Origin of the sequence: Vogesella urethralis, from assembly GCF_007644045.2 — a bacterium.
GTDB classification, from domain to species: Bacteria; Pseudomonadota; Gammaproteobacteria; order Burkholderiales; family Chromobacteriaceae; genus Vogesella; species Vogesella urethralis.
Window position 1 is genome coordinate 1 of the sequence record NZ_VMDW02000087.1, and the last position, 219,431, is coordinate 219,431.

At 65.1% G+C, this 219,431-nt stretch carries 206 protein-coding genes, 3 tRNA genes and 1 pseudogene; 92 read left to right on the plus strand and 118 right to left on the minus strand.

Annotated features, from left to right (window positions below; translation table 11 throughout):
• Window positions 1–255 precede the first annotated feature (255 nt).
• Genes FLQ03_RS08985 through FLQ03_RS08995 form a run of 3 tightly spaced genes read right to left on the minus strand, consistent with a single transcriptional unit; the run spans window position 256 to window position 1,826 of the window.
• A complete protein-coding gene (locus FLQ03_RS08985; RefSeq protein WP_144371098.1) occupies window positions 256–717 on the minus strand; it encodes a SixA phosphatase family protein in 462 nt (153 codons plus the stop codon).
• Between the two features lie 52 nt (window positions 718–769).
• On the minus strand, window positions 770–1,477 hold the full coding sequence (locus FLQ03_RS08990) for an LrgB family protein (protein ID WP_144371099.1): 708 nt from the start codon (window positions 1,475–1,477) through the stop codon (window positions 770–772).
• A complete protein-coding gene (locus tag FLQ03_RS08995; RefSeq protein WP_144371100.1) occupies window positions 1,470–1,826 on the minus strand; it encodes a CidA/LrgA family protein in 357 nt (118 codons plus the stop codon). Before FLQ03_RS08995 ends, FLQ03_RS08990 begins: the two co-directional genes overlap by 8 nt.
• A gap of 69 nt (window positions 1,827–1,895) precedes the next feature.
• Between FLQ03_RS08995 and FLQ03_RS09000 the strand changes: the two genes are divergently transcribed.
• The 3 genes from FLQ03_RS09000 (at window position 1,896) to FLQ03_RS09010 (ending at window position 3,687) form a co-directional block, all read left to right on the plus strand.
• Entirely contained in the window at window positions 1,896–2,420 is a 525-nt protein-coding gene (locus FLQ03_RS09000) for a chorismate--pyruvate lyase family protein (RefSeq protein ID WP_240802242.1), read from the plus strand.
• Complete coding sequence (ubiA, locus tag FLQ03_RS09005) at window positions 2,417–3,301, plus strand: 4-hydroxybenzoate octaprenyltransferase (RefSeq protein ID WP_144371102.1); 885 nt, start codon at window positions 2,417–2,419, stop codon at window positions 3,299–3,301. Before FLQ03_RS09000 ends, ubiA begins: the two co-directional genes overlap by 4 nt.
• A gap of 71 nt (window positions 3,302–3,372) precedes the next feature.
• Window positions 3,373–3,687 (plus strand): DUF2322 family protein, encoded by a 315-nt coding sequence (locus FLQ03_RS09010; RefSeq protein WP_144371103.1) that lies wholly within the window; start codon window positions 3,373–3,375, stop codon window positions 3,685–3,687.
• Between the two features lie 106 nt (window positions 3,688–3,793).
• Here the strand turns inward: FLQ03_RS09010 and FLQ03_RS09015 are convergent, their stop codons facing one another.
• The 8 genes from FLQ03_RS09015 to purM all read right to left on the minus strand — a co-directional run bounded on the left by FLQ03_RS09015 (window position 3,794) and on the right by purM (window position 11,322).
• On the minus strand, window positions 3,794–5,038 hold the full coding sequence (locus FLQ03_RS09015; RefSeq protein ID WP_144371104.1) for a uracil-xanthine permease family protein: 1,245 nt from the start codon (window positions 5,036–5,038) through the stop codon (window positions 3,794–3,796).
• A gap of 80 nt (window positions 5,039–5,118) precedes the next feature.
• Entirely contained in the window at window positions 5,119–5,772 is a 654-nt protein-coding gene (locus FLQ03_RS09020; RefSeq protein WP_240802243.1) for a hypothetical protein, read from the minus strand.
• Window positions 5,773–5,840: 68 nt separating this feature from the next.
• Window positions 5,841–6,473, minus strand: a complete 633-nt coding sequence (gene upp, locus FLQ03_RS09025) for a uracil phosphoribosyltransferase (protein ID WP_144371105.1) — start codon at window positions 6,471–6,473, stop codon at window positions 5,841–5,843.
• Window positions 6,474–6,743: 270 nt separating this feature from the next.
• Window positions 6,744–7,064, minus strand: coding sequence for a Grx4 family monothiol glutaredoxin (gene grxD / locus FLQ03_RS09030; RefSeq protein WP_206210926.1), 321 nt, complete (start codon window positions 7,062–7,064; stop codon window positions 6,744–6,746).
• Window positions 7,065–7,140: 76 nt separating this feature from the next.
• On the minus strand, window positions 7,141–8,394 hold the full coding sequence (locus tag FLQ03_RS09035; RefSeq protein ID WP_144371107.1) for an RsmB/NOP family class I SAM-dependent RNA methyltransferase: 1,254 nt from the start codon (window positions 8,392–8,394) through the stop codon (window positions 7,141–7,143).
• Window positions 8,378–9,550, minus strand: a complete 1,173-nt coding sequence (locus tag FLQ03_RS09040; RefSeq protein ID WP_144371108.1) for a DUF3108 domain-containing protein — start codon at window positions 9,548–9,550, stop codon at window positions 8,378–8,380. The genes FLQ03_RS09035 and FLQ03_RS09040 overlap by 17 nt, the downstream gene beginning before the upstream one ends.
• On the minus strand, window positions 9,547–10,185 hold the full coding sequence (gene purN, locus FLQ03_RS09045) for a phosphoribosylglycinamide formyltransferase (protein ID WP_144371109.1): 639 nt from the start codon (window positions 10,183–10,185) through the stop codon (window positions 9,547–9,549). The genes FLQ03_RS09040 and purN overlap by 4 nt, the downstream gene beginning before the upstream one ends.
• Before the next feature lie 99 nt (window positions 10,186–10,284).
• Complete coding sequence (gene purM / locus FLQ03_RS09050; RefSeq protein ID WP_144371110.1) at window positions 10,285–11,322, minus strand: phosphoribosylformylglycinamidine cyclo-ligase; 1,038 nt, start codon at window positions 11,320–11,322, stop codon at window positions 10,285–10,287.
• Window positions 11,323–11,407: 85 nt separating this feature from the next.
• Between purM and FLQ03_RS09055 the strand changes: the two genes are divergently transcribed.
• Genes FLQ03_RS09055 through FLQ03_RS09085 form a run of 7 tightly spaced genes read left to right on the plus strand, consistent with a single transcriptional unit; the run spans window position 11,408 to window position 16,671 of the window.
• Window positions 11,408–12,484, plus strand: coding sequence for an AI-2E family transporter (locus FLQ03_RS09055; RefSeq protein WP_144371111.1), 1,077 nt, complete (start codon window positions 11,408–11,410; stop codon window positions 12,482–12,484).
• A 19-nt stretch (window positions 12,485–12,503) separates the two neighbouring features.
• On the plus strand, window positions 12,504–13,181 hold the full coding sequence (gene hda / locus FLQ03_RS09060; RefSeq protein WP_144371112.1) for a DnaA regulatory inactivator Hda: 678 nt from the start codon (window positions 12,504–12,506) through the stop codon (window positions 13,179–13,181).
• Between the two features lies 1 nt (window position 13,182).
• Complete coding sequence (locus FLQ03_RS09065; RefSeq protein ID WP_144371113.1) at window positions 13,183–13,851, plus strand: histidinol-phosphatase; 669 nt, start codon at window positions 13,183–13,185, stop codon at window positions 13,849–13,851.
• Window positions 13,852–13,854: 3 nt separating this feature from the next.
• Window positions 13,855–14,373: a GNAT family N-acetyltransferase gene (locus FLQ03_RS09070; RefSeq protein WP_144371114.1), complete on the plus strand. Its 519-nt coding sequence runs from the start codon at window positions 13,855–13,857 to the stop codon at window positions 14,371–14,373.
• A gap of 11 nt (window positions 14,374–14,384) precedes the next feature.
• Window positions 14,385–15,263, plus strand: coding sequence for an ATP-binding protein (locus tag FLQ03_RS09075; protein WP_144371115.1), 879 nt, complete (start codon window positions 14,385–14,387; stop codon window positions 15,261–15,263).
• A gap of 38 nt (window positions 15,264–15,301) precedes the next feature.
• Window positions 15,302–16,243 carry a Nudix family hydrolase gene (locus FLQ03_RS09080; RefSeq protein ID WP_144371116.1) on the plus strand — a complete coding sequence of 314 codons (942 nt, stop codon included), beginning with the start codon at window positions 15,302–15,304 and terminating at the stop codon, window positions 16,241–16,243.
• Window positions 16,240–16,671, plus strand: coding sequence for a hypothetical protein (locus FLQ03_RS09085; protein WP_144371117.1), 432 nt, complete (start codon window positions 16,240–16,242; stop codon window positions 16,669–16,671). The genes FLQ03_RS09080 and FLQ03_RS09085 overlap by 4 nt, the downstream gene beginning before the upstream one ends.
• Window positions 16,672–17,143: 472 nt before the next feature.
• On the opposite strand, the gene FLQ03_RS09090 is transcribed toward FLQ03_RS09085, so the two are convergent.
• The gene (locus FLQ03_RS09090) at window positions 17,144–17,695 is read right to left on the minus strand and encodes a hydrolase (RefSeq protein WP_144371118.1); all 552 of its coding nucleotides are present in this window, start codon (window positions 17,693–17,695) and stop codon (window positions 17,144–17,146) included.
• Between the two features lie 203 nt (window positions 17,696–17,898).
• Between FLQ03_RS09090 and FLQ03_RS09095 the strand changes: the two genes are divergently transcribed.
• Both FLQ03_RS09095 and FLQ03_RS19105 read left to right on the plus strand, forming a co-directional pair.
• On the plus strand, window positions 17,899–20,730 hold the full coding sequence (locus tag FLQ03_RS09095) for an FAD-binding and (Fe-S)-binding domain-containing protein (RefSeq protein ID WP_144371119.1): 2,832 nt from the start codon (window positions 17,899–17,901) through the stop codon (window positions 20,728–20,730).
• Window positions 20,731–20,869: 139 nt separating this feature from the next.
• Window positions 20,870–21,925, plus strand: a complete 1,056-nt coding sequence (locus FLQ03_RS19105) for a GNAT family N-acetyltransferase (RefSeq protein WP_170252361.1) — start codon at window positions 20,870–20,872, stop codon at window positions 21,923–21,925.
• A gap of 99 nt (window positions 21,926–22,024) precedes the next feature.
• Here the strand turns inward: FLQ03_RS19105 and FLQ03_RS09105 are convergent, their stop codons facing one another.
• The 10 genes from FLQ03_RS09105 to FLQ03_RS09150 all read right to left on the minus strand — a co-directional run bounded on the left by FLQ03_RS09105 (window position 22,025) and on the right by FLQ03_RS09150 (window position 30,291).
• Entirely contained in the window at window positions 22,025–22,207 is a 183-nt protein-coding gene (locus FLQ03_RS09105) for a hypothetical protein (RefSeq protein WP_144371120.1), read from the minus strand.
• A 233-nt stretch (window positions 22,208–22,440) separates the two neighbouring features.
• Window positions 22,441–22,890: a 50S ribosomal protein L9 gene (rplI, locus tag FLQ03_RS09110; protein WP_144371121.1), complete on the minus strand. Its 450-nt coding sequence runs from the start codon at window positions 22,888–22,890 to the stop codon at window positions 22,441–22,443.
• A 23-nt stretch (window positions 22,891–22,913) separates the two neighbouring features.
• Entirely contained in the window at window positions 22,914–23,141 is a 228-nt protein-coding gene (rpsR, locus tag FLQ03_RS09115) for a 30S ribosomal protein S18 (RefSeq protein ID WP_017509979.1), read from the minus strand.
• 4 nt (window positions 23,142–23,145) lie between these two features.
• The gene (gene priB / locus FLQ03_RS09120) at window positions 23,146–23,445 is read right to left on the minus strand and encodes a primosomal replication protein N (RefSeq protein WP_144371122.1); all 300 of its coding nucleotides are present in this window, start codon (window positions 23,443–23,445) and stop codon (window positions 23,146–23,148) included.
• Between the two features lie 18 nt (window positions 23,446–23,463).
• Window positions 23,464–23,841, minus strand: a complete 378-nt coding sequence (rpsF, locus tag FLQ03_RS09125) for a 30S ribosomal protein S6 (protein ID WP_144371123.1) — start codon at window positions 23,839–23,841, stop codon at window positions 23,464–23,466.
• 148 nt (window positions 23,842–23,989) lie between these two features.
• Window positions 23,990–24,196, minus strand: coding sequence for a heavy-metal-associated domain-containing protein (locus FLQ03_RS09130; protein ID WP_144371124.1), 207 nt, complete (start codon window positions 24,194–24,196; stop codon window positions 23,990–23,992).
• A gap of 14 nt (window positions 24,197–24,210) precedes the next feature.
• Complete coding sequence (locus FLQ03_RS09135; RefSeq protein WP_144371125.1) at window positions 24,211–24,516, minus strand: metal-sensitive transcriptional regulator; 306 nt, start codon at window positions 24,514–24,516, stop codon at window positions 24,211–24,213.
• A 3-nt stretch (window positions 24,517–24,519) separates the two neighbouring features.
• Entirely contained in the window at window positions 24,520–26,025 is a 1,506-nt protein-coding gene (locus FLQ03_RS09140) for a multicopper oxidase family protein (RefSeq protein ID WP_144371126.1), read from the minus strand.
• Window positions 26,026–26,185: 160 nt separating this feature from the next.
• Window positions 26,186–26,932, minus strand: a complete 747-nt coding sequence (gene rlmB / locus FLQ03_RS09145) for a 23S rRNA (guanosine(2251)-2'-O)-methyltransferase RlmB (protein ID WP_144371127.1) — start codon at window positions 26,930–26,932, stop codon at window positions 26,186–26,188.
• An 86-nt stretch (window positions 26,933–27,018) separates the two neighbouring features.
• Entirely contained in the window at window positions 27,019–30,291 is a 3,273-nt protein-coding gene (locus FLQ03_RS09150) for an EAL domain-containing protein (RefSeq protein ID WP_144371128.1), read from the minus strand.
• A 159-nt stretch (window positions 30,292–30,450) separates the two neighbouring features.
• On the opposite strand from FLQ03_RS09150, the gene mfd reads away from it, so the two are divergent.
• The 3 genes from mfd (at window position 30,451) to FLQ03_RS09165 (ending at window position 37,613) form a co-directional block, all read left to right on the plus strand.
• Window positions 30,451–33,846: a transcription-repair coupling factor gene (gene mfd, locus FLQ03_RS09155; RefSeq protein ID WP_144371129.1), complete on the plus strand. Its 3,396-nt coding sequence runs from the start codon at window positions 30,451–30,453 to the stop codon at window positions 33,844–33,846.
• Window positions 33,847–34,123: 277 nt separating this feature from the next.
• Window positions 34,124–35,731: a methyl-accepting chemotaxis protein gene (locus tag FLQ03_RS09160; protein WP_144371130.1), complete on the plus strand. Its 1,608-nt coding sequence runs from the start codon at window positions 34,124–34,126 to the stop codon at window positions 35,729–35,731.
• A 271-nt stretch (window positions 35,732–36,002) separates the two neighbouring features.
• Window positions 36,003–37,613: a methyl-accepting chemotaxis protein gene (locus FLQ03_RS09165; protein ID WP_144371131.1), complete on the plus strand. Its 1,611-nt coding sequence runs from the start codon at window positions 36,003–36,005 to the stop codon at window positions 37,611–37,613.
• Between the two features lie 104 nt (window positions 37,614–37,717).
• On the opposite strand, the gene FLQ03_RS09170 is transcribed toward FLQ03_RS09165, so the two are convergent.
• The 3 genes from FLQ03_RS09170 to FLQ03_RS09180 all read right to left on the minus strand — a co-directional run bounded on the left by FLQ03_RS09170 (window position 37,718) and on the right by FLQ03_RS09180 (window position 39,861).
• Window positions 37,718–38,479, minus strand: coding sequence for a substrate-binding periplasmic protein (locus FLQ03_RS09170; RefSeq protein ID WP_144371132.1), 762 nt, complete (start codon window positions 38,477–38,479; stop codon window positions 37,718–37,720).
• A 77-nt stretch (window positions 38,480–38,556) separates the two neighbouring features.
• Window positions 38,557–39,252 (minus strand): aspartate/glutamate racemase family protein, encoded by a 696-nt coding sequence (locus FLQ03_RS09175; protein WP_144371133.1) that lies wholly within the window; start codon window positions 39,250–39,252, stop codon window positions 38,557–38,559.
• Window positions 39,253–39,861 carry a LysE family translocator gene (locus tag FLQ03_RS09180; protein WP_144371134.1) on the minus strand — a complete coding sequence of 203 codons (609 nt, stop codon included), beginning with the start codon at window positions 39,859–39,861 and terminating at the stop codon, window positions 39,253–39,255.
• Between the two features lie 153 nt (window positions 39,862–40,014).
• On the opposite strand from FLQ03_RS09180, the gene FLQ03_RS09185 reads away from it, so the two are divergent.
• Complete coding sequence (locus FLQ03_RS09185) at window positions 40,015–41,445, plus strand: aminotransferase-like domain-containing protein (protein WP_144371135.1); 1,431 nt, start codon at window positions 40,015–40,017, stop codon at window positions 41,443–41,445.
• 176 nt (window positions 41,446–41,621) lie between these two features.
• A complete protein-coding gene (locus tag FLQ03_RS09190; RefSeq protein ID WP_144371136.1) occupies window positions 41,622–41,999 on the plus strand; it encodes a DUF4345 domain-containing protein in 378 nt (125 codons plus the stop codon).
• An 84-nt stretch (window positions 42,000–42,083) separates the two neighbouring features.
• Here FLQ03_RS09190 and FLQ03_RS19565 read toward each other — a convergent pair whose 3' ends face one another.
• The 19 genes from FLQ03_RS19565 to cmk form a co-directional block, all read right to left on the minus strand.
• Complete coding sequence (locus FLQ03_RS19565) at window positions 42,084–43,415, minus strand: methyl-accepting chemotaxis protein (RefSeq protein WP_144371137.1); 1,332 nt, start codon at window positions 43,413–43,415, stop codon at window positions 42,084–42,086.
• A gap of 104 nt (window positions 43,416–43,519) precedes the next feature.
• Entirely contained in the window at window positions 43,520–44,473 is a 954-nt protein-coding gene (locus tag FLQ03_RS09200; protein ID WP_206210918.1) for a sensor domain-containing diguanylate cyclase, read from the minus strand.
• A gap of 261 nt (window positions 44,474–44,734) precedes the next feature.
• Window positions 44,735–46,222 carry a carboxypeptidase M32 gene (locus FLQ03_RS09205; protein WP_144371138.1) on the minus strand — a complete coding sequence of 496 codons (1,488 nt, stop codon included), beginning with the start codon at window positions 46,220–46,222 and terminating at the stop codon, window positions 44,735–44,737.
• 167 nt (window positions 46,223–46,389) lie between these two features.
• Complete coding sequence (locus FLQ03_RS09210; protein WP_144371139.1) at window positions 46,390–47,037, minus strand: hypothetical protein; 648 nt, start codon at window positions 47,035–47,037, stop codon at window positions 46,390–46,392.
• A gap of 11 nt (window positions 47,038–47,048) precedes the next feature.
• Entirely contained in the window at window positions 47,049–48,107 is a 1,059-nt protein-coding gene (locus tag FLQ03_RS09215; protein WP_144371140.1) for a malate/lactate/ureidoglycolate dehydrogenase, read from the minus strand.
• Between the two features lie 19 nt (window positions 48,108–48,126).
• Window positions 48,127–49,242 carry a bifunctional diaminohydroxyphosphoribosylaminopyrimidine deaminase/5-amino-6-(5-phosphoribosylamino)uracil reductase RibD gene (gene ribD, locus FLQ03_RS09220; RefSeq protein WP_144371141.1) on the minus strand — a complete coding sequence of 372 codons (1,116 nt, stop codon included), beginning with the start codon at window positions 49,240–49,242 and terminating at the stop codon, window positions 48,127–48,129.
• A complete protein-coding gene (locus FLQ03_RS09225; RefSeq protein WP_144371142.1) occupies window positions 49,239–49,787 on the minus strand; it encodes a GNAT family N-acetyltransferase in 549 nt (182 codons plus the stop codon). The genes ribD and FLQ03_RS09225 overlap by 4 nt, the downstream gene beginning before the upstream one ends.
• A 58-nt stretch (window positions 49,788–49,845) precedes the next feature.
• Complete coding sequence (locus tag FLQ03_RS09230; RefSeq protein ID WP_144371143.1) at window positions 49,846–50,382, minus strand: GNAT family N-acetyltransferase; 537 nt, start codon at window positions 50,380–50,382, stop codon at window positions 49,846–49,848.
• A gap of 68 nt (window positions 50,383–50,450) precedes the next feature.
• A complete protein-coding gene (nrdR, locus tag FLQ03_RS09235) occupies window positions 50,451–50,906 on the minus strand; it encodes a transcriptional regulator NrdR (RefSeq protein WP_144371144.1) in 456 nt (151 codons plus the stop codon).
• A gap of 38 nt (window positions 50,907–50,944) precedes the next feature.
• Entirely contained in the window at window positions 50,945–51,487 is a 543-nt protein-coding gene (locus tag FLQ03_RS09240) for an NUDIX hydrolase (protein WP_144371145.1), read from the minus strand.
• The gene (gene rfaD / locus FLQ03_RS09245; protein ID WP_144371146.1) at window positions 51,484–52,479 is read right to left on the minus strand and encodes an ADP-glyceromanno-heptose 6-epimerase; all 996 of its coding nucleotides are present in this window, start codon (window positions 52,477–52,479) and stop codon (window positions 51,484–51,486) included. The genes FLQ03_RS09240 and rfaD overlap by 4 nt, the downstream gene beginning before the upstream one ends.
• A 19-nt stretch (window positions 52,480–52,498) precedes the next feature.
• Window positions 52,499–53,077 (minus strand): DUF924 family protein, encoded by a 579-nt coding sequence (locus FLQ03_RS09250; RefSeq protein WP_144371147.1) that lies wholly within the window; start codon window positions 53,075–53,077, stop codon window positions 52,499–52,501.
• Between the two features lie 26 nt (window positions 53,078–53,103).
• Entirely contained in the window at window positions 53,104–54,066 is a 963-nt protein-coding gene (gene rfaE1, locus FLQ03_RS09255; RefSeq protein ID WP_144371148.1) for a D-glycero-beta-D-manno-heptose-7-phosphate kinase, read from the minus strand.
• An 11-nt stretch (window positions 54,067–54,077) separates the two neighbouring features.
• A complete protein-coding gene (pyrF, locus tag FLQ03_RS09260) occupies window positions 54,078–54,824 on the minus strand; it encodes an orotidine-5'-phosphate decarboxylase (protein WP_144371149.1) in 747 nt (248 codons plus the stop codon).
• Window positions 54,825–54,855: 31 nt separating this feature from the next.
• Window positions 54,856–56,019, minus strand: coding sequence for a lipopolysaccharide assembly protein LapB (gene lapB, locus FLQ03_RS09265; RefSeq protein WP_144371150.1), 1,164 nt, complete (start codon window positions 56,017–56,019; stop codon window positions 54,856–54,858).
• 29 nt (window positions 56,020–56,048) lie between these two features.
• Complete coding sequence (locus tag FLQ03_RS09270) at window positions 56,049–56,342, minus strand: lipopolysaccharide assembly protein LapA domain-containing protein (RefSeq protein ID WP_144371151.1); 294 nt, start codon at window positions 56,340–56,342, stop codon at window positions 56,049–56,051.
• 123 nt (window positions 56,343–56,465) lie between these two features.
• Window positions 56,466–56,759 (minus strand): integration host factor subunit beta, encoded by a 294-nt coding sequence (locus FLQ03_RS09275; protein ID WP_144371285.1) that lies wholly within the window; start codon window positions 56,757–56,759, stop codon window positions 56,466–56,468.
• Window positions 56,760–56,768: 9 nt separating this feature from the next.
• On the minus strand, window positions 56,769–58,451 hold the full coding sequence (rpsA, locus tag FLQ03_RS09280) for a 30S ribosomal protein S1 (protein WP_144371286.1): 1,683 nt from the start codon (window positions 58,449–58,451) through the stop codon (window positions 56,769–56,771).
• A 109-nt stretch (window positions 58,452–58,560) separates the two neighbouring features.
• Window positions 58,561–59,235, minus strand: a complete 675-nt coding sequence (gene cmk / locus FLQ03_RS09285) for a (d)CMP kinase (RefSeq protein ID WP_144371152.1) — start codon at window positions 59,233–59,235, stop codon at window positions 58,561–58,563.
• 145 nt (window positions 59,236–59,380) lie between these two features.
• Between cmk and aroA the strand changes: the two genes are divergently transcribed.
• On the plus strand, window positions 59,381–60,673 hold the full coding sequence (gene aroA / locus FLQ03_RS09290; RefSeq protein ID WP_144371153.1) for a 3-phosphoshikimate 1-carboxyvinyltransferase: 1,293 nt from the start codon (window positions 59,381–59,383) through the stop codon (window positions 60,671–60,673).
• Window positions 60,674–60,795: 122 nt separating this feature from the next.
• Entirely contained in the window at window positions 60,796–61,239 is a 444-nt protein-coding gene (locus FLQ03_RS09295; RefSeq protein ID WP_240802245.1) for a nucleoside triphosphate pyrophosphohydrolase family protein, read from the plus strand.
• A gap of 11 nt (window positions 61,240–61,250) precedes the next feature.
• Here the strand turns inward: FLQ03_RS09295 and FLQ03_RS09300 are convergent, their stop codons facing one another.
• Entirely contained in the window at window positions 61,251–61,709 is a 459-nt protein-coding gene (locus FLQ03_RS09300) for a YaiI/YqxD family protein (RefSeq protein WP_144371154.1), read from the minus strand.
• Window positions 61,706–62,599, minus strand: coding sequence for a prephenate dehydrogenase (locus FLQ03_RS09305; RefSeq protein WP_144371288.1), 894 nt, complete (start codon window positions 62,597–62,599; stop codon window positions 61,706–61,708). The genes FLQ03_RS09300 and FLQ03_RS09305 overlap by 4 nt, the downstream gene beginning before the upstream one ends.
• 69 nt (window positions 62,600–62,668) lie before the next feature.
• Between FLQ03_RS09305 and FLQ03_RS09310 the strand changes: the two genes are divergently transcribed.
• Together FLQ03_RS09310 and FLQ03_RS09315 are read left to right on the plus strand one after the other, a co-directional pair.
• On the plus strand, window positions 62,669–62,938 hold the full coding sequence (locus FLQ03_RS09310; RefSeq protein ID WP_144371155.1) for a DUF4936 family protein: 270 nt from the start codon (window positions 62,669–62,671) through the stop codon (window positions 62,936–62,938).
• 72 nt (window positions 62,939–63,010) lie between these two features.
• Window positions 63,011–64,630 (plus strand): methyl-accepting chemotaxis protein, encoded by a 1,620-nt coding sequence (locus FLQ03_RS09315; protein ID WP_144371156.1) that lies wholly within the window; start codon window positions 63,011–63,013, stop codon window positions 64,628–64,630.
• Window positions 64,631–64,660: 30 nt separating this feature from the next.
• Here the strand turns inward: FLQ03_RS09315 and pabC are convergent, their stop codons facing one another.
• From pabC to FLQ03_RS09370, 11 genes are all read right to left on the minus strand, one after another.
• Window positions 64,661–65,464 (minus strand): aminodeoxychorismate lyase, encoded by an 804-nt coding sequence (gene pabC, locus FLQ03_RS09320; protein WP_144371157.1) that lies wholly within the window; start codon window positions 65,462–65,464, stop codon window positions 64,661–64,663.
• Window positions 65,458–65,913, minus strand: coding sequence for a GNAT family N-acetyltransferase (locus tag FLQ03_RS09325; protein WP_144371158.1), 456 nt, complete (start codon window positions 65,911–65,913; stop codon window positions 65,458–65,460). The genes pabC and FLQ03_RS09325 overlap by 7 nt, the downstream gene beginning before the upstream one ends.
• A 23-nt stretch (window positions 65,914–65,936) precedes the next feature.
• Window positions 65,937–67,235: an aminodeoxychorismate synthase component I gene (locus FLQ03_RS09330; RefSeq protein WP_144371159.1), complete on the minus strand. Its 1,299-nt coding sequence runs from the start codon at window positions 67,233–67,235 to the stop codon at window positions 65,937–65,939.
• A gap of 102 nt (window positions 67,236–67,337) precedes the next feature.
• A complete protein-coding gene (fabF, locus tag FLQ03_RS09335) occupies window positions 67,338–68,579 on the minus strand; it encodes a beta-ketoacyl-ACP synthase II (RefSeq protein ID WP_144371160.1) in 1,242 nt (413 codons plus the stop codon).
• Between the two features lie 181 nt (window positions 68,580–68,760).
• Entirely contained in the window at window positions 68,761–69,000 is a 240-nt protein-coding gene (gene acpP / locus FLQ03_RS09340; RefSeq protein ID WP_017509934.1) for an acyl carrier protein, read from the minus strand.
• Between the two features lie 193 nt (window positions 69,001–69,193).
• On the minus strand, window positions 69,194–69,931 hold the full coding sequence (gene fabG / locus FLQ03_RS09345; protein ID WP_144371161.1) for a 3-oxoacyl-ACP reductase FabG: 738 nt from the start codon (window positions 69,929–69,931) through the stop codon (window positions 69,194–69,196).
• A 46-nt stretch (window positions 69,932–69,977) separates the two neighbouring features.
• Window positions 69,978–70,907 (minus strand): ACP S-malonyltransferase, encoded by a 930-nt coding sequence (fabD, locus tag FLQ03_RS09350; protein ID WP_144371162.1) that lies wholly within the window; start codon window positions 70,905–70,907, stop codon window positions 69,978–69,980.
• Window positions 70,908–71,075: 168 nt separating this feature from the next.
• Window positions 71,076–72,035, minus strand: coding sequence for a beta-ketoacyl-ACP synthase III (locus FLQ03_RS09355; RefSeq protein ID WP_144371163.1), 960 nt, complete (start codon window positions 72,033–72,035; stop codon window positions 71,076–71,078).
• Window positions 72,036–72,044: 9 nt separating this feature from the next.
• A complete protein-coding gene (gene plsX, locus FLQ03_RS09360) occupies window positions 72,045–73,079 on the minus strand; it encodes a phosphate acyltransferase PlsX (protein ID WP_144371164.1) in 1,035 nt (344 codons plus the stop codon).
• 61 nt (window positions 73,080–73,140) lie between these two features.
• Window positions 73,141–73,320: a 50S ribosomal protein L32 gene (gene rpmF, locus FLQ03_RS09365; protein ID WP_017509929.1), complete on the minus strand. Its 180-nt coding sequence runs from the start codon at window positions 73,318–73,320 to the stop codon at window positions 73,141–73,143.
• 30 nt (window positions 73,321–73,350) lie between these two features.
• Entirely contained in the window at window positions 73,351–73,851 is a 501-nt protein-coding gene (locus FLQ03_RS09370; protein WP_144371165.1) for a YceD family protein, read from the minus strand.
• Between the two features lie 121 nt (window positions 73,852–73,972).
• Here FLQ03_RS09370 and FLQ03_RS09375 point away from each other — a divergent pair, with 121 nt between their 5' ends.
• The 3 genes from FLQ03_RS09375 to FLQ03_RS09385 all read left to right on the plus strand — a co-directional run bounded on the left by FLQ03_RS09375 (window position 73,973) and on the right by FLQ03_RS09385 (window position 76,262).
• On the plus strand, window positions 73,973–74,551 hold the full coding sequence (locus FLQ03_RS09375; protein WP_144371166.1) for a Maf family protein: 579 nt from the start codon (window positions 73,973–73,975) through the stop codon (window positions 74,549–74,551).
• Window positions 74,551–75,252: an SAM-dependent methyltransferase gene (locus FLQ03_RS09380; protein ID WP_144371167.1), complete on the plus strand. Its 702-nt coding sequence runs from the start codon at window positions 74,551–74,553 to the stop codon at window positions 75,250–75,252. The genes FLQ03_RS09375 and FLQ03_RS09380 overlap by 1 nt, the downstream gene beginning before the upstream one ends.
• A gap of 107 nt (window positions 75,253–75,359) precedes the next feature.
• Window positions 75,360–76,262, plus strand: a complete 903-nt coding sequence (locus tag FLQ03_RS09385; RefSeq protein WP_144371168.1) for a GGDEF domain-containing protein — start codon at window positions 75,360–75,362, stop codon at window positions 76,260–76,262.
• 9 nt (window positions 76,263–76,271) lie between these two features.
• On the opposite strand, the gene FLQ03_RS09390 is transcribed toward FLQ03_RS09385, so the two are convergent.
• Complete coding sequence (locus tag FLQ03_RS09390) at window positions 76,272–77,132, minus strand: Rossmann-like and DUF2520 domain-containing protein (RefSeq protein WP_144371169.1); 861 nt, start codon at window positions 77,130–77,132, stop codon at window positions 76,272–76,274.
• A gap of 92 nt (window positions 77,133–77,224) precedes the next feature.
• On the opposite strand from FLQ03_RS09390, the gene FLQ03_RS09395 reads away from it, so the two are divergent.
• The gene (locus FLQ03_RS09395) at window positions 77,225–77,788 is read left to right on the plus strand and encodes a LemA family protein (RefSeq protein WP_240802246.1); all 564 of its coding nucleotides are present in this window, start codon (window positions 77,225–77,227) and stop codon (window positions 77,786–77,788) included.
• The gene (locus tag FLQ03_RS09400; RefSeq protein ID WP_144371171.1) at window positions 77,757–78,659 is read left to right on the plus strand and encodes a hypothetical protein; all 903 of its coding nucleotides are present in this window, start codon (window positions 77,757–77,759) and stop codon (window positions 78,657–78,659) included. Before FLQ03_RS09395 ends, FLQ03_RS09400 begins: the two co-directional genes overlap by 32 nt.
• On the opposite strand, the gene FLQ03_RS09405 is transcribed toward FLQ03_RS09400, so the two are convergent.
• Complete coding sequence (locus FLQ03_RS09405; RefSeq protein WP_144371172.1) at window positions 78,656–79,813, minus strand: pyridoxal phosphate-dependent aminotransferase; 1,158 nt, start codon at window positions 79,811–79,813, stop codon at window positions 78,656–78,658. The genes FLQ03_RS09400 and FLQ03_RS09405 overlap by 4 nt on opposite strands.
• A 155-nt stretch (window positions 79,814–79,968) precedes the next feature.
• On the opposite strand from FLQ03_RS09405, the gene FLQ03_RS09410 reads away from it, so the two are divergent.
• The 4 genes from FLQ03_RS09410 (at window position 79,969) to FLQ03_RS09420 (ending at window position 81,917) form a co-directional block, all read left to right on the plus strand.
• Window positions 79,969–80,058: transfer RNA gene (locus FLQ03_RS09410), tRNA-Ser, on the plus strand.
• Between the two features lie 233 nt (window positions 80,059–80,291).
• Window positions 80,292–80,768, plus strand: coding sequence for an FKBP-type peptidyl-prolyl cis-trans isomerase (locus FLQ03_RS09415; protein ID WP_144371173.1), 477 nt, complete (start codon window positions 80,292–80,294; stop codon window positions 80,766–80,768).
• Between the two features lie 208 nt (window positions 80,769–80,976).
• Complete coding sequence (locus FLQ03_RS19570; RefSeq protein WP_276607766.1) at window positions 80,977–81,102, plus strand: hypothetical protein; 126 nt, start codon at window positions 80,977–80,979, stop codon at window positions 81,100–81,102.
• 23 nt (window positions 81,103–81,125) lie between these two features.
• Window positions 81,126–81,917 carry an alpha/beta hydrolase gene (locus FLQ03_RS09420; protein WP_144371174.1) on the plus strand — a complete coding sequence of 264 codons (792 nt, stop codon included), beginning with the start codon at window positions 81,126–81,128 and terminating at the stop codon, window positions 81,915–81,917.
• Between the two features lie 88 nt (window positions 81,918–82,005).
• Here the strand turns inward: FLQ03_RS09420 and FLQ03_RS09425 are convergent, their stop codons facing one another.
• The 3 genes and pseudogenes from FLQ03_RS09425 to FLQ03_RS09435 all read right to left on the minus strand — a co-directional run bounded on the left by FLQ03_RS09425 (window position 82,006) and on the right by FLQ03_RS09435 (window position 84,943).
• Window positions 82,006–83,289 carry a TRAP transporter large permease gene (locus tag FLQ03_RS09425; RefSeq protein ID WP_144371175.1) on the minus strand — a complete coding sequence of 428 codons (1,284 nt, stop codon included), beginning with the start codon at window positions 83,287–83,289 and terminating at the stop codon, window positions 82,006–82,008.
• Window positions 83,289–83,897, minus strand: coding sequence for a TRAP transporter small permease (locus FLQ03_RS09430; protein ID WP_240802247.1), 609 nt, complete (start codon window positions 83,895–83,897; stop codon window positions 83,289–83,291). Before FLQ03_RS09430 ends, FLQ03_RS09425 begins: the two co-directional genes overlap by 1 nt.
• 57 nt (window positions 83,898–83,954) lie before the next feature.
• Window positions 83,955–84,943 (minus strand): annotated as a pseudogene (locus tag FLQ03_RS09435) (DctP family TRAP transporter solute-binding subunit).
• A 279-nt stretch (window positions 84,944–85,222) separates the two neighbouring features.
• Here FLQ03_RS09435 and FLQ03_RS09440 point away from each other — a divergent pair.
• From FLQ03_RS09440 to FLQ03_RS09450, 3 genes are all read left to right on the plus strand, one after another.
• Window positions 85,223–86,119, plus strand: coding sequence for a LysR family transcriptional regulator (locus tag FLQ03_RS09440; protein WP_144371176.1), 897 nt, complete (start codon window positions 85,223–85,225; stop codon window positions 86,117–86,119).
• A 100-nt stretch (window positions 86,120–86,219) separates the two neighbouring features.
• The gene (locus FLQ03_RS09445) at window positions 86,220–87,308 is read left to right on the plus strand and encodes a 4-oxalomesaconate tautomerase (protein WP_144371177.1); all 1,089 of its coding nucleotides are present in this window, start codon (window positions 86,220–86,222) and stop codon (window positions 87,306–87,308) included.
• Between the two features lie 296 nt (window positions 87,309–87,604).
• On the plus strand, window positions 87,605–88,795 hold the full coding sequence (locus FLQ03_RS09450) for an alpha/beta hydrolase (RefSeq protein ID WP_206210919.1): 1,191 nt from the start codon (window positions 87,605–87,607) through the stop codon (window positions 88,793–88,795).
• Here FLQ03_RS09450 and FLQ03_RS09455 read toward each other — a convergent pair.
• Window positions 88,759–89,652 carry a LysR family transcriptional regulator gene (locus FLQ03_RS09455; protein WP_144371178.1) on the minus strand — a complete coding sequence of 298 codons (894 nt, stop codon included), beginning with the start codon at window positions 89,650–89,652 and terminating at the stop codon, window positions 88,759–88,761. The genes FLQ03_RS09450 and FLQ03_RS09455 overlap by 37 nt on opposite strands.
• 94 nt (window positions 89,653–89,746) lie before the next feature.
• On the opposite strand from FLQ03_RS09455, the gene FLQ03_RS09460 reads away from it, so the two are divergent.
• The 7 genes from FLQ03_RS09460 (at window position 89,747) to FLQ03_RS09490 (ending at window position 96,883) form a co-directional block, all read left to right on the plus strand.
• Window positions 89,747–90,778 (plus strand): agmatine deiminase family protein, encoded by a 1,032-nt coding sequence (locus tag FLQ03_RS09460; protein ID WP_144371179.1) that lies wholly within the window; start codon window positions 89,747–89,749, stop codon window positions 90,776–90,778.
• A 34-nt stretch (window positions 90,779–90,812) separates the two neighbouring features.
• The gene (gene aguB / locus FLQ03_RS09465; protein ID WP_144371180.1) at window positions 90,813–91,736 is read left to right on the plus strand and encodes an N-carbamoylputrescine amidase; all 924 of its coding nucleotides are present in this window, start codon (window positions 90,813–90,815) and stop codon (window positions 91,734–91,736) included.
• On the plus strand, window positions 91,733–92,827 hold the full coding sequence (locus FLQ03_RS09470; RefSeq protein WP_144371181.1) for a polyamine ABC transporter substrate-binding protein: 1,095 nt from the start codon (window positions 91,733–91,735) through the stop codon (window positions 92,825–92,827). The genes aguB and FLQ03_RS09470 overlap by 4 nt, the downstream gene beginning before the upstream one ends.
• A 54-nt stretch (window positions 92,828–92,881) precedes the next feature.
• Window positions 92,882–94,057 (plus strand): agmatine deiminase family protein, encoded by a 1,176-nt coding sequence (locus FLQ03_RS09475; RefSeq protein ID WP_170252363.1) that lies wholly within the window; start codon window positions 92,882–92,884, stop codon window positions 94,055–94,057.
• Window positions 94,058–94,107: 50 nt separating this feature from the next.
• Window positions 94,108–95,211, plus strand: a complete 1,104-nt coding sequence (locus FLQ03_RS09480; RefSeq protein WP_144371182.1) for an agmatine deiminase family protein — start codon at window positions 94,108–94,110, stop codon at window positions 95,209–95,211.
• Between the two features lie 122 nt (window positions 95,212–95,333).
• A complete protein-coding gene (locus FLQ03_RS09485; protein WP_144371183.1) occupies window positions 95,334–96,416 on the plus strand; it encodes an agmatine deiminase family protein in 1,083 nt (360 codons plus the stop codon).
• Between the two features lie 131 nt (window positions 96,417–96,547).
• Complete coding sequence (locus FLQ03_RS09490) at window positions 96,548–96,883, plus strand: hypothetical protein (RefSeq protein WP_144371184.1); 336 nt, start codon at window positions 96,548–96,550, stop codon at window positions 96,881–96,883.
• Between the two features lie 39 nt (window positions 96,884–96,922).
• Here FLQ03_RS09490 and FLQ03_RS09495 read toward each other — a convergent pair whose 3' ends face one another.
• The 7 genes from FLQ03_RS09495 to kdpA form a co-directional block, all read right to left on the minus strand.
• Window positions 96,923–98,347 carry an AMP-binding protein gene (locus FLQ03_RS09495; protein WP_144371185.1) on the minus strand — a complete coding sequence of 475 codons (1,425 nt, stop codon included), beginning with the start codon at window positions 98,345–98,347 and terminating at the stop codon, window positions 96,923–96,925.
• Window positions 98,295–98,927 carry a winged helix-turn-helix transcriptional regulator gene (locus FLQ03_RS09500; RefSeq protein ID WP_144371186.1) on the minus strand — a complete coding sequence of 211 codons (633 nt, stop codon included), beginning with the start codon at window positions 98,925–98,927 and terminating at the stop codon, window positions 98,295–98,297. The genes FLQ03_RS09495 and FLQ03_RS09500 overlap by 53 nt, the downstream gene beginning before the upstream one ends.
• A 142-nt stretch (window positions 98,928–99,069) precedes the next feature.
• The gene (gene kdpE, locus FLQ03_RS09505; protein ID WP_144371187.1) at window positions 99,070–99,762 is read right to left on the minus strand and encodes a two-component system response regulator KdpE; all 693 of its coding nucleotides are present in this window, start codon (window positions 99,760–99,762) and stop codon (window positions 99,070–99,072) included.
• Window positions 99,759–102,404: a DUF4118 domain-containing protein gene (locus FLQ03_RS09510; RefSeq protein ID WP_144371188.1), complete on the minus strand. Its 2,646-nt coding sequence runs from the start codon at window positions 102,402–102,404 to the stop codon at window positions 99,759–99,761. The genes kdpE and FLQ03_RS09510 overlap by 4 nt, the downstream gene beginning before the upstream one ends.
• A 93-nt stretch (window positions 102,405–102,497) precedes the next feature.
• Window positions 102,498–103,115 (minus strand): potassium-transporting ATPase subunit KdpC, encoded by a 618-nt coding sequence (kdpC, locus tag FLQ03_RS09515; protein ID WP_206210920.1) that lies wholly within the window; start codon window positions 103,113–103,115, stop codon window positions 102,498–102,500.
• A gap of 24 nt (window positions 103,116–103,139) precedes the next feature.
• Entirely contained in the window at window positions 103,140–105,278 is a 2,139-nt protein-coding gene (gene kdpB / locus FLQ03_RS09520) for a potassium-transporting ATPase subunit KdpB (protein WP_144371189.1), read from the minus strand.
• Between the two features lie 13 nt (window positions 105,279–105,291).
• Entirely contained in the window at window positions 105,292–106,980 is a 1,689-nt protein-coding gene (gene kdpA / locus FLQ03_RS09525) for a potassium-transporting ATPase subunit KdpA (protein ID WP_144371190.1), read from the minus strand.
• A gap of 386 nt (window positions 106,981–107,366) precedes the next feature.
• Between kdpA and FLQ03_RS09530 the strand changes: the two genes are divergently transcribed.
• The 8 genes from FLQ03_RS09530 (at window position 107,367) to FLQ03_RS09565 (ending at window position 117,225) form a co-directional block, all read left to right on the plus strand.
• Window positions 107,367–108,476 carry an ABC transporter substrate-binding protein gene (locus FLQ03_RS09530; RefSeq protein WP_144371191.1) on the plus strand — a complete coding sequence of 370 codons (1,110 nt, stop codon included), beginning with the start codon at window positions 107,367–107,369 and terminating at the stop codon, window positions 108,474–108,476.
• Complete coding sequence (locus FLQ03_RS09535; RefSeq protein WP_144371192.1) at window positions 108,473–109,513, plus strand: FecCD family ABC transporter permease; 1,041 nt, start codon at window positions 108,473–108,475, stop codon at window positions 109,511–109,513. Before FLQ03_RS09530 ends, FLQ03_RS09535 begins: the two co-directional genes overlap by 4 nt.
• A complete protein-coding gene (locus FLQ03_RS09540; protein WP_170252364.1) occupies window positions 109,513–110,274 on the plus strand; it encodes an ABC transporter ATP-binding protein in 762 nt (253 codons plus the stop codon). The genes FLQ03_RS09535 and FLQ03_RS09540 overlap by 1 nt, the downstream gene beginning before the upstream one ends.
• 172 nt (window positions 110,275–110,446) lie before the next feature.
• The gene (locus FLQ03_RS09545) at window positions 110,447–111,970 is read left to right on the plus strand and encodes an ABC transporter substrate-binding protein (RefSeq protein WP_144371194.1); all 1,524 of its coding nucleotides are present in this window, start codon (window positions 110,447–110,449) and stop codon (window positions 111,968–111,970) included.
• The gene (locus FLQ03_RS09550; protein WP_144371195.1) at window positions 111,971–112,933 is read left to right on the plus strand and encodes an ABC transporter permease; all 963 of its coding nucleotides are present in this window, start codon (window positions 111,971–111,973) and stop codon (window positions 112,931–112,933) included.
• Window positions 112,934–113,731: an ABC transporter permease gene (locus tag FLQ03_RS09555; RefSeq protein ID WP_144371196.1), complete on the plus strand. Its 798-nt coding sequence runs from the start codon at window positions 112,934–112,936 to the stop codon at window positions 113,729–113,731.
• Entirely contained in the window at window positions 113,728–115,101 is a 1,374-nt protein-coding gene (locus FLQ03_RS09560; protein WP_144371197.1) for an ABC transporter ATP-binding protein, read from the plus strand. Before FLQ03_RS09555 ends, FLQ03_RS09560 begins: the two co-directional genes overlap by 4 nt.
• Before the next feature lie 237 nt (window positions 115,102–115,338).
• Window positions 115,339–117,225 carry a methyl-accepting chemotaxis protein gene (locus tag FLQ03_RS09565; RefSeq protein WP_206210921.1) on the plus strand — a complete coding sequence of 629 codons (1,887 nt, stop codon included), beginning with the start codon at window positions 115,339–115,341 and terminating at the stop codon, window positions 117,223–117,225.
• Between the two features lie 86 nt (window positions 117,226–117,311).
• On the opposite strand, the gene gcvA is transcribed toward FLQ03_RS09565, so the two are convergent.
• Window positions 117,312–118,193: a transcriptional regulator GcvA gene (gene gcvA / locus FLQ03_RS09570; protein ID WP_144371198.1), complete on the minus strand. Its 882-nt coding sequence runs from the start codon at window positions 118,191–118,193 to the stop codon at window positions 117,312–117,314.
• 77 nt (window positions 118,194–118,270) lie between these two features.
• On the opposite strand from gcvA, the gene FLQ03_RS09575 reads away from it, so the two are divergent.
• The 7 genes from FLQ03_RS09575 to FLQ03_RS09605 all read left to right on the plus strand — a co-directional run bounded on the left by FLQ03_RS09575 (window position 118,271) and on the right by FLQ03_RS09605 (window position 122,961).
• Window positions 118,271–118,822: a chromate transporter gene (locus tag FLQ03_RS09575; RefSeq protein ID WP_144371199.1), complete on the plus strand. Its 552-nt coding sequence runs from the start codon at window positions 118,271–118,273 to the stop codon at window positions 118,820–118,822.
• A gap of 1 nt (window position 118,823) precedes the next feature.
• Window positions 118,824–119,339 carry a chromate transporter gene (locus tag FLQ03_RS09580; protein WP_144371200.1) on the plus strand — a complete coding sequence of 172 codons (516 nt, stop codon included), beginning with the start codon at window positions 118,824–118,826 and terminating at the stop codon, window positions 119,337–119,339.
• Window positions 119,340–119,437: 98 nt separating this feature from the next.
• Window positions 119,438–120,217, plus strand: coding sequence for a DNA/RNA non-specific endonuclease (locus FLQ03_RS09585; protein ID WP_144371201.1), 780 nt, complete (start codon window positions 119,438–119,440; stop codon window positions 120,215–120,217).
• Between the two features lie 119 nt (window positions 120,218–120,336).
• Window positions 120,337–120,798 (plus strand): DUF3429 domain-containing protein, encoded by a 462-nt coding sequence (locus tag FLQ03_RS09590; RefSeq protein ID WP_144371202.1) that lies wholly within the window; start codon window positions 120,337–120,339, stop codon window positions 120,796–120,798.
• 3 nt (window positions 120,799–120,801) lie between these two features.
• Window positions 120,802–121,164, plus strand: a complete 363-nt coding sequence (locus tag FLQ03_RS09595) for a hypothetical protein (protein ID WP_144371203.1) — start codon at window positions 120,802–120,804, stop codon at window positions 121,162–121,164.
• Window positions 121,157–122,473 (plus strand): ABC1 kinase family protein, encoded by a 1,317-nt coding sequence (locus tag FLQ03_RS09600; RefSeq protein WP_144371204.1) that lies wholly within the window; start codon window positions 121,157–121,159, stop codon window positions 122,471–122,473. Before FLQ03_RS09595 ends, FLQ03_RS09600 begins: the two co-directional genes overlap by 8 nt.
• A 71-nt stretch (window positions 122,474–122,544) precedes the next feature.
• A complete protein-coding gene (locus FLQ03_RS09605; protein WP_144371205.1) occupies window positions 122,545–122,961 on the plus strand; it encodes a hypothetical protein in 417 nt (138 codons plus the stop codon).
• 28 nt (window positions 122,962–122,989) lie between these two features.
• Here FLQ03_RS09605 and FLQ03_RS09610 read toward each other — a convergent pair whose 3' ends face one another.
• The 5 genes from FLQ03_RS09610 to FLQ03_RS09630 form a co-directional block, all read right to left on the minus strand.
• Entirely contained in the window at window positions 122,990–124,708 is a 1,719-nt protein-coding gene (locus tag FLQ03_RS09610; protein WP_144371206.1) for an ABC transporter ATP-binding protein/permease, read from the minus strand.
• The gene (locus FLQ03_RS09615) at window positions 124,705–127,515 is read right to left on the minus strand and encodes a M16 family metallopeptidase (protein ID WP_144371207.1); all 2,811 of its coding nucleotides are present in this window, start codon (window positions 127,513–127,515) and stop codon (window positions 124,705–124,707) included. The genes FLQ03_RS09610 and FLQ03_RS09615 overlap by 4 nt, the downstream gene beginning before the upstream one ends.
• Before the next feature lie 49 nt (window positions 127,516–127,564).
• On the minus strand, window positions 127,565–130,396 hold the full coding sequence (locus FLQ03_RS09620; protein ID WP_144371208.1) for a TonB-dependent receptor: 2,832 nt from the start codon (window positions 130,394–130,396) through the stop codon (window positions 127,565–127,567).
• Between the two features lie 97 nt (window positions 130,397–130,493).
• On the minus strand, window positions 130,494–131,438 hold the full coding sequence (locus FLQ03_RS09625; protein ID WP_144371209.1) for a FecR domain-containing protein: 945 nt from the start codon (window positions 131,436–131,438) through the stop codon (window positions 130,494–130,496).
• A 2-nt stretch (window positions 131,439–131,440) separates the two neighbouring features.
• On the minus strand, window positions 131,441–131,977 hold the full coding sequence (locus FLQ03_RS09630) for a sigma-70 family RNA polymerase sigma factor (protein ID WP_144371210.1): 537 nt from the start codon (window positions 131,975–131,977) through the stop codon (window positions 131,441–131,443).
• Window positions 131,978–132,257: 280 nt separating this feature from the next.
• Here FLQ03_RS09630 and FLQ03_RS09635 point away from each other — a divergent pair, with 280 nt between their 5' ends.
• From FLQ03_RS09635 to FLQ03_RS09650, 4 genes are all read left to right on the plus strand, one after another.
• Entirely contained in the window at window positions 132,258–132,866 is a 609-nt protein-coding gene (locus tag FLQ03_RS09635; RefSeq protein ID WP_144371211.1) for a TetR/AcrR family transcriptional regulator, read from the plus strand.
• 89 nt (window positions 132,867–132,955) lie between these two features.
• Window positions 132,956–133,696, plus strand: coding sequence for an NADPH-dependent oxidoreductase (locus tag FLQ03_RS09640; RefSeq protein ID WP_144371212.1), 741 nt, complete (start codon window positions 132,956–132,958; stop codon window positions 133,694–133,696).
• 21 nt (window positions 133,697–133,717) lie between these two features.
• Window positions 133,718–134,818: an alkene reductase gene (gene nemA / locus FLQ03_RS09645; protein ID WP_144371213.1), complete on the plus strand. Its 1,101-nt coding sequence runs from the start codon at window positions 133,718–133,720 to the stop codon at window positions 134,816–134,818.
• Window positions 134,819–135,080: 262 nt separating this feature from the next.
• Window positions 135,081–135,761: a type 1 glutamine amidotransferase domain-containing protein gene (locus tag FLQ03_RS09650; protein ID WP_144371214.1), complete on the plus strand. Its 681-nt coding sequence runs from the start codon at window positions 135,081–135,083 to the stop codon at window positions 135,759–135,761.
• 79 nt (window positions 135,762–135,840) lie between these two features.
• Here the strand turns inward: FLQ03_RS09650 and FLQ03_RS09655 are convergent, their stop codons facing one another.
• Genes FLQ03_RS09655 through FLQ03_RS09665 form a run of 3 tightly spaced genes read right to left on the minus strand, consistent with a single transcriptional unit; the run spans window position 135,841 to window position 140,379 of the window.
• Window positions 135,841–136,605, minus strand: a complete 765-nt coding sequence (locus FLQ03_RS09655) for a 3',5'-cyclic-nucleotide phosphodiesterase (protein WP_144371215.1) — start codon at window positions 136,603–136,605, stop codon at window positions 135,841–135,843.
• A 33-nt stretch (window positions 136,606–136,638) separates the two neighbouring features.
• Window positions 136,639–138,837 (minus strand): CHASE2 domain-containing protein, encoded by a 2,199-nt coding sequence (locus FLQ03_RS09660; protein WP_144371216.1) that lies wholly within the window; start codon window positions 138,835–138,837, stop codon window positions 136,639–136,641.
• A 15-nt stretch (window positions 138,838–138,852) separates the two neighbouring features.
• Window positions 138,853–140,379, minus strand: coding sequence for an HD domain-containing phosphohydrolase (locus FLQ03_RS09665; RefSeq protein WP_206210922.1), 1,527 nt, complete (start codon window positions 140,377–140,379; stop codon window positions 138,853–138,855).
• Between the two features lie 399 nt (window positions 140,380–140,778).
• Between FLQ03_RS09665 and glpK the strand changes: the two genes are divergently transcribed.
• From glpK to glpD, 3 genes are all read left to right on the plus strand, one after another.
• Complete coding sequence (glpK, locus tag FLQ03_RS09670; protein ID WP_144371218.1) at window positions 140,779–142,281, plus strand: glycerol kinase GlpK; 1,503 nt, start codon at window positions 140,779–140,781, stop codon at window positions 142,279–142,281.
• Window positions 142,282–142,401: 120 nt separating this feature from the next.
• Window positions 142,402–143,106 carry an MIP/aquaporin family protein gene (locus FLQ03_RS09675; protein ID WP_017507211.1) on the plus strand — a complete coding sequence of 235 codons (705 nt, stop codon included), beginning with the start codon at window positions 142,402–142,404 and terminating at the stop codon, window positions 143,104–143,106.
• Window positions 143,107–143,419: 313 nt separating this feature from the next.
• Window positions 143,420–144,943 carry a glycerol-3-phosphate dehydrogenase gene (glpD, locus tag FLQ03_RS09680; protein ID WP_144371219.1) on the plus strand — a complete coding sequence of 508 codons (1,524 nt, stop codon included), beginning with the start codon at window positions 143,420–143,422 and terminating at the stop codon, window positions 144,941–144,943.
• Here the strand turns inward: glpD and FLQ03_RS09685 are convergent.
• The 3 genes from FLQ03_RS09685 to FLQ03_RS09695 are packed head-to-tail and all read right to left on the minus strand — an operon-like array spanning window position 144,940 to window position 146,947.
• Window positions 144,940–145,749, minus strand: a complete 810-nt coding sequence (locus FLQ03_RS09685) for an SDR family NAD(P)-dependent oxidoreductase (RefSeq protein WP_144371220.1) — start codon at window positions 145,747–145,749, stop codon at window positions 144,940–144,942. The two genes, glpD and FLQ03_RS09685, sit on opposite strands and share 4 nt — an antisense overlap.
• Before the next feature lie 59 nt (window positions 145,750–145,808).
• Window positions 145,809–146,183 carry a MerR family transcriptional regulator gene (locus FLQ03_RS09690; protein WP_144371221.1) on the minus strand — a complete coding sequence of 125 codons (375 nt, stop codon included), beginning with the start codon at window positions 146,181–146,183 and terminating at the stop codon, window positions 145,809–145,811.
• Window positions 146,183–146,947, minus strand: coding sequence for a DeoR/GlpR family DNA-binding transcription regulator (locus FLQ03_RS09695; RefSeq protein ID WP_144371222.1), 765 nt, complete (start codon window positions 146,945–146,947; stop codon window positions 146,183–146,185). Before FLQ03_RS09695 ends, FLQ03_RS09690 begins: the two co-directional genes overlap by 1 nt.
• A gap of 167 nt (window positions 146,948–147,114) precedes the next feature.
• On the opposite strand from FLQ03_RS09695, the gene FLQ03_RS09700 reads away from it, so the two are divergent.
• The 11 genes from FLQ03_RS09700 to FLQ03_RS09750 all read left to right on the plus strand — a co-directional run bounded on the left by FLQ03_RS09700 (window position 147,115) and on the right by FLQ03_RS09750 (window position 156,436).
• Window positions 147,115–148,029 carry a diacylglycerol/lipid kinase family protein gene (locus tag FLQ03_RS09700; protein WP_144371223.1) on the plus strand — a complete coding sequence of 305 codons (915 nt, stop codon included), beginning with the start codon at window positions 147,115–147,117 and terminating at the stop codon, window positions 148,027–148,029.
• 123 nt (window positions 148,030–148,152) lie between these two features.
• On the plus strand, window positions 148,153–148,848 hold the full coding sequence (gene queC, locus FLQ03_RS09705; protein WP_144371224.1) for a 7-cyano-7-deazaguanine synthase QueC: 696 nt from the start codon (window positions 148,153–148,155) through the stop codon (window positions 148,846–148,848).
• A complete protein-coding gene (locus FLQ03_RS19735; RefSeq protein ID WP_144371225.1) occupies window positions 148,845–149,855 on the plus strand; it encodes a 6-carboxytetrahydropterin synthase in 1,011 nt (336 codons plus the stop codon). Before queC ends, FLQ03_RS19735 begins: the two co-directional genes overlap by 4 nt.
• A gap of 9 nt (window positions 149,856–149,864) precedes the next feature.
• Complete coding sequence (queE, locus tag FLQ03_RS09715) at window positions 149,865–150,506, plus strand: 7-carboxy-7-deazaguanine synthase (RefSeq protein WP_144371226.1); 642 nt, start codon at window positions 149,865–149,867, stop codon at window positions 150,504–150,506.
• A gap of 222 nt (window positions 150,507–150,728) precedes the next feature.
• Window positions 150,729–150,986, plus strand: a complete 258-nt coding sequence (locus tag FLQ03_RS09720; RefSeq protein WP_144371227.1) for a BufA1 family periplasmic bufferin-type metallophore — start codon at window positions 150,729–150,731, stop codon at window positions 150,984–150,986.
• 66 nt (window positions 150,987–151,052) lie between these two features.
• Window positions 151,053–151,901, plus strand: coding sequence for an MNIO family bufferin maturase (bufB, locus tag FLQ03_RS09725; protein WP_144371228.1), 849 nt, complete (start codon window positions 151,053–151,055; stop codon window positions 151,899–151,901).
• Entirely contained in the window at window positions 151,898–152,647 is a 750-nt protein-coding gene (locus tag FLQ03_RS09730; RefSeq protein ID WP_144371229.1) for an HvfC/BufC N-terminal domain-containing protein, read from the plus strand. Before bufB ends, FLQ03_RS09730 begins: the two co-directional genes overlap by 4 nt.
• On the plus strand, window positions 152,644–153,096 hold the full coding sequence (locus FLQ03_RS09735) for a DoxX family protein (RefSeq protein WP_144371230.1): 453 nt from the start codon (window positions 152,644–152,646) through the stop codon (window positions 153,094–153,096). Before FLQ03_RS09730 ends, FLQ03_RS09735 begins: the two co-directional genes overlap by 4 nt.
• A gap of 117 nt (window positions 153,097–153,213) precedes the next feature.
• Window positions 153,214–154,059 carry a phosphoserine phosphatase SerB gene (serB, locus tag FLQ03_RS09740; RefSeq protein WP_144371231.1) on the plus strand — a complete coding sequence of 282 codons (846 nt, stop codon included), beginning with the start codon at window positions 153,214–153,216 and terminating at the stop codon, window positions 154,057–154,059.
• A gap of 2 nt (window positions 154,060–154,061) precedes the next feature.
• On the plus strand, window positions 154,062–154,565 hold the full coding sequence (locus tag FLQ03_RS09745) for a hypothetical protein (protein ID WP_144371232.1): 504 nt from the start codon (window positions 154,062–154,064) through the stop codon (window positions 154,563–154,565).
• Complete coding sequence (locus tag FLQ03_RS09750; protein ID WP_144371233.1) at window positions 154,562–156,436, plus strand: sensor domain-containing diguanylate cyclase; 1,875 nt, start codon at window positions 154,562–154,564, stop codon at window positions 156,434–156,436. Before FLQ03_RS09745 ends, FLQ03_RS09750 begins: the two co-directional genes overlap by 4 nt.
• 84 nt (window positions 156,437–156,520) lie before the next feature.
• On the opposite strand, the gene mpl is transcribed toward FLQ03_RS09750, so the two are convergent.
• Entirely contained in the window at window positions 156,521–157,900 is a 1,380-nt protein-coding gene (gene mpl / locus FLQ03_RS09755; RefSeq protein ID WP_206210936.1) for a UDP-N-acetylmuramate:L-alanyl-gamma-D-glutamyl-meso-diaminopimelate ligase, read from the minus strand.
• A gap of 111 nt (window positions 157,901–158,011) precedes the next feature.
• On the opposite strand from mpl, the gene FLQ03_RS09760 reads away from it, so the two are divergent.
• On the plus strand, window positions 158,012–158,689 hold the full coding sequence (locus tag FLQ03_RS09760; RefSeq protein ID WP_144371235.1) for a hypothetical protein: 678 nt from the start codon (window positions 158,012–158,014) through the stop codon (window positions 158,687–158,689).
• 71 nt (window positions 158,690–158,760) lie between these two features.
• Here the strand turns inward: FLQ03_RS09760 and FLQ03_RS09765 are convergent, their stop codons facing one another.
• From FLQ03_RS09765 to glyQ, 8 genes are all read right to left on the minus strand, one after another.
• Complete coding sequence (locus tag FLQ03_RS09765) at window positions 158,761–160,155, minus strand: sodium:proton antiporter (protein WP_144371236.1); 1,395 nt, start codon at window positions 160,153–160,155, stop codon at window positions 158,761–158,763.
• 212 nt (window positions 160,156–160,367) lie between these two features.
• Window positions 160,368–160,757: a lactoylglutathione lyase gene (gene gloA / locus FLQ03_RS09770; RefSeq protein WP_144371237.1), complete on the minus strand. Its 390-nt coding sequence runs from the start codon at window positions 160,755–160,757 to the stop codon at window positions 160,368–160,370.
• 96 nt (window positions 160,758–160,853) lie between these two features.
• Window positions 160,854–161,567 carry a M48 family metallopeptidase gene (locus FLQ03_RS09775; protein WP_144371238.1) on the minus strand — a complete coding sequence of 238 codons (714 nt, stop codon included), beginning with the start codon at window positions 161,565–161,567 and terminating at the stop codon, window positions 160,854–160,856.
• Entirely contained in the window at window positions 161,527–162,297 is a 771-nt protein-coding gene (locus FLQ03_RS09780) for a lysophospholipid acyltransferase family protein (protein ID WP_144371239.1), read from the minus strand. The genes FLQ03_RS09775 and FLQ03_RS09780 overlap by 41 nt, the downstream gene beginning before the upstream one ends.
• Window positions 162,298–162,302: 5 nt before the next feature.
• On the minus strand, window positions 162,303–162,845 hold the full coding sequence (gene gmhB / locus FLQ03_RS09785; RefSeq protein ID WP_144371240.1) for a D-glycero-beta-D-manno-heptose 1,7-bisphosphate 7-phosphatase: 543 nt from the start codon (window positions 162,843–162,845) through the stop codon (window positions 162,303–162,305).
• A 115-nt stretch (window positions 162,846–162,960) separates the two neighbouring features.
• Window positions 162,961–165,027 (minus strand): glycine--tRNA ligase subunit beta, encoded by a 2,067-nt coding sequence (gene glyS / locus FLQ03_RS09790; protein ID WP_144371294.1) that lies wholly within the window; start codon window positions 165,025–165,027, stop codon window positions 162,961–162,963.
• Window positions 165,028–165,029: 2 nt separating this feature from the next.
• Window positions 165,030–165,497 carry a surface-adhesin E family protein gene (locus FLQ03_RS09795; RefSeq protein ID WP_144371241.1) on the minus strand — a complete coding sequence of 156 codons (468 nt, stop codon included), beginning with the start codon at window positions 165,495–165,497 and terminating at the stop codon, window positions 165,030–165,032.
• A gap of 3 nt (window positions 165,498–165,500) precedes the next feature.
• Complete coding sequence (gene glyQ / locus FLQ03_RS09800; protein ID WP_144371242.1) at window positions 165,501–166,391, minus strand: glycine--tRNA ligase subunit alpha; 891 nt, start codon at window positions 166,389–166,391, stop codon at window positions 165,501–165,503.
• 328 nt (window positions 166,392–166,719) lie between these two features.
• On the opposite strand from glyQ, the gene FLQ03_RS09805 reads away from it, so the two are divergent.
• Complete coding sequence (locus FLQ03_RS09805; protein WP_144371243.1) at window positions 166,720–173,667, plus strand: response regulator; 6,948 nt, start codon at window positions 166,720–166,722, stop codon at window positions 173,665–173,667.
• Window positions 173,664–174,608: a diguanylate cyclase domain-containing protein gene (locus FLQ03_RS09810; protein WP_144371244.1), complete on the plus strand. Its 945-nt coding sequence runs from the start codon at window positions 173,664–173,666 to the stop codon at window positions 174,606–174,608. The genes FLQ03_RS09805 and FLQ03_RS09810 overlap by 4 nt, the downstream gene beginning before the upstream one ends.
• 73 nt (window positions 174,609–174,681) lie before the next feature.
• Here the strand turns inward: FLQ03_RS09810 and FLQ03_RS09815 are convergent, their stop codons facing one another.
• From FLQ03_RS09815 to FLQ03_RS09830, 4 genes are all read right to left on the minus strand, one after another.
• Window positions 174,682–175,308, minus strand: coding sequence for a 2OG-Fe(II) oxygenase (locus FLQ03_RS09815; RefSeq protein WP_144371245.1), 627 nt, complete (start codon window positions 175,306–175,308; stop codon window positions 174,682–174,684).
• Window positions 175,309–175,377: 69 nt separating this feature from the next.
• On the minus strand, window positions 175,378–175,803 hold the full coding sequence (locus FLQ03_RS09820) for a DUF6691 family protein (protein ID WP_144371246.1): 426 nt from the start codon (window positions 175,801–175,803) through the stop codon (window positions 175,378–175,380).
• On the minus strand, window positions 175,803–176,261 hold the full coding sequence (locus FLQ03_RS09825) for a YeeE/YedE family protein (protein WP_144371247.1): 459 nt from the start codon (window positions 176,259–176,261) through the stop codon (window positions 175,803–175,805). The genes FLQ03_RS09820 and FLQ03_RS09825 overlap by 1 nt, the downstream gene beginning before the upstream one ends.
• A gap of 67 nt (window positions 176,262–176,328) precedes the next feature.
• Window positions 176,329–177,252: an alpha/beta fold hydrolase gene (locus tag FLQ03_RS09830; RefSeq protein WP_144371248.1), complete on the minus strand. Its 924-nt coding sequence runs from the start codon at window positions 177,250–177,252 to the stop codon at window positions 176,329–176,331.
• 151 nt (window positions 177,253–177,403) lie between these two features.
• Here FLQ03_RS09830 and FLQ03_RS09835 point away from each other — a divergent pair, with 151 nt between their 5' ends.
• Entirely contained in the window at window positions 177,404–178,639 is a 1,236-nt protein-coding gene (locus tag FLQ03_RS09835; protein WP_144371249.1) for a DEAD/DEAH box helicase, read from the plus strand.
• Here FLQ03_RS09835 and FLQ03_RS09840 read toward each other — a convergent pair.
• The 3 genes from FLQ03_RS09840 to rlmF all read right to left on the minus strand — a co-directional run bounded on the left by FLQ03_RS09840 (window position 178,636) and on the right by rlmF (window position 183,233).
• Window positions 178,636–181,311 (minus strand): putative bifunctional diguanylate cyclase/phosphodiesterase, encoded by a 2,676-nt coding sequence (locus tag FLQ03_RS09840; RefSeq protein WP_144371250.1) that lies wholly within the window; start codon window positions 181,309–181,311, stop codon window positions 178,636–178,638. The genes FLQ03_RS09835 and FLQ03_RS09840 overlap by 4 nt on opposite strands.
• Window positions 181,312–181,325: 14 nt before the next feature.
• On the minus strand, window positions 181,326–182,108 hold the full coding sequence (locus tag FLQ03_RS09845; protein ID WP_144371251.1) for a substrate-binding periplasmic protein: 783 nt from the start codon (window positions 182,106–182,108) through the stop codon (window positions 181,326–181,328).
• 171 nt (window positions 182,109–182,279) lie between these two features.
• Window positions 182,280–183,233 carry a 23S rRNA (adenine(1618)-N(6))-methyltransferase RlmF gene (gene rlmF / locus FLQ03_RS09850; protein ID WP_144371252.1) on the minus strand — a complete coding sequence of 318 codons (954 nt, stop codon included), beginning with the start codon at window positions 183,231–183,233 and terminating at the stop codon, window positions 182,280–182,282.
• 141 nt (window positions 183,234–183,374) lie between these two features.
• Between rlmF and FLQ03_RS09855 the strand changes: the two genes are divergently transcribed.
• Entirely contained in the window at window positions 183,375–184,544 is a 1,170-nt protein-coding gene (locus FLQ03_RS09855; protein ID WP_144371253.1) for a hypothetical protein, read from the plus strand.
• Here the strand turns inward: FLQ03_RS09855 and FLQ03_RS09860 are convergent.
• Window positions 184,454–186,277, minus strand: a complete 1,824-nt coding sequence (locus tag FLQ03_RS09860) for a sensor histidine kinase (protein WP_240802250.1) — start codon at window positions 186,275–186,277, stop codon at window positions 184,454–184,456. The two genes, FLQ03_RS09855 and FLQ03_RS09860, sit on opposite strands and share 91 nt — an antisense overlap.
• Before the next feature lie 75 nt (window positions 186,278–186,352).
• Here FLQ03_RS09860 and FLQ03_RS09865 point away from each other — a divergent pair, with 75 nt between their 5' ends.
• Window positions 186,353–186,952: a response regulator gene (locus tag FLQ03_RS09865; RefSeq protein ID WP_170252366.1), complete on the plus strand. Its 600-nt coding sequence runs from the start codon at window positions 186,353–186,355 to the stop codon at window positions 186,950–186,952.
• Window positions 186,953–186,964: 12 nt separating this feature from the next.
• Here the strand turns inward: FLQ03_RS09865 and FLQ03_RS19585 are convergent, their stop codons facing one another.
• Window positions 186,965–187,531: a TetR/AcrR family transcriptional regulator gene (locus tag FLQ03_RS19585; protein ID WP_144371256.1), complete on the minus strand. Its 567-nt coding sequence runs from the start codon at window positions 187,529–187,531 to the stop codon at window positions 186,965–186,967.
• A gap of 102 nt (window positions 187,532–187,633) precedes the next feature.
• Here FLQ03_RS19585 and FLQ03_RS09875 point away from each other — a divergent pair, with 102 nt between their 5' ends.
• Window positions 187,634–188,134, plus strand: coding sequence for an HPP family protein (locus tag FLQ03_RS09875; RefSeq protein ID WP_144371257.1), 501 nt, complete (start codon window positions 187,634–187,636; stop codon window positions 188,132–188,134).
• Between the two features lie 65 nt (window positions 188,135–188,199).
• On the opposite strand, the gene FLQ03_RS09880 is transcribed toward FLQ03_RS09875, so the two are convergent.
• The 7 genes from FLQ03_RS09880 to FLQ03_RS09910 form a co-directional block, all read right to left on the minus strand.
• A complete protein-coding gene (locus FLQ03_RS09880; RefSeq protein WP_144371258.1) occupies window positions 188,200–188,505 on the minus strand; it encodes a hypothetical protein in 306 nt (101 codons plus the stop codon).
• A 93-nt stretch (window positions 188,506–188,598) separates the two neighbouring features.
• Window positions 188,599–189,540 (minus strand): GlxA family transcriptional regulator, encoded by a 942-nt coding sequence (locus FLQ03_RS09885; protein WP_144371259.1) that lies wholly within the window; start codon window positions 189,538–189,540, stop codon window positions 188,599–188,601.
• A gap of 28 nt (window positions 189,541–189,568) precedes the next feature.
• Window positions 189,569–189,766, minus strand: a complete 198-nt coding sequence (locus tag FLQ03_RS09890) for a DUF1737 domain-containing protein (RefSeq protein WP_017507177.1) — start codon at window positions 189,764–189,766, stop codon at window positions 189,569–189,571.
• A 16-nt stretch (window positions 189,767–189,782) separates the two neighbouring features.
• The gene (locus FLQ03_RS09895; RefSeq protein WP_144371260.1) at window positions 189,783–190,244 is read right to left on the minus strand and encodes a GNAT family N-acetyltransferase; all 462 of its coding nucleotides are present in this window, start codon (window positions 190,242–190,244) and stop codon (window positions 189,783–189,785) included.
• Between the two features lie 10 nt (window positions 190,245–190,254).
• A complete protein-coding gene (locus FLQ03_RS09900) occupies window positions 190,255–191,148 on the minus strand; it encodes an EamA family transporter (protein ID WP_144371261.1) in 894 nt (297 codons plus the stop codon).
• Window positions 191,149–191,263: 115 nt separating this feature from the next.
• A complete protein-coding gene (locus FLQ03_RS09905) occupies window positions 191,264–191,572 on the minus strand; it encodes a DUF1272 domain-containing protein (protein WP_144371262.1) in 309 nt (102 codons plus the stop codon).
• A gap of 13 nt (window positions 191,573–191,585) precedes the next feature.
• The gene (locus FLQ03_RS09910; protein ID WP_170252367.1) at window positions 191,586–192,161 is read right to left on the minus strand and encodes an isochorismatase family protein; all 576 of its coding nucleotides are present in this window, start codon (window positions 192,159–192,161) and stop codon (window positions 191,586–191,588) included.
• A gap of 309 nt (window positions 192,162–192,470) precedes the next feature.
• On the opposite strand from FLQ03_RS09910, the gene FLQ03_RS09915 reads away from it, so the two are divergent.
• The 4 genes from FLQ03_RS09915 to FLQ03_RS09930 all read left to right on the plus strand — a co-directional run bounded on the left by FLQ03_RS09915 (window position 192,471) and on the right by FLQ03_RS09930 (window position 195,705).
• Window positions 192,471–192,815, plus strand: a complete 345-nt coding sequence (locus FLQ03_RS09915) for a hypothetical protein (protein WP_144371263.1) — start codon at window positions 192,471–192,473, stop codon at window positions 192,813–192,815.
• A 98-nt stretch (window positions 192,816–192,913) separates the two neighbouring features.
• Window positions 192,914–193,621 (plus strand): response regulator, encoded by a 708-nt coding sequence (locus tag FLQ03_RS09920; protein WP_206210924.1) that lies wholly within the window; start codon window positions 192,914–192,916, stop codon window positions 193,619–193,621.
• 1 nt (window position 193,622) lies between these two features.
• On the plus strand, window positions 193,623–194,786 hold the full coding sequence (locus tag FLQ03_RS09925; RefSeq protein ID WP_144371265.1) for an ATP-binding protein: 1,164 nt from the start codon (window positions 193,623–193,625) through the stop codon (window positions 194,784–194,786).
• Between the two features lie 151 nt (window positions 194,787–194,937).
• Complete coding sequence (locus FLQ03_RS09930; RefSeq protein ID WP_170252368.1) at window positions 194,938–195,705, plus strand: EF-hand domain-containing protein; 768 nt, start codon at window positions 194,938–194,940, stop codon at window positions 195,703–195,705.
• Window positions 195,706–195,815: 110 nt separating this feature from the next.
• Here FLQ03_RS09930 and FLQ03_RS09935 read toward each other — a convergent pair whose 3' ends face one another.
• Both FLQ03_RS09935 and FLQ03_RS09940 read right to left on the minus strand, forming a co-directional pair.
• On the minus strand, window positions 195,816–196,508 hold the full coding sequence (locus tag FLQ03_RS09935) for a response regulator transcription factor (RefSeq protein ID WP_144371267.1): 693 nt from the start codon (window positions 196,506–196,508) through the stop codon (window positions 195,816–195,818).
• A complete protein-coding gene (locus tag FLQ03_RS09940) occupies window positions 196,484–198,313 on the minus strand; it encodes a sensor histidine kinase (protein WP_170252369.1) in 1,830 nt (609 codons plus the stop codon). The genes FLQ03_RS09935 and FLQ03_RS09940 overlap by 25 nt, the downstream gene beginning before the upstream one ends.
• A 111-nt stretch (window positions 198,314–198,424) precedes the next feature.
• Here FLQ03_RS09940 and FLQ03_RS09945 point away from each other — a divergent pair, with 111 nt between their 5' ends.
• Window positions 198,425–198,856: a DUF411 domain-containing protein gene (locus FLQ03_RS09945; protein WP_144371269.1), complete on the plus strand. Its 432-nt coding sequence runs from the start codon at window positions 198,425–198,427 to the stop codon at window positions 198,854–198,856.
• Window positions 198,857–198,952: 96 nt separating this feature from the next.
• On the opposite strand, the gene FLQ03_RS09950 is transcribed toward FLQ03_RS09945, so the two are convergent.
• From FLQ03_RS09950 to ppsA, 5 genes are all read right to left on the minus strand, one after another.
• Window positions 198,953–199,690, minus strand: a complete 738-nt coding sequence (locus FLQ03_RS09950) for a substrate-binding periplasmic protein (RefSeq protein WP_170252370.1) — start codon at window positions 199,688–199,690, stop codon at window positions 198,953–198,955.
• Between the two features lie 126 nt (window positions 199,691–199,816).
• Window positions 199,817–201,439 (minus strand): methyl-accepting chemotaxis protein, encoded by a 1,623-nt coding sequence (locus FLQ03_RS09955; protein WP_144371271.1) that lies wholly within the window; start codon window positions 201,437–201,439, stop codon window positions 199,817–199,819.
• A 204-nt stretch (window positions 201,440–201,643) separates the two neighbouring features.
• Window positions 201,644–203,176, minus strand: a complete 1,533-nt coding sequence (locus FLQ03_RS09960) for a fumarate hydratase (protein WP_144371272.1) — start codon at window positions 203,174–203,176, stop codon at window positions 201,644–201,646.
• A gap of 183 nt (window positions 203,177–203,359) precedes the next feature.
• Entirely contained in the window at window positions 203,360–204,364 is a 1,005-nt protein-coding gene (locus FLQ03_RS09965) for a class 1 fructose-bisphosphatase (RefSeq protein WP_144371273.1), read from the minus strand.
• 170 nt (window positions 204,365–204,534) lie between these two features.
• Complete coding sequence (gene ppsA / locus FLQ03_RS09970) at window positions 204,535–206,922, minus strand: phosphoenolpyruvate synthase (protein ID WP_144371274.1); 2,388 nt, start codon at window positions 206,920–206,922, stop codon at window positions 204,535–204,537.
• Window positions 206,923–207,211: 289 nt separating this feature from the next.
• Between ppsA and ppsR the strand changes: the two genes are divergently transcribed.
• Both ppsR and FLQ03_RS09980 read left to right on the plus strand, forming a co-directional pair.
• On the plus strand, window positions 207,212–208,033 hold the full coding sequence (gene ppsR, locus FLQ03_RS09975; RefSeq protein WP_144371275.1) for a posphoenolpyruvate synthetase regulatory kinase/phosphorylase PpsR: 822 nt from the start codon (window positions 207,212–207,214) through the stop codon (window positions 208,031–208,033).
• Between the two features lie 121 nt (window positions 208,034–208,154).
• Entirely contained in the window at window positions 208,155–208,367 is a 213-nt protein-coding gene (locus FLQ03_RS09980) for a sigma factor-like helix-turn-helix DNA-binding protein (RefSeq protein ID WP_144371276.1), read from the plus strand.
• A 68-nt stretch (window positions 208,368–208,435) separates the two neighbouring features.
• Here FLQ03_RS09980 and FLQ03_RS09985 read toward each other — a convergent pair whose 3' ends face one another.
• On the minus strand, window positions 208,436–208,840 hold the full coding sequence (locus FLQ03_RS09985; protein ID WP_144371277.1) for an NUDIX hydrolase: 405 nt from the start codon (window positions 208,838–208,840) through the stop codon (window positions 208,436–208,438).
• A 159-nt stretch (window positions 208,841–208,999) separates the two neighbouring features.
• Between FLQ03_RS09985 and FLQ03_RS09990 the strand changes: the two genes are divergently transcribed.
• Together FLQ03_RS09990 and FLQ03_RS09995 are read left to right on the plus strand one after the other, a co-directional pair.
• Window positions 209,000–209,076: transfer RNA gene (locus FLQ03_RS09990), tRNA-Arg, on the plus strand.
• 6 nt (window positions 209,077–209,082) lie between these two features.
• Window positions 209,083–209,158: transfer RNA gene (locus tag FLQ03_RS09995), tRNA-Glu, on the plus strand.
• 55 nt (window positions 209,159–209,213) lie between these two features.
• Here the strand turns inward: FLQ03_RS09995 and FLQ03_RS10000 are convergent.
• The gene (locus tag FLQ03_RS10000) at window positions 209,214–213,566 is read right to left on the minus strand and encodes a PAS domain-containing protein (protein WP_144371278.1); all 4,353 of its coding nucleotides are present in this window, start codon (window positions 213,564–213,566) and stop codon (window positions 209,214–209,216) included.
• An 89-nt stretch (window positions 213,567–213,655) separates the two neighbouring features.
• A complete protein-coding gene (locus tag FLQ03_RS10005; protein WP_144371279.1) occupies window positions 213,656–214,774 on the minus strand; it encodes a response regulator in 1,119 nt (372 codons plus the stop codon).
• A 283-nt stretch (window positions 214,775–215,057) separates the two neighbouring features.
• On the opposite strand from FLQ03_RS10005, the gene cysD reads away from it, so the two are divergent.
• From cysD to FLQ03_RS10020, 3 genes are all read left to right on the plus strand, one after another.
• Window positions 215,058–215,984, plus strand: a complete 927-nt coding sequence (cysD, locus tag FLQ03_RS10010; protein WP_144371280.1) for a sulfate adenylyltransferase subunit CysD — start codon at window positions 215,058–215,060, stop codon at window positions 215,982–215,984.
• A gap of 74 nt (window positions 215,985–216,058) precedes the next feature.
• Entirely contained in the window at window positions 216,059–217,492 is a 1,434-nt protein-coding gene (cysN, locus tag FLQ03_RS10015) for a sulfate adenylyltransferase subunit CysN (RefSeq protein ID WP_144371281.1), read from the plus strand.
• 171 nt (window positions 217,493–217,663) lie between these two features.
• Window positions 217,664–218,797, plus strand: coding sequence for a tyrosine-type recombinase/integrase (locus FLQ03_RS10020; RefSeq protein ID WP_240802248.1), 1,134 nt, complete (start codon window positions 217,664–217,666; stop codon window positions 218,795–218,797).
• Here the strand turns inward: FLQ03_RS10020 and FLQ03_RS10025 are convergent.
• Window positions 218,794–219,431: IS3 family transposase (locus FLQ03_RS10025; RefSeq protein WP_144371282.1), on the minus strand; the 638-nt coding region annotated here is incomplete at its 5' end. The genes FLQ03_RS10020 and FLQ03_RS10025 overlap by 4 nt on opposite strands.

A 219,431-nucleotide genomic window follows, 5' to 3' on the forward strand; every position in this document is an offset into this window, starting at 1 on the left:
GTGCAAGTATTTGGCAGAGCCAGACACTTACACCTATCGGTTATTTGGTTTGTTTAAAGAGCGGTGCTGACTTCGCTTTGTTTGCGTCGTCAGCTGAGGAGGCGAACTATACCCACCACGCCCTGGGCCGTCAACACCCTGCCTGCAAAAAAGTGCAAGTAATTGCATAAGTGGCTGATTTGCAAAGGTAGCGAAAAGCAAAAAGGTTGGCCGCATGCGGCCAACCTTTCTATTTGAACAAGCATAAAGCCGGGTTCAGAGCGATTCCAGCATGGCCGGGGTCATCATGGCTTTGAGGCGGATCTGCTCGATACCGTGCCGTTCGCGGTGATTCAACCACCAGATGGCGCCCTTCTTCACGCTCCACAGCAGCGGCTGCTCGCTGAGCAGTGTTGCCGCCAGGCGGCCGATATACGGCTGGTGGCCAACCAGCACGATGGTTTTACCGCAGGCAGGCCAGCCAACGGCTTGTAGTACTTGCTCGACGGACGCGTCCGGATTCAGCGCCGGCAGGATTTCGTAGCTCTTGGCCAGGAAGGACGCGGTTTGCTGCGAGCGTACAGCCTCGGAGGCCAGCAGGCGGTAATCGCTGGGCAGTTGTTTGTGCAACCAGTTAGCCATCTGGCGGGCTTGTTGTTGGCCACGGCGGGTCAGCGCGCGGGCCAGGTCGTCGTTGCCGTCTTCGGCTTCGGCGTGTCGCCACAGAATCAGGTCCATGGTGTACTCCTCGAAATGTTGTTATTAGGTGATGCAGTCTACACGGGCGTGATTACAGCAACAGGTGCACCAGTATCGGGGCGAGTACCGCGGTAAACAAGCCGGTCAGCCCCATTGCCAGACCGGCAAACGCGCCGGCGGTTTCCGATAGCTGGAATACGCGTGCCGTGCCGATGCCGTGTGCGGCCACGCCGGTGGCCACGCCCAATACCACGTCGTCGCGGATACGCAGCAGGCTGGCCAGCGGTTTGGCACAGACGGCACCGATGATGCCGGTGACGATGACAAACGTGGCAGCCAAGGCCGGAATGCCGCCCAGCACTTCGGCGACGCCCATCGCGATCGGCGTGGTGACCGAGCGCGGCGCCAGCGACATCAGCATCTCGCGCGGCATGTCGAACAGCAGGCCACTGACCACCGCCGTCACCACCCCGGCCACGCTGCCGGCCACAATCGCCAGCAAGACCGGCAGCCCGCTTTTGCGCAAACGTCCCAGGTTGTTGTACAGCGGGATGGCCAGCGCCACGGTGATCGGCCCCAGCAAGAACTGGATAAACGCCGCCCCCTTCATGTATTGCTGGAAATCCATACCCAACAGCAGTAGCACGCCGACGACGATGGTTGCCCCCAGCAGCACGGTATTGGCCAGCGGATGGCCGTGGTAGCGGCGGCTGGCTATCAGCGCCAGGCGGTACGCAGCCAGCGTCAGCAGCAGGCCGGTCAGCGGCGAGCTACGCAACCAGTGCAATAACTCAGTCATGCCCCCTCCCCTGCTGCCAGCGCAGCGCCAGCTTCAGCACCAGTGCGGTAATGACGAAGGTACCAAGCGTGGACAGCAGCAACACCAGCGTTAACGCCAGCGGCCGTGCCGACAGCATGGGCCAGAACGCGATGATGCCAACACCGGCCGGAATGAACAGCAAGGACATATGCGTCATCAGCCGCGGTACGTTATGGCGCAGCGTGTCCGGCAAGCCGCGGCGGGCGCACAGGGTAAGAAACAGCAACAGCATGCCCAAGACAGCACCGGGCACCGGCCAGCCAAAGGCTCGGGCCACCAGCTCGCCAGCAAACTGGTAGCCCAGCAGCCAGAGGAAAGTTTCGATCATGACAATATATAAGCCAGGTTGGCCGCAAGGGCAGGACAGCGCAAAGCGCGTTTTGGCATAATGCGGGCCATGAATGATAAAGCCTATTGGTCGGCCAGCTTGCCGCCGGGTTCGCCGGCATGGCAGGCCTGTGTCGGCACCCGTGGTTCGCTGACCGAACACCTGATGGCCACCGGCCGCCAATTCAGCGTCGATGTGCTGGCACAAGGCCCGGCCGACGTGCACGATGACGAGCTGGACCTGCTGCAGGTTAACGCAAAGCAGACGGTTTATGCCAGACACGTTCGATTGCTGCTGGACGGCGTACCTGTCGTCGCCGCGCGCAGCGTCACCCGCGAAGACTGCCAGGTGTGGCAGCCGATTCTGGCGCGTGGCAGCCGCTCGCTGGGGCTGACGCTGTTTGGCGGCTTGCCCGGCCTCGCCCGCGAGGCACTGCAATTTGCCACGCTGGACGCGACACACCCGCTGGCGCAGTTGGCCGCCGTGCCTGACGCTGCCGCGTTACAGGCCCGCCGCTGTCGTTTTACCCTGGCAGGCTCGCCGCTTCTGGTGTGCGAGGTGTTCCTGCCGGCTCTGGAGCCGATGCTGAAATGAATACTGCTGTCTGGCGCGAACGCGCCACCGTTTATGGCCAGCTGATGCGGGTAGACCGCCCGATCGGCACCCTGCTGCTGTTGTGGCCAACCTTGTGGGGGCTGTGGCTGGCCTCGCACGGGCGGCCGGACTGGCTGGTGCTGGGTGTATTTGTGGCCGGCACCTTCCTGATGCGCTCTGCTGGTTGCGTGATCAACGATTATGCCGACCGCCATTTTGACGCCCACGTGGCGCGCACGGCGCAGCGGCCGTTTGCCCGCGGCGCCGTTACCGAAAAAGAGGCACTGCTGCTGGCCGCCGCGCTGGCACTGCTCAGCCTGCTACTGGTATTGCCGATGAACGGGCTGACGCTGCTGATGAGCGTCCCGGCCGTCTTCCTGGCGGCCACGTACCCGTTTACCAAGCGCTTCTTCCCGTTGCCGCAGGCCTACCTGGGGCTGGCGTTTTCGTTTGGCATTCCGATGGCGTGGGCAGCGCAAACCGGCGAGGTCGCTCCGACCGCCTGGTGGTTGCTGGCGGCCAACCTGTTCTGGACCGTGGCCTACGACACCGCTTACGCGATGGCCGACAAGCCGGACGACCTGAAAATCGGCATCAAGACCTCGGCCATTACCTTTGGCGACCATGACGTCAGCGCCATCATGCTGTGCCACGCCGTATTCATGGCGCTCATGCTGGGCCTGGGCGTGCAGCAGCAGCTGCACTGGCCGTACTTTGCCAGCCTGCTGCTCAGTGCCAGCCTGATCGCCAAGCAGTACACCGAGATCCGCACCCGCGACCGCGCGCTGTGCTTCAAGGCCTTTATCGATAACAATCGCGTCGGCATGGCCATCTTCGCCGGCGTATTGCTGGATTACCTGCTGTTTCCGCTGAGCCGATAAAATTTATCGATACCCACTGGAAATAGCGCCAGCGCGTACCCAACTCCGGGCAATAACCCCGGAGTTTTTTCATGCCCGCTTTTGCCGATATCCTGCCTACCCTACCCGCCATCGATGGCATCGCCGCCCTCAGCCTGCACAATGCCGCCGGCGAACAAGTCGCCCTGCTGGAAAACAAACCCGGCTCGGCCGGCTCGGTGCGCCTGTACCACGCACTGTGGCTGCAGCACGGCTGTATCAACCATGCCGCCGCCCAGCAAGGCCTGGCGCTGTACGCCGAACACACCGCCGATGCGCTGGCTTTCCCCGGCAAGCACCCCAATATCGACCGCCTGCTGGCCCTGCAGGAAGGCGACAGCCTGAGCGTCACCGTCATCCCGGCCTGATCGCGCCGCCTAACGGCGCCTGCCCGTCAGCAATGAAAAACCCCCGGTCTGCGCCGGGGGTTTTCTCTGGCGGGTTGGCTGTTGCGGCCAACCCTGACCGTAACGCTTACACGTCCTGACCTTCCACAATGCCGTCGTGGCTGGCCGACTTGCCAGGCAGGATCAGGTTCAGCACCAGGGCCAGCACCGAGCACAGCCCCACGCCCACCAGGCCGAAGGAGCCGAATTTCAGCTCCAGGCCACCGATACCGGCGGTGAGTACCACCGAGATGATCACCAGGTTGCGCGGCTCCATCAGGTCGACCTTGGCTTCGATCAGCGTTTTCAAGCCGATGGAGGCGATGGTACCGAACAGCAGCACCATGATGCCGCCCATCACCGGCATCGGGATGGACTGCAACAGCGCGTTGAACTTGCCGAAGAACGCCATGGCAATGGCGAATACCGCCGCCCAGGTCATTACCACCGGGTTGAAGTTGCGGGTAATCATCACCGCGCCGGTCACTTCGGCGTAGGTGGTGACCGGCGGGCCGCCGATCAGGCCGGCCACGCACACGCCCAGGCCGTCACCGGCCAGCGTACGGTGCAGGCCCGGCGTCTTGGTGTAGTCCTTGCCGGTAACCCCGCCGATGGCCATCACGCCACCAATGTGTTCGATGGCAGGGGCAATCGCTACCGGCAACATGAACAGCGCGGCGGCCCAGTTCACTTCCGGCGTATGGAACACCGGGGCGGCAAACCACGGTGCGTTGGCCACCTTGGCAAAGTCCACCACGCCCATGAAGGCAGCGGCGACGTAGCCGACGGTGACGCCGGCCAGAATCGGCACCAGCTTGAACATGCCGCGGGCAAAAATGGACACCGCGATGGTGGTGGCCAGCGAGATGGCAGCCAGCAGCAGCGAGGTTTCGTAGGGCATGACCTGTTGGCCACCGGCACGGCCCATGGCCATATTGGAGGCGGCGCCGGCCACGGACAGACCGATGATCATGATCACCGGGCCGATCACCACCGGCGGCAACAGCTTGTTCACCAGCGCCATGCCGCGCCATTTGACGATGGCGGCAAACACGAAGTACATGAAGCCGGCAAAGAACAGGCCGAACATGGTGGCCGCCTGGCCCCAGGTCTGGATCGAGTAAATGATGGGGCCGATGAAGGCGAACGAGGAGCCCAGGAAGATGGGCACCTGACGGCCGGTACACAGCTGGAACAGCAGCGTGCCGAAACCGGCGCCCAGCAGCGCCATCGCGGGGTTCAGGCCGGTCAGGAGCGGCACCAGCACCAGCGCGCCAAAGGCGACGAACAGGATCTGGGCGCCCGAGAGGGCTACTTTCAGTTGTTGAAACATGGGTTTTCCCTTTTTTGTTGTTGAATCCCTTGTGCGCAGCGCCACCTGCCGGCAGCGCGCGCTTGTAGCTGCACGGCTGCCTACACCGTGCAGTACATCACCGCCTGCGCGATGATGTTGTTCTCTGCGGCCACCAGTGTGCTGTGCTGGCGAAACTGCCGCACCATGTCCTGCACGCGGCGGTAGGTGTCGTAACACGGCTGCGCCCGGTAAGCGATATCCACCCCCAGCCGCGCGGCCAGCTTCTTGATGGTGGTCGGCTTCACGCACACATGCTGTTGCGGGTCGCTGTACGCCAGAAAAGCGCTGACCAGCGGCCACTTGGCGGCATTGGCGTTGTTGTCGTGGCGGCAAAGCAGCAGCGCATCGACAAAATCGTCAAAGCGGCCGGCATCGCACTGCGCCAGTACCGCTTGCAGGCGCTGCACGAACGGCTCGTGCACGTCGCTGAACGCCAGGTAATTGCGGAAAGCAATCTTCTCGAAAGTGCTGATGGTGGTGCAACGGCCGGCAAACTGGCGGCAGGCTTCGCTGACCTCGGCGTAACGACGCTGCTGCAACGCGGCCAACAAGGCCGGCTGCGACAGCGGGCCGTCGAACAGCGCCATCGCCTGCAGCGTGCTGCGGTGTTTCTTGCCCAGTGCTTGCCACGCCGGGTCCTGCAAACCACCGGGGAAGCGCAGCAGAAAGTCCTGCTCGATCTGCGCTACCTGCGCCAGACTGATGCTGCTCATCGTGCTGCCCTCCCAGGTTGGCCGCGCCTGCAAAAAAGCCGCTCTTGCAAGCGGCTGTCTGCCAGGTATCAGGCGTGTTTGGTACCGAAGATCTTGTCGCCGGCGTCACCGAGGCCGGGGATGATGTAACCGTGCTCGTTGAGGTGGCTGTCCAGCGACGCTGCCACGATCTGCACGTCCGGGTGCGCCTCGTTCACGGCCTTGACGCCTTCCGGCGCCGCCACCATCACCACCGCCTTGATCTGCTTGCAGCCATTGCGCTTCAGCAGGTCGATGGTGGCGATCAGCGAGCCGCCAGTGGCCAGCATCGGGTCGATGATCATGGCGATGCGCTCGTCCAGGTTGCCGACAAACTTCTCGAAGTAGGACACCGGTTCCAGCGTTTCTTCATTGCGGGCCAGGCCCACCACGCTGATCTTGGCCGACGGCACCAGGTCGAGCACGCCGTCCAGCATGCCGATACCGGCGCGCAGGATGGGCACCACGGTCACTTTTTTGCCCTTGATCTGCTGCACGTCGATGGGGCCGCACCAGCCATCGATGGTGACGGTTTCCAGCTCGAAGTCGCGGGTGGCTTCGTAAGCCAGCAGACGCGCCAGCTCCTGGGTGAGCAGACGGAATTTCATGGTGCTGATGTCGCCTTCGCGCAGCAGGCCGAGTTTGTGCTGCACCAGCGGGTGATTGACAACGGTGATGTTCATGACGGTCCAAACCTTGGCAAAAAGCGGCCGCGCCGGGGCAGGCCCGCGCAAACCGCTTTCTCGATACGGAAAACCGGCAGCCGCAGGCCGCCGGTTCGCTCAAATTGGTATGGGGCAATATTGTACCCGTAAACAGCCGTTTGTATCCACGCTCGCAGTGCAGGGTTTCCCCTTTTCGGGCAGTGTCGCGCGGCACGGCAGGCCGGCGGGCAAAACAAAACCCGCCGTGAAGGCGGGTTGGGTATGACAGGCAGCAAGGTTGGCCGCAGCTTAAGCGGCAAACTCTTTCAGCAGTTCTTGCAGTTCGCCGGCTTGGTACATTTCGTACATGATGTCCGAACCACCAACGAACTCACCCTTCACGTACAGCTGCGGAATGGTCGGCCAGTTGGCGAAGTCCTTGATGCCCTGACGCACTTCCGGGTCGGCCAGCACGTCGACGGTAACGAACTTCTCGACGCCACAGGCCTTGATGATCTGCACGGCGCGGGAGGAGAAGCCGCACTGCGGGAAGGTGGCGGAGCCTTTCATGTACAGCACGACCGGGTTTTCGGTCACGGTCTGGCGGATGGTGTCCTGAATCGACATGATCTTCCTTTTTGCAATAAGGGCCGGGCGAGTACCCGACAAATTCAATCAGCTATTCTAGAGCCGGCAGCGCCGTGACTCAAGCCTTGCGCTGCAATACGGCGGCAAAAAAACCGTCGCTATTGTGCAGGTGCGGGCGCAGGCTCAGGTAGTCGCCGGTATCCAGACCGATCTTCATCTCCGCCAGCAGCGCATTGGCCGGCAGCAGTTCGAAGTCGGGGTGGCTTTCCAGGAAAGCGGCCACGATGTCCTGGTTTTCCGACGGCAGCAGGCTGCAGGTGGCGTACACCAGACGGCCACCTGCACGCACCAGGCGCGAAGCGGACGCCAGGATGGCGGTTTGCTTGGCGTTCAGTTCGGCCACGCTTTCCGGGCTCTGGCGGTATTTGAGGTCCGGGTTGCGGCGCAGGGTGCCCAGGCCGGAACACGGCGCATCCACCAGCACGCGGTCGGCCTTGCCGGCCAGGCGCTTCACCTTGGTGTCGTTCTCGTGCGCGATCAGCGTGCTGTTGACATTGGACAGGCCGGAACGTGCCAGGCGCGGCTTCAGGTTGGCCAGGCGTTTCTCGGAAATATCAAACGCGTACAGGCGGCCGGTGGACGCCATTTGCGCGCCCAGCAGCAGCGTTTTGCCGCCGGCACCGGCGCAGAAATCCACCACCATCTCGCCACGACGGGCACCGGTGAGCAGGCCCAGCAGCTGGCTGCCTTCGTCCTGCACTTCGATGGCACCGCCGACAAACAGCGGGTGACGGGTGAGTGCCGGCTTGCCTTTCAGGCGGATGCCGATCGGCGAGTACGGGGTGGGCTCGCAGGCGATGCCGGAATCCTGCAGCTGCACCAGTGCGTCGTCGCGGCGCATTTTCAGCGTGTTGACGCGCAGGTCCAGCGGCGCAGCGGAGGCAAGGCCCTTGCCCAGCGCCACAATGTCGCCCTCTTCCTGCTCGGCCAGCAGGCCGATCACCCAGGCCGGCAGGCCGGCGCGGGCCGACAGCTCGGCCGGCAGCTCGGCGCCTTTGACGCCAGCCAGCCACTCACGCTCGCTTTCTTTCAGGATGCCGTCCAGCTCGCGCAGGTTGGCGCCGCCGATGCGGACCAGCGTAACCAGCGCCAGGCGGCGCGAGTTCACCTGCTTGCCGCACAGCGGGCGCAGGCTTTCCAGGTGGCGCAGGCAGGCAAACGCGGTTTCGGCGATCAGGTGACGGTCGGTGCCGCCCAGCTTGCTGTGCTGGCGGAAGTGCGCGGTGAGCACGGCGTCGGCCGGGCGGTCAAAGCGCAACATGGCGAACAGCACCTGTTCCAGATGGTTGAACTGGCTAACGTTTACTTTCATTGTTTTGTCTCGGTTGTCGCGGCGGCTGTTTCCAGACAGTGTCGCCGTCAAATTCAATCAGGGTGGCGCGCAGCTCGATGCGCTTGTCCTTGTCGGCACGCAGGATGCGCACCGGGATGTTGCCGAAGTCCGGCGCCAGCCAGAATTCGGTGAGTTCGTCGTCCTGGCGTACCCGCACTACCACGGCGCGGATGACGCCCTTGCCGGTATCGAAATCGGTTTCGCCCTCTGGCCGCAAGGCCATGCGGTACACCTTTTTGCCGGTGGTGATCTGCACCGGCGCGTCGCCCATCTTCTTGCCGCGCAGCGCCAGTTGCACCCCCATGCTCAGCCAGTCTTGCGCACCGGCTTGCAGCGGCTCGCTCTTGGCTTCCTTATCACCATAGGCCAGCGTGCCGCCGGCCCAGTCGAATTGTGCGTACTCGCGCGCCTGGCCGTCACGGGTGGCCTTGAAGCGCTCGGGGCGTAAGCCTTGCGCTGTGATATTGCCGACCGTTTCGTAACGCAATTTCGGGCCGACAATCGGCGTCACGTCGGTAACAAGGCTGTAACTGCCCCCGTCGCGCTGCCAGCGCATCTCGCCATTGCCCAGCAGCACGCCAGACAGGTACAAGCCGTACTGCATGCGGGCCTGGGCCGGAAAGCGGGTAATGCGCTCGTCGGGCTTAACCAGGTCCGGGTTTTCCACCGCATCCGGCTTGGCGTCGGCCACCTCGGCCACCGGTGCGCTAGCCGCCGGCTTGGCAGCCGGAGTTTCGGCCACGGCCGTACTGGCTTGCACTTTTTCTGGCGGCAGCTTGGCCGCCACAGCGGGCTGGCTGGCTTCCACCTTCGCCACGGCGAGCGGTGCGCTGGCCGTGATTTTTCGGGGTTTGCGCGGCGTGTGCTTGGGTTTGTCTGCCACCGGCTGCGACGCCTCGCCTACCGGTACGCCCAGCGTACCGGCGATGCGTGGCGCACTGTGCGCCGGCGGCTTGGGGGTGTCCATTTGCATGTCCTGCAGCGTGGCGCTGAGCTGGCGCAAGGCCGGGTCGTCGGGCATGTCGATGCCGTCAAACGACACCAGCCCGCTGCCCAGCGCCAACAGGTGCGCCAGCAGGGACAGGACGAAGGCAACCAGCAGCAGGCGGGTTGCCGGTTTGCGCCAGCGCTTCAACGCGGCGCCGGCACCATCAGGCTGGCGCCGGCTTCGCTAGCGGCCACGCCGCTGACGCGGCTGCCGCTCACCTGCAGTTCGCCGGCCACAAACTGGCGCACAGCTTGCGGGTACAGCTGGTGCTCCAGCTGCAGCACGCGGGCAGCCAGCGCCGCTTCGGTATCGTCGTCCAGCACCGGTACCACGCCTTGCGCCACAATCGGGCCGTGGTCGAGTTCGGCCGTGACGAAGTGCACGGTACAACCAGCCACCTTGCAGCCCATGTCGATGGCGCGCTGGTGGGTGTGCAGGCCGGGGAAAGACGGCAGCAGCGACGGGTGGATGTTCAGCATGCGGCCTTCGTAGCGTGCGGTGAAGGCCGGGGTCAGAATGCGCATGAAGCCGGCCAGCACCACCAAGTCGGGGGCGAAGGCGTCGATCTCGGCGGCCAACTGCGCGTCAAAGGCGTCGCGGCTGGCAAACTGTTTGTGGTCCAGCCCGACGGTGGCAATGCCGCGCTCGGCGGCCCAGGCCAGGCCCGCCGCATCCGGACGGTTGGCGATCACCGCCGCAATGCGGGCGCCGGGAATACCGGCGTCGACGATGGCCTGCATATTGGAGCCACGGCCGGAAATCAGGATGACGATGTTTTTCATGGCAGCAGTAAAACGGTTAGGCAGAGGCAGAAAGAAAGGTTGGCCGCAAACGCAAACGCCGCCAGCACTGCCGGCGGCGCTTGGCATCAGGCAGACTGCTTAAGCAACCTGGGTCTGGTGCTCGTCGCCGTTGCGGGCGCGGATGACGCCAATACGGGACACGGTTTCACCCTGTTCGGTCAGGAAGGCTGCCGCAGCGTCGGCATCGGCCGCGTCAACGATCACCACCATGCCGATACCACAGTTGAAGGTGCGGTACATTTCCTGCGCGTCCACATTGCCTTCGGCCTGCAGCCACTGGAACAGCTTGGGCAGCTGCCAGCTGCCGGCGTCGATCTGGGCCACGGTGTTTTCCGGCAGTACACGCGGGGTGTTTTCGGTAATGCCACCGCCGGTGATGTGCGCCATGCCCTTCACGTTCAGCTTCTCCATCAGCGCCAGCAGCGGCTTCACGTAGATGCGGGTGGGGGCGATGATGGCGTCGCGCAGGGTCTTGTCGCCGTCAAACGGGGCGTCCAGATCAGGCTGGGCGCGCTCGATGATCTTGCGCACCAGGCTGTAACCGTTGGAGTGCACGCCGTTGGACTTCAGGCCCAGCACAACGTCGCCCGGCTTGATGTCACGGCCGGTGATGACCTTGCGCTTTTCAACCACACCGACGGCAAAGCCGGCCAGGTCGTATTCGCCTACCGGGTACATGCCCGGCATTTCGGCCGTTTCACCGCCGATCAGTGCACAACCGGCTTGCTCGCAACCTTCGGCAATGCCTTTGATGACGTCGGTGGCTTGCGGCACATCCAGCTTGCCGCAGGCGAAGTAGTCCAGGAAGAACAGCGGTTCGGCACCCTGTACCAGAATGTCGTTGACACTCATGGCCACCAGGTCGATGCCGACGGTATCATGCTTGTTCCAGTCGAAGGCGAGCTTCAACTTGGTACCGACGCCGTCAGTACCGGATACCAGGACAGGTTCCTGGTATTTCTTGGAGATTTCCACCAGTGCGCCGAAACCGCCGAGGCCACCGAGGACTTCCGGGCGCATGGTGCGCTTGGCAAACGGCTTGATGTTTTCGACGAGCGCGTCGCCCGCGTCGATGTCGACGCCGGCATCACGGTAACTGAGGGACGTGGTGTTCAAGGTAGACTCGCTTTCTGCTAACGTGATCGTTTTGCTGCTGTCTGGGCTTCTGGCCCAAAGCGGCTGTATTTTAACTGAAAAGCCGATGGAACGCTCCCGCTCTGTTTATCTTCCGTGGTTGATTCTCGCTATCGCCCTGGCCGCCGCGGTTTGGCTGGTCGGCAGGCTGGCGGGCGTACTGGCGCCGTTTGTTACCGCCGCGGTGCTGGCTTACATCCTCGACCCGCTGGTGGACCGCCTGCAAGAACGCGGCCTGTCGCGCACGGTATCGCTGCTGCTGGTGATGGCCAGCGGCTTTCTGGCGGTGCTGGGGCTGATCCTGATCGTGGTACCGATGCTGGTAGCACAAGGGCAGGCGCTGATTGCCAAACTGCCGGTGCTGGTGGACTTCGTGCAGCACAGCGCGTTGCCAAGGATCAACGCCTGGCTGGGCACCAGCCTCAGCATCGATAGCGACAGCTGGCGCCAGGTGCTGAGCCAGAACGCCGGCAACGTGCGCCAGACGCTGGCGCGGGTAGCGCCACAGCTAACCCACGGCGGCGCCCTGCTGCTCTCGATGCTGGCCAATCTCAGCTTGCTGCCCATCCTGCTGTATTACTTCCTGCACGGCTGGGACGATATGGTGGCGCGCATCGCCACGCTGATTCCGCGCCGCTGGGCCGGCGAAGTGGGCCGTCTGGCCCGCGAGGTGGACAGCATGCTGGGCCAGTTCCTGCGCGGCCAACTGTCGGTGATGCTGATCATGGCTGCCATTTACGGCGGCGGCCTGCTGCTGGTGGGGCTGGATTCCGGCCTCGCCATCGGCATCATTGCCGGCCTGCTGGTATTTATTCCTTACCTGGGCGCCTTCCTCGGCCTGCTGCTGGCCACGTTGGCCGCGCTGCTGCAGTTCGACAGCTACAGCGGCATCCTGCTGGTATGGGGCGTGTTTGCGGTAGGCCAGATGCTGGAAAGCTTCCTGATTACGCCCTATCTGGTGGGCGAGCGCATCGGCCTGTCGCCGGTAACGGTGATCTTTGCGCTGATGGCGTTTGGCGAGCTGATGGGCTTTGTCGGCGTGCTGCTGGCGCTGCCACTGGCCGCCATCAGCGTCATCCTGATGCGCCATCTGGTGCGGCATTATTTCAATAGTGGCTTTTATCAGCGTAAAATCGACCCCTGACCTATTTTGACCGCATCCGATGTTGGATCAGCTTGTTCTAGACCTCACGCCCACCCCGCTGCCCGCTTTCGATAATTTTCTGGCACAGCGCAACCGCGAAATCATCTCCGCCCTCACTGCCGAGGCCGGGGAGCGCTTCGTGTACCTGTGGGGCGAGCCCGGCTGCGGCAAGACCCACCTGCTGCAAGCGTGGATCGCCCACGCCGAGCGCATGGGCCGCGCCTCCATCTACCTGGACGCCCAGCACGAACAGCTGCCCGACTTCGCGCGCGAAGCCAGCTTCATCGCCGTCGACCACGTCGACGACCTGGCGCCGGACGACCAGATCATGCTGTTCTCCATCTACAACTCGCTGAAGGAAAGCGGTGAAGGCCGCCTGCTGATGGCCGGCCGCCAGCCGCCGATGCAGGCCCCGGTGCGCGACGACCTGCGCACCCGCCTGGGCTGGGGCCTGGTGTTCGAGGTGAAGGCGCTGTCGGACGACGACAAGCTGGCCGCCCTGCGCCATCACGCCGCCAGCCGCCAGCTGGCCATTGGCGACGACGTCTTCCGCTACCTGCTCACCCACTGGCGGCGCGACCTGTCCAGCCTGATTACCATGCTGGATACGCTGGACCGCTACTCGCTGGCCATGCGCCGGCCCATCACCGTGCCGCTGGTGAAAAACGTATTGCAAACCGCCAACCCCGGAACCTGACATGAATCTTGCCCTGTTTGACCTCGACAACACCCTGATTGCCGGTGATTCCGACACCGAGTGGCCCAAGTTCCTGATCAAACGCGGCATCCTGGACCCGGACCACCACGCCCGCCAGAACGACTACTTCTACGAGCAGTACAAGGCCGGCACGCTGGATATCTACGAATTCCTCGACTTCCAGCTGGCACCGCTGGCGCGTTTCAGCCGCAGCGAACTGGACGCCCTGCACGCGCAATACATGCAGGAACACATCTTGCCCATCATTCCGCAAAAGGCACGCGAGCTGGTGGCCGCGCACCAGGCGGCCGGCGACGTGGTGATGATCATCACCGCCACCAACCGCTTCATTACCGGCCCCATCGCCCGCGAGCTGGGCGTCGAACACCTGATTGCGGTAGAGCTGGAACAAGACGCCGACGGCAACTACACCGGCAAACCCACCGGCGTGCCCAGCTTCCAGGCCGGCAAGATCACCCGCCTGAACGACTGGTTGGCCGCACGCGGCGAAACGCTGCAAAGCTACGCCAAGACGTACTTCTACAGCGACTCGCGCAACGACCTGCCCTTGCTGTCCATCGTCAGCCACCCGGTTGCGGTGGACGCCGACGACACGCTGCTGGCGCACGCCCAGGCACACGGCTGGCCCGCCATCACGCTGCGCGACTGAGCCATGCTGCACATCACCACCGCCACCACGGCCGACCTTCCCGCGCTGTGCCGGCTGGTCAACCTGGCCTACCGCCCCGGTGCAAACCAGGCCGGCTGGACGCACGAGTCGGCGCTGATTGTTGGCGCACGCACCGACGAAGCCCAACTGGCCGCCGTACTGGCCGCGCCCGGGCAAGTGCTGCTGGGCTGGCAGGCGGGGCAGCTGGTGGCCTGCGTGCACATCGAGCCGGCCGACGCTTACGGCTATATCGGCATGCTGGCGGTCGACCCGGCCTGCCAGGCCGGCGGCATCGGCAAGGCCATGCTGGCGCACGCCGAAGCAGTGCTGGCTACACACTACAAACTGCCGCGTGCGCGCATGAGCGTGCTGGCTGGCCGCCCCGAGCTGCGCGCCTACTACCTGCGCCGGGGCTACCTGCCCACCGGTGAGCGCCAGCCCTACCCGCTGCACGCGGGCGTCGGCCAACCGCTGGATGGCACGCTGGACCTGGAAATACTGGAAAAACCGCTCGCCGTCTGATCGGAGCTGCAATGGACAAACTGGAAGCCTTTCTCGCCCGCGCCGAAACCCTGATGGCGCGCCTGGAGCCACTATTGCCGCCGGCCATTCCCGAGCCGGACTGGACCGCACCGGCCTTTCGCTGGTGCCGTGCCGGCCTCAGCGGCTGGCTGGAAGCCATCCACGCGCCGCATACCGTGCGCCTGGCCGACCTGAACGACATCGAGCGCCAGAAGGCGCTGATCGTGCGCAACACCGAGCAGTTCCTGGCCGGCCGCCCGGCCAATAACGTGCTGCTGACCGGCGCACGCGGCACCGGCAAGTCGTCGCTGATCAAGGCGCTGCTGGCCGAGTACGCCGCACGCGGCCTGCGCGTGATCGAAGTGGACAAAAGCCACCTGCCCGACCTGGGCCAGATCGTGGCGCTGGTGGCCGCACGGCCGGAGCATTTCATCCTGTTCTGCGACGACCTGTCGTTTGAAGAAGGCGAAGACAGCTACAAGGCGCTGAAGTCGGCGCTGGACGGCGGCCTGGCGCAGCGTGCGGCCAACCTGCTGGTGTACGCCACCTCCAACCGCCGTCACCTGATGCCGGAACGCATTAGCGAAAACCGCGAAGGCTGGGTCAAGGACGGCGAAATCCACCCTGGCGAGACCACCGAAGAGAAAGTATCGCTCTCCGACCGCTTCGGCCTGTGGCTGTCGTTCTACCCGTTCGACCAGAACGCCTACCTGGCCGCCGTGCGCGGCTGGCTGGCCCACTTTACCCTGCCCTGCGACGCCGAAGCCGAACGCGCCGCGCTGCAATGGAGCCAGCTGCGCGGCAGCCGCTCCGGCCGCGTGGCCTGGCAATTTGCCTGCGACTGGGCCGGCCGCGAGCCCGCCGAGCGCGTGGCCGAAGTCGGCCGCTAATCCTGATACCGGCCGCGCTGCGGCCTACCGAGTCCACCATGCCTGAACACAAGCACACCATTCCCGTGGTCGCTGGCGCGCTGATGCGCGCTGACGGCCAGTTCATGCTGGGCAGCCGTCCAGCCGGCAAGCCCTACCCCGGCTACTGGGAATTCCCCGGCGGCAAAGTAGAAGCCGGCGAAGCCCCGCTGGCCGCGCTGGTGCGCGAATTCCACGAAGAAATGGGCATCACCGTTACCCACGCTACACCGTGGCTGCGCCGCGTGCACCACTACGAACACGCGTCGGTCGAGCTGCTGTTCTATCGCATCTGGGCGTGGCAGGGCGAGCCGCAGCCGCACGAAGGCCAGGCCTTTGCCTGGCAGCAGCCCGGCCACTTGTCGGTCAAACCGATGCTGCCGGCCAACGACCCCATCCTGCGCTCGCTGCAACTGCCGGACGTGCTGGACATCACCTGCGTCAGCGAAACCGGCCGCGACGTGCTGCTCGACAAACTGGCGCAGCGCCAGGACGCATCGTGGGTGATCGTGCGCGAGCCGCAAAAAAGCCGCGAGCAACTGGCGTCACTGGTGGGCGAGATCAGCGAGATCATTCACCCGCGTGGCGGCAAGCTGATCGTTAACGCCGACCCGGCGTGGCTGAAAGGCTGGCCGGTAGACGGCGTACAGCTCAACAGCCAGCGCCTGGCCGCCTGCGAAGCGCGCCCGCACTTTGCCTGGGTCGGTGCATCGTGCCACAGCCGCGCCGAGCTGGAACGCGCCGCCGCGCTGGGGCTGGATTACGCGCTACTGGGCCACGTGCAGGCCACCGCCAGCCACCCGGGCCAGGCAGCGCTGGGCTGGGACGGGCTAGCCGCCTGCCTGGCGCCGGCGGCACCGCTGCCGGTATTCGCGCTGGGCGGGCTGCGTGCGGCCAACCTTGACGAGGCCAGACAAGCTGGCGCCCACGGCGTAGCACAGATGCGGGGAGCGTGGCAATGAAGAAGCTTAGCCGCCAGCAATGGCTGTTCGTCGCCATCGCACTGATCAGCTTTGCGCTGCTAAAAGCCGGGTTGATCTACTGGTACCTGCAGCAGAAAGACAAACCAGCACAGCTCGTTAACGTCAGCTGCAGCAATCTGCAGCAAGGCTGCGCGCTACCGGACGGCAGCACACTGCGCTTTGACCGTGTGCCACGGCATAGCGAAGCGTTTCTGATTACGCTGGAGCAAGCCGGCAGCAGCGCGCCCAGCGCCGAGTTTTCGATGGAAAAAATGGACATGGGCTTCAACCGCTACCGCTTTGTCGCCGCAGGCCAGCAGTGGCAGGCCAAGGTGACGCTGCCGGTCTGCATCAGCGGCAGCGGCGACTGGCTGATGGACCTGCAACAAGGCGAGCACCGCTACCGCGTCCGTTTCAAGAGCCTGTAAGCCGCCCCGTGCCGAACCAGAGTGCCAGTCCGCCCGCGCTGACTGGCATTTTCTTTGCCAGCCACCCAGCAGCACACCGCCGGCCAGCGGCGCCGCCGCGCCAGCACGGTTTTTCATGCCTTTTCATCGATAACAACAAATCTGGCACAGGGTTTGCTTTATATACCGTGCTCTTTGGAGCGACAGGTGTTGTTTCCCGGTTTTTGGGCCGGTTTCTGCGGAAGCCGGCGTGGAGAGGGAAATAATTTTGCACGGTTTTGGTGCAAAAGCTTCCCGAATTGGTGCCATGCGCCAATTCGGGGCTTCATTTTCGGATTGATGCGCCACGCCAAGGCGGCGGGGCGCCAGGGTTTGATAGAGGGAGAACCAGAACGGCTCAGCCGTCATCTCAACAGGCCGGAGGTTGGCCGCAGCAATGCGGCCAACCTTTTGCTTTTCTGGCCGCCCCGCTTTGCAGCAGCCAGGCACCATTTCAGGGCTGCTCGCCCACCAGATAGCGTTTGCTCATGCGGCGGAACAAATCATTGCCCGATACCCGCAAGCACTCAAACAGCACCATCTCCCGCGTCACCAGCACCGCACCGGCGTCGCGCATGCGCTGCAGGCCGTAGTCCCGATTGGCCTCGCCACGGCTGGAGACGGCATCCGCCACCACAAACACCTGCTTGCCTTCGGCCAGCAGTTCCATCACCGTCTGCAACACGCAAACGTGGGTTTCCATGCCGCACACCACCACCTGGCGCCGCATCATCAGGCTGTCGGGCAGGCACTGGCCGGCCACGCAGGAAAAGTGCAGTTTTTCCACAATCGCCGCCTGCGGTGCAGCCTCCAGCAAGCTGGGTACCGTGCCGCCCAGGCCCTGCGGGTATTGCTCGGAAAACACCACCGGCAAGCCGACGTCGCCTGCCATGCGCACCAACCATTCACTACGCGCCAGCATGCCGTCGGCGTCCAGCACCGCTGGTAGCAGTTTTTCCTGAATATCCACCACCAGCAGCGTGGCATCGTCCTTGTTGATCAGCATCACTCTTCCTCCAGGCAAGAACTGCAGCTTAACGGCAGCCCCAAAGCAAGGGCAAACCCCTGATGGGCCAACAGAAAAAGTGTGGCAACATCTGCCATCAATACAACATCAGACCCTAGTGGCAGCAAAGACCGGCATGGCGACAGGCGCATAGACGCGGCACGCCAGCGCGACGACGCTGCCCCTGCCCGCTGGAGAGTGACATGCTGCAAGGTGCCTACCGCGAATTCCATCAACGTATCCTGGAAACCCTGCCGGCACGGCGCGTGTTTACCGACCCGCTGTCCACGCTGGCCTATGGCACCGACGCCTCCTGTTACCGGCTGACGCCGAAGATCGTCATCAAGACCGAAAGCGAAGCCGAGGTGCGCACCATCCTCGCCGAGGCGGCCAGCCTGCAACTACCGGTCACCTTCCGCGCCGCCGGCACGTCGCTGTCGGGCCAGGCGGTGAGTGATTCCATCCTGGTAGTGGCCAGCCACGGCTGGAAGAAGCTGCAGGTGCTGGACGATGGCCTGGCCATCCGCCTGCAGCCGGGCGTGATCGGCGCCGAGGCCAACGCCGCGCTGCTGCCGTTCGGGCGCAAGATCGGCCCCGACCCGGCCACCATCAACTCGGCCATGATCGGCGGCATCGTCAACAACAACTCCAGCGGCATGTGCTGCGGCACCGCCGAAAACACCTACCAGACGCTGAAATCGCTGCGCATGGTGCTGGCCGACGGCACGGTGCTGGACACCGGCGACGCAGCCAGCGTGGCCGCCTTCCGCGCCAGCCACGCCAGCCTGCTGGCCCAACTGGACGCGCTGCGCCAGCGCATTCTGGCCGATGACACCTTGGCCGCGCGTATCCGCCGCAAGTACAAGATGAAGAACACCACCGGCTACAGCCTGAACGCGCTGCTGGATTTTGCCGACCCGGTGGACATGCTGGCGCACCTGATCGTGGGCAGCGAAGGCACACTGGCCTTTGTGTCCGAGGTGACTTACCACACCGTGGTGGAGCACCCGCACAAGGCCTCGGCACTGGTGTTCTACCCCGACATCAAGGCCGCCTGCGACGCCATCCAGATCCTGGCGCAGCACAAGGACGTGGTGTCATCCGCCGAGCTGCTGGACCGCGCCAGCCTGAAGTCGGTAGAAAACAAGGCCGGCGTGCCGGACTTCATCAAGACGCTGGGGCCGGACGCCGCCGCCATCCTGATCGAAACCCGCGCCGCCAGCCCGGACGCCATGGCGGCCAACGTGGCGGCCATCAGCGGCTACATTGCGCACATCAGCACCGAAACCGGCATCCGCTTTACCAGCGACGTGGCCGAATACACGCAGTACTGGAACATCCGCAAAGGCATGTTCCCCAGCGTGGGGGCGATGCGCGCCGCCGAAACCACGGTCATCATCGAAGACGTGGCCTTTCCCATCGAGCACCTGGCCGAAGGCACGCTGAAGCTGCAGGCGCTGTTCCGCCAGTTCCATTACCACGAGGCCATCATTTTCGGCCACGCGCTGGAAGGCAACCTGCACTTCGTGTTTACCCCTAACTTCAGCGGCCCGGCCGAGATCGCCCGCTACGAAGCGTTTATCGAAGCCGTGTGCCAGCTGGTAGCGGTGGAATACGAAGGCGCGCTGAAGGCCGAGCACGGTACCGGCCGCAATATGGCGCCGTTCGTGGAGATGGAATGGGGCCCGGCCGCCTACCGCCTGATGCAGGAAATCAAGGCGCTGTTCGACCCGCAAGGCATCCTGAACCCGGACGTGATCATCACCCACGATAAGCTGCTGCACGTGCGCGACCTGAAGCCGATTCCGGCGGTGGGCCCGCTGATCGACAAGTGCATCGAGTGCGGCTTCTGCGAGGTGATGTGCCCCAGCCGCGCCATTACCCTTACCCCGCGCCAACGCATTGTGGCCAACCGCGAAATGGCGCTGCTGGAAAAAACCGGCGCTAGCGAACGCCTGGCCGAGATCCGCGCTGCCTACCAGTACGCCGGCGACGAAACCTGTACCACCTGCGGCCTGTGCGAAACCGCCTGTCCGGTGGGCATCAACACCGGCAGCCTCACCAGCCTGATCCGCCAAGCCAGCCTCAGCGACGTAGGCTGGGCAGTGGCCGACACGCTGGCCGACAACTTTGCCAGCGCGACAACCGGCGCCAAGCTGGGGCTGAAGGCACTGGACGTGGTACACGCGGTGGCCGGCGACGGCGCTACCGGCGGCGTGATGCGCGTGCTGCGCAAGGTAGGTGGCCGCCACATCCCGCGCTGGAACCGCTACTTCCCGCGCGCAGCCGGCAAAATGAAAACGCTGGGCGTCAACGCGCACAGCCCGCGCCAGGTGGTGTACCTGCCCTCCTGCCTCACCCGCACCTTCGTGCCGTCGCGCCACATGCCGGACCAGCGCCCGCTGAACGAAGTAGTAGCGTCGGTACTGGCCAAGGCCGGCTACGGCATTGTGTACCCCGAAGGGTTGGCCAATCTGTGCTGTGGCACGCCGTTCAAGTCCAAGGGTGCGCAGGACGCAGCCGACAAGAAAGTGAGCGAGCTGGAAGCCGCACTGCTGGCCGCCAGCGACAACGGCCGTCTGCCGGTGATCATCGACAACGGCGTGTGCACCGCCGCGCTGCTGGACGGCATCCGCGACCCGCGCCTGCAGGTAATGGACGTCACCCGCTTTGTGCACGAGGTGGCCGCCGAACACCTGAGCTTTACCCCGCAAGACGAGCAGGTGGCGCTACACGTGGTGTGCAGCATGCGCAAAAAAGGCCAGGCTGGCCTGCTGAACGCGCTGGCGCGCCGTTGCGCCACGCAGGTGCTGGAACCGCAGGGCATTACCTGCTGCGGCTTTGCCGGCGACAAGGGCTTCAGCCACCCGGAGCTGAACGAAAGCGCGCTCAGCGGCCTGCGCCAGCAGGTACGCGACTGCGGCAGCGGCTTCTCCACCAGCGCCACCTGCGAGATCGGCCTGTCGGAACACGGTGGCATTCCTTACCAGCACCTGATGGTGCTAGTGGACCGCGCCACCCAGCCGCGCCGCTAAGCCCTGCTGCTTGCGGCCAACCCTGCTGCCCGTGCCGCCTTGCCCGCACGGGCAGTTGCCATTTGGCATGCGGCAATGGCAAGGTAGGGCTTCGGGCACGGCCAACCGCTGCCGCAGCCCATCAACTCCGGGAGCCCTCATGGCTTACACCATCCGTCGCCTGCAGCCCACCGATGCGGCTGCGCTGTTCCGCCTGCGCCAATCCCCCGGCGTGGTGCGCAATACGCTGCAACAGCCGTTCCAGTCGCTGGCCGCCACCCAGGCTTTTCTCGACAACTATCCGGAAACCAGCCACGCGCTGGTGGCCTGTACCGACGATGGCGAGCTGGTCGGCTGCGGCGGGCTGCATGCCGGCCATCACAGCCCGCGCCGCCGCCATAGTGCGCTGTTCTTTCTGTTTGTCCGCGACGACTGGCAAGGCAAGGGCGTGGGTAGCGCACTATTGCGGGCGGTGCTGGACTACGCCGACAACTGGCTGGACCTGAAGCGCATCGAGCTGGACGCCGTACACGACAACCACGGCGCCATCGCGCTGTACGAGCGCTTCGGCTTCCGCCACGAAGGCGTTAGCCGCGGCTTCAACCTGCGCGAAGGGGTGTATGAAGATGCCGTGCTGATGGCGCGGCTGCGCTTTCGCGAAGGGGAACTGGGCACAGCGCGCGCTGAGTTGCAGGACATGGCGGGCGAACGCGTACCTGCCGGCAGCGCTTTCAGCCTGCGCCACGCCGAGCCGGGCGACGCCGCCGGCATGGCCGCGGTGATGGCCTACGACAGCACCTACGGCAACACGCTGCAGCTGCCCTACCCCAGCGCCGCCATCTGGCAGCAGCGGCTGAAACAGTCCGGCCGCACCGTACTGGTGGCCTGCGACGCCGACGGTACCATCATCGGCCACTGCGGCGCCTGGGCACCCAGCGACAACCCGCGGGTGGCACACATCATCGGCGTGGGCATTACCGTCACGCCAGCGTGGCAAGGCCGTGGCGTCGGCAGCGCGCTGTTATCGGCCATGGTGCAGCAGGTACGCGACTACCAGCCCTACCGCCGCATGGAACTGACCGTGTTTGCCGGCAACGCGCCGGCGATCGCGCTGTACCGCAAGCTGGGCTTCCAGCAAGAAGCGGTACTGACCGGCTACGCCTACCAGGCCGGGCAATACCGCGACTGCCTGCAAATGAGTTTGTGGCTGAAATAAACAGGGTTGGCCGCACGCGGCCAACTTGCCCAAGGCAGGCGCACCGCCAGAAACGACAAAGCCCCGCAATGCGGGGCTGTTTTTTTGACCCTTCGGCGCTTAGCGCTTGCCGAAATGGTAAGGCGACAGTTTGTAGTATGGGTTCAGCGGGTGCCAGCCGGACAGGGCCTTGGGCTGGCTGGCCAGGCGGGCTCGCACTGCACCGGCCAGGAAGGCCAGCACGCCGCCTACCAGCGGCATCAGCAGGAAGTAGACCGCACACAGCACAATCAGGGTTTCCATGATGGTTCTCCAATAATGTATACACATTATCGGCCATGACAGCAGGAAAGTCGTTCAGAAACAGGACACTAGCTTTGTGCGGTGCGACATTGTTCCAGCCAGGCACCAACGCCCGTCATGCCAGTCGCGATACGCACCCGCACCAGCGCTGCGCCATGCCAGTGCCTTCGCCCCCGCACCGCCAAACAAAAAGCCGCCCTAAGGCGGCTTTTCGCGGATGTTGTCAGCGCGGATTAGGCAGCAGCAACAACAACGATCTTCACAGCAGCAACCACGTCGTGGTGCAGAGCGATTTCCAGATCGTATTCGCCGATGGCCTTCAGCGGGCCGTTCGGCAGACGAACTTCGAAACGCTTAACTGCAACGCCAGCAGCGGTGATGGCTTCGGCGATGTCAACGTTGGTTACGGAACCGAACAGACGGCCGTCAACGCCGGCTTTCTGAGCGATGGTGAAGGAAGCGTCTACCAGCTTCTCGGCGCGAGCCTTGGCATCAGCCAGGATTTCAGCCTGTTTGGCTTCCAGCTCGGCACGGCGAGCTTCGAACTCTTTCAGGTTGGCTTCGGTAGCGCGTTTGGCTTTGCCTTGCGGGATCAGGAAGTTACGGGCGTAGCCGTTCTTCACGTTTACCACATCACCCAGGACGCCCAGGTTGGCAACTTGTTCGAGCAGAATGATTTGCATCTTGTCGTATCCTTATCCCGGAATTAGTGCTGGTCGGTGTACGGCAGGAAGGCCAGGAAGCGCGCGCGCTTGATGGCTTCGGACAGCTGACGCTGGTAGCCTGCTTTGGTGCCGGTGATACGGGCCGGGATGATTTTGCCGTTTTCGGCAATGAAGTCCTTCAGCAGATCAACGGATTTGTAATCGATTTCCTTGATGCCTTCCGCGGTGAAGCGGCAGAACTTCTTGCGCTTGAAGAGTTGACGAGCCATTTGATTAACCTTTAACAAATTCAACAGATTCGATGTGTAGAACCAACCGCGGATTCCGCATGCTGCGCTGATTCAGGAAGCCGGTGCAGTGCACGCTGTTTCCTGCCATCTTCCCTGCCAGCCGTTTGGCCAGCTCCCCCAGTACAACGGCCTGGATTTCACAGGTAACGTCGCGCTCCAGGGTGGCAATGGTTTGCCGGGAGTGATGCCTGAGCCACATCTCCAGTACCGGCATGCCGGCGGGCGTGTGTCGCAGGGGCGCTTCAGTGGTGACCGTAGCGGTCAGTTCGAGCCGGTTCTGCAAGGGTGCAGCGTTGCCCAATTAGGCAGCGACTTCAGCCTCAGCAGCAGCTTGCTGGCCTTCCAGCAGGCTCTTGGCCTTCTCGTCCTTCATCATCGGGGATGCTTCGGTGATAGCACGAGTCATCTTGATGGTCAGGTGACGCAGTACAGCGTCGTTGAATTTGAAGGCGTGCTCGATTTCGGCCAGAGTTTCCGGAGTGCACTCTACGTTCATCAGAACGTAGTGAGCTTTGTGAACTTTCTGGATCGGGTAAGCCAGTTGACGGCGGCCCCAGTCTTCCAGACGGTGGATTTTACCGTCAGCGTTCAGGACCATGCCCTTGTAACGCTCAACCATCGCACCAACCTGTTCGCTCTGATCCGGATGGACGATGAACACGATTTCGTAATGCCGCATGTGAACTCCTTGTGGCTATAAAGCCCTTCGTCATGCGCGATAGCGAAGGGCAAGGGTTAAAAGCTGCAGATTGTACGGAGTTTGGCCAGCCATCGCAAGCCAAACGCGTGCATTTTCAGGCATTTGGCCGGCCATGCGGCCAACAGTGTCAGCCGATTACATCAAAACCGGCGTTTTCTACCGCCTGCTGCCAGGCGGCAGGCTGGGCGTCACCGTCAAAACGGATGGTTACCGCCTTGCTGGCCAGGTCTACCTGCACCTCGGCCACGCCGGCCACGGCTTGCAGTGCGCGGGTCACACCCGCGGCACAACCGCCGCAGGTCATGCCGTCTACCTTGATGATTTGCTGGTTCATGTCTGTTCTCCTGTTCAACGCATTTTCTTCAGCAGGGCCATCACTTCGGCGATGGCCTCGTCGCTATTCCCCTCGGTGACTGCTCGGCTTACGCAGCCCTTGAGGTGGTTTTCCAGCAGCTGCTGCGCCACGGCGTCCAGCGCCGAGCGGGCGGCGGCAATCTGGGTCAGCACGTCCACGCAGTAGCGGTCGCCTTCTATCATGCCGGCGATGCCGCGCACCTGGCCTTCCAGCCGCGCCAGGCGCTTGAGCAACGCGGTCTTGTCCGGCTGTACCACGCTTTTGGGCGTGTGGCAGCAATCGTGTTGCGGTTCGGTCATGGTTTACCCCGGCAAAAAGTCGATCTGCGCCATCATGCCCTGGTCTTCGTGCTCCAGGATGTGGCAATGGAACATGCGCAGCCCCGGCAGCGTCTGCACGAAGCGCAGGCGCACCATGCCGCCGGCCGGCACGTTGACGGTGTCGCGCCAGGCCAAGAATGGCTCGTCTTCCCAGATGCCGTCCACCGTGCGTGCCAGCACCTGGAACTGCGTACCGTGCAGGTGGAACGGGTGGTCCATGTGCGCGTCGGCGATCACTTCCCACTCTTCGATGCGGCCAACCTGGCCGGTACCGTCAATGCGGTTCATGTCGTAGCTTTTGCCGTTGATCAGGAACGGCGCTTTCGGGTCGGCCATGTTTTCCGACAGCACGATCTTGCGCCGGAAGCCCGGCGCGCCCAGCGGCGCAATCGGCCGCAGCGTGGCGGGCAGCGCCAGGGTTGGCCGCATGCCATAGGCGACGATACCGGCCAGGGTTTCGTCTTTTTCCTGCTCCGGGTGCATGCGCTTGCCGCGTTCGTACGGCTGGCTGATCAGGCCGGCTGGCTGGCCCGGCTTGAAGCGCCCGGTTACCACCAGCTCGCAGCGCTCGCCTGGCGACAGCAGCACGCTGTCTACCGGCTGCGGCGCGCCGATCAGGCCGCCGTCGGTGCCCACCAGCTGCACCTCGTGCGCCGGCAACGCCAGCTTGATGATGCGGCTGCTGGTGGCGTTCCAGATGCGCCAGCGCTGGCGCTCGCCTTCGGCCAGCGTGATCACCGGCTGCCAGGCGCCGTTGATCAGCACGAACTGGCCTTCGCGGCCATCGTGCAGGTCGGCCATGTCGTTGGCCGGGATCTGGCGCTGCGCGTCCAGCTTGAGGTCAGACAGCAGCAGGTGACGCTCCGGCAGGTGGCGCAGCGGGTCCTGCTTGCTACGGATGATCAGCGGGCCGGCCAGGCCGCGGAACGCCTGCTCGGCGGTATGGCCGTGCGGGTGCGGGTGGTACCAGTAAGTACCGGCGCAACCGGCGGGCAAGGTGTAACGGTAGCGGCGGCGCTGGCCGGGAGCGACCGGGTCTTGCGGGTTGCCGTCTTCCGCTGGCGGCACCGGCATGCCGTGCCAGTGGATGGTGGACGGCTGCGTCAACGCGTTCTCGAACCCGATGTCCACTTCGTCGCCTTCCCACAGCTCGATCAACGGGCCGGGCACGCTATCGTTATACGCCCAGAACGTGGTTTTGGCGCCGTCACCCCACAGCGCCACCTGTACCGGCGCTGCACGCAAGCTGCCGACAAAGCGGCCGGCGTCGCTGCTTTCGTTCACCAGCGGCTGCAAGGCCGGCAGGCGTTCGGCGCTAGGCAGTTTCAGGCTGGCATCGGCGGCGGCCGGCATGGCGCCGTCGCTGCCGTGGGCCATGTCGTGCCCCATAGCGGCGTGATCCATGCTGCTTTGTGCCAGCGCCGGTCGCAGCGCGGGCAAGGTGGCGGCCAACAGGCCGGCGGTTTTCAGGAAATGACGACGCTGCATGACAACTCCTTGTATCAGTTACTGATGACTATATACCCCACAAGGGTATACAGACAAGGTCGGAAACACCCGGTTCCAACGCCATGGCAATAAAAGTCGGCCGCATGTAAAAAGGCCTGCCCGCAACAGCGGACAGGCCCCAAACCGGCAAGCAGGCCGATCAGCCTTGCTTCAATACGCGCTGACGGCGGCTTTCGCTCAGCACCATGCCGGACGATACCGATACGTTCAGGCTCTCTACCGTACCGAACATCGGGATGGATACCAGCACGTCGCAATGCTCGCGCGTCAGGCGGCGCATGCCCTCGCCTTCGGCCCCCATCACCCAGGCCAGCGGGCCGCTGGCGTCGAAGTGGTACAGGTCGGTATCGGCTTCCATCGTGGTGCCGGCAATCCAGACGCCGGCGTCTTTCAGGTCGCGCAGGGTGCGCGCCAGGTTGGTCACCGTGATGTACGGCACCACTTCGGCAGCGCCGCAGGCCACTTTTGACACGGTGGCGTTCAGCGTGGCGGAACGGTCTTTCGGTGCGATGACGGCGTGCGCGCCCATAGCGTCGGCCACGCGCAGGCAGGCACCCAGGTTGTGCGGGTCGGTCACGCCGTCCAGGATCAGCAGCAGCGGCGGCTCGGCCAGGTTTTCCAGCACATCGTCGAGGGTAACGAAGTTCTGGTTGGCGTCGATCATCGCCACCACGCCCTGGTGGCGGGCGTTGCCGGTAAGGCTGTCCAGACGCGCCTTGTCCACGATATGGGCTTTCACGCTTTCGCTGGCGGCCTTGTCCAGCACTGCCTGGGCGCGGGCGTCCTGACGGCCGCCGGCCAGGAAGATTTCCAGCACGGATTTCGGGTTTTGCCACAGGCGGGCATTGACGGCATGAAAACCGTGAATGAGTTTCTTGTTGCTCATGAGGCATCACCTAATCGATAGAACCGCGCATTGTAGCGCTAAACGGCCGCCCTTGCCCGCCGCTGCCGGCCAGGCGGCCTGGCTGCTTACAGTTCATCGTCGCCCTCGGCCAGCAGCGGCACCGGCTGCTGGCGTGCGGCCAACCATTGCGCCAGCTGGTCGGCCGGCAACGGCTTGCTGAAGAAATACCCCTGCAGGATGGCGCAGCCGGCGTGGCGCAGGAAGGCGCCCTGTGCCGCCGTTTCCACCCCTTCGGCGATCACGGTGAAGTGCAGCTTGCGTGCCATGGCGATGATGGCTTCGGTAATGGCGGCGCTGTCTTCGTCGGCGGGCAGGCCCTCGATGAAGGAGCGGTCCACCTTCAGGTAATCCAGCGGGAAGCGTTTGAGCGTGGACAACGACGAGTAACCGGTGCCGAAGTCGTCGATGGACAGTTTCACCCCCAGCGCCTTCAGCTCGCCCAGTAGCAAAACGGCTTCCTGCGGGTTCTGCATCAGCATGGACTCGGTGATTTCCAGTTCCAGCCGTGCCGGCTGCAGCCCGGTAGCCGCCAGCACATCGTTGACCTCGGTCAGCAGCGTTTGCTGCTCGAACTGCCGTGCCGACAGGTTCACCGCCAGCCGCGGTACCACCAAGCCCGCGACGTCCCAAGCCACCATCTGATGGCAGGCTTCACGCAGCACCCAGGCACCGATCGGCTTGATGAGGCCGGTTTCCTCGGCCAGCGGAATAAAGCGCACCGGCGCGATCAGCCCCAGTTGCGGGTGACGCCAGCGGATCAGCGCCTCTACCCCCTCCAGCGTCACGCCGTCGCACGACACCTGTGGCTGGTAGTGCAGCTCGAACTCGCCGCGCTCCAGCGCCTGGCGCAGGCCGCTTTCCATCAGCAGGCGCTCGAAAGTCTGGATGTTCATCTCGGCGTCGAAGAACTGGTACGTGTTCTTGCCCGCCTCCTTGGCGCGGTACATCGCCGCATCGGCATTTTTCAGCAGGGTATTGGCGTCGATGCCGTCGTTGGGGTACACGCTGATGCCGATACTGCCGCTGACAAATACCTCGTGCTGCTCCACGCGCATCGGGCGCGCCAGCGCCGCCAGCACCTCCTCGGCCATGCGGCCCAGGGTTTCGTGGCTGTCAAAGTCGCGCACCAGCAGGGTGAACTCGTCGCCCCCCAGCCGCGCCACCAGGCCAAAACGCTGCGCCGACTGCGTCAGCCGCGCCGCGATTTCGTGCAGTACCTCGTCGCCAGCCTGGTGACCGAACGAGTCGTTGATCAGCTTGAAGCGGTCCAGGTCGATGAACATCAACGCCAGCTGCGGCACCTCGTGGCTGGATTCGATAATGGTGTTGTCGATGGCTTCGATCAGCGCGCTGCGGTTGGGCAGCCGCGTCAGCGGGTCGTGGCTGGCCAGGAACTGCAGCCGGTCTTCGGCCTGCTTGCGGCCGGTGATGTCGGAAAACACGCCCACATAATGCGTCAGCGCACCGTTGGGGCTGCGTACCGCGCTGATGGACAGCTCGGCCACGTAAGGGTCGCCGTTCTTGTGGCGGTCGAACATCTCGCCTTTCCAGTGGCCATCGCGCGCCAGCGCCTCGATCAGCGCGCGGTTGCGTTCGCGGTTGGCGGTGCGCAGCATGCGCGATACGCGACCGATGGCTTCGTCGGCGCCAAAACCGGTGATGCGGGTAAAGGCCTGGTTCACCATCACGATGCGCCCTTCGGCGTCGGTAACCAGAATGCCCTCGGTGGCGTTGTCGAACACCGTAGCCGCCAGGCGCAGCTCGGCGTTGGCCGCCACGCGGTCGGAGATATCCATCACCACGCCGATCAGCGCCTTGCGGCCCTGGTAGTCGAACAAGCGGCTGTGGATTTCCACGTCCACGATTTCACCGTCCTTGCGTAGCAGCCGCGTGGTGTAATGCATGTTCTGGATAGTGTCGGCAATGCGGCGACGAATCTGGGCCCGGATGCGTGCCGCCTCGCCCGGCGGCAGTACCGACACGATGCTGCGGCCAACCAGCTCGTCTGTGGTGTACTGCACCAGATCGGCCAGTTTGGGGTTGACGTACACCAGCTCTTCTTCCTGCGTGATGTAAATGCCTACCAGCGACTGCTCCACCACGGCGCGGTACTTTTCTACCGCCTCCTGGCGTTGGCGCTCTTCCGCGGCCCGTTCGGTAATGTCTACCGAAATGCTGCCCACGCCGGACGGCAAACCCTCGCTGTCAAACAGCGGGAACACGCTGGACAGCATGCGCAGGCTGGCGCCGTCCACGGTGATGTTTTCTTCAAACTGGCGCGATTCCAGGCTGCGCAGCACCTGCTGGTCGTGTTCGGTAATGGCACGGGCTTCTTCGGCAGCAAACACGTCGCGGGCGCTGCGGCCCTTGAAGTAGAGCGGCGAGTGGCCGAACAGGCGGGCAAAGTTGAGGTTGACCACCAGATAGCGGCCATCCAGGTCTTTCAGCGTCATCAGGCTGGTGCTCTGGTTCAGCAGCGACTCGAAACGCGCCTGCACATCCTGCAGTAAACGTTCGCGCCGGCGGTAGCCATCGCCGAACACCGCCACCAGGCTGGCCAGCAGGGTAAACAGCACCAGCGCCAGCGTGGCCGGCAACCCTTGTAGCGCCGGCCAGGGTTTGCCCAGCCACACGCCGGGCACGGACAGCAGCAGCAGCAACACTACGCCAACTCCCGCGACCCCGCTCATGCCGCCACGCAAGGCCGCGATGAACAGCAAGGGCAGTAACACGATCAGGCAGGATGTCTGGCAGGCCTGGCGGCCCAGCAGCCACAACACCGCCACCGCCAGCGCACTGGCCAGCATCAACCACAGGGTATCGCGACGCATCAGCGGGCTGGGGAACGCCACATAGGCCAGCGGCAGGATCGCTGCCAGTGTCAGCCAGGCCAGCAGGAAGGCTTGCAACAACTGCGGCCACTGCCCGGGTGGCAAGGCTGCGGCCAGTGGTGCCACCAGCATCAAGGCCGGTAGCGTGCTACGCCACTGCAAAGACAGCAGCGCACGAACGGAATCGAGACGGAAGTCGGCAGGCGGCAGGATTCGGGACAGGCCAAGCAGCATGGCCACAAACGACAGCGACCACAGCAGTGCTTCGGGATAGGGCATCAGCCACGCCGACACCAGCACCACAGGCAGCGACCACCACCACACCATGCCCAGCCGGCCGGCGGCAAAACGCCACGCCATCATGCCGTGCGCAACGAACGCTGCCAGCGGCATGCCATCCAGCCACTGCACTGGCCAGAATGCGATACCCGCCACAAAAAAACAGAGCGCGACCAGCGCGCCAAGCGTGTTTTTATCCACCTCTCCCCTACCTGTTGTCTGTGTCATGCCGACCCGGCCTTCCCGTGGGGAGGGCTGTGTTCTTTCTTAGTCATGGAGAACTCACGGGTGGGACGCCGGATATCGTTATCAGGATTTCGCTGTCTGACGCAGCTGTTGTTCCGGTGTGGCTCTATAATACCCGCCTCCCCGAGAATGTGTAGCGATATGACCATCACACCGCGAGCATGGCCGGCACCCGGCCAGAAGACCCCCCTGCCCCGCCCGGCAGGCAGTGCCGACAGCGCCATGATTGCCGCCCTGCCGGAGAGCGGCCAACCTGTGCTGATCCTGACCGCCAGCGCACAGGACGCGCAACGGCTAAAGGCCGAGCTGCCGTTCTTCCGTCCGGACTGGCGCATCGCGCTGCTGCCGGACTGGGAAACACTGCCCTACGACCATTTCTCGCCACACGGCGACCTGGTGTCGGAACGGCTGGCCACGCTGTGGCAAATCCGCAATGGCGAGTGCGACGTGGTGATCGCCCCCGTCACCACCGCGCTGACGCGGCTGTCTCCGGTAAGCTTTCTGCTGGGCCGTACCTTCTGGCTGAAACAGAAGCAACGGCTGGACGTGGACCGCCTGCGCGCGGACATGGTCACGGCCGGCTACCAGCACGTGTCGCAAGTGGTGGCACCAGGCGAATTCTCGCTGCGCGGCGGCCTGGTAGACCTGTTTCCGATGGGCAGCGCGCTGCCGTACCGCATCGACCTGTTCGATGACGAAATCGACAGCCTGAAAACCTTCGACCCCGACACCCAGCGCACGCTGTACCCGGTCCCGGAGATTCGCCTGCTGCCGGCACGCGAATACCCCACCGACGAAGACGGCGTCACCGCTTTCCGCCAGCACTATCGCGAAAAGATGGAAGGCGACCCGTCCAAGAGCCGCATCTACAAGGACGTATCCAATAATCTGTGGCCGGCCGGTATCGAGTACTACCTGCCGTTATTCTTCGACAGCACCGCCACGCTGTTCGACTACCTGGGCGACAACGCCCGCCTGATCGTGCACGGTGGCGTGATGGCGGCGGCGGAAGAATTCTGGCGCGACGCACACAGCCGCTACCAGATGGCCGGCGGCAACCCCGAACGGCCAGTACTGCCACCGGTAGAGCTGTTCCTGCGCCCGGACGAGCTGATGAGCGCGCTCAAGCCCTACTCGCGGCTGGAGCTGCACGGCGACGGCAACGCCGACTACCTGCCGCTGCCCGACCTGGCGGTAGACCGCCGCGCCGACAACCCGCTCACCAAACTGGACGACTTCACCCGCCGCTACGGCGGCCGGGTGCTGATTGCCGCCGAAAGCCTGGGCCGGCGCGAGACGCTGTTCCACTTCTTGCAGGAACACGGCATCAAGGCCAAGGCGGTAGACGACTGGCACAGCTTTGCCCACGGCAAGATGGCGCTGGGCCTGATCCACGCGCCGCTGTTCAACGGTTTCGAGCTGCACCCGCAGCAGATCGCCATCGTTACCGAAGCCGAGCTGTACCAGCACATCGCCCGCAGCCAAGGCAAACGGCGCAAGAGTGCGGCCAACAGCGACGCCATGCTGCGCGACCTGGCCGAGGTGAAAGTGGGCGACCCAGTGGTGCACGAAGCGCACGGCATTGGCCGCTACATGGGTTTGGTGTCGATCGACCTAGGCGAAGGCGAAACCGAAATGATGCAGCTGGAGTACGCCGAAGGCGCCACGCTGTACGTGCCGGTAGCGCAGCTGCAACTGATCAGCCGCTACGCCGGCCACGCCAGCGACAACGTACAGCTGCACCGGCTGGGCAGCCCGGCCTGGGACAAGGCCAAGAAAAAGGCCGCCGAAAAAGCCCGCGACACCGCCGCCGAGCTGCTGAACCTGTACGCGCAGCGCGCAGCGCGCGAAGGCCACAGCTTTACGCTGAACCACCACGATTACGACGCCTTTGCCGCCGGCTTCGGCTTCGAAGAAACCCCGGATCAGGCCAGCGCCATCGAGGCGGTCATCCACGACATGACCAGCGGCCGCCCGATGGACCGCCTGGTGTGCGGCGACGTCGGCTTTGGCAAAACCGAAGTCGCGCTGCGCGCCGCCTTTGTGGCGGTGATGGGCGGCAAACAAGTGGCGGTGCTGGTACCCACCACGCTACTGGCCGAGCAGCACTTCCAGAACTTCAGCGACCGCTTTGCCGACTGGCCGGTGCGCATTGCCGAGCTGTCGCGCTTCAAGAGCGCCAAGGAAGTGAAGCAGGCGATGGAAGGCTTGGCCGCCGGCAGCATCGACATCGTGATCGGCACCCACAAACTGGTGCAGCCGGATGTCAGCTTCAAGAACCTGGGGTTGGTGATCATCGACGAAGAACACCGCTTTGGCGTGCGCCAGAAAGAACAGCTGAAGCGGCTGCGCGCCAACGTGGACGTGCTGACGCTGACCGCCACGCCGATTCCGCGCACGCTGTCGATGGCGCTGGAAGGCCTGCGCGAGTTCTCCGCCATCACCACCGCGCCGTCGCGCCGGCTGGCGGTAAAAACCTTTGTCAGCCCGATCAGCAACGGTGTCATCCGCGAGGCGATGCTGCGCGAGTTCAAGCGCGGCGGCCAGGTGTTCTTCCTGCACAACGAGGTGGACACCATCGAGAACATGCGCGAAAAGCTGGCCGAGCTGGTGCCGGAGGCGCGCATCGGCGTGGCGCACGGCCAGTTGCGCGAGCGCGAGCTGGAACAGGTAATGCGCGACTTCCTGCAAGTGCGCTTCAACGTGCTGCTGTGCTCCACCATCATCGAAACCGGCATCGACATCCCCAACGCCAACACCATCCTGATCAACCGTGCCGACAAGTTCGGCCTGGCGCAGCTACACCAGCTGCGCGGCCGGGTTGGCCGCAGCCACCACCAGGCCTACGCCTACCTGCTGACCGGCGAAGGCATGACCCGCGACGCGCAGAAGCGGCTGGAGGCGATCCAGGCCTCCGAAGAACTGGGCGCCGGCTTCTACCTGGCCATGCACGACCTGGAAATCCGTGGCGCCGGCGAAGTGCTGGGCGAGGGGCAATCCGGCGAGATGCAGGAGGTCGGCTTCAGCCTGTTTACCGAAATGCTGAAGCAAGCGGTGCGCGACCTCAAAAAGGGCCGCGAACCGGACCTGGACGCGCCGCTGGGTGTTACCACCGAAATCAACCTGCACAGCCCGGCGCTGCTGCCGGACGAGTACTGCCCCGGTGTGCACGAGCGGCTGGTGATCTACAAGCGGCTGGCCACCTGCGATAGCGAAGACGAGATCGACACCATCCACGAAGAACTGATCGACCGCTTCGGCCTGCCGCCGCAAACCGTGAAGACGCTGATCGAAAGCCATCGGCTGAGGTTGGCCGCACGCGAGATGGGCATCCAGAAGCTGGACGCCAGCGAGGTGGCCATCCAGCTTACCTTCGTCCCCAACCCGCCGATCGACCCGATGAAGATCATCCAGCTGATCCAGAGCAAGCGGAACTACAAGCTGGCGGGCCAGGACAAACTGCGGGTGGAAAGCCCGATACCGGAAGTAGCCATGCGCATCGTGCGGGTGAAGGAATTACTGCGCGAACTGCAATAAGGCGGCCAACTACTTCGCCGACACGCCCCGGACACCCCGGGGCGTTTTGCTGTCTGGCACAGTTGCAATTGTGCAGCGCAACAGAACAGCATGTTCGCCAAATCAGCAATAACTGGTTCTCATTTGTACGACCAATTGTCATAGCATTGAAAGATCAATGCCATTTCTATAAATCGGCACAAAGAAAATAATACGCCCGCAGACGCCTAAAGGCGGGCAGCACTCGCACAACACAGCACCTGTAAGTACCTTTTCATCAATCGGTCCGAGGTGTTTCATGAAAATTGCCACCCGTCTGCAAATGCAGACCGCCGTTGCCGTCGCTGCTTTCAGCGTCATCCTGCTCATCGCCTTCGTCCAGCTCAACCGCATCCGGGATGCATCGGCCTACATCGCCGAAAAAACGGTGCCCAGCGTCGAACTGCTGGGCAACGCCAGCCTGAACTTCGTGCAGCAGCGGGCGGCGCTGTTCAGCATGATGGGGCAAACGCCAGACAAACAAGGCGCGGTCATGCTGTCGTTCCAGCGCTACCGCAAAGAGCTGTACGACAGCCTGCAACGCTACGAAACGCTGGTGCGCGATGATGAGGAGCGCAAGCTGCTGAACGACTTCCGCCAGGGTGCCGAGCGCAGCAACCAGCACTTCGACGAGATCATCCGCACCTTTCAGGGCGGCGACGCCGCCGCTGCCATGACCCGGCTGAACAATCTGCGCGACGAGTTCCTGCAAGTACGCGACCAGGCGCTGAAGCTGATCCAGCACAACCAGCAGGAAGGGCGCGACGCCCACCAGCAACTGAAGGACGCCGAACACAGCGCCCTGCTATGGCTGGCCGTCACCGCCGTACTGGCCTTGCTGACGCTGGGCCTGATTGCCTGGCGCACTTACCTGCAAGTGGTGGGCAGCATCAATACGGCGGCTGCCGACATTGCCGACATGACCGAGCACCTGGACCTGTCGCGCCGCTGCAGCATTCGCCGTGACGACGAAATCGGCGGCCTGTTGCAACACTTCAACCAGTTGACCACGCGCCTGCACGACAGCCTGCAACGGGTGGCCGACTCGTCGGCACAGGTCAGCAGCACGGCGGCCAGCCTGGCCGCCGCCGCCGGCCAGGTCTCTGCCGGGTCGTCGGCGCAAAGCCAGTCGGCGTCGTCGATGGCGGCCGCGCTGGAGCAGATTACCGTCAGCATCAACCACGTGGCCGACCGTACCCAGGAAGCCAACACGCTGGCGCAAGACACCGGCCACAAGGCGCGCCACGGCGAGCAGGTAATCGAAAACAGCAGCAGCACCATTCTCGGCATGGCCGACTCGGTGCGCGACGTGTCCAACCATATGGGCGCACTGAACCAGCAGACCAACGCCATCCATTCGGTGATCAACGTCATTCGCGACGTGGCCGACCAGACCAACCTGCTGGCGCTGAACGCCGCCATCGAAGCCGCCCGTGCCGGCGAGATGGGGCGTGGCTTTGCCGTGGTGGCCGACGAGGTGCGCAAGCTGGCCGAGCGCACCGCCAGCTCCACCACCGAAATCGCGCAGATGATCAACACCATGCAGGACAAGTCGGACGAAGCCGCCGCCGGGGTGAGCCGCGCCGTAGGCAGCATGGAAGACGGGGTGAAAGAGACCGAGCGCGCACGGCAAACCATGCAGCAGATCGCCGTGGCCGCCGACGACAGCAAACGCGTGGTGGGTGAAATCGCCAGCGCCATCCGCGAACAGGGCGCCGCGGCCAACAGCATTGCGCAGCAGGTGGAAACCGTGGCGCAGATGTCGGAAGAGAACGCCAGCGCCGCGCACAGCGTAACCGATCAGGCGCAACACCTGAACGCGCTGGCCGCCACGCTGGACCGCGAGGTACGCCTGTACAAGCTCTGACTCACGCCGGCCGCCAGCAACGCGGCCATGTTGCCCCCCTGCCCCATAATGCGGACGTCACCGGCACCCGGTGTCGTCCGCATTGGTTTTGTAAAAAAATTTGATGCAACGCAACGTATCGATACACCTAACTTATAAGCATATTCTATACATTTAAGATAAAACTTATTAGCACCATGCAGATCACAATAGCTAGCTGCTTGGTGCCAGACCTGCACAGCCCGCTCGACACCAGGGTTTTCCCGACTTTCACTCCGGTTCAGAGGTAAACATGAAAATCTCTACCCGCTTGCAACTGCAGACTATTGTTGCCGTTGTGGCATTTGCCGCCATCCTGCTGATCGCGTTCATCCAGCTGGGCCGCATTAATGATAAATCCGCTGTCATTGCAGAAGATGTGGTACCTAGCGTCGAACTGCTGGGCTCCGCCAGCTTCAACTTCGTGCAGCAGCGCGCTGCGCTGCTGAGCCTGATGTCGGCGGACAGCGCCGCCAGCCAGGACAGCATTCTCGCTGCTTACCAGCGCTACCACGATGAAGTGCAGCGCAATCTGCAAGCGTACGAGGCGGTAGTCAGTGACGATGCAGACAAAGCCTTGCTGGCGCAGCTGCGCGATGGCATCGCACGCAACAACCAGACCTACGAACAAGTGATCGCCACCTTCCGGGCACACGACGTTGCCAACGCCAGCAAACTGCTGAACGACAACCGTGACGCCTTCCTGCAAGTGCGCGACCAGGCACTGAAGCAGATTGCCTACAACCAGCAGCTAGGCAAGGTAGCGCACCAGGACCTGAAAGCCGCCGAATACAGCGCCGGGCTGTGGCTGGCGGTGACCGCCGTGCTGGCATTGCTGGTGCTGGTACTGATGGCGGTAGTCACCTACCGCCAGGTGGTCGGCAGCATTCACTCTGCCGCCGCCGACATTGCCGACATGACCGAGCATCTGGACCTGTCGCGCCGCTGCCGTATCCGCCACCAGGATGAAATCGGTGGTTTGCTGCAACACTTCAACCAGCTGGCAGCGCGCCTGCACGACAGCCTGCAACGGGTGGCCGCCTCGTCCGCCGAAGTCGCCCATACGGCGGCCAACCTCGCCACCGCAGCCAGCCAGGTATCCTCGGGTTCGGAAGCGCAAAGCCAGTCGGCATCGTCGATGGCGGCCGCGCTGGAGCAGATTACCGTCAGCATCAACCACGTGGCCGACCGTACCCAGGAAGCCAACACGCTGGCGCAAGACACCGGCCACAAGGCGCGCCACGGCGAGCAGGTAATCGAAAACAGCAGCAGCACCATCCTCGGCATGGCCGACTCGGTGCGCGACGTGTCCAACCATATGGGCGCACTGAACCAGCAGACCAATGCCATCCATTCGGTGATCAACGTCATTCGCGACGTGGCCGACCAGACCAACCTGCTGGCGCTGAACGCCGCCATCGAAGCCGCCCGTGCCGGCGAAATGGGGCGTGGCTTTGCCGTGGTGGCCGACGAGGTGCGCAAGCTGGCCGAGCGCACCGCCAGCTCCACCACCGAAATCGCGCAGATGATCAACACCATGCAGGGCAAGTCGGACGAAGCCGCCGCCGGGGTGAGCCGCGCCGTGGGCAGCATGGAAAACGGGGTGCAAGAAACCGAGCGCGCACGGCAAACCATGCAGCAGATCGCCGTGGCTGCCGACGACAGCAAACGCGTGGTGGGTGAAATTGCCAGCGCCATCCGCGAACAGGGCGCCGCGGCCAACAGTATTGCGCAGCAGGTGGAAACCGTGGCGCAGATGTCGGAAGAGAACGCCAGCGCCGCGCACAGCGTGACCGATCAGGCGCAACACCTGAACGCGCTGGCCGCCACGCTGGACCGCGAGGTACGCCTGTACAAGCTGTAAACCAGGCAACGGTCAGCCAGGGTCTGTTAACACTAAGTTTGCTGCGGCGGCGTTTGTCAGGCGGTGGCAATGCGCGAACAAGCGCGCGCAACAGGGCGAATGCCCTAGTGCAGCGAGTTCAGTACCTGTGGCAGCGTATTGCCAAAGTAGTGCTGGTAGAAATCGTCCAGCTGGCCGTTCTTGCGCAGCTGCGCGGCTTCAGCGTCGATGCCGTCGCGCAGCATGGTCAGCCCCGGGCGCAGGCTGATCGGCTGGTTGACGCTGCCGACCAGCGGCTTGAGCAGCCGCACCTTGTCGCGCATGGCAGGCGGCAGGTTGCTGCCGGCCAGGCCGTCGTCAAACACCACGTCCACCCGCCCGCCCAGCAACATGCGCATGCCACGGGCAGTATCGATAACATCGATGCGCTGCCAATCCTGCTTGCGCTTCAGTGCCACCGGGTAGTCGTAGGCAGCCACCCAGCCCACACGCTGGCCGCTGAACGCCTCCAGGCCGGTGAAGGTCTCGTGCTGGCTATCGCTGCCAACCCAGGCACCCAGTACCCAGTACACCAGCGGCTGCCGGGTTTGCACCCAGCCGGCCGGGCTGTCGCCCGCACCGGCAAAAGCCAGCATGTCGACCTTGCCCTGTTGCGCCAGCCGCATGCAGGCGCCCGCCGCTTTGAAGATGTACTTCACGCGCAGCTTGTTGGCCGCCGCTACGCGGCTGATCACGTCGGCAGCCAGGCCCACGGCCGGCTGGTTGGCATCGCTATCGATGAAGGGGGCCCACGGTTCGGCACACACGCTCACCACCGGGTTGGCCGCCGCCACACCGGCTGTCAGAACGCCGAGCGCGCCCAGCGTCGCCACAACAAGCTTGTTCATATCGCACTCGCAAAACAGGCACCAAACGCCACACTACACCCATTATGCGTAAGTTCGATAGAAATTCCACGACAATATCAGGCCAGCAGCCACGCAAGTGCGGCTTCGCCGTGTAAGGCGGTGGTATCGAACAAGGGCATGTCGGTGTCGGCCGGGCCCACCAGCATCGCCAGCTCGGTACAACCCAGAATCACCGCCTGGGCACCGTCAGCACGCAGGGTGTCGATCATGCCTAGCAGGCGCTGGCGCGACGCCGCCTGCAGCTGCCCCAGGCATAGCTCGTCAAAAATGATGCGGTGCACCTCGGCACGGTCTGCGGCAGACGGCACGCATACCGTCAAACCGGCTGCCAGCAGGCGCGAGGTATAGAAGTCGTCTTCCATGGTGAAGCGGGTACCCAGCAGCCCGACACGGCTGACACCGGTACCTTGCAGCGCGGCGATGGTGGGGTCGGCAATATGCAGCAAAGGGATGCCCGCCATCTCGGCCACCGGGGCGGCCACCTTGTGCATGGTGTTGGTACACAGCAGCAAGGCGCCGGCACCGGCCGCCGCCAGGCCCTGCCCGGCCTGGCCCAGCACCTTGGCCGCAGCCGCCCAGTCACCGCGCTGCTGCATGTCGGCAATGGCGGCAAAATCGACACTGTGCAGCAGCAGCGGCGCCGAGTGCAGGCCGCCACGCGCCTGGCGCACGCCCCGGTTAAGGTAGGCATAGTAGTGGGCGGTGGATTCCCAGCTCATGCCGCCCAGCAAACCCAATAGTCTTGTCGTCATTTACAGTACTCCGCTCAGTGTCAGTTCATCCAGCAGCAGCCAGGCCGCCGTCGCGGCCATCGCGAGCGCCATGGTGCCATTGAACACGCGGCGGGCACCGTCTTGGCTGAGGTAGCGGCGCAGGCCGTCACCCAGTGCCGCCCACAAACAGATGCAGGGGAAGTTGATGGCCGCGCACAGCAGCGCCAGCCACAACGCCTGCGGCCAACTTGCGCCAGCCGGCAAGAACAGCAGGCTGGTGTTCACCACCATCACCCAGGCCTTGGGGTTCACCCACTGGAACGCTGCGGCGCCGATAAAGCTCATCGGCGTCACCGCGTCGCGCGCCTGGGGCGCCCCGGCCAGCCACACCTGCCACGATAGCCAGAACAGGTAGCCGCAGCCGGCCAGGCTCAGCAGCAGGCGCCAGTCGTTCAGCAGCGCCATCACCCAACCCAGCAGCAGCGCCACGATCAGCACCTGGATACCGTGGCCGATGCTGATACCGAACAGGTGCGGCAGGCTGCGGCGAAAACCGAAATTGACGCCGGATGCGGCCAACATCAGGTTGTTGGGGCCGGGGGTAACCGACATCAGCGAAACGTAGCTCACAAGCGGCAAGCTCAGCATGGCACAGCTCCTTGGGGTAGGTGAGCCACCATCGTAGACAAGGCCGCTTGCCGGTGACAGGCGCAAGAATTTATTATTGTCATGGTGACAGTTTCACTTGTGATACGACTGTCACCTTCGTTTTTACAGCCTACTGTCCCAGCCGAGCCCGCCATGGAAAACGCCACCCTGTATCAGCAACTGGCCGACGATCTGTCCAGCGCCATCAATCGCGGCACCCTGCCCCCCGGCTCGCGCCTGCCGTCAGTGCGCAAGACGGCGCACAGCCGCCAGCTGTCGCTCAATACCGTGGTGGCCGCTTACCGCGTGCTGGAAGACCGCGGCCTGGTGGAGGCGCGGCCGCAGTCCGGCTATTACGTCAAGGCACGGCTGGCCTCGCCGGCACGTGGTGCGCTGCGCGAAGCGGGGCCGGCGCAAGGGACGGATGGCGCGGTACTGGACCTGATCGGCGCCGCGCTGCAGGCGCAACAGACACCCGGTTATATCGACATGGCGCTGGCCTGCCCGCGTGGCGGCGATTTCTACCCGGCCGGCAAGCTGGCACGGCTGATGGGCCAGGTGCTGCGCAAAAGCCCCGGGCTGGTCAGCAATTACGCGCTGCCGCCAGGTTCGGAACGGCTGCGTACCCAGATTGCCCGCCGTGGCCTGGAGCTAGGCATGGCGCTGCAGGCCGACAACATCATCCTGACCCACGGTGCGATGGAGGCATTGCAACTGGCCTTGCGCGCCGTGTGCCGCCACGGCGACACCGTGGGCATCGAGTCGCCCACCTATTTCAACCTGTTGCCGCTGTTTGCCAGCCTGGGGCTGAAGGCGGTCGAGATTCCCACCGACCCGCAGCACGGTCTGTCGCTGGACGCCCTGGAACTGTTGCTGAGCGAAAAGCGGGTGCAGGCGGTGGTCGCCATGCCCAATGTGCACAACCCGCTGGGCTGCAGCATGTCCACCGACAACAAGAAAAGGTTAGCCGCACTGGTGAACCGCTACCAGGTGCCGCTGATCGAGGACGCGCTGTACGCCGAACTGCAATTCGGCGACGCGCTGCAGCCGGCGGTGAAAGCCTACGACCAGGACGGCTGGGTGATTGTCTGCGCCAGCTACACCAAAACGCTGGCGCCGGATTTCCGTGTCGGCTGGCTGGAAGGCGGCCGCTTTGGCGCCGACATCAAGAAGCTGAAGTTCGCCAGCTCGATCGCCGAACCGCTGGTGCTGTGCGAAACGCTGGGCGCGTTTCTGGAATCGGGCGGCTACGACCACCACCTGCGCTCGCTGAAGCGCCGCTACACGCTGCACATCGACAAGGTGCGGGCGCTGATTGCCGCCCACTTTCCGCCCGGCACCCGCGCCACCCACCCCAGCGGCGGCTTTCTGGTGTGGGTAGAGCTGCCAGACGGCTACGACACGGTAAAACTGTTCGACCTCGCCATCCACGAGCGCATCAGCATCTCGCCCGGCCCGCTGTACTCGCCCAGCGGCCGTTACCGCAACGCGCTGCGCCTCTCCTGCTGCCAGCCGCTGGACGAGCGCTTTATCAACGCGCTGCGTACCGTGGGCGAGTTGGCCGCACGCTGCCGCGCAGGGTGAAGGTGGTGGCTGTGGACAGCCCGCCACACGGCAAACCAGCCCACGAGCTATCACGATAAATACCTGCATTGACCCTGTTCTGATGCGCTGCCGATACTGGCTGGCAGCGCGGCGCATGGCTGCGCTGCGGCAAGCAGCCACACCGCCGCACACAATAAACAGAAAGGGGTTAACGGATGAATCTGCGTCAGCTTTTCCTGATCGGTACCGCCATCGGCCTGGTGCCGATCGCGCTCTCTTACGGCCTGATGCCGCAACAAAGCCTGGGTCAGCTGTTTGGCTTGCAGGTAGACAGCGTCAATGGCTTCCACATCTTTCGCGCCATCATGGGCCTGTATCTCACGCTGGCGCTGTTCTGGGTAGCCGGCGCGCTGCGCCAGCCCCTGCGCCAAGCCGCCCTGCAAAGCCTGGTGGTGTTCATGTTCGGGCTGGCCATCGGCCGGGTGGGCAGCCTGCTGATCGATGGCATGCCCAATACCTTGTTGCAGGTATACCTGCTGCTGGAGCTGGTATGCGGGGTGTTGGGGCTACTGCTGCTGAAACGGCCGGACTAAGCCTCCGCATCGTCACAAACACAAAGCCTGCTCCTTTCAGAGCAGGCTTTGTCTGTTGATGGGCAGGGTGAACCGCAGCAAGCCTCAAGCCGCCGTCTTGGCCGCATGCTGGCTCATCAGCGACGTCACATCCTGGGTGGCATTGCGCGTACGCTCGGCCAGCTTGCGCACCTCGTCGGCCACCACGGCAAAGCCCCTGCCCGCCTCGCCCGCCCGCGCCGCCTCGATGGCGGCGTTCAAGGCCAGCAGGTTGGTCTGGTCTGCCACCGACTGGATGGTGCCGACAATGGCGCCGATGCGCTGCAGGCTTTCCTCCAGTTGCTGACGCTGCAAGCTTTCTTCGCTGAGTGCGGCCGAGCGCTTTTCTGCATCGATATCGATCAGCGCCCCTACCACGCGCTGCGGCGTGCCGTCCGCATCGCGCTGGGTTTCGCCACGGGCGCGGAACCAGCGGTAGCTACCGTCCTTGTGCTGCAGGCGGTATTCCACGTCGTAACCGGTCTGGCCGCTACGGTCGCCCAGGTGGGCGGCAAACGCCGCCAGCGTGCGCTCCTTGTCTTCCGGGTGCAGGCGGCTGGCCCAGCTGTTCAGCACATTGGGAAAGTCGCTTTCGTCGCGGAAACCCAGCAACTGGCGAAACTGTGGCGACCACCAGAACGCGTTGTTGGGGTTGACCGGGTCACGGGTGGTGACCTCCATGTCCCACAAGCCTTCCGACAGCATGCGGCAGCCCAGCTCGAAGCGCGCCATGCTGCGCGCCAGCATCGCCTGCTGCTGTTTCTGCGCGTGGATGTCTACCAGCGAGCCGGCCACCCGCAGCGGTACACCCTGCCCGTCGCGCAGCGTGGCACCACGCGCGCAGAACCAGCGGTAGCTGCCATCGCGGTGCTGCAAGCGGTATTCGATATCGTAAGGCGTGCGACCGCTGCGGTCATTCAGGTGGGCACCAAACGCGGCCAGCGTGCGGTCTTTGTCGTCGGAGTGCAGGCGGCTGGACCAGCTGCCCAGCACGTTGGGAAAGTCACGCTCGTCCTGGAAGCCCAGCAAGGCGCGGAATTGCGGCGACCACCAGAACACGTTGTCCGGGTTGAGCACGTCGCCGTTTTCGATGGTCATGTCCCACAGGCCTTCCGAGGCGGCGCGGCTTACCAGGTCGAAACGCCCTTGCAGGCTGCTCAGTTCCTGCTGCAAGCGACGCGCCAGTGCCTGCTCTGCGGCCAACTGTTCGGCCAGTGCCCGGTTGCGGCTGGCTTCCTGCTCGGCGTGGCCTTGCAGCTGTGTCCAGAGCTGGTGCAGCTTGTTACCCAGGCCTTGCCAGCGGCTGTTGCCGTCCAGCTGCCAATTGGGCATCTGCCCGCCCAGTGCCGCCTCGGCAGCGGTTTCCAGCTGTGCGATCGGTTTGCTGCTGAATAACATGGCACGCTCCTGACGGATTGACATGTCCTCAGCATAGTGCACTGCAACATCTATTCAATACGTAAAACTACTATATTTAATAAACTTTACAATGACTTACGTTATTAATTGTGTTCATCCTGCCCCGCCGCTACCACGCAATCGCGGCCGGCAGACTTGGCGCGGTACAGCGCCTGGTCTGCCTGGCGGATCAGGCTATCCAGCGTCAGTTCCGGCGTCATGGTGGCACAGCCCATGCTGACGCTAAGCGCCGGCGCTCCTTCCCACGGCAGGACAATACGGGCTACTTGCTGGCGGATGCGCTGCCCCAGTGCCACCGCGCCGCTGAGCGTGGTGGCCGGCAGCAGCAGCATGAACTCTTCGCCGCCCCAACGCGCCACGCAATCGCCCTGGCGGGCACAGGCTTGTAGTGTGGCTGCCAGCAGGCACAGCGCCTCGTCGCCGCAATCGTGGCCGAAACGGTCGTTCAGCGCCTTGAAGTGGTCGATATCGATCAGCAGTACCGAAAACGGCTGATCGCGCTGCAGGAAGGCATTACGCGCCAGCTCCAGCTGCATCTGGGCTTCGCGGCGGTTGGCCAGTTGCGTCAGCGGGTCGGTAATGGACAGGCGGCGGTTTTCTTCCACCATGCAGTGCAAGTCGTGCACGTCGCGGAAGGTGACGATGTGCCACGAGGGCAGGATGTCGGCCTTGATTTGCGCGGCCACGATGAACCAGCGCCGCTGGCCGTTCTTGCAACGCACCAGCGCGCTCATTTCGGCCACGTTCTCGCCGCGCGCCAGGCTCAGCTCCACCGCACGCTGCCACTCGCGCACGATCTGCTGGCGATAGATCGGGTCCGGGTAGGCCAGCTGAAACCAGCTGAGCATGTCCGGCATTTCCTCGGCGGTATAGCCGATCTGCTGCAGGAAAGCCTTGTTGATGAAAAGATGGCTGCGACGCCCCGCCGAAGTGGCATCCGATGTGGACACCAGCGCCGGAATCGGGATCACATCCAGGCTATGAAACAGCACCGTCTCGATGTCGTGAGGTGCCAATACGTGCTGACCCGTCGACATGCTTTCCTCCCGCCCCGCCAAGCGGGGCAGTTTGCGCCAATTTGTGATTGTCGGGCTGCCTCGGTGGCGACTACCGTAGCAGGCCCTCATTGGATTTATACGTCCATTTATGAAGTGATGAAATAGTGACCGTTAATCTTCTTACAATTCGATATATCGTTTGCGGAGCACGTTGAATGGCTTTGTAAGCTCGTCTTGTAAAAAGACCCGGCAAGCATGCGGCATTTTGCACACTGGCCGGGTCGGCTGCCAAACACAGGCTTAGCCCAGATAACGCGCCTGCAAGTGGGCGCGGAAGTGCGCCGGGTCAAGGTTGCTGCCGGTGGCGCGCTGTACCAGATCCGGCGTGGACCACAGGCTGGCCTGCTGCCAGATATTGGCCTGCAGCCAGTCGAATACCGGTGCCAGGTCGCCAGCGGCAATGCGGCTGTCCAGGTCGGGGTAGTGCTGGCGGATGACGGCAAAGTACTGCGCGGCGTACATGGCACCCAGCGTGTAGCTGGGGAAGTAGCCAAAGCTGCCGTCAGTCCAGTGGATGTCTTGCAGGCAGCCGTCACGGTAGTTGCCGCGGGTGTCGACGCCCAGGTAGGCCATCATCTTCTCGTCCCACAGCGCCGGGATGTCTTCGGCCTCGATGTCGCCTTCGATCAGCGCGCGCTCGATCTCGAAGCGCAGGATCACGTGTGCCGGGTAGGTCAGCTCGTCGGCGTCCACGCGGATATAGCCGGGGCGGACGCGGCTGTACAGCAGGGCCAGGTTGGCCGCATCGAAGGCAGGCTGCTCACCCAGGTGTTTTTTCACCAGCGGGGCAATCAGTTGCAGAAAGGCCGGGTTGCGGCCCAGCTGCATCTCGAACGACAGGCTCTGGCTTTCGTGAATGCCCATCGAGCGCGCCTGCCCCACCGGCAGGTGCACCAGCTGGCGCGGCAGGTTCTGCTCGTAACGGGCGTGGCCGGTTTCGTGCACGATGCCCATCAGGCTCTGCACGAAGTCGTCTTCACGGTAGCGGGTGGTAATGCGCACGTCTTCGGCCACACCACCACAGAACGGGTGCACCGACACGTCCAGGCGGCCGGCGTCGAAGTCGAAGCCCAGCAGGCCCATCACTTCCACGCCCAGCGCGCGCTGCGCCGCCACCGGGAACGGGCCTTGCGCCGCCAGCGTGCTTTCGCCGGCCTGTTTGGCCATCACGTCGCGGATCAGGCCCGGCAGCCAGCTTTTCACGTCGTCGAAAATACGCTGTACCTCGGCGCTGTTCATGCCCGGCTCGTACAGGTCCATCAGCGCGTCGTAGCGCGATACGCCGGTAGCGTCGGACAGGTATTGCGCCTCTTGGCGCGACAGTTTCACCACCTCGCGGAAGTTCTGCAGAAAGCCTTGCCAGTCGTTGGCTTTGCGCTGGCTGCGCCACGCGTGTTCGCAGCGGCTGCCGGCCAGGCTCTTGGCTTCTACCAGGCTGGCGGGCAGCAGGTTGGCTTGCTGCCAGGCACGGCGCATCTCGCGCAGGCTGGCTTGTTGCACGTCGTCCAGCGTCTCGCCGGCCGCCGCGTCGAACAGCGGCTTCAGCGCCGGGTCGGTCAGCGTGTGGTGCATCAGCACTTGCAGCTCGGCCATGGCAGCGGCGCGGGCGTCGTTGCCTTTGGCAGGCATCATCGCCGCCTGGTCCCAGCCGGCGATGGCGGCCAGATGCTGGTAACGGTACAGGCGGGTAAAGGCGGTTTCCAGTTGCGGGTAAGCAGTCAGGGGCATGGTTGGGCGTACCGGGCTAAACGCTGCCGGCCGGCGCCCGACGGGTGATGGCGGGCAAAAACGGGCGCAGCAGCGCGGGGGTCGGACAAGCCGGCAGCCAGGGCGCCGGCAGGAACACTACGTTGGCCGCGATGATGCCGTGCCGCAGCCGGCTCGGCAATTGGCCGTCAGGACGGGGTGGCGGCGCGTACCCCGGCACCGGGAAACGACAGCCAGTAATAAAAGAACTCGCGGGCGATAGCGACAAAGCTGTCGCGCGCCTGGCTGTCGGCCAGGTGCAACAGCATGGCGTCGATGGCGGTGCGGAAGCTGTCCGGGTGATGCGGATGGCCGTGCAGCAGGTACAGCAAGGGGCGGATCAGCGCGCCGCGTTCGGCCAGCAGCGCCTCGTCGCCGCCCTGCTCGTACAGCTGGCCGAGGTAGATGTCCAGCGACGGCGGGTAGTCGGCAAAGCCTTCGTCCTGCATGCGCTGTTGCAGTTGCTGCAGGTCGGCCAACACCGGTACGCGCACGTGATGGGTGGAAAAACCGTCGCGGGCGTGCAGTGCGGCCAACCTTTTGACGTCGTCCAGCCAGAAATAGTAGTACTCGCGTGCGGCCAGCATGGCACCGGCGCGGTCTACCGGCGCGCACAGCGACAGCAGCGCGTCCACCGCCGGGCGGTACATCGCCGCGCCACCGCGCTGGCTGCGCAGGATCTGGTTCAGCCTGGCCAGCACGCGGCGGCGAAAGTCGATCACCGCCGCCTCGGCCCCCTTGTTTTGCAGCAGGCTCAGGTACGCGTCCAGCGCGTCGTCCATCTTGTCTCGGGCCATGCTTGCTCCTGCTACAACGCTTCCGGGTTGGCCACACCGGCACGGCGGGCAGCGGCCACAATGGCCGCCCATTCATTATCGGACATCTCGATGCCCCTGCTACGGGCTTCTGCCTCGCGGCGCCGCTCCGGCTCGCCGGCCAGTTGCAACGGCGGCTGTCCGGCCGGCGGCGGCGAGCTGCGGATGTACGCCGCCATCGCATCGTACTCTTGTCGTAGCCAGTCGGTATCGGCCACCGCAGCCGGATCGATGATGACGGCGGTCAGGTTGTTGACGATGCCGCCTGCGCGCGGGTTGCCCGGCTGCAGCGTACCGCCACCAGACAGCAAACCGGCCAGCAGCTCGATAGCCGCCACCAGGCCGCCGCCCTTGTGCGCGGCGATCGGGCGCAGCGCACCGGTCGGTGCTTCGTGCATGGCGGCCGGGTCGGCCGTGGGCTGGCCGGCGGCGTCCAGCATCACCGGTTCGTCGAAGTGCTGGCCGGCCAGGTAGGCCACACGCGTCTTGCCGTACGCCACCATGCTGGTGGCGAAATCCAGCACAAACGCCGGTTCCGACGCGCCGGCCGGAAACGCCACGCACAGCGGGTTGGTGCCAAAGCGCGCCGCCGAGCCGCCAAACGGCGCCACCAGCGGCTGCGGGAAGTCGGTGACGTTGACGAAGAACAACCCCACCTTGCCGGCGGCGGCCACTTGCTCGCCGTAGCTGCCGATGCGGCCCATGTGGTGGCTGTTGCGCACCGTCAGCAGCACGATGCCGGTATCGGCGACACGGTCGATGGCGGCATCCACCGCCTCGCGCACCACGCGCTGGCCGTAGCCGCGCTCGCCGTCAAACTGCAGGATGGCACCGCTGTCATTCAGCAGCCAGGCCGGCTCGTTCGGTTGCAGCGTACCGGCCTGCACGCTGTCCACGTAAAACGGCAGCATACCCACGCCGTGGCTGGGGTGGCCCTTCAGGTTGGCCGCCACCAGGTGCTGCGCTACCACGTCGGCTTCGTCATCGGTAGAACCCAGTGCCAGCATGGTGGCGTGGGCAAGGCGGTACAGCGTGGCGTCGGTCAACAGCATGTTGGCAGGCTTTCCAGGGTTACAGGTAACGGGGTTGCAGGGTCAGGCGCAGGTCGGGGCCGACCATGCGGCTATCGGTGATCTGCAGCGGCAGCTTGTCGTCCAGCGACTGCAACGCCGGCCAGGCAAACAGGCCACGGGCGGCGTCGCCGGCCAGGTACGGCGCCAGGTACAGCACGATCTCGTCGACCAGCCCGGCTTGCACCAGCGCGCCGTTCAGGCCGGCGCCGGCTTCCACCATCAACTCGTTGACGCCATCGGCGGCCAGGCTGGCCAGCAGTGCCGCCAGGTCGACACGGCCTTGCTGGGTCGCCAGCACGCGCAGCTGCACGCCACGCGCCAGATAGGGTGCGTGCCGTGCCGGATCGGCGATGGTGGTGACCAGCAGCGTCGGGGCGGCGGTAGTGTCATAGATGCGGGCGCTGGGCGGCGTCGCCAGCGCGCTGTCCACCACCACACGCAGCGGCGGGCGCGGCACGGCCACGTCGCGCACGGTAAGCTGCGGGTCGTCGGCCAGCACGGTACCGCTGCCGGTGAGGATGGCACAGTTGGCCGCACGCAGCTGCTGCACGTCGCGACGGGCGTCGGGGCCGGTAATCCACTGGCTGACGCCATTCAGCAGCGCGGTCTTGCCGTCCAGCGTGGCGGCGGCTTTCAGCGTCAGCCACGGCCGCTGCCGCGTCACCCGCGACAGGAAACCGCGGTGCACGCGCTCGGCCTCGGCTTGCAGGCAGCCGGCCACTGCTGGAATGCCGGCGGCGTTGAGCAGGGCAATGCCACGCCCCGCTACCTCGTGGTACGGGTCCACCATGGCAGCCACCACGCGCGCCACGCCTTCCTTGATCAGCCGCTCGGCGCACGGCGGGGTGCGACCGTGATGGCTGCACGGCTCCAGCGTCACGTAGGCGGTGGCGCCGGCCGGCGTCAGGCCACGGGCGTAGCAGTCCTTGATGGCCTGGATTTCGGCGTGGTCGCTGCCCACTTTCAGTGTGGCACCGGCGCCGATCACCTGGCCATCGCGCACCAGCACGCAGCCGACGCCGGGGTTGGGCGCGGCGCGGCGGGTGGCGGCGGCGGCCAAGCGCAGCGCTTGCTGCATATAGGCGTGATCGTCGCCGTTCAGCAGCAGGCTCATGCGTCGGCCTCGGTGGCTTGCGGCTGCCAGTCGGCGGCCAACAGGCTGTAGATGCGGGCGTCCCAGAAGCGCTCACGAATACGCAGGTAGCCACGCAGCACGCCCTCCTGGCGGAAGCCGCTGCGTTCCGCCACTGCGCAGCTGCGCAGGTTGGCCGCCGCGCTGATGATGTCGATGCGGTTCAGGCCCAGCTCGACAAACGCGGTATGCAGCATCTGGCCCAGTGCTTGCGGCAGGTAGCCGCGGCCAACGTAGGCGTCAGCCAGCCAGTAACCGATGGACGCATGACGGTTCAAGCCGCTAATGGCGTGCAGGTCGCACACGCCGGCGGGCTGGCCGTCGGCCAGGATCAGCCAGGTCAGCGCCGTGCCGCTGGCACGGTCGGCCAGTGTGCGCTGGATGAAGGCCAGCGAATCGGCCGCGCTGCGGGTGTTATCCACCCACGGCAGCCATTGCGACAGCGTGTCGCGGCTGCCGTCTACCAGGGCAAACAGGGTCTCGGCATCGTCCACTTGCAGCGGGCGTAACTGGATACGGGCAGTCATGATGCGGCTCCATGCAGGAAAGTCATGACCACAGACTAAGGTTGGCCGCCCGCCAGCGTCAAGGCTGGGCCGGCTGGCGCGCTGCCCATTCGATAGCCAGCAGGCTGTAACAGGCGGCGTCGTGCGCTTGGCCCTGCAGCCACAAGTGTTGGCGCAATACGCCTTCAAAACGGAAGCCGGCGCGCTCGGCCACCGCCACGCTGCGCTGGTTGGCCAGCGCCGGGTCGATCACCAGCCGCTGCAGTTGCAGCGGGCCGAAGGCCTGAGCGCATAGCTGCGCCAGCGCCGCCTGCAGCACCCCTTGACCGACAAAGGCCTGCCCCAGCCAGTAACCGACACAGGCGCGACGGTTGGCCGCCGACACGCTGTGCAAGCCGCAGACGCCGGCCAGCTGGCCATCGATGCGAATCAGCCAGTCGTACTGGCTGCCCTGCTGCCGCGCCGCCAGGCTGGCCTCAATGAAGGCCAGGCTATCGTCGGCGCTGCGGGTGACGTCCACCCACGGCAACCACGGCGCCAGCGTGGCGCGGTTGGCGTCCACCAGCGCAAACAGCGCCGGCGCATCGGCCGGCGCGGGTAGATGCAACGTCGTCATGGCAGTACCCACAGGCAGGGTCGGCAAAAGAAAACGGCAGGCGCCAGGCCTGCCGTGACAGACAGGGCTTAGCCCTGGTTCTGGATTTGCTCGATGGCGTCGGTAAACTCGGAAATATCCTGGAAGCTCTTGTACACCGAGGCAAAGCGCACGTAGGCCACCTTGTCCAGCTTGGCCAGTTCGTTCATCACCATCTCGCCGATATAGCGGCTGGACACCTCGCGCTCGCCCAGCTGCAGCAGGCGCTGGCTGATGCGGTTGATGGCGTCGTCTACCAGCGGGGTAGACACCGGGCGCTTGTGCAGCGCGCGCAGGAAACTGGTACGCACCTTTTCCACGTCGAACTCGGTACGGTGGCCGCCGGTTTTCACCACTTGCGGCATGCGGACTTCGGCGGTTTCAAAGGTTGTAAAGCGCTTGTCACAGCTGGTGCAGCGGCGGCGGCGGCGGATGCTGTTGCCTTCCTCGCTGACACGGGAATCCACCACCTGGGTATCGGCGCAGCCGCAGAACGGGCATTTCATGGCTTTACGATCCTCAGTGTTTCAATAGCCGGATGTTATCAGCTATCGCTGCCTGGCAACAGCAATGCGCATTTTTTGGGCAGCACAGTGTCGTTATCCAGCGCAGCAGCCTCCGCGTCGCGCGCGTCGGCGGCCGCCAGCATGGCCCGCAAATGCTCGGGAAACACCGGCTGCGGCGGGCTGGCCAGCTGCGCGGCGTCAAACCAGCAGCCGGCGCCCATGCTGGCCCGCTCCTGCGCGCTCCAGCCGTCCTGGCGCAAGGCGATGCGGCCAACCCGTACGTGAAAGTAATGCTCGTCGGCCCAGACCTCGCCGCCGTCCGGCAGCCGCATGGCAAACTGGCGCCGTGCCAGCGGCGCGCCAGGATCGGCCAGCGGGTAGCCGGTTTCTTCCAGGCATTCGCGGCAGGCGGCCTCGGCCAGGCTTTCGCCGTCCTGCACCCCGCCGCCGGGGGTGAACCAGTAAGCAATACGGCCGCCCAGAGCGGGCGGCCGGTACGGAAACAGCAGCACCCGCCCGTCGGGGTCGCGCAGCAGCAAACGCGCTGCCACGCGAACCGGCAAGGCGGCGTGGCGGCTCATCGGCTCATCAGCCAGTCCACGTAGCGGTCGACGCCCTGCTCTACCGTCAGCATCGGCTCGCTGTAGCCGGCGGCGCGCAGCTTGCCGATATCGGCCTGGGTAAAGCTCTGGTACTTGCCTTTCAGCGCGTCCGGGAAGTCGATGTATTCCAGAATGCCCTGCTCTACCAGCTCGGCCAGGCTCAGCGCCGGCTTGCCTTCGTGGCGGCGGCAGGCATTGACGGTAGCGACCGCCACGTCGTTGAACGGCTGGGCGCGGCCGGAACCGAGGTTGAAGATGCCGCTTTTGTCCGGGTTATCCAGGAAGTACAGGTTGACCTTTACCACGTCTTCCACCGACACGAAGTCGCGGCTCTGGGTACCGTCGGCGTAGCCGTCGTAGCCACCGAACAGCTTCACCTTGCCGGTTTCGCGGTACTGGTTGAAGTTATGGAACGCCACCGAGGCCATGCGGCCCTTGTGCTGCTCTTGCGGGCCGTAGACGTTGAAGTAGCGGAAGCCGGCCACTTGCGCGGTCAGGCCTTCGGCCATGCGACGGCGCAGGATCTGGTCGAACAGGAACTTGGAGTAGCCGTATACGTTGAGCGGGCCTTCGTACTGGCGGTCTTCCTTGAAGGTGGTGCCCTTGCCGTAGGTGGCGGCGCTACTGGCGTACAGGAAAGGGATTTCCTCGGCCTGGCAGAATTCGAACAACTCCAGCGTGTACTGGTAGTTGTTCTCCATCATGTACTTGCCATCGTGGTTCATGGTGTCGGAGCAGGCACCCTGGTGCAGGATGGCGCTGATTTCGCCATCGAAATCGCCGCTGCCGATCAGGCTGATGAAGTCCTGTTTGTCCAGGTAGTCGCTGATTTCGCAGCCCACCAGGTTGACGAACTTGTCACCCTTGCTGAGGTTGTCCACTGCCAGGATGTCGGTTTCGCCACGCGCATTCAGCGCCTTGACGATGTTGGAGCCGATGAAGCCGGCGGCGCCGGTTACCACGATAGTCATAGTCTGTCCTTTTATGCGTTCAGAACGCGCTGCCGGGCTGGGTCAGAAACTGCAGCTCGTCGGCGGTAGAGGCTCGGCCCAGCGCCGCATTGCGGTGCGGGAAACGGCCGAAGCGGGCGACGATCTCGCGATGCCGCCGGGCAAAATCGATCACATTGTCGCGCCCCGGGCTGCCGTGCGGCAGGCTCTCGAAGCGGCGTACGGCTTCGTCCTGGTCGGCCAGCTGCTCGCTGTGCTCCAGCGGCAGGTAGACAAACCAGCGCGCCACCGGCGGCAGACGGATATCCAGCCGTGCCGCCAGCGCAGCGTGACAAGCCGCTAGCGCCTGCGCGTCGGTGGCAAAGGCTTGCGCCTCGCCGCGGTACAGGTTGCGTGGAAACTGGTCGGCCACGATCAGCCAGGCCAGCACCTGACGCGCGTCGCTGGCGTCGGGCTGCAGCGTACCGGCGGCCAACTCGGCCAGCAGCGGCGCAAAGCGCTCGCGGATGATGCCGTCGAACACCGGGTCTTTCTTGAACCAGGCGTCGCGCGGCGCCGACAGCAGCTCGTCGCTGCTGCCGCCGAACCAGAATTGCAGAACCTGCTCGTACCACGGCATGGCGCGCTCCTTTGGCTGGCTTGCGTTTACAGGGCGAACAACTCTTGCTGATGGCACACGGCGGTACCCAGCTTGGCCACCACAATGCCGGCGGCGGCGTTGGCCAGCCGCATCGCCAGCGGCAGTTCCAGGCCGGCGGCCAGCATCAGGCCTAGGGTGCCGATCACGGTATCGCCGGCGCCGGAAACATCGTAAACCTCTTGCGCGCGGGTCGGCTCGTGTACGGCACCGGCGTCGCGGTACAGCGTCATGCCTTCCTCGCTGCGCGTTACCAGCAGTGCGTCCAGCTGCAGCTGGGTACGCAGCGCCTGCGCCTTGGCGGCCAGTTGCTCGTCGCTCTGCCAGCTGCCGGCTACTTGCTTGAATTCGCTGCGGTTAGGCGTCAGCAGCGTGGCGCCGGCGTACTTGCTGTAATCGTCGCCTTTCGGGTCGATCAGCACCGGTTTGCCGGCGGCGCGCGCCAGTTCGATCATGCGGCTGACGTGGGTCAGGCCGCCCTTGCCGTAGTCGGACAAAATCACCACGTCGTGGTCGGCCACGATGGCGGCGTATTCGTCCAGCTTGTCGGACAGGATCTCGTGGCTGGGCGCGTCTTCGAAATCGAGGCGGATCAACTGCTGCTGGCGCGCCACCACGCGCAGCTTGATGGTGGTGGCAATGCCGGGGTCGCGCTTGAACGACGGGGTAATGCCGTCGCTTTCCATCAGCCGCGTCAGCGCGGTAGCGGCTTCGTCGTCGCCCACCACCGACAGGATGGTGGCTTTGCCGCCCAGGCTGGCGATATTGCGCGCCACGTTGGCCGCACCGCCGGCGCGTTCTTCCATGCGGGCGATCTTGGCCACCGGCACCGGCGCTTCCGGCGAGATGCGCGATACATCACCAAACCAGTAGCGGTCCAGCATCACGTCGCCCACCACCAGCACGCGGCTATTGGCCAGGCGGGCTTGCAGTTGTGCCGGGGTCTGGCCCAGCTGTTGCAACAGGCTCATGTGCGCTCCCCTCAGCCCAGCGTGGCCTGGTAGGCCTGGATGTCGGCGTTGATCTTGTTCAGCACCGCCAGCGGGTCGTCGGCGCGGGTAATCGGGCGGCCGATCACCAGGTAGTCGGAGCCGGCTTGCAGTGCAGACACCGGCGTCATCACGCGGCGCTGGTCGTCGGCGGCGCTGTCGGCCAGGCGGATGCCCGGCGTCACCAGTTTGAACTCGCGGCCCAGCTCGGCCTTCAGCACGCTGGCTTCCTGCGCCGAGCACACCACGCCGTCCAGGCCACTGTCTTTGGTGAGGCGCGCCAGGCGCAGCACGTGTTCTTGCGGCGGCACGGTAATGCCGATTTCCATCAGGTCGGCGCCGTCCATGCTGGTGAGCACGGTGACGGCGATCAGCAGCGGGCGCTGGCTGTACTGCGCCAGCGCCTCGGCCGAGGCTTCCATCATGCGGCGGCCGCCACTGGCGTGCACGTTCACCATCCAGACGCCGGCTTCGGCGGCCATCTTGCAGGCGTGCGCCACGGTATTGGGGATGTCGTGGAACTTGAGGTCCAGGAACACCTGGAAGCCGCGTGCGGCCAACTGCTCCAGCAGTTGCGGGCCGGCGGCGGTGAACAGCTCCTTGCCTACCTTCAGGCGGCACTGCGAGGGGTCGAGACGAGAAGCAAACGCCAGGGCGGCATCGGCGGTGGGGAAATCCAGCGCCACCAGTACCGGCGAGTTAACGTTGGCCGCAAAGCCGTGTGCCATCAACGGATTCATGTTTTCCTGTCTTTCTTGTCGCGTATTCGGTTCAGTGGTTTTCCGAGCGGTTGGGCGTAAAGCTTTCCCACTCGCTGCAGGCGGGGCAATGCCAGAAGAAGGCCCGCGAGCGGAAGTTGCAGCGCTTGCAACGGTGTACGGTCAGGCGCTGCGCGTGTTTCATGATCAGCGCACGCGCCACCTCGGCGTCGAGGCGGCCTTCGGTGCTGAGTTCGTCCATCTGCGATTCCACCAGGCGGTAAACGCCCAGCAGGCTGGGGCGGGCGTGTACCGCTTCGCGGGCGGCTTCCAGCGCGCGCGCCTCGCCTTCGTAGGTAGCCACTTTCTGGTACAAGAGGTCGGTCAGCTCCAGCTGCGAGAAAGTGCGCTGGTAGCCGCGCAGCAGGGCGATGCCTTCCTGCGGCTTGCCCAGCGCTTCGTAGGCGTCGAACAGGCGCTCGGCCACCATGGCCAGGTATTCGAAGTTCTGCTTTTCGATGGCTTGCCACGCGGCGATGGCCGCGTCGTGGTTGCCCTGCGCCGTTTCGATATCTCCCAGCAAGATGCTGGCGCGCACGCATTTACGGTTGGCCGCAAACGCCTGCTTTACCGCCTCGCGGGCCTTGTCGTAATCGGACTGGTACAGCGCGCCCTGGGCCAGCTCGCAGTAAAACTGCGCCACTTCGTGCTGGAAACTGTGCGCATCGCTGCGCAGCTCCAGCGCGGTGGCGATGGCTTTTTCCCAGTCGCGGTCTTGCTGGTAGATGGACAGCAGCTGTTCGCGCGCGGCACGGCCCATGGTCTGGCTATCGAGCAGCTTGACCAGGATTTCTTCGGCGCGATCCACCAGGCCAGCCTTCTGGAAATCCTGCGACAGCTCGTAGCGCACCAGCGCCTTCTGTTCGCGGCTAAGGTCCGGCAGCTCCATCACTTGCTGGTGCAGGCGGATGGCGCGGTCGTTCTCGCCACGCTTGCGGTACAGCTTGCCCAGGCTAAGCTGCACTTCCAGCGAGTGCGGGTGGGCGCGCGCCACTTCCGACAGCGAACGGGCGGCGACGTCGGTCTGCTCGTCCACCAGCGCGTCCAGCCCCTTGTAAAACGCGGCAGGCACTTCGCGTGCCTGCTTCAATACGGCACGCATGTCCACGCGTGCGGCCAGCCAGCCCAGGCCAAAGAAGGCCGGGAACAGCAACAGCCACCACAAATCGATATCCAAGATTCAACCTCGAGACAAATACGGGATGCTCAGTCGGCCAGCGCGTCGCTGGGGTCGACGACAACCTTGCTGGCACTCTGGCGCGAGCGCAGCTCTTTCTTGAGCTGGGACAGCTCGCGGCGCACGCGCAGCGAATAGGTGAAGGTGGCCACCAGGCCGATCAGGGCGCCGGCAGCAAAGAAGATCAGCAACAGCAGGATCAGCGGCGCCTGCCAGCTTTGGCCGAAGAACAGCTTGAATTCCACCACGGCGCTGTTCTGCACCGTGACAGCAATGAGCAAAACGAGCAGCAGGAGCTCGATCAAGCGGAACAGGTAACGCATCGGTACGCTTTCGCTGGGTCACAATGCTGCAAGTTTAAACGAAAGCGCAGCCCCTCCCAAGCGAAGGGGGGATAAAAAAAGCGCCGCAGGCAGGCTGCGGCGCTTTGAAGGCGGCGAAATGGCTTAATCGCTGGAATTGGTCAGGTCGACCCGTTCGCGAAGCTCTTTGCCGGCCTTGAAGTGAGGCACGTATTTCTCAGGAACGACAACGCTGGAGCCAGACTTGGGATTGCGGCCCATCCGCGGCGGGCGGTAGTTCAGATCGAAGCTACCGAAACCGCGGATTTCGATCCGCTGCCCTTTTGCCAAGCTGCTGGCCATTGCATCCAGAATGGTTTTAACAGCCAGCTCAGCATCTTTGGCGACCAACTGAGGATAACGCTCGGCAAGCCTCGCAATAAGCTCAGATTTGGTCATGTCCATCACTTATTCGTTGCCGCCGGACAGTTTAGCTTTCAGCAGCGCGCCCAGGCTGGTGGTACCAGCGGACACGTTGGCATCGCCAGCGCTGATAGCGGACATTGCGGCTTTCTCTTCCTGTACGTCCTTAGCCTTGATGGACAGGCTGATGGAGCGGGCTTTGCGATCAACAGCGATGATCACGGCTTCCACTTCTTCGCCATCCTTCAGTACCGAGCGAGCGTCTTCAACGCGGTCGCGGGACAGTTCGGAAGCACGCAGGTAGCCTTCAACGTCGGCGTCCAGGGCTACAACAGCGCCCTTGGCGTCAACAGACTTAACGGTACCTTTAACCAGGGCGCCTTTGTCGTTCATGGCAACGTAGTTGTTGAACGGATCACCTTCCAGTTGCTTGATGCCCAGGGAGATGCGTTCTTTTTCCACGTCGATGGACAGAACAACGGCTTCAACCTCGTCACCCTTCTTGAACTTGCGTACGGCTTCTTCGCCAGCTTCGTTCCAGGACAGGTCGGACAGGTGTACCAGGCCATCGATGCCGCCCGGCAGACCAACGAACACGCCGAAATCGGTGATCGACTTGATCGCGCCTTTCAGTTTGTCGCCTTTCTTGAAGTTGTCAGCGAACTCGTTCCACGGGTTAGCCTGGCACTGTTTCATGCCCAGGCTGATACGACGACGGTCTTCGTCGATTTCCAGGATCATCACTTCAACTTCGTCGCCAACCTGAACTACCTTGGACGGGTGTACGTTCTTGTTGGTCCAGTCCATTTCGGACACGTGTACCAGGCCTTCGATGCCTTGTTCGATTTCAACGAACGCGCCGTAGTCGGTCAGGTTGGTTACCTTGCCGAACAGACGGGTACCGGACGGGTAACGACGGGACAGGCCCACCCACGGATCTTCGCCCAGTTGCTTCAGACCCAGGGATACGCGGTTCTTCTCTTGGTCGAACTTCAGTACCTTGGCTTCCACTTCGTCGCCCACGGCCAGAACTTCGGACGGGTGCTTCACGCGGCGCCATGCCAGGTCGGTGATGTGCAGCAGGCCATCGATACCGCCCAGGTCAACGAACGCACCGTAGTCGGTGATGTTCTTGACGATACCTTTGATGATGGCACCTTCACGCAGGGTTTCCAGCAGCGCTTTGCGCTCTTCGCCCAGGGTTTCTTCCAGCACGGCACGGCGGGAAACAACCACGTTGTTGCGCTTGCGGTCCAGCTTGATAACCTTGAACTCGACTTCTTTGCCTTCGTACGGGGTGGTGTCTTTCACCGGACGTACGTCAACCAGGGAACCCGGCAGGAAAGCGCGGATGCCGTTAACCATAACGGTCAGGCCACCTTTGACTTTGCCGCTGATAACGCCGGACAGGATCTTGCCAGCTTCCAGAGCCTCTTCCAGGTCAACCCATGCAGCCAGACGCTTGGCTTTTTCACGGGAGAGCTTGGTTTCGCCAAAGCCGTTTTCCAGGGAGTCGATCGCAACAGTAACGAAATCGCCGATGGCAACTTCAACTTGGCCGTTGTCGTTCTTGAACTCTTCAACCGGGATCAGGGATTCAGACTTCAGGCCGGCGTTAACGGTCACGAAGTTGGAATCGATGCCAACGACTTCAGCGGTGATTACTTCACCAGCACGCATTTCTTGCAGAGCCAGGCTCTCTTCGAACAGGGCGGCGAAGCTATCCATAACGAGGGTAGTCATCAGATGTAACTCTCAGGCATGCCTTGCGTCACGCGGGGTTAGGTTTTTCATACGCCGTCAGCGCAAGGTATGACAGACGGCGGCTTACAAAAAATTAATGGCCGGTGCCACGGGTCTTGTCGAACCACGACAGTACCTGCGCCACCGCTTGTTCGATGGTCAGGTCCGAGGTGTCCAGCAAGTGGGCATCCGGCTCTTGTCTTAGCGGGGCAACCGCCCGTGCCGCGTCGCGCGCGTCACGATCGGAAATGTCCTGCTGAATCTGAACGAGATTAGCAGATTCCCCTTTTGCGATCAACTGCTTATAGCGGCGTTCTGCGCGCACGGCAGCAGAAGCCGTCAGGAACACCTTCAGTTCGGCGCGCGGAAACACCACCGACCCCATGTCGCGGCCATCGGCTACCAGGCCGGGCGGCACCAGGAAATCGCGCTGGCGGGCCAGCAGCGCGGCGCGTACCGCCGGCAGCGCGGCGACTTTGGACGCCCCCATGCCGATATCTTCGGCGCGGATGGCGGCGCTGACGTCCGCCTCGCCCAGCCAGGTCTTGCCGTCGTGGAACGACGCCGGCAACTGCGCAGCCAAGCGGGCCACGCCCTGTTCGTCTTCCCAGCTGACGCCTTCGCGCAGCGCGTACAGCGCCGTCAGGCGGTACAGCGCGCCGGAATCCAGATAATGCAGGCCAAGCTGCTGTGCCACCAGGGCAGCCACCGTGCCCTTGCCAGAGGCGGAAGGGCCGTCGATGGTAATGACGGGTTTGAGCGTAGGCATGGCAAACACCTTGAAGCAAAACGACAGATTGTAACGCAAGCAGTACAAAAAGAGGCGTTTGCGTGGCGGTGCACAATACGGGTACAGTCGTTGCCGAGATCATCCGACGGGGCGCAAGCCCCGCAGCAAAACAGACCAGAACACCATGGAACAACTACACCTGCAGCCCATCGGGCGCCTGGCTGGCAGCATCAAGCTGCCCGGCTCCAAGAGCATTTCCAACCGCACCCTGCTGCTGGCCGCGCTGGCCGACGGCAGCACCCTGGTGCGCGACCTGCTGGACTCCGACGACATCCGCCGCATGCTGGAAGCACTGGCCACCCTGGGTGTGCGCGTCGAGCAGCAAGGCAACAGCCGCGACTTCCTGGTGCACGGCACCGGCGGCGCGTTCAGCGTGAAAGACGCCGACCTGTTCCTGGGTAATGCCGGCACCGCCTTCCGCCCGCTCACCGCCGCGCTGGCGCTGATGCAGGGCCGCTACCACCTGCATGGCGTACCGCGCATGCACGAACGCCCGATCGGCGACCTGGTGGACGCGCTGCGCGTGGCCGGTGCCGATATCGACTACCTGGGCAACGACGGCTACCCGCCGCTGCAGATCAAGCCGGCCAGCCTGAACGCCGGCCAGGTCATTCCGGTAAAAGGCAATGTCTCCAGCCAGTTCCTGACTGCGCTGCTGATGGCACTGCCGCTCACCGGTGAAGACGTCACCATCGAGGTGGTGGGCGAGCTGATCTCCAAACCGTACATCGAGATCACGCTGAACCTGATGGCGCGCTTTGGCGTGCAGGTGCAACGCGACGGCTGGCAGCGCTTTACCATCGCGCGCGGCCAACGTTACACCAGCCCCGGCGACATTCACGTGGAAGGCGACGCCTCCAGCGCGTCCTACTTCCTGGCGGCTGGCGCGCTGGCCGGTGGCCCGGTGCGGGTGGAAGGGGTTGGCCGCAGCAGCATCCAGGGCGATGTGAAGTTTGCCGACGCGCTGGCGCTGATGGGGGCAGAGATCACCCTGGGCGATAACTGGATCGAAGCCCGCGCCCCGGCCGGCGGCCTGCAGGCCATCGACGTAGACCTCAACCACATTCCGGATGCGGCGATGACCATCGCCGTGGCCGCGCTGGCCGCCAACGGCACCACCACCATCCGCAACGTGGAAAGCTGGCGCGTGAAGGAAACCGACCGCCTGGCGGCGATGGCCACCGAGCTGCGCAAAGTAGGCGCCAGCGTGGTGGAAACGCAGGACAGCATCAGCGTGACGCCGCCGGCGCAGCTGACTGCCAACGCCGAAATCGACACCTACGACGACCACCGCATGGCGATGTGCTTCTCGCTGGTGGCGCTGCTGGGCACCCCGGTGGTGATCAACGACCCGAAATGCGTGGCCAAGACCTTCCCCGATTATTTCGAGGTACTGGGCAAGTTGGCCGCAGGCTGAGGCCGCCCCAACCGCCGCCCCAAAACCGCTGCTTCGCCGCAGCGGTTTTTTCATGCGCTACGCCTTGCCAGTAAGCCATCAAAAACACAAAATATGCCACCAATAAAACAACAAGGCACAAGATGATGAATAACCCGTTTGCCGTGCGCCGCGACTTCATGCAGCGCTTCGACATGGCCGCCCCCGATGCCCCCAGCTTCCAGCCGCAAGCATTGGCGATGTGGCAGACCATGCTGCAAGAGGAATGGCAGGAGTTCCAGACCGCGCTGGCCGACTACCAGGCCATGCCGCAGGCCGACGCCGCCACGCAGCAGCAGTTGCAAGCCGAGCTGACGGCGGAGGGGGTAGACGTGCTGAACGTGTTATGCGGGCTGCTGCTGTCGCAGGGCTTGCCGCTGCAGGCGATGTTCGACGCCATCCATGCGGCCAACCTGGCCAAGTGCGTGGACGGGCAAGTACTGCGCCGCGCCGACGGCAAGATCCTGAAACCGGCGGGCTGGCAGCCGGCAGACAAGGTGGGGGTGATCCGCGCTGCAACGCAACAGCAGCCCGACACCTCGGCGTAAGCGCTTGCTGCTTAACGACGGCTTGCGGCCAACCGTTGCAGCAGCTTGTCCAGCTGGGCGCCAAACGCCTGGCGGTCGCGCTGGCTGAAGGCGGCCGGGCCACCGGTCTGTACGCCGCTGTCGCGCAGCTCGGTCATGAAATTGCGCAGCGCCAGCGCCTCGCGGATGGTGGCGTCGCTGTACAGCTCGCCGCGCGGGTTCAGCGCCAACGCGCCTTTGGCCACCACCTGCGCCGCCAGCGGGATGTCGGCGGTCACCACGATATCGCCCGGCTGCGCCTGCTGTGCGATGTGGTTGTCGGCCACGTCGAAACCGGCCGGCACCTGCACGGCACGGATATGCGGCGACGGCGGCACACGCAGTAGCTGGTTGGCCACCAGCACCGTCGGTGTGGCGGTGCGGTCGGCGGCGCGGAACAGGATGTCCTTGATCACGGCCGGGCACGCGTCGGCGTCTACCCAGATGGTCATGCGTTGCCCCGGTTGAAGTGTTGTTGCCATTGCTGGCGGGCTTCGCGGGCGCGCTCGAAGCGGGTGGTCATCGCTTCCGCGTCGCCGGCCACCAGTTCCTGCCGCAGTGCGGCCAACGTAGCCTGGAACGCGTCCAGTTCCACCAGCAGCGCGTCGCGGTTGGCCAGCGCGATGTCACGCCACATCTCGGGGTGGCTGCCGGCAATGCGGGTAAAGTCGCGAAAGCCGGTGGCGGCAAAATCGAAGCAGCGCGCCGCGTCGGCCTTGGCGACGATGGTATCCACGTAGGCAAAGGCCAGCAGGTGCGGCAGGTGGCTGACGGTGGCAAACACCGCGTCGTGCTCGGCGGCGCTCATCTCGTAGACACGGGCACCACAAGCCTGCCACAACTCGCGCACCAGCACGGCAGCGGCGGGGCGGGTTTCCGGCAGCGGCGTCACCACGATGCGGCGGTTGTCGTACAGGCCGTACTGCGCGGCGGCGGCACCGGACAGGTCGGAGCCGGCAATCGGGTGCGCCGGCACGCAGCCGGCCAGGTGCGCCGGCAGGTGGGCGCGCATCAGCGCCACCACGTCGCTCTTGGTACTGCCGCCGTCGGTTACCACACAGTGCGGCGGCAGGTGCGGCGCGATGTCGGCAAACACGCGCCCCATCTGCCCCACCGGCGTGGCGACCAGCACCACGTCGGCGGCGCGCACCGCTTCTGCGGCGCTGTGGCTGGCTTCGTCGATCACCCCCAGCTCGATGGCACGCTGCAGGTTGGCCGCAGAGCGCCCTACCCCGATCACTTTCGCCACCCGGCCGGCGCGGCGCAAGGCCAGCGCAAACGAGCCGCCAATCAGGCCCACGCCTATCACTACCAGGGTCAATCTGCCCTCACCCGCCTGCATGCTGTTGCCCATTGCTGTGTGTCAGAGCCGTTATCATAACCGCATTCCCGCTTGACCAAGAGGTGCATCATGTCTGCTTCGCTGTACATCTATTACCGCATTGACGGCAATTTTCTGTCTTTTGAGCAATCCGCCAGAAAAATCATGGCGCAAATCGAAGCAGAAATGCAGATAAAGGGCAGATTATTGCAACGTCGCGACGATGCACACACCTGGATGGAGATCTACGAGCCGGTGGCCGACCCGGCAGCCCTGACAGCGGCACTGGCCCGCGCCGTAGCAGCCGAGGCCTGCTGGCACGGTGTGGCGCGGCACGCCGAATGTTTCACAGAAATTTAAAAAAAGCGGCTGTTCAATAACCACATTGCAAACAATAGCTTGGCCACCTAGCCTGATACAGGGAGGTGAGCCATGTACCAACAATTTACCATTCGACAAAAACTGCTTGCCGCATTCGGCGTCATTCTGTTGCTGATGGCCGTGATGGCCGCGTTGGTCATGCAAAAGCTCAATGTGATCGAACACGATCTGGAAGAGATCGTAGAAGACCTCAGCCCGGAAATGGTGCTGTCGGCCGAGCTGATGCAACTGAGCATGGACAACGCATTGCTAGCCCATCGCCGCCACCTGCAGGAAAGCGCGGCGCTACAGCAGCAGATGCAGCAGCACCGCCAGCAAAGCCTGGCCAGCTTGAACAAGCTGCAGCAGCTGGAACATCAGGAAGCCGGCAAACAGCAATTGCAGCAGCTGCAAACCCTGCTGCAAGCCACACATGACAGCCAGCAACAGTTCGACCGCCTGCTGGCCAGCCAGGATGCCTCTGCCGGCCAATGGCTGCAAAGCCGGCTGGACCCGCAAACCGAAGCTCTGGTCGTGGCGCTGAAGCAGTTCATCGCCCTGCAGCGCAACGAGATGACACGGGCGGAGCAAGAAGCCATCAGCAGCTACCACGACGCAGAGTGGACGCAACTGACACTGGGCGCCTTGGCGCTGGCGCTGGGCACGCTGATCGGCTGGCTGTTTGCCGGCAAATTATCCGGCCACCTCGGCAGCATCGTACGGGAAACCCAGCGCATCGCCGCCGGCGACCTGCGACCACGGGCCAAACCGCTGCCGGCGGCCAACCGTGACGAAACCCTGCAACTGGCGCACGCCACCGATCGCATGCGGCAACAACTGGCCGACACCCTGGGCAGCATCCGGCAGTCGTCGTTTGCCGTCAGCGACGCCTCGCACGAGCTGTCCGGCATGTCGGAACAAGTGGCCGTGAGCGTGCAACGCCAGGCCGAAGCCACCAGCGAAGCCAGCGCCACGCTGGAGGAGCTTACCGTCAGCATCAATCATGTTTCGGATAACGCCGGCGACGCCGCCCGCCAGTCGCAGCAGGCGGGTGAACAGGCCGAACAAGGCGCTGCCGCCGTACAGGCATCGCAACAGCTGGTGCGCCAGGTTGGCCGCAGCGTGCAGCAGATCGCCAGCGCACTGGGCGAACTGACGCGCGAGGTGCAGGAAATCGACCGCATCGTCACCGTCATCCGCGAGGTGGCCGACCAGACCAACCTGCTGGCCTTGAACGCCAGCATCGAAGCCGCCCGCGCCGGTGAAGCCGGCCGCGGCTTTGCCGTGGTGGCCGACGAAGTACGCAAGCTGGCCGAGCGCACCGCCACCGCCACCGGCGACATCACCGGCATGATCGGCCGCATCCGTCAGGGCGTAAACGACGTGGAACACCAGATGGGCAGCAGCGAGCAACAAATGGCGCAGGCCGACGAGGCCACCCACGATACCGGCCACACCATCGAAGCGGCACGGCAGTACAGCCGCGAAGCCGGCAGTTCGGTAGCCGCCATCAGCGAGGCGCTGGGCGAGCAGCGCGACGCCAGCCAGCTGCTGGCACGCAGCATGGAACAGGTGGCGCAAATGGCCGAGGAAAACAGCGCCACCGTGGAAGAGCTGGCCACCACCTCCAGCCAGCTCAGCGAGCTGGCCGACAGCATGCAGCAGATGGTGGCGCGCTTTCAGCTGGCCTAGGAGGGCAACAGGCTGATAGCCGGTCGCTCATCAGCCCGCTGGCAGCGCCTGCTGCAGGCGGGCGGTAAGCGGCCACGCCTGCCAGGTGTGGCCATCGAGCTGGCGCAGCGGCCAGATGCCGGCCAAGCTGTTGCAGACAAAGGCCTCGTCGGCCGCCAGCAGCTCGGCCGGCTGCAAACGCTGCTCGGTAACATCGATGCCCAGCTGGCGGGCAGTATCGATGATGCAGGCGCGCTGGGCACCGGACACGCCGCAGCGGTCCAGCTTTGGCGTGTACAGTTGGCCGTCGCGCACCCAGAACAGGTTGCTCATGGTGCCCTCCACCACCGTGCCGTCGCTGTCCAGCATCAGCCCTTCGGCGATGGCAGGGTCGTCCCACTCGCTGCGCGCCAGCACGTTTTCCAGCCGGTTCAGGTGCTTGATGCCGGCCAGGCGCGGCTGCAGGCCCAGCCGGGTATCGCACCAGCGCACCACAATGCCGTGCTGGGCCCGCTCCGGCGGGTAACCGGCCCAGGTGGCAGCGCTGACGATGCGGGTGGGCTGCACCTGCGCGGGTATGGCGTAGCCACGCTGGCCGCTGCCCCGCGTCAGCACCACCTTGGCCACCGCACGCGGCAAACCGGCGCAAACGGTGGCGATTTCGGCCAGCAACAGCGCCTGGTCCGGGCACGGCAGGCGCAGCGCAGCGCAGTCTGCGGTCAAGCGTTGCCACTGCCAGCGCCACAAGCGCGGCTGGCCCGCCACCACCTCCAGCGTACGGTACAGGCCGTCGCCGTAGGCGAGGCCGCGATCGGTGGCCGGCAGCAGCTCGGCCTTCACGCCGTTGATCAGCATGGCAAGTCCTTGGCGAGGCAAATGGATTCGCTGCGGCCAACATAGTGGCCATAAGGCGAGATCTCGCGGTAGCCGTGGCCCAGATAGAACTGCACCGCGCGCTGGTTGACGCGGCGGGTGGAAAGCCACACGGCGCGGTAGCCCAGCCGCTGCGCGTGCTGCTCCAGCGCCGCCAGCAACGCGGCGCCCAGGCCCAGGCTGCCGGGTGCGGCGTACATGCGCTTCAGCTCGGCCACGCCGGGCTGCAGCGGGCGCAAGGCACCGCAACCTTGCGCCACCCCGTCGCCATTGCAGGCCAGCAAGAACACCGCGCCGTCGCCACGGACGTCGTCGGCGTCAAACGAGGCTTGCCCGCTGTTGCCGGTGAGCGCGGCCAAGGTGTCAGACAGCGCGGCCTGCATGGCGACGGCCTGCGGGTGGGCGGGATCGACAGCGGTAAAGGTATGCATCGGCGCTCCTTGCCGTGGCGGGGTCAGGCTTGCTCGACGCCCAGCGCGCGCAGCAGGCCACGGGCCTTGTGGCGGGTTTCCTGCAGTTCGCGTTCCGGGTCGGAGTCGGCCACGATGCCGCCGCCGGCGCGGAAGCGCAGCTGCTGGCCTTGCTGCATGAAGGTACGGATCAGGATGTTCACGTCCAGCGTGCCGTCGCGGTTGAGGTAGCCCAGGCTGCCGGTGTAGGCACGGCGGGCGCTGTTTTCCAGCTCGCGGATGATCTGCATGGTGCGCACCTTGGGGCAGCCGGTAATGGTGCCGCCGGGGAACAGCGCACGGAATACTTCTACGGTATCCACGCCGTCACGGATGCGGCCGCGCACGTTGGATTCGATATGGTGCACGTAGGCGTAGCTGGCCACCGCCATCAGCTCGTTCACCTCCACGCTACCGGGCTGGCAGATGCGGCCCAGGTCGTTGCGTTCGAGGTCGATCAGCATCACGTGCTCGGCGCGTTCCTTGATGCTGCTGATCAGGCGCTGCTTCAGCGCGGCGTCTTCGGCGGCGTCGGGCGAGCGCGGGTGGGTGCCGGCAATCGGGCGGGTATCCACCCAGCCGTCGTGCACGCGCACCAAGCGCTCCGGCGACGAGCTGACGATGTAGGCATCGCCCAGGTCGGCCAGCGCCGAGAACGGCGCCGGGTTGGCACGGCGCAGCGCGGCAAACAGGTCTACCGGGCGTACGCTGTCGTGCAGCGTGGCACGCCAGCCGCGCGAGATGTTCACCTGGAACACGTCGCCTTCGTAGATGTAATCCTTCAGCCGCACCACGGCGTCGGTGTACCAGTGCGGCGGGTCTTCTTCCAGCGCCTGCAGCTGTACCGGGTTGGCCGCAAACGCAGGCACTGTTTGCAGCGCGGCTTTCAGCTCGGCCAGTTGGCCAGCGGTTTCCGCCATCAGCCAGCAGCGGCCGCTGGCGCGTTCCAGCTGGATGGCGGCCGGAATGCGGCACAGCGCGGCCAACGGAAAGCTGTCCGGGATAGCGGCCGGCACGCTGGGTTCAAACTCGGACAACAGGTCGTAGCCCAGGTAGACAAACCAGCCGCCACTGAACGGCAGGCCGTGCGGGTTGGCCACCGCCGCCTCGCGCGGCAGCGCACGTACCGCCTGCAGGAACGCCGCGCCCTCGCCTTCGCCGTAAACGTGGCGCTGGCCGGGCAGGGCCATCAGGATGTCCCAGCCGATATCGCCGGACGACTGCATCAGGTAAGGGAAACGGGCGCGATCGGCGGCGTGCAAGGCCAGCAGGTCGGGGGTGGAAGCGAGCAGTTCGTAATGCATGGGTGGTGGGCGCCGCCATGACGGCAGCCGCAAAAGAAAAAGACCGCGCGAGTTTATCGCAGCGGTCTCGGGTGTCAACGTCGCCTGAGCGAGGTGTCGCTTTTACACGCGCTTGAACACCAGGGTACCGTTGGTACCGCCAAAGCCGAACGAGTTGGAGATCGCCACGTCGATCTTCAGGTCGCGCGCGGTGTTGGCGCAGTAGTCCAGGTCGCAACCACCTTCGATGTCCTGCTCGTGCAGGTTGATGGTGGGCGGGGAAACCTGGTTGTGCACGGCCAGAATGGAGTAGATGGCTTCTACGCCGCCGGCGCCGCCCAGCAGGTGGCCGGTCATCGACTTGGTGGAGTTCACCACCAGTTTCTTGGCGTGGTCGCCGAAGGCAATCTTCAGCGCGTTGGTTTCGTTGGCGTCACCCAGCGGGGTGGAGGTGCCGTGCGCGTTCACGTACTGCACCTGGTCGGCGTTCAGGCCGGCGTCGCGCAGCGCGTTCAGCACGCCGCGGGCCGGGCCGTCGGCGTTAGGTGCGGTAATGTGGTGCGCGTCGGAGCTCATGCCGAAACCGGCCAGCTCGGCGTAAATCTTGGCACCGCGCTTCACGGCGTGTTCGTACTCTTCCAGCACGATCACACCGGCGCCCTCGCCCATCACGAAACCGTCGCGGCCCTTGTCCCACGGACGGGAGGCGGTAGCCGGGTCATCGTTGCGGGTGGACAGCGCCTTCATGGCAGCAAAGCCGCCAACTGCCAGGCTGCAGATGGTGCTTTCGGCACCGCCTGCCACCATCACGTCGGCGTCGCCGTACTGGATGATGCGGGCAGCGTCACCGATGCAGTGCGCGCCGGTGGTGCAAGCAGACACGATCGCATAGCTGGGGCCCTGGTAGCCCTTCAGGATGGATACGTGACCGGAAATCATGTTGATCAGCGAACCCGGAATGAAGAACGGGCCGATCTTGCGGATGCCGCCTTCGTGGCGGGCCACGCCGGTTTCCTCGATCAGCGGCAGACCGCCGATACCGGAACCGATATTCACGCCCACACGGGTCTTGTCCAGGTCAGCCACGTCGTCCAGACCGGCGTCGGCCACGGCTTGCAGCGCGGCGGCGATACCGAAGTGGATGAACTTGTCCATGCGACGCGCATCCTTGGGCGAAATGTACTGGCTGATGTCAAAATCCTTGACTTCACCAGCCACCTGGCAGGCGATGTCGCTCGCATCAAAGCTGGTAATGGTGCCGATGCCACTCTTGCCGGCCACCAGATTGGCCCAGGCAGTGCTGACATCGTTGCCAACCGGGGACACGTGTCCAAGGCCGGTCACTACTACTCTGCGTTTCGACACAGGGTATCTCCGTGAAAAAAGGGAGCGGGCTCCCGATAGTCCTGAATGCGCTCAAACCGGAGCGGTTTGCGGTGGATTCAAATGCATTGAATCAAACGCGCGTTTCAGGGCCACTACAGCAAAAAGACCCCTGCGGGCGAGCAAATGCCACCAGCAGAGGTCCAGGCAATCCCGGAAAGGATTACTTGTTCAGGTGAGCTGTTACGTAGTCAACAGCCTGCTTAACGGTGGTGATTTTCTCGGCCTCTTCGTCCGGGATCTCGCACTCGAATTCTTCTTCCAGTGCCATTACCAGCTCGACGGTGTCCAGAGAGTCAGCGCCCAGATCGTCCACGAAGGAGGAGTCGATTTTGACTTCGGCTTCGTTCACGCCCAGTTGTTCGGCAACGATCTTCTTAACGCGCGCTTCGATGTTTTCCATTTGTTTAAACCCTTTACCTTTCTGTGCTCGGGATAACAAAACCCCGCCATTCTACAAAAAAAAACCGGTGTAGCCTACCTGAGCCGGCGATTCTTGCCGAATTACCTTGCCGGCAGGCCCTTTGTTACGTTTTATGGCGCCGGAAATGTTGCATCCGGCACCAATGCGGCCAACCCGAAGGCCGGCCTTGTCATCACGGCATCAGCATACCGCCATTCACGTGCAGTGTCTGGCCGGTGATGTAGGAAGCCTTGTCGGACGCCAGGAACAGCACGGCGTCGGCGATGTCTTGCGCGTCGCCCAGACGGCCCAGGGCAATCTGGCCAACCAGCGCGTCACGCTGCTCTTGCGGCAGCGCGCGGGTCATGTCGGTATCGATGAAGCCCGGTGCCACGCAGTTCACGGTAATGCCGCGGCTGCCTACTTCGCGCGCCATGGACTTGGTAAAGCCCATGATGCCGGCCTTGGCCGCTGCGTAGTTGGTCTGGCCGGCGTTACCCATCGCGCCCACCACGGAAGCGATGTTGATGATGCGGCCGCTGCGGGCCTTCATCATGGCGCGCAGCACGGCTTTGGAGGCCTTGAACACCGACTTCAGGTTGGTGTCCATGATGGCGTCCCAGTCGTCGTCCTTCATGCGCATCAGCAGGCCGTCACGGGTGATGCCGGCGTTGTTCACCAGGATGGCCACGTCGCCGTGCTCCTTGGCGATGGCGTCGATCAGCGCGTCGATGGCACCGTCTTCACCCACGTTCAGCACCATGCCCACACCGCCCCACTGCGCCAGGCGTTCGCCAATGGCGGCAGCGCCGGATTCAGACGTGGCAGTACCGATCACCTTGGCGCCGGCGGCGGCCAGGGTATCGGCAATGGCAGCACCAATGCCACGGGACGCGCCAGTGACCAGCGCTACTTTACCTTGCAAGCTCATGTTTCTCTCCTGCAGTTGGCCGCATGCGGCCAACCAGCTTTGATCGTTACGCCAGTTCGGCGCGGGCCGCGTCCAGCTTGGCGGCGTCGGTCAGCGCGTGGCAGTTGACGTTGCCGTCAATGCGCTTGGCGAGGCCAGCCAGCACCTTGCCCGGGCCGCACTCGGCCATCAGCACGATACCGTCGGCAGCCAGTTTCTGGATGGTTTCGGTCCAGCGCACCGGGCAGTACAGCTGACGGGTCAGCGCGTCGCGGATCTGTGCCGCATCGCTGTAGCTGGCCACGTCGGCGTTATGCAGCACCGGGATCTGCGGGGCCTTGATCTCTACACTGGCCAGCGCTGCGGCCAGACGCTCGGCGGCCGGCTTCATCAGCGTGCAGTGCGAGGGCACCGACACCGGCAGCGGCAGCGCACGCTTGGCGCCACGCTCCTTGCACAGGGCCATCGCGCGTTCTACAGCAGCCTTGCTACCGGCAATCACCACCTGGCCCGGCGAGTTGAAGTTGACCGGCTCCACCACCTCGCCTTGCGCGGCGTCGGCACACGCGGCACGAATGTCGTCGTCGGACAGGTTCAGGATGGCAGCCATGGCGCCTTCGCCGGCCGGTACCGCTTCCTGCATCGCCTGCGCACGCAGGCGCACCAGGCGGATGGCGTCGGCAAAGTCCAGGCTACCGGCAGCCACCAGGGCGCTGTATTCGCCCAGGCTGTGGCCTGCCACGGCAGCCGGTACCGCGCCACCTTGCGCCAGCCAGGCGCGGTAGGTGGCCACACCGGCGGCCAGCATCAGCGGCTGGGTGTTGACGGTAGCGTTGATCGCGTCGGCGCTGTCGGCCTGCAGCATGGCCCACAGGTCTTCACCCAGGGCGGCCGAGGCTTCGTCGAATGTCTGTTTAACCACCGGCAGGTCGGCAAAGCCGTCCATCATGTTGAGGCTTTGCGAGCCCTGACCGGGAAAGAGAAAGGCAAACGCCATTTTGGGGTCTCCTTTTGAAACGGGGGGAATGATGACTGCTTGGCGCAATTAATGCAAAGAAAACACTCAAACGCTCGTATGATCACCGACGTTCGCCGTGCTTTGCCGACATTCATTGATGAAGCGCAACACGGCTGCCCGGCGATCACGCCAGGCAGCCGGCCTCGATCAGAAGCGCAGCAGCAGCGCGCCCCAGGCAAAACCGCCGCCAATACCTTCCATCAGCACGGTCTGGCCGCGCTGGATCTTGCCCTGGCGCACGGCATGATCGAACGCCAGCGGAATGGACGCCGCCGAGGTATTGCCCTGCTCCGGCAAGGTGACGATGACTTTGTCCATCGACAGTTGCAGGTGCTTGGCGGTGGCTTCGATGATGCGGATATTGGCCTGGTGCGGCACCAGCCAGTCCACGCTGTCTTGCGGCACGCCGGCCTCGGCCAGGGTTTTCTCCGCAATGTCGGAGAGCGCCTTCACCGCAAATTTGAACACCGCCGGGCCATCCATGTGCAGGTAAGGCGTACCTTCCACCTCGCCGTCGATGATTTGCGCTTCGGTCTTCAGGATGTCGCGGTAGCGGCCGTCTGCGGCCAACTTGGCGTGCAGGATGCCCGGCTCGTCGCTGGCGCCCACCACCACGGCGCCGGCGCCATCGCCAAACAGCACGCAGGTGCGGCGATCATCCCAGTCCAGCAGGCGGCTCATCACTTCGGCGCCCACCACCAGCACGTTTTTGGCCATGCCGCTCTTGATGTAACCGTTGGCGGTAGCCAGCGCGTACACGAAGCCGGCGCAAACGGCCTGCACGTCAAACGCGGGCACGCCCGGAATGCCCAGCTTTTCCTGCAGGATGCTGGCGGTACTGGGGAATACCATATCGGGCGTGGTGGTGGCCAGGATGATCAGGTCGATATCGCTGGCTTGCAAGCCGGCGCTTTCCAGCGCGCGCTGCGCGGCGAGGTAGGCCAGATCGCTGGTTTTCTGATTATCTGCTGCGATGTGGCGCGCACGAATGCCAGTGCGAGAGACAATCCACTCGTCACTGGTTTCGATGCGCTCGGCCAGCATCGCATTCGTCATGATGGTGTCCGGCAGATAGCTGCCGGTACCGAGAATGCGTGAATAGGTCATGAGCTAACTTTAAGCTTCAGACTCGGAACGCTTGAGATGTTGTAGTTGGGAAGCGACCCGGTCTGCGATGTGACCAATCACATTGGCGCGGACTTCCTCGCAAGCCTGCTCCAATGCAATACGGAATCCCAGCGCGTCGGTGCCGCCGTGGCTTTTCACCACAATCCCCCGCAGGCCCAGAAAACTGGCGCCGTTGTAGTTACGGGGATCAACACGGGCCTTGAACCGCTTGAGCACCGGCATGGCCGCCAGGGCGCACAGCTTGGTCCACCACGTGCTGGCAAACTCTTCGCGCAGGAAGGTAGCAATCATGTGCGCCAGCCCCTCGGATGCTTTCAGCGCAACGTTGCCGGTAAAACCGTCGCAGACTACCACATCCACTGTCGATTTGAAGATGTCGTTGCCTTCGACGTTACCGTGAAAATTGAGACCGGACTCGCGCAGCAGCTCGGCTGCGCGCTTGATGGAATCTGTACCCTTGATATCTTCCGAGCCGATGTTCAGCAGGCCCACCGTCGGGTTGGGCTTGTGCGTCAGACTGGAAGCCAGTTCGGAACCCATGATGCCGAATTGCACCAGCTGCTCTGGCGAGCATTCGACGTTAGCGCCCAAGTCCAGCACGCAGGTGCTGCCCTTGATGCCTGGCATCATCTTGGCGATGGCCGGACGGTCGATACCGGGGATGGTTTTAAGAACAAACTTGGCAGTGGCCATCAGCGCACCGGTGTTACCGGCGGAAACGGCAGCCTGGGCTTGACCTTCTTTGACGAGGTTAATCGCCACCCGCATTGACGAGTCTTTCTTGTTCTTCAACGCCAGCTGCGGCGATTCGTCCATGCCAACCACTTCGGTTGCATGATGAACGCGCACGCGCGAGCGCAAAGACGCGGGAAGGTCGCTCAGTTCGGCTTCGATGGCCGCACTGTCGCCTACCAGAATCAGAGCAATGTCGGGAATGTCTTGGAGGAAACGGATAGATGCCGGGACGGTGACCTTGAGGCCAACGTCACCGCCCATTGCATCGACCGCTACGGTGATAGTCATCAACGTGAAACGGTAGTCTACCTACCTGTAGTTATGAAGGTAAGGATGAAGCGGGAGCGAATTACTCGCCCTTGGCCTTCACAACCTGGCGGCCACGGTAGAAGCCGTTCGGGCTGATGTGGTGACGCAGGTGGGTTTCACCGGTGGTCGGCTCTTTAGCGAGCGACGGAGCGGTCAGAAAATCGTGTGCGCGGTGCATGCCACGTTTGGACGGGGACTTTTTGTTCTGTTGAACAGCCATGGTCGACTCCTAAGAAATACAAGTAAAAGTTCAGGACCCGGATTTCTTAAGCGTTGCCAGTACCGCAAAAGGGTTCGGCTTGTCAGCCTTGGCGCGCTCTAGATGCTCCGTACCGCAATCGTCGTGTTTCGCCGACAGCGGCAAGCCCATAATGATTTCGTCTTCGATCAGCGCGGTCACGTCGAATGTTTCTTCGGCCAAGATGGCGTCCAGTTCGTCGTCGGCGTCTACGGCGGCTTCGAGCTTCTCTTCGCTGACAAACAGCGTGATCACCCCTTCGCTCACCAGCGTCTGCGGCATGGCCGCCAGACAACGCTGACAATTCACCTCGACATCGGCTTCCACGCGGTAACGCAACGACGGACGCCGCAAGCGGTCAGTAAAACCACTTACGGTGTAACGGGCTGCGCCGGCCGTGGTAGCCAGCACCTCGTGCACGCGTACATCCATTGCCGCAATGGTGCGCTCGCCTTCCAGCGAAGCACCGTCGCGGGCAAACGCGAGCGGATCAATCAAAATCGGGTTAGACATAAACACCAGATGATATAATCGCCACCACTATTTTGTCAAAGCAATCAGGACTTAACCCGCAACCCACTGCCGGCAGCCGTTGCGAATGCGCCCGGCCGCCGCCCCATCTGGCGTACCCACCATGCAGATTGTGCTTGCTTCTACCTCGCCCTACCGCCGCGACATCGTGGCGCGCCTGGGCCTGCCCCTCATTACTGCCGCCCCCGTGTGCGACGAAACGCCGCTGCCGGACGAAACCGCGCTGCAAACCGCCGTGCGTCTGGCACGCACCAAGGCCATGTCGCTGGCTAGCCAATACCCGGACGCGCTGATCATCGGCGGCGACCAGGTGGCCCTGCTGGACGGCCGCCAGATCGGCAAGCCCGGCAGCTTTGAAAACGGCGTGAAGATGCTGCAATGGATGAGCGGCCGCACCGTAGTGTTCCACTCAGCGTTGGCGCTGTACAACAGCCGCAGCGGCCAGCTGCAAGAAGATGTCGGCATCACCAAGGTGACACTGCGCACCCTCACCGAGCAGCAGATCCGCAACTACCTCAGCCGCGAGCCGGATGCACTGCACTGCGCCGGCAGTGCCAAGAGCGAAACCCTGGGTGGTGCGCTGATGCAAAAAGTGGAGGCCGACGACCCCAACTCGCTGATCGGTGTACCGCTGTTCGCGCTGGTGACCATGTTGCAAAACGAAGGCGTGGAGATTCTGTAATGGCCGGCACCCTGTACCTGATCCCCACCCCGCTGGGCGATGGCGACACGCCGTGGCTGCCGGAAGGCGAACGCGCCCGCGTCACCCACCTCACCCACTTTGTGGTGGAAGCCGAAAAAACCGCGCGCAAACACCTGAAGCAGCTGGGCGTCACTACACCCATCCGTGAACTGGTGATGCACACACTAAACGAGCACACCAAGCCGGCCGACGTGGCCGCGCTGCTGGCACCGTTGGCCGCAGGGCAAGACCTGGGCCTGGTATCCGAAGCCGGCTGCCCGGCGGTCGCCGACCCCGGCGCCCAGCTGGTGGCGCTGGCCCACGAAAAAGGCTACCGCGTCGAGCCGCTGATCGGCCCGTCGTCCATCCTGCTGGCGATGATGGCCAGTGGCGCCAACGGCCAGTGCTTTGCCTTCCACGGTTACCTGCCGGTGGATGCCGCCGAGCGTGCCAAGGCCATCAAGGCACTGGAGCTGCGCTCGAAGCAAAACAACGAAACGCAGCTGTTCATCGAAACGCCGTACCGCAACAACGCGCTGCTGCAACAGCTGCGCGAAACACTGGCCGGCAGCACCCGCCTGTGCGTAGCGGCAGACCTGACCGCACCGACGCAAACCATCGTCAGCCGTCTGGTAAAAGACTGGCCGCGCGAAGCGCCGGACTTTCACAAGCGCCCGGCCATCTTCGTTATTCACGCCTGAGCACACACCACCGTGCAGCACGCCAGACGCTGCACGGTGGCACAAGCAGACCGCAGGCAAGCTATGATGAAACGATTGTATAACCGGTTTGCATCTGCCTGCCCGCCATGCCCGACACCCTGCACCGCCATCTTCTGCCCAAACTGCAGCAGCTGTACCAGCACAGCGAGCTGCTGGTGGCGTTGTTCGATAGCAGCGATACGCTGCGTTACGCCAACCCGGCCTTTCGCCGCACCTATCACCTGGCCAAGAACAGTTACCCCAGCTGGGTACAGCTGATGCGCGACAACTATGCCAACGGCACCGGCACCGTCATCCAGACCGACAATTTCGACAACTGGCTGAGCTCGGCGCTGAGCCGGCGCGGCAAGCAGGCTTACCGCATACTGGAAACCGACCTGCACGACGGGCGCTGGCTACTGATGACCGAAACGGTGGACGAGACCGGCTGGATGCTGTGCACTGCCGTGGATATCAGCCAGTTGGCCACCCGCGGACGCAGCCTGCGCGCGGCACGCGATCAGGCACTACGCGCAGCCAGCACCGATGCGCTCACAGGCCTGAGCAATCGCCGCCATATCCTGGCCCTGCTGGAGGCTCTGCTACCCAAAACCGGCCAGCACTGCATCGCCATCGTGGATATCGACCACTTCAAACACGTCAACGACCACTACGGCCACCCGTTCGGCGACCTGGTACTGGTGGACTTCGCCCGTCACCTGCAAGGCCAGCTGCGGCGCAGCGACGGGGTTGGCCGCCTGGGCGGCGAAGAGTTCATGCTGATCCTGCCGGATACAGCGCTGCCGCAAGCCAGCCTGGTGCTGGGCAACCTGCTGGCCAGCCTGCAACTGCCGCGTCACATTGGCGAGCAGGTAGCGTTCCGCTACCAGTTTTCCGGCGGCATCACCCGCTTGTTGCCAGATGACACCGTACAAAGTGCCTATCACCGCGCCGACCAGGCGCTCTACAGCGCCAAGCAAGGCGGCCGCAACCGCGTCGAGCTGGGCTGACGCCCGGCCTCATGCGGCCGGCTGGCGCAAAGCGCGAGCTACCGCAGCCTGCCGCTCGTCATCCAGCCGCCCCGCCGCCAGCACCAGCGTCGCTTCGCCCAGCGCGCAGTACAAGGCATCTTCCGCCGCCGTCATTACCGCACGGTGTCGTACCAGGGTACCCGCATCGCCGCGCACAATCGGCCCGGTCAGTGCCGCTGCCGGCCCCAACGCCAGACTGTTGGCCAACGTTTTCTGCATCAAGTCGCCAATTACCGCCTGTGCCTGCTCGGGCACCATGCCTGCCGTGGCAGACAGCTGCAGCGCCAGCTGGTGCACGGTCACCAGATAATTGGACGCCACCGCCAGCGCCGCGTGGTAGGCCGCCTTGCCGCCCGGCGCCAACAGGAAAGGTTGGCCGCCAATGGCGCGTGCCAACGCCTGCAACGGGGCAAACGCCCGCGTATCGCCCTCCAGCGCGCAGCGGGTACCGGCAAAAGCCTGTACCGACCGCGCCGGGTCGGCAAACGAGAACGCCGGGTGCAAGCTGGCACAGTACAGCCCCTGCGCGGCAAGCGGGGCCAGCAACGCCGCTTCGCCGGCACCACTGGCGTGAAACACCACCTGCCCCGGCTGCAAGCGGCCAACCTTGGCCAGAGCCGTTGCCACACTGGCGATGTCACCATCCGGCACCGCCAGCAAGGTCAGCGCCGCCGGCGCCACCTGATGCAAGGCGGTATGCGGCTTGCCGCCCCCGATAAAGGCGCACGCTGCCTCGGCAGCCGCCACACTGCGGCACAGCACGCTGCCAATGCCATAGCCGGCCTGCTGCGCCAGCCAGCCCAGCGTTTGCCCCAGGCGACCGGCGCCGATAATGTTCAATGTCTGCATGGTTGCCTTTCTTGACATCCCCCCGCCCCGCCGCCACGATGAGCCGGCGCGGCCCACGCCGCCGCCCGCTTGCGAAAGGGAAAGCAATGCCGATGTTTCTGTTCATGGCCGCGCTGGCCGTCCTGTTTTTCTACGGGGTAATGCTCTACAACAGCCTGGTGCGGCTGAAGCACGAGGTCACCCGCTGCTGGGCCAATATCGACGTTCTGCTGAAACAGCGCCACGACGAGCTGCCCAAGCTGGTAGACGTCTGTCGCCACTACAGCCAATTTGAACAAGACACCCTGACGCGGGTGATGGAAGCCCGCGCCATGCTGTCGGAAGCGGCGCGCAGCGCCAACGTTGGCCGCATCGGCGAACTGGAAGGCCAGCTGCGTAGCCTGACCGGCCAGATTTTTGCTGTAGCAGAAGCCTACCCCGAACTGCAAGCCGACGCCCAGTTCAGCCACCTGGCGCAGCGCATCACCCAGCTGGAAGACGGCATCGCCGACCGGCGCGAACTGTATAACGAAGCCGTGAACCTGAACAACGTGCGCATCGAGCAGTTTCCCGACGTGATCGTCGCCAGCCTGTTCAGCTTCCGCCCGGCCAAGCCGCTGCGTTTTGCCGACAGCGACAAGCGCGATGTGGATATCGGCGCCCTTTTCCAGCGCTAGCCGCCTGGCCACAGGCTGGGCCGGCCTGCTGCTGTATCTGCCCGCCTGGCCACTGTGGCTGGCGAGCGCCGATACCTGGCCGCCAGCCGTGCCGCTTGCCGTCGCTGCGCTGGCACTGTGGCAATGGTGGCGCCAGCACCGTCGCTACCGTTTCGTGGCCGACACCCCCACCGGCCGCTGCCATAGCCCGGTACAAGGTTACGGCGAGTACCACGGCCAGGCCCGCGCCTGCGGCGGCCAACCTTTGCTCACCCCCTACGGCCAGATGCGCTGCGTGTGGTACCACGCCAGCCGCCAACCACGCGACGACCGCCACGGCCATATCCGCAGCCGCCAGCACCTGGTCAGCGACAGTGCGTTCCTGCTGGCAGACGCGCGCGGCCAACTGGTGATCGAACCCGCCGGCGCGCTGGTGGAAACCCGGCACCACCGCCAGTGGCAGGACGCGCAATACCACTACCGCGAAAGCTGGCTGGCCGACGGCGACCCGCTGTACGCACTGGGCAGCCTGGTTACCCTGGCCGGCGCACCCGACCGCCAGGCCTGGCGTGACGACCTGCAACTGCTGTTGAACGACTGGAAAGCCGATCAGGCCGCGCTGCTGCAACGCTTCGACCGCGATGGCAACGGCGCGCTGGACGCCGACGAATGGGAAGCCGCACGCCAGGCCGCCGCACACAGCATCCACCGCCAGCACCGCGAGCTGGCCGCCACCCCACCCTGCCACCATCTGCAAAAACCGGCAGGTGGCCGCCCCTTCCTGCTGAGCTGGCGCACACCCGCTGCCCTGGCGCAGCGGCTGCGGCGGCTGGCCTGGAGCCACGCCGCCGTAGCCGTGCTGGCCGGCTACTGGCTGGCGCGGCTGGCTTAACGCCGCGGCAAGGTAGCGATGCGCGCCACCGCCTCTGCCAAGCGTTCTACCCCGGTGGTGTACGCCACCCGCACGTAACGACCGGCCTGATGGGCACCAAAATCCGCCCCCGGCGTAATCGCCACCTGCACCTCGTCCAGCACGCGCTGACAATAAGCAAAGCTATCGTCGGTCACCGCTGACACGTCGGCATACACATAAAATGCCCCGTCCGGCTGCGCCGGCACACGCCAGCCCAGCTGTGGCAGCGCCTGCAGCAGATAATCGCGGCGGCGGCCAAACTCGGCGCGGCGCGCCTCCAGCTCGGCCAGCACCGCTGGCTGGAATGCGGCCAACGCCGCGTACTGCGCTGCCGCCGGCGCACATAGAAACAGGTTCTGCGCCAGCCGCAACGCCGCTTCCACATACGCATCCGGCACCACCAGCCAGCCCAGGCGCCAGCCGGTCATCTGGAAATACTTGGAGAAACTGTTGATCACGAAGGCGTCGTCCGCCAGCGCCAGCGCGCTGAACGGCGCTTGCCCGTAGCAAAGGCCCTGGTAAATCTCGTCCACAATCAGCGCCCCGCCGCGGGTGCGGCACACGGTGGCCAACGCCGCCACCTCGTCCGCCGTCAGCATGGTGCCGGTAGGGTTGGCCGGCGTCGCCACCATCGCCGCCACGGTATTGGCCTGCCAGTGCGCGTCGGCATCGGCCGCCAGCAACTGGAAGCGGCTGGCCGCATCCACCGCCACCGCCTGCGGCTGGCCGCCCAGCAGGCTGACAAAATGGCGGTTGCACGGGTAGGTAGGGTCTGCCATCAACACGCCATCGCCCTCGTCCACCAGCAAGGACAGCGCAATCTGCAAGGCCCCGGACGCACCGGGGGTTACGATGATGCGCTGCGGCGCCACCGTCACGCCAAACTGGCTGGCGTAATACCCGGCAATCGCCTCGCGCAATTGCGGCAAGCCCTGCGCCGCTGTATAGAAGGTGTGCCCGGCGGCCAACGCGGCCCGGCCGGCATCCACAATCGCCTGCGGCGTGGCGAAATCCGGCTCGCCGATTTCAAGGTGGATCACGTCATGCCCGGCGGCCTGCAAGGCACGGGCTTTTTCCAGGATGGCCATCACCTGAAACGGGGCGATGGCATCCAGCCGTCTGGAGAGTTTCACTGCTGCTGTCCCTTTGCTTGTGCGGGCCTGTACGGCCTCTATCGAACTGGCAGTATGCCGCAGCCACCGCACAGTCGGCAGGCTTGATAAAAAAATGCATGCACAGCTGTTGACAGCCGCAATAAGCCTACCTATACTTCGCAGCCTACTGAGTCGGAGAGGTGGCAGAGTGGTCGAATGTACCTGACTCGAAATCAGGCGTACGTGCGAGCGTACCGAGGGTTCGAATCCCTCCCTCTCCGCCAGTACACACAGCTAAGCCCTTGAGAAATCAAGGGCTTTTTTGTTTTGTACTGCGGCCAACCCGGCGCTTCTCCTGCACGCCCGTCCCCCGCCCCCTTGGCAAACTCACGCACGGCGGGTTGCCACCAGCCGCAGCCCAGGCAGCCGACTCCGGCAAGCAGCGCACGGCTATCCCCGGTTGACACGCTCCGGCAGAGCTGCCACCCTTCCCGCCTCGTTTTTTAGGGGAACCACCATGAAAATCACCCAGAACTGCGCCGTTACCGTGCGCATGAAAGTCACCGACAGCCAAGGCAATGTATACGACGACGGCAAACAGCCGGTGTCCTACCTGCACGGCGATTACGACAACCTGTTCCCCAAGCTGGAAGCCGCCCTGGAAGGCCAGGAAGCCGGCTTTGACACCGTGGTGCAGCTGGCCAGCGCCGATGCTTTCGGCGAGCGCGACGAAGCACTGGTTACCACCATGCCGAAGGCCGACTTCCCGCCCGGTATCAAGGTAGGCGGCCAGATCCGCCGCATGGGCCCGGATGGCGAGCCGCGTTACTACTTCGTTACCAAGATCAAGGGCCCGACCGTGCTGCTGGACGGCAACCACCCGCTGTGCGGCAAGTCGCTGCGCTTTGCCATCAAGGTACTGGACGTGCGCGCTGCCACCGAAGAAGAAATCGCCCACCAGCACGTTCACGGCGAACACGGTCACCAGCACTAAGCTGCCCGTCTGCCAGCGTACCAAGCCCTCCCCTCGCGGAGGGCTTGGTTTTTACCACCGCGCCCCGTAACGTACCGTGGGCAGTCATCAGGCCATATGGCCCCTGGCTGTGATGTTCTACCCGACCGGTACTGCGATGCCATGCCCGTCAAGCGCCAGCAGCCACATAGAACGCAGCTGCAAGATCGGGTAACTCAGCAGCATGCCCATGCTGGCCTCCTTCACCATTGCCAGCACACGGTTGTCGGTGCAGTCTTGGCAGGGCGTTATCGAAACCTGCACCAGTAATACGCCGCTGCTGCGGCAGGCCTTTGCGGCCAACCCTTGCGCCTGACTGCTTGCTGAAGGAGATCTGCCGTGCCGACACCCCCTGCCCGCCTGTGGCTGCTTGGCTGCCTGCTGTGGCTGTCCAGCCTGACGGCACTGGCCGCCGGCGACGTGCTGCACATCGCCACCCGCCCCGGCGTGCAGCACAGCCTGCTGTGGTGGCCGGCCCCCGCCGCCCGCGCCACCGTATTGCTGTTTCCCGGCGGCAACGGCGGCTTTGGCCGGGTGGCCGATGGCGTGCCGGATGGCGACAACTTCCTGGTACGTGCCGCGCCGCTACTGGTGGCGCAAGGTCTGAACGTGGCCATCTTCGGCCGCCCCGACGACGGCAGCGGTCTGGGCTACGAAGCACGCATCGACGCGCCGCACCTGGCCGATATCAGCGCGGTGCTGGCCGAAGTACGCCGCCGTGCGGGCCAGACGCCGTGGCTGGTAGGCACCAGCCGCGGCACGCTGTCGGCCACCGCCGCTGCCATCGCGCTGCAAACGCAGGTGGCCGGGCTGATCCTGTCGTCCAGTGTGGTTGGCCGCACCAAACCGGGCGCCGTCCCCACGCAAGACCTGGCCGCCATCCGGCTGCCGGTATTGCTGATTCATCACCGCCGCGATGCTTGCCCGGTGTGCCACCCCGCCGACGTGCCGGCGCTGCTGGCCCAATTCAGCCAGGCCAGCGACAAGCAACTGCAGTGGCTGGACGGCGGCGGCCCGCCACACGGAAAGGCGTGCGGTGCCTGGCACTGGCACGGCTACAACGGCATCGAAGCCGAGGCAGTCGCCGCGATGGCAGGCTGGATTCGCGCCCACCCTGTGCCGGCACTCTGACCACCACCTGCGGCGGCGCCTATCCATGAAAAAACCCGCGCCAGGCGCGGGTAAAGGCAAGGGCACGGCCCGAGCGGAGGATGCGTTGCTACATCATACCCAGCGTTCTGGGTAGCCACAGCGAGATGGCCGGTACGTAGGTGACCAGCACCAGGAACACGAGCATGGTAAGCAGCCACGGCCATACCGCGATGGTGAGCTCGGTAATGCCCATCTTGGTAATGCCGGACGCCACGTACAGGTTCAGGCCCACCGGCGGGTGACACATGCCTACTTCCATGTTCACCACAATCAGGATGCCGAAGTGCACCGGGTCGATGCCCAACGCGATGGCCACCGGAAACAGGATGGGGGCAAAGATCAGCACGATGGACGACGGCTCCATCACGTTGCCGGCCAGCAGCAGAATGACGTTTACCACCAGCAGGAAGGCTATCGGGCCCAGGCCGGCGTCGATCAGCCAGCTGGCCATGGCCTGCGGCACGCCTTCGCTGGTCATCAGGAACGAGAACAACACCGCGTTGGTAATGATGTACAGCAGCATCGACGACATGCTGGCCGAGTCCAGCAGCACCTTCGGCACCTGCTTCAGCGTCATGTCTTTGTAGATGAACACCGCCACGATGAAGGCGTACACCGCCGACATGGCAGCCGCCTCGGTGGGGGTAAAGATACCGCTGTAAATACCGCCAATCACCAGCACGATAAGCGACAAACCCCAGAAGCTTTCGCGCAGCGCCTGCATGCGCAGGGCAAAGCTGGCCTTGGGCAGGCGCGGGTAACCGAACTTGCGGGCACGATACCAGGTGGTCAGGCCCAGCAAGGTAGCCAGCATCAGGCCCGGAATCACACCGGCCATGAACAGCTGCCCCACCGAGGTATTGGTGGCCACCGAGTACATCACCATGGCGATGGACGGTGGAATCAGGATGCCCAGCGCGCCCGAGGTGGTGATCACGCCTGCGCCGAAGCGCGGCGGAAAGCCCTGCTTCACCATGGCCGGCAGCAGGATGGAACCGATGGCCACCACGCAAGCCGGGCTGGAGCCGGAGACGGCAGCAAACAGCGCGCAAGCCAGTACGCCGGCCAGGCCCAGGCCGCCGTGCCAGTGGCCCACCATGCTGGTGGCAAAATTGATCATCCGCCGCGCCACCCCACCGTGGGTGAGGAAGTTACCCGCCAGAATGAAAAACGGGATGGCCATGATTTCGAACTTCTCGATACCGGTAAACAGCTTCAGCGCCACCGACTCGATAGGTACATCTGTCATGGTAAACAGGAAGGTCAGGACGGTGAGGCCCAGCGAAATGGAAATCGGCATGCCGGTGAGCATCAGCGTAATCAGCAAGCCAAAGATAATCAGGGTGCTCATCAGTGTGTTCCTCCGCGCTTCACGTCTTGCGGATGCAGGTTGTCGTCCATCGCGTACCAGTTACTGTTTTCGGCCACGTCATCCATGCCTTCCACGTGGGTATGGTCGTGCTTGGGCAAGGCACCGGTCTTGAGGAAGCCGACGGTCACTTGCAGGAAGCGGAAGCACATCAGGTAGGAGCCCAGCGGCACGGCCAGGTACACCAACCACATCGGGATTTCAAGGTCTACCGATGTCTGGTCGGTATGGGCGATCTCCCACACAAAACCGGCACCCAGCGTGCCGACAATGCCGGTAAACAGCGCACCGGACAGCAGGCCGATGACAATGAAGCGGCCCCGGTTACGGTCGGACAGCTTGTTGATCAGCACGTCCACTCCAACGTGGATGCCGGTACGCACGCCGTAGGCCGCGCCGAATTTGGCCATCCACACAAACAGGTAGATGGTGAGCTCTTGCGCCCAGCTCAGATGGATGCCGGACAGCAGAGGGTTGAGCCAGGCAGTGCCGCTACCGTAACGGTGCAGCACTGCCACAAAAGTGATGAGCGTGGCGGCGCCCATCAGAATGGCAATCAGCCATTCTTCCAGATGATCCAGGAATTTCACGACGACCTCGCAGGGAGCAGGAGACAGCGGGCAGCACGGCCACCCGCCGCAAAGGACTTACTTGGCGATGGCGCTACGCACCGCATTGATGGTGGCCATACCGATGCGCGGCGCAATATCGTTGAACGCCGGCTGCATGGCTTTCACCCATTCGGCTTTTTCTGCCGCGCTGGGCACGTACACCTGGGTCTTGCCGCTGGCCTTGATGCGCTCGTACGCCAGATTGGTGTCCTTTTCGGCCATCTGGTCGTTGTAGACGGTGGCATCACGCATCGCGCCTTCCAGCGTAGTGCGGATGTCCGGCGGCAGCTTGTCCCAGAACGGCTTGTTCACCACCACGGCGTAACCGCTGTAAGAGTGGCGGGTATCCACCACGTACTTCTGTACCTCGTACTGCTTCTGCGTGTACAGGTTGGACACATTGCCGTCGGCGCCATCCACCACGCCGGTCTGCATCGCCTGGTATACCTCGGACAAGGCCATGGTCTGCGGCAAGGCCCCTACCGACTGAATGATGGCCTGGTTCACCTTGGACGAATTGATGCGGATCTTCTGGCCTTTGATATCGGCACCTTCAGCGGCTTGTTGGCGCTGAAGACGCGGAAGCCGTTATCCCAGAACGCCAGCCCTTTGATGCCGCGGCTTTCCAGCTTCTGCATCAGGCTAGCCCCTACTGGGCCACGGGTCACCTTGTGTACCTGGTCTTCGTTCATGAACACGTAGGGCATGTCGAAAACCTCGAATTCCTTGAAACCCATCGGGCCGAATTTGCTGGTAGTGGGCGCCAGCATCTGCACCGACCCCATCTGCAGCGCCTCCAGCTCTTCCTTGTCTTTGTACAGCTGGCTGTTGGGGTAAATCTGGATCTTCACCTGGCCCTTGGTACGTTCTTCCACCAGTTTCTTGAAATACTCGGCGGCCTGCCCTTTGGGGGTATCGACAGCCACCACGTGGCTGAACTTGATCACGATGGGCTCTGCCGCCAGCACCGCTTGCGAACCCAGCAGCAAGGTCGCCATGACGAGGGGGGTAGTCAGTTTTTTCATGGTGGTGTCTCTCCGTTTTGTGTTTGCCTTGCAGCGTAAGCGGTTGCCAGCTGCTTGTGCTGCATTGTGGTGGCGTGTTTTTGTTTTGTTAAATGCATTGTTTTTTATGATTATTGATAAAAACTGATCAATACCACGTCAAAAAAAATGGCCACCGCGTTCGGTGGCCAACACAAGGGAGTACTTGCTGCTGTACTGCCGGAGCAGACAACAGCCAGTGTGCAAAGGCCGCACACGGTAGTAAAGTAAATTTATCTGCCAGATTATTGAGCCAAACGCATGAAAATCGACACCATAGGCGTACAGGCCTTCATCGCCATCGCCGAAAGCGGCAGCTTCCAGACCGCAGCCGAAAGCCTGTTCCTGTCGCAGGCCGGCATTACCCGCCGTCTGCAAAACCTGGAAGACTACCTGGGGGTAAAGCTGATCGAGCGCACCACGCGTTCGGTGGCGCTGACCCGGGTTGGTGAAGAGTTCCTGCCACACGCCAAGCGTTTGCTGGGCGAGCTGGCCGGCTCGCTGAGCGAAATTCGCGACACCGGCCGCCTCAAGCGCGGCAGTGTCACCATCGCCTGCGTACCCACCGTGGGCGTGCGCTTTCTGCCGCGCATCATCCAGGCCTACTCGGCGCAGTACCCCGACAACCACATCAAGATCCTGGACCACACCTCGGCCGGTGTTTCCAGCGCCGTGCTGCAGCGCGAAGCCGAGTTCGGCATCACCATTGCCGGCAGCCACCACGCCGAGCTGCTGGGTGTACCGCTGATCGAGGACGAATTCGTGCTGGTCTGCCGCGACGACCACCCGTTGGCCGCCTTGCCCGAACTGCAGTGGCGCCACCTGGAACCCTACCCGCTGATTTCCATCGGCCAGTTCAGCGGCAACCGCCCCTTGCTGGACCGTGCGCTGGAAGAAAACCAGGTGACGCTGCAGTCGCTATACGAAGTACAACGCGTGTCCACCGCGCTGGGGCTGGTGGCAGAGGGCGTCGGCGCCGCGGTATTGCCGGGGCTGGCCCTGCAACGCGACGCCTACCCGCACATCCGCGTGATGCGGCTGCAAAACCCGGTGGTATCGCGCGGGCTGGTGCTGATTACCCGCAAGACCGCCGAGCTGTCACCGGCTGCGCAGGCACTGTACGAGATGGTGAAAGCCTATGCGGACCAAGCGCAATAATTGAATAAAGCGCATCAATACCAGAAATAAATTCATTTCTCTTGCGGCGTGGCAGTGCCGAGAATGCCCGGTAAATGAACCGTCTACCGAGGTAACAGCCATGTTGATCCCCATCCCCTGCGTCGTGATGCGCGGCGGCACGTCCAAAGGCCCGTTCTTCCTGCAAAGCGACTTGCCGCAGGATGAAGCGCGCCGCAACCAGGTGCTGCTGGCGGTAATGGGTTCGCCCGACCGCCGCCAGATCGACGGCCTGGGCGGTGGCGATTCGCTGTCCAGCAAGGTGGTGATGGTGTCGGCGTCCAGCCGGCCAGGCATCGACGTGGAATACCTGTTTGCGCAGGTGTCGGTAGACAGCGCCACCGTGGACACCTCGCCCAACTGCGGCAACATGCTGGCCGGCGTAGCACCGTTTGCGCTGGAGCACGGCCTGGTGGCGGCCGACAAACCGCACACCGCGGTGCGCATCTACAACCAGAACACCGGCAAGGTGGTGGAGGCCATCGTGCAGACGCCGGGTGGCAAAGTGAACTACGAGGGCGAGGTGCACATTGATGGCGTGCCCGGTAGCGGCGCGCCCATCCTGCTGAACTTCATGGACGCCGCCGGCGCCAAGACCGGCAAGCTGATGCCCACCGGTCAGGCTATCGACGTCATCGACGGTGTGGAAGTGTCTTGCGTGGATTTTTCCACCCCCATCGTGTTCATTGCCGCCAGCGCGCTAGGCAAACGCGGCGACGAAAGCAAGGCCGAGCTGGACGCCGACAGCGCGCTGCTGGCCCGTATCGAAACGCTGCGCCGCGCTGCCGCACTGCGCATGGGGCTGGGCGATGTCAGCGATAAAGTACTGCCGAAGGTGGTACTGCTGTCGCCGCCGACGGCGGGCGGCCAGATCTGCTCGCGCTACTTCGTGCCATGGAACTGCCACGCTGCGCATGCGGTCACCGGCGCCCTCTGCGTGGCCGCCGCCTGCCACATCCCCGGCACGCTGGCACACCGCCTGGCCCGGCTGGACCCGGCTGCACCGCAGCACGTCACCATCGAACACCCTAGCGGCCAACTGCATACCCAAGTAACGCAAGCCGGCACCGACGCCGAAGGTTGGCCGCACATCAGCAAAGCCGGCGTGGTGCGCACCGCGCGCCCGCTGGTGGCCGGCGTCACCTACGTGCCGGGTAGCCTGTGGCAGTAAGCGCCCAAGCCTCAGGGCTGTACGCGGTCAGTCTCGGCTGCGATGGCGTCGCGTAGCGTTGAATCATAGACAGCAGGTGGTATTACCAGGCTGACCACAAAAGAAAACCCGCCATGGGGTAGCGGGTGTGGCGCAAGGCGGCCGAATGATGGAGACAACACGAGGAGAGATCCTCGCTTTCAGCCTAGAAGACGATTTGCTGCAACGCAACATGAAATTGACGCGCGACGGGCCCTGACAGAAACTTCTGGCCGCCGTTGCCACTCCATGCCGCTTTACCCGGCCCGAACATCACCATGAGAATCGCCCTGCCCCTGTTGCTGGCGCTGGCCGTCAGCGCCTGCAGCCAGACCCGCGCCCCAGACGCCCTGCCGCCGCTGGGCCAGGCCGACTTTGCCAGCTACCAGCAGCAAACCCGGCACTGGCTACAGCAGCATCGCCGGTTTGTGACCGCCACACCGCAGGACGAGCTGGCCTACAACAGCCCGCAGCAATGGCAAGCCAAAGGCCCGGCGCGCGGTGCAGTGCTACTGGTGCACGGGCTGGGCGATTCGCCTTACTCGTTCAATGATCTGGGGCCGGCACTGGCCGAGTCCGGTTACCTGGTACGCAGCGTGTTGTTGCCCGGCCACGGCAGCAAACCGGCCGACCTGATGGCAGCGCAATACGAAGACTGGCAAACGCTGGTAGCGCAACAGACCGCGCTGCTGCAGCGCGAGGGCCTGCCGGTGTATCTGGGCGGCTTCTCCACCGGCGCCAACCTGGTGATGCTGCAGGCGATGGCCGAACCACGCGTGGCCGGCGTGCTGCTATTTTCACCGGCGTTCAAGTCAGATAGCAGCATCGACTGGCTGGCACCGTGGGTGGCACCGCTGAAACCGTGGCTGCGGCAGCCGGACGAGGGCGTACAGCAAACGGCGGTACGCTACCTGAACGTGCCCACCAATGGCTTTGGCCTGTTTTACCGCAGCAGCAGCGCCGTACTGTCGGCGCTGGCGGCCAGACCCTACGACAAACCGGCGTTCATGGTGCTGGCAGAGCGTGACTCGGTAGTAGACGTCGGCGAGGCACGCCGCCTGTTCCAGCAGCGCTTTACCCATCCGGCCAGCCGCCTGGTGTGGTACGGCCGGCAAGCCGGCAACGGGCAGGACCCGCGCCAGTTATGGCAAAGCGACTACCTGCCGCAGCAACGCATCAGCCAGTTTTCGCACATGAGCGTACTGTTCTCGCCGGCTAACCCCTTGTATGGCCAAAAGGGTAGCCTGCGCATGTGCCGTAACGGCCAGGAGGACGCCGAGGTAGCCGCCTGCCAGCGCGGCGCCACCGTGTGGTACAGCGACTGGGGCTACCGCGAACCGGGCAAGGTGCACGCCCGCCTCACCTTCAACCCCTACTTCGACTGGCAGCTGGGCGTGGCGCGCAGCGTGCTGCAAGCGGGCCTGAGCGGGACTCAGCCCGTGGCGGCCGCTTCGTCCAGCAGCCACTGATACAGCTGCCTCACCAGCGGCGAGCGGGTGTCGCCGGCGGCACGGGCTATCCACCATGGCTGCCCGGCCTGCACCGGGTAACCGGCCACCGCCTGCAAACGGCCGCCGGCCAGCGCGTCGGCCACCTGCCAGCGCGATAGCCAGGCCACGCCCAGGCCGCGCTCGGCGGCGTCCTGCAGCAGGCGGGGGTCGTCCAGGATCAGGCTGCGGCGCCAGCCGGCCAGCAGCGCCGGCAGGGCCTCGTGGCCGCTGCCGGCCGTCAGTGCCCGCTCCAGGCACAGCAAGCTGGCGTGGGCGGCGTGCTCGGCCGGCGGCAAACCGGCCAGCCGCTGCGCCAGCGCCGGGCTGGCCACCAGCAGCTGCTCGTCCTGCAACCACGGCTGCTCCAGCAGGCCTGGCTGCTGCAGCGGCCGCGCCACAATATTGATATCCACATCCAGCTCGTCCACATAGCGCGCCGTCTCATCGGTAGACAGCAACGGACACACACCCGGCAGCGCCTGCTGCAGTGCGGCCAACCTGGGCAACAGCCAGCCCTGCTGCAGCGGCGCCGGGCACACCAGCACCACCAGGCCGGGGTCGAGGTAGGTGCCGATGCGCGCCAGCCCGCTCTTCAGCGCGTCCAACGACAGCTGCACGCTGCGCAACAGTACCTCGCCCGCCACCGTCAGCTCCACTCCGCGCCCGACGCGGCTGAACAGCGGCTGCCCCAGCTGCGCCTCCAGTTGCTGCACCTGATGGCTGATGGCCGACTGCGACAGGCACAGCTCGTCGGCAGCGCGGGAAAAGCTGCCCAGCCGGGCAGCGGCCTCAAAGCCGGCCAGCAGGCGCAGCGAGGGAATGCGTGGCGTATTCATATGAGAAAACCTGTTCAATACCGGCAAAAAACATCAATTTTTCTAAAGTCATGCTAGCGCCACAATACGCCCATCACAACAGGAGGCAAAGCAGATGGGACGTTTTGATGCACGCGTACAGGGCTACCGCATGCCCGCCGAATGGGAAACCCAGCACACCACCTGGCTGGGCTGGCCGATGCTGGCCGACCGCGAAGAACTATGGGGCGAGCACTATGCCCAGGTGGTAGCCGAGTTTGCGCTGACCGCGCGCACCATTGCCCGCTACCAGCGCTGCGTGGTGACCGCGCACCACAGCCTGGCGGCGCAGGCGCGCGAACTGTGCGGCCCGACGGTGACGGTGCTGCCGGTAGCGGCCGAAGACAACTGGGTACGCGACTGCGGCCCCATCTTCTTGCAAGGCAAGGGCGGGCAGTTGGCCGCCGCGGCGTTCCGCTTCAACGCCTGGGGCAACAAGTACCAGCCGTACGACGGCTGCCAGCAGCTGGCGCAGGACATCGCCCGCCACGCCGGCGCCACGCTGTTCAACAGCGACATGATTCTGGAAGGCGGCTCGTTCTACGTAGACGGCGAAGGCACGCTGCTCACCACCGAAAGCTGCCTGCTGCACCCCAACCGCAACCCGGGCATGCGCCGCGCCGACATCGAAGAAGAGCTGGGCCGCATGCTGGGCATCCGCAAGGTGATCTGGCTGCCGGGCAACCCGATGGAGGTGGAAACCAACGGCCATGTGGACGGCATCGCCTCCTTCGTGGCACCGGGCCGCGTGCTGTGCCAGGGCGCCACACCGGACCAGGGCGACTACTACTACATCCTGCGCGAAAACCGCCGCGCGCTGGAACTGGCCACCGACGCCCGCGGCCGCGCGTTCAGCTTTCTGGAACTGCCGTCGCCCGAGGTGACCCAGCGTTACGACAGTGAACGCTACTGCGACTGCTACGCCAACTACATCCTGGTCAACGGCGCGGTGATCAGCACCGCCTTCGGCGTGGCCGAAGACGACGCCGCCCGCGCGGTCTTCGCCCAGGCCTTCCCCGACCGTGAAGTCGTGCTGCTGCCGGTGACCGCCATTTCCATCGGCGGCGGCAGCCTGCACTGCTCCACCCAGCAACAGCCGGCCGTCTGAGCCTGGCGCTACACAACGCAGCAAGGAGAACACCATGAGCCGTACCCTTACCGTCGCCGCCGTCCAGATGGCCTCCGGCAGCTGGCAAGCAGAACACAATATGGACCGCGCCGAGCGGCTGATCCGCCAGGCCGCCGCCGCCGGCGCCCAGCTGGTGCTGTGCCCGGAACTGTTCATGCAGCCCTACTTCTGCATCGACCAGCACGTCGATCACCTGCAGCTGGCGCAGCCGTTCGAAGGCCACCCCGGCATTGCCCGCTTTGCCCGCCTTGCCGGCGAGCTGGGCGTGGTCATCCCCATCGGCTTTTTCGAGCGTGCCGGCAACGCCGCCTACAACAGCATTGCCGTGGCCGACAGCGACGGCCGCGTGCTGGGCGTGTACCGCAAGACGCATATTCCGGACGGGCCGGGCTACACCGAAAAGTTCTACTTCACCCCCGGTGACACCGGCTTCAAGGTGTGGGACACCCGCGTCGGCAAGATCGGCATCGGCATCTGCTGGGACCAGTGGTACCCGGAAACCGCGCGCAGCCTGGCGCTGATGGGCGCCGAAGTGCTGTGCTTCCCCACCATCATCGGCAGCGAGCCGTTCAGCGCCGATTATGATTCGTCCGGCCACTGGCAGCGCACCATGCAGGGCCACGCCGCGGCCAACATGCTGCCGCTGGTGGCGGCCAACCGTATCGGCAGCGAAACCGGCATCGGCAACGGCAACCCGCGCCAGCAGGGGCTGACCGCCACCTTCTACGGCAGCAGCTTCATCGCCGACCACACCGGCTGCAAGGTGCAGGAAGCCGGCCGCAGCGAGGAAACCATCCTGCTGCACCGCTTCGACCTGGACGCCATCCGCGCCGAGCGCCAAAGCTGGGGCTTCTTCCGCGACCGCCGCCCCGAGATGTACCGCACGCTGCTCACCAGCGACGGCGTCACCTCCTGCTATCAGGGAGCCCGCGCATGAGCCCGCGCCGCCACCTGCAGGCCACCGCCCTGGCGCTGGCCTGCGCCGGCAGCCACGCCGCCGAAGAGAAAATCCTGTACCTGTTCAACTGGGCCGACTACTTCGCCCCCGACACCCTCAGCCAGTTTGAAAAGGAAACCGGCATCAAGGTGCGGCTGGACGTGTACGACAGCGACGAAACGCTGCAAGCCAAGCTGCTCACCGGCGACAGCGGCTACGACGTGGTATGGCCCAGCAACGACTTCATGGCCAAGCAGATCCAGGCCGGCGTGTACCGCCCGCTGGACAAAAGCAAGCTGCCCAACCTGAAGTACCTGGACCCGCGGCTGATGAACATCATCGCCCAGTCCGACCCCGGCCACCGCTACGGAGTGCCTTACATGTGGGGCACCGTGGGCGTGGGTTACGACAAGGTCAAAGTGGAAAAACTGCTGGGCAAAGCCCCCGCCAACAGCATGGACCTGCTGTTCGACCCCGCCACCAGCAGCAAGTTGGCCGCAGGCGGCTGCCGCATCGGCGTGCAGGATTCGGCCAGCGCCATGCTGCCGCTGGCGCTGCGCTACATCGGCCGCGACCCGGTAAACCCGGTGAAAGCCGACTTTGACGCCGCGCTGGCCATGCTGAAAAAAGTACGCAAAAACATCAGCCTGTTTGTCGGCTCGCCCAACGCCAGCGAGCTGATCAGCGGCGAGCTGTGCGTGTTTACCGGCTACTCCGGCGCCATCAACCTGGCCACCGAGAAAGTACGCGAACAGGGCGGCAAGCGCAGCATCGTGTACGACATCCCCAGCATGGGCAGCCTGATGTGGTTCGACGGCATGCTGATCCCCAAAACCGCGCGCCACCCCGACAACGCCCACGCCTTCATCAACTACATCCTGCGCCCCGACGTGGTGGCCAAGATCAGCAACGCCACCCGCTACGCCAACGCCAACCTGGGTGCACTGAAACTGATGGACCGCACGCTGGTAGGCAACCCCGCCATTTACCTCAGCGACGAGCGCAAGAAAACGCTGTTCCTGCAAAAAGTGCAAAGCAGCGACACCACGCGGCTGGAAGGCCGCACCTGGATGAGCTTCAAAAAAGGCTGATCCTTACTACCCCTCCCGGCCACAAACCGGGGGGCGTTCCCCATGAGACATACCATGCATAACAGAAGACAGTTCCTACAGCTGGGCAGCATCGCCCTCGCCACATTGGGCAGCAGCTTGCTGGCCGGCTGCGGGGGCGGCGGTGGCAGCGGTGGCGGCGGTGGCGGTGGCACACCGACATCAACGGGCAACACCATCAATACCGGTACCAGCGGCAACACCAGCAACGGCATCAGCTGGACCATGCGCGACGAAGCCGACCCGCACGCCGCCACCTGGATGGCCTTTACCGGCAGCAGTGCCATCTGGGCGACCGACCTGCCCGATGTCCAGCAGGCACTGGCGCGCATTGCCAACGCCATCGTGCCCTACGAGCCGGTAAAAATGCTGGTACGCCCCGCCGACAAAGCGCGCGCCGCGCAGCTGTGCGATGCCCGCGTTACCTTGCTCGAAGCCGAATTCGACGACCTGTGGGTGCGCGATACCGGCAGTGTGTTCGTGATCGGCAGCAATGGCGAGAAGGGTGCCGTCGATTTCAACTTCAACGGCTGGGGCAACAAGCAGGCCCACGCCAACGACAAGAAAGTGGCCAGCTTCATGGCCAGCCAGAGTGGCGCCACCCGCCTGAGCAGCAGCTTGGTGCTGGAAGGCGGCGGTATCGAGGTAGACGGCAAAAGCACCGCCATCATCACCGAGAGCTGCGTGCTCAACAGCAACCGCAACCCCGGCGTCAGCAAAGCCGCCTGCGAGGCCGAGCTCAAACGCCTGCTGGGTATCCGCAAGGTCATCTGGCTGCCCGGCATCGCCGGCCGCGACATTACCGACGGCCATACCGACTTTTACGCCCGCTTTACCAGCCCCGGCGTGGTGGTAGCAGGCTACGACGGCGACCCGGCTTCCTACGACCACACGGTAACCCAACAACACCTGGCCATCCTGCGGGCCGCCACCGACGCCAGCGGCAAAGCGCTGACCGTACACGTGTTGAACGCCCCCGCCACCCACCGCCGGCCGGCCAACAAGGACTTTGCTGCCGGTTACATCAATTTTTACGTCTGCAACGGTGCCGTGATCATGCCGCAGTTTGGCGACACCACCGCCGATGCCGCCGCCCGCAGCAAGCTGCAAGAGCTTTACCCGGGGCGCAGCGTCATCACGCTGGACATCGACGCCATCGCCGCCGGCGGTGGGGGCATCCACTGCACCACCCAGCAAGAACCCCGTTACTGAGCACCGCAAGCCACCGACTTGCGCCAAACCTGCCTTACCAAGGAAACCTGATGAACCGACGACACTTTCTGGGTTACGGCGCCGCCAGCCTGCTGGCCGGCACCCTGGGCGGCAGCGCCTTGCTGGCCGCACCCGCAGCACACGCGGCCACCAGCAGCTGGCGCATGCCGGACGAAGGCGAGCCGCACGCCGCCACCTGGCTGGCCTTTGCCGCCAGTGAAGCGATCTGGGGCCGCAAACTGCTGGCCGGCGCCCGCGACAGCCAGGCACGCATTGCCGAGGCCATTGCCGGCTACGAAACGGTGAACATGCTGGTACGCGAGCAGGACTACGACCTGGCCTACCGCCTGTGCGGCGCTGCGGCCAACCTGGTGGTGGCGCCGCTGGACGACCTGTGGCTGCGCGACAGCGGCCCGCTGTTCGTGGAAGACGCCCAGGGCCAGCGCGCCGCCATCGACTTCAACTTCAACAGCTGGGGCAACAAGCAAACGCACGCCAACGACGCCAGGGTGGCGGCCAGGGTAGCCAGCCATACCCGCACCCCGCTGCTGCATACCAGACTGGTACTGGAAGGCGGCGGCATAGAAGTGGACGGCGAAGGCAGCGCCATCATCACCGAAAGCTGCGTGCTGAACCGCAACCGTAACCCCGACGTCAGCAAAGCTGCCTGCGAAGCCGAACTGAAGCGCCTGCTGGGCCTGCAGAAGATCATCTGGCTGCCCGGCATTGCCGGCCGCGACATTACCGACGGCCACACCGACTTCTACGCCCGCTTTGCCGGCCCCGGCGTGGTGGTGGTACATAGCGACACCGACCCGGCCTCGTACGACTACGCCGTTACCCGCCGCCACCTCGAGATCCTGAAAACCGCCACCGATGCCCGTGGCCGCAAGCTGCAGCTTATCGTCCTCCCCGGTGCGCACAGCACGCGGCCACGCTACCGCAACGCCGACTTTGCCGCCGGCTACGTCAACTTCTATGTGTGCAATCACGCGGTGATCGCGCCACAGTTTGGCGACACCCGCGCCGACCACTACTGCCGCGACGCACTACGTGACGCCTTCCCCCACCGCGATGTGGTGCAGCTGGACATCGACGCCATCGCCGCCGGCGGCGGCGGGATTCACTGCGTCACCCAACAACAACCGGCATAAGGCCGCCGGCCAGGCCCGCCAGCGGCAGCCTGAGCATGCTGCCGGTATTGGTTAAACCGCCAGCGCTGGCTATGGTAAGAACAGCCTGCGGCCAACCCTGGCCACCGAAAGAAAGGAACACCATGTTCACACGCCGACACTTTCTCGCCGCCTCCGGCCTGGCCGTGCTGGGTAGCAGCCTGCCCAGGCCCAGCCAGGCTGCCACGGGCAGCTGGCGCATGCCGGACGAAGGCGAACGCCACAGCGCCACCTGGATGGCCTTTGGCCCCGGCCCCGAGATATGGGAAGACCTGCAACGCCCCGCGCAACAAGCACTGGCCCGCATTGCCAACGCCATTGCCGCCTACGAACCGGTGCACATGCTGGTGCGCGAAGCAGACCACGACACCGCCAGCCGCCTGTGCAACAACAAGGTGCAGCTGATCGTGCAGGACATCGACGACCTGTGGATGCGCGACACCGGGCCGGTGTTCGTAAAAAGCAGCAGCGGCCAGCTTGCCGGCGTGGACTTCAACTTCAATGGCTGGGGCAACAAGCAGGAACACGCGGCCGACGCCGACGTCGCCGCTTTTGTGTGCGAGCACAGCGGCGTAGCCCGCTTGCAGACCAAGCTGGTACTGGAAGGCGGTGGCATCGAGGTAGACGGCCAGGGCACCGCCATCATCACCGAAAGCTGCGTGCTCAACCCCAACCGCAACCCGGGGCTTGGCAAAGCCGCCTGCGAGGCCGAACTCAAGCGCCTGCTGGGCATCGACAAGGTGATCTGGCTGCCCGGCATTGCCGGCCGCGACATCACCGACGGCCACACCGATTTCTACGCCCGCTTCACCCAGCCCGGCGTGGTGGTGGCCGGCCTGGAAAACGACCCCAATGCCTACGACTACGCCGTCACCCGCCGCCACCTGGAGATCCTGAAAAATGCCACCGACGCCCGTGGCCGCAAGCTGAAAGTGATCCCCCTGCCGGCCCCGGCCACCACCCGCCCACGCTACCGCAACGACGACTTTGCCGCCGGCTACATCAATTTTTACGTGTGCAACGGTGCGGTCATCGCGCCGCAGTTTGGCGATGCGCGCGCCGATCGCCACTGCCAAGCCGTGCTGCGCGAACAGTTCCCCGGCCGCGACATCGTACAGCTGGACATCGATGCCATCGCCGCCGGCGGTGGCGGCATCCACTGTACGACGCAACAACAGCCGGCCTGAGGCCGCAGGCCAAAGTCAGCAACAGCCAGCCTGCCAGCGACAGCAACGGCAGCACGGGCCAGACAACGCCCCTGCGGCCAACCTTTCCGCCACCCGCCCGGCGCACCAGCCGGGCTTTTTTGGAGCACAGCATGCCCCCACCCGAGCACGAGATGAACCACGACATGAAAGACTTCCGCCAACCGATGGTGACCTCGCTGGGCATCATCCTCGGCTTCATGCTGAACTTCCTCGGCCAGTGGGCAATACAGGACGACGGCGAAATCGCCGTCACCACTACCGCCGACACGGTAGTGGCGGTAGGGTTGATTGCAGCCATCGCCATGATGCTGTGGGTACTGTTCCGCCTGCTGAACAACCGCTACCCGCTGCAGCGCGCCGGCCACTATTACCACACCACCTTCCGCGTCTACATGCTGGCCATCCTGCTGGCCTTCGGCGCGGTGACGGCGGCGCTGTTCGTGTAAAGCCGGCGCACCTGCGGCCAGCCGCAGGCGATGCCTCGCTTAACCCTGGCCGTCTTCGCGCAGTGCCCGGCGCAAAATCTTGCCCACATTGCTCTTGGGCAGGCTGGCGCAGAACACGATGCTGCGCGGCCGCTTGTAGGCGGTGAGCTGTTCGCGGCAATAGGCTTGCAGCTGGCTGGCGTCCAGCGTGGCGTCGCGCGGTACCACAAACAGCTTCACCGCCTGGCCGGCATGCGCGTCCGGTACGCCGATGCAGGCGCACTCCAGCACGCCGGGGTGCGCCGATACCACCGCCTCCACTTCGCTGGGGTACACGTTGAAGCCGGACACCAGAATCATGTCCTTCTTGCGGTCCACAATGCGCACATAGCCTTGCGCGTCCATCATGCCGATGTCGCCGCTGCGGAAGAAGCCGTCGGCGGTCATCACCTGCGCGGTGTCGTCCGGCCGCTGCCAGTAGCCCGCCATCACCTGCGGCCCGCGAATGGCAATTTCGCCACTTTCGCCCGGCGGTAATGCCCGGCCGTCGTCGTCGAGAATGGCCACCTCGGTGGACGGCACCGGCAGCCCGATGCTGCCGCTGAAGCCGCGCGCATCGGTACGGTTCAGGGTGGCGGTGGGCGAGGTTTCCGACAGGCCGTAGCCTTCCAGGATCGGGCAGCCAGTCAACTGCTGCCAGCGCTCGCTCACCGTCTGCTGTACCGCCATGCCGCCGCCCAGCGCGATGCGCAAGGCCGGGCCGGCCCAGGCGTCGTTCTGCAACACGTTGGCCACGATATTGCGGTGTGTCAGCATAGCCCCTTTGGCCACGCCGGTGGTGCCGCCGGTGTATTGCAGGAAGGCAAGATCACCAGGCGCCTTCTTTACCGGCTGCAAGCGGCCGCCCTGCCCGGCACGCAGTGCCTGCGGCCAACGTTGCGCCTGCGGCAGCTCGAAAGGCGGCACCAGCTTGCGCACACGGCGCGCCACCAGATTGACCAGCGGCCCCTTCAGCGGCCCCAGCATGTCGCCGGCGCTGGCCAGCAGTACGTGCCGCACCCGGGTCTGCGCCAGTACCTGCTGCACGGTTGCTGCAAAGTTTTCCAGCACCACGATGACCTCGGCGCCGCTATCGGCCAACTGGTGCCGCAACTCGCGGGCGGTATACAGCGGGTTGACGTTGACCACCACCATACCGGCTCGCAGGATCGCGGCCACCGCCACCGGGTACTGCAGCACATTGGGCAGCATCACCGCCACGCGCGCACCGGGGGCCAGACCCTGCTGTTGCAGCCACACCGCCAGCTGGCGCGACAGTGCGTCCAGCTCGGCATAGCGCAAGGTAGCGCCCATGCAGACATAGGCGGGGCGGTCGGCGTAGCGCTGGAAAGCGTCTTCCAGCAAAGCGGTCAGTGACGGATAGCGGTCGGGGTCAATGTCGGCGGCGACCTCTGGTGGGTAGGCCTGTAGCCAGATCTTCTGCATAGGGGGTTCCTCGTGTCGTGGTGCTGCTGTGTGGCCCGCCTTGGCTGGCGGGCTTGTTATCGTGTGTTGCCGGTTCGCTGCCCGGCAGCGGCTGCAGACGCCTCAGGCTGGCCAGCTGGTGAGTACGGGCGTCGGCAGCCGGGCCGGGCTGCAGGTCGATGTCGGCCAGCGGCAGGCAGCGCCCGTCGTGGGTGACGGCGGCCAGGCCGGCCACCGGCTGGCCACTGGCACGCTCGTACAGCTGCAGGCGGGCACCGTCCGGGTGCGGTGCCCAGGCTTCGCCCCACTGGGTCAGCGCCAGCAGCACCGGGTACAGGGCGCGGCCTTTGTCGGTAAGGGTGTATTCCACCGCGCGGCCGTCGTCCGGCGCCGGCTGGCGTAGCAGGATGCCGCTGGCGACCAAGCCCTGCAGGCGGGCACTGAGAATGTTGCTGCTGATGTCGAGGTGGCGCTGGAAGTCGTCAAAACGGTGCATGCCGCAAAAGGCGTTGCGGATAATCAGCAGCGTCCACCACTCGCCGATCAGCTCCAGCGTCTGGGCAATCGGGCAATTGATGTCGGCAAAGGAGCGCTTGCGCATGGGGTAGCCTGTGGCAGAGGAAACGTCAGGCCATCATGCCGTGATTTAGCTTGCATGATAAAAGCCAAATCCCAAACAAAAAGCCCGCTCGGGCGCGGGCTGTGGCAAACAGGCGACGGCAGCCGTGTACTCGTCGCAGGTGCTAACCCGCCGCCAGCCGGTAGCCGACGCCGGTTTCGGTCAGCAGGAAACGCGGCTGGGCCGGGTCTTGTTCCAGCTTCTGGCGCAGGTGGGCCATGTAGATGCGCAGGTAGTGGTTGTGCTCCACGTGCGCCGGGCCCCACACCTCTTTCAGCAGCTGACGGTGGGTCAGCACCTTGCCGCGCTGCGCGATCAGCGCCACCAGCAGCCGGTATTCCAGCTGCGTCAGGTGCAGCGGCTCGCCGCCACGGCTGACGCTGCGCAGGCCCAGGTCCACCACCACGTCGCCCAGCGTCACCTTGTCGCTTTCGCTGGCGGCGCTGCTGCCGCGGCGGCGCAGCTGGGCGCGCACGCGGGCTTGCAGCTCGCCGGTGCCGAACGGCTTGGTCAGGTAGTCGTCGGCGCCGGCGTCCAGCGCGGCGATCTTGTCGCCTTCGTCCACACGGGCCGACAGCACGATCACCGGCACGCTGCTCCAGCTGCGCAGGTCCAGCAGCAGCGCCACGCCGTCGCCGTCGGGCAGGCCCAGGTCCAGTACCACCAAATCAGGTTTGCGGGTGCCGGCCTCGATCAGGCCGCGTGCCACGCTGTCGGCTTCGTACACGCGATGGCCGTCTTCTTCCAGTGCGGCTTTGACAAAGCGGCGGATCACCGCCTCGTCCTCGATGACCAGAATGCTGGCGACGTTGTTCACTGCAGGTTCTCCGGGTCGAAATCCAGCGCCGGCTGCGGTGCCAGCGGCAGGCTAAGGGTAAAGCAGGCACCGCCGGCCGGCAGGTTGACCGCACTGATGCGGCCGCCGTGCACGTCGGCAATGGTGCGGCAGATGGCCAGCCCCAGGCCGACGCCGCTGATGGCAGACTCGCGCTCGCCGCGGGTAAAGGCGGTAAACAGCGCGTCGGGGTCGCCCGGCGGCAGGCCGCGGCCCTGGTCGGCCACGCTCAGCAGGATGTGCTGCGCGCTGGCGCGGGCCGTCAGCGTGATGGTACTGCCGGCGGGGCTGTATTTGAGCGCATTTTCCAGCAGGTTGACCAGTAGCCGCTCCAGCAGGATGGGGTCGGTGTACAGCATCGGGCAGTCCAGCGGCGCGTCCACCTGCAGGCGGTGGCTGGCGGTGGCGCCGCCCAGCGCGGCGATGGCGCTGCCGAACAGCTCTTGCGGCGGCAGCCAGTCGCGGCGCAGCGTTACGCCGCCGGCCTGCAGGCGGGCCATTTCCAGCAGGTTGGTCACCAGCCGCGAGATGCGCTGGCTTTGCGTTTGCAGCGTGGCGGCCTGCGCCGCGTGCGGCGACGCCTCGCGGGCAAGCTGGCGCTGCAGCGTTTCGGCCTGACCGGTCAGCGCCGTCAGCGGCGTGCGCAGGTCGTGCGACAGCGCGGCCAACAGCGAATGGCGCAGGCGTTCCGATTCCATCGCCACCAGCGTTTGCTGCGCTACGGCAATGTAATGCAGCCGTTCCAGCGTTTGCGCCGCCAGTGCGGCTACTGCCTCGGCCAGGCGGCGGTTGTCGGGTTCAGCCAACGTGGCGGGGTCGGCCACGCGCAGCACCAGCACGCCGCGGGTGCGCATCGGCGCTTTTAGCGGCAGGTACAGGCACGGCGCGTGTGGCAGCGTGTGGGTAGCCACCCCGGCTGGGGCGGCATGGTCGTAGCACCAGCGCACGATGGCGGCGTCTTCGTCCAGCGCGTCGCCAGCCTGCGGCTGCAGCGCGCCGTCTTCGTCGTCCGGCGGTAACCACAGCCGGATGTTGGCGCCCAGGCTGGCGTGCAAAAAGCGCTGGCTGATTTCGCCCACCTGTTCCGGCAGCAGGGCCACGCCCAGCTCGCGCGCCATCTCGTACAGCGTGCGGGTGTGCGCCTCGCGCAGGCGTGCCTGCGCGGCGCTGTGGCGCTGGCTGGCCACCAGCTGGCCGGCCACCAGGCCCACAATCAGCATCACCGCAAAAGTAATCAGGTACTGCACGTCGGACACCGCAAACGAGAAGTGCGGCTGCACGAAGAAAAAGTCGAACAGCGCCACCGATAGCACCGCGCTCAGCGCCGCCGGGCCGCGTCCGTATCGCACCGCCACCCACAGCACGCCCAGCAGATAGAACATCACCAGGTTGGTGGGCTCCAGCACGCCGTGCAGCGGGCTGGCCAGCACGGTGATGGCCACGCACAGCAGGCTGGCCGCCAGCCAGCCACGGCGGCTCAGCGGCCACTGCGGCCAACGTAGCCAGGGCCGCGCGCCGGTGGCCGGCGCCGGCCCGGACAGCAATAGCAGGTCGAGGTCGGCGGCGTGCTGCTGCAAGGCCTGCTGCAGGCGGCGCCCGGCCAGCGGCGCCGGCATCGCCAGCAGCGACAGATTATGGCGGCGCGCGTAGTCGGCCAGCAGGCGCGCTGGCGAGCTGCCACTCAACACCAGCGTGGTGGCACCCTGCTCGGCCGCCTGCTGCAAGGCGGCCAGTGCGGCGGCGCGGGATGCCGCGCTGCTGCGGCCGTCGTCCACCCACACCGCGTGCCAAGCGGCGTCCAGCTGCCGCGCCAGGCGCTGGCTCTGGCGTACGCTGTCGGCGCCAAAGCGGCCATCCACCAGCAGCAGCAAGCCGTGGCGGGTGGCCCACACCGGCGCCGCCTGCTGCGTGGCGCGCTGCGCCTTGACCTGGCCATCGACACGGTCGGCCATGCGCCGCAACGCCAGCTCGCGCAGCGCGATGAGGTTGCCTTTGCGGAAGAAGTTGGCCGCCGCGCGCTCGGCCACCTCGGGCAGGTAAACCTTGCCGGCGGCCAACCTGTGCAGCAGGTCGTCCGGCGGCAGGTCCACCAGCCGCACTTCGTCGGCCTGGTCGAACACGTGGTCGGGCACCGTTTCGGCCACTTCCACGCCGGTCACGCGGCTGACGATGTCGCGCAAGCTGTACAGGTGCTGCACGTTCATCGCGCTGTACACGTCGATGCCACTGGCCAGCAGCTCTTCCACGTCCTGCCAGCGTTTGGGGTGGCGGCTGCCGGCGGCGTTGCTGTGCGGCAGCTCGTCCACCACCACCAGCGCCGGGCGGCGCGCCAGGATGGCGTCGATATCCAGCGCCGCCACCGCCTTGCTGCGGTGGTCGAGCTGGCGGCGCGGCAGCACGGCCAGGCCGTGCAGCATGGCTTCGGTGTCGGCGCGGCCGTGGGTGTCCACCCAGCCCACCAGCACGTCCAGGCCCTGGGCGCGTTTTTCCTGCGCCTCGGCCAGCATGGCGTAGGTTTTGCCCACGCCGGGCGCGGCACCGAAAAACAGCTTCAGCCGGCCACGCGGGCGCGGCAGGCTGGCCAGCAGGGCGTCGGGGTCGGGGCGACGGTCGGGGTCGGTCATGGTTCTGGCTTATCGTGATCGGTTACTGGAAACAGCGGCAAGGTTGGCCGCAGGCGGCCAACCTTGTGCGTCACATGGCGCTTGCCGATGGTATCAGCTGCCGGCCAGCGCCAGGTTCAGCTGCAGCACGTTCACCCGTGCCGTGGCGTCGCTGCCGAACCAGGCCTGCTGCGCCTGCTGGCGTACCAGCTGTTCCAGCTTGCCGGCGTCCAGCTGGCGTGCGGCGGCTACGCGCGGTACCTGGTACAGCGCGGCGGCCAAGCTGATGTGCGGGTCCAGCCCGCTGGCAGACGCGGTCACCAGATCGGCCGGTACCGGGCCGGCCGGCAGCGGGCCGGCGGCTTTCAGCGCGGCGATGCGCTCGGCCACCGCCTTGGCCAGCGCCGGGTTGGCCGGGCCCAGGTTGCTGCCACCGGAGCCGGCGCCATTGTACGGCGTGCTGGCGGTGGCGGACGGGCGGCCCCAGAACTCGCCCGGTTTGCTGAAGGCCTGGCCGATCAGCGCCGAACCCACCACGCGGCCTTGCTGTTGCAGCAGCGAACCCTGCGCCTGCGCCGGAAACAGCCACTGCGCCAGGCCGGTAACGGCCAGCGGGTACACCAGACCCAGCAGCAGGGTGAGGCCCAGCAACAGGCGGGCGGCGGGCCACCACAGGGCGCTGGCGGCGGGTTTGGCAGCCTGGGTGTCGCTGCCGGACAGTACGTGTTGCATACGGTTTCCTTTATAGAAAATGGCTTACACCAGCCCCAGCAGGGCCAGCAGCATGTCGATCAGCTTGATGCCGGCAAAGGGCAGCAGCAGGCCGCCCAGACCGTACACCAACAGGTTGCGGCGCAGCAGCGCCTCGGCGCCCAGCGCGCGGTAGCGCACGCCTTTGAGCGCCAGCGGAATCAGCACCACGATGATCAGCGCGTTGAAGATCACCGCCGACAACAGCGCCGACGCCGGGCTGGCCAGCTGCATCACGTTCAGCAAGCCCAGCTGCGGGTAGGTGCCGGCAAACGCCGCCGGGATGATGGCGAAGTACTTGGCCACGTCGTTGGCCAGGCTGAAGGTGGTCAGCGCGCCGCGCGTCATCAGCATCTGTTTGCCGATTTCCACTACCTGGATCAGCTTGGTGGGGCTGGAGTCGAGGTCCACCATATTGGCGGCCTCGCGCGCGGCCTGGGTGCCGCTGTTCATCGCCACCGCCACGTCGGCCTGCGCCAGCGCCGGGGCGTCGTTGGTGCCGTCGCCGGTCATGGCCACCAGTTGGCCGCGCTGCTGGTAATCGCGGATCAGCGCCAGCTTGTTTTCCGGCGTGGCCTCGGCCAGAAAGTCGTCCACGCCCGCTTCGGCGGCGATGGCGGCGGCGGTCAGGCGGTTGTCGCCGGTCACCATCACCGTCTTGATGCCCATCTGCCGCAGCTGGGCAAAGCGCTGCTTGATGCCCGGCTTCACCACGTCTTTCAGTTCCACCACGCCCAGCACGCGGGCGCCTTCGGCCACCACCAGCGGCGTGCTGCCACGGCTGGCAATGCCGTCCACCTGCTGTTGCAGGGCCGGGCTAAAGCTGCCGCCCAGCTGCAGCACGTGGCGGCGGATGGCGTCGGCCGCGCCTTTGCGGATCTGGCGCTCGCCCAGGTTGATGCCGGACATGCGCGACTGCGCGGTAAACGGCACAAAGCTGGCGCCGGGCGGTACCAGGCCCTGGTGCAGCGCCTGTAAGGTGCCCTGCCCCAGTTGGCTTTCGCTCAGCACGCCGTCGTGGTGCGGGGCCACGGCGCGGGTTTGCTGCTGCGCCAGCACCACGATGCTCTTGCCTTCCGGCGTGTCGTCGGCCAGCGAGGCCAGCCAGGCGGCTTCGGCCAGCGCGGTGGGCGTGCTGCCGGCGGCGGCGATGAAGGCGGCGGCCTGGCGGTTGCCGAAGGTGATGGTGCCGGTCTTGTCCAGCAGCAGCACGTCCACGTCGCCGGCGGCTTCCACGGCACGGCCGCTGGTGGCGATAACGTTGGCCGTCATCAGCCGGCTCATGCCGGCCACACCGATGGCCGACAGCAGGCCACCGATGGTGGTGGGGATCAGGCACACCAGCAGCGCCAGCAGTACCGGCAGCGAGATCACCTCGCCGCTGCCGGCGGCGCCCACGCTGTACACCGAGAACGGCAGCAGCGTCACCGTCACCATCAAAAACACCAGTGTCAGCGCCAGCAACAGGATGGTGAGCGCAATCTCGTTGGGCGTCTTGCGGCGTTTGGCGCCTTCCACCATCGCGATCATGCGGTCGATGAAGGTTTCACCGGGGTTGACGCTGACGCGCACCACGATCCAGTCCGACAGCACGCGGGTACCGCCGGTCACCGAGCTGAAGTCGCCGCCCGATTCGCGGATCACCGGGGCCGACTCGCCGGTAATGGCCGACTCGTCCACGCTGGCAATGCCCTCGATGATCTCGCCGTCGCAGGGGATGAGGTCGGTGTGCTGCACCAGTACCACGTCGTCCTTGCGCAGGTCGCTGGCGTCCACCACGGTAAAGCCGGCACCGTAGCGGTACGGTGCGGACAGCTTCTTGGCGATGGTGGCTTTTTTCAGGCTTTTGAGGCTGGCGGCCTGGGCGCGGCTGCGGCCCTCGGCCAATGCCTCGGCAAAGTTGGCAAACAGCACGGTAAACCACAGCCACACGGCAATGCTGCCGGTGAGCCAGGCCGGTGCGTCGCCCTTGCCCTGCAGTGCCATCACCCACAGTACGCTGCACAGCACGCTGCCCAGGTACACCACGAACATCACCGGGTTTTTCAGCTGCTCGCGCAGCGCCAGCTTGCGCACGCTGTCGCGCAGCGCCGGCTTCAGCAGTGCCGGGTCGAACAGCGGCAGGCTGGTTTTGTTATCGCTCATTTTGGTCTCCTGCTTAACGCGCCCAGATCATCAGGTGCTCGGCCACCGGGCCCAGCGCCAGTGCCGGCAGATAGGTCAATGCGCCCACCAGCAGTACGCTGCCGACCAGCAGGCCGATGAACAGGCCGCCGTGGGTGGGCATGCTGCCGCTGGTGGTAGCCAGCGTCTTCTTGGCCGCCAGGCTGCCGGCCAGTGCCAGTACCGGCACGATGACGGCAAAGCGGCCCAGCCACATGGCGATGCCCAGCAGCGCGTTGTAGTACGGGGTGTTGGCAGACAGGCCGGCAAAGGCGCTGCCGTTGTTGTTGGCCGCCGAGCTGAACGCGTACAGCACCTCGCTGAAGCCGTGCGCGCCAGGGTTGGCCAGGCCGGCAAGACCGGGCGCCAGCAGCACGCTGGCGGCGGTGCCGGCCAGCACCAGCGCCGGGGTGGTGAGGATCACCAGCGCCACCATCTTCATGTCGAAAGCCTCGATCTTCTTGCCCAGGTATTCCGGCGTGCGGCCCACCATCAGCCCGGCCACGAACACCGCCAGCACGGCAAACACCAGCATGCCGTACAGGCCGGAGCCCACGCCGCCGAACACCACCTCGCCCAGCTGCATCAGCCACATCGGCAGCATGCCGCCCAGCGCGGTCAGCGAATCGTGCATGGCGTTCACCGCGCCGCAGCTGGCGGCGGTGGTGACGGTAATGAACAGGCTGCTGGCGGCCATGCCGAAGCGCACTTCCTTGCCTTCCCAGTTACCACTGCTGCCGTCCACGCCCAGCGCGGCCAACAGCGGGTTGCCCTGGCTTTCGGCTGCCATCACGCCGCTGGCGCAGGCGATGAAGATCACGCTCATCGCCGCGTACAGCGCCCAGCCCTGGCGACGGTCGCCCGCCAAGCGGCCAAAGGCGTGGGTGAGGCCGGCGGGGATCAGGAAGATGGCCAGCATCTGCAGCAGGTTGACGAGCTCGGTGGGGTTTTCGAACGGGTGCGCCGAGTTGGCATTGAAGAAGCCGCCGCCGTTAGTGCCCAGCAGCTTGATGGCTTCCTGCGACGCCACCGGGCCCAGCGCCAGCGTCTGCGCGTGGCCGGCCAGCGCGGTGTAATCGCTATACGCGGCCAAGGTTTGCGGCACGCCCTGCTGCACGAACACCAGCGCCAGCAGCAGCGACAGCGGCAGCAGCAGGTAGACCGACACCCGCAACACGTCGGCCCAGAAGTTGCCCAGGTCGGTGCTTTCGCGGCGGGTAAAGCCGCGCATCAGCGCAAACGCCACTGCGATGCCGGTAGCGGCGGACAGGAAGTTCTGCACCGCCAGGCCGGCCATCTGGGTGAAATAGCTCATCGTGCTTTCACCGGCGTAGCCCTGCCAGTTGGTATTGGTGACAAAGCTGATAGCGGTATTGAACGCCGAGCCGGCTTCCACCGCGCCCATGCCTTGCGGGTTGAACGGCAGCACGCCTTGCAGGCGTTGCAGCGCGTACAGCAGCAGCGCGCCCAGCAGGTTGAACACTAGCACCGCCAGCGCGTACTGGCGCCAGCCCATGCCGCTATCGCGGATACCGGCCAGCCGCAGCAGTGCGGCGTCCAGGGCTTGCCAGCGCGGGCTCACTTGCCCGGCGGCCAACGGTGCCAGCCAGGCGCCCATCGGGCGGGCAGACAGTGTCAGCAGCAGCATGAACACCGCCAGCAGGCTGAAGAATTGCAGCATCATGGCAGGTCCTCCGCGTGCAGCAGCGCATGCACCAGCCAGCCGGCCAGCAGCACGGCCAGGATGGCCGCAGTCAGGGTAAGCAGGGTCATGACGCCCTCCTGCCGGACAAAGTGTGATAAACGCGCAGCAGGCCGACAGTGCTGCCACACAGCAGCACCAGCCCGCCCAGCCAGATCAGATCTTGCATGATTACCTCGATAAGGGGAGCAACACTGCCACTGTAGGGCGCGCCATCGAAAGATCGTGCTAAATGGTGGCAGCGTGGTGTAAACGCGGTATAAAAATGCTGCGACACTTGGCCGCCCCCCCCTGCGACACTATGTCGCAGGCGCCGCGGCCAACGTTTATCGATAATCCGGCCTTTCCTTCCGTTGCCGGAGCCCCGCATGTCTGCCTTTAGCCGCCCCCTGTTGCTGGCCACCCTGTGCCTGCTGCCCGCTACCTCCCTGCTGGCCAAGCCGGTGAAGTTCACCGACGTCAGCGGCCGCGAAGTCACCGTCGATGCGCCGGCCAAGCGCGTGGTGCTGGGCTTTCACTTTGAAGAATTCACCGCCATTGCCGGTGCCAAAGCGTGGCAAAACGTAGTGGGCATCAGCAAAACCGGCTGGGCCGGCTGGCGCGCCGGCAACTGGGCACGCTACGTAGAGGTGATTCCACAGCTGAAAGACATGCCGGACGTGGGCTTTACCGACGACAACAGCTTCAGCGCCGAAAAAGTGATCGCGCTGAAACCCGACGTGCTGATCCTGCCGGAGTGGGGTTACAAGGCGCTGGGCCCGGCGGCGCAGCAGCTGAGCGCGGCCGGCATCCCCATCGTGGTGGTGGACTACAACGCGCAAACGCTGGAACGCCACCTGGCCAGCACCCGCGTGCTGGGCAAGGTGATGGGTAGCGACAAGCGCGCCGAAGAACTGGCCAGCCTGTACCAGAAGAAATACCAGGACGTGATGGCCCGCATCGCGCGCGCCAAGGCCACCGCCAAGCCCAAGGTGTACGTAGAGCTGGGCCGTGACGGCGCCGACACCATCGGCAACACCTACCGCGACACCATGTGGGGTCAGATGCTGGACAACCTGGGCGCCGACAATATCGCCAACGGCCGCATCAGCGCCAACTGGGGCCCGCTGAACCCGGAAGCCGTACTGGCAGCCAACCCGGATCACGTGATCATCGCCGGCTCGTCGTGGCAGAACCGCCCCAAGGCGGTAAAGCTGGGCTACGCCTCGGACGACGCCACCGCCCGCGCCACGCTGCTGCCGTACACCAAGCGCGCCGGCTGGGACACGCTGAAAGCCGTGCAGCAACAGCACGTATACACGCTGGACCACGGCTTGGCGCGCACGCTGGTGGACTACACCGCCATGCAGTTCATCGCCAAACAGCTGTACCCGGCGCAGTTTGCCGACGTGAACCCGGTGGCCGAGCTGCGCCAGTTCCACGAGCGCTACCTGCCGGTGAAGTACAGCGGTAGCTGGATGGTGACGCTGAAGCCGTGAGCACCCTGAGCCTGCCCCTGCCCGCCGCCCACCGGCTGGCGCCCGCACTGGCCATGCTGTTGCTGATGGCCGGCTTGCTGCTGTTGTCGCTGCTGCTGGACGTGGCCAGCGGCCCGTCAATGCTGCCGCTGCGCGAAGTCGTCGCCGCGCTGAGCGGTAGCGGCGCCGAGCGCGGCAGCGACGTCATCGTGTGGCAGATCCGCCTGCCGGTGGCGCTGATGGCACTGCTGGTAGGCGCCGCGCTGGGCTTGTCCGGGCTGGTGATGCAGACCGTGCTGCACAACCCGCTGGCCAGCAGCTACACGCTGGGCGTGTCGGCTGGCGCCGGCTTTGGCGCGGCGCTGGTGATCGTGCTGGACAGTGCGCTGCCGCTGCCGGAAACCGTCGCCGTACCGCTGGCGGCGTTCCTGTTTGCCGGTATCGCCTGCAGCGCGGTGCTGGGCATCGGCCGCGCCAAGGGCGGCCAGGCCGACAGCTACGTGCTGGGCGGCATTGCGCTGCTGTTCCTGTTTCAGGCGCTGCTGTCGCTGCTGCAATACCTGGCCTCGCCCGAGGCGCTGCAGGCCATCGTGTTCTGGCTGTTCGGCAGCCTGTACAAGGCCAGCTGGCCCAAGCTGGGGCTGGTAGCGGCCGTGCTGGCGCTGTGCCTGCCGCTGCTGCTGCGCGACGCCTGGCGCTTTACCGCGCTGGGGCTGTCGGACGAGCGGGCGCAAAGCCTGGGCGTCAACGTGACGGCGCTGCGCTGGCGCGCACTGGCCATCGTGTCGCTGCTCACCGGCGCGGCGGTGGCCTTTGTCGGCACCATCGGCTTTGTCGGGCTGATCGCGCCGCACATCGCGCGCTTTTTGCTGGGCGAAGACCAGCGCCTGCTGCTGCCCGGCGCCGCGCTGTGCGGCGCGCTGCTGCTGTCGCTGTCGTCGCTGCTGGGCAAATGGCTGTCTCCGGGGGCGCTGATTCCGATCGGCATCGTCACCGCCGCCGTCGGCGTGCCGTTCTTCCTGCTGCTGGTGATGCGCAGCAAACCGGGGGCGTGGTAATGCTGCAGGCACAACAACTGAACGTCAGCCTGGGGCGCCAGGCCATCCTGCACGATGTGTCGTTCGAGGCGCGGCCGGGCGAAGTCACCGCCCTGCTCGGCCCCAATGGCAGCGGCAAGACCACGCTGCTGAAAACACTGGCAGGCCTGCTGCCGGCACGCGGCCAACTGCAGTGGCAGGGCCAGGCGCTGCCGCTGCAACGCGGCGGCCAGCTGCACGCGGCCTGCGGCTACCTGCCGCAGGACTGCAGCACGCGCAGCCGGCTCAGCGTGACCGAGGCGGTGCTGCTGGGGCAGCTGGGGGCCTTGGGCTGGCGCGTCAGCGCCGAACAGCGCGCTGCGGTACAGCAACAGTTGGCCGCACTGGGGCTGGGCGCGCTGGCCGAACGCCGACTGTGCGAGCTCAGCGGCGGCCAACGCCAGATGGTGTTTCTGGCACAGGTGCTGCTGCGCCAGCCCGGCCTGTTGCTGCTGGACGAGCCGATCAGCGCGCTGGACCTGCAACACCAGGTGCAGGTGATGCGCAGCGTGCGCGAGCAAACGCAAGCGCGCCAGCTTACCTGCGTGGTGGTGCTGCACGATTTGAACGCCGCGCTGGCCTACGCCGACCGCGTGCTGTTGCTGCAGCACGGCCGGCTACTGGCCGCCGGCCCCGCCCGCGACATCCTTACCCCCGCCGTGCTGGCGCCGGTATTCGGCGTCGCCATCCACCAGGCACACACCGCCAGCGGCCACAGCGTGCTATGCCCGCATAGCGGCTAGCAGCGCGCTGCCCTTCTCCCTCGCCTACGCCCGGCCTGCCGCTTGCACGCCGGGCTGCTGTTTTTGGCGCGCCACGCCGCCTGCTGCGATGCGGCAAACCGCACTTGCCAAACAAAATGTTACTGTATAGCATTCCGGCCGATAATAATTCTCGATAAGACTGGAGCCCGCCATGCACCCTCTGCAATCCCGCCTTATTGCCGGCAGCCTGCTGCTGGCTGTCGGCCTGTCTGCCCAGGCCAAAGCACTGAACCTGATCGGCCCGTGGGAAATCCACAGCCTGGACCCGTCGTCGAGCAGCGGCATTCTGTTTACCCGCTTGCAAGTGGCCGAAACCCTGGTGGACGCCGATAACGCCGGCACCCTCAAACCCGGCCTGGCCAGCCGCTGGCAAGCCAGCAGCGACCAGCTGAGCTGGCGCTTCACGCTGCGCGACGGCGCACGATTTCACGACGGCAGCGCGGTAACGGCGGCCAACGTGGTGGCGGCGCTGGAAAAAGCGCGCAAGAAGCCCGGCATGCTGGAAAACGCCCCCATCAGCGCCATCCGTGCCGACGGCAAGGACGTGGTGGTGGTGCTGAGCAAACCGTTCGCCCCGCTGCCGGCGGTATTTGCCCACACCCATACCCAGGTGCTGGCACCGGCGTCGTACGCCGCCGACGGTAGCGTAAAAAGCATCATCGGCAGCGGCCCGTACCGCATCAGCCAGCTGCAGCAGCCGCAACGCGTCAGCGTGCAGGCCTTTGCCGGCTGGCAGGGCAAGAAGCCGGCCATTACCGAGGTGGGCTACCAGGCCATCGGCCGCGCCGAAAGCCGCACCCTGATGGCGGAAAGCGGCCAGGCAGACATCGCCTTCGGCCTGGACCCGGTCAGCATTACGCGGCTGCAAGCCAGCCCGCGCGTCAGCATCGTGTCCGCCACGCTGCCTCGCGCCATCCAGATCAAGTTCAACGCCGGCCACAAATGGCTGAACACCCCGGCCATGCGCCTGGCCATCAGCCAGAGCCTGAACCGCCAGGCCATTGCCACCGCGCTGCTGCGCGACCCACAGATGGCGGCCACGCAGCTGTTCCCGCCCAGCATGAAAGCCTGGCACCAGCCGGCGCTGCCGGCGCTGGCCTACCAGCCCGAGCAAGCCCGCCGCAGCTTTGCCGCGCTGGGCTGGAAGCCGGACGCCGACGGCCAGCTGGTACGCAACGGCGAGAAGCTGGCGCTGACGCTGCGCACCTACCCCGACCGCCCCGAGCTGCCGCTGATTGCCACCGCGCTGCAGGAACAGCTGCGCCAGGCCGGCATTGCCGTGCAGGTGAAGGTAGGTAACTCCAGCGAGATTCCGGCCGGCCACAAGGACGGTACGCTGGAGCTGGCGCTGTACGCGCGCAACTACGCGCTGGTGCCGGACCCGCTGGTCACGCTGCTGGGTGACTTCACCGACGACGGCGCCGACTGGGGCGTGATGAAGTGGCAGCACGCCGTGCTGTCGCAACAGTTGGCCGCCCTGGGCCAGGGCGGGCTGAAGCCGGCGCAGGCCGCCGCCGCGCGGCTGAAAGTGGCCACCATCCTGCAACAGGAGCTGCCGGTGCTGCCGGTAGCTTGGTACCGCCAGAGCGCGGCGGTGAACAAGGCGCTGCGCGGCGTCAGCCTCGACCCGCAAGAACGCAGCTACCGCCTGAGTGACATGAGCTGGGGCCGCTAAATGGCCGCCCTCACGCAACACGGCCTGGCCCGCGTGCTGGGCCAGCGGCTGGTACAGGCGCTGGTGGTCTCGCTGCTGGTGGCCACGCTGTGCTTTGTGCTGGTGCAGCAGCTGCCGGGTGACATGGCGTTCCGCATTGCCGCCGGCCGCTACGGCTACGACTACGTAGACGCCGCCGCCGCCGACGCGGTGCGGCAGGAGCTGGGGCTGACGCAACCGGCGTGGCAGCAGTTTGCCCACTGGCTGCAACAGCTGGCGCACGGCCAGCTGGGGCAATCGCTGGTGACCGGCGGCGCGGTGCTGGAAGAAATCGGCCATCACCTGGGCGCTACGCTGCAGCTGGCCGCCGCCAGCGTGGCGCTGGCTTTGGCGCTGGGCCTGCCACTGGGGCTGGCCAGCGGCCTGCGGCCCGGCGGCTGGGCCGACCGCCTGACCCTGCTGGCGAGCGTAGCGCTGCGGGCGCTGCCGCCGTTCCTGCTGGGCCTGATGCTGATGCTGGGTTTATCGGTACAGCTGGGCTGGGTGCCGGCCGCCGGCCACGGTGAGGATGGCAACCTGTTGCTGCCGGCGCTGACGCTGGGGCTGGGCCTGTGCGGCCTCACCGCGCGCATCGTGCGCGACAGCGTGCTGGCGGTGGTGCAGTCCGACTACTACCGCTTTGCGCTCACCAAAGGCCTGTCGCCGTGGCGGGCGTTCTGGCGCCACGGCCTGCGCAATATCGGCGTCACCGTGGTGGCCTACGCCGGCGTGCAGCTGGTGCTGCTGATCGAAGGCGTGGTGGTGGTGGAAAGCCTGTTTGCCTGGCCCGGCATCGGCCACGCGCTGGTGCACGCCGTGTTCTGGCGCGACGTCCCGATGATCCAGGGCTGCACCCTGCTGCTGGCCTGGCTGTTCGTGCTGCTCAATACCCTCACCGACCTGTTATGCCTGGCCATCGACCCGCGTGGCCCGGCGGAGCCGTAAATGACTTACCTTGCCTTGTTACCCTGGCACCGCCGCTTGGCCTGGCTGCTGCTGGGGCTGATCGTCCTGCTGGCCGTGGCCGGACCCTGGCTATGGCCGGACCCGGCACGCCAGGACCTGATGCAGTTTCTGGCCAGCCCCAGCCTGGCCGAGCCGCTGGGCCGCGACCAGCTGGGCCGCAGCGTAATGGCGCGCGTGGCCAGCGCCACCCGGCTGTCGCTGGGGTTGGCCGCGCTGTGCGTGCTGAGCGCCGCGCTGCTGGGTTGCCTGCTGGGCGTGCTGTCCGCCTGGCGCGGCGGCATCACCGACACCGTACTGCGCGGCGTGGCCGACGGCGTGCTGGCGCTGCCGGGGCTGCTGATCGTGCTGATTTTTTCCGCCATGGCCAAGGGCGGCTTTGTCACCCTGTACCTGGGGCTGGCGCTGGCGCAATGGGTGGAATACTTCCGCATGACACGGGCGCGCAGCCGGCTGGTACTGGCCAGCCAGCACGTGGAAGCCTCGCGCCTGCTGGGCTTTGGCCCCGGGTATATCGTGCGTCGCCACCTGTGGCCGGAGCTGGCGCCCATGCTGCTAACCATGGCCAGCTTCGGCATGGCCACCGCCATCCTGGCGCTGTCCACGCTGGGCTATGTCGGCGTCGGCCTGCAACCGCCGGCGGCCGAGCTGGGCCTGATGATGACTGAGGCCTTGCCGCATTACAGCGAAGCACCGCGGCTGGTGCTGGCCCCGGTGGCCGTGCTGGCGCTGACCTTGGCCGCACTGGTGTTGCTGCGCCCGCTGGAGGTGAAACGATGACCAGCCTGCATCTGGACGGCGTGGCCGTCTACCAGCAACAACACTGCCTGCTGCAGCCGCTGGACCTCACCCTGTACCCAGGCGAGGCACTGACCGTGCTGGGCGAAAGCGGCTCCGGCAAATCGCTGCTGGCACACGCCATCATGGGCACCCTGCCCGCCGGCCTGCGCGCCAGTGGCCAGCTGCGCCAGGGTAGCCAACTGTGGCCGCTGGCCGATGCGGCCAACCGCCGCGCACTGTGGGGCGAACAGCTGGCCATCCTGCCGCAAGAGCCGGCCACCGCGCTGGACCCCACCATGCGGGTACTGCCGCAGGTGGCGGAAGGCTGGCGTGGCGAAGCCGGCAGCGCCCAGGCCGAGGCGCGCGGCCAACTCGCGCGCCTCGGCCTGCAAGCGGCGCAGCGCCATTACCCGCACCAGCTGTCGGGTGGCATGGCGCAGCGGGTGGCGTTTGCTGCCGCCACGCTAGGCGGCGCCGGCTTGCTGCTGGCCGACGAACCCAGCAAGGGGCTGGACAACCGCGCCTGCGCCACGCTGGCGCAGCTGCTGCAACAGCATCTGGCCGACGGTCGCTGCCTGCTGACCATCACCCACGACATCACGCTTGCACGCACGCTGGGCGGCCAGGTGCTGGTGATGCGCGGTGGCGAGGTGGTGGAGCAAGGCCCGGCCAGCCGGGTATTGCAGCAGCCGCAGCACCCGTACACGCAACAGCTGTTGGCCGCCGAGCCGCAAGCGTGGCCTGCTATCGCACACCCGGCGCCGGGCGACTGGCTGCTGCAGGGCCGCAGCCTCAGCAAGGCCTACGGCAGCCAAACGCTGTTTCGCGACGTGGACATCGATATTGCCGCCGGCGAGCGCGTGGCCCTGCTGGCCGACAGCGGTGCCGGCAAAAGCACGCTGGGCAACATCCTGCTGGGGCTGACCCGTGCCGACCACGGCAGCGTGCGCTACCGCGACGGCTTGCCGCGCACCGCGTGGCAAAAGCTGTACCAGGACCCGGTGCAGGCGTTTGCGCCGCACGTGACGCTGCACACCGCGCTGCACGACGTGCTGAAGCACTGCGGCCAACCTGTCGCCAACCTGGAAACGCTGCTGCACCGGCTGCGCTTGTCGCCCGGCCTGCTGGCGCGCAAGCCGTCGCAGGTGTCGGGCGGCGAGCTGCAACGGCTGGCGCTGATCCGCACCCTGCTGCTGCAGCCGGCGCTGCTGTTTGCCGACGAACCCACTTCGCGGCTGGACCCGCTCACCCAGCAGGACACCGTGCACTGCCTGCTGGACGAACTGGCGCGCATCGGCTGCGCGCTGCTGCTGGTCACCCACGACCACGCGCTGGCCAGCCGCGCCACCGCACGCCAGCTGCGGCTGTAACCACGTACACCTGCCTTCAAGCCCCGCCTGCCCTTCGCAGCGCGGGGCTTATTACTTGGCGCGATCGCAACGTTAGCAGTTAGCCTGCAATATTTTTCATTACTTGTTATTATTCAACCGGCTTATTTGATACAAAACAACACAAGCAATAAGGTTTTACCCTCCCACACACCCACCCGGGGCGACACGCCGCCAGATACAGGCGCCGGCCGCCCCTTGTCATTGATGAGGCACCGAATGTCACTGAAACAGCGACTGATGCTATTTGTGGCCATCCTGCTGGCCATTGCCATTGCCGTGCTGGCTGCGCTGGCTTACCAGCGCATGCGCGTAGAAATCGTCCGCGGCGTCGAACAAGAACTGAACGCTGCCATCGCCGGTAACCGTGAGGCGCTGGGCCGCTGGGTTGGCCAACGCGCCGACGCCATCCGCGCCACCGCAGGCCGGCTGGGCAAAGAAGACGCCAGCGCGCCGTACGCCAGCCTGGAGCAAGGCAAAGCCGCCGGCGGTTTCGACCAGATTTTTGCCGGCTACGAAGACAAAGCCATGCATTACGACGACCCCAATCGCCCGCCCAAGCCCGGCTATGACCCCACCGCCCGCCCGTGGTACAAGCTGGCCAGCGAAAAGCGCAGCGTGGTGCTGACCCAGCCCTACATGTTTGCCAGCCCGGCCAAACTGGGCGTCACCCTGGCCAGCCCCATCCTGCGTGACGGCCAGCTGGTTGGTGTCGCCGGCGGCGACATCGTGCTGGAAGGCCTGATCGCCGTGGTAAAAGGCATCAAGCTGCGCGGCGACGGTTACGCCTTCCTTGCCACTCGCGACGGCCATATCGTGGTGCACCCGGCCGACGGCAGCACGCTGAAACCGGTGAGCGACGTGATGCCGGGCTTTGACGGCAGCCTGCTTACCGCTGCCGGCACCACGCCGCAGCTGCACGAAGTGGATATCGACGGCAAGACGTACTATGCCGAGCTGGCGCCGGTAGACGGCACCGACTGGGTGCTGGGTACCGTGGCTGAAAAAGACATTCTGCTGGCACCGCTGAGCCAGATGCTGATCACGCTGGTACTGGCCGGCCTGGCGGTAGCCGTGGCCGCCACCCTGCTGGCCAACGTGGCGCTGAACCGCCTGCTGGCCAACCTGGTGCGCCTGCGTGACGCGCTGCTGGACGTCGCCAGCGGCCAGGGCGACCTCACCCACCAGCTGCAGATCGACAGCCGCGACGAAATCGGCCAGACCGCGCAGGCGTTCAACCGCTTCATCGGTAGCCTGCGCCAGATGTTCCTGGAAGTACGCGAGCACACCGTGTCGCTGAACGGCGGCATTGACGACCTGAACGGCATTACCCGCCAGCTGGCGCGCGATTCGCAGCAGCAGGCCGACGCCTCCAGCGCCACCGCCGCCACCATCGAGCAGATCACCGTCAGCATCAACCACATCGCCAGCAATGCCGGCAGCGCCGAAGAATCGGTAGTGCAGACCGGCCAGACCTCGCGCCAGTCGGCGCAATCGGTGGGCGAACTGGCCGACAGCATCGAAGGCATTGCCTGTGCCGTGGGCGAGCTGGCCACCACGCTGGGCGGGCTGGGACAGCGCTCTGCCGAGATGGACCAGATCATCAACGTGATCAAGGACATTGCCGACCAGACCAACCTGCTGGCGCTGAACGCCGCCATCGAAGCCGCCCGCGCCGGCGAAATGGGCCGCGGCTTTGCCGTGGTGGCCGACGAGGTACGCAAGCTGGCCGAGCGCACGTCCAAGGCCACGGTGGAGATCGGCCAGCTGATCCACGCCACGCACGAAGACGTGAGTTCGGCGCTGGCCAATATGAACAGCACGCAGCAGTCGGTGCAGTCCGGCGTTGGCGCGTCGCGCCAGGTGGCCACCGAGATTGCCGGCATCGAGCAGGAAGTGGGCCGCGTGGTACTGACCATCCGCGACATTGCCGACGCTACCCGCGAGCAATCGATCGCCACCACCGAAATGGCCCGCGCCGCCGAGGTGGCCAACCACATGGCCATCGAAACCGACCAGGCTGTGCAGAACGCCACCCGTACCGTGGACGACCTGCACCAGCTGTCCAACCACCTGCACGGCATGGTGTCGCGCTTCCGTCTGTAAGCGCTGCCTACTGCACACGCAAAAAGCCCAAGGCCGCAGCGCAAGCTGCGGCCTTGGGCTTTTTCCGCCTGCGGCCAACCTTGCCGCTAGGCGCCGCCCTCGTCTTCCAGCCAGGCGCAGAATTCGGCGCATAGCGGGTCTTCCGCCAGCGCCAGCGGTACCACCCACGAATAACCGCGAACCCGCACCGCCGGGCCGGGCAGCGCAATCTGCAGTTTGCCGCTGGCCAGCAGCTCGTCTATCACCGGCCTGGGCCCCAGCGTGATGCCCATGCCGTCCACCGCCGCCTGCAACGCCAGATAGTAGTGATCGAAATGCTGGTTGGCCGCAGGCTGCAAACCGGGTACACCGGCAGCCGCCAGCCAGCGCTCCCACGCCACCGGCCGTGTTTCCGAGTGCAGCAGCGTGTGCTGTGCCAGCGCGGCAGCATCCGGCAACGGCTGGCGTGCCAGCAAGGCCGGGCTGGCCACCGGCAGCTCGTGCTCCGTCAGGAAGATGTTGGACACAAAACCTGGCCAGTGGTCGTTGCCACGACGGATGGCGATGTCGAAATCGGCGTTCTGGTTGTTGATGATGGCGTCTGAGGTGGCCAGCCGCAGCTCTACTTCCGGGTGGCGGCGCTGGAACTGCGTCAGCCGGGGCAGCAGCCAGTGCATGGCCAGCGTGGGGGCGGCGTTGATGCGCAGCAGCCTGGGTTTCTGGCTTGTGAGTTTTTCGGTGGCATTGGCAATGCTGTCGAACGCGGCTTGCACCACCGGCAAGTACTGGCGGCCGGCGTCGGTCAGCCGCAGGCGGCGGCCAAGCCGTTCGAACAGTGCCACGCCCAGCCATTCCTCCAGCAGCGCCACCTGCCGGCTGACGGCACTATGGGTAACGTGCAGCTGGGCGGCGGCAGCGGTCAGGCTTTGGTAGCGGGCGGCCATTTCAAAAGCGCGCAGCGCGTTGAGCGGCGGGAGCTTGCGGTTCATGTTTGTGAGAATAACGCACAAGTAAAGCCAGAAAAAGCCGTTTGTGCCAGCCGCACGGCGGGCTTAGGCTACCGGGTATGGATACCCTGATCATTCCCGACAAGAAAGCGCTGTTCGGCGGCTTTTTCCTCATCGGCCTCAGCGGCTTCGGCGGCGTGCTGCCGCAGGCGCAGCACCAGCTGGTACAACGCCGGCGCTGGCTGAACGACGCCGAGTTTGCCGAGCTGCTGGCGCTGGGCCAGGTACTGCCCGGCCCCAATATCGTCAATATGGCGGTGGCGATCGGCAGCCGCTTTCACGGCGCGCAAGGCGCACTGCTGGCGGTGGCCGGCCTGCTGCTGGCGCCGCTGGCGCTGATCCTGTTGCTGGCCACGCTATACCAGCATTACCAGCAGGCGCCATGGCTGCAACAGCTGCTGGCCGGGCTGGCACCGGCCGGCATCGGCCTGCTGCTGGGCATGGTACTGAAGCTGGCAGCCCGCTTGCCGCGCCACTGGCGGCCGTGGGCACTGGCGGGGCTGACCTTCGCGGCAGTAGCGGTGGTGCAGCTGCCGCTATGGCTGGTGCTGCTGGTACTGGCGCCGCTGGCCGTGGGGCTGGCGTGGCGTTTCCCGCAGGAGGGGCACTGACATGCTGATCTTCCTGTTTCTGATGTTTGTGCAGTTTTCGCTGCTGGCGGTGGGCGGCGCCAATGCCATCGTGCCCGAGCTACACCGCGTGGTGGTGACCGAGCTACGCTGGATGAGCGGCCAGGAATTCGCGGCGCTGTTTGCGCTGGCGCAGGCGGCACCGGGGCCGAACGTGCTGGTGGTGAGCCTGGTGGGCTGGAAGGTAGCCGGCGTGCCCGGCGCCATCGTCAGCCTGATCGGCATTTGCCTGCCGTCGTCGCTGCTCAGCTTCTGGGTGGCCCGCTGGTGGCAGCAGGCACGCGGCAGCCGGCTGACCACCGCCATCAACAGCGGGTTGGCGCCGCTGACGGTGGGGCTGATCGGCGCCGGTGTAGCGATGATGGCCAGCAGCCACCCGCCGTCCCTGAGCGGTGGTGCGCTGCTGGCAGGCTGCGCGCTGCTGAGCTGGCGCACGCGGCTGAACCCGCTGTGGCTGCTGGCGGCAGGCGCCGCAGCCGGCTTGGGCGGGCTGGTGTAAGCCCGCCGCCGATAGCGCCGCATTAAACGGGCAACAAGACAACTTTGCGATAAAACTTGCTATAGAATTGCCGGCCTTTTCCCGCTGTTGTTGCCTGCATGAAAAAGCCGCTTGCCCTGTTGCCCCTGCTTGTCGCCCTGGTTTACGCCGCCGCCGATCACTTCCAGACGCCTGCCGCCCCTGCTGCGGCCAACCCGGTACCCAGCGGCCCGCAAGTGGCCACCCGTTTTGCCGATTGCCCGCAGCTGTTCTACCGCAACACGCCCCCGGCCATCGCCGCCAGCCTGCAGCACGCCCGTGTGCGCGAGCTGTGCTTTGACGATTTTGCCGTGCTGCACGACGGCGACACCCGCACTCCGCTGTTTGCCGCCGAAAAGCTGTCGGCGCGCAGCCTGGCCGACGCCGACGAAAAGCGCACCGACCGCTTCTACGAGGAGGCGCGTCTGCGCAGCAGCGAGCGCGCCACGCTGGCCGACTACCGTGGCAGCGGCTACGACCGCGGCCATATGGCGGCAGCGGCACAACGCACCACGCCCGAGGCGATGGCGCAAAGCTTCAGCCTGGCCAATATGGTGCCGCAGGTGCCGGAAAATAACCGTGGCGTGTGGGCACGCGCGGTAGAAGCAGCCACCCGCAAGTACGTGCAACGTACCCGCGGCGAGGTGTACGTGTTTACCGGCCCCTACTTCGACCCGCAGCAAGCGCCGCGCTACGCCGGCAAGGTGCGGGTGCCGGACGCGCTGTACAAGCTGGTGTACGACCCGGCTGCCGGCAAATCATGGGTGTACTGGACCGCCAACGCCGACGTGGCCAAGCCGCAAATGCTGGCCTACGACGAGCTGGTACGCCGCACCGGCATCCGCTTCCTGCCGCAGTAAGCCGCGCCCAGGCGCCAGAGTTGGCCGCGACACGCCATTTTGTCCACGCTTTGTACTGGACAAAATAGGCAGCCGTTTCTAAGATCAGGGCAGTCACTCCTGCTGCCCGGTCTGCCATCATGACTTCCGATACTGCCCCCGCTAGCTTGCCCGCCCCCGCCGCCTGGCTGGGTTATGGCGGTGCCCTGCCTTTCGTTAGCCTGGCCGCGCTGTGCTGGCTGGTGGCCGGCCACGCCGGCTTCTGGTTCGGCCTGCTACTGGTTTACGGCGCCGTGATCCTGTCGTTTGTCGGCGCGCTGCACTGGGGCTTTGCCATGACGCTGCCGGGGCTGGACGCTGCCCGTCGCAGCCGTATGATGGCGTGGAGCGTGGTGCCGGCGCTGCTGGCCTGGCCGGCCGTACTGCTACCGGCGGCGCCGGGCGTGGCCACGCTGCTGCTGGGCTATCTGCTGCACTACCTGCAAGACTGGCGCCTGTGCCGCGACGTGGACCTGCCCAGCTGGTACCTGCCGCTGCGCCGCCACCTCAGCCTGGCCGCCGGCTTCAGCCTGCTGGCCGGCGTGCTGGCATTGCAGGCCTGAACCATGAGCCGCTACTTCAACAAACTGGCCGGTTTCAGCCGCAGCCCGGCCGGGCTGGAAAGCCGGCTGCTGGCGCTGGCACCACGCTGCCTGGTGTACGGCACGCTGCTGCTGGCAAGCCCGCTGTGCCTGTGGCGGCTGCAAGTGTGGCTGTGGCCGGGCAGCCTCAGCCCGCAACAAAGCGCCATGGTGGATATCCTGGCCATCAGCTGGCTGATCCTGCTGTGGACGGTGGTATTTACCGTGGCGCTGGGCGCGTGGATTGTGCGCATCATGAAAGGCCCGGCCTACGTAGCCGACGCCTACCCGCTGGCCGACCACCCGCGCCCCGGCAGCCAACCCGCCCTGCCCCCACCGCATGACTGACAACGCCAAATCCCGCCCGGTACCGGTTGGCCGCCTGTCGCGGCTGGCGCGCCTTGGCAGCCTGGCAGGCGGCATTGCCGGCGGCATGGTGGCCGAAGGCGCGCGCCGGCTGGCCAGCGGCCAACGCCCGCAATGGCAAGATCTGCTGCTGACGCCGGCCAACGCCGCCCGCTTTGCCCACCAGCTGTCGCAAATGCGCGGCGCGGCGATGAAGATGGGCCAGTTGCTGTCGATGGACGCCGGCGACCTGGTGCCGCCCGCGCTGCGCGACATCCTGGCCACGCTGCGCGAAGACGCGCACACCATGCCGCTAAGCCAGCTGGCTGACGTGCTGGAGCAGGAATGGGGCGACGACTGGCAAACGCGCTTCAAACGCTTTTCCTTCCAGCCGGTGGCCGCTGCCTCCATCGGCCAGGTGCACCGCGCCGAGCTGGCCAGCGGCGAAACGCTGGCCATCAAGGTGCAGTACCCCGGCGTGGCGCGCAGCATCGACAGCGATGTAGATAATGTGGCCAGCCTGCTACGGCTGAGCGGCCTGCTGCCGCCGGGTTTCGACCTCGACACCCTGCTGACCGAAGCCAAGCGCCAGCTGCACCAGGAGGCCGACTACCAGCAGGAAGCGGCCAACCTGCAGCACTACCGCCAGCTGCTGGCCGGTAACGCCGACCTGTTGCTGCCGCAAGCCGTACCCGAGCTGTGCACGCCGCGCATCCTGGCGATGGATTTCATCGACAGCGTGCCGATCACCACGCTGCAACAGGCGCCACAAGCCGAGCGCGACCGCATCGCCACCCTGCTGTTCGACCTGCTGCTGCGCGAGATCTTCGACTTTGCCTGCCTGCAAAGCGACCCCAACTTTGCCAACTACCGCTACCAGCCGGCCAGCGGCCAGCTGGTGCTGCTGGATTTCGGCGCCACGCGCCGGCTGGGTGCCGACAACGTGCAGCACTACCGCCGCCTGCTGTTGGCCGCACAGGCGCAAGACCGGCAGGCGCTGGGCGAGGCGGCCACCGCATTGGGCTACTTTCCGCAGCAGGTGTCGGCCCGCCATTACGACGAGGTGATGGCCATTTTCCTGCTGGCCTGCGAGCCGCTGCGCCACACCGGCGCTTACGACTTCGGCAGCAGTACGCTAGCGGCCCGCATGCGCGACGCCGGCTGGGCCATGCGCCACGAGCGCGACGCCTGGCACACGCCGCCGGTAGACGCGCTATTCCTGCACCGCAAGGTGGCCGGGCTGTACCTGTTGGCCGCACGGTTACAAGCACGAGTGGATATTGCCGCGCTGTTTGCCCGCTACGCTGGCTGACTCACGCCGGCTGACTGGCGCAGCGTCGGGCGGCTTGTCCATAATGCAGACAGCCGCCCACGGAGCCCGCCATGCCGGACCTTGCCACCGCCCTCAGCCTGCGCCACCACTGCCCGCCAGCCCTGTGCAATTGCGGGCTGGCAGCGCTTGTGGCCAACCCGCAAGCCGACTTGCGTGTGCTGCGGCTGACGCAGGCGGAAGAGAAAAAGCTGATTGCCCACATCGACGCCATCGACAGCTACCCGCAGCTGCTGCGCGTGGGCGAACGGCTGCAACAGCAACTGGGGCTGACGCTGCAGCTGGCGCCCGGCCCCAACGAAGTGCGCACCGTGCGCGGCATCGTGGTACAGCTGGCCGCCCACCCCGGCCTGTGCCGCAAGACGCGGCAGAACGTGGCGGCGGCGGTGCGGCGCTGCCTGGAGCGCCACCCGTCGCTCTGCTACCAGCTGCTGGACAGCCACGACCTGCTGGGCGGCGGCTTCCTGTAACCCGGCCGCCGCGCAAGGCCCGCCAGCGCTACAGCACCAGGCTGCGGCCAACCCTGGGCGCCGGCGCCAACGCTGCGCCCTCGTCATGGCGCGCCAGCGCCACCACCTCGTCAAACAACACGTGCAGCACCGGCTGGTGCGTCACCGCCAGTACCGTGCTGCCCGGCAAGGCCTGGCGCAGCGCGCGCAGGCAGTGCAAGGCCGAGGCTTCGTCCAGCTGGTTGGTGGCTTCGTCCAGAATCAGCAGCGACGGTTGCTGCAGCATGGCGCGCAGCAAGGACACGCGTTGCTGTTCGCCGCCGGACAACACCCGCCCCCAATCTGCTACCTCGTGCAGACGGCCGGCCAAGGCCGCCAGCCCCACCGCGGCCAGGCCGTCGCGCAGTTCCGGCTCCGGGTACGGTTGCAGCGCCGGGTAGCTCAGCAGCTGCGCCAGGCTGCTACGGAACAGATACGGCTGCTGCGGCAGGATCAGCACGTCGTGCTGCAGGCTGTGGCTGCCCTGGTAAAACGGCCAGATGCCGGCCAAGGTGCGGATCAACGTGGATTTGCCCAGCCCGCTGGGGCCGTCCAGGCGCACCCACTGCGCGGCAGCAACGCAATGGCTGAGCGGCTGCAGCATCGGGCGGCCATCCGGGTAGCACACTTGCAGCTGCTGCAGCTGCAAGCCGGCGGCGGGTGTGGTGGTGGTGGCCGCCGGCGGTGCCAGCTGGCGCGCGCTGTCCAGGCTGCTGACAAACTGGTGCAAACGCTGCACTGACGCCGACCAGCGCGCCAGCTCGTCGTAGGCACGTACAAACCAGCTCAGCGCATTGCTCACCTGCATAAAAGCGGAGTTCACCTGCATCAGCCCGCCCAGCGTCAGCGACTTGGACAAAAACGCCGGCAGCGCGGCAAACAGCGGCACCATGCTGTTGATGTAGTTGTAGCTGGTGCTGAACAGGCCCAGGTTGCGCTCGCGCTGCATCATGCGGTACCAGTTGGCCGCCACGCCGGCAAAGTCGTCGGCCACGTGGCGCCGCGCCCACGGCTCGCCGCCGTACAGCGCAATCTGCTCGGCGTGTTCGCGCTGGTGGCGCAGCGTGCTGCGCAGGTCGGCCTCGCGCTGTTGCTGCTGCACGTTCAACCGCGTCAGTTCATTGCCGATCCAGTGCGTCAGCAGCGCACCGAACAGCGCGTAACCCAGCGCAAACCACAGCAGGTAGCCGGGCACCACCAGTTGGCCGTCGCCCCACGGCAGCGTCAGGTTGCTGGACAGCTGCCACAGGATGAACACGAACGACAGCAGCTTGGCCACCGCCGACACCAGCGAGCGCAACAGGTCGATGCTGTCGGTCACCAGCAGGTTCACGTCTTCGGCAATGCGCTGGTCGGGGTTGTCCGGCTCGCCGTGCAGGCCCAGGCGGTAAAAGGCGCGCTCGGCCAGCCAGGCGTCTACCAGCTGGCGCGTCATCGCTTCGCGCCAGCGCAGGATCAGCAGCTTGCGCACCCAGTCAAGCGCCACCGCCACCACCACGGCGGCGCTGATCAGCAGGCAGTAACGGCCCAGCAGCGGGTAGATGCGCGGTGTATCCAGCGCGCCCAGCGCGTCGTAGAAGTCCTTGTTCCAGAAATTGAGCCAGACATTCATCTGCACCAGGATCAGGCCCATGCCGAGGATGGCCAGCAACAGCAGCCAGGCCAGCCAGTTGTGGCGCGAGCGCCAGTACGGGGCGGCCAGTTGCCAGAATTGACGCAGGGTATTCAAGGTTGGGTCTCCATCAGTTTGGGGTCGGGCAGGGTCAGCAACAGGGCCAGGTTGCGGTCCAGCTGCAGCCCGCTGGCCAGCGCGCGCACGCTGGCCGCGTCCAGCGTGGCGGCCAGGTCGGCGCTACGGCTCAGGTAACGGGTGTCGCCGTCGTGGCGGATGCTCAGTTGCAGGCGGTTGAAGCGGCTGTCGTCGTCCGCCTGGCGGGCGGCGGCTTGTTGCCGGCCATACTCCAGCGCCGTTTGCAGATTGGCGTCGTCCAGCACCGCTGCCGGCTGCGCCAGGATGGCGCGTACGCGCAGCAGCAGCTCGTCCAGCCGTGCCGGGTCGGTACTGAACTGCCATTCGCTTTCCAGACGGTCGGTATCGGGGTTGAGCTTCAGGCTGAACTGCACGCTGTACACGCCGGCCGCTTCTTCGCGCAGCGAACGGCGCATGGCGGCGTGCAGCGCCCGCCCCAGCGTGGCCACCTGCAGCGCACGCTCGCCCTGCCACGCCATCGGCACGCTGCCGTAGGCCTGCACCCGCGCTACCGGTTCGCGCGCGATGGCGTGCCGGCTTTCAAAAAAGCCCGGCCGCGGCAACAGCGCGCTGGCGGTGACGGCGTTTGCGCGGCGCGGTATCGGCGCCAGGTAACGGTTGGCCGCGGCCAGCACGTCGGCCTCGCGGGCGTCGCCGCTGAGGTAGTGGGTAACCGGGCGCGCCACCAGCTGCTGCCACAGCGCCAGCAAGGCAGCCGGGGTCTGGCGGCGCAGCTCGGCCGGGGTCGGTGCCTGGTCGGCGGCGGTCAGCGGGTAGCGCAGCTTGCCCAGCGCGGCGTAGGCCTGGCTGGCGGCGCTGCTGTCGCGGCCCAGGCTGTTTTGCTGCAGGCGCAGCAGCGCCGGGTCGATGCCGGCGTGCAACTGGCGCGTCTGGTAGTAGTGCCACAACGTGGCCAGCTTGTCGGCGGGAACGCTGGCGCTTTGCGTCAGGCGCTGGGTGGTTTGCGCTTGCGACAGCCCCAGGCTCTGGTGTTGCTCCCAGCGGCGCAGCTGGGCGGCTTGCCAGCCGGCCGGGCCGCTGGCGGCGGCCAACTGGGCGGCCAGTTGCCACTGCCAGCCAGTCGCGCCCGGCAGCCGGTAGCCGGCGCCCGATTCCGCCACGTAGCGCAGCTTGCCGTCCTGGTTGGCGCGGTACTGCCACACCAGGCGGTCGCCGTTGGCCAACTGCCACATCGCCACTTGCTGCGCCTCGTCGCGCCACAGCAGCGTGCTGCTGGCGGCCGGCAGCGCCGGCGGCAGTTCGGGCAGCGGCACGGGGGCCGGCACCGGCGGCTGCGGTACGGCGGGCAAGGGTTTGGCGGCAATATCAGCCTGCAGTGCCAGCACCTGCTGCGGCGTCGGCAGCGGTACCGGCTTCAGGCCGGGCGCCAGCATGAACAGCAGGCGGTCGGGGCTTTGCAGCCAGCCGCGCAGGTGGGCGATGACGTCTTCGTTGCGGATGCCGGCCACAATGGCTTCCGCCATCGGCCCTTTCTGCGCCGGGTCTTGCAGCACGCGTTCGTCGGCGATGGCGTTTTGCAGCTCTTGCAACCATTTTTGTGCGTCCCAGCCGGCACTGCTGCGCGGCGTGCGACGTGCCACCGCCAGCAAGTCTTCACGCAGCGCGGTGAGCTTGGCCTCGTCCGGCGCTTGCGCCAGCAGCAGGTGCTGCAGCTGCAGCAGGTACTGCATGCCGGCGCGGTGCGCGTTGGGCTCTACCGTGGCGGCAAAGCCCAGCGTAAAGGTGGTACCGCCGATAAAGCCTTTGCGCGCCACCACGCTGCGCACACCGCTTGGCCGCAGCGGCTGGTAACGCACCAGCTCCTGCTTCAGCAGTTTTTCGGCCAGGTTGTCCAGCAGGCGGACGCGGAAGCCGGCGCTGTCCTGCGCCAGGTCGCTGCGGCTGCGCAGCACCCAGCCTACCTGGCTACTGCGGTTGTCGGCGTCTTGCAGGCGGCCGGTACGCAAGGTGTTGCCCAGCACCGGGTTGCGGTCGGCACGCTGCGGCAGTACCGCCGCCGGCCGCTCGGCAAACCAGTGGCGGATGCGCGCTTCCACCTGGGCGGCATCGACAGCGCCCACCACCAGCAGCGCCATATTGTTGGGCTGGTACCAGCGCTGGTAAAAGCGCTGCAGGCTGGCCGCCGGCTGGGTGCGGATGCTGCGCTCGGTGCCGATGGTTGGCCGCAACGGCTGCAGGCCGCCCTCGCGCAGCAGCAGGCGGCGCTGCTGCTCCATGCGTTCGCGCGCGCTGAGCTTGCCGCGCCACTCTTCCAGCACCACGCGGCGCTCCTGCGCCAGGCTAGTGTCGCGGATCAGGGCGTGGCCGGCGATCTGCGACAGCAGGAACAGGCCTTGGTCCCATTGCGCCAGCTGCGCCTTGCCGGACAGGTTGAGCATGTACAGCGTGCGCTCGGAATTGGTCACCGCGTTGTACTGCACGCCGGGGCGCCAGCCCATGGCGGTCATGCGCCGCGCAATGCCTTCCGGCACGTCGCGGCTTTCGTGGAACATCATGTGCTCCACCAAATGCGCCACGCCGGACTGCTGTTCGTCTTCTTCCAGCGAGCCGGCGTGCACCAGCAGCTGGATGCCCAGCGTGTCGGCCGGTTTGCTGGCCGGCACGATGAAATAGCGCAGGCCATTGGGTAGGGTGCCGCGCTGGATGGCCGGGTCCCAGCGGAACGGCTCCACCGTCGCGGGGGCTGCATGGGCCGGCAACATGGCCGCCATGCCACAGGCGGCCAGCAGGCAAAGCCGGCGCGCCAGAGTAACAAGATGCTTCACGAAAAACCTCGGACAGGAACGGGGGCGGCTAGCGCCGCCCCACTGGGGGTCAGAACTGGTAGCCCAGCTCCAGGGTGAAAGTACGGCCACGCTCGTAGGTGGCGTAGCTGTCGCTGACGCTGAGCATGTTCTTGCGGTTGGTGACGTTCTCGATGCTGAGTTTCACCTGAGCGCGCTGGCTGCCGCTGATGCGCGGGTTCCATGCGATGACGGTATCCAGCGTCAGCGAACGCGGCAGCGCGGTCTTGCGCCATACGTCCACGGTGCTGCCTTCATAGGTGGTGGTACCGTCCTGCAGCATCTGCTGGTAGCCATCGCGGATGCGCAGCAGGTTGCTGATGCTGAGGCTGTACGCCGGCAGCGAGGTGATGGCGCCCAGGCGCAGCGTCCACGGCCGGTTGTAGTTATCGGCCGGCATATCGCTGTAGCGGATGAACTGGCCGTCGTACTGGATGATCTCGTCGGCGGCCTTGTCGCTGCTGTAGGTGTCGGCGTAGCTGGAATAGTTGCTCTTCACGTCGCTGTTGTTGAACGCCAGCCAGAAGCTGGTGCGGCTATTGCCCAGTCGCCACGGGCTGCGGCCGGTCCAGCTGAGCGTGAAGTCGCGGGTCTGGCTGCTGCCCTGGTTGGTGAACACATAGCACTGGCTGGACGCGCAGTCGCTCTGCCCGGTGACCAGGCGCTTGACGATCTGCTGCTTGCCGTCGCGACGGGTCAGCCGCACGTCGAACGGGCCACCGGCCCAGTCCGGTTCCCAGCTGATGCCTAGCGTGGCTTCATCGTCGTACGGGCTGTCGATGTCGGACAGGCGGTTGGTGGTTTTGGACTGTACCGGGCTGCTCCACACCAGCGAGCTGGTGGTGCGGGTTTGCGTGTACTGCAGGGTGTGGATCTGGTCCTGCAGCGCGTAGGCCAGCAGCGAGCGGCCGTAGTAACGGTTGGCGCCGGCGTTCAGCGACAGGCCGGGCGCGGCCTGCCAGGTCAGGCTGCTGCGCGGCGCCAGGTTGAGGTCGCGCGTCAGCGTGTCGTGGTCGGCACGCAGGCCCAGGCGCAGCTGCCAGTCTTGCCAGCGCATCTGGTCGTCGATGTAGGCGGCGCTGCTCAGCGCTTCCATCTCGGCACCGCCGGCCTGGTAGGTAATGAGGCGGCGGAAGTACTGGCCGCGCCCCTGCGCCAGGGTGGCGGTGGCCGAGCAACCCTCGGTATCCACGCTGCCGTCGGCATACTGGCACGACGCCATGGCGCCGCTGGTAGGCAGGTTGGCCGGCGTCAGCCAGTAGCGGGTGGTGCTCAGGCGTTCGTACTCGGCAGTCTGGTGCTTGAGGTCGATACCGGTGCCGATCTTGTGCGACAGTGCGCCATCACCGGCCAGGTCGAACGACGCGGCCAACTTGTAGTTGACGGTGCGCAGTGTCTGGTCCACGTCGCCCCACGCCCCTTCCAGGCTGGTGGGGTTGCTTTCGCTGGCATCGCCCCAGTTCTTGGCGGTAGACCAGCGCCAGGCGCGGTAGTAGTCCACATCGCTGCGGCGCGACTGTTCGTTCTGCATCAGCGACAGCTGCTGGTTCAGCGTGACCTTGCCCAGCTCGGATACCAGCCGCCCCGACAGCGCGGTACCGCCGCTGCGGATCTGGTAATCGCTGTCTTTGGCGTCGGCGATGAAATAGCCGTTCTCCGACGGCGCGTAGCTGAAGGTGATGTCGCCGCTGTGCGGGCTGTCTTTGGGCGACCAGTCGGCCTTGATGGCCAGCGAGTCCATGCGCCGGGTCTGGGTCACTTCCTGGCTGAGCACATTGCTGCTGTTGTCGCTGCTGAAGCGTTTGAGCGGAATCTCCGATTCACGCCGTACCGCCGACACCACCACGCCCCAGTCTTCGCTCGGGCGGGCTTCCACATTGGCCTTGTACGTCCACTTGCGGTAACGCGGCTGGTTGTCGGCGTCGGACGACTTTTCAAACGCGCTCTGGCGGCGCGGGTCGATGATCTGCTCGCTCCACGCCGACGAGGTGTAGCCAATGCTGACGCTGCCGCCCAGCGTCTTGCGCGCGCGGCACAGCTCGGCTTCCACCACGCCGCCGGTGAAGCGGCCGTACTCGGCCGGCACGTTGTTGTCCAGCACGCGGGCATTGCACAGCTGGCTGCTGTCGTAGGCCAGCGCCTGCGCCTGGCCGGGGATGTATTCCGGGTTGGTGGTGACGATCTTGTTACCCGGGTCCAGGTCGTTGGCGATGGACAGGCCGTCTACCAGCATCTCGTTCTGGTACGGTTTGGCGCCGTGGATGCTGATTTCGGCCGGGCTGATTTCGCCGCCGGTGGCCGACGACAGCTGCGCTTCGTCAAACTGGATATTGGGATTGATGCGCAGCTGGCTGGTGAGGTCGCCGTTGGCCGCCGGCAGCAGCTGCAGCATTTGCTGGTCCAGTTTTTCCGGCGTGCGCAGCAGCGGTGCGGTGACCACCACCGGCGCCAGCGTGGCCGGCTCGCCCTCGGCCGTACTGGCCGGGCGCAGCACCAGCTGGTAACGCTGGCCGGCTACCGGCTCGGCGCGGTAAGGCGTGGCCGCCAGCAAACGGGCAAACCCCTCGGCCACGGTGAACTGGCCGCTCAGCGCCGGGCTTTGCCGGCCGGCCAGCCATTGCGCGTCAAACGCCAGAATCACGCCCACGTCGGCCGCGTAACGCGCCAGCGTGGTGGCCAGCTGGCCGGCGGGCAGCTGTACCGTATGGCGCGTGGCTGCTGCGGCGGCGGTATCGGCCCAGGCGGGGGCCGGGGCGAGCGCGGCCAGCACGGTGAGTGCCGACAGGCCAAAGCTGAGCTGGCGCAAGGCCTGGCTTAATGGTGTAAGGCGGGGAAGTGCGTGCGATGCAGTAATGTTCTTCATGGGCTCACCAGCAAATGAGAATCAGTCGTTATGCTGGTAGGCCGAACGATGGCGGCAAAACAGACACCCCGCTGCCAAAAAAATTTTGCGCCGCGCGTCAACGCAGCGTCAGCAGCGTCCATAACGGGCCACGGCGCACGATCTTCACCGGCAAGGTGGCGGTAATGGCCTGCAGCGAAGCTTGCGGGTTGTCTTCGGAAAACGCACCGGATACCGGCAAGGCAGCCGCTTGCGGGTCGCACAGCAAGGCGCCGGGATAATGCGGCGCCAACTGCCTGACGACGTCACCCAGGCGGGCATTGACCACCACGATGCGGCCGCTGACCCAGTCCGGCGTGGCGGCGTCCGGCGCCTGCGGCAAACGCTGCGCCTCCTCGCCCAGCTCGCCGTGCTCGCCGGCCTGCAGGATCAAGCCGGCCGCTCCCGACCACGGCTGCAAGCGCACCGCGTGTTGCTGTACCGCCACGCGGGTGCGGTCGGCTGCCAGAGCCACGGTGAAGCGCGTGCCCAGCGCCGTCACCTGGCCGTGGCGGGTTTCCACCTGCAGCGGCCGATACGGCGTGTGCGGGTCGCTGGCGGTGGTAATGGCCACCTCCCCTTCCAGCAGCCGGATCAGGCGGCGCTGCTGGTCGTAGCTCACCTGCACCCGCGCCCCGGCACGCAGCACCAGCTGGCTGCCATCGGCCAGCGTCACCCGCTGGCGACGGCCGGCGGCAGCATGAAACGACTGCGGTACCACGCTGTGCTGCAGCCGCAGCCAGCCCTGCCAGCCCGCGCCCAGACAGCCCAGCAGCAGCACGCACTGGCGCAGCGTACGCCGCCGCCCCTGCCGCTGCTGCAACAGCTGGCGGCCCAAGCCCGCCGGCAACGGTTGCAGCCGGTCGGTCAGGCTGGCCAGCTGCTGCCAGGCCTGTTCGTGCAAAGGGTTGGCCGCACGCCATTGCTGCCAGGCGGCACGGTCGCCATCGCTGGCCTCGCCCGCACTGAACAGCACGTGCCATTCGGCGGCCTGCCGCAAGATAGCCGGGGTCAGTGTCGCCATGTTCAGTCCTGCGCCAGCTGGTAGGTCAGGCAATGGGTCAGCGCCTTCACCATGTAGTTCTTGACGCTGCTGACCGACACCCCCAGCGTGCGGGCAATGTCGGGGTAGCTCATGCCGTCCAGCTGCGCCAGCAGAAAGGCCTGCTTGGGGCGGCTGCCCAGCCCGTCCAGCATGGCATCCACCTGCAGCAGCGTTTCGATCACCAGCGCTTGCTGCTCCGGCGACGGCGCTTGTGGTTCCGGCTGGCTGGCCAGCACCTCCAGGTAGGCGCGCTCCAGGTCCTGGCGGCGAAACAGGTCTATCATCAGCCCGCGCGCGATGGTCACCAGAAACGGCCGCGGGGAATGCAGCGGCGCCAGCAACTGCTTGTGCAGCACGCGTACGAAGGTATCGTGCGCCAGGTCGGCCGCGTGGTCCTGGCTGGGGCCCAGCTTGCCGCGCAACCAGCCCTCCAGCCAGCCGTGATGCGCCCGGTACAGGGCATCGACGCTGGCGAGGTCTTGCTGGGCAAGGCGTGGCGGTGGCAAGGCGTGGGGCATGGCGGCGCAAGCAATTAAATAACAATGATTATCATTTGGCAGCTTGCCGATTTTGTCAATCGCGTGACTAATCCCGCGCTAACACACCACTCTGCCCCCATGCCAAGCACAGCGCCACGATGCGAACAATACGGCAGCCCGGCGCAGATTATTGCTACGGCACAGCGCTGTTACGACGTTGGCAAGCATCTCCTGTCAGGTTGCGTGTCTTGTTGATTCGTCGCAAAAAAACCGCCACGCCCACTAGACTGACCAGTCTATTTACCCTATCATGCACCCCATGGCACGAGAACGACTGCACACCGACACCCGCGAACACATCCTGGCCACCGGCGAGGCGCTGATTCATGGCCGCAGCTTTACCGCGATGGGCCTGACCGAACTGCTGAACGAAGCCGGGGTACCGAAGGGGTCGTTTTACCATTACTTCAAGTCGAAGGAAGACTTCGGCGTGGCCATGCTGACCCGCTATTTTGCGGTGTACCGCGAGCGTGTCGGCCTGCTGCTGGCCGATGACAGCATCGGCGATGGCCGGGCCCGGCTGCTGGCCTACTTCCGGCAATGGCTGGACAACCACGCCCGCTGCGAGGCGCACAGCTGCCTGGCGGTAAAACTGGCGGCCGAGGTGTCCGACCTGTCCGAGCCGATGCGGCTAGCGCTGCACGAAGGCATGGACGCCATCGTGCACAGGTTGGCCGCGTGCATTCGCGCCGGTCAGGCCGACGGCAGCATCAAGCCGCAGCTGCCGCCGGACGAAACCGCCTACGCGCTGTACAGCCTGTGGCTGGGCGCCGCGCTGATGCAGAAAACGCAGCACAGCCTGCTGCCGCTGCAGGCCGCGATGATCCATACCGAAGGCCAGCTGGCGCCCTGCCGCCCGGCAGCCTGATAGACACACACCGTTTGCCCACGCGCAGGCGGTTTTTTTGAAGCACAATCTAGACGACTGGTCTAATAACTTATTCTTTGGAGCTTGTGATGAACCACGCGATTGAACAGATGCAGCAACACCGCAGTATCCGCAGCTACCAGGACAAACCCGTACCGGCCGATGTACTGGACGCGGTGCTGCGCGCCGCCTGGCATGGCCCCACCTCCATCAACGGCCAACAGGTGTCGCTGGTGGTGGTACAGGATGCCGCCCGCCGTGCGCGCATTGCCGAGATCGCCGGCGGCCAACCGTGGATTGCGCAGGCGCCGGTGTTCATCGCCGTGGTAGCCGACTTCTACAAGACCCGCCTGGGCGTAGCCGCCGCCGGTAGCGAGCAGGTCATCCACGACAGCGTGGAAGGCTTTGCCGTGGCCGCCGTGGACGCCGGCATCACCCTGGGCAACCTGATGACCGCCGCTCGCGCCGCCGGCCTGGGTGTGGTGCCGATTGGCGGCATCCGCCGCGACCCGGCCGCCATGATCGCGCTGCTGGGCCTGCCCGAGCTCACCTTCCCGCTGGCCGGCGTGGTGCTGGGTTACAGCGCCGACGACAGCGCCGTGAAGCCGCGCCTGCCGCTGGCGACGTTTGCCCATAACGAGCGCTACGACGCTGCCGCCCTGCCCGGCCACATCGCCGCCTACGACCAGACCCTGCAACAGCACTGGCAAAACCTGGGCCGCGCCGACGGCGAGCCGTGGAGCCAGAGCATTGCCCGCTATTACCAGCAAGTGTATTTCCCGCAAGTGGCCCCGGTAGCACGCGCCCAGGGCTTTGGATTCGACCGCTAAACCGCAAGCAAAGGACACCTCATGCAAGCCGATAAACTGCTGACCCCCGTGCGCCTGGGCGCCGTTACCCTGAACAACCGCGTGCTGATGGCACCGCTGACCCGCCTGCGCAATACCGAGCCGGGCGACGTGCCCACCGAGCTGGCCATCGCGTACTACCGCCAGCGCGCCGGTGCCGGCCTGATCATCAACGAAGGCACCCATATTTCCCCCACCGCCAAGGGCTACGCCGGCGCGCCGGGCATCTACAGCGAAGCGCAGATCCAGATGTGGCAGCGCGTGAACGACGCCGTGCACGCCGAAGGCGGCAAAATCGCCATCCAGCTGTGGCACACCGGCCGCATCTCGCACACCAGCCTGCAGCCGGGCGGCGAAGCCCCGGTGGCGCCATCCGCTATTGCGGCCAACAGCAACACCAATATCCGTGACGAAAACGGCCAGCTGGTGCGCGCCCCGGTATCCACCCCGCGCGCGCTGGAAACCGCCGAAATCGCCGACCTGATCGAAGACTACCGCCGCGCCACCGATAACGCGCGCCGCGCCGGCTTCGACCTGGTGGAAATCCACGGCGCCCACGGCTACCTGCTGGACCAGTTCCTGTCGCCGGCGGCCAACCAGCGTACCGACCAGTACGGCGGCAGCGTGGAAAACCGCGCCCGCATCGTGCTGGAAGTGCTGGACGCGGTGATCGCCGAATGGGACGCCGACCACGTCGGCATCCGCCTGTCGCCGCTGGGCGTGTTCAACGGCCTGTCGGAAACCGACCAGCAAGAGATGGCGCTGTACCTGATCGGCGAAATCGCCAAGCGCAACATCGCCTTCCTGCACCTGTCGGAGCCGGACTGGGCCGGCGGCCCGGCCTGGAGCGACGACTTCCGCCAGCGCGTGCGTGCCGTTTACCCCGGCACCATCGTGGCAGCCGGTGGCTACACGCTGGAAAAAGCCGAAAAGCTGATCGGCGCCGGCCTGATCGACGCCGTGGCCTTCGGCCGCAGCTTCATCGCCAACCCCGACCTGCCGGCACGCCTGGCCGCCGGTGCGCCGCTGAACCCGCCGCGCCCGGAAACCTTCTACGGCGGTGGCGCCGAGGGTTACACCGACTACCCGGCCCTGGGCCAGTAAGCCCCCGCCCGGCGCTGGCTTGCCGGCAGCGGGCGCATAACGATGACCTTGCCTGCGGCCAACGTTGGCCGCAGGCCCGGCTGCAGACTCAGTTCTTACCAAAGTCTTGCCGGCCCCGGCAAAGCCGGGCCGCTTCCGGTCAGGATAGGCATCCGCAGCCTTGCTGTTTACACCACCCACCCTGTATGCACGGCAAACAGAGTGGGGCATTCCTCTCTGCCTGCGGCCAAGGTTGGCCGCAGGCCACCACGAGACACACACCATGAAACACGTTCTGTTTGTGCTGACCAGCCACGACCAGCTGGGCGATACCGGCCACAAGACCGGCTTCTGGGTAGAAGAATTTGCTGCCCCCTACTACGCGCTGGCCGACGCCGGCGTCGCCATCACCCTGGCCTCGCCGCAAGGCGGCCAGCCGCCGATCGACCCGAAAAGCGCCGACCCGGCGTTTGCCACCCCGGCTACCCAGCGCTTTGACGCCGACAGCGCACTGCAAGCCCGCCTGGCCGACACCCTGCCGCTGGCCAGCGTCAACGCCGCCGACTACGACGCCGTGTTCTACCCCGGCGGCCACGGCCCGCTGTGGGACCTGGTGGACAACGCCGCTTCGCTGCGCCTGATCGCCGACACCGTGGCCGCCGGCAAACCGCTGGCCGCCGTGTGCCACGCCAGCGCCGCGCTGGTAAACGCGCAAGCGGCCGACGGCACGCCGCTGGTGGCCGGCAAGCAAGTGACCGGCTTCAGCAATAGCGAAGAAGACGCAGTGCAGCTCACCGCCATCGTGCCGCTGCTGGTGGAAGACGCGCTGCAAGCCAAGGGCGGCCTGTACCGCAAGGGCGCCGACTGGGCCCCGTTCGTGGTGGAAGACGGCCTGCTGATCACCGGCCAGAACCCGGCCTCGTCCGAAGCCGTGGCGCACGCGCTGCTGGCGCGCCTGGCGTAAGCCCTCTGCCGCACGCCCCAACAAAAACCGCCCCGGCAGTGCTGCCGGGGCGGTTTTTTACATCAGAACACCACTGCGCCTACAGCGCCAGACGCAGGCCCGGCTCGGCGTAACGCAGACGTTGGCCCAGGTTCACCCGCTCGCCCACTTCGCGCTGGATTTCGGCCTCGCAGCCGGGCTTGAGGTGGGTCACCACCACCTGCATGTGGCCGTCATCCACCGCGTGCAGCAGCCGCGCCAGGTCGTCCGGCACCACGTGGCCGGCCAGGCGGGCGATGCGTGCCAGCGATTGCGGGAACGCGCACTCGATCAGCATCTGCCGCAGCGGGCCCAGTGCCTTGACTGCGGCGATGTAATCGTCGGTTACCGCGGTATCGCCGCTGATCAGCGTGCGCCCCTGCGGGCCGTCCACCACATAGCCCACCGCCGGTACCGCGTGTACCGCCATGAACGGGGTGATGGTCAGGCCGTCCACCTGCAGGCTGCCGTCCAGCGCGGCGTAGTCCAGCGTGGGTGGGCCGCCGGGCGGCAGCTTGTGAAAATCGGGCCACAGCACGTCGTTGAAGATGTGGTCTTGCACTGCGGCCAACGTTGGCGGCAGGCCATGGATGATGAAGGGGTCGTTGCGGCGGCCGAATACCGCGTCGGCCAGAAACGCCAGCGAGCACACGTGGTCGAGGTGGCCATGCGTCAGCAGCACATGGTCGATGTCGGCCATGGTGTGGCTATCGAGTGCCGCCAGGCCGGTGCCGGCGTCGATCAGCACACGGCTGCCCAGCCGCAAACAGGTTGTGTCGGTACCGCCTGCCAGCCCGCCGCTGGCGCCCAGTATGGTCAGATGCATGATGAAACCGGTCTCTTCTTTCTGCTGCTTGCGCTATTTTTCTGTCTGTTCGAACACGCCGTCCCAGTGCTCGGGCGGCTGTTGCACGTAATGGTGCAGCCTGGCGGCGTAGGTCTGGTACAGGCCATCTTCCGGGCTGGTGTCGCATAGCGGCACCAGCAGGCGCGCGGCCTCGGCAAACTCGCCGGCGCGGTAGGCGGCCAGCACCGCCTGCCAGGCCGGCAGTTGCGCCAGCGCGGCGTGGCCGGCGCCGAGCGGTTGCCATACCGGCACCGCCTGCTGCTTGCCCTTGGCGCGGATCAGGTCCACTTCGCGCCAGGCGATGTCCGGGCAGGCCTGGCGGCAACCGTCACCACACAATATCGGCACGCCGTACTGTTTTGTGAGGCCTTCCAGCCGCGCTGCCAGGTTGACGGCGTCGCCCATCACCGTATAGGCGCGGCGGAAGTCGGAACCCATATTGCCCACGGTCATGTCGCCGCTGTTGATGCCGACGCCGATGGCCAGCGCCGGCCAGCCACGGCGGGCAAAGGCCGCGTTCAGCGCCCCCATGCCATCCTGCATCGCCAGTGCCGCCTGTACCGCGTTGGCCGCGTGGCTGGCGTCCGGCAGCGGCGCGCCCCAGAACGCCATGATGGCGTCGCCGATGTATTTGTCGATGGTGCCGCCGGTCTGCTGCACGAAGACGGTTTGCGCCGACAGGTAGCGGTTCATCAGTTGCGCCAGCTCGGCGGCAGGCAGGCCTTCGGACAAGCGGGTGAAGTTGCGTACGTCGGAAAACAGTACCGTCATCTCGCGGTGTTCACCCTGCATCTGCGACAGGAAGGCCTGTGGGTCGTCGCCCATCTTGCGCACCAGCTCCGGCGGCACGTAGCTGCCAAAAGCGGAGGTAATCTGCTGCCGGCGCCGCGCCTCGCTGATATAGCCCCAGCTGGCGTTCAGCAGGTAGAGCAAGGCCACCACCAGCATCGACGCCGCTACCTGCAAGATGTAGCGCTGCGTCTGCCACGCGTATAGGCTGGCGCCGGCAATGGCGGCCAACAGCAACCCGGTCAGCAGCGCGCCGCGCAAGGGCTGCATCACCGGTAGCAGGAAGGTCAGTAGCAGGCCCAGCCCCAGTACCAGCAGGCACTCCGGCAGCCAGGTGGCCGGGTGTTGCGGCAGGCGGCCTTCCAGCGCGGCAGCCACCATATTGGCGTGGATTTCCACCCCGGGGTACACCGCGTCCAGCGGGGTGGAACGCAAGTCCATCAGCCCTGGCGCCGTGGAGCCCAGCAGCACGGCCTTGCCAGCCAGCGCGGCCACCGGCAGCTTGCGCTGCAGTACGTCGGCAGCCGACACGTAGGCAAACGCGCCGCGCCCGCCCAGGTACGGCACGGTAACGCCACCCTGGATATCCAGCGGAATGCGCATGCTGCCCACGCTCAGCGCGTCCAGCTGGCCGGCGTCGTCGAACTCGGGCAGCAGCGGCATGTCGCCCTGCAGCCGGCGCAGCATGGCAATAGACAGCGAGTCGTACAGCTGGTCACCGTGGCGGATCAGCGCCGGCACGCGGCGGCTGACACCATCCACATCCGGCATGGCATTGAAGTGGGCCGACCAGCCGGCGGCGCGCTGCAGCACCGGCAGGTTGGCCGCATAGCCCAAGCCGGCTGGCGGGTAGATGCCGGCCAGCAGCGAGCTGTCGAACACCGGCTCCGGCAGCTGGCCGCTACGCCGGGTAGCACCGGCAGCGGTATCGAAGTAGTAGCCCAGCACCACCGGCGCCTTGCCTACGGCTGCGGCCAGCTTGTCGTCCTCGCGGGCGGTAGCCAGCAAACCGGCCAGCTCGGGGGCCAGCGCCGGGTGGCGGCTGGCCAGCGCTTGCAGGCCGGGTAGCACCGGGTTGGCCGCCTGCTCGGCAAACACCACGTCAAAGCCGATGACGCTGACTTGGTAATGATTGGCCAGCGTGGACACCAGCTCGGCCACCAGCGGGCGCGGCCACGGCCAGTGGCCCAGCTGCTGCAGGCTGGCTTCGTCGATATCGATGATCGCTACCTTGGCATTGGGCGGCGCATGGCGATCGATGGTCAGCGCCAGACGGCCATCGTGCCACCAGCGGTCCAGCTGGGCCACGCCCGGCACCGGCCACAGGCCGGCGACCATGCCACACAGCAGGAGGGTAATGGCAAGACTGGCCAGCTGACGCCACGGCCAGCGCGCCGGGCGCAACAGGGCGGAGAAATGCATGCAGGCCGGCCCCCGTCAGTCGCAGTCGATCTGGGTCGGCGCCAGGAACTGCCGCGCGTAATCCAGATACACCTTGCCGTCTTTGAACACGCTGTACAGCGCCGGGTCCAGATGGCCGTTGGCGACGAAGTTGTCCATGATGGACAGCGCCTGCGACAACGGCATCGGCTGCTTGTACGGGCGGTCGGCGGCGGTTAGCGACTCGAAAATATCGGCAATGGCCATGATGCGCGCACCAACCGGCATCTGGTCGCCACGCAGGCCGCGCGGGTAGCCTTTGCCATCCATGCGCTCGTGGTGGCCGCCGGCCAGCTCCGGCACATTGCGCAGGTGCTTGGGCCAAGGGATGGATTCCAGCATGTTGATGGTGTGCACGATGTGGCGCTTGATCTCTTCGCGCTCCGCCTCGGTCAGGGTACCGGCGCGGATGGTCAGCGCCTCCAGTTCGTCGGGCAGGATGCAGGGCTGCGGCTGGCCGTCGGCGTCCAGCCAGCGGTATTGCGCGGCGATGTCGCGCACGCGGGCCAGGTCGTCGTCGCTCACACGCTCGGCGCCACGGTTCATCTGCGCCAGAAAGGCCTTGTCGTCGTTGACGCGGGCGTGCACGGCGGCACGGGCCTCGGCCCCCTCGGCCGCCAGCAGCCAGTCCTTGCGCGCCAGCTCCATGCGCAGGTGTACCTGCTCGATGCGGTCGCAGATGTTTTCCAGCTTGCGCGCTTTTTCCATGATGTGCGGCGGCGTCACCAGCTTGCCGCAATCGTGCAGCAGGCCGGCAATGCGCAGCGCGTACAGGTTTTCGTTATCCAGCCCGTTATCGCGGGCAAAACGGGCGTCTTCCGCCGCCTTGTGCGCGATCATCATGGTGAGCTCGGGCACACGCTGGCAATGGCCGCCGGAATGGCTGGACTTGGCCTCCAGCGCATTGTTCATCATGCGGATCAGCGACTCGAACAGGTCTTCCAGCTGCAGCACCAGACGGCGGTTGGTGTACGCGGTAGCAGCCATCGACGCCAGCGCAGCCAGCAGCGATTCGAGGTCGGGGCTGAACGGCACGATGTTGCCGTCGCCGTCACGGGCGTTGATCAGCTGCAGCACGCCAACGGTACGGCCGCTGTGCACCATGCGCGCCGAGAGGAAAGACAGCGACTTGTAACCGGTGCGGCTATCAAACGCCTTCACGCCGCGAAAATCGTAATTGCTGTCGGTGTAGGCGTTGGCCACATTGATGGTGTCGCCGGTGTGCGCACAGTAGGTAGCCAGCGTGCCCAGGTTGGGGCTGCCATCCGGCTGGTACAGCGGAATCTTGGCAAACATGCCGGCGCCTTCCACCTCCTGCTTGCCGGCCAGCCGCACGTTGAGCTTTTCGTTGTACACCACCAGGAATTCCAAGTACTGGTCATCCTCATCCACGATGTACAGGCTGCCAGCCTCGGCGCAGGAGAACTCCAGCGCACAACTCAGTATCTGGTCGAGCAACCTTTCAATGCGGCGCTCTGCCGAAAGGGCGGTGGCGATGTAGACGAGTTTGTCCTGGATATCCACGGGTATACCTTAATTGTCACGACAGGCAGCCGCCGGTATCACGGCAGCTGCGGGGTTGGGAACAGCCTGGGCAGGCAGCGTCGGCCCTGCTTACCAAGCAGTTTGCATTATCGCTCACAGTGGCCGAATCGCCATGCAGCTTTATCGAAATGGCAGCCGGATGACGACAAGCCTGCCACACCAGACATCACCGCTTGATGACAGCCTGCCGGCGACACCAACGGATTCGCCGGCAAAACCGCCACAAACCCTGCCGCCGCATCACCTTTTTTTGACGGCCACGATTGACAAGCTACGCCAGCGTCCTAGAATCACCCGAAAACAAAAACAACATTTTACGAACATCAATCAAACAAAAAGATACAGACAACACAGGCGCCCGCGCCCAAGGAGAGCTTCATGCAAGACACTTTCATTCTCGCCCTCGACCAGGGCACCACCAGCTCGCGTGCCATCCTGTTCAACCGTAGCGGTGACATGGTGGCCAGCGCGCAAAAAGAATTCCGCCAGATCTACCCGCAAGCCGGCTGGGTAGAGCACGACCCGATGGAAATCTGGGCCGGCCAGGTAGGCGTGGCGGCCGAAGCACTGGCGCGCGCCGGCGTGCCGGGCAGCCGCATTGCCGCCATCGGCATTACCAACCAGCGCGAAACCACCGTGGTGTGGGACCGCGAAACCGGCCAGCCGGTGTACAACGCCATCGTGTGGCAAGACCGCCGCACCGCCGGCGTCTGCGACGATATCCGTGCCCGTGGCCTGGCCGACACCATCCGCAACAAGACCGGCCTGCTGGTGGACGCTTACTTCTCCGGCACCAAGGTGCGCTGGATCCTGGATAACGTACCCGGCGCCCGTGAACGCGCGCAGGCCGGCAAGCTGGCCTTCGGCACCATCGACAGCTGGCTGATCTGGCAGCTGACCCACGGCGAGGTGCACGTGACCGACGTGTCCAACGCCTCGCGCACCATGCTGTACAACATCCATACCCTGCAGTGGGACGACGAGCTGCTGGACATCCTGGGCATTCCGGCCAGCATGCTGCCGCAGGTGAAGAGCTCCAGCGAGGTGTACGGCCATACCCACGCCGCGCATCTGGGCGTGGCCATCCCCATCGCCGGCGTGGCCGGCGACCAGCAGGCCGCGCTGTTCGGCCAGCAGTGCACCACACCGGGCATGGTGAAAAACACCTACGGCACCGGCTGCTTCATGATGATGAACACCGGCGACAAACCGGTGCCATCGCACAACAAGCTGCTGACCACCATCGCCTGGCAAGTGGGCGACAAGGTGCAGTACGCGCTGGAAGGCAGCATCTTCATCGGCGGCTCGGTGGTGAAATGGCTGCGTGACGGTCTGGGCATCATCAAGCAATCCAGCGACGTGGGCCCACTGGCGGCGCAAGTGGCCGACAGCGACGGCGTGTACCTGGTACCCGCCTTTGCCGGCCTGGGCGCACCGCACTGGAACGCCGAAGCCCGCGGCACCATCGTCGGCATGACGCAGGGCACCAGCGCCGCGCACATTGCCCGCGCGGCACTGGACAGCATCGCGTTCCAGACCATGGACGTGCTGGGCGCCATGCAGGCCGACTCCGGCATCACCATCGCCGAGCTGCGTGTGGACGGCGGCGCCAGCGTCAACAACGTGCTGATGCAGTTCCAGAGCGACATCCTGGGCACCGCCGTGGCACGCCCGAAAATCACCGAAACCACTGCCCTGGGCGCCGCCTACCTGGCTGGCCTGGCCGTGGGCTACTGGCAGAGCACCGACGATATCCAGGGCCAATGGCAGCTGGATACGCGCTTTGCCCCGCAGCAAAGCCCCGACGCCGTGGCCCGCTACGTGGCCGGCTGGCACCGCGCCACCCGCGCCGCCATTGCCTGGGCCGGCGACCAGCAGTAAGCGCCCGCCAGCCTGTTTGCGGCCAACCTGAGCTTGGCCGCGCGCTCCCTTTATACCGACCTGCCCCGCGCCCGCTTGCATGGTGGCGCGGGTGGTCCCCCCTTTTGCAAGGAACGAGTCATGAACCCCTTATTCGGTGAATTCATCGGTACCGCCCTGCTGGTGTTGCTGGGCAACGGCGTGGTCGCCAACGTCATCCTCAAGAACACCAAGGGCCACAACAGCGGCCTGATCGTCATCGCCTTCGGCTGGGCGATGGCAGTGTTTGTCGGCGTATTCAGCGTGGCCGCCATCAGCGGCGCCCACCTGAACCCGGCGGTGACCGTGGCGCTGGCGGTAGCCGGCAAGTTTGCCTGGGCCGACGCGCCGGGCTACATCCTGGCGCAGATGCTGGGCGGCATGGCCGGCGCGCTGCTGATGTGGCTGGTATACCGCGACCACTTCGACCACACCGACTGCGCCGACACCAAGCTGGCGGTGTTCTGCACCGGCCCGGCCATCCGCAGCACCACCGGCAACCTGCTGTCGGAAGTGCTGGCCACCTTCGTACTGGTGTTTGCCATCCTCAGCATGGTGTCGCCCAAGATTTCGCTGGGCGCGATGGACGCGCTGCCGGTGGCGCTGCTGGTACTGGGCATCGGCGTCTCGCTGGGCGGTACCACCGGCTACGCGATGAGCCCGGCCCGCGACCTGGCGCCACGCATCATGCACGCGCTGCTGCCGATCAAGGGCAAGCGCGACAGCGACTGGTCCTACAGCTGGGTACCGGTAGTGGGCTCGCTGCTGGGCGCTACGCTGGCCGCCGTCGCGCACGGTATCGCCTGATCGCCTGCCCAGGCGCCATCTGCACGCCGCTCACCCGCAACGGGGAGCGGCTTTTTTACGCCTGTGTCTGGCCACGCCCCTGCCACACCAGCATGCAGCACGACACGGATCGCCGATCGGGCCCCGTAGTCGGAGTGCAACGCAGCCGCTTGCATGCCCTGTCAGACGGCATGTTCGTTCAAATCACACATCAAACATTTTTCAAACATTTAATGTTCGTTTTATGTTGCTTTGTTGTCGCAGTTTCACTATCTTCTACACTGAAATCAATCAGGCGGCCGCATGCGGCCAACGTGACACAAAGGACAGAACGGTGGAACAGTACGACTTGCTGGTGATCGGTGGCGGCATCAACGGCGCGGGCATTGCCCGCGATGCGGCAGGGCGCGGGCTGCGCGTGCTGCTGTGCGAGAAGGACGACCTGGCGGCGCATACCTCGTCGGCCAGTACCAAGCTGATCCACGGCGGCCTGCGCTATCTGGAGTATTACGAGTTCGGTCTGGTACGCAAGGCGCTGCAAGAACGCGAAGTGCTGCTGGACGCCGCGCCGCACATCATGTGGCCACTGCGCTTCGTGATGCCGCACGACGCCGCCCAGCGCCCGGCGTGGCTGATCCGCTGCGGCCTGTTTTTGTACGACCACCTGGCGCGCCGCCGCCGCTTGCCGGGTAGCGAACGCATCCAGCTGGGCAGCCACGTCGCGGGCAAGCCATTACAGGCCAGCTACCGCCAGGGTTTTGTGTATTCCGATGGCTGGGTCAACGACGCGCGGCTGGTGGTGCTGAACGCCATCGACGCCGCCGAGCGCGGCGCCACCATCCTCACCCGTACCGCCTGTGTGGCGGCCAGCCGTCACGGCGACGGCTGGCAAGCCACGCTGCAAGGCGCCGACGGCAAGCAGGCCACCGTACACGCCCGTGCCGTGGTAAACGCTGCCGGCCCGTGGGTGCAACAACTACTGGGAGGCGTCATCCAGGCGCCGGCCAGCAAAGCCATCCGCCTGGTGAAAGGCAGCCACATCATCGTCAAGCGCCTGTTCGAGCACCCGTACGCCTACATCTTCCAGAACCCGGACAAGCGCATCATCTTTGCCATTCCGTACGAGCAGGACTTCACGCTGATCGGCACCACCGACGTGGAATACCACGGCGACGCCGCACAAGTGGCCATCGATAGCGACGAAGTGGCGTACCTGTGCCAGATGGGCAACCGCTACTTCACCCAGCAAATCACCCCGGCCGACGTGGTGGCCACCTACTCCGGCGTGCGCCCGCTGCTGGACGACGACGCGGCCAACGCCAGCGGTGTGACCCGCGACTACGCACTTGAGCTGGATACCGACGGCGCGCCGCTGCTGTCGGTATTCGGCGGCAAGATCACCACCTACCGCAAGCTGGCCGAGCAGGTGGTGGACCAGCTGGCGCCGCTGCTGGGCAATACGCGGCCAACGTGGACTGCCGGCAAGGCACTGCCGGGCGGCGACCTGCCCGCTGGCGATTTCGACGCCTTCGTGGCGCGCCTGCAAGCCGACAAGCCGTGGCTGCCGGCCGCGCTAGCACAACGCCTGGCCCGCGCCTACGGTAGCCGCGTACATACCGTGCTGGGCGCGGCCGTATCGCTGGCGGACCTGGGCGAAGCCATCCAGCCCGGCCTGTACGAAGCGGAACTGCGTTACCTGGTAGAAGAAGAATGGGCCACCTGCGCCGACGACATCCTGTGGCGCCGCAGCAAGCTGCGCCTGCACCTGCCAGCCGGCGCCGACGCGGCGGTAGACGCCTGGCTGGCGCGCTACCGCGGCCATGCTGCGGTACAAGACAGCAGCCTGACCGCCGCCTAAACGCTCTCCCCTAGCGCCGGCACCCTGCCGGCAAACATGCGTGCCACCAGCCGCGTGGCCTGGCGCCGGGTCAGCCAGCGCGGCAATTGCGCCAGCAGATAGTTGGCTGCACCGGGCACCCGGTAGTGGCGGCCGCTGTCCAGCGCCTGCAAGGCCGAGGCTACCACCGACGCCGGCGTAGAGGCCGCCATGCCGGACACATCGGCGCCAGCCACGTCGGCAAACGCGGTGGCGGTATTGCCAGGGCACAGGCCCAGCACGCGTACGCCGCTGTCGGCGTACTCCGCCGCCAGCGCTTCGCTCAGGTGCAAGACATAGGCTTTGCTGGCGCCGTACACGGCGATGTACGGCAAGGGCTGGAAGGCAGCGGTAGACGCCACATTGATGACGGCGCCGCAGCCACGCGCACGCATGGCCGGCAGGTAGTACCGGCACAGCTCGGTCAGCGCCAGCACGTTCAGCATCAGCATCTGCTGGTAAACGGCGGCGTCCTGCGCCTGGAAATGGCTCCACTTGCCGAAACCGGCGTTATTCACCAGCAGGTCTACCTGCCAGCCGGCCTCGTCGATGCGGCGGCACACATCGGGCACCGCGCCCGGCTGCGCCAGGTCGGCCGGCAGCACCAGCACCTGGCTGCCGTAATGGCTGTGTAGCTGGGCGGCCAGCTGTTGCAGTTCGGGCTGGCGGCGGGCAGTGAGGATGAGGCGGCAACCGCGGGCGGCCAACTGTTCGGCAAAGTGGCGGCCGATGCCGGAAGAGGCGCCGCTGATCAGCGCGGTCATGCGGGAATAAGGCAAAGCAGTCATGGTGCGGGGTCCTGAAAACCATCGGACCCCCAGCCTAAAGCTTGCCCCTAGGGGCAAGGTCAAGCGTTGGCGGCTGTTTCGCGCTGATACAGCGCCACCAGTTCGGTTTCCAGCGCGTCCAGCGTCTGCTGCAGCGCCTGCAACCGCTGGATCTCGGCGTCGAACTGCTGCCGTTTGGCGGCGATCAGCGTCTGCGCCACCGGCAGCGGAAAACGGCCGCTGGCAGCTTTTTGCGCGGCCAGGTCTTTCAGTTCGGCCAGCGTGAACCCCACTCGCTGTGCGCGGCGGATCATGCCCACCAGGTGCACGTCCAGCGGGCCGTAAACGCGGTAGCTGCCGCGGCGCTGCGGCTCGGGCAACAGGCCCTCGGCCTCGTAGTGGCGAATGGCTTTGCGGGTGGCGCCGGTCAGTGCGGCCAACTTGCCGATCAGCATCAGCCGGCCACCACCAGCCGGGTCTGGCCCTTGTCCAGCACCGCCTGCAGCTCGGCGCTGACCGGCTGGTCGGTAAACAGCGCGTCCAGCTGCGACACGTGGCCCAGCTCCACCAGCGCCGGGCGCTCGAACTTGGAATGGTCGGCCACCAGCCACACCTGGCGCGACTGCTGCATGATGGCCTGGCTGGTCAGCACTTCGCGGTAATCGTAATCGCGCAGCACGCCGTCGGCCTCGATACAGGAAATGCCGATGATGCCGTAGTCCACCTTGAACTGGCGGATGAACTGCACGGTGGCTTCGCCGGTCAGGCCGCGATCGCGCTTGCGCAGCGCGCCACCGGCCACCAGCACCTCGCAGTCGGGGTAATCGCACATCAGGTTGGCGATGTGGAAGTTGTTGGTGATCACGCGCAGGCCACGGTGCTGCGACAGCGCGCGCGCCACTTCTTCGGTGGTGGTGCCCAGGTTGATGAACAGCGAGGCGTTGTCGGGGATCTCGGCCGCCACGGCGCGGGCGATGCGGCGCTTTTCTTCGGCCATCAGCACCTGGCGGGCGTCGTAGGCCACGTTTTCCACGCTGGACAGCACGCTGGCGCCACCGTGGTAGCGCTGCAGCAGCTGGTTATCGGCCAGCAGCGTGATGTCGCGGCGGATGGTCTGATGGGTAACCTGGAAGTGGGCGGCCATCTTTTCCACCGCAACGTAGCCTTCGCGGTTTACCCAGGCAAGCAGGTCTTTCTGGCGTTGATTGAGGATCAGCATACCGGCGTTCAGGGTGACGGGAGGCCTTCATTGTAACCGAGCACGCCCGTGGCCGGCGCAGGCAACACCGCCGGCGTGGCGCGCGGCCCACCCTGCCCGATCGCCCCGTGGGCACCGGCGCGGCTTTTGCGCATAATGGCCTGTCACCGTTGCTGTTGTCCGCCACCATGCCCCATCCGTCCCGCATCGTCTTCATCCTGCACGGCCGTCACTGCCCGCAGGGCCTGCCGGAACCCCTGCTGGCACCGCTGCGTGCCGATTTCGACGTGGACGTGCTGCTCACCAGCAGCGCCGACAGCGCTACCCGTTATGCCCGTGATGCCGCGCTGTCCGGCGCGCGCTGGGTGGTGGCCGTCGGCGGCGATGGCACCGTGCACGAGGTGGTGAACGGCCTGATGAGCGTGCCGGAAGCCGCCCGCCAGCAGTTGGCGCTGGCGGTGTTGCCTACCGGTACCGGCAATGATTTCGCCCGCAGCCTGGGCAGTGGCAACAGCGTGCCGGACTTGCTGGCGCTGATGGCGGCCGGCCAGGTACACGCGCTGGACCTGATCCGCGTCACGCTGGCCGACGGCAGCGTGCGCTGGTGCAACAATATCGGCAGCATCGGCATTACCAGCGACATCGTGCGCCGCGTCAAGGCCATGCCGGCGCGGCTGCCGGCCAGCCTGGCGTTTTACAGCGCCGTCACCACCGCACTGTTGCGCTGGCAACCGCAAGCCATGCAGCTGACGCTGGACGGCCAGCGCATCGATGGCCGCTTTACCTGCGTGTCGGCGGCCAACGGGCGTTTCTTCGGCAGCGGGCTGGGCATTGCCCCCGAGGCGCGGCTGGACGACGGCCTGATGGAAGTGGTGCTGATCGACAACGCCGGCAGCCTGGACTTCATCCGCCTGCTACCGCAGCTGCGCCAGGCGCGCCCGCTAGCCGACCCGCGCGTGCGCTACCTGCGCGGCCGCGTGCTGACGGTAGAGGGCGACGCGGCACGCTGCCCGCTGGAGCTGGACGGCGAGCTGGCCGGCCACGCGCCGGTGCGCTTCGAGCTGGTACCGGCCGCGCTGCGCTGCCTGCGCCGCCTGCCCTGAAGCCAACAGCCGCAGCACCACGCCAGCACCGGCCTGCGGTATAATGGCAGGTTTTTCGCGCCGGGTGAGACCGATCCCGTGTGCGTCTATGCTGAATAACCTCGACTGTATTTCGACGGAACCATGAACAAGACACCCAAAGCCCTCGTCGTCCTTTCCGGCGGCCAGGACTCCACTACCTGCCTGTACTGGGCCCTGCGCGAATTCGGCGCGGCCAACGTAGAAGCCGTCACCTTCGATTACGGCCAGCGCCACCGCGTGGAGCTGGACTGCGCGCGCAAGATCGCCCAGCTGGCCGGCGTGCGCCAGACCGTGCTGCCGATCGACACCTTCGCCGCCATCGGCGGCAACGCGCTGACCGACGACAGCATCGCGCCGGAAGAAGGCGCCCGTGACGACGCCGACACCGCGCTGCCCAATACCTTCGTACCGGGCCGCAACCTGGTGTTCCTCAGCTTTGCCGCCGCACTGGCCTACACCCGCGGCATCGAGCACGTGGTCACCGGCGTGGCGCAAACCGATTATTCCGGCTACCCGGACTGCCGCGAAAACACGCTGAAAGCGCTGGAGCTGGCGCTGCGCCTGGGCATGGACAGCCGCGTTACCCTGCACGCGCCGCTGATGTTCATGAGCAAGGCCGACACCGTGCGCCTGGCGCAGGACGTGGGCGCCATGGACGCCATGGCCTGGAGCCACACCTGCTACAACGGCGAAGTGCCGCCCTGCGGCCGCTGCGCCTCGTGCGAGCTGCGCGCCAAGGGCTTTGCCGAGGCCGGCGTCGCCGACCCGCTGGTGGTACGTACCGGAGGTGCGGCATGAACGGCCGTCACCATCTGCTAGGCGCCGGCTTTGAAGCCGCGCGCACGCTGCCGGGCATCGGCGAGCACGGCCACAGCTTCCGCGTGCAGCTGCGCACTGCCGCGCTGCCAGACACCCTGCCCGAGCTGCAAGGCGCTCTGCAACAAGCGGTCGCCCCGTTCCACTACGGCAATATCAGCCAGCACCTGGCCGACGCCAGCGACCTGGCGCTCGCCCGCCACCTGCTGGCCGCCTGCGGCCAAGCCGGCAGCCTGCACCTGGCCAGCGCGCCGGACCGTGGCGTGCTGCTGGGCGAAGACGGCCGCGAGTACGTGTACTTCGATACCCGTTTCGAAGCCGCGCACCAGCTGCCACACGTACCACCAGGCCACAAATGCGGCCGCCTGCACGGCCACGGTTTTGGCGTGCGCATCGTGGCCGACGCGCGCCATGCCTCGCTGAACGACATCCTGCTGCAGGCCTGGCCGCCGCTGTTTGCGCAGCTGAACCACCGCTACCTGAACGATATCCCCGGCCTGGAAAACCCCACCAGCGAAGTAATGGCAGCCTGGCTGTACCAGCAGCTGCAGCCGCGTCTGGCCGGCCTGGCCTGGGTGGAGGTGCGCGAAACGCACACCGCCGGCAGCCAGTTTGACGGCCATACCTACCGTATCTGGAAAGAGCAGCACTTTGAAAGCGCGGTGCCGTTCGACGCCGCCGGCAACTACACCGGCCACAGCTACCTGATCCGCCTGATGCTGCAAGGCAGTGTCGACCGCGTGATGGGCTGGGTGCTGGACTTCGGCGACGTGAAAGACCGCTTTAAGCCCATCTACCGCCAGCTGGACCACAACCCGCTGGACAAGCTCAGCGGCATCCGCGCCGCCGACGCCGGCAGCGTGGCCGAGTGGGTACACGGCGAACTGAAACCGCTGGTACCGGAACTGTCGCGCATCGACCTGATGGAAACCCCGCACCAAGGCGTGTCGCTGACTTTCCGTGGCGACATGCAGTGGCCGTTGCTGTAAGGGGCAAGCATGGCGAACTACACCGTAAAAGAGATCTTCTACACGCTGCAAGGCGAAGGTCGCCAGGCCGGCCGCGCGGCGGTTTTCTGCCGCTTCAGCGGCTGTAACCTGTGGAGCGGGCGCGAAGAAGACCGCAGCAAAGCCATCTGCCAATTCTGCGATACCGACTTTGTCGGCACCGGCCCCGACGGCGGCAAGTTTGCCACCGCTGCGGAGTTAGCCGCGCGCATTGCCGCCACCTGGCCTGCGGGCGCCAACGGCGGCCAACCTTATGTGGTGTTTACCGGTGGCGAGCCGCTGCTGCAGCTGGACGAGCCGCTGATCGACGCGCTGCACGCGCTGGGCTTTGAAGTGGCCGTGGAAACCAACGGCAGCCTGCCGGCGCCGCGCGGCATCGACTGGATCTGCGTCAGCCCCAAAGCCGGCGCCGACTGGGTACAGCGCAGCGGCCACGAGCTGAAGCTGGTCTACCCGCAACCCACGCTGCTACCAGGCGAGCTGCCAGCCGACCTGCAGTTCGACCACCTGTACCTGCAGCCGATGGACAGCCCGCTGCAGCGCCAGAACACGCGTGCGGCCATTGCCTGGTGCATGGCCAACCCGGCGTGGCGGCTGTCGGTACAGACGCACAAGGTGGTCAACATCCGTTAAGCCCGCGCATGGCCATGGCGGCCAACCTTGCCTGACACCAACCCTGTCTGCTACACAGACAGGGTTTTGTTTTGCCCATCCCGGCCGTCACACAAGCCACACAAAAAGCCGCTCGATAAATTTTTTGCCGCAGTGTGTAATGGATGGCGATGTGGGCCGACTAAAGCTGGTAACGCGATACATCACGCGTTCCACACCCACTATTTACACAGGAGAATCACCATGTCCGCCACTTCCAACACCCTGCTGGTTTCCGCCCTTTCCGCCGCCCTGGCCCTGGCCGCCGTCAGCGCCCCGGCCGTCGCCGCCGACAAGGAAAAATGCTACGGCATCGCCATGGCCGGCAAGAACGACTGTGCGGCCAACGGCCACAGCTGCGCCGGCCAGTCCAAAGTGGACAAAGACGGCGCCGAGTGGAAATTCGTGGCCAAGGGCAGCTGCACCAAGATGGGCGGCACCCTGGAACCGATGAAGAAGTAAGCACACCGGGATTGTCTGCTTGACGGGGCTACGGCCCCGTTTCCGTTTCTGACCGGGACCCCTGCCATGACTGCCTCCCTTCCCGTGTGCGCCGGCATCGGCCTGCGCCACCCGCATTACCAGCAGGTGCTGGCGCAGCAACCCGCGCTGGGCTGGATAGAGCTGCACAGCGAAAACTTCTTCGAAGGCGGCCAGCCGCTGGCCATGCTGCAGCAGTTGGCCGCGCGCTACCCGCTGTCACTGCACGGCGTCGGCCTGGGCCTGGGCGCAGCCGCCCGCCCCGACGCCACCCACCTGGCCGCACTGCGCCGCTTGCTGGACGCCGTACCGGCGGTGGCGGTGTCGGAGCACCTGTCGTTCAACCACGACGCCAGCCAGCGCTTTGCCAACGACCTGCTGCCCATTCCGTATACCCGCGCCATGCTGGACCGGGTAGCTGCCAACGTGGCCGAAGCGCAGGACGCGCTGCGCCGGCCGCTGCTGATCGAGAACCTGTCCAGCTACCTGGCCTACCCCGGCAACGACATGCACGAGGGCGAGTTTCTGGCCGAGCTGGTAACGCGTACCGGCTGCGGCCTGCTGCTGGACGTGAACAACCTGTACGTCAACCAGCAAAACCTGGGCACCGACGTGGATGCCTTCCTGGCCGCGCTGCCGCCGCACGCCATCGGCGAAATCCACCTGGCCGGCTACACCGAGCGCACGTTTGACGACGGCAGCACGCTGCTGGTGGATACCCACAGCCGGCCGGTGTACCCGGCGGTATGGCAGCTGTACCGGCAGGTGCTGGCGCGCTTCGGTGCGCGGCCAACCCTGATCGAGTGGGATATCGACATCCCGCCGCTGGACACGCTGTTGGCCGAAGCCGCCACCGCGCAGGCCATACTCGCTCAGCACACGGAGGCTGCCACATGAACGAAACCGCCTGGCAACACGCGCTGCTGGACGCCATCACCACCCCGCAGTGGCAGCCCGACCCGCGCTTTCCCGCCGCCGCGCTGGCGGTGTACCGCAATAACTATCGCGTCGGCCTGATGGAGATGCTGGCGCTGGTGTACCCGATCTGCCGCCAGCTGCTGGGCGATGACTTCTTCGAGGCGCTCAGCCGCGAATACGTCAAGGCCACGCCGTCGGCCAGTGGCAACCTGCACCGCTACGGCGGCGGCTTTGCCGACTTCGTCGCCACCTTCGAACACACCGCCCACATTGGCTACCTGCCGGATGTGGCTCGGCTGGAGTGGGCGTTACACCGTGGTTATTACGCGGCAGATAGCACGCCGCTAGCCCTCGCTACGCTGGCAGCCATCCCGCAGCTGCAATGGGGTAGTCTGCGCTTTGCCTGCCACCCGGCCTGTGCGGTGCTGGATAGCCGTTGGCCGCTGGCCGACATCCACGCTCATCACCAGCCGGCCACCGCCGGCTGTGCGGTAGACCTGGCCACGGCACAGCCGCTGCTGCTGTGGCGTAACGGCGACGGCCTGATGCAGCTGCACGTGCTGGCGCCCGGCCAGGCTGCCTTCTGCCAGGCGCTGCTGGACGGCGCCACGCTGGATGAAGCCACCAGCGCGGGGTTGGCCGCCACGCCAGATTTCGACCTGCAAGCCGCGCTGCTGCTGGTACTGCAGCACGGGGTACTATCTGCCATCAAGGAACCATCATGAACGCCATCGCTACCCTGCTGCGCCGCAGCCAGCCCGTCACCGCCTGGCTGGACACCTGGCTACAACCCGTCGCCCTACTGGCGCTGCGCCTGTACCTGGCGCGGGTGTTCTTTCTGGCAGGCCTGACCAAAATCCAGGACTGGGATACCACGCTATTCCTGTTCAGCGAAGAGTACCGCGTGCCACTGCTGTCACCGACGCTGGCGGCGGTACTGGGCACTGCCGGCGAGCTGCTGCTGCCGCCGCTGTTGCTGCTGGGCCTGGCCGGGCGCTTTGCTGCGCTAGGCCTATTCGTGCTCAACATCATGGCGGTGCTCAGCTACTGGCACGCACTGGACGGCAGCGCGCTGGAATTCCACCTGCAGTGGGGGCTGATGTTGCTGTTGTTGCTGGCCACCGGCCCCGGCAAGCTGGCGCTGGACAAGCTGCTGCGCCAGCGTCTGGGCTGAACCCCGGCGGCCGCGCCCACCAAACATGCCATTTCGATAATTCAGCAGCAACCGTGAAGCAGGGCGGTGGGCGTGGCATAATCGCCGACAGTCTTAAATTACCCAGTCACCAACATCATGAGCGTCAGCCCCACCCTGGTTCTGCAAGCCCCGCATCTCGATTTTGCCCGTGTGACCGAGCTGGCCATTCTGGCCGGTAGCGAGCCCGTGACACCTGTAGACGGCATCGCCCGCCTGGCTGCGGCCAACCCCGCACGCCGTGAGCTGGTACTGGAACGTGCCGCCCGCCTGGGCGTGGACGCCAACTACGTCGATAGCCAGCGCCGCTTTGCCGATTTCGGCCTGATCGTGTCCGATATGGACTCCACGCTGATCACCATCGAGTGCATCGACGAGATCGCCGACATGCAGGGCCTGAAGCCGCAGGTGGCCGCCATCACCGCCCGTTCGATGCGCGGCGAGCTGGACTTCTCGCAATCGCTGCGCGAACGCGTGGCCCTGCTGGCCGGGCTGCCGGAAAGCGCGCTGGCCCGCGTGTACGAAGAGCGGCTGCAGCTGATGGCCGGCGCCCGCGAGCTGCTGGCTGCCTGCCGCGAGCACAACGTGAAGTTCATGCTGGTATCCGGCGGTTTTACCTACTTTACCGAACGCCTGAAAGCAGAGCTGGGCCTGGACTACACCTACGCCAACCAGCTGGAGATCGTGGACGGCAAGCTCACCGGCCGCGTAGTTGGCGACATCGTGGACGCCGCAGCCAAGCGCCGTCTGCTGATCGAAAAACGCAGCGCGCTGGGCCTGGCGCCGGAACAGGTGATCGCCATGGGCGACGGTGCCAACGACCTGCTGATGCTGGCCGAAGCCGGCGTCGGCGTGGCCACCCACGCCAAGCCGGTGGTGCGCGAGCAGGCCCGTTACAGCCTCAATGTCAGCGGTCTTGACGGCATCCGCAAGCTGTTCCTGTAACCATGCCGCAGACCCTGCCGTCGCTGGATACCGTCAGTTTCGACTGCCACCTGCCGCTGGACTACCAGCCGCAGCCCGGCCACGCGCCCCAGGCCTTGCTGACCACGCGGTTGGCGCTGGCCATCCTGGCCGGCCAGGCCGATCCGGCTGACGCCGCGCCGGGGCTACAGCGCCTGGAAGCCAAACTCGACCTGGCGCTGGAGCTGGCCTTGCAACAGCATTACCCGCAACACCCGCCGGCGGTCGCCTGCCGGCTCGGGCTGGAAGCGATCGCCTGGCACCATCCGCTGGCGCTGGCCGTTGGCAGCCAGGGCCAGCTGTCGCTGCAGGTACAAGCGCCGTCGGCGCTCACCCTGCACTTGCCACTGACCATCCGCCACTGTCTGCCGCAGGCAGACGGCTTTGCCATTGTGGGCGACTGGGGCGCCGCCCTGGGCGAGGCGCAGGCGGCGTGGGAACGCTGGGTCTTCCGCCGCCACCGTCAAAGTATCGGACGCCAGGCATGACGCCCGTCAACCCGCGACAAACCGAACTGGGTGCGCTGCGCGGTAGCCGGCTGATGCCTATCCTGTCGGCACTGTTCCTGCTGCTGCTATGGTCTGTGGTGGTAGAAACCCTGCACGAACGCGCCGCTTTTACCCGCAAGCAGATCCAGACCGAACAGCAGCGCTGGCTGCAGCAGGCCGTGCGAGGAATAGATACACGGCTGGAAACGCTGCGCCGGGACATGCTGCTGTACCGGCAGGACGGCAGTAGCCTGGCGCGAGAGGTGAACAGCCTGTACCCGCTGGAACACGGCCGCTTGTGGCTGGTTGATGCTGACAGCCAGAGCCAGCTGCACGGCGACCTGGACAACCTGGCCCCCGTCACCGCCGATAGCGTGCGCCAGCTGTTACAGCAACACCCCGTGGATGGCCGCCTGCTGCTGCTGGACGCCGACACCCGACGTGACACCTCGCGGCTGCTGGTGGTGATTCCGCAATGCGAAGCCGACAACTGCCGCAATGCGCTGGTGGGCTTTGTCTCGTTTACCGCCCTGCTGGACAGCGAGCTGCTGGCCATGGCCCCGCAAGTCTTGCTGAGTGACAGCAGCCAGAACGCGCTGGTCAGCCTGGGCGCAGCGGCAGACCGGCTGGAAGGCTACCTGAACCAGGGCGTGCTACGCAGTGCTCCAGCCAGTACCGAACTGACAAGCGTGCCACTGACCTTGTCGGTCCAGCTGTCGCCGGTACAGTACGCCGAGCCCTTCGTGCTGTTTGCCCTGTATCTGACCGCGGCGGCCACGCTGATGAGTGGCGTGTTGCTGGTAATCCTGTTACGGGTTGGCCGCCGGCTGAGCTTCATCCTGCAACGCAGCGACGAGGTGAACCAGGCCACGCATCTGCTGACGCTGACCAACAACAGCCTGCGCGAGCGACTGCGCAAGCTGATCGAGGAACAGCGCGACCAGCAAACGCTGATCGACACCGTCCAGGTAGGCGTACTGCTGATCGACGCCGAGCAGAAGATCATCCTGACCGGCAACGAAGCCGCCACCCGGCTACTGGGCTTTGCCCGCCAGGCGCTGTACCGTCGTTCGCTGGAAAGCCTGTTCACCTCGGCCGAGCAGTACACCCAGCTGCTGTCCTTGCTGCAAGAGCAACAGCAATTGAGCGAGCGCGAAGTGGAGCTGAGCACCCGCAGCGGCGAGCGGCTGTGGAGCGTGCTGTCGATGCGCCCGCTGCTGTTTCGCGAACGCAATGCCTACGTGCTGAGCTTTGTCGACATCACCGAGCGGCTGCTGCACGCGCAGCGGCTGGAAGAAGAAAAACAGGCCACCGAGCGCGCCCTGTCGCAATTGCAGTCCACCCAGCACGAGCTGTACCAGCGTGCCACCTGCGACGATCTGACCGGTATTGCCAACCGCCGCCATTTCCTGTCTGGTGCCGGCAAGGCACTGGAGCTGGCACGGCTGGAGAACCAGTGCTTTGTGGTAGCCGTACTGGACGTGGACCACTTCAAGTCTATTAACGACCGCTACGGTCACGCTGCCGGCGACAGCGTACTGCAACGGCTGACACAGCACATTGCCGCCACACTACCGCACAGCGCGCTGTTCGGCCGCATGGGCGGCGAGGAGTTCGCCATCGTGCTGCCCGACTACAATCTGAACGAAGCACACGCACTGCTGGAAAGCGTACGCCTGAGCCTGGCCGCACTCCCGCTACTGCAGGATGGCGACATGGTGCACATCACCTTCTCCGCCGGCCTGGCCGAGCGCAAACGTCACGGCGAGCAGCTGTCGGAACTGCTGAAGATCGCCGACCACGCCATGTACCAAGCCAAAAGCGAAGGCCGCAACCGCATTCACAGCGCCGCGCCGGCGCAAAACGGTTAACGCCGCCGCACAGGCCAGCCGGCGGCACGCCATAAAAAAACCGCCCCGGCAAGCCGGAGCGGTGCTGGCAACCAGCAGCAGCAATCAGCCCAGTGCCGCCAGCAGTTTGGCGTGAATGCCGCCAAAGCCGCCGTTACTCATCACCAGTACCTGATCGCCGTCGCGGGCTTCGGCCACGATGGCTGCCACCAGCGCGTCGATATCGTCAAAGCAGTGCGCCTTGTCGCCCAGCGGCGCCAGCGCCTCGTCCACGCGCCAGCCCAGGTTGGCCGCACCGTAGCAGAACACCACGTCAGCGTCCTGCAGCGAACCGGGTAGCGCCGCCTTCATGGTGCCCAGCTTCATGGTATTGGAACGCGGCTCCAGCACCGCCAGGATGCGCGTGCTGCGGCCAACCTTGTGGCGCAGGCCGGCCACCGTGGTGGTGATGGCGGTGGGGTGATGGGCAAAGTCGTCGTACACGGTGACGCCGCGCACGGTGCCTTTCACTTCCATGCGGCGTTTCACGCTCTTGAAGCGCGACAGCGCGTCGATGGCCACCGCCGGCGTCACCCCCACGTGGCGTGCCGCGGCAATGGCGGCCACCGCATTAAGGCGGTTGTGCTCGCCTGGCACGTCCCACACCACCCGGCCTTGCAGCTGGCCATCCAGAAGGACATCAAAACTGCCGTCGGCGTCCGCCGCGCCAGCTTGCCAGCCACTATCGGTACCGAAGGTTTCCACCGGCGTCCAGCAACCACGGTCCAGTACACGCTGCAGGCTGGCTTCGCGGCCATTGGCCACCACCAGGCCTTCACCGGGCACGGTACGCACCAGATGGTGGAACTGGGTTTCGATGGCCGCCAGGTCGGCAAAAATGTCGGCGTGGTCGTATTCCAGGTTGTTCAGCACCGCGGTGCGCGGGCGGTAGTGTACGAATTTGCTGCGCTTGTCGAAGAAAGCCGTGTCGTACTCGTCGGCCTCGATCACGAAGAACGGGCTCTGGCTGGCCGCATCCTGCGCCGGCGTGCCCGGCAGGCGCGCCGAAATGCCGAAGTTTTCCGGAATGCCGCCAATCAGGAAGCCCGGCGCCAGGCCGGCGTCCTGCAGGATCCACGCCAGCATCGAGGTGGTGGTGGTCTTGCCGTGGGTACCGGCTACCGCCAGCACCCATTTGTCGTGCAGCACGTTCTCGGCCAGCCACTGCGGGCCGGAAATGTACGGCAGGCCACGGTTGAGGATGGCTTCCATCAGCGGCTTGCCGCGCGTGACCACATTGCCCACCACGAACACGTCGGCGCCGATATCGGCCTGCTCTGCACCAAAGCCCTGCATCAGCTCGATGCCCATGGCCTCCAGCTGGGTGCTCATCGGCGGGTAGACGTTGGCGTCGCAACCGGTCACCTTGTGGCCGGCGGCTTTGGCGATGGCGGCGATGCCACCCATGAAGGTGCCGCAAATACCGAGAATGTGGATATGCATGATGTGCTGCAGACAGAAAACGGGAAAGCGGCAAGGATACCGCAAAGCTCTCGTTAAAACAGGATCGGGAACATGCCTATACTGGCCAGTCACCATGACAAAGGCCTAAATGCCATGTCCATTCCGCGCCAACTTCTCACCCTGCCCTGGCTGCTGCCGCTGCCTGTACTGGCTACCGGCATCGAGCTGGACTTCATCGGACCGGAGCTGACAGGCGTTTACCAGGTACACGACGGCAAGGCCCAGGGCGAACTGGTGGTCATGCTACAGCAGCTGGGTAGCCAGGCCGGTATCCAGTGGCGCTACCGGCTGGCCACGCCGGCACGGGTGGAAGTAACGCTGGGTAGCCAGCAAAACGTTTGCAGCCTGCACCTGCAGAGCCGACGCCAGCGCAGTGACTATCAGGTCATAGGCATTCTGGGGGAGCACGCCATCGTGGCGTATAGCGGTATGCACGATCGTATCGGTCTGGATGAGCTGGCGCAGCTGCCTGCATCGCAGCGGCTGGGCTTTGGCAGCGGCTTGAAGTCACTGTTGCAACGGCAGGGGCTGAACGTGATCGAACACCCGTCACTGGCCACCGCCGTGCAGCTGGTCGGCCTGGGCCGTGCCCGCGTATTGCTGACAACCCAGATCAGCATGTACAGCCTGCAGCCGGCGCCGCTGTTACGCCGCATTGGCACACTGGGCAAGGCCGACAACGTGCTGGCCTGCTCACGCCAGCTTCCCCCCGGTGTCGCCGCGCGGCTGCGGCAGGCGCTAAGCCGGCTACTGATACCGTTCACCCTGTAAAAACACCCCGGCAGCCTGCCAGGCAGGCTGCCGGGGTGTTGCGATTGCCGCTACCGCGGCGCTGGCGACGATCAGAAGAACAGCCAGGTCTGCAGCACGAACAGCGGCAGCAGGAACACGATGGACCACGCCATGTAACCGAAGAAGCTCGGCATCTTGATGCCACGCTGCTCGGCGATGGCTTTCACCATGAAGTTGGGCGCGTTACCGATATAGGTGTTGGCCCCCATGAACACGGCGCCCATCGAGATGGCCAGCAGCGTCTGCGACAGCGGGCCCATCAACGTGGCGGCATCGCCCGAGGCCAGGTTGAAGAACACCAGATAGGTGGGCGCGTTATCCAGGAAGCTGGACAGGATGCCGGTCATCCAGAAGTACATCGCGTTCAGCGGCGCACCGTCCGGGCCGGACACCACGCTGACCAGCGGCGCCAGCGCACCGGCTTTACCCGCTTGCAGCACGGCGATCACCGGGCCGATAGTGATGAAGATGCCGGCAAACAGCTTGGCCACTTCCAGAATCGGGTCCCAGTTGAACTCGTTGCCAGCGCGTACCTGTGCCGGCGTGATCTTCAGCGAAACAGCAGCAATCAGCAGCAGCAGGCCGTCGCGTACCAGGTTCTGCAGCGCTACCGGGGTACCCATCACGTCAAAGCTGATACCGGGCTTCCAGAACCCCGACAGCAGCACAGCGCCGATCACCGCCAGCAGCAGCGGGATATTGCGCAGGCCATACAGCTTGATCGGCGCGTCCGGCGTCTTGTCGCGTGGCAACACGCCTTCCTTGCGGAAGTAATAGCTGTCTACCGCGTAGAACACCGCCAGCAGCACCAGCACCGACAGCAACACCGGCAGCGCCATCGCCGACACGGTCCAGAAGAAGTCCACGCCTTTCAGGAAGCCCAGGAACAGCGGCGGGTCGCCCAGCGGCGTCAGGCCGCCGCCGATGTTGGCCACCAGGAAGATGAAGAACACCACCACGTGCACATTGTGCTGACGGTTGTCGTTGGCCTTGATCAGCGGGCGGATCAGCAGCATGGCGGCACCGGTGGTACCCATCAGCGATGCCAGCACCGTGCCCAACGCCAGCAGGCCGGTATTCAGCGCCGGCGAACCGTGCAGATTGCCCCACACCAGAATGCCGCCGGACACCGTGTACAGCGCAAACAGCAGCACCACGAACGGGATGAACTCCGCCAGCATGGCGTGCACTACCAGCCCGGCACTGGTGCCAAGCCCGAAGGTAGCCGTAAACGGCAACAGGAATAGCAAGGTCCAGCCGGCGGTGATCTTGCCGAAATGGTGGTGCCAGAAACCGGGGGCGAAAATGGGGAACAGCGCAATCGACAACAGGATACCGGCGAAGGGTAAGCCCCAGGCCAGCGATAGTGTCGCGCCATCGAGGCTGGCGGCCTGGGCCAGGCCAGGTAGCAGGCCAAGCAACAATGCAGAAGTAAAACGGGTCATCAGGGCTCCTTGTGCTGGCGGCGTCACAACCGCTCTTTTTTGTAACAGAATGTTTTGTGACCGCAGTTTAAACGATTAATTCCGGAATCGGTTTGCCACAAAAGCAAAAATCGTCCCCCCGGCAGCTGGCCGCAGACGCAAAAAAGCCCTTCAGCATAGCAGAAGGGCTGTAGATGACAGCGGCAAGCGCGCCGCCACCGGCACGCCGGCGCTTAGCGGGTGCCTTTCTGGATGAACTCGATCTTGTAACCGTCCGGGTCTTCCACGAAGGCAATCACGGTGGTGCCGTGCTTCATCGGGCCGGCTTCGCGTACCACCTTGCCGCCCTTGGCGCGCACGGCGTCACAGGCGGCGTAGGCGTCGGCCACTTCCACCGCCAGGTGGCCGAAGGCGTTGCCCAGGTCGTAGCTGTCGGTGTCCCAGTTATGGGTCAGCTCGATCACGCTGTTGCTGTCTTCGTCGCCATAACCGACAAAGGCCAGCGTGAAGCGGCCTTCCGGGTAGTCGTGACGGCGCAGCAGGGTCATGCCCAGTACTTCGGTGTAAAAGGCGATGGAACGGTCGAGCTGGCCGACACGGATCATGGTATGCAGCAGGCGCATGGTGTTCTCCGGCAATAAGGTTGGCCGCAGCGCGGCAAGAGCAGGCAGATGGGGACGGGTGGGCAAAGTTAAAGACAAGCGGCCAGAACAGGCTGTTCAACCGTAACGGAACAGGCTGTTGCCGTGGGTTTTCAGCCATTGCCGCGCTGGCTGCCAGCCCGGGTACAGGCGTTCCACTTCGGCCCAGAACGCCGGGGAATGGTTCATGTGGCGCAGGTGCGCCAGCTCGTGGGCGATGACGTAATCCAGAACTGCCGGCGGCGCCTGTACCAGGCGCCAGTTCAGCCGGATGATGCCCTGGCTGGTACAACTGCCCCAGCGCGTACGCGCCGACGACAGCGCCCAGCCGGACAGCGGCCGTGCCGCGCGTTGCTCCCAAGCTTCCAGCCGCGCACAAAAGCGCTGGCGCGCCTCTTTTTGCAGCCAGGCCACCACGGCGGCGGCCAACCTGGCCGGTTGCTGCAGGCCGGGGCCGGCCAGCTGCAGTACCTCGCCGTCGATACGGGCGCGGTGCCGGCTGGCGTCTTCCACCGCCAGGCGTAGCGTCTGCCCGGCCAGCATCACCTGGCCACGGCTTTGTTCGCGCTGCGCGTCTTCATACCGCTGCCGCGCCAGGTGACTGGCGATCCAGTCGCGCTTTTGCGCCAGGATATCCTGCAGTGCGGCCAACGATACCGCCGGCGGCGCGATCATCTCCACCACGCCGTCGCGGATGCGCAGCGCCACGCTCTGGCGAGGGCGGCGCGTCAGCTGCACCGCCACCACGCCGTCAGGCAGCGCGAGGCTGAGCGGCGCGGGCTTTGCGCTCATCGGGATGGGCAAACGGGCCAACGCCGCCGATCTCGCGCTGACGCGCTTCGATCCAGGCTTCGGCGGCCTTCATCATCGCCTCGGGGCCGGCGTAATCGGCCGGGAACAGCGCCGGGCCGATCACCACGGTAATCTCGCCGGGGTGCTTGAGGAAGGCGTTGCGCGGCCAGAACTCGCCGGCATTGTGCGCCACCGGCACCATCGGCATGTCGAACTGCACCGCCATGCGCGCGGCGCCCAGCTTGTATTTGCCGGCCAGGCCCGGGCGGATGCGGGTGCCTTCCGGAAACACGCTGATCCAGAAACCATGCTGCTTGCGGTTAAGCCCCTGCTCCAGCAGGCGGCGGTTGGCGTTGGCACGGTCGGCACGGTTGATGGTGATGGGGTTGGTCAGCGCCAGGCCCCAGCCGAAGAACGGAATCAGCAGCAGCTCGCGCTTGGCCACGAACACCTGCGACGGAAAGATTTCCTGCAGCGACAGCGTTTCCCAGCCGGACTGGTGCTTGGCACAAATAATGGCCGGCTGGTTCAGGATGTTCTCCGCGCCGATCACGCGGTAGCGCAGGCCCACCACGTGCCACAGCAACCAGGTCAGCACCCGCGCCCAGCCCTCGCCCACCAGGTGGCGGCGGCGGCGCGGCAACGGCGCACACAGGAACAGCACGGCAAAAAACAGCGGGGTAAGAACCAGTACCAGCAGCCAGTAGATCAGGTTGCGAATCAACAGCATGGGGCTCAGTCTTCCAGATTGATCAGGTAGTCGGCGGCATCGAACAGGTCGTCAAACACCTGGGTGCCCGCCGGCAAACCGCCTTTTTCCAGCGTGCGCAGGCCCTTGCCGGTACGCACCAGCAACGGCAGGCCACCCACTTCGGCCACTGCCTGCAGGTCGCGCAGGCTGTCGCCTATCATCGGCAGGCCATCGCCACGCACATTGAAGCGTTCCATCACCTCGTGCACCATGCCCGGCTTGGGTTTGCGGCAATCGCATTGATCGTCCGCCACGTGCGGACAGAAAATCACCGCGTCGATGCGGCCGCCGGCCTGGTTCACCAGGCGGTGCATTTTTTCATGCATGGCGTTCAGCGCGTGCATGTCGAACAGGCCACGGCCGATGCCGCTCTGGTTGGTGGCCACCACCACGCGCCAGCCGGCTTGCGTGAGGTTGGCAATGGCTTCCAGGCTGCGCGGCAGCGGCTGCCATTCCATGGTGTTCTTGACGAAGTCGTCGCGATCCTGGTTGATCACGCCGTCGCGGTCGAGGATGACGAGTTTCATGGTGTCCTTTTAGGCCACGTAAAAAATGCTGGTTCGCCACGAAAGCACACAGAAAACACGGAAGGCAGCGCGCCGTCTTCTGTGTCTTCCGTGTGTGTCCGTGGCGAAAACGGTCTTACTCCGCCAGCAGCGAGATATCCGCTACGCGGTTGAACAGCGCGGCCAGGCTGGCCAGCAGCGCAATACGGTTAGCGCGCACGGCCAGGTCGTCGGCCATCACCATCACACCGTCGAAGAACGCATCCACCGGCGCCCGCAGCGAGGCCAGCTGGGTTAGCGCACCGGCAAAGTCGTGGGCGGCAAACTGTGCTTCCACCGCCGGCGCCAGCGCCTGGATGGCGTCGAACAGCGCACGCTCGGCGTCTTCGGCAAACAGCGCCGGGTTCACCGTGCCGATGTCGCCTTCGGCTTTCTTCAGGATGTTTTTCACGCGCTTGTTGGCCGCAGCCAGGGTAGCGGCTTCCGGCAGCGCCTTGAACTGCGCCACGGCGGCCAGCACGGCGCCCACTTCGTTCAGCTGGGTCGGTGCCAGCGCCAGTACGGCGTCGATCTCGTCGGCCTTGTAGTCGTTGGCCAGGTAGTTCTTCAGGCGTTCCAGCGCAAAAGCGTACACCTCGTCCACCACGCTGGCAGACAGCAGGCCGGCCGGGAAGGCGGCGGCAGCGTCGGCGATCAGCGCTTTCAGGTCCAGCGGCTGTTCCAGCACCATGCGCAGCACGCCCAGCGCGGCACGACGCAGCGCAAACGGGTCTTTGTCGCCGGTAGGAATCAGGCCGATGCCCCAGATACCGACGATGGTTTCCAGCTTGTCGGCCAGTGCCACGGCGGTAGCGATCGGGCCTTGCGGCAGGCTGTCGCCGGCAAAACGCGGGTGGTAGTGGCCTTCGATGGCGTCGGCCACGGCGGCGTCTTCACCGTCCAGGCGCGCATAGTAGCGGCCCATGATGCCTTGCAGCTCGGGGAACTCGCCGACCATGTCGGACACCAGATCGGCCTTGGCCAGGTACGCCGCGCGGGCGGCCAGCGCGCTATCGGCACCCAGCTTGCCGGCGATGGCGGCGGCGATGCTCTGCAGGCGCTCGACGCGTTCCAGCTGGCTGCCGATCTTGTTGTGGTAAACCACGTTGGCCAGGCGCGGCAGGCGGCTGTCCAGACGCTGCTTCTGGTCTTGCTCGTAGAAGAACTTGGCGTCGGACAGACGGGCGCGCAGCACGCGCTCGTTACCGCCCACGATGTAGCGCGGGTCGTCGGTTTGCAGGTTGGACACCAGCAGGAAGCGGTTCATCAGCTTGCCGTCGCCATCCAGCAGCGGGAAGTACTTCTGGTTCTGCTGCATGGTCAGGATCAGGCATTCCTGCGGCACGTTCAGGAATTCGGCTTCAAAGCCGGCTTCCAGCACCACCGGCCATTCCACCAGGCCGGTCACTTCGTCGAACAGCGCATCCGGCGCGGCGATGGTGGCGTTCAGGCGAGCAGCGGCTTCAGTCAGCTTGTGGCGAATCAGCTCGCGGCGGGCGGTGAAGCTGGCAATCACCTTGCCTTCTTCGGCCAGGGTGCGGGCGTAGGCGTCGGCGTTGGCCACGGTCACGTCACCGGCAGACAGGAAGCGATGGCCACGGGTGAGGTTGCGGCTTTGCAGGCCAAGTACCTCGCCGGCAATCACTTGCTCGCCGTGCAGCATCATCAGGCCGTGTACCGGGCGCACGAACTGTACGTCCAGGCTGCCCCAGCGCATCAGCTTGGGCGCCGGCAGCTTTTTCAGCGCGGTGGCCACGATGCCGGACAGCACGGCGGCGAGAGCTTCGCCAGCCTTGGTGGATTCGTAGGCAAACACGTCCTGCTTGCCGTCGTGCACGATGGTCAGCGCTGCTACGTCCACACCACAGGAGCGGGCAAAGCCGGCCAGGGCCGGCGACGGCTGGCCGTCTTTCATGCCGGCAGATACCGCCGGGCCGCGACGCACGATGTGCTGGTCGGGCTGGATGGCGGCCACGGCCGGAATCTGCACCGCCAGGCGGCGCGGGCTGGCGTAAACGTTGGCCGCAGTGTCGGCCGCCACGAACTGCAGTTTTTTCAGTTCGTCGGTAATGGTGTCGGCAAAGCTGTTGGCCAGCTTTTCCAGTGCTTTGGGCGGCAGCTCTTCGGTGAGCAGCTCGATCAGCAGGGTGGCTTGTTGGGTCATGGTCATTCGATCTTTTCGCTGGGGGCGCTAGGCGCGAGTCGGCACACGATCTTCAGCATGGTTTCGGCAATGGAGCCCTGCTCCACCGGCACGAAGGCCCAGTTGTAGCGTTGCAGCGGGAACATCTGGGTGTACACATGCTTGCCGCGCGCGGTCCAGTAACTGGTGTTGATGAACGCGTACTGCATGTTCTGGCAATCGGCACGGCCTTCCAGGCGGCGTACCTGATAGCTGATGTCCAGGCTTTCCTCGCGTTTCTTCTCGGCGTAGCGCTCCTGGTTGATGAAGCGGACAAGGCCGTCGTTCACATTGGCAATGCTGTCCAGGTCGAGGGCGAGCTCAAGGGCGTCACCGCTCTGGTACACCTGGAAATTGCCTTCCTGACGCGGGGCTTCCTGCTGGCTGGCCAGGTACCAGGTGAGGCCTGCCAGCACGGCAATCAGGGTGAAGAAGGCGACCGCTGTCTTCATGGCTTAGTCTTTTTTCAGCATCGGGAAGCCCAGGGCTTCGCGTGCGTCGTAGTAAGCCTGGGCCACGCCACGGGCCAGGTTGCGGATGCGGCCGATGTAGGCGGCACGTTCGGTCACCGAAATGGCACCGCGGGCATCCAGCAGGTTGAAGGTGTGGCCGGCCTTCAGGATCATCTCGTAGCCCGGCAGCGGCAGGCCGGCCTCCAGCAGGCGCTTGGCCTCGCCTTCGTAATCGGCAAACTGCTTGAACAGCAGCTCGACGTTGCTGTGCTCGAAGGCAAAGCGCGACTGCTCCACTTCGTTCTGGAAGAACACGTCACCGTAGGTGACCGGGGTGCCGTCCGGCAGACGGGTCCAGATCAGTTCGTAGACGTTTTCGATGTCCTGCAGGTACATGGCCAGGCGTTCCAGACCGTAGGTGATCTCGCCCAGTACCGGTTTGCAATCCAGGCCGCCCACTTGCTGAAAGTAGGTGAACTGGGTCACTTCCATGCCGTTCAGCCACACTTCCCAACCCAGGCCCCAGGCGCCCAGCGTCGGGTTTTCCCAGTCGTCTTCCACAAAGCGGATGTCGTGGATGGCCGGGTCGATGCCCAGCTCGCGCAGCGAACCCAGGTACAGGTCCTGGATATTCGGCGGCGACGGCTTCAGTACCACCTGGAACTGGTGGTGCTGGAACAGGCGGTTCGGGTTTTCACCGTAGCGGCCATCTTTCGGACGGCGGCTGGGTTGTACGTAGGCAGCGTTCCACGGTTCCGGGCCCAGGGCGCGCAGGAAGGTGGCGGTGTGCGAGGTGCCTGCGCCCACTTCGGTATCGTAAGGCTGGAGCAAGGCGCAGCCCTGACGGTTCCAGTAGTGCTGCAGGGTAAGGATGATTTCCTGGAAAGTGAGCATGGGCGGAATCTGAAAGTTTGAAAAACAAAGCCCGATTCTAACCGTATCGGGGAACACGGGGAAAGCGTGCTGCGGTGCGGAGCCAGCGCGCACTGCCCGCAGCAGCACCACAGGCGGGAATCTGCCATCTGCATAAAATGCCACAACCCGCTGCCGACCAGCGTCAAATGCATAGAAATATTGGCATCCGACTCGGCGTTTCACAGAAAATCATAAAATAACAATGGGTAAATAAATAAACCCACACAAATAAGGCACGCATGCCCCGGCAAACGGCCAGGCTACCCGCCATGGCCCTGTGCACACGCAGGAATACAAGGTTCACACCATGATCTCTCTGCCCGCCTATACCAGTGGTAGCCTGCTCTACGACAGCGGTCGCACCCTTGTCTACCGCAGCCACCGCCAGGCCGATGGCTTGCCCGTCATTCTGAAAGTGCTGCGCCCCACCGCGCGCGACAGCGATGAAGTCAGCCGCTTTCAGGCCGAGTACGCTTGCCTGCAGCGTCTGTCCCATGCCGGTATCGTCCAGGCCCATGCTTTGCTGCAACACCAGCAACACTGGGTGATGGTGCTGGAAGACTGCGGTGGCGAAGCACTAAGCCACGTCGTGCAGCGCTGCCCACCCGGAGCCGGGCTGACACCGACGCTGGCACTGGAAATGGCCTTGCAGCTGTGCGATGCGCTGCACGCGGTACACCAGGCCGGGCTGGTGCACCGCGATGTCAACCCGGCCAACATCGTCTGGCAGGCAACACGTCACCAGTTACAGCTGATCGACTTCGGCCTTGCCTGCCCGCCACGCAGCGACACACAGCCAGGCGTGCTGCACGAAGGCACGCTGGCGTACAGTTCGCCGGAGCACACCGGCCGCACCAGCCATGGCCTGGACCATCGTGCCGATTACTATTCAATGGGCGTGACCCTGTACCAGTTGCTATGCGGCCAACTACCGTTTGACAACCAGGACAGCATGGAGCTGATCCACGCCCACCTGGCCCGGGTACCCGACTACCAGCACCCGGCCCTGGCCGCCCTCCCCCCGCAACTGCTAGCTATCGTGCAGCGACTGCTGGAAAAGCACCCAGACCGCCGCTACCAGAGCATGGCCCAGATCAAGTGCGACCTGCTGCTTTGCCAACCGCTGCTGGACGAGGGCCAGACCGGCCCTGCCCTGCCGGCACAACACGGCACCCGCCGCGGCCACCTGCAACTGTCCGAGCAGCTATACGGCCGCGACACCGCCCTCGCTCAGCTACAGCAAAGCCTGCAACGCTGCCGCCAGCCACATAGCGAGCTTTGCCTGATCGGCGGGCATGCCGGTATCGGCAAGACTGCACTGGCCGAAGCGCTGCGCCTGCCGGCCACCCAGGCGGGCAGCTTTTTCATCGCCGGCAAGTGCGAACAATACCGGCGTCACATGCCCTACGCCGCCGTGCTGCAGGCACTGCGCCAGTTGCTGCAGCAGCTGCTGACGCTACCGCGCGCGCAAGTGGCGCAATGGGCCACCTTGCTGCATCAGCAACTGGGCACGGGGTGCAACACACTGGCCCGGGTATTGCCCGAACTGGCGCTGCTGCTGCCTGACACCGCCGCAAGCGCGCTAGCGCCTGGCAGCGACAGCGCGGCACTCCCCCCGTTGCTGGCCTCGCTTGTTGCCGTATTCGCCAGCCCGCATCATCCGCTGGTCATCCTGCTGGACGACCTGCAATGGGCCGACCAGGCCACGCTGGACCTGCTCGCCTTGCTGCTGGTACAGCACCCCCACATTCTGTTGCTGGGCACCTATCGCGAACTGGACAACGGCGAGGAGCCCCCGCTTGCCAAGCTGCTGGCCCAATTGGACCGCCAGGAAGCCGCCACCAGCATCCTGTTGCCCGCCCCCCTGGACCACGCACAGATTGCGCACTGGCTGGCCGACAGCCTGCAGGTGCCCGCCGACACACTGGGTGAGCTGGCTGCACTGTGCCTGCACAAAACCGGCGGTAACCCTTTTTTCCTGCGCCAGTTTGTCCGTAGCCTGCAGGATGGCGGGCTACTGCATTTTCATCCGGACAAGCAATGCTGGTTTTGGCAAACCGACGCCGTCGCGGCCACGCCTGTTACCGATAATGTCCTGACATGGATGGTGGATAAAGTCCACCAGCTGCCGCCCGCCCATCAGCAACTGCTGCAGCTGGCCGCCACGCTGGGCAACCGCTTTGCCCTTGACCGCCTGGCAGCCCTGGCTGGCCTCACCCGGCACAGCGCGCGACAACAGCTGCAGAGTGCCCTGCAAGCCGAGCTGCTGCAGGTGGAAAACCGACAAGGTGACGACGAGTACTATCACTTTCCGCATGACCGTATCCAGCAAGCGGCCTACGTGTTGCTCGACGAAGCGGGGCGCCAGCGCCAACACCTGAACGTTGGCCGCAAGCTGCTGGCCGAGCTGGAAGCCGGCCGTAGCGACACCGACCTGTACGGCATTCTGGCGCAGCTCAATGCCGCCCTGCCGCTACTACGGGCACCCGAGGAGCGGGCACAACTGGCAGCGCTGAATGCCCAGGCCGGCCAGCAGGCCCTGCAGACGGCTGCTTACCCGGCAGCCCTGCATCATCTGCAACTGGCGCGCCAGCTGCTGCCCGCCGACAGCCCGCCTGCGGCGCAACACCGTATCCTGCTGGCCCTGTGCCAGGCCGCCAGCCACTGCCAGCAGTGGGCGCTGGCCGATGCACTTTACCCGCAACTGGAAGCCCTGGCTGCCAACCCGGACGCCTGCATCGCCGGCTACCGCATACAAATGCAGCAGTACCTGCTGCAAGCGCGCTACCAGGAAGCGCTGGCCCTGCAATGCCGGGGCCTGGCGCAGCTAGGCATTCCCCTGCCGCAAGACGACGATGCACAACAGTGCATGCTGCAGGACTTGTACCGGCAACTGGGCACTGCCGACGGCGGGCCGGACAGCCAGCAGCTGGCCGCCTTGCCGCTGATGCAGAACCCGCAAGCCCGTGATGCACTGGCCTTGCTGTTCGGTGTCAGTCATGCCGCCTATCTGTGCGGCCAACATGCGCTGGACACGCTGGCCATCCTGCACATGACACGGCTGTCGTTGCAGCATGGCCACGGTGAAAGCTCGCCGTTTGCCTATGTGCTGTACGCCTCGCTGCTGGCACGCGAGTTCGACCATGCCGATGCGGCCGAGCGCATCGGGCAATTTGCCATGCAGCTGGCGCAGCAGCAGCCAGCCATCGACATTCGCGGCAATACCGCGTTCTTGTACGCCAGCGTGCTGGGGCACTGGCAGCACCCGCTGCGACAGCTGGATGCCTATTACGAACAGGCACTGCAAGACAGCCGCGACAGCGGTGACCGGCTCAATATCGGCTACCTGCTGGCCGTACGCGGCAGCGACCGCCTGCTGCAAGGCCAGTACCTGCCCACCCTGCTGGAGCTGGCCGAACAAGACCTGCAGCAGCTGCAAAGCCTGCATTTGCAGGCCATGTATGACTGCGCCTGCGTCGGCAGCATCCAGCCGATCTGCTGCCTGATGGGGCTGACCTACCATCCGCACAGCTTCGATGACGAATCGTTCAGCGAGCAAGACTTCCTGCAGCGCTATCACGACCGGCCGATGCAGCTGGCCTACTACTATCACGGCAAGCTGATGACGGCCTGCCTGCTGCAGGCGCCCGATGCACTGGCGCTCAGTACGCAACTGCCGCTGATTGCAACCCGGCTGGCCGGCCAGTTCAAGGTGAGTGAAGCCGGCTTCTACCGTGCCATCATCCTGGCCCGCGCCCTGCGCGCCAGCCCCGATGACCCGCAAGCCAGCACCTGGCGGCAGCAACTGCAGGCTCAGCTGGCTCAGCACGCCCGCTGGCAAGCACGTTGCCCGGAGAACTTTGCCGCCCGCCATGCGCTGCTGCAGGCCGAACTGGCCCGTTGCGATGGCGAGGCGCTGGCCGCGCAACAGGCTTACCAAAAGGCCATCAATCTGGCCAATCACCATGGTTTCCAGCACCTGTCGGCGCTGGCCAGCGAATGCTACGGCGACTACTGGCTGGCCTGCGGCCAACACAGTATTGCCCGCCTGTTTCTGCAGCAGGCCTGGCAGGGCTACCAGGCCTGGGGCGCAGCCGGCAAATGCCGACAAATGCAGCAGCACTATCAGCTGCGCGGGCTGACGCTGCTGCCGCCACCTGCCGGCAAGCCCGGCGGCGTCAGCGATACCGCAGCGCCCGCCAGCCATCAGGGCGCGCTCGACCTGGCCTCCATCCTGAAAGCCACCCGCGCCCTGTCTGGCGAGCTGGGGCTGGAACGGGTGCTGGCCCGCTTGCTGGAGATCGTCAGCGAAAACACTGGCGCCCAGCACGCGCGCCTGTTGTTGCAATACCAGGATCACTGGCTACTGGAGCGCGGCGAGGGCAAGCCGGAACCGGTACTGCTGGACGCCCGCCAGCACCCGCAGCTGCCGCTGACACTGGTGCGCTACGTCATCCGTACCGGCGAAGCGTTGCTGGAAGGCGATCTTGCCCGCTCGCAGCGCTTCAACCACGACCCCTACGTGGAGCAGCACCAGCCAAGCTCGGTGCTGTGCCTGCCCATCCTGCGCAAGCAGCAGGTGATCGGCGTGCTGTACCTGGAAAACCGCCTGATCAGCCATGCCTTCAGCCACGAACGGCTGACCTTTCTGCGCATGCTGGTGCTGCAGGCGCTGGTATCCATCGACAATGCCCGCCTGTACGACAACCTGGAGCGCCAGGTACAGGAACGCACCAAGCGGCTTGACCGCATCCGGCTGGAGCAACAGGCCATTCTGGATAACGCGTTGGTCGGCATCGCCTTCGTGCGCGACCGCATCATCCAGCACTGTAACCAGGGCTTCTGCCAGATGCTGGGCTATGGCGAAGACGAGCTCACGCTGCAATCCACCCGCTGCCTGTACCAGCATGAAAGCGACTACCAGCTGGTAGGTCACCAGACCCGGCATAGCCCGCTGGCCACCGACATGGCGCTGCAACGCAAGGACGGCAGCACGGTGTGGTGCGCCATCCACGCCAAGCTGGTGAACCCGGACGACCCCGACGCCGGCATGGTGGTGGTGATCATGGACATCAGCGCGCGCAAGGCCGCCGAACACGACATGCAGGAGTCGCGGCAGCGTGCCGAGGAAGCCACCCGTACCAAATCGCTGTTCCTGGCCAATATGAGCCACGAGATCCGCACCCCGATGAACGCCATCCTCGGCATGGCGCGGCTGGCGCTGCAACGCGCGCCGGACCTGCAGGTCAGCCATTACCTGCACAAGATCCTGTCCTCCGGCGAAGGCCTGCTGCAGATCCTCAACGACATCCTCGACTTTTCCAAGATCGAGGCCGGCAAGCTGGCGCTGGAAAGCGTGCCGTTCGCGCTGGACGACGTGCTGGAGCGCGTGGCCGACGTGCTGGTGCTGCGCACCCAGGACAAGCCGGTGGAGCCGGTATTCCGCGTAGCAGCCGACGTACCGCAACGGCTGATCGGCGACCCGCTGCGGCTGGAACAGATCCTGTGCAACCTGGCCAGCAACGCGGCCAAATTCACCGAACGCGGCCAGATCACCCTCAGCGTCAGCGCCAGCCGGCGCGACCCGTTCAACGTCACCCTGCGCTTTGCGCTGCAGGATAGCGGCATCGGCATCGAACCGGCGCTGCGTGAGCACCTGTTCCATTCCTTTACCCAGGCCGACGGCTCGGTCACCCGCCGCTATGGCGGCACCGGCCTGGGGCTGGCCATCTGCAAGCAACTGGCCAGCCTGATGCAAGCAGAACTGCAGGTGGATAGCCAGCCGGGCCAGGGCAGCTGCTTCAGCCTGCTGCTGACGCTGCCGTGGCAAGCCGAAGCCGTGCGCAAGCCGGCACTGCGCCCGTTGCAGGTACTGGTGGCGGACGATCACCCGCATACCCGCAGCGCCTTGTGCGACATGCTGCACCAGTTCGGCATGCACGCCAGCGAGGCCAGTGACGGCGTCAGCACACTGGGCATGCTGTACCAGGCGCAGGAACAAGGTGATGCCATCGACCTGCTACTGCTGGACAGCGACATGCCGGGCTGGAGCGCACCGGAAACACTGCAACGCATCCGCGATGCCCGCCTGCTGCGCCAGCCGGTAGTCGTGATGATGAACCATGGTTATCACCACGCAGACAGCGAGCATGTTTCCGGCGTAGAGGGCGCGCTGAACAAACCGGTCCGCCCTGCTGCCCTGCAGGCGCAGCTGCAACTGCTGGCCGGCCACCGCCAGCCGCCGCGACAGGACAGCCAGGCCCAACTGCAACAACAGCTGGCCAGCCTGTCTGGCGTGGCAGGTAACCGCATCCTGCTGGTGGACGACAACGCCATCAACCGCGAAGTGGTACTGGGCTTGCTGGAAAACAGCGGGCTGTTGATAGACGTGGCCGAAAACGGCATTGACGCCGTCGACGCCGTCAATTGCAGCCACTACGACCTGGTATTGATGGACATCCAGATGCCGTTGCTGGACGGCTTTGCCGCCACGCGACAGATCCGGGCCAACCCGGCACACGCCGGCTTGCCCATTGTGGCGCTCAGCGCCCACGCCATGGTCAGCGACCACCAGGCCAGCCAAGCCGCCGGCATGAACGACCACCTGGACAAACCCATTGTGCCCGCAGCGCTGGTGGCCGCCCTGCTGCGCTGGCTGCCGGTACGCCAGACCAGCCAGCCGCGCCGCGTCTTCCTGCCCGGACGGCAATACGATCTGGCACAACGCCTGCGCCAGCATTTCGTGGCCAGCTACCGTCCGCTACCGGCCAAGCTGCAACTGCTGCACGAAACCGGCGACTGGGCCAGCATCGAGTACCACACCCACAGCCTGAAAGCGGCCGCCGCCTATGTGGACGCACCGCGACTGTCCGCCCTGGCCAGCAGTATCGAAAAAGCACTGCGCGACCATCAACGGTTGGCCGCAGAGGCTTTGTTGCCCGAAATGCAGGACGAGCTGGAAAACACCCTGCAACGGCTGCAGACCAGCATGCCGCCGCCGGAAGCCCTACCTGCGCAGCCGCGGCCGTTACCGGAACAGCTACGCCTGCTGCAACAGCTGCAAGATAAACTCAAGCATGCCGACTCCCGAGCCGATGAAGCATTACAGGCGCTTTTCGAGGCGATGCCGCAGGAATGTCATGAACAACTGGGTAATATAGGCAAACTGTTAGACCAGATAGAATATGATCAGGCTTATCGACAATTGCAGTCACTGATCAAGAAGCTGGACTCGCCTATCGGAAGTACCACATGAAGCAACAACAAAAAATCCTGATTGTGGACGATGTCATCATCAATCTGCATCTGCTGGACGGTCTGCTGAAAGCCGACTACACCGTACTGATGGCCAAAAGCGGCCAGCAGGCGCTACAACTTGCCCGAGAACATCTGCCCGATCTGGTGTTGCTGGACGTGGTCATGCCGGAGATGGACGGCTTTGCCGTGTTGCAGGCACTGCGACACGATGCCCGCACCAAGAACATTCCGGTCATTTTCATTACCGGCCAGGACCGGCCGGAGGACGAAGCGCAGGGTTTGCTGCGCGGCGCGGTGGACTACATTACCAAGCCGCTGAACGAAGTCATCGTCAAGGCGCGTGTGGCCACCCACCTGAAGCTGGAGCGCCAGCGCCGCATGCTGGAAAGCCTGGCCAATATCGATGGCCTGACCGAGCTGGCCAACCGCCGCCAGCTCGACCAGGCCTACCACGGCGAGTGGGAACGCGCGCGCCGCAACCAGCTGCCGCTGTCGGTAGCCATCCTGGACGTCGACTGCTTCAAGCAATACAACGACCACTGCGGCCACGCCATGGGCGACCGCGTGCTGCAGCAGCTGGCACAAGCCATCGCCAGCAACCTGGGGCGCCCGGGCGACCTGGCCGCCCGCTACGGCGGCGAGGAGTTCGTGGTGCTGCTGCCGGCCACCCAGCCGCAAGGGGCGTGGCAATTACTGGAGAGCATGCGCCGCACCGTGGAAGCGATGGGCATTCCGCACCCTGCCTCCCAGGTTAGTCCCTTCGTCACCATCAGTGCCGGCGTGGCCAGCCTGCGCGCCGGCATTGCCACCCCCGCGGCCTTGCTGCAGCTGGCCGACCAGCGTCTGTACCAGGCCAAGCGAGCCGGGCGCAACTGCGTCATTGGCGACTATGGCCTGGCGCCGTGCCACAGCCTGAGCCAGTGTTCTGGCGAAGGCTGAACGCGCCCCGCCATTCTCGCCATACCACGCGCCGGGTCAGCGGCCCACCGCCACGACAACCTTGTCGCGACGCTTACAGCACCCGGTCGCTGCGGCGGCGGTACCAGCCGGTAACCGACAGCCGCTGCTGACGCGCCGGCAGCACCTCGTGCCAGAAGCGGTCCGACAGGAACAACACTAGCGTGCCGGCCTCCGGCACCACATCGATATGGGTCTGGCAGTCCGGGTCCAGATACAGGCGGATCTCGCCGCCCGCGTCCTGCGGCCAACCTTCATTCAGATAGAACACCGTGGTCAGCGTGCGCGCGTCGTCGTCGCGGAAGCGGTCAAGGTGCTTCTTGTAGAACGCGCCGGTGGGGTACACGGCAAAGTGCGATTCCAGCTCGGCCAGGCCCAGGTACAGGCCGCGGTTCACCGCGTGCATGATGTCGTCCATCGCCGCGTTATAGGCCTGCACCGCCGGGGCGTCGGCCACCTGGTCCAGCCACAACACCGAATCACTGCGGATTTCGGCGCGGCGAGCCTGGCCGGCGGCACGCCCGGTAGCGGCCTCGTGGAAGCGGCCGGCGTCCCATACCGCCAGGCAGGTATCGCGCAGCTGCTGCACCAGCTCGGCCGGCAGCGCGTGGGGAATCACCACCCAGCCCTTGTCGGCCAGGGTGTCGAGAACGGAATCAAGGTCGAATGGCAGTGCGCTCATGGCGGAATCCGGCAAACACATCAAGGCGGGCTTTGTACCACGCCGGCCCGCCGGCGCCAATGCGCCAGATCAAGTTGCGCGGCTTGCCCACCAGCCATGCAGGCCGCCACCGGCCAGCATGCCCAGCAAGGCCAGCCCCAGTGCCCCGTCGCCGCCGCCCAGCCCGGCCAGCGCAGGTGCCGGGCACACGCCGCACAGCCCCCAGCCGATACCGAACAGCACACCACCAGCCAGCGTGCGGCGCGTCAACACAAACGGTCGTTGCTGATAGCGGCCACCCAGCCACGGCTGCGCTCGCCAGCGTGGCCACAGCTGGAACACCAGCAGGTTGATCGCCACCGCCGCCCCCAGTACCAGCAGCAGGCCCAGGTCGCGGAAAGTCAGAAAATCCAGCACGGTTTCCGGCCGTGCCATGCCGGACACCATCAGGCCGGCGGCAAACAGCCCACCCGCCGCCAAGGTGCACACTGCATCGAGAACCTGCTTGTTCATCATCAGCCCCCCGCCTGCATCAGCTGCGCCGTGACGATGGCGCTGGCCAGAAAGGTCAATACCATCACCAGCGAACCAGCCGACAACGATGCCATGCCGCAAATACCATGACCCGAGGTACACCCCCCGCCCAGGCGGGCCCCGAAACCGGCCAGCACGCCGCCCAGCAATAGCTGCCAGGGCGCTATGGCGGTTGCCGGCAAGCCCCAACCGGCCAGCGTCAGCAGTGCCCCGCCAGCCAGCATGCCCAGCGCGTACAACAAGCGCCAATGGCGGCTGTCGCGCAACGCAGCTTGCTGGAAAAAAGACGCACGGCTGACATAGCTCCAGAGGCTGCTGAACACGCTACTGGCGCCGCCCTGGCGGCCGGTGGTGATGAACAGCAGCGCCACGCCGCTGCCGATCAACGCGCCACCAGCCAGGTAACGGGCAAAACCATTGGGGAAATAGAGGTCGATCATCAAGGTTGGCCGCAAGCAAAATGCCACTATACCAAAACCTTAATTGAATGCACGCCACCAAACCAGGCTAGTAGTTTTCTTCCACCATGCCGTGGCGGCCGGCCAACCATTCCAGCACCAGCGGAAAATGGTCGTGCACCGCGTCCGGGTGCGTCAGCAGGCTGACATGGTCGTAATCGTGGCGGTAGCCGGTGCGGCGCGCCAGCAGGTGCACGCGCGACAGGTGGGCGCCGCTCTCGTTGCGAAAATGCTTCACGTCCAGCGGGTTGCCGCGGCACGGGTCGTTTTGCGCTGCCAGGTACAGCGCCGGCGGCAGCATATGACGGCGGGCAGCGGCGGCGTAATCGAAGCCGTCATCGCTGTCCACCCACGGCCGCACCTTGGCCCAGGCCTTGCTCTGGCGGTGGCTTTTATCGGTTTCGTCGTCGGCGCCCAGGCCGATGCGTCGCGCCGGCAGGTAGCCCACGCTGCGGCACAGCAGCCGTGCCACACCGTTCCACATCAGGTCCACTTCCAGCAGCTTGTTCAGATTACGCGCCCGCACGCTGCGCTTGCTGCCGAAGTACACCAGGCTGGCCACCTCGGCTATCAGCTCGGGGCGGTACAGCAAGGCGCTGTTCATGTGCACCCCACCCCAGGAGTGCGCCATCCAGTGCACGCGCTGGCCACCGCTGAGCTGCCGCGCCAGCGCGTGCAGCGCCGGCAGGTCCTCGCGGATGATTTCGGTCTGGCCGTGGCGGCTATGGCGGCCGATGCGCGGCGTGCTGCGGCCGCGACCGCGCAAATCGGCCACGTACACGTCGTAGCCCTGGCGCGCCAGCCAGTGCGCCAGCCCCTTGCCGCTGTCGGAATAAAAAATGCGGCCATTGGCCATCACGCCGTGCACCATCAGCACCGGCTCGCCGTCGCGTTCCGGGTGGCGGATGCGCTTTACATACAGCGTGTCGTGCGCGGTAACGGGCAAGAACAGGTCTTCTTCGCGGTTTTTCATGGCAGATGGCAGCAGGCAGCGTTTATCGAACAAGCGCTTGAATGATCAACACCGTCTGCGCTGCCGTCAACCCTGGCGCCACCACAGCGTAGGCTGGTTACCACAGCACAAACCCCGTAGACTGCGCGCTTTACCCCGCAGGCCCGCCTTCATGTCCTTTACCCACCTGGCGCTTGACCCCGCGCTGCAACGCGCACTGGCCGACGCCGGCTTCGATACCGCCACCCCCATCCAGCAAGCCGCCATTCCGCCGCTGCTGGCCGGCCACGACGTACTGGCCACCGCCCGCACCGGCGCCGGCAAGACCGCCGCCTACTGCCTGCCGCTGCTGCAACGGCACCTGCAGCCCGGCGCCCGCCGCTGCACGCTGATCCTGCTGCCAACGCGCGAACTGGCACAGCAGGTGGGCGATACGATATGGCAGCTGTCGGCGCACCTGAAACGGCCGAAGATCGTGGTGGCTTATGGCGGGGTATCGATCAATCCGCAACTGCTGGCGCTGCGCGGCGGTGCCGACTTCATCGTTGCCACGCCGGGCCGCCTGCTGGACCTGATAACCAATAACGCCGTGCCGCTGGGCGATATCGGCACGCTGGTGCTGGACGAAGCCGACCGCCTGCTGGCGCTGGGCTTTGCCGACGAGCTGGGCCGCATCCTGACCTTGCTGCCGGCACAGCGGCAAACGCTGCTGTTTTCGGCCACCTTTGCGGCCAACGTACAAAAGCTGGCCGCCAGCCTGCTGCGCAACCCGCAGCGCATTGCCATTGCAGATGAGGCGGCACCGGCCATCACCCAGCGCGCCATCGACATCAACGCCGCCGACCGCCGCGCGGTGCTGCTGACCCTGCTGCACAGCGGCGACTGGCCGCAGGCACTGGTATTCGTCAACAGCAAGCACGACGCCGCCGAGCTGGCGCAATGGCTACAGCGCGAAGGCGTCCGCGCCGCCGCGCTGCACGGCGAACTGGCCCAAGGCCGGCGCGAACGGGTACTGGCCAACCTGAAAGACGGCACCTTGCAAGTGCTGGTAGCCACCGACCTGGCTGCACGCGGCATCGATATCACCGCGCTGCCGCTGGTGATCAACGCCGAGCTGCCGCGCTCGCCGCAGGACTACACCCACCGCATCGGCCGCACCGGCCGCGCCGGGCTGGCCGGCACCGCCATCAGCCTGATCGACGCCGACAGCCGTGCCCACTTCCGCCTGATCGAAAAACGGCTGGGGCTGAAGCTGGCACGCGAACAGCTGGCCGGCTACCCCGCCACTGATACGCCGGCGCCAAGGTTGGCCGCCGCCGACGACAACGGCGGTATCAAAGGCAAACGGATGAGCAAGAAAGACAAGCTGCGCGCCGCAGCAGCGGCGGCAAACAGCAGCAAGCCCTAACGCGGTGCGGGGTGGGTGCCGGGCGGCGGTAGCAGATGGCGGATTTCCAGTTGCCGCTCGAAGCTGTCCACCGCCATCGGCCGCCCGAACAGGAAACCCTGGAAACGGGTGCAACCCCGTTGCAGCAAGCAGGCATGCTGCGCAGCCGTTTCCACCCCCTCGGCCAGCACTTCCAGCTGCAGGCTGCGTGCCAGCGCCAATACCATGTCCACAATGGCGGCGTCGTTGCCTTCTTCCAGCGCGCCCTGCACGAAAGACTGGTCCAGCTTCAGTTGATCCAGCGGCAACTGGCGCAGGTAGCTCAGCGACGAATAACCGGTACCGAAATCGTCCAGCGCAAAGCGTACCCCCAACCGGCGTAGCGCGCGCATCTTGTCGATAGCGTGCAGCATGTCGTCCATCAGCACGCTTTCGGTCAGCTCCAGCAGCAGCTGGCCAGGCGGCGCGCCGGTCTGTGCCAGGATGGCTTCTACCTGTGCGACGAAACCGGGCTGCCGCAGCTGGCAGACACTGATGTTGACCGACAGCTGCAAACCGGCCGTTTGTGGCTGCGCTGCCCAGCGCACCAGCTGCCAGCATGCCTGCTCCAGCACCCACTGACCAATGGGTAGGATCAGCCCGCTTTCTTCAGCCAGCGGCAGGAAGGCGTCCGGCTGCAACTCGCCCAGCGCCGCACTCTGCCAGCGCAGCAAGGCTTCTGCCCCTAGGATGCGGCCGTCGGCCCCCACTTGCGGCTGGTAGTACAGGCGCAACTCGTCGCGCTGCAGCGCCTGCCGCAGCGCCTTTTCCAGCTTTGCCTGCGCTGCCACGCTGTGCTGCATGGCGGCATCAAAGAAGCACACCGCATTGCGGCCGGCAGCCTTGGCGCTATAGAGCGCCAGGTCGGCACGCTTCATCAGGTCGTCACTGTGCCGCGGCCCGTCGGCAAACAGCGAAATGCCGATGCTGGGCGTGCAGTGGTAGTCGTGACCAGCCAGGTCGTACGGCCGGTTCAGCGCCAGGCGCAGGCTTTCCCCCAGCCGTTGTACGCAGGCTGCGGCCTCCTCCACCGTGCTGCCCAGTGCCGGCAGCAGGATCACGAACTCGTCGCCACCCAGCCGCGCCACGGTGTCGCCATCGGCCACCCCCTCCTGCAAGCGGCCACCCACCTGCTGCAGCAGGATGTCTCCCATGTCGTGGCCCAGCGTGTCGTTCAGGGTCTTGAAGTTGTCGAGGTCGATGAACATCAGCCCGCCCTCCTGGCCCGGCTGGCCGTGACGCAGCGCCAGTTGCAGCCGCTCCAGCAGCAGACGGCGGTTGGGCAGCCGGGTGAGCGGGTCGTAGTAGGCCAGGTCGCGGATTTCCTGCTCCTGCGCCTTGCGCTGGGTAATGTCGGTCAGCATGGCCACATAGTGGCTGACCTCGCCGCTATCGTCCTGCACGGCGGTGATGGTGAGCCATTCCGGATAAATCTCGCCGCTCTTGCGACGGTTCCATACCTCGCCGCTCCAGCTGCCGTGCGTCAGCAGGCTGTGCCATAGCAGCTGGTAAAACTCGGGGCCATGGCGGCCGGAACGCAACAAGGCGGGGGTTTGCCCCACCGCTTCGTCTGCTTGGTAACCGGTAATGTCGCTGAAGGCGCGGTTGACGCGCAGGATGATGCTGCGGGTGTCGGTGACAAAAATGCCTTCCTGCGATTCGAATGCCGCAGCCGCGATGCGCAAATCCTCCTCGTCGCGGGCGCGGGCACGCGCCAGCCGCTCGAAACGCAGGAAATACAGCGTGGCCAGGCCCAGTAGCAAGGCCAGCGCCAGCCCCACCACCAGCGCGGTACGGGCAGCTTCGCGGCGCCATGCTGCCAAGGCCTGCGCCTCGTCCAGCAACACGGTCAACACGAAGGGGTAGACACGCGAGGCGCGGTAGGCCACCAGCTTGGCCGTACCGTTACGTTGCAGCTCTCGGTAGCTGTCGGCATCGGTCTGTGCCAGGCGCGACAGCAACAGACGGCTGTGGCCCGGGCTGCCTGCTACCGCCTCGGGGGCGGTACTGAGCAGGCGGCTGCCGTCATAACGCAGCAACTCCACCACGCCCTGCTGCGGCGTGATGTGGTTGCCGTAGAAATTGAGGAAGTAATCGGTGTTCTGCGTGGCCAGCACCGTGCGCCAGCGGTCGGACGACAACGCCACATCCAGCGATACCGGAATGAAGCTGACCCCGGCCAACGCCGCTTTGCCGTGGCGGGCCATGTCGGCAAAATCGCGGCCATGGCTCAGCGCGCCGGTACGCAGCACCTCCAGCGGGCCGGTACTTTGCGGCATGAAAACGTCAACCGCCACGGGCACCCCCAGGTTGGCCGGGTTGCTGCTGGCGACAATGCGGCCATCCGCCCCCAATACCGCCAGGCTGCGCAAGTACGGCGCCTGCTGCAAGAAAGTTTGCAGCCGATGGCTTTCCGGCTCGGTACTGGCCGCCAGCAGCAGCGTGCGCTCCACCACATTCAGGCTTTGTGTCAGATGGTCTTCCAGCGCCTGAGCCGTCAATGCGGCCAGGGCAAACTGGCGCGACAGCGCTTCGCTGCGCAAGCGCCACAACACCGAAGTGGTGGCGACGGCCACGCCCACTACCACCAGCAGAACGGTCAGCAGGAAGGTGGTGCGGTGGCTGGGACGGGTCAGGCTTTGCATGCTGGCCATGGCAAACGGCAACCCTAGCGCTCGGCTATCGGGTCCAGCTTGTGGCGCCGAATGGCCTCGGCCAGAGTACCGTTCTGGCGGGATTCGTCCATGAAGCGCGATACGCGCTCAAACCAGGCATCGTCGCCTTTCTGCATGGCGTAGGCGTAATGGGTGAGGTGATAGGTGCTGGCGGGCGCCACCAGCCGCGCCCAGTCGGTGGTCTCCAGCATGCGGCGACTGAACGGGTAGTCGGTCATGAACACGTCGGCGCGGCCGGATTGCACCTCCTGCTCGCGCCCTTGCGGGGTATCGGTCACCAGCAAGGTGGCCTGCTTCAGCTTGGCGCGCATCACCGGCTCGTGCAGCGTGCCTTTGGCGACGGCCACCACCATGCCGGGCTGGTCGATGTCGGCCCAGCGCTGCACGCGGCGATTGCTCTTGGTGGTAATGGCGTAGATGTCGCTGATCAGGTGCGGGCGGGTAAAGCGCAGCTTCTCGCTGCGCTGCGGGTTGATACCGATGGCGAACATGGCGATGTCGCAACGGTCTTGCTGTACGTCGTCAATCAGGGTGGCAAACGAGCTGTCCACGTACTTCACCGCCACGCCCAGCGACTTGCCCAAGGCCTGCGACATGTCGATATCGACGCCGCTGAGCTGGCGGGTTTTCGGGTTACGGTAGGAAATGCCGTAGTAGTCGGGCCAGATACACACCCGTAGCTCGCGGCTGGTCTGGATGGTATCGAGATGGCCGGCACTGGCCAGTGGCGGCAGGCAGGCCAGCGCCATGGCCAGCCACAGTCGGGAAACGCGCATCGGCTGCTCCTGTTGGCTGGGTTGGCCGCTGCTGTCAGGCTAGGCAATACGCTGCGATCTATCAAGCAGAAACCAACCGAAATATACACATATCATTAATTAACTCTATCAAATGATAGTGTATCCACACTATTGCCACGCTGTATCAGATCAAGCTTTACCGCCGCGGCCTTACTGCCCCCAGCGCGCCTCGCGCCAGATCGCCATTTCTTCCTTGTCCAGATACGTCCACGCCACCACGCGGCTGATCTTGTTGCCTTGCGCCATGTCCAGCGTCACCACGCGGCGGGCGTCGCACATTTCCAGCTCGCGCTGCAGGCCGCGCACGTTGGCCGCCTTGGACACCAGCGAGCTGAACCACGCCACCTGGTGGCCGTAGCTGACGCTCTCGCGCGCCATGGTGGCCAGAAACACCTCTTCGCCGCCGTCGCACCACAGCTCGTGGTGGCGGCCGCCAAAGTTCAGTTCCACATTGCCCATGCGCTGGCCGGTGAGGTTGGCCACCTTGCGGCGCGCGGCGGCGTCGGCTTCGCTGGCCGAGCCGTGGAACGGCGGGTTGCAGATGGTGAGGTCGAAGCGGTCGTCGCGCTTGATGATACCGTCGAAGATGCTGGCAGGCGTGGTCTGCTGGCGCAGCTTCAGCCCGCTCTTGAGCTGCGGGTTGGCGTCCACGATCAGGCGCGCCATGCGCAGCGCGTCGGCGTCGATGTCGCTGCCGACAAAGCGCCAGCCGTACACGTGGCGGCCGATGATCGGGTAGATGCAGTTAGCGCCCACGCCCACGTCCAGCACGGTGGCGCGTTTGGGGATGGTGCCCTGGTTGCTCTTGGCCAGCAGGTCGGCCGCGTGGTGCAGGTAGTCGGCGCGGCCGGGTACCGGCGGGCACAGGTAGCCGGGCGGAATGTCCCAGTACACCACGCCGTAGTGGTGCATCAGCAGCGCACGGTTCAGCGCTTTTACCGCCGCCGGGTTGTGGAAGTCCACGGTCTCGATGCCGTGCTCGTTGTGGCGCACGTACTCGGCCAGCTCGGGGTTGGCCGCAATCAGCGCGGCAAAGTCGTAACGGTCACGGTGCAGGCTGCGAAAGTGCAGGCCGCTTTTGGGGGCGTCGGAAGAATGGCTCATGGCGGATACCGCGAAATCAATCGGCGGATTGTACGTGGTTTGCCGTCATAGGCGAAGGCAGCGAATACGCGGCATCGCGTATTCAAGCCGGCACCGGCGCTGCCTACCATGGCGCCATGCTTTCTGAAAACGGAGATTCCCATGCTGGCTGACCTGTGGCGCCTGATGGTGGCGCTGTGCGACGTGCGGGCCCTGGCCCGCTTCCTCACCGGCCGCCCGCCGGTGGACGTGGTGTTCATTACCAACCTGCGCGACGAGGCCGAACGGCAGCGCTTCTTTGGCCGCCGCGTACCGCGCCTGGGCCACGCCAACGGCCCGCGCATCTACCTGCGTGGGGTGGCCGGCCGCGTGCGCGGCATTTTTGTCACTGCCGAAGAGATGCTGACCCGCGACGGCCGCCGCCTGGCCAAGGCGCAGTTCATCGCCGCCACCGAGTGGGCCGAGCAACACGGCGCACGCGTTATCCTGCTGGCGGCGTCCACCAAGCGGCTGTTCGGCCGCGACGGCGCCGAGCTGAAAGCGCGCTTTCCGCACCTGCTGTTCACCATCGGCGACAACGGCACCGCCAACATGCTGCTGGCCGACGTGTTCCGGGCGCTGCAAACGCACGCCATCGCCCCCGGCCGTGGCCGCGTGCTGGTGATCGGCCCTTACGGCATTCTGGGCTCGGCCATCCTGCAGCCGCTGCGCGACGCCGGCTACGAGGTGGTGGGCTATGGCGGCAACGCCAGCGCGCTGGCCGAGGTGCAGGCAGAACACGGCATTGCCGTACACACCCGCATCGCCGACATCGGCCAGGTAGACGCGGTGGTGGCTTGTACCCATAGCCAGTCGGCCAAGCTGCAGGCCGAAGACGTAGCCAGCCTGAGCCGGCCGGGCCGGCGCCTGGTGGTGGTGGACGTGGCAGAGCCGGCCAACCTGGACATCGAGCAATACGCCCGCTGCCGTACCCGCGTCATCCGCCAGGACGCCGGCAACGCCTACTCGGCGCAGCTGCACTACGTGCTGGGCGGGCTATCGTGGCGGCTGCTGATGCTGTCGCGCGGCGTGGTGTTCGGCTGCTTTGGCGAGGCGCTGGCGCTGCATTACAACATCCACACCCTGGGCGTCAGCTGGCTGGCCGGGCGCGACTGGTTCAAGGTCACTGCGGCCAACCGCCAATGCATCGACAGCGCCTTCGAGCACATCGGCCTCGGCCTGCCAGCGCCGCGCTGTTTCGGTCAGCCGGTGGCTACCTCGCCTGCCGCCAGCGGCAGCACCACGGCAAACACCGCCCCGCGGCCGGGCGTGGAGCGTACCTCCAGCGTGTAACCGGCGGCCTCGCACAGCGAACGGGTGATGTGCAGGCCTAGACCGTGGCCGTCGCCGCCCTGCCCTTCGCCGCGCTGGAACGGCTGCAGCAGCCGCTGCAGCTGGCCGGCCGCCAGGCCCGGGCCGCTGTCGCGCACCTCGATCACCCGTGCGCCGGCGCGGTAGCGTACCCCCAGCAGCACACTGCCTGCCGGCGTGTAGCGGATGGCGTTCACCAGCAAGTTATCCAGAATGCGCCCCAGCAGCAGCGGCGCCGCCGGGTACTGCCAGGCGCTGTCGTGACACACCAGACGCAAGCCCTTGGCCGACGCTGCCGGCGCGTGGCGCTGGCAGGCATCGGCCAGCAACGGCCCCAGCGGCAGGCTGGCCGGCACCGCCTGCAGTTGGCCGCGCGCCTCGGCAATCAGGCTGCCTAACAGCGCCTCGCTGTAATCCAGCGTGCGGTTAACATGCGCCAATACCGGCGCCGCCTGCGGCAACGGTGCCAACGCGCCCACCGCCAGCCGCAACGACGCCAGCGGCTGCGACAGGTCGTGGCTGGTGGCGGCAAGCTGCAGCTGGCTGGCGCGCACCTGTTGTTGCGCGGCGGCGGTGGCGGCCTCGGCCTGCGCCAGCTGCCACGCTTCCTGCTCGTGGCGACGGCGGCTGTCAGCCACGCTGCGATGCAGCAGCTGCACCTTGCGCGCCAGCGCCACGGCAAAGCACAAAGCCTCGGCGGCATAGCCCAGCTTGGGCAGCACGAACGGCGACCACGGCAGCGGCAGGCCGCTGAGCATCAGCCCGAACAGCACGTTGGACAGCAACACGTTCAGCAGCGCACCGGCCAGAAACGGCGCCGCCAGCGGCGAACCGCGCCGGCCGTAATAAGCGCCGGTGTAGACGATCAACCCCAGGTAAGCCAGCGCCGACAGCAACGGCGGCCACACCCAGTCAGCCTGCAGGTAAGCCACCGCGGCCAACGGCAGCGAGGCCAGCTGCAACAGATAGGCGTGGTACAAGCGGCGGTGGCTGTACGCCACGCCGAACAGGCTGAGCGCAAACAGCGCTTGCAGCAACAGCACTACGCCCATCAGCAACGGTGGCGCCAGCTGGTTCCAGCCGCCGGCCTGCGGCCACAGCCAGGCAAAGGTATAGCCCTCCAGCTGCAACATCATCGCCATCATCGCCGCCGCCAGTGCCGCGTACAGCGCCAGCGTGCGCTCGCCGGCCAGCAGGTATTGCAGCAACGCAAACACCAGCAGCGCCAGCAATACCCCCAGTTGCAAGCCGTTCAGCAGGTTGCCGTCGGCCAGGCTGGCCTGCCATTGCCAGCGCGGTTCGATCGCCAGCTGCAGCGGGGTATTGCCGTGGGTGCGATAGCGCAGCAACAGGCTGTCGCCAGCCTGCAGCGTGTCGGGCAACGGCAACGCCAGCATGCGCGCCGGCAACGGCCGTGCCGCGTACGAGGCGCCAGCCGGCAGATTGGCCAGTGCCGTCACCCGGCCGTTGGCCGCGCGGTGCCACAGCTGGACAAAACGCAGGTCCGGCACGCCCAACACCAGCACGCGCTGCGGCCCGGCCTCGGCCGCGCTAACCGGCCGCCACGCCCAGTCGGCCGCCGCCGTGCGCCACGGTGCCGGCGGCTGCGCTGGCCAGTGGGCCGCTTGCTGCCAGGCCTGGCTAACGCCCAGTTGGCCGCTGTCGTCCTGCCAGTAACGTGGCTGCGCCCATAGCGGCAGGCACCACAGCAGCACTAGCAACAGGGCGCCGAGGCTGCCTACAATGCTCCGCGTTGATTTCATAGAAAACTGTAAAAAATGCGTTCAGACGTGATCATAGCCGACGACCACACCATTTTTCGCGACGGGCTGAAGTTGTTGCTGGGGATGCAGGCCGAGTACCGGGTGGTGGCCGAGTGCGGGGCGCTGGACGCGCTGCTGCCGCTGGTGCAGCAGCATCAGCCGCAACTGGTGCTGATGGATTACAACATGCCCGGCGGCGATGCGCTGGCCACGCTGCACTACCTGCGCCAGCGCTACCCGGCGCTGCGGCTGGTGGTGCTGACCGCCGAACGCGGCGGCCAACTGCTGGCCCAGGTGCAGCAAGCCGGCGCCGACGGCCTGCTGCTGAAGGAAGGCAGCGCCGCCGACGTGCTGGGCGCGCTACAGCGGGTACTGGCCGGCCAGCGCGTGATCAGCCCGGCAGCCAGCGCGCTGATGCAGGACAGCCAGGTAGCGCTGACCGCCCGCGAGTACCAGGTGCTGCACCTGATCTGCCAGGGTTGGCCGCACGCCGACATCGCCGCGCATTTTTCGCTGTCGGTACGCACCGTGGACAAACACCGCGAAAACCTGCAACGCAAACTGGGCGCCAGCAACGCGGTGCAGCTGATCAACCGCGCCCGCGAACTGCGCCTGTTCGGCGACTGACGCCGTTTCACCTCACCCCGCCTGCCCAGCCTTATCCAGCAGCGGCCACGCCGCTACCTGCTGCCGCGCCGCCTGCAGTAACGCCGCGTCCACGCCCGATACCTGGGCCGCCACCGTCAACCCTTCCCCCAGCAAAAACAGCTGCTGCGCCCGCAGCACCGGCTCGGCCAGCCCGGCATCGGTGCAGCACTGCTGCAGCCAGCTGCGCAGCCGGGCCTTGTGCGCCGCCGCCTGGCGGTGGATGGCGTCGTCGGCTTGCGGATACTCGGCGGCAGCGTTGATGAACAGGCAGCCGTGGAAATCCGGCTGCGCGAACCACTGTGCCAGGTAGTCCAGGTAGGCCTGAGGCCGCTGCTGCGGCGGCGTGGCTGCCACAAACGCGTCCAGTGCCGCCATGAAGTGCTCGTCGCGCTGCTGCAGCGTGGCGTCGATCAGCGCTTCCTTGGTGGCAAAGTAGCGGTACAGCGTTTTTTTGGTGAGGCCGGCGGCGGCGGCCAGCTGGTCGACACCGGTAGCGTGAAAGCCCTGGCGATAAAACAGGCCCAGCGCGGTGTCCAGCAATTGCGGGTACTTTTTCATGGCAGCAGTATCCCCCTTGGGCGGGCGCAAGTAAACCGATCGGTTGACGCAAGTATACAGATCGGTTTACTTTGTAACCACACCACCCCAAGGAGTCTTGCCATGTTTCCATTACGCCTCCCTGCCTCCCGCGCCCCGGCCGCGCCAGACGGCCGTTTTGTGGCCGCCAGTTTTGCCGGCGCCGCGCTGGCCATCGGCGCCTGCGGCTTGCTTAGCCAGTACAGCGGCAGCCCGTGGTTGATGGCCCCGTTCGGCGCCAGTTGCGTGCTGGTTTTCGGCCTGCCGGACAGCCCGCTGGCGCAGCCGCGTCATGTGGTGGGCGGGCACTTGCTGGCAGCCCTCAGCGGCCTGCTATGGCTGTGGCTGGCCGGCCCGGTGTGGTGGAGCGCCGCACTGGCGGTGGCCTTGGCGCTGGCCTTGATGCAACTAGCGCGTGCCGTGCACCCACCCGCCGGCGCCACCCCGCTGGTGGTGCTGGCCAGCGGCGCCAGCTGGCACTTTTTGCTGACGCCGGTGTTGTCGGGCGCCCTCGTCATCGTGGCGCTGGGCTGGCTGCTGCACCGCTGGCGCCAGCCAGGCAGCTACCCGCGCTACTGGTGGTAGCCGGCGCCCGTTACCATGAAAAAAGCCAGCCCGCGGGCTGGCTGATCTCACTGCGTGCATCGGTTTCAGGCAAAGATATCGATCACGTTACCGGCCACCTTCAGGCCGTTAACCACGCTCTCGCCGGTGGCTGACACTGTCTCGTACACCACTTCGGCTGCCTCGACGGCGGTTTCCGCCGCGCCGGCGGCCAGGTTGAAGGCGCCGCCTGCCAGCTCGACCCCGGCTTCCCCCAGGTCGAGCGCCGCCTCGCCGAAATCGGCAGAGACTGCGTCCACCACCGCTTCACCCGCGTGGTACACGCCCTTGCCCAGGCCGACCACCCCTTTCAACATCTGGCTACCGCCCACTGCCATGCCGCTATAACTCATCTCGCGCTCCCGGATTGCTGCATTCCCGCCGTCAGCATGCCGGGTTGCAGAGGGCAATAGGTAGCCGGATTGTTGCGCCTGGCAACAAAACGCTTACAAACCACCACCAACCTGGCCGGGCAACTGCGTTTCGAACTTGGCCCACACCCGCCGCATGGCGCGTGCCGAGGCAAAACCGCCGCCTTCAGCCGCCCGCTCTACCGCCACGCCTTGCTGCAACAGCTGGCGTACCAGCGCCACGCGCAGGCGTTGCTGGTATTCCACAATACTGACGCCAGTTTGCTGGCGGAACAGCCGCGTCAGATGGCGCGGGCTAAGGTGCACGCGTTCGGCCAGCGCGGCCAGCGGCCACGGTTGCGCAGGGTCGCGCGCGATGGCGTCCTGCACGCGGTGCACCGCCGGGTGCAGGTGGTTACGGTAGGCCAGCCACGGCGACAGCTGGGCGTCGTCGCCGGCGCGGCGGCTGTACAGCACCATGCGCCGCGCTACCCGTGCCGCCACGTCGGAACCGGCATGGCGCTCGATCAGCGCCAGCGCCAGGTCCATGCCGGTAGTAATGCCGGCCGAGGTGGCGATGTGGCCATCCTCCACAAACACACGGTTGTCCAGTACCCGCGCGCGCGGCGCGGTGGCGGCCAGCTTGGCCACAATGCTGTGATGCGTGGTACAGGCGCGGCCATCCAGCAGCCCGGCCATGCCGGCCAGCAAGGCGCCGGAGCACACGGTGGCCAGCGCCACCTGCGGCCGGATGTGCTGGCGCAGCCAGGCCACCAGCTGCTGCGCCTCGGGCATGGCGTAATCGGCGTCCTCATCTACCGTCCCCACCACGATCACCAGGCTGCCGTCGGCCACAGCATCCGGCAGCGGCGCGATGCGCGACACCAGCCCCAGCGAGCAAACGCACTCGGTAGCCGGGCCGGCAATGTGCAGCCGAAACGGCGCGCCCTCGTCCTGCGCCATGCGGAAGGCCTCGGCCGGGCCGACGAAATCCAGCGCCAGGTAGCGCGGGGTGAGCAGGAAGTAGATGTCTTTCATGCGGCCAACCTTGTCTGCGGATAACCGCTTACAGCTCGCCCAGCTTGATGTCCGGCTGGTAATCGCCGTCCACCTCCTTGACGATGGCCTGGCCGGCGATGACGCGTTCGCCGTTGAAGGTGAGCGTGGGCGCGCCGTGCAGCTGCCAGCCACGGTTCAGCGCCTCGGTCACGCGGTGGCAGAAGGCGCTGTCGTCGGGGCCGGTGAGCAAGCGGTACAGTTTCATGGTGTGGGTCCGGTGATCAGAAGGTATGACGATACACGACAAAGCCGGTGTCCCGCGCCACACGGTCGTACAGCTGGCGGGCGGCGGCGTTGTCGTGGCGGGTGTGCCAGTATACGCTGGGGCTGCCGGCGGCCTGCGCCTCGGCCAGTACGGCGGCAATCAGCTGCCGTGCCACGCCCTGCCCGCGTGCGGCCGGCACGGTAAACAGGTCTTGCAGGTAGCAGGCGTGCGCCGCCATCAGCGTGTTGCGGTGAAACACATAGTGCGCCAGCCCCAGCAGTTGGCCGCCGCGCCAGGCCAGCCGCGCGTGCAGCGGCTCGGCCGGGTCCAGAAAGCGTTGCCAGGTCAGCTGGCTGATGGTGGCCGGCAGCGCCAGCGCGCCGTGGCGACCGTAAAAGGCGTTGTAGGCGTCCCATAGCGGCAGCCAGGCGTCGAAATCGTCCGGCTGCGGCGGGCGCAGCTGCAAGGTATCGCTCATGCGGCCAACCTTACGCCGGCTGCGGCTTGCGCCACAGCGCCAGCAGGCGCGGGCCGAACACGTTCACCGCCAGCCCGGCCAGCAGCAGCGCGCCGCCGGCCAGCTGCCAGAAGCTGAGGCGCTCGCCCAGCACCAGCGCCGCCGACAGCACGCCGAAAAACGGCACCAGCAGCGAGAACGGCGCCACCACGTTGGCCGCATGGCGGCTGAGCAACTTGCTCCACTGGCCGTAGCCGAACAGCGTGGCCACCAGCGCCAGGTAGGCAATGGCAAACAGGCTTTGCGGCGTGGCCACCTGCGCCCACACGATACGGTCGGCTTCGAACAGGCCGGACAGCGCAAAGAACGGCACGATGGGCGCCAGGCTACTCCACACCACCAGGCCCAGCATGTCCGGCTTGTAGCCGGCAGCCACGATGCGGCGCACCACCACGTTGGAAAACGCCCAGCTGGCGGCACCGCACAGCGTCAGCACAAAGCCGGCCAGCGGCAGGCTGGCGGCGCCCAGGCCGCCGATCAGGTACAGCCCGGCGCTGCCGATCAGCAGGCCGGCCAGCTGCCACGGCGTAAAGCGCTCGCCCAGCCACAGCATGCCGATCAGCAAGGTAAAGAACGCCTGCGACTGCAGCACGATGGACGCCAGCCCGGCCGGCATGCCCAGCTTGATGGCGGTGAACAGGCAGGCAAACTGCCCCAGCCCCACGCTCAGGCCGTACAGCGCCAGCCAGCGCCACGGGATGGCCGGCCGCCGCACGAACAGCAGGCCCAGGCCGGCGGCGGCGCTAAAGCGCAGCGCCCCCAGCAGGAACGGCGGCACGCCGGCCACGCCCCACTTGATCACCACAAAGTTGAAACCCCATACCGCAACGATCGCCAGCGCGATCAGCCGGTCTTGCCAGTTCATGGCCTGCTCCCCAAGGTTGGCCGCACGCGGCCGGTGGTCAATGACATCGAGCTTACGCCAGCCGGCACGCGCCAGACAGCAACAGTGCGTTCCGATTGACGGGATACAGCTGCCGTCAGCGCCGCTCGGGTGGCAAGCCGCCCTGCGCCGCCAGCAGCGCGGCATGGGCGGCCGGGTCTACCGGCCGGTAGGTGACGGTGCTGGTGGCCGGATGTGCCGCCAGACCGGTACAGCCCACCCATTGCCGCGCCGGGCGGATGGGGCGCGGGGCGAAACCGCCGCCGCAATTGGGGCAGACGTTGTGCAGCACCGCCTCGACACAGCGGGCGCAGAACGTGCACTCGTAGCTACAGATGCGGGCGTCGGGGCTATCGGGCGGTAGCGGCGTGTTGCAGTGTTCGCAGTTGGGGCGCAGTTGCAGCATGGCGTGTGTCCTTTCAGAGGGTGGCCTGGTTGGCCGCATCGGCGTCCAGCCGCGCCAGCACGCTGGCCACGGTGTGGATGTCGGCAAAACGGCCGGCCAGCACCAGCTCGGTCCGCTGGCGGATGTCGTCGGCGCTGAACACGCGGCCGCTGTGCGGGTGGGTCATGGCAAAGGTCAGCGTGGCTTCGGTAACGTAATCGACGCCAAAGCCCAAGTCGCTGCCGACGCGGGTGGTGGTTTCGCAGCACTGCTCGGTGCGGATGCCGCTGACGATCAGGCGGTCGATACCGCGTGCCGTCAGCCACGCCTGCAGGCCGGTATCGGTAAAGGCATTGTGGACGTGCTTGGTAAAGGTGGCGTCCGGCGCCGGCGGCAGCCAGGCCATCGGCTGCACGTGGCCGCTGGCGGCGGCAAACGGACCATCGCCATCCTCGTGCAGCACGTAGATGACCGGCACGCCACGGGCGCGGGCACCGGCGATCAGCGCCAGCAGCGCCTGGCGGAAAGCCGGCAGTTCGCGCTCGTCCCAATACGGGCGGTGCAGGAAGGATTGCTGGACATCGATGACGAGCAAGGCAGAACGGGACATTTCAATACTCCGGGTAGCAGGCTGGACAGGGCTTATTCTGCTTGCGGCCAACGGTAGTGACGAGGTAGCTGGCAGCCAGGATGGGGACCGATCCAGCCATGCTACGCCATGGCATGGCGCTTTGTATCAAAACCCTTACAAAACCGACAATACCCCTACACAGACACTATCGATACTGACAGCATCGCCAAGAGCGCATGGCACCGGTCTTGCCCACACGGGCGCAGCCGGTCGCCTGGACAGCCTGCAATGCCGGGCTGGTGGCCCGCCCCGTGCGGCGCCATCCGATAATAAAAACGGAGCCTATCGATGAAGACCTCACTGCTCACGCCGGTCTGCGTGTTGCTGAGCCTGGCCGCGCCGCTAACGGCGGCGGCCAACCCTACCGCGCCCCTGCCAGACCCGCAGACGCTTTTCGCCTTGCTACCCGAGACCGAGGCCGACGCGAGGCCGACGCAGCCGGTAGCTTTCCGCTGGCCGGCTGCCGTCAGACTCAGCCTGCCGCAGGCACTACGTGCCACCAGCCTGGCAGCACCGTCGCTGCAAGCACCGGCAGAATGGCTGGCGCACATGCAGCGCCTGGGTCGCAGTGACAGTACGACCCCGCCGGCTTCGCCCGATAGTACGCGCCACCCGGTAGCCGTGCCGGGCTGATCCCCCGCTGTGCGCGCAAGCAGCATGCGCCCGCTTGCGTCAGAATGAACATGACGCCGACCCCGCTACGGGCAACCCGGCGTAGCCAAGGAGCTTTCATGAACGAACACAGCATCCATCTGCTGATCGTTGACGACGACCCCGATATCCGCGACCTGCTGGCGCACTACCTGCAAAGCTACGGCATGCAATGCCTGTGTGTCGGCAATGGCCAGGCCATGCGCGACGCGCTGGCGCACACCAGCTTCGACCTGATCATCCTCGACCTGATGCTGCCCGGTGAAGACGGCCTGTCGCTGTGTCGTCACGTGCGCAGCGTCGGCGATACGCCGATCATCATGCTGACCGCCCGTGGCGAGTCGGCCGACCGCGTGGTAGGCCTGGAGCTGGGCGCCGACGACTACGTGGTAAAACCGTTCGACCCGCGCGAGCTGGTGGCGCGCATCCACACCATCCTGCGCCGCGCCCGTGGCAGCAGCACGCCGGGCGAACAGGACACGGTACAGTTTGCCGGCTGGCGCCTGAGCCACCTGAAGCGCGAGATCACTACCCCGGCGCAGCTGGTGGTGCCGCTGTCCAACGCCGAATACCGGCTGCTGTGCGCGTTTCTGGAACGCCCGCAACGCATCCTCAGCCGCGAACAGCTGATGGACGCCGCCCGGGGCCGTACCGTAGAAGCATTCGACCGTAGCATCGACCTTCTGGTATCGCGCTTGCGCCAGAAGCTGGGCGACGACCCGAAACAGCCGCAGTTGCTGAAGACCGTCCGCGGCGAAGGCTATCTGCTGGACAGCAAGGTAGGCTGACATGCGCTGGCGCCCGCGCGATACCCTGTTTACCCGCCTGTTCGGCCTGGTGCTGGCCGCCTTGCTTTGCAGCCACATCATCATGACGCTGCTATTTGCGCTGTTCGGCCCTGGGCCACCAAGAGTGGCAGAGCCGCTGCCCAAAGGGGCCATCACGTCCACAGAGGTAGTGATGATGCCTGCGCCGCAAGACCTGCCGCCAGGGCTGAGGCCAGCACCGCAGCCACGACCAGCCCCGTTCGGGCCGGAACAAGGTAGCGCCATGGATGCGCGGCCCCGGATGCCACCGCAGCCACCGGGGCCACCCGGGCCTGGCCGTCTGCCGCCCGAATTCTGGTACGGCTTTGCCCTGCAACTGGTGGCAGTCAGCCTGCTGGCCTGGTACGGCGCACGCCGGCTGGCACGCCCGATCGAACAGCTGACCCGTGGTGCCCGCGAACTGGGCCGCACGCTGGACGCGCCGGCCATTGCCGAAACCGGGCCGCTTGAAACGCGGCAGGCGGCACGGCTGTTCAACACGTTACAAAGCAAGCTGCGCCAGCAGATGACCGAGCGCAGCCAGTTTCTGGCCGCAGTGTCGCACGACCTGCGCACGCCGCTGACCCGCATCCGTCTGCGTAGCACCCAGGTACAGGACCCGCAATTGCAAACGCGGCTGAACCAGGACATCGACGACATGGCCGACATGCTGAACGCTACCCTCGCCTACCTGCGCGACAACAGCCAGCAAGACGAATGGCAACAGCTGGACATCGAAGCCCTGCTGCAGGCCATGGCCGAAGACGCGCAGGAGCTAGGCCAGCCGGTCAGCTTCAGCGGCCATGCCGACCAGATCCTGACGCTACCAGCTACGTTGCGCCGCTGCCTGGACAACCTGCTGGGCAACGCGCTGCGCTATGGCGAACGCGCCGACATCCTGCTGCAACAGAACGCCGACTACGTGGAAATCTGCATTCGTGATTACGGGCCTGGCATTCCGGAAAACCAGCTGGCGCGGGTACTGGAACCGTTTGTGCGGCTGGAAGATTCGCGTAATCGCCACACTGGCGGCACCGGCCTGGGGCTGACCATTACCCGCGACGGCGCACGGCGTATGGGTGGCGAACTGTTGCTGGCCAATGCGCCACAAGGCGGTTTGCTGGCGACACTGCGACTGCCGCGCTAAGACCGCAGCGTTTGTATCGGCGGCGATACAAACACGATAAATGCCGCTTACAACATCGCCATAAAGTGATACGGCCCGCTACAGGCCGTATCACTTTTTTGCCATGGACGCGCTGCAGGCGGGCCTTTTTACCCCTACAGGGAGATCCATCATGAACAGCATCTCAAGCAGTAGCGGCAGCTATCAAACCGCCATGATGCAAGGTATGGGCGGGCCGCGTGGCCGGCCCAAACCGGAGGCCAGCGATGTTGCCGCACAGATTTTCAGCAAGCTGGACACCGACAAACAGGGTTATCTGGAAGCCAGCGACTTCACCTCGGCCATTAGCCAGCTGTCCAGCAGCCAGCAACAGGCCAGCGGCGAAGAAGTGTTCTCCAGCCTGGACAGCGATAGCGACGGCAAGCTCACTCAAGACGAACTGACCACCGGCATCCAGGCCTTGCAAGACCAGCTGGACAGCCAGTTCAACGCCATGCGCGTGCAACAGGGCATGGGCGGCATGAATGGCATGCCGCCGCCCCCGCCGCCAGGCGGAGGCCGCGGGGGGCAAGGCAAGGACGAAGGTTTCGACCAGGAACAGCTCAGCCAGCTGGCCAGCGCGGCGGAAGAAGCCGGTGACAGCCGTGGTGCCAGCATGTTCAGCGAACTGGCGGACAACTTCGACGAAGCTGACGCAGACGGTGACGGCAAGGTCACCTTCAGCGAAAGCGTGGCCTACCGCGAGCAGCAACAGCAGCAAGCCGCCAGCGAAGACAGCAGCAGCGACACCGGCACCGGCACCGCCACCGCCAATGCCAGCAGCAGCACCAGCCTGAGCCAGGAGATGCAAAGCCGCATTGCCCAGCGCCTGATGGACATGATGCGCGCCTACGACACCCAGCAACGCGACGGTGACAGCAGCGCCCGTTTTGCCGCCTGAGTCAGGTGCCAGCCGTTATGGCGGCGTTGGCCGTCAAAAAAAGCCCGTCGCGTGCGACGGGCTTTTCCATGGCAGGCACGGCAAAGCGTGCCTGGGTCTGCTGCGGCCAACTACTGGATAGACATGGCAACAGCCAGCTGGTAGCCCTGGCCGCGTACGGCTTTCAGCACATGGCTTTCGCCGCCTGCCTGTACCAGCTTCTTGCGCAGGCGAACCAGCTGCACTTCCAGATTGGCCTTGCTGTACTCTTCCAGGCGCTTGCCCAACAGCTCGATCATCTGCCAGGTTTCCAGCTGCCGGCCCGGGGCGCGTGACAGGCCGGCCAGCAGTGCGAACTCGGACGCCGTCAACGGTACCATCCCGCCGGGGCCGGACAGTTGCTGCTTGTCGCTGCGCAGCAGCCAGCTGCGTGCGGCTTCCTGGCGTTCGGTCAGGCGCCGCGCCAGCGAGCGTACCGCCGCCAGCAGTTCTTCCAGCGAACAGGGTTTGGTCAGGTAGATATCGGCACCACTGGCATAGCCTTCCACTCTGGCGGCAATGCTGTTGCGGGCGGTGGTCATGATGATGCCGACCTGGGGCTGGGCGTCGCGCAGCCGGCGCGCCAGGCTGATGCCATCTTCCCCCGGCAGGTTGAGGTCAATGATGAACAGGTCGGGCTGCAAGGCCAGGTCGCCCAGTGCCTCGGCGCAGTCCACGCCATGCACGTGATAACCCTGCACCCGCAAGGCGTCCATGGTCACTTCGCGCAGCACGTCGTGGTCTTCCACCACGACAACGTTCAACGGATTGATACGGGTAACCATACTTCGAATCTCACAATATCGGCTTCAGGCCGGTAGGCAATGCTGCCTTGTAACTGCGTGCACAGGCCACGCACCAGGTAAAGCCCCAGACCGGAACCGGTTTTGCTATGTGCTCCAGGACTTCGATAATACTTTGTAAACACCTTGCTTGCATCCGGCATGCCGGCAGATGCCATCCTATTGTCAACCGTTAGCCACACACCCCCACCCGTTGCGCCCCATTTCACATTTATCTCACTGTTTGATGGCGAATACTTCAAAGCGTTATCTATCAGATTTGATAACACGATGCGCAAAAGCTGCGTGTCTGTTTGCAACAGTGGCACCGTGGCCGGATGCAGCACTACGCGCTGCGGCTCGCGACAGCCGTCCACGACATCGGCCAACAGCTCTGCCAGCACCACGGTTTGCCGCTGCAGCGGCTGCGCCGCTTGTTCGATGCGGTCCACCAGCGTGCAACGTTCGACCACGGCATTCATGTCGTCCACCGCGTGTTCGGCATGCTGCAGCAAGCGCTGCGGGCCCAGTTGCAGCTGCAAGCTGCCCAAGGCCATGCGGATGACCGACATCGGCGTTTTCAGCTCGTGGGTCAGCATGGCCATGAAGCGGCTTTGCTGCTCGCGCTGCGCCCGCTCGATGTCGATCTGGTGTCTGGCCAGCTCCAGCTCCAGCGCAATGGCCCGACGCTCCTGGCGCAACTGGTCGGAACGACGCTGCAGCAACACAAAAGCCAGCGCACTGGTTAGCAGCGACAGCAACAATTGGCCAAACTGGTTCAGTTCCAGCACGTCGCCAATACCCAGCAGCGGCAGCATGGTCAACGCCACCACGGTGATGGACAGCGTATACAGCACACGCAGCAAACGGCGCAGCGGGTGGGGCGGCACACGCCAGGCAGTGACAGCCATCAGCATCACTTGTAGCGTGGCCATACTGGTATTGGTCTGCATCACCGGCTGAACGATGCCCATCGCCAGCAACAGGAACAGCAGCGGGAAGTAAGCCGGTAACAGGCGCAACAACCAGGAAAGCACAGGCGGCGGGGCAAAGCCGAGCAATAACTGACGGTGGAACAGCACGCTGGCCAGACAGTACAAGGTGGAAATCCAGCTGGTGGCATAATCCGCCAGCTGCGGCCAAGCCCGGGGCGCCAGCATGCTGCAGTAACCCATATAGGCCATATTGGCCATGATGCACATCAGCTGGTAAAAGATGAACAACCCCACCACGCGGTCGCGGCTTTGCCGGTAATCTGACACGGCCCAAACCAGCAACCACAGCAGCACGGCGTAGTAGACGATCTGCCAGGAAAACTGGCGTACGTCCTGCTGCAGGGCGCGCTGCAAGGGCTGGGCTTCAACGCTCAGCAAGCTGCTGCTGGTTGTTTGCAAGCGCAGGTAGTACACCCGGCGCGGGGTGTCTTGCTGTAGCAAGAACGACGGGGTAATGCCCGGGTAGCTACGCTCTGCGTAGGCGTGACGGTCACCATCGGCCAAGCTTATCCATCGGCCGCGCGCATCCTGCCAATAAAGCTGCACGTCATCCAGGTAACCGGGGCGGATGCGCAAGACAAAGGGCTGCACAGGCTGATCATGCGCAACTTCCAGGCGCAGCCAGCTGACAGCACGGGTATAACCGCGCGCCAGCACGCCTGGCTTTGGCTCGAAAGACCGGGCAACCAGCTGGGATACCTGATATTGACCGTGCGGATCGTCCAGAAAAGCCTGCGATACCACGCGTGTTTCCGCTTGCAGCGATGTCGCGGCCAACAGCAGTAACAGCCCGAGCACCCTCAATAGCACCATGCGTCCTTGCCTGCCGAACTCAGCAAAAAACAGCAAGTATCGCATGAATCGGGCGGGAACTCGCGGCATGGCGGGCACTCACATCGCCATCACCGTTCCGGAGCCCCGACCATGCGTTCCCTTGTGTTATTGCTTGCCAGCCTCAGCGGCCCGGCCCTGGCGGCCACGAGTGGCCAAATGTTCCATAACCCGTCCTGCGGCTGCTGCCACAAGTGGGCCGCCCACATGCAAGCCAATGGCATCACACTGCAAACCACCGAGCAGCGAGACATGGCGCGGGTGAAGCAGCAATGGGGGGTACCGGGCACATTGCAAAGCTGCCATACGGCACGAGTGGGCGGATACGTGATCGAAGGACACGTGCCGGCAACGGTGGTGAAACGGCTGCTGAAAGAGAAGCCGGCCATTCGCGGCCTGGCCGTCGCCGGCATGCCGGCCGGCAGCCCGGGTATGGAGGCACCGGTCAGCCAACCCTATCAGGTGGTGGCGTTCCGGGCTGACGGGCAGCAGTACGTCTACGCCAGCATGCCAGGAGCCCGTTGATGTCTGTGCGCAAACGGCTGCTGTTGATGGTTGCCGGCGTGGCGGCACGCTGGGTCTGGCAAAAGCTTAAGCGACGCGTGTTCCGTCGCTAGCGCCTTACGGCGCGGCCTGCCATTGCTGCAGGATCTGCTGGTATTGGCCACTTTGCTGCAAGCGCTGCAAGCCACGGTCCAGTTGGAACCGGGCCGATTCACTGCGCAGGTTGTGGCGGGAAAAACTGACAAACAGCGGGTTTTCGATGACGGTACCCACCCGGAACAAGCGACCGGACAACTCGTGGCCGTACTCGCGCTGTAATTGGTCGGCAACGCGGGTATACACCAGCGCGTAGTCCAACCTGCCGGCCACCAGTTTGCGCAAGCTGGCCAGATCGGACACCGCCTTGTCTTTCAGCATGCGGGTGTCCTGCTCTACCTCGCTGCCGTAGGTGTAACCGTTGGTCAAACCCACGCGCTTGCCGGCCAGCCCGGCCACGGTTATCCCGCTCTCGGGCTGGTGGCTGTAAATGGCGATGGTAGCGGTAAAGAGCGGCTGTTTGCCAAACGCGAAGTGCTGCAGCGTGGTGCTGTCTTTCAGGCTGTTGAAACAGCCCACTTCGCGGCCAACCTCCACCAGCTTCATGCAGCGGGCGTAGGGCATGCTGCGAAAGCGGACTGTCACCCCCACCGCCAGGTAGGCGGCCCGAACGATATCCACCGCCATGCCGTAGGCTTGACCATGCTGTACCGATGCGTACGGCGCCCAGTCGTCTTCTGCCACCAAAGTGAGCTGCTCGCTCGCCAGCAGTGGCAAACTCAGGCAGCAGCACAACAGGGCGAACAGGCATCGCGGCACGGGCATCTCCAGCATCAGAATCGGATCCATAGCAGTATCAATAGAGATGGCTGATACGTAAATAGCCGACTACCCGGTATGCTGTGTCAGATCAAACCAAGGCCGCATGCTAGCGCTGCGGCACACTTATAAGCGGAAGCGACCAGATAGCTCCGCCAACTCATCAGCCGCGTCGCTGATGGCATGCGCCATCTGCACGGTCTGTTCCGACGCAGCGCGGGTAGATACCGCAATGCTGGCCACCTCGCGCAGATCGTGACGGATGGCCTGGCTGTTATCCGCCTGCTGTTGCAACAGCTGCTCGACTGTCTGCATGCCGCGGCAAACCGACTCGGTGCCCTGCCGGATGACGCTGACCGCCTGGCCACCATCTTGCGCCTGGGCAATGCCACCGTGCAGCTGCAGTACCATTTCGTCCATGCGCTGCTTGGCCTGCTGGCTGTTAACCTGAATGCTGCCGATGGTGTGGGTGATTTCACCGGTGGCCTGGCTGGTCCGCTCGGCGAGCTTGCGTACTTCGTCGGCCACCACGGCAAAGCCACGCCCCTGCTCGCCGGCACGCGCCGCCTCGATAGCCGCATTCAGCGCCAGCAGGTTGGTCTGGTCGGCTACATCACGGATCACTCCGATCACGGCGCTGATGCTGTCCAGCCGTGTGACCAGCTCGTCGATACTGGCTTGCGTGTCGCCAACCAGGGTGCCGATTTCGTCCAGTCTGGCTACGGCACCGGCAATCACTTGCTGGCCGCTCGCAGCACTGATGGTGGCCTCATCACTTTGCTGGCGTGCTTGTCGTGCCTGGCCCGCAGCAGCACCTACCTGCTGGCTGAACTGTTCGGTGGCCGTGCTGATGCGTTCGGTCGCTTCGGTCTGCTGGGTCACCAGCGCACGGCTGCTGCTGGCTTGCTCCACGATGGCGTGGCTGCTGTGGTTGAGGGTCTGCACCGACTGCATCATATTACCCAGCAACTGGCGCAGCGACTCGCGCATATCCAGTACCGCCGCGTGAATGCTACCCGGAATGGCCTGAACAGTCTCCGGCAGGCTACCGTGCAGATCGCCCGCGGCCACCGCCTGTACCAGTTGCTGTACTTCACCCGGCTCACCGCCCAGCTTGTGCAGCAAAGAACGCACCGACAGCAGGATGACGGCGGCAATGCCGGCGACCAGCAGCAAACACACCAGCACCTGCCAGCGTGCACTCTGCCAGAAGCGCTGATCAACCTCGGCAAAGCTGATGCCGGTGCCCACCACCCATTGCCAGCGCGGTGTGCGCTGCGCCACCGACAGCAGGTCAACTACCTCGCCGTCACGCACCGCCGTCCACCAGTACTCGGTCAGCTGGCCGCCCGAACGCTGTAATGCGTTACTGAGGATGGCGCCAACGCTGTTGCCATCGGCGTCCTTGAAATCGTTGAAGCTGGTGCCGTGCAGCTGCGGGTCCAGCGGGGTGGCGACAAACAGCAGCTTGTCGTCGGCAACGTACACGTACTCCGACGTGCTGTACTTGTTCTCGCGCAGCAGGCGAGTGGCAATGGCTTTGGCCTGAGCATCGGTCAGTTGGCCGCTGGCGGCCAGCTGTTCCAGTTGCACGATGCTGGAATAGGTGCTGGACATCAATTGCCGGATGCGGGCGCGGTTATCCAGATCGCTCATGTGGCGCATGGTGTAGGTACCGGCCAGCGCGATGGCTAGCATGCTGATTAATACCAGTAGCGATATCAGCCAGGCTTTGTGTTTGACTTTCATGATTTGCTCCCTGTCGCTGCCAGCGGATGGCGGGTGATGACGAGTCACGATTCTGCCACAGAGGTCTTATATTGGTACTAATTTGGTATTAGTAACGGCAAACACCATGACTTCTATAGGGCTTTTTAGGTCGACAACGACATGGCAATAAAAAACCCCGCCGCGAATGCGACGGGGTTGCCGGGGTTGGCTGCAGACCAGGCGTCAGGCTTGCTGCTTGGCGCGGGCGATGTCGGCGATCTTCACGCTCCACTCGGCCGGGCCGGTGTTGTGTACCGAGGTACCACAGGCGTCAACCGCCACGGTTACCGGCATGTCTTTCACTTCAAACTCGTAAATGGCTTCCATGCCCAGATCGGCAAAACCCACCACTTTGGAGGCCTTGATGGCCTTGGATACTAGGTAAGCAGAGCCACCCACCGCCATCAGGTACACGGCTTTGTTGTCCTTGATGGCTTCGATGGCTGCCGGGCCACGCTCGGCCTTGCCGATCATGCCGAGCAAGCCGGTCTGTTCCAGCATCTGGCGGGTGAACTTGTCCATGCGGGTGGCGGTGGTGGGGCCGGCCGGGCCAACCACTTCGTCACGCACCGGGTCTACCGGGCCCACGTAGTAGATGAAGCGGTTGGTGAAGTCTACAGGCAGCTTCTCGCCCTTGTTCAGCATGTCCACCATGCGCTTGTGCGCGGCGTCACGACCGGTCAGGATCTTGCCGTTCAGCAGCAGCACGTCGCCCGGCTGCCAGCTGGCCACTTCTTCCGGGGTGATATTGTCGAGGTCCACACGCTTGCCGTTGGAGGCGTCGTAGGTGATTTCCGGCCAGTCTTCCAGGCTCGGCGGGTCCAGACGGGCCGGGCCGTTGCCGTCCAGGTGGAAATGCACGTGGCGGGTGGCGGCACAGTTGGGGATCATGGCAACCGGCAGGCTGGCGGCGTGGGTCGGGTAATCTAGGATCTTCACGTCCAGCACGGTGGTCAGGCCGCCCAGGCCTTGCGCGCCGATGCCCAGCGCGTTCACTTTTTCGAAGATTTCCAGGCGCAGCTGCTCCACGCGGCTCAGCTCGGCACCGCTGGCAGCCTTGGCTTTCAGCTCGTGGATGTCCACGTGGTCCATCAGCGATTCTTTGGCCAGCAGCATGGCCTTTTCCGGGGTACCACCAATGCCGATACCGAGAATGCCCGGCGGACACCAGCCTGCGCCCATGGTCGGCACGGTCTTCACGACCCAGTCGACGATGCTGTCGGACGGGTTCAGCGCGTAAAACTTGGACTTGTTCTCGGAACCGCCGCCTTTGGCGGCGCAGATCACTTCCACGCCGTCGCCTTCGACGATCTCGAAGTGCACCACGGCCGGGGTGTTGTCCTTGGAGTTCTGGCGCTTGCCCGCCGGGTCCAGCAGCACGGAGGCGCGCAGCTTGTTGTCCGGGTTGTTGTAGGCGCGACGTACGCCCTCGTTCACCATTTCCTGCACCGACAGGGTGCTGTCCCACTGCACCTTCATGCCCACTTTCAGGAACACCACAGCAATGCCGGTATCCTGGCAGATCGGGCGGCGGCCTTCGGCACACATGCGGCTGTTGATCAGGATCTGCGCCATGGCGTCTTTGGCGGCCGGGCTTTCCTCGTGCAGGTAGGCCTGGTACAGCGCCTCGATATAGTCTTTCGGGTGGTAGCAGCTGATGTACTGGAAGGCATCGGCAATGCTCTGGATGAAGTCGTCCTGACGGATGATGGTCATTATTGGGTTCTCCAGCGTAGGGGCTGTGTTGGGTTTGCCGCGCTATTTTAGGCGTTTCGCCCCCTGGCCGAAAGGCGCATTGCTGCAACGCGGGAACATAAAACCTGAACAATGCAAAACCGCCGGCACAAGGCCGGCGGCTGGGCGGGGCAGATGGCGGCCAACGTTGCCCGCAACACGTCATCAGGCCTGGTGGTAGCCGGTAACGCGCGCCACTTCTTCCTTGGAGCCCAGGAACACTGCCACGCGCTCGTGCAGGCCGTTCGGCTGGATGTCCAGGATGCGCTGGTGGCCGTTGGTGGCCAGGCCGCCGGCCTGTTCGATGATGAAGGCCATCGGGTTGCCTTCGTACATCAGGCGCAGCTTGCCCGGTTTGGCCGGATCACGCGCGTCTTTCGGGTACATGAAGATGCCGCCGCGGGTGATGATGCGATGCACCTCGGCCACCATCGACGCTACCCAGCGCATGTTGTAGTCCTTGCCCAGCGGGCCTTCCTTGCCGGCCAGCAGTTCACTGACGTAGCGCTGTACCGGGGCTTCCCAGTGGCGCTGGTTGGACATGTTGATGGCGAACTCGCCGGTGGTGGCCGGTACCACCATGTTGCGGTGGGTCAGCACCCAGGAGCCCAGCTCGCGGTCCAGCGTGAAGCCGTACACGCCCTGGCCAAAGGTGAGCACCAGCATGTTTTGCGGGCCGTACACGGCGTAGCCGGCAGCCACCTGACGGTTGCCCGGCTGCAGGAAGTCGGCTTCGGTCGGCTGGGTGTTGCCTTCCGGTGCTTCCAGCACCGAGAAGATGGTGCCAACCGAGATGTTGACGTCGATATTGGACGAGCCGTCCAGCGGGTCGAACATCAGCAGGTAGCGGCCACGCGGCATGTGCTCGGGGATGGAGTGCGGCAGCTCCATTTCTTCCGACGCCATTGCGCCCAGGTTGCCACCCCATTCGTTGGCTTCCAGCAGGATGTCGTTGGCGATTACGTCCAGTTTTTTCTGGGCTTCGCCCTGCACGTTGCCGGTACCGGCATCGCCCAGCACGCCAGCCAATGCACCTTTGTTAACCGAGTGGGCGATGGCCTTGCAGGCACGGGCCACGGTTTCGATCAGCAGGCGCAGGTCCGGCGGCAGCGCGCCGTGCTGGCGCTGTTCTTCAATCAGGAAACGGGAAAGGGAGATACGGCTGCTCATTATTGTCCTCGTATCACGTAGGTCGCAGAAAGGGATGGCCAAGTTTACCACCCTGCCCCAGGCGTCTGGGGTGTTACCTGCGCACTACATGAATCATCCATGAAAAACGCCCGACCAGGGCAAAACGGAAGCCGTTTTGGCGAGTCGGGCGTGGGGCAGAAACGCAACGCTTAGGCGTTCAGTTCCTTGGCCAGGTACAACCAGGTTTCCACCACGGTATCCGGGTTCAGGGACACGGTTTCGATGCCCTCTTCCACCAGCCACTTGGCGAAGTCCGGGTGATCGGACGGGCCTTGGCCGCAGATACCTACGTACTTGTCGAGCTTGCGGCAAGCCTGGATCGCCATGTGCAGCATGGCTTTCACGGCTTCGTTGCGCTCGTCGAAGGTGGAGGCGATCGGGCCGCCGGAGTCACGATCCACGCCCAGGGTGAGCTGGGTCATGTCGTTGGAACCGATGGAGAAACCGTCAAAGTGCTGCAGGAACTTCTCGGCCAGAATGGCGTTGGTCGGCAGTTCGCACATCATGATCAGGCGCAGGCCGTTTTCGCCGCGCTTCAGGCCGTTGGCGGCCAGGATCTCGATCACTTTTTCGGCTTCGGCCAGGGTACGCACGAACGGGATCATCACTTCCACGTTGGTGAGGCCCATTACGTCGCGCACTTTCTTGATGGCGCGGCATTCCAGCTCGAAACAGTCGCGGAAGCTGTCGGCCACGTAACGCGCGGCACCACGGAAGCCCAGCATCGGGTTTTCTTCGTGCGGTTCGTACAGTTGGCCGCCGATCAGGTTGGCGTACTCGTTCGACTTGAAGTCGGACATGCGCACGATCACCTTTTTCGGCGAGAAGGCCGCAGCCAGCGTGGACACGCCTTCGGCGATCTTGTCGACGTAGAAGTCAACCGGGCTGGCGTAACCGGCGATGCGATCGGTGATGGTCGCTTTCAGGTCGGCCGGCAGGCTGTCGAATTCCAGCAGCGCTTTCGGGTGGATACCGATCTGGCGGTTGATCACGAACTCCATGCGCGCCAGGCCCACGCCTTCGTTCGGCAGCTGCGCGAAGTCGAAAGCCAGTTCCGGGTTGCCCACGTTCATCATGATCTTCACCGGCGACTTCGGCATCTTGTCGAGTTCGAGCTCGATGATTTCCACGTCCAGCAGGCCATCATAGATGTTGCCGGTGTCGCCTTCGGCGCAGGAAACGGTCACTTGCATGCCATCCTGCAGCAGGTCGGTGGCGTCGCCACAACCTACTACCGCCGGAATGCCCAGCTCGCGCGCAATGATGGCCGCGTGGCAGGTACGGCCGCCACGGTTGGTCACGATCGCGGCAGCGCGCTTCATTACCGGTTCCCAATCCGGGTCGGTCATGTCGGTAACCAGCACGTCGCCGGCTTTGACCTGATCCATCTCGGACGCGTCCTTGATCATGCGCACGGTACCCTGGCCGATTTTCTGACCAATGGCACGGCCTTCACACAGCACGGTGGAGGTGTTTTTCAGACGGTAGCGGCGCAGGGTGTCCTTGCGGTCTTCCTGCGATTTCACCGTTTCCGGACGCGCCTGCAGGATGTACAGCTTGCCATCCAGGCCGTCGCGGCCCCACTCGATATCCATCGGGCGGGCGTAGTGTTTTTCGATGATCAGCGCGTACTGGGCCAGTTCGGCCACTTCGGCGTCGGTGATCGAGAACTGCTTGCGCAGGTCTTCGGCCACGTCCACGGTTTTCACGGAACGGCCGGCTTGCGACGCGTCGGTGAATTCCATCTTGATCAGCTTGGAGCCCATGGTCTTGCGCAGGATGGCAGGACGGCCGGCTTTCAGCGTCGGCTTGTGAACGTAGAATTCGTCCGGGTTCACCGCACCTTGCACCACCGTTTCGCCCAGGCCGTAGGACGAGGTGATGAACACCACGTCTTCAAAGCCGGACTCGGTATCGATGGTGAACATCACGCCCGCAGCGCCGCTGTCGGAACGCACCATGCGCTGTACACCGGCAGACAGTGCCACCACATCGTGGGCAAAGCCTTTGTGTACGCGGTAGGAAATGGCGCGGTCGTTGTACAGGGAAGCGAATACGTGCTTCATGGCGTCTTTGACGTTGTCAAGGCCACGGATATTCAGGAAGGTTTCTTGCTGGCCTGCGAACGAGGCATCGGGGAGGTCTTCTGCGGTTGCAGAGGAGCGGACTGCTACGGAGATGTCGGCGCCGCCGGCGTCGGCGACCATTTTTTCCCAGGCGGTCTTGATGTCTTCATCAAGTTTGACCGGGAAAGGCGTGTCGATGATCCATTGACGGATCTCTTTGCCGACACGGGCCAGCTCCGTGACGTCGTCAATATCAAGCTTCGACAACGCCGCATTGATGCGGTCAGCCAGACCATTATGCTGGAGGAAATCCCGGTAGGCATCTGCTGTAGTAGCAAAACCGCCCGGAACGCGCACCCCGGAATGGGCCAGCTGACTGATCATTTCGCCGAGGGAGGCGTTCTTGCCGCCTACTTTCTCGACATCGGTCATGCGCAGGTTCTCGAACCAGATGACGTAGTTCTCTGCCATCACTTCACTTCCTGTGTTGGATTGGACGATAGGGAAGCCCGCATTCTAGCCGAACAAGACCCGCTTTGCGTAGTTACTTTTGCATCGCACAACACAGGGCTTTCCCTGAATTATCAGCACACTGGATAAAAAATATTGTGTATCCCCATGACTTCCAAGGAAGAAATGTAATAGCGGCACTACAATGCCGGCCAGTGCTACAGGCACGGCATTGATCTGGCTGCTTGCCGTCGCCGCTAAAACGGCACAGACTGCTGACAGCCCAACAACCCGCATTACAGGACCTGCCATGCCGCACCGCCGCTCCGCCTTCTTCGTTTCCGACCGCACCGGCATTACCGCCGAGTCGCTGGGTAACACCCTGCTGACCCAGTTCGATACCGAGGAATTCAAACGCGAAACCATCCCGTTCATCGATACCGTGGAAAAAGCGCAGGAACTGGCGCGTCGTATCGACGAAGTGGCGCAGGAAGACCACGAAAAACCGCTGGTCTTCACCAGTATCATCAAGGCGGACGTGCGCGCCGCCCTCAACATCAACAGCGCGCTGGTGATCGACTTCTTCGAAACCTTTATCGGCGAGCTGGAAAAAGAGCTGGGCGAAAAAGCCACCATGGAAGTGGGCAAGGCCCACGGCATGTCCAATGAAGAGAAATACGACCATCGCATCGAAGCGGTGAACTACTCGCTGAACCACGACGACGGCGTGAAGCTGAAAGACCTGGACGAGGCCGACGTGATCCTGGTGGGCGTATCGCGCTCGGGCAAAACCCCTACCTGCCTGTACCTGGCGCTGCAATACGGCATCAAGGCGGCCAACTACCCGCTGACGCCGGAAGACCTTAGCAGCCCGACCCTGCCCAAGATGCTGCTGCCGTTCAAGAACAAGATCTTCGGCCTCACCATCGACCCGAACCGCCTGCACTTCATCCGCTCGGAGCGCCGCCCGGATTCGCGCTACGCCAGCATGGACAACTGCCGCCGCGAGGTGAACGAAGCGGAATCGATGTTCCGCCACCATTCGGTGCCGTTCATCAGCACCACGCACAAGTCGATTGAAGAGATCGCCTCCACCATCATGCACAAGGCGCATCTGGGCCGCCGCTTCTGATGGAAGTTGGCCGCATGGCGGGCAAGCCATGCGGCCACAATAAACAGGTGCATTTTTCCTGCATGGGTCTATGCTGAATTCAGGTTTGCCCCACCGCAACCCACCTGCAGGAGAAACCATCATGCGACTGGAACACTTCAACCACATCGCCAATCTGATCGGCCTGAAGAAAAAGTCCCGTGAAGCCGTATGGCTCATCGAGATCGACGGCATGACCGGTTACGCCGCATCGCGGCAGCTGGATATCAGCCAGTCTACCGTCTCGCGCGCGCACGCCCGTTTCCGCAAGGCGCTGCACCAGATCAACCAGCTGACACCGCACCTGCCCCTATAGGCATACCGCACCACATCAAGGCGGCCAACCCCGGCAACGAGGTTGGCCGCCATGCATTTACAAGGTCATTAGAACGCCGCGCTGCGCACCACGCCGTCAAACGCCAGACAGTCGGCCACCCGCTGCCGTTGCACTGGCGACAAGTCATGCAGCGGCCAGTAACGCCAGGCCAGATGTTCGTCGCTCAGCGTCAGGCTGGCCCCCTCCGGCAAGCGACAGCGGAAGATGCAGGCCTGCGATTCGTACTCTGCGTGATAGTAGACCCCGGTCAGGCAATCTATCTGCACGGCAACGCCCAGCTCTTCCAGGCACTCGCGCTGTAGCGCCTGGTGAATGGTCTCCCCAGGCTCCAGCGCGCCCCCCGGCAAACCCCAGGCCTGCTTGCCGTAACTGGCCTGCAATAGCAGCACCTCGCCTTGCGCGTTCAAAATCACCGCGTGGCTGCTGATACGGAAGCGATCATCGAAGGCCATGCAAGCTCCTGTTTTTGTAGTAGGTTTTGTGTCAATTCGGCGACTAGCCATCGCCCACCTGCAAAATACTGCCAGATTTTTACAAAAAGGTGTTGACACTCAAAGCGCCCATCCGTATAGTTCGCATCTCTCGCAAGACAACGGTCAAACGAGAACAGCGCACCCGTAGCTCAGTTGGATAGAGTATTTGGCTACGAACCAAAGGGTCGGGCGTTCGAATCGCTCCGGGTGCGCCACAATCTGTCCCCATCGTCTAGAGGCCTAGGACACCGCCCTTTCACGGCGATAACCGGGGTTCGAATCCCCGTGGGGACGCCAGGATTCGACAAAAAAGCCACCGCAAGGTGGCTTTTTTGTTTTCCGTTTCCGCCGCTCACTCTACGTCCGGCAGAGCCGCAATCGCGTCGCGTACCGGCTGCAATGCCCCGACCGTCGCCGCCAGCGCCGCCGCCATCTCCGCAACCATCTCGCCTTGCCTGGCCAGGCTTTCCAGCTGCTCGGCCTGCTGACGTACCGTTTCGGCACTGACATTGCTGGCGGCGCCTTTCAGCGTATGCGCCAGCAACTGCACCCGGGCAATATCGCCCTGCTGCAACGCCGCCGCGGCTTCGTCGCCAAATGAAGCCTGGCTGCTGGCAAACAGACGCAACCATTTCAGATAGACCTTGCGCTTGTGCATGGCGCGCGCCAAGCCCTCCTCTACTGCCACCCCACAAGCGGCCAAGCTGCCCCAGCTTGCCGCCTCGTCGTCACCGGCTTGCGGCGCGGGCGTCGGGTCGCGCCGGCTTACCTGTGGCGGCGGCGCCTTGCCTGCCAGCCCCAGCCTGGCCAGTACCGCAAACAGTTTGTCGGGATCGATCGGTTTGCTGACGTAATCATCCATGCCGGCGGCCAGTGCTTCTTCGCGGCTACCCGCCAGTGCATTGGCAGTTAGCGCCACCACCGGGATGGCAGCCCAATCCGGATGGGCGCGAATGCGCGCAGTAGCAGTAAAACCATCCATCACCGGCATGTGGCAATCCATCAGGATAACGTCGGGGCGATAGCTGGCCAGCAGGTGCAGCGCTTCTTCGCCGTTGCCGGCGTAGCGGACAGTCGCACCGGCATCGGCCAGATAGGCGCCAACCACTTCCTGGTTCAGCAGCACGTCGTCTACCACCAGCACCTGGTAGCCGGTGAGCGTTTGCGTTACCACCTGCGGGGCTGGCTCCGGCAGCGCGTGGCCGTCCTGCAAACGCAACAGCCCCTGGCGCAAACGCTGCGGCGTCAGCGGTTTGGTCCACACCGCCACCACCGGCATGCCGGCAGGCACCAGACCGACGGCGTCGGTCAGGCTGAGGTGGCGGATGCTCAGCAGCACGCAACGGCTGTGCTGCGGCCAGCGCATGCTGCCAAAGACGTGTGCCCAACCGGGCTGGTCGATATCGATCAGCCACAGGTTATCCGGCTGGCCGTCTTCCGCCGCGGCCAGCGTGCTGCCCACCCCGACCATATGGCTAGCAGGCAGCCCCAACGCCTGCAACTGCTGTTGCAGCACCTTGGCCAGGGTTGGCCGCATGCCGTACAGCCAGACCCCGGGCAGCGGGCAACCGGGCCAATCGTCCCCCCCGGCAACGGCCTGCCACGGCAGGACAAAGCGGAAGGTGCTACCCACGCCGGGGCGGGACACCACGTCAATCCCCTGTCCGCCCATCAGGCGCACCAGCTGGCTGGAAATCACCAGCCCCAGCCCGGTACCGCCAAAACGGCGCTGGGTGGACACATCCGCCTGGCTGAAAGGCTGGAACAACCTGGCAAGCTGTTCTTCGCTCATGCCGATGCCGCTATCGCTGACGCTGAATTGCCAGCCGTCGGCGTGCGGCTCGATGCGCAGCACGATCTCGCCCTCGCGGGTGAATTTCACCGCATTGCCCAGCAGGTTCAGCAGTACCTGACCCAGACGCAGCGGGTCGCCCACCATCCGCGCCGGCACGCCCGGCGCCACATCGAACACCAACTCCAGCGGCTTGCCTTCCACCCGCATGGACAGCATGTCGGCCAGCGAGCCCAGTACGCTATCCAGCTCGAAGCGGGTTTGCTCCACTTGCAGGTGGCCGGACTCGATCTTGGAGAAGTCCAGTATGTCGTTGATGATGTCCAGCAGGCCGCGCGCGGACGACAGTACCTTTTGCAGGAACTGCCGCGTGCGTTCCGGCAGCGCATCGCGCAAGGCCAGGTCGGCCATGCCGATGATGGCGTTCATCGGAGTGCGGATTTCATGGCTCATATTGGCCAGGAAGGCGCTCTTGGTGGCGGCGGCAGCCTCGGCGGCCAACTTGGCGGCCTCCATCTGCTGCGCCAGGGCTTTCTGTTCGCTGATGTCTTCCTGCACGCTGACAAAATGGGTCAGCCGGCCGGCGCTGTCGCGCATCGGCGAGATCATCTGCATCACCCATAGCGGGGAGCCGTCCTTGCGCCGGTTCAGCATCTCGCCGTGCCAGCTGATACCGTTGCGCAACGAGTGCCACAGGCTTTGATAGGTGTCGCGGTCGGTTTCCCCCGACCTAAACAGCTGCGGTGTCTGGCCCAGGATCTCGGCCTCGCTGTAGCCGGTCATCGCCAGCAAGCGCGGGTTGACGTACTCGATGACGCCGTTAATGTCGGTAATCAGCACCCCGGCCGGGCTTTGCGTCACCGCACGCGACATCTGCTCCAGCCGCGCCTCGCTGGCGCGCTGGGCGCTGATATCGCGGAAGTACAGCACTGCGGCCAGGTCGCCGTGCCCTTCCGGCAGCAGGTTCAGCTGATATACCACCGGGAAACTGGCACGCTGCCGACTACCGAACAGCTCCCACTGGCTGGCGCAAGACTGCCGCAACAGCAGCGCCTGCAACAAGGGGCCGGGCTCGTGATAGACACGCCCGTCCGGGCCGCTGTGTTGCAGCACTTGCTCCAGCAACTGGCCCTCCAGCTCGTCGGCGGCCAGGCCCAGCAGGCTACCAGCGGCGCGGTTGCAAAACACGATATGGCCGCCAGCGCTCAGCCCGATAATGCCGTCTTCGATCGCCCCCAGAATGGCCTGCGCCTTGGCTTCGGCATGGCTGGCGGCCAACTCGGCGCGCGCCAGACGCTCCTGCTCCAGCGCCTGCAGGGTGGCAGTTTTTTCTTCCAGGATGGACACGTAGTGCGAGATGTCCTGGATCACCGCCATCCGTTGCGACGGCGTGCCGTCGGCGTGCCAGTCGTGGCGCCCCATTTCCTGCACGTGCTTGATGCGGTCGCCAAACTGCAAGCGGTAGTTCACCCGGTACTGCCCGGCGCGGTCGTCGGCGTACACCGCCAGCACCCGCGGCAGATCGTCGGGGTGCACGCGGGCGCGGAACAGGCTTTCACTGGCATTGAACGCCTCGGGGTACTCCATCAGCACCGATAGCTGGCGCGACCACGACACCTCGCCGCTACGCAGATCCACCATGTAATAGCCCAGCCGCGCCATCTGCTCGGCATCTTCCAGCTGCTGCTGGCGTTGCAGCAGTTTGCCGGTATGCTCGGCCACCTTGGCCTCCAGCTCGTAGGCGTAGCTCCACAGGCGCTTTTGCGCGGCCCCGATCTGCTCTGCCATCAGGTTGAAGCTGTGCGCCAGGCGGCCGATTTCGTCGTTGTCGCTTTCCGCTACCCGCACGTGGATCTCGCCATTCCCCAGACGGGTACTGGCATCCACCAGCACCTGCAGCGGTTGCAACAGCCGCTTGGCCAGCCAGAAGCCCAACACCAGCAATACAACGGCCAACACCGACATCAGCAGCAGTATCTGCAGTTGCAGCTGCCGGAGTGGCTGCATCACTTCCTGCTGGTCCATCTTCACCACCAGCCCCCAGCCCAGCCCGGGTACCGGCTCCCAGGCCGCCAGCACCGGCACCCCGCGATGATCTTCCCGCAAGCCCACGCCGCGCCGGCCTCGCAGGGCATCGAAAATCGGATTCAAGCGCGCCTCGTCGGCAGCCAGCCGCAGCCGGAAGGCGGCGTCCGGCTGGAGCCGCAGCGGCCCCAGCACCAGGGCATGGCCATCACTGTCGCGCCGCGCCAGCATCACCTCGCCACTCTCCCCCAGCCCTACCCGGCTGCTCAGAATACGGTTCAGCGACTCTGCGCTGAGACTGATGACGAAATAGCCGACCAGCCGGCCCTCACGCATCATGGTAGAGAGCCAGAACGCCGTTTCTCGCCCTGCCGGCGCATAGTAGTCATGCGGTACAAAGTAGGTTCCCGGCCGCAAACCGGCATGGCGGACCTCGCTCGCCAACCATGTTCGCATCAACTGGCCCGTCAGCAGCTCGCTACCGAAGTCCAGCCGTTGCTTTGCGCTGTACACCACGCGCCCGCCGACATCCAGCAGCAGCACATCGTCCAGACCATCCAGCATGCGGAAATCCAGCGCCTGACGGCATGCCGCCCGCTGCCGGCGGTAGGCATCCGATAACGGCCCGGCTTCGCGCATTGCCCGGCCCAAGGCCTCGCTGCATTGCTGGATGGCCGGGTTGGCCGCCAACACCCGGACATGATCCTTCTGCCCGGATTGCCACGCCGCCAGCTCACGCACCCGGTCGTCCGCCAGCGACTGTACCCGCAGAAACAGCGAATGCTGCAAAGAAGCGGCGGCATGGTGATAGGCAAGGTAGGCCGTCACCACAATGGGTAACAAACTCCCCAGCAAAAACCACAACAGCAAACGATGACGAATGGACATGACACATCCCGACTGAACGGCTACCCGGCAGGGCTGGTCGATACCGGCTGCCAACCCTACCGTCGGCCAGGCAGCGGGGCAGACTGCCGTTACAAGTCAGGCAAGGCGGCCAGCGCTTGCTTCAGCGCCTCCACGCCGCGCGCGTCCCCGCGGTACAGGTCCAGCAGCTGGTAGCTGGTTTCGCGCAGTACCGCCATCAGCTGTTCTTCCTGCGCTTCAGTCAACCCAAGGTGCACCAAGCTGCGCTCTACCCGGCTGAGCGAGGTTTCCAGATAGGTACTGGCCGCCACCCGGTCTTCCCGCCGTTGGCTGTCTAACGCCGCCACGCCATCGCGGACGCTTTGCAGCAGGCTGCGCAACTGGGCTTCGCGCTGGTGTACCCGCTGTTGCAGCACCAGGATCTTCAACCGCTCGGACGCCAGCTCGGTCAACACCGCAAAATGGTCACGCAGCCGGCCGGCGCGGTCGTCGTCCTCCACCGGCAGGTCGCGTACCAGCAGGGTGACACCATCAAAGTTGAACGCCACCCGCTTGCCCAGGCTGACGATACGGCCACAGTCGGCGATCAACTGCAGCACACCGCGCTCCATCTCGCTCACCTCCCCCTCCTGGCTGCGTTCGTAGCGCTCCCCCTCCACCCGCAGGGCGACGGCGCCATTGACGCCAAAGCCGGTCAGGGTATCCAGCAAGGCCTGCGCCAGCTGCGCCAGGCTGGTGCAGACCATGGCCCGGCGCGAAAAATCCACCACCAGCCCCAGTTCAGCGGCATTGCTCATCGCCGTCATGGCGGTGGCGGTGGCGTAACTGGCCTGGCTGGCCAAGGCGGCCTTTTCACGCTGGCGACGGAACAAGGCATCGATGCGCGACGCGACCACGCCCAGGTTCAGCGGCTTGGAAGTGAAGTCCTCGCCGCCAGCGTCGTAGGCAGCCATGCGGTCTTCCAGCGAGGTCAGCCCGGACAGGAACACCACCGGGATGTCGCAGGTGTCGAAATCCGCCTTCAAGCGGCGGCACACTTCGTAGCCGTCCATCTGCGGCATGTTGATGTCCAGCAGGATCAAGGCTGGTTGCAGGCTGCCAACCTCGGCCAGTGCCTGTAGCGGATTGCTGAAACAACGTAGCGTGTACAGTTCTTCCAGACCGTCGCTGATCATCTCGCCGGTCAGTACGTCATCATCGATGACTGCAATCAGGGGTTTGTCGCTCATCGGGCACCCACCTTGAGTTATGTTGAACGCGTACTGCAGTGTCTTCCTCCATTCTAGTCACAGTTCTTTAAGTAGAGATGGTGTTCAATCGATAAATATGACCATCATTTGACGCCCTATATTCCTGCTTTAGCACCAAAGCGCGCCATATATAGCATATAGATATATATATTCATTCTTTCGGGGAAACGCGCCTCTCCGGTACATTGGCGGTGCCCGGAAAGTCCGGCACGGCGCCTGCCCGGCCGCCGCGATGCCAACAGCCAGAGAATTGAGCGCAAAGATGAATATCAGTCAGGAGAGGCTGACTCACCTCAAGCAACTTGAAGCCGAGTCCATCCACATCATCCGTGAAGTCGCCGCCGAGTTTGATAACCCGGTGATGCTGTACTCCATCGGCAAGGATTCTGCCGTGATGTTGCGCCTGGCCGAGAAGGCCTTCGCACCCGGCCGCCCGCCGTTCCCGCTGATGCACGTGGACACCACCTGGAAGTTCAAGGAAATGATCGCGCTGCGCGACAAGCAGGCCCGCGAGTACGGCTGGGACCTGATCGTGCACACCAACCAGGAAGGCGTGGACGCCGGCATCAACCCGTTTACCGCCGGTAGTGCCAAGCACACCGACGTGATGAAAACCGAAGGCCTGAAGCAGGCGCTGAACAAGTACAAGTTCGACGCCGCTTTTGGCGGCGCCCGCCGCGACGAGGAAAAATCGCGAGCCAAGGAGCGCGTGTACTCGTTCCGCGACAAGAACCACCGCTGGGACCCGAAAAGCCAGCGCCCGGAACTGTGGAACATCTACAACGCCAAGATCAACAAGGGCGAAAGCATCCGCGTGTTCCCGCTGTCCAACTGGACCGAACTGGACATCTGGCAGTACATCCTGCTGGAAAACATCGAGATCGTGCCGCTGTACTTTGCCGCCGAACGCCCGGTGATTGAGCGTGACGGCACGCTGATCATGATCGACGACGAGCGCATCCTGCAGTACCTGAGCGAAGAAGAAAAAGCGCGTATCCAGCACAAGAAAGTGCGCTTCCGCACGCTGGGCTGTTACCCGCTGACCGGCGCGGTGGAATCGGAAGCCGGCACCCTGGCCGACGTGATCCAGGAAATGCTGCTGACCAAGACCTCCGAACGCCAGGGCCGCGTGATCGACCACGACTCGGCCGGCTCGATGGAGAAAAAGAAGATGGAAGGCTACTTCTAAGCCCCGCTTCTTCCTACCGAATATCCTGAGGTTGGCCGCATGCGGCCAACCTAGCTGATGCAAGGCATACGCTCATGGCACACCAATCCGACCTGATCGCCAGCGACATCCTGGCCTACCTGAAGCAGCACGAAAACAAGGACCTGCTGCGCTTCATCACCTGTGGCAACGTGGACGACGGCAAGTCCACGCTGATCGGCCGCCTGCTGCATGACTCCAAGCTGATCTTCGAAGACCAGCTGGCCGCCATCCAGCGCGACTCGAAAAAGTACAACACCACCGATGAAGAGATCGACCTTGCGCTGCTGGTAGACGGCCTGCAGGCCGAGCGCGAGCAAGGCATCACCATCGACGTGGCCTACCGCTACTTCAGTACCGACCGCCGCAAGTTCATCATTGCCGACTGCCCGGGCCACGAGCAGTACACCCGCAACATGGCCACCGGCGCCTCCACCTGCAACCTGGCGGTGATCCTGATCGACGCCCGCTACGGCGTACAGACGCAGACCCGCCGCCACAGCTACATCGTCAGCCTGCTGGGCATCCAGCACGTAGTGGTAGCCATCAACAAGATGGACCTGCTGGACTTCGACCAGGCCGTGTTCAACCGCATCCGCGACGAATACCTGGCCTTTGCTGCGGGCCTGGGCATTGCCGACATCCGCTTCGTGCCGATCAGCGCGCTGCGCGGCGACAACGTGGTGAGCGCCAGCGAGCGCACGCCGTGGTACGACGGCCAGACGCTGATGGGCATCCTCGACAGCGTGGAAATCTCGCACGACGTGGCCCAAAGCGCGTTCCGCCTGCCGGTGCAGTACGTGAACCGCCCCAACCTCGACTTCCGCGGCTTCTGCGGCACCGTGGCCAGCGGCGAAATCCGCCCCGGCGACCGTATCGTGGCGCTGCCGTCCGGCAAGGAAAGCACCGTGGAAAACGTGGTGGTGTACGAAGGCAATCTCGACATCGCCCGCAGCGGCCAAGCCATCACCCTGACGCTGGCCGACGAAATCGACATCTCGCGCGGCGACATGATCGTACGCGCCGACGAGGCCCGCCCGCTGGTGAGCCAGGCGGTGGAAGCCCACCTGGTGTGGATGGACGAAACCCCGCTGGCGGTGGGCAAGGACTACCTGTTCAAGCTGGCCGGCAAAACCGTCACCGGCCGCGTGGAACGCATCGTGCACCGCGTGGACGTCAACACCCTGGACGCTTTCGAGGCCGAAAAGCTGCAGCTGAACGAAATCGGCCTGGTGCGTATCGCCTTCACCGCCCCGGTGGTGTTCGACGCGTACAGCCAGTGCCGCGCAACCGGCAGCCTGATCGTGATCGACCGCCTCTCCAACGCGACCTCCGGCGCCGGCATGATCCGCGGCGAAGCGCAGATCGACAGCGCCAGCCAGGACCAGAGCGACCTCGCCCGCCTGCGCGCGTTCGAGATCGAGTTCAACGCGCTGGTGCGCAAGCACTTCCCGCACTGGGACGCGAAGGATATTTCCAAGTTGTTCTAGAACGTCTATTCAGCCCCGTATTTACTAGATAAAACTGGGCATTATGTCCACAGCTGTCTACTACTGGGTGACTGCAGCCACACAAAAACGTACCCCCATATGTACCCCCATGCTATCTTCAGGGGGTACACATGGGGGTACGTCGTTATGGCAGCAGACAAAAGCAATGGCATGGCACTACTCAAGGATATTCAGTGTCGCAATGCCCACCTAGAAGAGGGTAAGACCGAGTCGAACTACCGGGATGGTGGCGGCTTGGTGTTGGTTGTAACCGCAGAAAGAAAACGCTGGCGCTTTGTCAGCAGTCTTTACGGTAAGCGTATCAAGATCTGGCTAGGTGATTACCCAGCGCTAGGACTGAAACAGGCAAGGTTGGCCGCAGAAGAGTGCAGAGATAGCATCCGCAGTGGCAAGGACCCCTCTGTCGAGCGCAAACTGCATAAGGAGGCAGGTAAGCTTGCCCAGGCCTCTACGTTCGAAGTCGTAGCACTAGAATGGCTGGAAGAACACTGCAGGGTAAAGAACATCAAGCCGGTGACCAGCACCCGCATTGCCAGCCAGCTACGCAAGCATATATTCCCGCACATTGGCAGATTACCGGTCGATACGCTGAACGAAGCCCTACTTCGCAAGCCGGTAGATCTGCTAAGCAAGCAAGGACACCAGCAAACCGCTGCACGTGTACTACAACACATCAGCAGCGTGATGAAGCACGCTAAGCGTACCAGCCGCATCCAGCACGACCCGGTATCCAGCCTTACAGGGCGTAATGGCATTTTACCGGTGATTGTCAGCACCCCCAAAGCAGCCCTTCCCCTGGAAAGCATGCCGCAGCTGCTACAGAAGCTGCGTTCGGTAGATTGCCTGCTGATCATCAAGCTATTCCTGCGCTTTGCTTTGCTGACAGGTGCCAGATCATCAGAGATCCGCTTTGCCCGCTGGGACGAGTTCAACCTAGCAGAAGGCCTCTGGACTATCCCATCGGAGCGCGAGCCGGTAGAAGGCGTAGCGTATAGCTATCGCGGGGAAAAGATGGGCAGGCCACGCATGATCTTCCTAAGCCGCCAAGCCATAGAGGTGATGCAGCAGGTACACGGTCTAAACGAGCACGCCACCTTCGTCTTCGCAGGCGGCCGTGTCGGTAGCCCGGTTTCCAATACCGGCATCAACAATGCCATTCGGGCTATGGGCTACAGCACCGGCACCGACCAATGCCTGCACGGCTTCCGCACTACAATGACATCAGCCCTGAATGAAGCCATGCGCTTCCACCGGGATGCGATTGAATCGCCCCAGCTTCTCTAGACACTCTTGAGCCGTTGGAAATACTGCTTCTCGTACTCTACCGGTGACAGCCCATTTGCGGAACCATGCCGGCGCTTCGGGTTGTAGAACATCTCGATGTAATCGAATATGTCACGACGTGCCGCTTCCCGATCGTGATAGGTTTTTCGCTTGATACGCTCCCGCTTCAGCAACTGGAAGAAGCTCTCCGCCACGGCATTGTCGTGGCAGTTCCCGCGTCGACTCATGCTGGGCACCAAGTGATGGGCCTTCAAGAAGTCTTGCCAGTCGTAGCTACTGAACTGACTTCCCTGGTCGGAATGTACTAGCACCTCATGCTTGGGCTGGCGGCGCCATACCGCCATCAACAGGGCATTCAGAACCAACTCTCTATCGATACGTGACTGCATCGACCAGCCAATAACCTGCCGCGAGAATAGGTCGAGGACCACCGCCAAGTACAACCATCCCTCATGCGTGCGGATGTACGTGATATCCGTCACCCAGACCTTATTCGGCGCCTCCACAGTGAACTGGCGTTGCAGATGGTTCGGTGCTACTACCGCCGGGCGGCCACTGCAATGCCCGGGGCGTCGGTGGTAGCCCGTCTGCGAACGCAGACCCTCCTGCTTCATCAGTCGTGCCACGCGATGTT

Bases quoted from the DNA above. Each gene is read 5' to 3' on its own strand.
- FLQ03_RS08985 (WP_144371098.1), bottom strand. From the start codon at position 717: ATGGACCTGATTCTGTGGCGACACGCCGAAGCCGAAGACGGCAACGAC.
- FLQ03_RS08990 (WP_144371099.1), bottom strand. From the start codon at position 1,477: ATGACTGAGTTATTGCACTGGTTGCGTAGCTCGCCGCTGACCGGCCTG.
- FLQ03_RS08995 (WP_144371100.1), bottom strand. From the start codon at position 1,826: ATGATCGAAACTTTCCTCTGGCTGCTGGGCTACCAGTTTGCTGGCGAG.
- FLQ03_RS09000 (WP_240802242.1), top strand. From the start codon at position 1,896: ATGAATGATAAAGCCTATTGGTCGGCCAGCTTGCCGCCGGGTTCGCCG.
- ubiA (WP_144371102.1), top strand. From the start codon at position 2,417: ATGAATACTGCTGTCTGGCGCGAACGCGCCACCGTTTATGGCCAGCTG.
- FLQ03_RS09010 (WP_144371103.1), top strand. From the start codon at position 3,373: ATGCCCGCTTTTGCCGATATCCTGCCTACCCTACCCGCCATCGATGGC.
- FLQ03_RS09015 (WP_144371104.1), bottom strand. From the start codon at position 5,038: ATGTTTCAACAACTGAAAGTAGCCCTCTCGGGCGCCCAGATCCTGTTC.
- FLQ03_RS09020 (WP_240802243.1), bottom strand. From the start codon at position 5,772: ATGAGCAGCATCAGTCTGGCGCAGGTAGCGCAGATCGAGCAGGACTTT.
- upp (WP_144371105.1), bottom strand. From the start codon at position 6,473: ATGAACATCACCGTTGTCAATCACCCGCTGGTGCAGCACAAACTCGGC.
- FLQ03_RS09035 (WP_144371107.1), bottom strand. From the start codon at position 8,394: ATGAAAGTAAACGTTAGCCAGTTCAACCATCTGGAACAGGTGCTGTTC.
- purN (WP_144371109.1), bottom strand. From the start codon at position 10,185: ATGAAAAACATCGTCATCCTGATTTCCGGCCGTGGCTCCAATATGCAG.
- FLQ03_RS09055 (WP_144371111.1), top strand. From the start codon at position 11,408: ATGGAACGCTCCCGCTCTGTTTATCTTCCGTGGTTGATTCTCGCTATC.
- hda (WP_144371112.1), top strand. From the start codon at position 12,504: ATGTTGGATCAGCTTGTTCTAGACCTCACGCCCACCCCGCTGCCCGCT.
- FLQ03_RS09065 (WP_144371113.1), top strand. From the start codon at position 13,183: ATGAATCTTGCCCTGTTTGACCTCGACAACACCCTGATTGCCGGTGAT.
- FLQ03_RS09070 (WP_144371114.1), top strand. From the start codon at position 13,855: ATGCTGCACATCACCACCGCCACCACGGCCGACCTTCCCGCGCTGTGC.
- FLQ03_RS09075 (WP_144371115.1), top strand. From the start codon at position 14,385: ATGGACAAACTGGAAGCCTTTCTCGCCCGCGCCGAAACCCTGATGGCG.
- FLQ03_RS09080 (WP_144371116.1), top strand. From the start codon at position 15,302: ATGCCTGAACACAAGCACACCATTCCCGTGGTCGCTGGCGCGCTGATG.
- FLQ03_RS09085 (WP_144371117.1), top strand. From the start codon at position 16,240: ATGAAGAAGCTTAGCCGCCAGCAATGGCTGTTCGTCGCCATCGCACTG.
- FLQ03_RS09090 (WP_144371118.1), bottom strand. From the start codon at position 17,695: ATGCTGATCAACAAGGACGATGCCACGCTGCTGGTGGTGGATATTCAG.
- FLQ03_RS09095 (WP_144371119.1), top strand. From the start codon at position 17,899: ATGCTGCAAGGTGCCTACCGCGAATTCCATCAACGTATCCTGGAAACC.
- FLQ03_RS19105 (WP_170252361.1), top strand. From the start codon at position 20,870: ATGGCTTACACCATCCGTCGCCTGCAGCCCACCGATGCGGCTGCGCTG.
- FLQ03_RS09105 (WP_144371120.1), bottom strand. From the start codon at position 22,207: ATGGAAACCCTGATTGTGCTGTGTGCGGTCTACTTCCTGCTGATGCCG.
- rplI (WP_144371121.1), bottom strand. From the start codon at position 22,890: ATGCAAATCATTCTGCTCGAACAAGTTGCCAACCTGGGCGTCCTGGGT.
- rpsR (WP_017509979.1), bottom strand. From the start codon at position 23,141: ATGGCTCGTCAACTCTTCAAGCGCAAGAAGTTCTGCCGCTTCACCGCG.
- rpsF (WP_144371123.1), bottom strand. From the start codon at position 23,841: ATGCGGCATTACGAAATCGTGTTCATCGTCCATCCGGATCAGAGCGAA.
- FLQ03_RS09130 (WP_144371124.1), bottom strand. From the start codon at position 24,196: ATGAACCAGCAAATCATCAAGGTAGACGGCATGACCTGCGGCGGTTGT.
- FLQ03_RS09135 (WP_144371125.1), bottom strand. From the start codon at position 24,516: ATGACCGAACCGCAACACGATTGCTGCCACACGCCCAAAAGCGTGGTA.
- FLQ03_RS09140 (WP_144371126.1), bottom strand. From the start codon at position 26,025: ATGCAGCGTCGTCATTTCCTGAAAACCGCCGGCCTGTTGGCCGCCACC.
- rlmB (WP_144371127.1), bottom strand. From the start codon at position 26,932: ATGAGCAACAAGAAACTCATTCACGGTTTTCATGCCGTCAATGCCCGC.
- FLQ03_RS09150 (WP_144371128.1), bottom strand. From the start codon at position 30,291: ATGACACAGACAACAGGTAGGGGAGAGGTGGATAAAAACACGCTTGGC.
- mfd (WP_144371129.1), top strand. From the start codon at position 30,451: ATGACCATCACACCGCGAGCATGGCCGGCACCCGGCCAGAAGACCCCC.
- FLQ03_RS09160 (WP_144371130.1), top strand. From the start codon at position 34,124: ATGAAAATTGCCACCCGTCTGCAAATGCAGACCGCCGTTGCCGTCGCT.
- FLQ03_RS09165 (WP_144371131.1), top strand. From the start codon at position 36,003: ATGAAAATCTCTACCCGCTTGCAACTGCAGACTATTGTTGCCGTTGTG.
- FLQ03_RS09170 (WP_144371132.1), bottom strand. From the start codon at position 38,479: ATGAACAAGCTTGTTGTGGCGACGCTGGGCGCGCTCGGCGTTCTGACA.
- FLQ03_RS09175 (WP_144371133.1), bottom strand. From the start codon at position 39,252: ATGACGACAAGACTATTGGGTTTGCTGGGCGGCATGAGCTGGGAATCC.
- FLQ03_RS09180 (WP_144371134.1), bottom strand. From the start codon at position 39,861: ATGCTGAGCTTGCCGCTTGTGAGCTACGTTTCGCTGATGTCGGTTACC.
- FLQ03_RS09185 (WP_144371135.1), top strand. From the start codon at position 40,015: ATGGAAAACGCCACCCTGTATCAGCAACTGGCCGACGATCTGTCCAGC.
- FLQ03_RS09190 (WP_144371136.1), top strand. From the start codon at position 41,622: ATGAATCTGCGTCAGCTTTTCCTGATCGGTACCGCCATCGGCCTGGTG.
- FLQ03_RS19565 (WP_144371137.1), bottom strand. From the start codon at position 43,415: ATGTTATTCAGCAGCAAACCGATCGCACAGCTGGAAACCGCTGCCGAG.
- FLQ03_RS09200 (WP_206210918.1), bottom strand. From the start codon at position 44,473: ATGTCGACGGGTCAGCACGTATTGGCACCTCACGACATCGAGACGGTG.
- FLQ03_RS09205 (WP_144371138.1), bottom strand. From the start codon at position 46,222: ATGCCCCTGACTGCTTACCCGCAACTGGAAACCGCCTTTACCCGCCTG.
- FLQ03_RS09210 (WP_144371139.1), bottom strand. From the start codon at position 47,037: ATGGCCCGAGACAAGATGGACGACGCGCTGGACGCGTACCTGAGCCTG.
- FLQ03_RS09215 (WP_144371140.1), bottom strand. From the start codon at position 48,107: ATGCTGTTGACCGACGCCACGCTGTACCGCCTTGCCCACGCCACCATG.
- ribD (WP_144371141.1), bottom strand. From the start codon at position 49,242: ATGAGCCTGCTGCTGAACGGCGACGATCACGCCTATATGCAGCAAGCG.
- FLQ03_RS09225 (WP_144371142.1), bottom strand. From the start codon at position 49,787: ATGACTGCCCGTATCCAGTTACGCCCGCTGCAAGTGGACGATGCCGAG.
- FLQ03_RS09230 (WP_144371143.1), bottom strand. From the start codon at position 50,382: ATGACGACGTTGCATCTACCCGCGCCGGCCGATGCGCCGGCGCTGTTT.
- nrdR (WP_144371144.1), bottom strand. From the start codon at position 50,906: ATGAAATGCCCGTTCTGCGGCTGCGCCGATACCCAGGTGGTGGATTCC.
- FLQ03_RS09240 (WP_144371145.1), bottom strand. From the start codon at position 51,487: ATGAGCCGCCACGCCGCCTTGCCGGTTCGCGTGGCAGCGCGTTTGCTG.
- rfaD (WP_144371146.1), bottom strand. From the start codon at position 52,479: ATGACTATCGTGGTAACCGGCGCCGCCGGCTTCATCGGCTCCAACATC.
- FLQ03_RS09250 (WP_144371147.1), bottom strand. From the start codon at position 53,077: ATGCCGTGGTACGAGCAGGTTCTGCAATTCTGGTTCGGCGGCAGCAGC.
- rfaE1 (WP_144371148.1), bottom strand. From the start codon at position 54,066: ATGAGCCTGTTGCAACAGCTGGGCCAGACCCCGGCACAACTGCAAGCC.
- pyrF (WP_144371149.1), bottom strand. From the start codon at position 54,824: ATGAATCCGTTGATGGCACACGGCTTTGCGGCCAACGTTAACTCGCCG.
- FLQ03_RS09270 (WP_144371151.1), bottom strand. From the start codon at position 56,342: ATGCGTTACCTGTTCCGCTTGATCGAGCTCCTGCTGCTCGTTTTGCTC.
- FLQ03_RS09275 (WP_144371285.1), bottom strand. From the start codon at position 56,759: ATGACCAAATCTGAGCTTATTGCGAGGCTTGCCGAGCGTTATCCTCAG.
- rpsA (WP_144371286.1), bottom strand. From the start codon at position 58,451: ATGGATAGCTTCGCCGCCCTGTTCGAAGAGAGCCTGGCTCTGCAAGAA.
- cmk (WP_144371152.1), bottom strand. From the start codon at position 59,235: ATGCCTACGCTCAAACCCGTCATTACCATCGACGGCCCTTCCGCCTCT.
- aroA (WP_144371153.1), top strand. From the start codon at position 59,381: ATGGAACAACTACACCTGCAGCCCATCGGGCGCCTGGCTGGCAGCATC.
- FLQ03_RS09295 (WP_240802245.1), top strand. From the start codon at position 60,796: ATGATGAATAACCCGTTTGCCGTGCGCCGCGACTTCATGCAGCGCTTC.
- FLQ03_RS09300 (WP_144371154.1), bottom strand. From the start codon at position 61,709: ATGACCATCTGGGTAGACGCCGACGCGTGCCCGGCCGTGATCAAGGAC.
- FLQ03_RS09305 (WP_144371288.1), bottom strand. From the start codon at position 62,599: ATGCAGGCGGGTGAGGGCAGATTGACCCTGGTAGTGATAGGCGTGGGC.
- FLQ03_RS09310 (WP_144371155.1), top strand. From the start codon at position 62,669: ATGTCTGCTTCGCTGTACATCTATTACCGCATTGACGGCAATTTTCTG.
- FLQ03_RS09315 (WP_144371156.1), top strand. From the start codon at position 63,011: ATGTACCAACAATTTACCATTCGACAAAAACTGCTTGCCGCATTCGGC.
- pabC (WP_144371157.1), bottom strand. From the start codon at position 65,464: ATGCTGATCAACGGCGTGAAGGCCGAGCTGCTGCCGGCCACCGATCGC.
- FLQ03_RS09325 (WP_144371158.1), bottom strand. From the start codon at position 65,913: ATGCATACCTTTACCGCTGTCGATCCCGCCCACCCGCAGGCCGTCGCC.
- FLQ03_RS09330 (WP_144371159.1), bottom strand. From the start codon at position 67,235: ATGCATTACGAACTGCTCGCTTCCACCCCCGACCTGCTGGCCTTGCAC.
- acpP (WP_017509934.1), bottom strand. From the start codon at position 69,000: ATGGAAAACATCGAAGCGCGCGTTAAGAAGATCGTTGCCGAACAACTG.
- fabG (WP_144371161.1), bottom strand. From the start codon at position 69,931: ATGAGCTTGCAAGGTAAAGTAGCGCTGGTCACTGGCGCGTCCCGTGGC.
- fabD (WP_144371162.1), bottom strand. From the start codon at position 70,907: ATGGCGTTTGCCTTTCTCTTTCCCGGTCAGGGCTCGCAAAGCCTCAAC.
- FLQ03_RS09355 (WP_144371163.1), bottom strand. From the start codon at position 72,035: ATGACCTATTCACGCATTCTCGGTACCGGCAGCTATCTGCCGGACACC.
- plsX (WP_144371164.1), bottom strand. From the start codon at position 73,079: ATGACTATCACCGTAGCGGTCGATGCAATGGGCGGTGACGTTGGCCTC.
- rpmF (WP_017509929.1), bottom strand. From the start codon at position 73,320: ATGGCTGTTCAACAGAACAAAAAGTCCCCGTCCAAACGTGGCATGCAC.
- FLQ03_RS09370 (WP_144371165.1), bottom strand. From the start codon at position 73,851: ATGTCTAACCCGATTTTGATTGATCCGCTCGCGTTTGCCCGCGACGGT.
- FLQ03_RS09375 (WP_144371166.1), top strand. From the start codon at position 73,973: ATGCAGATTGTGCTTGCTTCTACCTCGCCCTACCGCCGCGACATCGTG.
- FLQ03_RS09380 (WP_144371167.1), top strand. From the start codon at position 74,551: ATGGCCGGCACCCTGTACCTGATCCCCACCCCGCTGGGCGATGGCGAC.
- FLQ03_RS09385 (WP_144371168.1), top strand. From the start codon at position 75,360: ATGCCCGACACCCTGCACCGCCATCTTCTGCCCAAACTGCAGCAGCTG.
- FLQ03_RS09390 (WP_144371169.1), bottom strand. From the start codon at position 77,132: ATGCAGACATTGAACATTATCGGCGCCGGTCGCCTGGGGCAAACGCTG.
- FLQ03_RS09395 (WP_240802246.1), top strand. From the start codon at position 77,225: ATGTTTCTGTTCATGGCCGCGCTGGCCGTCCTGTTTTTCTACGGGGTA.
- FLQ03_RS09400 (WP_144371171.1), top strand. From the start codon at position 77,757: ATGTGGATATCGGCGCCCTTTTCCAGCGCTAGCCGCCTGGCCACAGGC.
- FLQ03_RS09415 (WP_144371173.1), top strand. From the start codon at position 80,292: ATGAAAATCACCCAGAACTGCGCCGTTACCGTGCGCATGAAAGTCACC.
- FLQ03_RS19570 (WP_276607766.1), top strand. From the start codon at position 80,977: ATGCTGGCCTCCTTCACCATTGCCAGCACACGGTTGTCGGTGCAGTCT.
- FLQ03_RS09425 (WP_144371175.1), bottom strand. From the start codon at position 83,289: ATGAGCACCCTGATTATCTTTGGCTTGCTGATTACGCTGATGCTCACC.
- FLQ03_RS09440 (WP_144371176.1), top strand. From the start codon at position 85,223: ATGAAAATCGACACCATAGGCGTACAGGCCTTCATCGCCATCGCCGAA.
- FLQ03_RS09445 (WP_144371177.1), top strand. From the start codon at position 86,220: ATGTTGATCCCCATCCCCTGCGTCGTGATGCGCGGCGGCACGTCCAAA.
- FLQ03_RS09450 (WP_206210919.1), top strand. From the start codon at position 87,605: ATGAGAATCGCCCTGCCCCTGTTGCTGGCGCTGGCCGTCAGCGCCTGC.
- FLQ03_RS09455 (WP_144371178.1), bottom strand. From the start codon at position 89,652: ATGAATACGCCACGCATTCCCTCGCTGCGCCTGCTGGCCGGCTTTGAG.
- FLQ03_RS09460 (WP_144371179.1), top strand. From the start codon at position 89,747: ATGGGACGTTTTGATGCACGCGTACAGGGCTACCGCATGCCCGCCGAA.
- aguB (WP_144371180.1), top strand. From the start codon at position 90,813: ATGAGCCGTACCCTTACCGTCGCCGCCGTCCAGATGGCCTCCGGCAGC.
- FLQ03_RS09470 (WP_144371181.1), top strand. From the start codon at position 91,733: ATGAGCCCGCGCCGCCACCTGCAGGCCACCGCCCTGGCGCTGGCCTGC.
- FLQ03_RS09475 (WP_170252363.1), top strand. From the start codon at position 92,882: ATGCATAACAGAAGACAGTTCCTACAGCTGGGCAGCATCGCCCTCGCC.
- FLQ03_RS09480 (WP_144371182.1), top strand. From the start codon at position 94,108: ATGAACCGACGACACTTTCTGGGTTACGGCGCCGCCAGCCTGCTGGCC.
- FLQ03_RS09485 (WP_144371183.1), top strand. From the start codon at position 95,334: ATGTTCACACGCCGACACTTTCTCGCCGCCTCCGGCCTGGCCGTGCTG.
- FLQ03_RS09490 (WP_144371184.1), top strand. From the start codon at position 96,548: ATGCCCCCACCCGAGCACGAGATGAACCACGACATGAAAGACTTCCGC.
- FLQ03_RS09495 (WP_144371185.1), bottom strand. From the start codon at position 98,347: ATGCAGAAGATCTGGCTACAGGCCTACCCACCAGAGGTCGCCGCCGAC.
- FLQ03_RS09500 (WP_144371186.1), bottom strand. From the start codon at position 98,927: ATGCGCAAGCGCTCCTTTGCCGACATCAATTGCCCGATTGCCCAGACG.
- FLQ03_RS09510 (WP_144371188.1), bottom strand. From the start codon at position 102,404: ATGACCGACCCCGACCGTCGCCCCGACCCCGACGCCCTGCTGGCCAGC.
- kdpC (WP_206210920.1), bottom strand. From the start codon at position 103,115: ATGCAACACGTACTGTCCGGCAGCGACACCCAGGCTGCCAAACCCGCC.
- kdpB (WP_144371189.1), bottom strand. From the start codon at position 105,278: ATGAGCGATAACAAAACCAGCCTGCCGCTGTTCGACCCGGCACTGCTG.
- kdpA (WP_144371190.1), bottom strand. From the start codon at position 106,980: ATGATGCTGCAATTCTTCAGCCTGCTGGCGGTGTTCATGCTGCTGCTG.
- FLQ03_RS09530 (WP_144371191.1), top strand. From the start codon at position 107,367: ATGTCTGCCTTTAGCCGCCCCCTGTTGCTGGCCACCCTGTGCCTGCTG.
- FLQ03_RS09540 (WP_170252364.1), top strand. From the start codon at position 109,513: ATGCTGCAGGCACAACAACTGAACGTCAGCCTGGGGCGCCAGGCCATC.
- FLQ03_RS09545 (WP_144371194.1), top strand. From the start codon at position 110,447: ATGCACCCTCTGCAATCCCGCCTTATTGCCGGCAGCCTGCTGCTGGCT.
- FLQ03_RS09550 (WP_144371195.1), top strand. From the start codon at position 111,971: ATGGCCGCCCTCACGCAACACGGCCTGGCCCGCGTGCTGGGCCAGCGG.
- FLQ03_RS09555 (WP_144371196.1), top strand. From the start codon at position 112,934: ATGACTTACCTTGCCTTGTTACCCTGGCACCGCCGCTTGGCCTGGCTG.
- FLQ03_RS09560 (WP_144371197.1), top strand. From the start codon at position 113,728: ATGACCAGCCTGCATCTGGACGGCGTGGCCGTCTACCAGCAACAACAC.
- FLQ03_RS09565 (WP_206210921.1), top strand. From the start codon at position 115,339: ATGTCACTGAAACAGCGACTGATGCTATTTGTGGCCATCCTGCTGGCC.
- gcvA (WP_144371198.1), bottom strand. From the start codon at position 118,193: ATGAACCGCAAGCTCCCGCCGCTCAACGCGCTGCGCGCTTTTGAAATG.
- FLQ03_RS09575 (WP_144371199.1), top strand. From the start codon at position 118,271: ATGGATACCCTGATCATTCCCGACAAGAAAGCGCTGTTCGGCGGCTTT.
- FLQ03_RS09580 (WP_144371200.1), top strand. From the start codon at position 118,824: ATGCTGATCTTCCTGTTTCTGATGTTTGTGCAGTTTTCGCTGCTGGCG.
- FLQ03_RS09585 (WP_144371201.1), top strand. From the start codon at position 119,438: ATGAAAAAGCCGCTTGCCCTGTTGCCCCTGCTTGTCGCCCTGGTTTAC.
- FLQ03_RS09590 (WP_144371202.1), top strand. From the start codon at position 120,337: ATGACTTCCGATACTGCCCCCGCTAGCTTGCCCGCCCCCGCCGCCTGG.
- FLQ03_RS09595 (WP_144371203.1), top strand. From the start codon at position 120,802: ATGAGCCGCTACTTCAACAAACTGGCCGGTTTCAGCCGCAGCCCGGCC.
- FLQ03_RS09600 (WP_144371204.1), top strand. From the start codon at position 121,157: ATGACTGACAACGCCAAATCCCGCCCGGTACCGGTTGGCCGCCTGTCG.
- FLQ03_RS09605 (WP_144371205.1), top strand. From the start codon at position 122,545: ATGCCGGACCTTGCCACCGCCCTCAGCCTGCGCCACCACTGCCCGCCA.
- FLQ03_RS09620 (WP_144371208.1), bottom strand. From the start codon at position 130,396: ATGAAGAACATTACTGCATCGCACGCACTTCCCCGCCTTACACCATTA.
- FLQ03_RS09625 (WP_144371209.1), bottom strand. From the start codon at position 131,438: ATGGCGACACTGACCCCGGCTATCTTGCGGCAGGCCGCCGAATGGCAC.
- FLQ03_RS09630 (WP_144371210.1), bottom strand. From the start codon at position 131,977: ATGCCCCACGCCTTGCCACCGCCACGCCTTGCCCAGCAAGACCTCGCC.
- FLQ03_RS09635 (WP_144371211.1), top strand. From the start codon at position 132,258: ATGGCACGAGAACGACTGCACACCGACACCCGCGAACACATCCTGGCC.
- FLQ03_RS09640 (WP_144371212.1), top strand. From the start codon at position 132,956: ATGAACCACGCGATTGAACAGATGCAGCAACACCGCAGTATCCGCAGC.
- nemA (WP_144371213.1), top strand. From the start codon at position 133,718: ATGCAAGCCGATAAACTGCTGACCCCCGTGCGCCTGGGCGCCGTTACC.
- FLQ03_RS09650 (WP_144371214.1), top strand. From the start codon at position 135,081: ATGAAACACGTTCTGTTTGTGCTGACCAGCCACGACCAGCTGGGCGAT.
- FLQ03_RS09655 (WP_144371215.1), bottom strand. From the start codon at position 136,605: ATGCATCTGACCATACTGGGCGCCAGCGGCGGGCTGGCAGGCGGTACC.
- FLQ03_RS09660 (WP_144371216.1), bottom strand. From the start codon at position 138,837: ATGCATTTCTCCGCCCTGTTGCGCCCGGCGCGCTGGCCGTGGCGTCAG.
- glpK (WP_144371218.1), top strand. From the start codon at position 140,779: ATGCAAGACACTTTCATTCTCGCCCTCGACCAGGGCACCACCAGCTCG.
- FLQ03_RS09675 (WP_017507211.1), top strand. From the start codon at position 142,402: ATGAACCCCTTATTCGGTGAATTCATCGGTACCGCCCTGCTGGTGTTG.
- FLQ03_RS09685 (WP_144371220.1), bottom strand. From the start codon at position 145,749: ATGACTGCTTTGCCTTATTCCCGCATGACCGCGCTGATCAGCGGCGCC.
- FLQ03_RS09690 (WP_144371221.1), bottom strand. From the start codon at position 146,183: ATGCTGATCGGCAAGTTGGCCGCACTGACCGGCGCCACCCGCAAAGCC.
- FLQ03_RS09695 (WP_144371222.1), bottom strand. From the start codon at position 146,947: ATGCTGATCCTCAATCAACGCCAGAAAGACCTGCTTGCCTGGGTAAAC.
- FLQ03_RS09700 (WP_144371223.1), top strand. From the start codon at position 147,115: ATGCCCCATCCGTCCCGCATCGTCTTCATCCTGCACGGCCGTCACTGC.
- queC (WP_144371224.1), top strand. From the start codon at position 148,153: ATGAACAAGACACCCAAAGCCCTCGTCGTCCTTTCCGGCGGCCAGGAC.
- FLQ03_RS19735 (WP_144371225.1), top strand. From the start codon at position 148,845: ATGAACGGCCGTCACCATCTGCTAGGCGCCGGCTTTGAAGCCGCGCGC.
- queE (WP_144371226.1), top strand. From the start codon at position 149,865: ATGGCGAACTACACCGTAAAAGAGATCTTCTACACGCTGCAAGGCGAA.
- FLQ03_RS09720 (WP_144371227.1), top strand. From the start codon at position 150,729: ATGTCCGCCACTTCCAACACCCTGCTGGTTTCCGCCCTTTCCGCCGCC.
- bufB (WP_144371228.1), top strand. From the start codon at position 151,053: ATGACTGCCTCCCTTCCCGTGTGCGCCGGCATCGGCCTGCGCCACCCG.
- FLQ03_RS09730 (WP_144371229.1), top strand. From the start codon at position 151,898: ATGAACGAAACCGCCTGGCAACACGCGCTGCTGGACGCCATCACCACC.
- FLQ03_RS09735 (WP_144371230.1), top strand. From the start codon at position 152,644: ATGAACGCCATCGCTACCCTGCTGCGCCGCAGCCAGCCCGTCACCGCC.
- serB (WP_144371231.1), top strand. From the start codon at position 153,214: ATGAGCGTCAGCCCCACCCTGGTTCTGCAAGCCCCGCATCTCGATTTT.
- FLQ03_RS09745 (WP_144371232.1), top strand. From the start codon at position 154,062: ATGCCGCAGACCCTGCCGTCGCTGGATACCGTCAGTTTCGACTGCCAC.
- FLQ03_RS09750 (WP_144371233.1), top strand. From the start codon at position 154,562: ATGACGCCCGTCAACCCGCGACAAACCGAACTGGGTGCGCTGCGCGGT.
- FLQ03_RS09760 (WP_144371235.1), top strand. From the start codon at position 158,012: ATGTCCATTCCGCGCCAACTTCTCACCCTGCCCTGGCTGCTGCCGCTG.
- FLQ03_RS09765 (WP_144371236.1), bottom strand. From the start codon at position 160,155: ATGACCCGTTTTACTTCTGCATTGTTGCTTGGCCTGCTACCTGGCCTG.
- gloA (WP_144371237.1), bottom strand. From the start codon at position 160,757: ATGCGCCTGCTGCATACCATGATCCGTGTCGGCCAGCTCGACCGTTCC.
- FLQ03_RS09775 (WP_144371238.1), bottom strand. From the start codon at position 161,567: ATGAGCGCAAAGCCCGCGCCGCTCAGCCTCGCGCTGCCTGACGGCGTG.
- FLQ03_RS09780 (WP_144371239.1), bottom strand. From the start codon at position 162,297: ATGCTGTTGATTCGCAACCTGATCTACTGGCTGCTGGTACTGGTTCTT.
- gmhB (WP_144371240.1), bottom strand. From the start codon at position 162,845: ATGAAACTCGTCATCCTCGACCGCGACGGCGTGATCAACCAGGATCGC.
- glyS (WP_144371294.1), bottom strand. From the start codon at position 165,027: ATGACCCAACAAGCCACCCTGCTGATCGAGCTGCTCACCGAAGAGCTG.
- FLQ03_RS09795 (WP_144371241.1), bottom strand. From the start codon at position 165,497: ATGAAGACAGCGGTCGCCTTCTTCACCCTGATTGCCGTGCTGGCAGGC.
- glyQ (WP_144371242.1), bottom strand. From the start codon at position 166,391: ATGCTCACTTTCCAGGAAATCATCCTTACCCTGCAGCACTACTGGAAC.
- FLQ03_RS09805 (WP_144371243.1), top strand. From the start codon at position 166,720: ATGATCTCTCTGCCCGCCTATACCAGTGGTAGCCTGCTCTACGACAGC.
- FLQ03_RS09810 (WP_144371244.1), top strand. From the start codon at position 173,664: ATGAAGCAACAACAAAAAATCCTGATTGTGGACGATGTCATCATCAAT.
- FLQ03_RS09815 (WP_144371245.1), bottom strand. From the start codon at position 175,308: ATGAGCGCACTGCCATTCGACCTTGATTCCGTTCTCGACACCCTGGCC.
- FLQ03_RS09820 (WP_144371246.1), bottom strand. From the start codon at position 175,803: ATGATGAACAAGCAGGTTCTCGATGCAGTGTGCACCTTGGCGGCGGGT.
- FLQ03_RS09825 (WP_144371247.1), bottom strand. From the start codon at position 176,261: ATGATCGACCTCTATTTCCCCAATGGTTTTGCCCGTTACCTGGCTGGT.
- FLQ03_RS09830 (WP_144371248.1), bottom strand. From the start codon at position 177,252: ATGAAAAACCGCGAAGAAGACCTGTTCTTGCCCGTTACCGCGCACGAC.
- FLQ03_RS09835 (WP_144371249.1), top strand. From the start codon at position 177,404: ATGTCCTTTACCCACCTGGCGCTTGACCCCGCGCTGCAACGCGCACTG.
- FLQ03_RS09840 (WP_144371250.1), bottom strand. From the start codon at position 181,311: ATGGCCAGCATGCAAAGCCTGACCCGTCCCAGCCACCGCACCACCTTC.
- FLQ03_RS09845 (WP_144371251.1), bottom strand. From the start codon at position 182,108: ATGCGCGTTTCCCGACTGTGGCTGGCCATGGCGCTGGCCTGCCTGCCG.
- rlmF (WP_144371252.1), bottom strand. From the start codon at position 183,233: ATGAGCCATTCTTCCGACGCCCCCAAAAGCGGCCTGCACTTTCGCAGC.
- FLQ03_RS09855 (WP_144371253.1), top strand. From the start codon at position 183,375: ATGCTGGCTGACCTGTGGCGCCTGATGGTGGCGCTGTGCGACGTGCGG.
- FLQ03_RS19585 (WP_144371256.1), bottom strand. From the start codon at position 187,531: ATGAAAAAGTACCCGCAATTGCTGGACACCGCGCTGGGCCTGTTTTAT.
- FLQ03_RS09875 (WP_144371257.1), top strand. From the start codon at position 187,634: ATGTTTCCATTACGCCTCCCTGCCTCCCGCGCCCCGGCCGCGCCAGAC.
- FLQ03_RS09880 (WP_144371258.1), bottom strand. From the start codon at position 188,505: ATGAGTTATAGCGGCATGGCAGTGGGCGGTAGCCAGATGTTGAAAGGG.
- FLQ03_RS09885 (WP_144371259.1), bottom strand. From the start codon at position 189,540: ATGAAAGACATCTACTTCCTGCTCACCCCGCGCTACCTGGCGCTGGAT.
- FLQ03_RS09890 (WP_017507177.1), bottom strand. From the start codon at position 189,766: ATGAAACTGTACCGCTTGCTCACCGGCCCCGACGACAGCGCCTTCTGC.
- FLQ03_RS09895 (WP_144371260.1), bottom strand. From the start codon at position 190,244: ATGAGCGATACCTTGCAGCTGCGCCCGCCGCAGCCGGACGATTTCGAC.
- FLQ03_RS09900 (WP_144371261.1), bottom strand. From the start codon at position 191,148: ATGAACTGGCAAGACCGGCTGATCGCGCTGGCGATCGTTGCGGTATGG.
- FLQ03_RS09905 (WP_144371262.1), bottom strand. From the start codon at position 191,572: ATGCTGCAACTGCGCCCCAACTGCGAACACTGCAACACGCCGCTACCG.
- FLQ03_RS09910 (WP_170252367.1), bottom strand. From the start codon at position 192,161: ATGTCCCGTTCTGCCTTGCTCGTCATCGATGTCCAGCAATCCTTCCTG.
- FLQ03_RS09915 (WP_144371263.1), top strand. From the start codon at position 192,471: ATGAAGACCTCACTGCTCACGCCGGTCTGCGTGTTGCTGAGCCTGGCC.
- FLQ03_RS09920 (WP_206210924.1), top strand. From the start codon at position 192,914: ATGAACGAACACAGCATCCATCTGCTGATCGTTGACGACGACCCCGAT.
- FLQ03_RS09925 (WP_144371265.1), top strand. From the start codon at position 193,623: ATGCGCTGGCGCCCGCGCGATACCCTGTTTACCCGCCTGTTCGGCCTG.
- FLQ03_RS09930 (WP_170252368.1), top strand. From the start codon at position 194,938: ATGAACAGCATCTCAAGCAGTAGCGGCAGCTATCAAACCGCCATGATG.
- FLQ03_RS09935 (WP_144371267.1), bottom strand. From the start codon at position 196,508: ATGGTTACCCGTATCAATCCGTTGAACGTTGTCGTGGTGGAAGACCAC.
- FLQ03_RS09940 (WP_170252369.1), bottom strand. From the start codon at position 198,313: ATGGTGCTATTGAGGGTGCTCGGGCTGTTACTGCTGTTGGCCGCGACA.
- FLQ03_RS09945 (WP_144371269.1), top strand. From the start codon at position 198,425: ATGCGTTCCCTTGTGTTATTGCTTGCCAGCCTCAGCGGCCCGGCCCTG.
- FLQ03_RS09955 (WP_144371271.1), bottom strand. From the start codon at position 201,439: ATGAAAGTCAAACACAAAGCCTGGCTGATATCGCTACTGGTATTAATC.
- FLQ03_RS09960 (WP_144371272.1), bottom strand. From the start codon at position 203,176: ATGACCATCATCCGTCAGGACGACTTCATCCAGAGCATTGCCGATGCC.
- FLQ03_RS09965 (WP_144371273.1), bottom strand. From the start codon at position 204,364: ATGAGCAGCCGTATCTCCCTTTCCCGTTTCCTGATTGAAGAACAGCGC.
- ppsA (WP_144371274.1), bottom strand. From the start codon at position 206,922: ATGGCAGAGAACTACGTCATCTGGTTCGAGAACCTGCGCATGACCGAT.
- ppsR (WP_144371275.1), top strand. From the start codon at position 207,212: ATGCCGCACCGCCGCTCCGCCTTCTTCGTTTCCGACCGCACCGGCATT.
- FLQ03_RS09980 (WP_144371276.1), top strand. From the start codon at position 208,155: ATGCGACTGGAACACTTCAACCACATCGCCAATCTGATCGGCCTGAAG.
- FLQ03_RS09985 (WP_144371277.1), bottom strand. From the start codon at position 208,840: ATGGCCTTCGATGATCGCTTCCGTATCAGCAGCCACGCGGTGATTTTG.
- FLQ03_RS10000 (WP_144371278.1), bottom strand. From the start codon at position 213,566: ATGTCCATTCGTCATCGTTTGCTGTTGTGGTTTTTGCTGGGGAGTTTG.
- FLQ03_RS10005 (WP_144371279.1), bottom strand. From the start codon at position 214,774: ATGAGCGACAAACCCCTGATTGCAGTCATCGATGATGACGTACTGACC.
- cysD (WP_144371280.1), top strand. From the start codon at position 215,058: ATGAATATCAGTCAGGAGAGGCTGACTCACCTCAAGCAACTTGAAGCC.
- cysN (WP_144371281.1), top strand. From the start codon at position 216,059: ATGGCACACCAATCCGACCTGATCGCCAGCGACATCCTGGCCTACCTG.
- FLQ03_RS10020 (WP_240802248.1), top strand. From the start codon at position 217,664: ATGGCACTACTCAAGGATATTCAGTGTCGCAATGCCCACCTAGAAGAG.